A 230,686-nucleotide genomic window follows, 5' to 3' on the forward strand; every position below is an offset into this window, starting at 1 on the left:
CCGGGCACGGACCACACTGGCTCCGGACGCACCCCGTACCCCCGCACCGACAGCACGGGCTCCGGCCGCACCCCGTACCCCGCCACGGACCACACCGGCTCCGGACGCACCCCGTACCCGAGCACCGAGGCGTCCGGCTCCGGGCGTACGCCGTACCCCCGCACCGACAGCACGGGCTCCGGCCGCACCCCGTACCCCGCCACGGACCACACCGGCTCCGGACGCACCCCGCATCCCCGGACCGCCGCGCAGGTGCAGCGGCGCGAGGAGGCCGTGGGGGCGGAGTCCGTGGGCCGCGGTCCGGGTGGGGGTCCGGCGGTGTACGCCGGGCGGCCCGTGATCGTGCTCGGGGCCGGGCCCCGGGGGGCCCTCAGCGTCGATCTGGCCGACGAGGGACCGCACCTGCTCGTCGAGGGCCCCGCGGGCAGCGGTCGTACGGAGCTGCTGCGTGCCGTCGCCGCCTCGCTGGCCGCCGCGGCCCGGCCCGACCGGCTCGGCATCCTGCTCATCGACGGCGCGGGCAGCGAACGCGGCGAGGGGCTGCGCCCCTGCACGGAACTCCCGCACGTCTTCACGCACTTGGTGGCCTCCGATCCCGTGCGGATGCGGGAGTTCGCCCAGGCCCTGGGCGGGGAGCTGAAGCGCCGGGCGGAGCTGCTCGGCCCGCTGGACTTCGCCGAGTGGCACGCGCGGCACGAGGTGTCGCAGCGGATCGTGGGCCAGCGTCCGCCCAGCCCTGCCGAGCAGCGCGGCGATCTGGACTCACCGGCCACCGGCACCCTGCGGCTGAGGCCCGCCGCGCGGACCGCCGCCCCGGGCCCTTCGCCGCTGCCCCGGCTCGTCGTCCTGGCGGACGACTTCGACGCTCTGGTCGCCCCCGCGCTCGGCAGCCCCGGCCGTCCCGCCGCCGGGTCCGTCGTCCGTGCCCTGGAAGCCGTGGCCAGGGACGGCGGCCGGCTCGGCGTCCACCTGGTCGCGACCTCCGCGCGCCCGGACCGCACGGAGGACACCGAACTGGCCCGCGGGGCCCGGCTGCGGATCATCCTCGACGCACCGGCCGTACCGCCCTCCCCGGACGAACCCGCCCCGGGCCGGGGGAGGCTGGGGCATCCGGACGGCCGGGTCACACCGTTCCAGGGGGGCCGGGTCACCGGCCGCATCCCCCGTACGGCGACGCTGCGTCCCACCGTCGTCCCGCTGGAATGGGAGCGGATGGGCGATCCGCCCACCCGGCGCCCCGTCCGCGAGCTGGGCAACGGACCGACGGACCTGGCGCTGCTGGCCAGCGCCCTGGAGCGGGCGGCCCGTTCGGTGAACGCGGAGCGACTGCCCCCACTTCTCCCCTTCCCCTCCTGACTCCGCGGGCCGAACCGGCCTCCCGGCCGACTGATGCGACGTCACGAGGCCATCACGATCAGCCGGTTGTGGCCGATCGCGGTATTGCGGCGCCCGTGCCCCGGGCGTAGGACTGTGCGCACGGACGACGTGAACGCACTGAACGCACGACATGTGTACGGAGCGGCAGCGCGCGCAGGCCCATCGGCCCGCGCCACCGCTCCGCGCACATGCGCGCAGGAGAGACGGGGCAGGGATGCGCACAACCCTTCGCATGCGTAGGGCCGCACTGGTTTGCACCGCCGTCGGGGCACTGGCCCTCACCGGCTGCGGCGGCGACAGCGACGGCAAGGACGAGCCGGGCAAGGGCTCCGCCAAGGACACCCCGAACCCGTCGAGCGTCGTGTTACCGAAGCTGGACGGCGAGAAGATCTCGGTGGCGGCGGTCTGGACCGGGCCGGAGCAGGCCAACTTCACCAAGGTTCTGGGCGAGTTCGAGAAGCGCACGGGAGCGACGGTCACCTTCGTCCCGGCGCAGGACCCGATCGTCAACTTCCTCGGTACGAAGGTGGCGGGAGGCCAGCCGCCGGACGTCGCGATGATCCCGCAGGTCGGCGCGATCCAGCAGGCCGTGGCGAAGAAGTGGGCCAAGCCGGTGGGCGCCGAGGCGAAGGCCCAGCTGAGCAAGAACTACGCGCAGGTCTGGCAGGACCTCGGAGCGGTCGACGGCACCCAGTACGGGGTGTACTTCAAAGCCGCGAACAAGTCCCTGATCTGGTACAACGCCAAGGCGTTCGAGAACGCGGGCGCGAGCGAGCCGAAGACCTGGAAGGACTTCCTGGCCACGGCCGAGACGGTCTCGGCCTCCGGCGTCACCCCGGTCTCGGTCGGCGGCGCGGACGGCTGGACCCTCACCGACTGGTTCGAGAACATCTACCTCTCCCAGGCGGGCCCGGAGAAGTACGACCAGCTGGCGCAGCACGAGATCAAGTGGACGGACCCGTCCGTGAAGGACGCGCTCACCACGCTCGCCCAGCTCTTCGGCAAGCCGAGCCTGATCGCGGGCGGCGCCGACGGCGCGCTCCAGACCGAGTTCCCGGCGTCCGTCACGCAGACGTTCACCGGCGGGGACCAGCCCAAGGGGGCCATGGTCTTCGAGGGCGACTTCGTCTCCATCAACATCGCGCAGACGAAGGCCGAGATCGGCACGGACGCCAAGGTGTTCCCGTTCCCGGCGGTCGGCGATGCCTCCCCCGTGGTGACGGGCGGCGACGCGGCGGTGGCCCTGAAGGACAGCAAGGGCGCGCAGGCGCTGCTGACCTGGCTGGCCTCCACCGACGCGGCGAAGATCTGGGCCGAGGCGGGCGGGTTCATCTCGCCGAACAAGGGCCTGGACGCCGCCGCGTATCCGAACGACGTCCAGCGCAAGATGGCCGAGGCACTGATCGCGGCCGGTGACGACGTCCGGTTCGACATGTCCGACCAGGCGCCGCAGTCGTTCGGCGGTACCCCCGGGAAGGGCGAGTGGAAGACGCTCCAGGACTTCCTGAAGAACCCGAAGGACATCGCGGGGACTCAAGCCAAGCTGGAGTCCGACGCGGCCAAGGCGTACAAGAGCTGACGGGATGACGACAGCGGCCAAGGGGGACACCCTCGCGGTGTCCCCCGCCGACCAGCGTCCACGTCAGCACCCGCGCCGGAGCGTGACCGGCACCCGGAAGATCATCGCGGCGGTGTTCCTGCTGCCCGCGCTGGTCCTTCTCGGCGCGCTCGTGGTCTATCCCATCGTCTACTCCGTCTACCGTTCGTTCTTCGACCAGGCGGGTACGGGCTTCGCCGGGCTCGACAACTACAAGGCCCTGTTCAGCGACGCCACCATCCGGACCGCGGTCAAGAACAACGCGGTCTGGGTCGTGTTCGCGCCGACGATCTCCACCGCCCTCGGGCTGATCTTCGCGGTGCTGACCGAACGCATCCGTTGGGGTACGGCGTTCAAGCTGATCGTCTTCATGCCCATGGCGATCTCGATGCTCGCCGCGGGCATCATCTTCCGCCTGGTGTACGACCAGGCCCCGGAGCGCGGTGTCGCCAACGCCGTATGGGTGGGTGTGCACGACACGTTCGCCGAGTCGGCGGGCTTCCCGAAGGCGCATCCGCTGCCCGTGCATCCGCTGAAGCCGGGCGGCGGCGGCTCGTTCGTCACGAAGCAGGCGGTGAGGGCCGGTGAGCCGGTCCTGATTCCGCTCGTCGGCGTGGCACCGGCGAAGATGCCGGGCGACGCCGCACCGGCGAAGGCGGCCACCGGCGGGGACGGGAAGATCACCGGCACCGCCTGGCTCGACTTCACCAAGGGGGGCGGCGGCCGGCCCAATGTCGTCGACCCCAAGGAGCTCGGCCTCAAGGGCATCAAGGTCGAGGCGGTCCGGGACGGCAAGGTGATCGCGTCGGCGACGGCCGGCGCGGACGGTACGTTCACCCTGCCCGCCTCGGCCGACGGCGCCGTCATCCGGCTGCCCGCCGCCAACTTCGCGGAGCCGTACAACGGCGTCGACTGGCTCGGGCCGTCCCTGGTGACGCCCGGGATCATCGGCAGCTACGTATGGATGTGGGCGGGCTTCGCCATGGTGCTGATCGCCGCGGGCCTGGCCGGTCTGCCGCGTGAACTCCTGGAAGCGGCCCGGGTGGACGGTGCCAACGAGTGGCAGGTGTTCCGCAGGATCACGGTGCCGATGCTCGCACCGGTTCTCGCGGTGGTGCTGGTCACCCTGATGATCAACGTCCTGAAGATCTTCGACCTGGTGTTCATCATCGCGCCGGGTTCCTCCCAGGACGACGCGAACGTGCTGGCGCTCCAGCTGTACCGGTCCTCGTTCGGCACGGACGCCGACCTGGGGATCGGCAGCGCCATCGCCGTACTCCTGCTGCTGCTGGTGATCCCGGTGATGCTGTTCAACATCCGCCGGATACGGAAGGAGGGGCGCCGGTGACCACCGTGCCGACCGTGAAGGCCAAGCAGTCCCTCGGCGCGCGGATCGCCGCCCGGGCCGGCGGCGGGGTGATGCGGGTCTTCCTGATCCTGGTGGGCCTGTTCTGGCTGATGCCGACGATCGGGCTGCTGCTCTCCTCGCTGCGCGGCGCCGACGACATCGCCGCGACCGGCTGGTGGAAGGTCCTCACCGCACCCTCCGAGCTCACCTTCGACAACTACCAGCGCCTGCTCGACAATTCGGTGATCACCGACTCCCTGCTCAGTACGGTGATGATCACCGTCCCGACCACGCTGCTGGTCGTGGTGATCGGTTCACTCGCCGGATACGCCTTCGCCTGGATGGAGTTCCCCGGCCGCGACTGGTGGTTCCTCATCGTCGTGGGGCTGTTGGTCGTACCCGTACAGGTCGCCCTGATCCCGGTCTCCGAACTCTTCGGCGCCATCGGGATATTCGAGACGACCTTCGGCGTGATCATGTTCCACACGGCCTTCGGGCTGCCGTTCGCGATCTTCCTGCTGCGGAACTTCTTCGCGGAGATCCCGCGCGAACTGCTGGAGGCCGCACGGCTCGACGGGGCGGGCGAGATCAGGCTCTTCACCCGTGTGGTGATGCCGCTGGGCGGACCGGCGATCGCCTCGCTCGGGATCTTCCAGTTCCTCTGGGTGTGGAACGACATGCTCGTGGCGCTGATCTTCGCCGATTCCGAGTCACCGCCGATCACCGTGGCGCTCCAGCAGCAGGTGCGCCAGTTCGGCAACAACATCGACGTACTGGCGCCCGGTGCCTTCGTCTCGATGGTGATTCCGCTGGCCGTCTTCTTCGCGTTCCAGCGGCAGTTCGTGTCCGGCGTGATGGCGGGCGCCGTCAAGTAGCCGCCTGTCGGAGACGTCAACACGGAGCGGCCCGGTTACCCACAACCGGGCCGCTCCGGCCCGTATATCCCCCGAATGCCACATCCGGCGTAACCCCATCGGCCCTTCGGCCGTTTGCGAGCCACCTGCCGCCCGCGAGCGACCCATGGATGTGTTGTGCCCCGGTTCAGTGTCATCGTGCCCGCGTACCGGGTCCAGGCGTATCTGCACGAATGCCTGGACTCGGTGTCGGGCCAGTCCTTCAAAGACTTCGAAATCATCGTGGTCGACGACGGCTCACCGGACGCCTGCGGCGCCATCGCCGACGAGTACGCCGGACGCGACCACAGGTTCAGCGTCGTCCATCTGCCGGGGAACACCGGCCTCGGCCCGGCGCGCAACGCCGGTATCGCCAGGGCGAGCGGGGACTACCTGATCTTCCTCGACGGGGACGACACCCTCCTGCCGGACGCGCTGCAGACCATCGCCGACCGGATCACGGCGACCGGCGGTCCCGATGTCCTCGTCTACGACTACACCCGCGTGTACTGGAGCGGCGAGACCGTACGCAACCAGCTCGCCCGGCATCTCGCCGAGACCGGGCCCGCCTCCTTCCGGCTGGCCGACCGCCCCGAGCTGCTCAAGGTCCTGATGGTCGTCTGGAACAAGGCGTACCGCCGGGAGTTCGTGGAGGCCGAGGGCTTCACCTTCCCGCCCGGATACTACGAGGACACGCCCTGGACCTATCCGGTGCTGATGGCCGCCGGATCGATCGCGGTCCTCGACAGCGTGTGCGTCGGCTACCGCCAGCGGCGCCGGGGCAACATCCTCTCCACCACCAGCCGCCGCCATTTCGACGTCTTCGACCAGTACGACCGGGTCTTCGCGTTCATCGACGCGCGCCCCGAGCTCGCCGTCTGGCGGCCGGCGATATTCCGGCGGATGCTCGACCACTTCTCGACGCTGTTCACCTCGCACGGGAGGCTGCCGCAGGGCACCCGCGCCGAGTTCTTCCGCCGGGCCCGTACCCACTGCGTCCGCTACCGCACGCCCGGCGCCCGTGTCCCGCGCCGGGCACGCCTGCGCCACGGGCTGTTCCGGCTGGGCGCCCACCGCACGTACCGCCTGCTGTGGGCCGCGCAGCAGCTGCGCGGCGTACTGAGGCTGCGCGTCGCCGCACTGCGCCACGCGGTGCGCGGGGCGCTCCTCCAGCTGCACTACCGCGTCCAGCTGCGGCTGCCCGTCCGGCCCCGCGAGGCCGTGTTCGCCGCCTACTGGAACCGGGGCTACGCCTGCAATCCGGCCGCGATCGAGGCGAAGGCGCGCGAGCTGGTCCCCGGCCTGCGGACCTCGTGGATCTGCCGCCCCGAGGACGCGCACACCGTGCCCACCGGCACCCGCAGGCTGCACCCGGGGACGTACCGCTACTGGACCGCGCTGGCCCGCTCCAAGTACCTCGTGAACAACGTCAACTTCGACCGGCGGCTGGTGAAGAGACGCGGCCAGGTGCTGCTGCAGACCCACCACGGGACGCCGCTCAAGACCATGGGGACGGATCTGCTGGACCGTCCGGCGGCGGCCGGGTCCACGGACTTCGGACAGCTGCTGCGCAACATCGACAAGTGGGACTTCTCCCTCTCCGCGAATCTGCACTCCACGCTCGTCTGGGAGCGGACCTACCCCTCCGGCTACACGACGCTGGAGTACGGCTATCCGCGCAACGACGTGTTCCAGCACACGAGCGCGCAGGAGGTGGCCCGGCTGCGCGAGACGCTCGGCGTCCCGGAGGACTGCACCGCCATCCTGTACGCGCCGACGCACCGCGACTACCGGCGCTCGCAGCGCCACGCCCTGGACCTGGAACGACTCGTCCAGGTCCTCGGGCCGCGCTACGTCGTCCTGGCCCGCTCCCACTACCTGTACAGCGCCCCGAAGGCACAGGCAGGCCGGACGCCGCATCCCCGGATCATCGACGTCAGCGACCATCCCTCGCTGGAGGCGCTGTGTCTCGCCTCGGACGCACTGATTACGGACTACTCCTCGCTGATGTTCGACTACGCCAACCTGGACCGTCCGCTCGTCATCCACCTGGACGACAGCCAGGCGTACGAGGCGGCACGGGGGACGTACTTCGACCTCCAGACCTTCCCGCCCGGAGTGGTCGCCCGCAGCCAGGACGAGCTGCTCGACATCTTCACCACGGACCACTGGCGCGGTTCCCGGTCCGCGCAGCTGCGGGCGGCGTTCCGGGCCCGGTTCTGTCCGTACGACGACGGGTACGCCGCCGAGCGGGTGGTGCGCCGGGTCTTCCTGGGCGAGACGGCCGGGCTGCCCGTGCCCGTACCCCTCAAGGAGCGGCGGCCCTTGGGCACGCTGCCCCGGCAGACCGCCCCGCGGGCGACGCCGAACCCGTCGAGGGCGGCGACGTCCAGCCCGTCGGCCGACTGAGGGCGCAGCCGCCACGGGATGCCGGGCCGGTGAACGTCTCCGGCCCGGCCCCTCCCTCACCGCTCCAGGAAGGCGAAGAGCTCCTCCCAGCGGCGCAGGATCTCCGTCTCGGAGAACCGCTGCACGTTGACCCGCGCCCGCTCCCCCATCGCGTCCCGCATCCGCGGGTTGCCGGTGAGCCGCAGCAGCCGGTCGGCCAGGGCGCCGATGTCACCGGCCGCCGCGAGGAGGCCGTCCTCGCCGTCGCGCACGATCTCCCGGACGCCGGGCGCGCAGTCGAAGGCGGCGCACGGCACCCCGCTCGCCATCGCCTCCATCAGCGCCAGCGGGAAGCCTTCGCCGCGCGAGGACTGGACGAAGACCGAGGCGTCCGCGAGGGCCCCCGGCACGTCGTCCGTGCGGCCCTTCCACTCGACCGAGCCGTCCAGGCCCAGTTCGGTGCACCGCGCCCTCAGTTCCGCCTCGTCCTCGCCCGCCCCGTACACGGCGAGCCGCCATTCCGGCCGCTGCGGGGCCACCAGCGCCCAGGTGTCCAGGAGCATGTCGATGCCCTTCTGGTCACTGAGCCTGCCGATGCTCGCGACGCTCCTCCCGGTGCGCGGGGAGGGCACTTCGGGCAGCCGGGCCAGGGCGTTCGGCATGAATCCGACGTTGTTCATGCCGTCGCCCGCCCAGATGTCGGCGTCCTCCTCGGTGAGGACGAGCCAGTGGTCCAGGGCGCTGTAGTGGTTCTTGATCCACCGGTAGCGGTGGCTCGCGCGGGAGTAGTCGTACGACTCGTGACTCATCCCGATCACCCGGTGGCCGGAGGTGTCGGCCTCGCCGACCCATTCCATGGCCCACACCTGGGTGACGAGGACGACGGCCCCGGGCGGCGCCGTGCGGAAGATCTCGGAGAGCCGCCGGACCGCGCGCCGCTTCTCCTCGACCCTGGCCGCCTCCCTCCGCCGCGCCGGAACCCGCAGCCGGTCCCGCAGGGTCCTGGGCGCCCAGGGGGTCGGCGGATGGGCCGGGTACAGGGCGGTGACGGGAATCCCCGGGGCGTCGGGGAGCGCCATCTTCAGCTCCGAGGCGTGGATGCCGATCACCTGCACCCGGTGTCCGCGCTCCTGGAACAATCGGGCCGTCCGGTGCGTCCAGCCGGTGACACCGCCGAGCTCGTCCGTGCTGTTGGAAACGATGAATACGTCACGGCTGCGGCTCATCGGCCGGCCTCCCGGGCGGTACGAGAGAGGGGGCGGGCGAAGACGGTGCGGACGACGCTACGGGCCGCGTCGCCCTTGTCGTAGCTGCCGAACTCCGCGGCGAAAGCGGCGCGTTGCTCCTGGAACGCGACGTCGGTGGCCTTCAGCCGGCCCATCACCGCGAACAGTTCGCCCTCCGTCTCCACCACCGGACCGGGTGCCTTCTCCCGCAGGTCGAAGTAGCTGCCCCGGGCTTCGGCGTACGCGTCGAGGTCGGGCGCGAACAGGACGACGGGCCGGTCCAGCAGCGCGTAGTCGAACATGATCGACGAGTAGTCGGTGACCAACACGTCGGCGATCGTGAGGAGTTCGGTGACGTCGTGGTGCGAGGAGACGTCCAGCACGGTGCCGGGCGGGCACACGGGCAGCCTCGCGGCCTCCAGGTAGTGGGCCCGCACGAGGAGGGTGTACTCGTCGCCGAACCGCCTCGCGAACCGCGCCACGTCCAGCGGGAGCCGCCGCCGCTTGCGCTTCCCGGGCCCGCCGCGGAAGGTCGGCGCGTACAGCACGACCTTCTTGTGGTCGGGGATGCCGAGTGCCTCGGCGAGCGCCGGGCGCGGCAGCCGCCCCTCGGTCTCGTCCCTGGCGCGCGCCGCGGCCAGGGCGTCGTTGCGGGGGTATCCGGTGGCCAGCAGCCGTTCGGCGGGGAGCCGGTAGGCGCGGGCGAGGGTGTTCACGTCGTGCTCGGAGCGGACGAGGAAGTGGTCGAAGCGGTGCACGGCCTCCTGGAGGCGGTGGCGCTGCGGGGCGTTCTGCATCCGTACGCGCGTCTCGTCGAAGCCCATGCGCTTGTACGCCGAGCCGTGCCAGGTCTGGAGATACGTCGTGCCGGGACGCTTGCGCAGGTTCTGCGGGAAGCCCTGGTTGTCGACCCAGTACTCCGCGCGGGCCAGGGCCCACAGATACCGCCACGACCAGCGCCGTACGAGCCGCGCGTCGGGCGGGAACCCCTTGGGGGAGCTCTCGTACGACCAGACGCAACGCAGTCCGAGGCCCTGTCTGCGCACCTCTTCGTGGACGGCGCGGGGGCTGTCGCCGTAGCACTTGCCCATGTGGCTCTCGAAGACGACGGAGCCCTTGCGTACGGGCAGCCGGCAGAGCCAGGTGTTGTAGACGGGGGCCTTGAAAGCGCGCGAGCGCCAGCGGTCGCGCTTCTTGCGCAGGGCCTTCAGCAGGAGCTGGGCCTTGCGGGCGGGCCGGAAGTGGGTGGCGTAGTGGACCAGGCGGCGCAGGATGCGGGCGGGGCGGCTGCGGGCCACGAGGCGCAGCGCCAGGTGGTCCTTGAGCGTGACGTAGGGCTCCCAGGTGTCCCCCGCGAGCCGTCCGAGCCGTGGCCTGGCGGTGAAGCGGTCGGCCCGGTCGAGAAGGTCGTGGGCGGCGAAGAGGTCGCTGACGCACTGCTCCTCACCGGCCCCGACGAACAGGCGGGCGTCCCACAGCGTGTCCCGTGCGCCGAGGGGGCGCAGGACGCGGGTGAGGTCGGCGTGGGCCCGCCAGCGGATGCCGGTGGCCTCGCGAACCAGCTCACCGACCGGGAAGCGGAAGGCGCGCGAGCCGTCCCGCACCCGGAACTCCAGCTCTCCGGTGAGGGGCAGCCCGGGGCCGGGGCCGGCGTGGTCGGGCAGGACCAGGTGCCCTTCGAGAAGCAGCTGCCCGTTGTCGGTGGTGCAGCGGGTGAGCCGGTTCATCAGCCGCAGCTCACCGAACGTGCGGTACTGGTGGCCCAGTTCGGTGACGTCGAGGTCCACGGGCGGCGTCCGGCCGGTGTCCGGGGCGGGCCAGCGGACGCGTCCGTCGTCGCCGGTGACGAGGGGGGCGGCCACGGCACCCGGGCGGCTCAGCGCGTACGCCGCCGCGAGGACGGCCTCCGCGTCGCCCTGGGCGAGGAGGTGCACGGCGACCCGTTCGAGTGGGGGCAGCGTCTCCCTGACCGGGGCGGGGACGCTCTCGGTGAGGCCGTGGGCGGTGGCCGCGGCGATCCGGTCCCGTTCGGCGGCGGGCAGCCGGGGGAACGTACGGGCGAGCGGCACCAGTTGATCGAGGGCGAAGGCGCGTTCGCGCTGTTCACACAGGTCGTGCAGCCCTTGGGCGACCAGGGTGTTGCACACGGCGCGGTGGGCCCGGAGCGTTCCGGGGACGTCCTGCCCGCGCGCCGCCCGCCCGGTCACGATCAGCCTGCGGACGAGGGCGATCCGGCCGGCCGCGGCGGCTGCCAGGGGTCCGAAGAGGATCTCGCTGCGGGTGAGGTCCTCCGCGTAACGCAGGCCGTGCTTTTCCAGGGCTTCGCGGCGCACACAGAAACCGGTCACCAGAGCGTCCCTGACGGTCAGTTCGGGGGCTTCGGTGAAGCGGTCGAGCGTCCGGGAGCGGGCGAAGAGCTGATGCTGCCAGGAGGGCTCCTGCTCCTTCGTGCCCTCCCCGGTGAGCCGGCTCCAGCGGCCGGCCACGAGGTCGGCGCCGGTGCGTTCGGCGGCCTCCCAGAGATTGCGGCAGGCGTGGAGCTGGAGGCGTTCGCCCTCTCCGAGGACGAGGACGTGACGGCCCAGGGCCGCGTCCAGTCCGGCGTTGCGCAGCGCCGCTTCCGTGGTGGCGCCCCCGTCCGCACCCTCGTCCGCGACGAGGACGCGGACCCGGCCGGGGCTGCCCGCGGCGAGCGCGTCGGCCGCCGCCCGGGTGCCCGGGTCGCCGTCGGCCGAAAGGACGACGAGGGCTTCGGTGGCCCGAAGGCTCTGGGCGGTCACGGAGTCGACGGACGCCCGCAGTGCGGCGGCCCCTCCCCCGCCGGTGACCACACAGCTGAAGTCCGGTGCGCTCATACCTGTTCCCCCTTGAGCATCAGATCGGCTACCCGGGTGGCCGCGGTGCCGTCGTCGAGGTCGCAGAACGACTCACGGAACCGGGCGTAGGCGTCGCGATGTGTTTCGGTGACGGACGCGAGGTCCCGCAGCGCCTCCACGACACCCGCCGAGGTGGGGACCAGCGGTCCCGGTGCCTGCGTGGCGAAGTCGAAGCAGAAGCCGCGCAGGGTGTCGCGGTAGTGCTCCAGGTCGTAGGTGTGGAACACCATCGGGCGGCCGGTCCCGGCGAAGTCGAACATCAGGGACGAGTAGTCGGTGACCAGGGCGTCGCTGATCAGGATCAGCTCGGCGACGTCCGGGTAGCGCGACACGTCGCGGACGAACTCGCTCTGCGGGATGCTGCCGCCCACCAGGTAGTGGCGTCGCACGAGCAGGACGGTGTCCTCGCCGAGTTCCTTCTCGGCCTGCGCCAGATCGAGTTGGAGGTCGAGTCCGTAACGGCCCGCCTGCTTGGGCCGGTCCTCGCGCCAGGTGGGCGCGTAGAGGATCACGCGCTTGCCGTCGGGGATGCCCAGCCGCTCCCGTACGGCGTCGGCGACCTTCTGCCGGTCGGCGGCGTACAGGAGGTCGTTGCGTGGATAGCCGCACTCGACGACCGCGCCGGTGTGTCCGAAGGCCCGCCGCATGACCGGTGTGGAGAAGGTGTTCGGAGAGACGAGGACGCTCCACTGGGCGGCACGTCGTGGCATCGACGCCATGTAGGCGACGTCGGCGGTCGGGGTGCCGGCCAGGTCGCGGCCGATGCGCTTGAGCGGCGTGCCGTGCCAGGTCTGCACCACGAACTGGCCGTCGGCCCGCTCGAACCACTCGGGCAGATGCGTGTTGGAGACGATCCAGCGGCTGCGGGCGAGCGCCTCGTGCCACTCGGCGCTGTGCAGCGCCACCGCGCGCGCCCCGGCCGGGACCCGGACCTGTTCGTCGCGGACCACCCAGAGGTGTTCGAGCGCGGTGTCGCGGCGGGCCAGTTCCTCGTAGACCGCACGGGGCGAGTCGGAGAACTGGCGTCCGTCGAAGCTGCTGTACAGGACGGCCCTGCGCAGCCCGTCCCCTCCGCCGCGCAGGGCGGCGTACCGCTCGCGCAGCCGCTGCTGGCCGTACGCTCCCCGTTCCGCGACGGGCAGGGCGCTGCCGGACTCCAGGACCAGCCGGTCGTGGAAGCGCCGTTCCAGGGTGAAGAGCCGGCCGGCCGGTTCGCGGTGGAGCGGCAGGCCCGCGTGGAGCGGCGTCCCGGCGCGCATCGGCAGGTAGGCGTCCGGGTCGGTCTCGCCCCGTTCGCGCAGGAAGAGGTACCAACGGCCCTCGGAGAGCGGGAGGGTGCCGCCGAGCCCTTCGACGTTCCCCGGGTCCAGGACCGCCCGGAACCCGGCCGTCCCGTCGCCCGCCACGGTCTCGGCCGGGAAGGCGGTCTCCTCCTGGTGGCCGCTGTGGCGCAGGACGAGTTCGAGGCCGCCGGCGTACCGGCCGGGCAGGCTGCCTTCGAGGACGAGTGTCCCGTCCTCCGCCCAGGAGAGCTCTTCGACGACCGGCTGCACCCCGCGGTCGGTGAGCACCAGGTCGCCGGAGGGGTTGGCGGCTGCGTGGACTTCGCGGCCCCCGGGAAGCGGATAGCGCGCGGACGGTGTCTCCGGACGCGCGGCCACCGTCACCCGGCGTTTGCCGCCCACCAGTTGGACCCCCCATGCCCCGTCGGAGCCGCGGAAGGCCGTGAGCGGGATCTCGGCGACGACCGTGCCGGCCGACGCACCGTCCGGACCGCTGAGCCCCAGGGGGAACTCCCGGGTCTCCTTGGTGCGCCATTCCTGGACGCGCAGGGCGGTGGGCTCGCTTCCGTCGAGGACCCGTACCTCGATCCGTACGCCTTGCCCGGTCGCGGTGTGCGCGACGAGGACGGCGTCGATCCGGTCGGTGCGCAGCTCCAGTTTGTTGCCCGACAGGACGGGGACGATCCGGGTGCGCTCGTCGGTGTACACGACGGCCGGGGCCGCCGGATTGCCCAGGAGTCGCATCGGACCGCGGCGCGCCCGGCCGGCGCCGAGGACGACGGATTCCAGCTTCCAGGTCCTCCGTCCGCCCTTCCCCGCCCCCTTGGCGGCGAGCTTGCGGGGGTCGACGACGGCCTCGAAGCCGGAGCGCTCGTAGCGGTGCAGGGTGCGGCCGGACCGGGCGGCGGCCTCGTCCGTACGGAAGGTGCGGACGCGCAGCGGGAGGACGCGGCGCCCGGACCGCAGCCAGCCGGTGCCGGCCGGACGGCCCGGTGCGTTGCGGACGTAGGCGTACCCCTTGAGGTGCAGCAGTCCGTCGCGCCAGACGGCCTGGGTGAGATGGGCGTGTACGGGGAGGTCGGTGCCGCTCAGCGCGGTGGCGCGGCTCGGGAGCGGGCCGTCGACGACCGGGTACTGCGCGCGGGGCCGGAGCACGCCGCGGACGTGGAAGGTGTCGCGGTCGGGCTTCTCGTAGGCGAGGAGGGCGAGGAGCTCGGGCATCCGGCGTTCCCTGACGAGCTGCCACTTGACCCGCAGATGCAGGGGCAGTGCGTCGACGACGGCCGGGTCGACGGTGGCGGCGAACGCGTTGGCGTGTTCGAGGAACGCCTCGTGGAAGGCGGCGTCGCCCTCCGGCAGCGCGTCGATGAACAGCCAGAGGTCACCGGAGAGTGCGTGCCCGTCGTACCGGCGCTTGGCCTCGGTCATGCCCCGCGCGGCGAGGAACCCGCTGACGGTGGAGACGGCGGTGACCCGGTCGCGGATGCCCTGGGGCACCGCACGCCGCGCCGTGATCGAACCGGCCCGGTCCCGCCAGTGGTAGACGGGATCCTCGACGACGTCGACGGACCGTGCCAGGAAGTGGGCGGGCAGCACGACGGCGATGTCCTCGTACAGGACACCGGTCGGGAACGCGAAGGCATGGCGGTCCCAGAAGGACCTGCGGAAGACCTTGTTGCAGGCGATGCGGTCGCCGAGCAGCACCCAGTCCCGGGTGACGTGGGTGGCGGACCGGGGCTTCTCCATCGGCTTGCGGAACATCGGCGACTGCTCCAGCGCACCGTTGGCGCGGAGCCGGAGCACGTTCCCGGTGACGAAGTCGGAGCCGGAGCGGGCGAGTTCGGCGAGCATCCGCTCGTACGCGCCGGGCGGCACGATGTCGTCGCTGTCGACGAACGTCAGGAACTCGCCGTCCCGGTGGGCCTCCTGGACTCCGGCGTTGCGGGCGGCCCCGAGTCCGGCGTTCTCCTGGGTGATCAGCCGGAAGCGCGGGTCCCGCGCGGCGAACTTCCGGGCGACGCGCCCGCTTCCGTCCGTGGAGCCGTCGTCGACCATGACGACTTCGAGGTCGGGCATGGTCTGTTCGGCGAGGGAGTCCAGGCAGGCACCGAGGTACTCCTCGACGTTGTAGAGCGGGACGACGACGGTGAGACGGGGTGCCATGCGCTGTGCACGATCCTTCCGGACGGACAACCTGGGGGTCTGGGGTCCGCGTCCGGCGGATCAGGGCCGGACACGCCCCGGGGGCTAACAACCCCGGCCGGGCCCCGGTCACCCGTTGACAGCCATTCGGGTGACGGCCGGCGGCCGGACGACGAGGAAACGGCCGAGCCCCGTACCGGTGCGGCACGGGGCTGAGCGGCGCGTTCCCACACGGTTCAGGGCTTGACGGCGATCCGGCCCTCGTCCATGCGGAGCAGCAGCAGCTTCTCTCCGGTCTTCTCCAGGAACTCGTCGACGGCCTGCCGCGAGCCCTGCCAGTAGCCGTAGTCGTCGATCAGCAGGACGCCGCCGCTCACCAGACGCGAGTAGAGGTGCTCCAGCTCGTGCTTGGTGGAGGCGTACCAGTCGGTGTCCAGGCGGAGGATGGAGATCTGCTCCGGGGCGCGCTCCGGGACGGTGTCCTCGACCCTGCCCTGCACGTAGTGGACGCGCTCCTTCGGGTAGGGCACGTTCTCGAATCCGGCCTGGACGTCCTCCAGCGAGGCGACCGCCCAGATCGGCCGGTCCTTGCCCTGCGCGTCGAGCAGGTCCCGTGCCGACCTGCCGTCGAGCCGCAGGTCCTCCTCGGTGGGCGGGGTCATGCCCTCGTACGTGTCGAACAGGTAGAGGTCCCGTTCGGTCTCACCGAGCGAGAGCAGCGTCTTCGCGCACGCCTGCATGGAGCCGCCGCGCCACACACCGCATTCGACGATGTCGCCGGGGATGTTGTGGCGGGCGATGTGACGGGTCGCGAGGATGAAGGCGTTGAGCCGCTCCGGCGAGGTCATCGAGTACGGCTTGACCGCACGGATGATGTCCTTCGCCTCGTCGTCGTAGTCCGCCGGGAACTGCGGCCCGGCCTTGGCCTTCGGCTTGGGCTTCGGTGCGGGCGCCACAGGCGCCGCGGCGGGGGCGGCCGGGGCCGCCGCGGCCGCGCGGGGGGCGGGCACGGACACGCGCCTGAGCTGATATCCGGTGAGCTGCTGAAGGACGCCGTTGATGGCGTTGCGCCAAGCCATGCCCCGGGACAGTACGCGCGCATTGCCGCTCATGTCATCTTTCGTCAACCTGTCATTGATTTGCCCGTGTTGGACCATGGAATCAGGAGCCCGTCTCCGCCGCGGCCGGAACGTCCGCAGGGGCCGGTGCCTTCGCCGGGGCCGGAACGTCCGCCGGGGCAGCGGCCGGCCGCCCGCAGCGCTCCCGGCCGTCGAGCGGCCGGGGCACCGGAACCGCGTCCACCCCGCCGACGCGGTTGGCCCACCACACGGTCAGCTCCCGTACGGCGAACATGGTCAGCCGGGGGTAGCGCTCCGGCCTCCGGAAGACCCCGACGGAGTCGCCCCAGTAGGCGCCCTTGTCGATGCCCCGGTAGTCGTGCCAGATTCCCTTCCTGGGCGGGAAGTCGGTGTACGCCTCGCAGAGTTCGAGCCGTGCGTGGGCCGCCAGGGCGCGGAAGCCGTCCGGGTAGTAGCGCCAGCAGTCCTGGGCGTCGTGCGCGTGGCCGCGCGAGGGTGCGGTGATGAAGGCGTAGCCGCCGGGCTTCAGCACCCGGGCGATCTCCAGCATCGACGCCCAGAAGAACGGGATGTGCTCGAACGCCTGCCCGGAGAGGACGACGTCGGCGCTGCGGGACTTGGCGGGGATGCGGTACGGCCTGGTCATCACGGCGTCGACGTTGGGTCCGTCCTGCACGTCGACCCCGAAGTAGTCGATGTCGTGGCCCGCCAGCAGGCCCCGGTGCGTCCGGCTCTGCTTGCCGGAGATACGCGATCCGAGGTCGACGACACGGTGCCTGCGCGTCCTGGGCAGATACTCCTCGATGCAGAGTTCCATCTGCTCATAGGCGGACTGGTGCATGAGGTTCTCCCAACATTGCCGGGTGCATGAGCTGTTGAGCACAACGACGGCGGGATGCGGAGGGGTCGCACCGGGCGGCGAGGCTCCGCCATTCGGGTGGTCGCGCGCCTCAGCCCGCCCCGTCGCCGAGGAACAGCCGCCGCACCACACGCTCCGCGGCGCGCCCGTCGTCGTACGGACAGAACCGGTCCCGGAACGCCTTGCGGAGCAACGCCGTCCGCTCGGAGTCCCACGCGCCGCTCCGCAGCAGGTCGAGCAACTCCTCCTGGGTGGTGGCGATCGCGCCCGGCGTCTCGCCGGGGCGGCCGGAGAGCAGGTCGAAGTAGGTTCCGCGCGAGGCCCGGTAGGCGTCCCAGTCGGGGGCGTAGGTGATGATCGGGCGGTCCAGGCAGGCGTAGTCGAACATCAGTGAGGAGTAGTCCGTGATCAACGCGTCGGCGGCCAGGCAGAGTTCCTCGACGCCGGGGTACCCCGTGACGTCGACGACCCGGCCGTCCCCCGCACCGGCGAGGCCCGCCGTACGCCCGTAGAAGTAGTGGGCGCGCACCAGCACCACATGGCCGGGGCCCAGTTCGCGGGCGAGGAGTTCCGGGTCGAGGTGGGGCACGAAGCCCTTGCGGTAGTCGCGGTGGGTCGGCGCGTACAGCAGCGCCTTCTGGCCGGGGGCGATGCCGAGTCCGGCCCGGATCTCCGCGGCCCGCTCGGCGGTCGCGCCGAAGAAGACGTCGTTGCGCGGGTAACCCAGATTCAGATGCTCGTACGAGGAGGGGTAGACGCGGTCCCAGATCTCGGTGCTGTGGGGGTTGGCGGAGAGGCTGTAGTCCCATTGGTCGGTGTGCGCGACGATCTTCTCGAAGCTGATCCCGTTGGTGAGGGCGGGATAGGCGCGCTGGTCGAGGCCCATGGTCTTCAGCGGGGTCCCGTGGTGCGTCTGGAGGTAGATCTGGCCGGGGCGCTTGGTGAAGCCGCCGGGGAAGCTGGAGTTGTTGACGAGGTACGTGGCGGTGGCCATGGCCCGCCAGTAGGCGCGGGAGCCCTCGATGACGTACGGGACGCCGGGCGGCACCCGGTCACGATGGCGCGAGGAGACGACCCAGACGCCTCGGACGTGCGGGGCGAGTTCGAGGGCCTTGGCGTGGATGGCGGCGGGGTTGCAGGCGATTCCGCGGTTCCAGTAGGCCCCGTACACCGCGAGGCCGGGGTCCAGTGGCCGCAGCAGGTCCGCGCGGTAGGCGGCGCGCATGACGCGGGTGCGGAGCGTCCTGCGGCGCCGCAGGAGGGCGGCGCGGGCGCGGACGCGGGCGGCGCGGGCTGCGGTCCTGGCGCGATGGGCGGTGTAGGGGCCCGGGAGTCCGGCGGCGCGGAAGAGGGCGGCGCGGTCGCGGGCGGGGACGGCGTCGGGGGTGTCGAGGAGGGCGCGGAGGTGCGCGGTGCGCGCGGCCCCGGCCCGCGGGTCTCCGCCGGTCCCCGCGAGGAGCTGTTCGTACGCGCCGAGGAGCGCGGGAAGGTCGTGGCGTTCCCGTGCACCCGGGCCGAGGAGCCGGTGCCGGACGCAGAGCGCGTCGAGGGTGGTGAGGGTGCCCGCGCCGGATGCCAGCAGGTGCGCGCGCTGGACGGGGAGGACGTCCTCGTAGGGGCCTTCGGTGAAGCGGAGCCCGTGGGTGGTCCAGAACGCGCGCCGGAAGAGCTGGTTGCGTGCGGCGGGGACGGCGTCGGGGGCGCCCGGCCCGACCTCGCCCCAGCGGTCGACGCGGTCGTGCCCGAGGCGCAGCACGTCGGGGCGGCTCTCCGACAGCGGGCCGGCGGCCCGCTCCAGGGCCCCGGGAAGCAGCTGGTCGTCGCCGTCGAGGAAGAGGAGGTAGTCACCGCGCGCCTCCTCGGCCCCGGCGTTCCTGGCTCCGCCCGCCGTGAGGCGCCCTTCGACGGTGCACACCCGCACCCGGGCGTCGCGCTCCCGGTACTCCGCCGCGACGGCGGCGAAGGCGTCCGAGGCTCCGCCAACGAGGATCAGCTCCAACTCCCGTACCGGCTGGTCGAGTACGGAGTCCGCGGCGGAGCGCAGATATCCCTGCCCACGGTGGACGGCCATGACAACACTGAGGAGCATGGCAGCCGAGCGTAATCCTGCGGGCCCACGATCCGGCCCTCCCGTTCACCCGTTCGGGTCAGTGCCGGTGACTCGGAGCGCCCTACCCGGTTGAGCATGACCATGAAGCCTCTCCTCAGCGTCGTCGTCCCCGTCCACAACGTCGAGGAGTGGCTCGGGGAGTGCCTGCGGTCGCTCGCCGGGCAGACCCTCGAAGCGATCGAGGTGGTGCTCGTCGACGACGGTTCCACGGACGGCAGCCGCCGGATCGCGGAGGAGTTCGCCGCGCGGGACGGCCGCTTCCGGTGTGTCCACCAGCCCAACGCGGGGCTGAGCGCGGCCCGCAACACGGGGGTGCGCCACACCACCCCCGGAGTCCCGTACCTGGCGTTCGCCGACAGCGACGACGTCGTCGTCCACGACGCGTACGCACGGATGGTGGCGTCCCTGGAGTCCTCGGGTTCCGATCTGGTGACCGGCAACGTCTGGCGGCTGACCGAGCGGGGACGGCAGCAGGCGTGGCAGTACCGGTGGCTGACGGCCACCCGTTCCCGGACCCACATCACCCGCGACGCCCGGCTGCTTGCCGACCGAGTCGCCTGGAACAAGGTGTTCCGGCGCTCCTTCTGGGACCGCCACGCCTTCGCCTTCCCCGAGGGGAAGCTCTACGAGGACACCCCGGTGATGATCCCGGCGCACTACCTCGCCGGCTCGGTCGACGTGCTGCACGAGCACGTCTACCACTGGCGGGTGCGGGAGGGATCGATCACCCGGCGGCGTACGGACGTGACGGGCGTACGGGACAGGATCGCCGCCTGTGAGCAGGTCAGCGCGTTCCTGGCCGGCCGGGACGCGGCGCAGCAGCGGCGCTACGACGTGTCGTGCCTGCGCGACGACTTCCTCTACTTCCTGGAGGGGATGACGCTCGGGAGCACCGCCTACCGCACGGCGTTCATGGCGGACGCGGGCGCCTTCCTCGACCGTGCGGGCAGCTCGGCCCTCGACGGGCTGCCGGTGGAGCTGCGCGTCAAGTGGCGGCTGGTGCGCGAGCGCAGGCTCGACGACCTGCTGGCCGTACTCGCCTTCGAGCGGGCCAACGGGGCGGGCACCTTCGCCGTCGAGGGTCTTCCCGGCCGGCGCCGGGCCGTCCATCCGGGCGTCTCCCGCGAGGGCTCACGGCTCGGCCCGTCCGATCTTCCGGCGGTGGCACGGCTGCTGGACTCCTCGTGGGGCGAGGACGGGCGGCTGAGGCTGCGCGGCTACGCGTACATCCGCAACCTCCCGGCGGACACCGCCCGCCACGCGCTGAAGTGGGGCATGCTGCGCTCGGCGCGGGGCAGGCAGGTGCGGGCCGTTCCGGTACGGTCCGTCGAGGCTCCCCGGGCCACGGTGAACTCGGCCCAGGAACTGCACAGTTACGACCGTGCCGGCTTCGAGATGGTCATCGACCCGCGCCGGCTCCGGCCCGGCAGCTGGCTCGTGGGCATGGTGGTGTCCGGTCACGGCGTGGTGCGGCGCGCCGCCGTCCGGGCCGTGGACGCCGCCTCCGCCCAGCCGCTCGTGCACGACCTGGGCGGCGGGCGCCGGGCCGTGCTCGGCTACCGGGACGGCCGGCTCGAACTGACCGTGGCGCAGCTCCCCGCACTCGCGCAGGCGCACGACGGCGGGACCGGGACCCTGGAACTGACCGGGCGGCTGTACGGCGATGCCCGGCCGGAGGCGGTCCTGCTCGCCCTGGACGGCACCGAGGAGGAACGCACCTGTCCGCTGGAGCGCGGGGACGACGGGCGATTCACCGTACGGATTCCGCTCGCGGCCCTCGCCGACGTACCCCCCGCGCCGCACCGGGCCCCCCGCGAGGTGGAACCGGAGGGCGGCGCGCGGTGGCGGGCCCGGCTGCTGCTCGCCGACGGCAGCCGGGTGCCGCTCGCCGCCGCGCCCGACCTGCCACCGCCGGCCACCGCCTGCCCGGCGGGCGAACTGGTGATTGACGTGAGCGGACAGCCGGTCGTGGACGGGGCCCGGTGGACGGCCGACGGCGGGCTGCTCGTCGAGGGGACGGGGGCGGGCACCGAGCTCGTCCTGCGCCACGAGGCCCTGCGGGAGACGGCGGCCGTCGCGGTGACGCGGCAGGACGGGCGCTTCACCACGTCCGTGACCCCCGAACTCCTCGCCGCCTCGCTCCAGGAGGGCCGCTGGGACCTGCTGCTGGACGGATTCCCGGCACGCGCCACAGCGGCCCTCACTCCCCGGCTCCCGCTCCACCGGCCCGGCACCGACGGCGAGGTGACCCTGGAGCGGCGTCACGGCGACCGGCTGACCCTGCACGCGGGCCCGGCCCTCGCGATCGCCGAGCAGGGCGCGTTCCGCAGACGCCGGCTGCGCACCCGGCACTACCCGGAGCAGCGCGGTCTCCCGCTCCGCGACGCCGTCCTCTACGTGGGCGGTGACTCCCCGCGCGCCGTCCACGCCGAACTGGTGCGGCGGTGCACCGACGTCGAGCACCTCTGGGTGACGACGGGGCGCGCGGGGCGGGCGGCGCACGTCCCGGACACGGCGGCCCCCGTCGTCGAGCACAGCGCCGCCTGGTACGAGGCCCTGGCCCGGGCCCGGCGCATCGTGACGGACGACCAGTTGCCCGAGTGGTTCGAGCGCCGCCCCGGCCAGACGGTCGTGCAGACGTGGCACGGCAGCCCGCTCGGCCGCTTCGGCACGGACCTGGACGGCACCCTGTACGCCGACCACCACACCCTCGCCTCCCTGCCGCACCGCGCGGCCCAGTGGTCGGTGCTGGTCTCCCCTAGCCGCTTCGCCACCCCGCATCTGCGCCGCGCGCTGGCGTACGGGGGCGAGGTGCTGGAGGCGGGTTCGCCCGCCGCCGACCTGCTGTTCTCACCCGGCCGGGAGAAGACGGCCGAGCGGGTCAGGCGCCGCACGGGCATCCCGGAGGAGCACCGGGTCGTGCTCTACGCGCCGACGTACCGCGACCACCTCGCCCACGACCGGACGGCCTCCTCCGGCCACCGGCAGGGCCCGTACCGCTGGGATCCGGCGCTCGACACCGCGGCCCTGGCGCGGTCGCTCGGCGCGGGTCACACGGTGCTGGTGCGCCGGCATCCCCGGGTGACGGGCAGCGTGCCCGCCGCGCCGGGCGTGCTCGACGTGTCGGCGTACCCGGACACCTCCGAACTGCTGCTGATCGCCGATGTGCTGGTCACGGACTACGCGGGCCTGGTGTTCGACTACGCGCACACCGGCCGCCCGATGCTCTTCCACACCTACGACCTGGAGCACTACCGCGACACCGTGCGCGGCTTCTGCCTGGACTTCGAGACCCGGGCGCCGGGCCCGCTGCTCGTCACCACGGACGAGGTGGCGCAGGCACTGCGCACCACGGACGGGCTGGCGGCCCGGCACGCGGACGCGTACGAGAGCTTCCGCAGGGACTACTGCGACCTGGACGACGGGGGCGCGGCGGGCCGGGTCGCGGACCGGCTGCTGGCGGACGGCGCGTGACGGGGGGGCGTGACGGGCGGGGCATGACAGGCGGGGCGTGACGCCCCGGGCCTCTCAGCCCTGCCGCAGCGCGGCGACCGCCGATGCCGCGAGGTCGTCGAGGTAGCCCTTGGGCAGGTCCCCCCGGACCACGGCCAGGCGCCAGTACAGCGGGCCGACGATCAGGTCCAGGGCCCGGTCCGGGTCGCTGCCCTCCGGCAGCTCGCCCCGGGCGACGGCCTCGCGTACGACGACGGCGGCCACGCCCTGCTGCTGGTCGAGCAGGGCGGCCTTGATCGCGTCGGAGATCTCCGGGTTGCGTGCCGCCTCGACGAGGAGATCGGGGATGACCTGCGAGGCGACCGGGTGGCGCAGGGCGTACGCGGCCAGTTCGAGTACGGCGCGGACGTCCCCGTACAGCGAACCGGTGGCCGGTGCGGGCATGCCCTGGGACGCGACGGCCGAGACCAGGTCCAGGACGAGCGAGAGCTTGGACTTCCAGCGGCGGTAGACGGCCGTCTTGCCGACGCCCGCGCGGCGGGCGATGCCCTCGATGGACATCCGGGCGAATCCCACCGTGGCCAGTTCCTCGAAGACGGCGGCGCGGATCGCATCGGTCACGTCCTCGCGCAGCACGGCTGCGCCCGCCGGGGTGCGGCGTCGGGTTCCTGGGTCGGTGGCCATGGGCGGAATGATAGTCCGTAACGACGAAACGGTTGCGTTGCGACGTGGAAGCGTCCTACTCTCAGCGTTGCGACGATACGGTTCCGTCCCGTCGCCAGCCCGTCACAGCCCCCCATCGAAAGCGATCGTGGTGAGCCAGACAGCAGCGCCTGCGGCGCCCGTGGAATCAGCCGCCCCCACCCCCCTCCCGGTCCACGCTCCGGGCGAGCTGGCCGCGCTCGCCGCCCGGCACGGGCTGACCGTCAGCGGGGCCCGGCCCTCGCTCAGGTCGTACATCGGGCAGCTGTGGGGGCGCAGGCACTTCATCACGGCGTTCGCCGGCGCCAAGCTCAGCGCGCAGTACAGCCAGGCGAAGCTCGGCCAGATCTGGCAGATCATGACGCCGCTGCTCAACGCGACGGTCTACTACTTCATCTTCGGTGTCCTGATGAACACCAAGAACGGAGTCGCCGACTACGTGCCGTTCCTGGTCACCGGCGTCTTCATCTGGACCTTCACCAGCAGCACGATCACCGCCGGCACCCGGGCCATCAGCGGCAACACCGGGCTCGTACGGGCCCTGCACTTCCCCAGGGCCTCGCTGCCGATCGCGCTCGCCCTCCAGCAGCTCCAGCAGCTCCTGTACTCGCTCGTGGTCCTGCTTCTCATCCTGCTCGCCTTCGGCCAGTTCCCCCAGCCGTCCTGGCTGCTGGCGGTCCCGGCCCTGGCGCTGCAGGCCCTGTTCAACACCGGCGTCTCGATGGTCGTGGCCCGGCTCGCCGCGCAGACCCCGGACATCGCCCAGCTCATGCCGTTCGTCCTGCGCACGTGGATGTACGCGTCGGGCGTGATGTGGAGCCTGGACACCCACCTGTCGGGCGGGCGGGTCCCGCACGCCGTCGTGGTGGCCCTGGACTGCAATCCCGCCGCCGTCTACATCGACCTGATGCGGTTCGCGCTCATCGACAGCTTCACCCGGGACCAGCTGCCCGACCATGTGTGGGCCATCGCGACGGGCTGGGCACTCGTCTGCGCGATCGGCGGCTTCGTGTACTTCTGGAAGGCGGAGGAGCGGTACGGACGTGGCTGAGACCCCTGATATGCGTGTTCCCACCGTCGTCGTGGACGACGTCCACATCACGTACACCGTGCACGGCGCCCGTACCGGCAGGGGCAGCGCCACCTCGGCGCTGAGCCGGCTCGTGTCGCGCGGGAAGAGTCCGGGAGCGCGGGAGGTGCACGCCGTGAAGGGCGTCAGCTTCGCCGCGTACAAGGGCGAGGCCATCGGCCTGATCGGTTCCAACGGCTCCGGGAAGTCGACGCTCCTCAAGGCCGTCGCGGGGCTTCTGCCGCCGACACGCGGCCGGGTCCACACCCGGGGACAGCCCTCGCTGCTCGGGGTGAACGCCGCGCTGATGAGCGATCTGACCGGTGAGCGCAATGTCGTCCTGGGCGGACTGGCGATGGGCATGACGCGCCGGCAGATCCGCGAGCGCTACCAAGGCATCGTCGACTTCTCCGGGATCAACGAGAAGGGCGACTTCATCACGCTGCCGATGCGGACGTACTCCTCCGGCATGGGGGCCCGGCTGCGGTTCTCGATCGCGGCGGCGAAGAGCCACGACGTGCTGCTGATCGACGAGGCGCTGTCCACCGGGGACGCCAGGTTCCAGCGGCGCAGCAAGGACCGGATCAAGGAGCTGCGCCAGGAGGCGGGCACCGTCTTCCTGGTCAGTCACAGCAACAAGTCGATCCTGGAGACCTGCGACCGGGCCCTCTGGCTGGAGTCGGGCACGCTGCGCATGGACGGCCCGGCCAAGGAGGTGGTGGCCGCCTACGAGCAGTTCACCAAGCCGCGCCCGAAGCGCTGACCGTGCGCGGGCCCCTCACCCCACCCGCGCACACCCCGGGGCCATGACCCGCGAACGCCACGACCGCCGGACGGCAGACCCGAGCCCGTCCGGCGGTCGAGGTGCAGGGCGCCCACCGGCGCCCTGCTGTTACGCGTGCGTCCGGAGCAGCGTCCGCATCGTCCGCATGGCCACCGACAGGTTCGCCAGGTCGAACGCGTCCGAGCTCTGGATCTCGTCCAGCGTGGAGCGCGACCGCGCCAGAATCGCCGCGTTCTTCTCCTCCCACGCCGTGAAGCGCTCCTCCGGCGTCGACGACCCGTTGCCCACGGACAGCACGTCCGCGGTGAGCGCGGCATGCGCCGCGTACAGGTCCTCGCGGATGGAGGCACGGGCCATGGACTGCCAGCGGTCGGCCCGCGGCAGCTCGATGATCCGGTCCATCAGCTGGGTGATCCGCAGCCGGTCGGCGAGGTCGTAGTAGACCTCGGCGACGGACAGCGGGTCCTTGCCGGTGCGTTCCGCGATCGCCACGATGTCCAGCGCCGGGAAGGCCGAGGAGAATCCGGCGACCCGCGCCGCCAGCTCGTCCGGGACGCCCACCGCGGTGAGCTCCTCCAGGATCGACTGGTACCACTCCTGGTCCGCGCCCATGAGCATCTTGGGCAGCTGGCCCCAGACCTGCTCGACCCCGTCCCGGAAGAACTCGATCGTCTCGGCGATCTGGACGGGCTGCGGCCGGTTCCCGAGCAGCCACCGCGAGCCGCGCTCGACGAGGCGGCGCGAGTGCAGCCGGATGCGGGTGAGGACGTCCGCGTCGACCTGGTTGTCGAGCGCCTCGACGGCGTCCCACACCTGGGCCAGACCGAAGATCTCGCGGGCCGCGGCCTGCGCCCGGACGATCTCCTCGATCGAGGCTCCGGTCTCCTCCCGCAGCCGGTGCAGGAAGGTCGAACCACCGGTGTTCACCGTGTCGTTGACCAGGACGGTCGTGATGATCTCGCGACGCAGCGCGTGCCCGTCGACGGCCTCGGGGAACCGCTCCCGCAGCTGCTGCGGGAAGTACGCGTGCACCAGCTTCTGCAGATGCGGGTCGTCCGGCAGGCTGGTCGAGATCAGCTCGTCCGCGGTCGTGATCTTGGTGTACGCGAGCAGCACGGCGAGCTCGGGCTGGCTGAGCCCCCTGCCGCTGCTCAGCAGTTCGCGCAGCTGCCGGTCGTTGGGCAGGAACTCCAGCGCCCGGTCCAGGTGGCCGTCGCGGCCCAGCCGGCGCATGAAGCGCTGGTGGGCGTGGAGCAGGGACGGGGCCTGGGCGCAGGCGTTGGCGAGCGCGACGTTCTGCGCGTAGTTGTTGCGCAGCACCAGCCGGCCGACCTCGTCGGTCATCTCGGCGAGCAGCTTGTTGCGCTGCTTGACGGTCATGTCGCCGTCGAGGACCAGCCCGTTGAGCAGGATCTTGATGTTCACCTCGTGGTCGGAGGTGTCCACACCGGCGCTGTTGTCGATCGCGTCGGTGTTGATCCGGCCGCCGTTGCGGGCGAACTCGATCCGGCCGAGCTGGGTCGCGCCGAGGTTTCCGCCCTCACCGACGACCTTGGCCCGCAGGTCCTCGCCGTTCACGCGGATCGCGTCGTTGGCCTTGTCGCCGACGTCCGCGTTCGACTCGTGGGAGGACTTGATGTACGTACCGATGCCGCCGTTCCACACCAGGTCGACCGACGCCTTGAGGATGTTCTGCATCAGGTCGGCGGGCGTCATCTTGGTGACCCCCGCGTCGATGCCGAGCGCCTCGCGGATGTGCGCGTTGATCGGGATCGACTTGGCGGTGCGGGGGTGGATGCCGCCGCCCGCCGAGAGCAGTTCCTTGTTGTAGTCGGCCCAGGAGCTGCGCGGCAGGTCGAAGAGACGGCGCCGCTCGGCGAACGAGGTGGCGGCGTCCGGCTTCGGGTCGATGAAGATGTGCCGGTGGTCGAAGGCCGCGACCAGCCGGATGTGCTCGGAGAGCAGCATGCCGTTGCCGAACACGTCACCGGACATGTCGCCGACGCCGACGACCGTGAAGTCCTCGGTCTGGGTGTCGTGGCCGAGCTCGCGGAAGTGCCGCTTGACGGACTCCCAGGCGCCGCGGGCGGTGATGCCCATGCCCTTGTGGTCGTAGCCGGCGGAGCCTCCGGAGGCGAAGGCGTCGCCGAGCCAGAAGCCGTAGGCGACGGCGACGTCGTTGGCGATGTCGGAGAAGCTCGCGGTGCCCTTGTCGGCGGCGACGACGAGGTAGGTGTCGTCCTCGTCGTGGCGGACGACGTCGGCGGGCGGCACGACTTCGCCGGCCACCATGTTGTCGGTGATGTCGAGCAGCGCCGAGATGAACATCTTGTACGAGGCGATGCCCTCGGCCAGCCAGGCGTCACGGTCGACGGCCGGGTCCGGGAGCTGCTTGGCGACGAAGCCGCCCTTGGCGCCGACCGGCACGATGACGGTGTTCTTCACCATCTGCGCCTTGACCAGGCCGAGGATCTCCGTACGGAAGTCCTCCCGCCGGTCCGACCAGCGCAGACCACCGCGGGCGACCTTGCCGAAGCGCAGGTGGACACCCTCGACGCGGGGCGAGTACACCCAGATCTCGAAGGCCGGGCGGGGCGCGGGGAGGTCCGGAATGGCCTGCGGGTCGAACTTCATCGACACGTAGCCGTGCGGCTTGCCGTTCTCCGCCTTCTGGAAGAAGTTGGTGCGCAGCGTGGCCTTGATGACGGTGAGGAACGACCGCAGGATGCGGTCCTCGTCGAGCGAGGCGACCTGGTCGAGCGCGCCGTCGAGCTCCTCCAGGAGCCCGTCGGTCAGCTCCGTGCCGGCCCGCTGCCGATCGGGCGACATCCGGGCCTCGAAGAGCGAGACCAGCAGCCGGGTGGTGTGGACGTTGTTACGGAGGGTGTCCTCCATGTAGTCCTGGCTGAAGGTCGAGCCCGCCTGGCGCAGGTACTTCGCGTAGGCGCGCAGCACCATGGCCTGGCGCCAGTTGAGACCGGCGCGCAGCACGAGGGAGTTGAAGCCGTCGTTCTCGGCCTCACCCGTCCAGGTGGCCGAGAAGGCTTCCTGGAACCGGCTGCGGGCGTCGTCGGCGAGGTAGTCCCCGCCGCCGTCGGTCTGCGGCATGCGCAGACCGAAGTCGTAGATCCAGGCGCTCGTACGGTCCGCGCAGCGCAGCTCGTACGGACGCTCGTCGACGACCTCGACGCCGAGCCGCTGGAGCACCGGGAGGACGGCCGAGAGGGAGACCTGCTCGCCGGTCCGGTAGATCTTGAAGCGGCGCTCGCGGGCGACGGCGCCGACGGGCTCGTACAGGCTGAGCGCGAAGTCCTTCTCGCCGCGCTGGAGCGCTTCGAGGTGGACCAGGTCGGCGACGGCCGCGCGCGGGGAGTGGTCGGCCTTGTAGCCCTCGGGGAAGGAGTGCCCGTAGCGGCGCAGCAGCTCGGCGGCCCGCTCCTCGCCGCACTCGGCGTTCAGCGCCTCCTGGAAGCCGTCGGCCCAGGAGCGGGCGGCCTCGACGAGCCGGGCCTCGATGCGCTCGGTGTCGGCGTCGGTGAGGTGCGGGAGCTCCGTGCCCGGCGGGACCCGGATGACGAAGTGCAGCCGGGAGAGGATCGACTCGGTGTTCCAGGCGGTGAAGTCGACGCTGGTGCCGCCCAGCTCCTCCTTGAGGATGTCGATGAGCCGCAGGCGCACACCGGTGGTGTAGCGGTCGCGCGGCAGGTAGACGATCGCGGAGTAGTAGCGCCCGTACTCGTCCTGGCGCAGGTACAGCCGCAGCCGGCGGCGCTCCTGGAGGTAGAGCACGGAGGTGACGATGGAGCGCAGCTGGTCCGGCGGCGTCTGGAACAGCTCGTCGCGCGGGTAGGTCTCCAGGATCTGGAGCAGGTCGCGGCCGTCGTGGCTGTTGTACGAGAAGCCCGCGCCGTCGAGCACTTCGGCGACCTTGCGGCGGACGACGGGCACCCGGCGCACGGACTCGGTGTAGGCGGCGGAGGAGAACAGGCCGAGGAAGCGGCGCTCACCGATGACGTTGCCGTCGGTGTCGAACTTCTTCACACCGACGTAGTCGAGGTAGCTGGGGCGGTGCACGGTCGCCCGGCTGTTGGCCTTCGTCAGGATGAGCAGCTTGTGCTCGCGGGCCTTGGCGCGGGCGTCGGCGGGCAGCCGGTCGAAGGACGGCGAGACGGGGTGCGCCTCGTCGCCGGTGTGCTGCGGGTCGGAGCGCAGGATGCCGAGGCCGGTGCCGGGGACGGCGGTGAGCGCGTCGCTGTCCTTGAGCTCGTACTCGCGGTACCCGAGGAAGGTGAAGTGGTCGGCGGCGAGCCAGCGCAGCAGCTCGCGGGCCTCGTCGACCTCCTCGTCGGCGAGGTCGTCCAGCGGCTCACCGGGCAGGTCGTCGGCGATGCGCAGAGCGGCGTCGCGCATCTTCTCCCAGTCCTCGACGGTCTCCCGTACGTCGGACAGGACACGCAGCAGGTCGGCGGTGATCTGCTTCAGGTCGTCGCGGTCGGTCTCACGGTCGATCTCGACGTGGATCCAGGACTCGACGAGCGCGTCGTGCGGCAGCTCGGCCTTGTCCTCCTTGGCGCCCTTGGCGTTCTTACGGCCCTTCGGGCTCGGGCCGGCGCCGTTGACGTCGGTGAGGACCTCGATGAGCTTTCCGGTCACATCGCGGCGGACGATGATCTGCGGGTGGATCACGACATGGATGCCACGGCCCTGCCGGGACAGCTCATTGGTGACGGAGTCGACCAGGAACGGCATGTCGTCCGTGACGACCTCGACCACGGAGTGGCTGGACGTCCAGCCGTTCTCCTCGACGGTCGGGGTGTGCACCCGGACGTTCGCCGTGCCCTGGGGCCGGTTCTCGGCAAGCCGGTAGTGGGAGGAAGCCGCACCGAAGACATCGACCGGATCCCGGCCGCTGAGGTCCTCCGGAGCGGTGTGCAGGTAGTAGCGCTGGAGATAGGCGAGCAGGGTGCCCTCGCTCGGACGGTCCTCCCGCCCTGCCCCGGCATCCCTTCCGGCGACGTGCACCCGGGGGGTATGTCCCGGGCCACCGACACCACCGCCCGGGCTGTTGTCAGCTACCTCGGCGGCCCGTGCGAGCTGCTCGGCCTTGGCTTCGTCCAGCTTGGTCTGCATGTCCTCTGGCTCCTGTCGCGCGCCGTTGCGTGACGTAGGTGAAAAAGACGACGTACCGCCACGACACGGAGTATCCGGTCTGAGTCGACGCTATGCCGCAATGAGAGATACCCGAGACCATATTGGCCATTTTTGGCAGGCGGTCCGGGGTTCGGAGAGCGCGGATCGCCCGGGTGCTGTGGCACTCCGGGCGCAGGCCGGGGGCTTCGCTGCCCCCGAGGCGTATCGCGCTGATCACGGGACAAGGCTATCTCCCCTGCCCCCGTAGCCGTCATGAGCTGTATGTGTACAAAAGATGGGCCCTGACTTTGACACTTTGGACAGTCCGTCGCGCCGTCTTGGCGAACCGCGTCACGACCGGCAGGCTGTCCGGGTCGCACGGATCCGTCCCTCCGACACCCTTCGACGTGTGGGGAGCCCTGCCATGTCAGCGAAGATCCTGATCATCACCGGCGATGCCGCCGAGTCCCTGGAAGTCCTCTACCCGTACCAGCGGCTGCGCGAGGAGGGGTACGAGGTCGACATCGCGGCCCCCGAGCGCAAGACGCTGCGCTTCGTGGTCCACGATTTCGAACCCGGCTTCGACACGTACACGGAGAAGCCCGGCTACACCTGGCCCGCCGACCTCGCCTTCGCGGACGTCGACCCGGGCTCCTACGTGGCCCTGGTGATCCCGGGCGGCCGGGCCCCCGAGTACCTGCGCAACAACGCCGAGCTCCGCAAGATCGTCCAGGCGTTCTTCGACTCCGACCGGCCGGTCGCCCAGATCTGCCACGGCCCGCTGATCACCGCGGCCACCGGCGCCCTGTCGGGCCGCCGGGTCACTTCCTATCCCGCACTCGAACCGGACATGCGCACGGCCGGCGCCGTGTTCCACGACGTGGAGGCGGTCGTGGACGGAACGCTCGTCTCGTCCCGCGCCTGGCCTGACCACTCGGCCTGGATGCGCGAGTTCCTGAAGGTGCTCCGGACGACGGCCCCGCTGCCCTGACGGGCCGGGGCCTGGCGCCCCCGCTCAGCCCGTCATGTCCTCGGCCAGGGAGACCGCCTCGGCCAGGGTGTCCACCACGGGCACCCCGGCCGCCTCCAGGCTGGCCCTGCTGTGCGACCCCCCGGTGTACAGCACCGCCCTGGCGCCGACGTGCGCCGCGGCCACCGCGTCGTCCACCGCGTCGCCGATGACCACCGACCGCTCCGGGGATATCCCGCCGAGCGCCGCGAAGTGGCGCTCCATGTGCAGCGCCTTGCTGCCCCCGGACGGGCCGGTACGGCCGTCGACGCGCACGAAGTGGCGCTCGATGCCGTACCCCCGGACCACGGGCACCAGCTGTTCATGGCCGTACATGCTCAGGAGCGACTGGCTGCGCCCCGCCAGCCCCCACTGCGCGAGCAGCTCCTCGACGCCCTCGGTGAGCCCGCAGGCGACCCGCTGCTCGGTGTAGTGGCGGTGGAAGATGCCGTCCATCCGCTCCCACTCGGCCTCGGTGGGCAGCCGCCCGAGCAGCCGCTCGTAGAAGCGGGGAATCGGGACGCAGTACATCTCGCGGTACTGCTCCAGCGTGATCGGCGCGAGGTCGACCTCGGCGAACGCGGCGTTCGTCGCCCCGATGACGGCCTCGATGTCGTCGAGCAGCGTGCCGTTCCAGTCCCAGACCAGATGTGCGTGGTGATTCCCTGACGTCCCCATGCGAAGAACGTACCTGCCGGGTCGGACAGTCAGCCGATGAGGTTCGGGATCTCCTGGACCCCGAACCACAGCAGCTCATGGTCCTCGGCGCCGTCCACGGTGAACTGGGCGTCGTCGTCACCGAGGTCCGCGGCCCCCAGCACGGCCGCCGCAGCCGCCACGTCCTTCTCGGCGTCGTCGGCGTCCACGTGCACGGCGGCGGCCTTGGACAGCGCCACGGCGGCCCCGATCCGCACCTCGCCGAGCGACGCCCCGTCCAGGCTGTGGTCGGGGTCGGCGACCGCCGCCCCGTCCGGTACGTCGACGGCGACGACGACCCTGCGGCGGGGTTCGTCGGGGTTCCCGGCGATCATCCGCAGCGAGGCGGAGGCGGCCCTGTTGAGCGCCGCGTACTCCAGCTCCTCGATGTCGTCGGAGACGTACCACTCGCGCAGCGCCGGAGTCACCGCGTAGGCGGTCAGCGGACCGGGACCGACTTCGCCCGCCCTGTGCGCCGCTGCGAGACCGGAGAGGGTCAGGGGGACGTACACGCGCATGGCTGGCCGCTTTCGTAGTCGGAAACGTCCTCAGGATACGTGGGAGGTCCCCCGTTGGGGTCCTTGAGCGGCGCCCGTTCGTCCACCCCGCGACAGCCCCTCACCCTCGCCGCGCCCTTGCGGCACAGGCGCCGCCACCCGGATAGGTGATCTCCACGGGCCCGCGGACGGCCCGTTTCCCGGCTTGCGGCACCGCCCGCCTCCCCCGTAGAAGATCCGCAACAGAAGTTACCGCCCGGTAGTTCACCGGGCTCGGAACAGCACGGGGGCGATGAGCATGAGCACGGACAAGACCAGGCCCGCCGGACGACGCGACCAGCGGAGGCCCGGCACCGTACCCCCGCAACAGATCCGGCAACGGACCGCGCGGCACCCACGCCCGCACCAGTGGTTCGCCGAACGCCTGCTCGCGGTGCTCAGCGGACGGCGCCCGGTCCACTGGATGCTCGGGCACACGATCGGCGAGGCGTACGACCAGCTCGCCGAACTCGCGCCCAGCAGCCCCTTCGGCGCGGAGGGCGTCCGGCCGGTCCTGCGCCACTGCCACGGCGCCCAGCCGGCCACCGGAGTCGTCGAGGCGTTCGCGAGCATCGCCGAGGGCGACCGGGTCCGCGCCATGGCCTTCCGCCTGGAACGGGGCACCGACCTCCGCTGGCGCTGCGCGGCGGTGGAGTTGGGCGGCGAACGCGTCCCCGGCGCACGGACCGCCCCCTGCGGCGACTGAGGCGCAGCCCGCGTGTGCGGCAGCCCCACGACGCCCGCCGGAGCCCGGCGGAAGCGGCTGGGGCCGGACACCTCGAAGGTGTCCGGCCCCAGCCGTCCTACGGGCGCGGACGGCGCCTCAGCACCGCCCCGCCCTCAACGCCACGCGCTACTTCTTGCGACGACGGCCGCCACCACCGGTGCTGCCGCCCTTCTGCGCCTTGCGACGCTCGGCGCGCGTCATGCCGTCCGCCTCGGAGCGGGCACCGTCGCCATTGGCGAAGTCGCCCTCGACGACGCCGCCCTCCCCGTCCACGGTGGGGGCGGAGAAGTGCAGCCGGTCGGGCCGCTGCGGTGCGTCCAGGCCCTTGGCCCGGATCTCCGGACGGGGGGCCGCCACGGCGGGCGCACCCTCCTTGGACAGCGACAGCTCGGCCGCGTCCTGCACCGGGACCTCCTCGACCTGCTGCTCGACCTGGACCTCCAGGTTGAACAGGTAGCCGACGGACTCCTCCTTGATGCCCTCCATCATGGCGTTGAACATGTCGAAGCCCTCGCGCTGGTACTCGACCAGCGGGTCCTTCTGCGCCATGGCCCGGAGGCCGATGCCCTCCTGGAGATAGTCCATCTCGTAGAGGTGCTCACGCCACTTGCGGTCCAGGACGGACAGGACCACACGACGCTCGAGCTCACGCATGATGTCCGAGCCGAGCGTCTTCTCGCGCTCCTCGTACTGCTCGTGGATGTCGTCCTTGACCGACTCGGCGATGAACTCGGCGGTGACGCCGGCCAGATCCCCGGCGGCCTCCTCCAGCTCGGCGACCGTGACCTTCACCGGGTAGAGCTGCTTGAAGGCGCCCCACAGCCGGTCCAGGTCCCACTCCTCGGCGAAGCCCTCGGCGGTCTCCTGCCGGATGTAGTCGTCGATCGTGTCGTCCATGAAGTGGCGGATCTGGTCCTGGAGGTCCTCGCCCTCCAGGACGCGACGGCGCTCGCCGTAGATGACCTCGCGCTGCCGGTTGAGCACCTCGTCGTACTTCAGGACGTTCTTACGCGTCTCGAAGTTCTGCTGCTCGACCTGCGACTGCGCCGAGGCGATCGCACGCGTCACCATCTTGTTCTCGATCGGAACGTCGTCCGGCACGTTGGCCATCGACATCACGCGCTCGACCATCTGGGCCTTGAACAGGCGCATCAGGTCATCGCCCAGCGACAGGTAGAAGCGGGACTCGCCCGGGTCGCCCTGACGGCCGGAACGACCGCGCAGCTGGTTGTCGATACGGCGCGACTCGTGCCGCTCCGTACCGAGCACGTACAGCCCGCCGAGCTCCTTGACCTCTTCGAACTCCGCCTTCACCGCGAGTTCGGCCTTCTCCAGCGCCGCGGGCAGCGCAGCCGCCCACTCCTCGACGTGCTCGACCGGGTCGAGCCCGCGCTGACGCAGCTCCGCCTCGGCGAGGTCGTCCGGGTTGCCGCCGAGCTTGATGTCCGTGCCTCGGCCGGCCATGTTCGTGGCGACCGTGACCGCGCCCTTGCGGCCGGCCTGGGCGACGATCGTCGCCTCACGGTCGTGCTGCTTGGCGTTGAGGACCTCGTGCTGGACTCCGCGCTTGGAGAGCTGCTGCGAGAGGTACTCGGACTTCTCGACCGAGGTGGTGCCGACCAGGATCGGCTGGCCCTTCTCGTGCTTCTCGGCGATGTCGTCGACGACGGCGGCGAACTTCGCGACCTCGGTGCGGTAGATCAGGTCCGACTGGTCCGCCCGGACCATCGGGCGGTTCGTCGGGATCGGCACGACGCCCAGCTTGTAGATCTGGTGGAACTCGGCGGCCTCGGTCATCGCCGTACCGGTCATGCCGGAGAGCTTGCCGTAGAGGCGGAAGAAGTTCTGGAGGGTGATCGTGGCGAGCGTCTGATTCTCGTCCTTGATGTCCACCCCTTCCTTCGCCTCGATCGCCTGGTGCATGCCCTCGTTGTAGCGGCGGCCGGCGAGGATACGGCCGGTGTGCTCGTCGACGATCATGACTTCGCCGTCGATGACGACGTAGTCCTTGTCCTTCTTGAAGAGTTCCTTGGCCTTGATCGCGTTGTTGAGGTACCCGACGAGCGGGGTGTTCACCGACTCGTAGAGGTTGTCGATACCGAGCCAGTCCTCGACCTTCGCGACACCGGGCTCGTGGATCGCCACGGTGCGCTTCTTCTCGTCGACCTCGTAGTCGCCGGTCTCCTCGATGCCCTTCAGCGGGTTGCCGGCCTCACCCTTGGTGAGCCGGGTCACCAGCTTGGCGAAGTCGCCGTACCACTTGGTGGCCTGGTCGGCCGGGCCGGAGATGATCAGCGGCGTACGGGCCTCGTCGACGAGGATCGAGTCGACCTCGTCGACCACGGCGAAGTTGTGGCCGCGCTGGACGAGCTCCTCCTGCGACCACGCCATGTTGTCGCGGAGGTAGTCGAAACCGAACTCGTTGTTCGTGCCGTACGTGATGTCGCAGGCGTACTGCTCGCGGCGCTGGGCCGGAGTCATGTTGGCGACGATGCAGCCGACGGACAGGCCCAGGAACTTGTGGACCCGGCCCATCATCTCGGAGTCACGCTCGGCCAGGTAGTCATTGACCGTGATCAGATGAACACCCTTGCCGGAGAGCGCGTTGAGATACGCGGGCAGGGTACCGACGAGGGTCTTGCCCTCACCGGTCTTCATCTCGGCGACGTACCCCAGGTGCAGGGCGGCGCCGCCCATCATCTGAACGTCGTAGTGGCGCTGTCCGAGGACGCGCTTGGCCGCCTCGCGGACGGTCGCGAACGCTTCGGGAAGCAGGTCGTCCAGGCTCTCGCCGTCCGCGTACCGTTCCTTGTACTCGTCGGTGAGCGCCCGCAGCTCGGCGTCGGAGAGGTTGACGAAGTCCTCTTCGATGGAGCTGACCTGGTCCGCGATGCGGTGCAGTTTGCGCAGGATCTTGCCTTCGCCTGCACGCATGAGCTTGTTGAAGACGGACACTGAGGCTGGTCTCCTTGCCGGTCGGGCCTGGCACTGGGTCGTGTAATGGACTCTGGCGCGGGCACGGCAGGTGGGCCCCACCGCAACGGCCATCGTAAGCGAGGACCCCACCGCGTCGGGAGGGCTGCTGCCGCGTGGACCTCGCCGCACCCTTCCAGGACAACGGACGGAAGGGCCCGAAGGTGCCGGGATGCGTCAAAAGTGCTCGCGCCGAGGGCCTCGCCTCACCACAATCTCTCCATGGAGCCGATCACTCTCACCACCGAACGCCTCTTCCTGCGCCCCTTCGCACCGGACGACGCGGAGGGCGTGTACGCGGCCTGCCAGGACCATGACATCCAACGCTGGACGGTGGTCCCCTCCCCGTACGCGAGAGCGGACGCGGAGATCTTCACGGCCGCGCTGTCGCCCAGGGGCTGGCAGGACGACTCGATGTACAACTTCGCGGTGGTGCTGCGGGACGGCGGCGGGCTCGTCGGCGCCCTCGGCATCAACCACCGCGTCCTGCCCGGGACGTACGAAGTGGGCTTCTGGACCGGCAAGGAGCACCGGGGCCGCGGCTACATGACGGAGGCGGTGCTCGCGTCCGCCCACTGGTCGTTCACCTCGCTCGGCGCGGACCGGCTGGAGTGGCGGGCCGAGGTCGGCAACACCCCGTCGCGGTCGGTCGCCCGCCGGGCCGGCTTCCGCATGGAGGGCGAACAGCGGTCGGCGCTGCTCAACAAGGGGGTGCGCCGCGATGTCTGGATGGGCTCGCTGCTCCCGTCCGACCTGGGGCTGCCCGGCACCCACCCGTACGTGCCGACGAGCCGCTGAGCACCGGTGCGGGACGGTTTCCCCCAGACCCCGTTTCCGACGGCCGGGCCCGGGTGTCAGTGCCCCGTTCTAGGGTTCGGTACATGACGCCCGTGCCGCTTCCCGCCGTGGAACTCTCCGCCGACCAGGCCCGCCGGATCGCCCTGCGCGCACAGGGCTTCCTGGGAGCCCCGGACCGCCGGGCCGGGGTGCCCGGGGTGCTCCGCCACCTCGGAGCCGTCCAGCTGGACACCATCTCCGTGCTGGCCAGGTCGCACGAGCTCGTTCCGTACGCACGTCTCGGCGCCGTCGACCGTCGCACGGTCGAGGAGGCGTACTGGTCGGGAGGGCGCTCCTTCGAGTACTGGTCGCATGCGGCCTGCATCCTGCCGGTCGAGGAGTGGCCGCACTTCGCCTTCCGCCGCCGCGCCTACCGCTCCCGCCCGCACTGGCACCACGACCTGCCCGACGGGGCGTACGAGACGGTGATCAAGCAACTGCGCACCGAGGGCCCGCTGACCGCCACGGAACTCGGCGGCGCGAAGAACGGCGGCGAGTGGTGGGACTGGTCGGCCTCGAAGGTGGCCGTCGAACGGGCGTTGATGTACGGCGAGGTGGTCTGCACGGAGCGGCGCGGCTGGAAGCGGGTCTACGACCTCGCCGAGCGCGCCGTCCCGGACGCCGTGCTCCACGACGATCTCGACGACGCGGAGTGCCACCGCAGGCTGGTCGCTCTGGCGGGCCGGTCGCTGGGGGTCGGTACCCGGGCCGACATCGCGGACTACCACCGCCTCAAGGGCGAGCAGTTCGACGCGGTGGTGGCGGACTCGGGACTGGTGCCGGTGTCGGTCGAGGGATGGGCCAAGCCGGCCTGGGCGGACCCGGAGGCCCTGGCGTCGGAGCCGCGCGGACGGCACCGCACGACGCTGCTCTCACCCTTCGACTCGCTGATCTGGGAGCGGGCGCGCACGGAGCGGATCTTCGGCTTCACCCACCGCCTGGAGGCGTACGTCCCCAAGCAGAAGCGGGTCCACGGGTACTTCGCGATGCCTCTGCTGGCCGGGGGCAGGCTCCAGGGCCGGGTCGACCCCGCCCGTGAAGGCACCACACTGGTCGCCCGGCAGGTGTCGCTCCTGAGCCGGAAGGCCGTGACACCGATGGCCGAGGCCCTGGTGGAAGCGGCGTCCTGGGTCGGCTGCACGAACGTCCGGCTGGACCGCGTGGACACCCCGGAACTGCGCGAGCCGCTCATGGCGGAAATCGCCCGCGCTCTGACCTGAGGGCATTCCGGCCCGAGGGGTTCTCATGGCGCTCCCCGGGCCCGGCGGGTCACTCGCCCGATGTCATCTGATTTCGAGGATCTTCTCCCGCATGGCATAGACCACGGCTTCCATCCGGGAGTGGAGCTGCAGCTTCTCCAGAATATTGCGGACGTGGTTCTTCACCGTGTTCTCGGAAATGAACAGCTCCTTCGCGATATCGCGATTGTTCATGCCCGTAGCAACGAGTTTGAGGACTTCGAGCTCGCGTTCGGTGAGACGCGGCGCCGGGACGAGCCTGCGCTCATCGGTGCGCTGGATCATCGATTTGAACTCGGTCAGCAGTTTGGACGCCATCGACGGGCTGATCTGGGACTGTCCGTCGGCTACCGCGCGAATCGCCGTGGCCACCTCGTCGGTGGAGATCTCCTTGAGGAGATATCCGGTGGCACCCGCCTTGATCGCGTCGTAGAGGTCGGCCTCCTCGTCGCTGATCGTCAGCATGATGATCTTCGCGCTGGGGGCCACTTCCTTGATCGAGGTACATGCCTCGATGCCGCCGCGCTTGGGCATCCGCACGTCCATCAGCACGATGTCGGGCAGCAGGTCGGCCGCCTTGTCCACGGCCTCCGCCCCGTCACCCGCCTCGCCGACGACCTGGATGTCCTCCTCCTGCGCGAGGACGATCTCCAGACCTCTGCGGAAGAGCGCGTGGTCATCGACCACGAGAACCCGAATGGGCTCCTTGCGGGAGCCACTGTCGGTGTCCGCGTCCGCGCCGGTATCCGAACCGGCGGCATGGTCGGCGTCATTCGCATCGCGCACGGGCCCGAAGGTGTTCGCCATCGTTCCTCCCCCTGAAGGCCACGGCCTGTAGTCCACAAGCTGTCCGCCAACGGCAGCTCGTGGAGCACCGATTGGCCTGGGCCGCCATGCTTTCATGCCTGGACGCCGGAGCGGTGATCCAGTTGTCGCACGCGGGTGCCCCTGGGGGCGCACAAGCGCTCCAGGGGCACCACGAAGGTGTGGCGTCAGCCGCCGAGCGCACCGCCCGCGCCGCCTGCTTCATCGGCGGCGAGCGGGTCCGTCACGAGGCGGATGACACCGTAGTCGTAGGCATGTCGCCGGTAGACGACACTGGGTTCCTTGCTCTCCGAGTCGACGAACAAGTAGAAGTCGTGCCCGACCAGTTCCATCTCGTAGAGCGCCTGGTCGAGCGCCATGGGGGCCGCGACGTGCGTCTTCTCGCGCATCACCAGCGGTCCTTCACCCTGTACCTCGAGCGAACCGATCTTGGTGGTGGGCACACCGCCCGTCGACGTCTCGTCGGCGACCAGCTCGCCGTTCCCGTTGAACGAGGCGGCGCCCGGCACCACTTCTCCGACCTCGGCGGCAGTCAGCCGGCCCGTTCCGCGGCGGCTGTAGCGCTTGTCGTGCTGCTTGCGCAGCCGCGCCTCCAGCTTGCCGGTGGCCAGGTCCAGCGCTGCGTACGGATCGCCCGCGGCTGCTTCCGCCCGGATGACAGGACCGCGTGAGCGGAGCGTGATCTCCACCCGGTCCGAACGGTCGGCCTGACGGGGGTTCGACTCCTTGGACACCTCGACGTCCAGGCTGATCACCTTGCCGTCGAAATTCTGGATCTTGTCCAGCTTCAACTTCTCGGCCACGTGCTTGCGGAACCGCTCGGGCACCTCGGTCTTGCGGCCCTTGACGACGATGTCCACGCAGAACTCCGTTCCCGGATCGCTCCGCTTCGGCGGCGGAGCATTTCCCTTTTGCACCAGACTCCGGTGATCGCCGGAGCCTCGGACTCGGTGGCTTTCACCCCCTCCTCCCCCTCCGGCAAGGTCTCCACCCCACCGATTCCAGCGTTTCTGGACTACCGATGGGTCACCTGCCCGAAACCTGGTGGTGCATTCGTCGAGGTCTGGCATTCACCATTCCTCACAACCGAACATAGCCTGCTCGGCAGGGTGTCGGCACCCGCTACTCGCGCGTACCTCCGTTCAGGTCTCTTTGACCACTCACTACCAGCAACGATGCAAGTTCTCTGTCAGTTCCGGTTTATTTCGAAAGCGGACGGAGAGGCTGAGACAACCGCAGCTCGCAGGGCATGTGGCCCTGTGTCCTTCCAGCGTGCACCGGCATGCGCCCGGGCGCCCGCGCGGACGGCGCGCGCCGCCTCGGCAAGCGAGGCGCCCGTCGTCATGAGGTCGTCGACCAGCACCACCCCGCCGCCCGCGAGAAGACGTCCGGCACCGCCCGCCACCTCGAGCGCTCCGGCCAGATTCGCGCGCCGCGCCCCGGCTCCGAGCCCCGACTGATCCGCCACGGCACGCCGCTGCCGCAGCGCCCCGAGTACGCGGGCGGGCACCCCCGTACGCCGCAGCTCCGCCGCGGCGGCCAGGGAGATACGACGTGCCGGGTCATGCCCTCGCGCGGCGGTGGAACGCCGCGCCGACGGGATCGGTACGAGCAGCAGTGGGCCGGCGCCGCCGGGATGCCCCGCCCCGGCCCGCACGGCGCCCGCCAGGGCGCTTCCGAGTGCTGCGGCATGCCCCAGTGCACCCCGCTCCTTATGGGCCAGGAGCACCGCCCGTACCGCGTTCTCGTAGGGGGCGGCGGCACGGACCACCGGCAGTCCGGCGGGCTCCGGCGTGGGTCTCACCCGACGCGGCGTCGTACCGAGCAGCGCGGCCCGGCACTCCTCGCACAGGTCGGTCCGGGGCCTGCCGCAACCTCCACAGGCCACCGGCAGGACCAGTCCGGTGAATTCCCTCCACCATCCCTGCATAACCACACTCTGCGGGGACGCCCGAAAGCCGTCCACCCCTGTGGACAACTTCCGGACCGCGTCAGCCCGGGTAGACCAGGGACGAGCCCGCCTTGAGCACCGTCTGCCAGTTGTCGCCCGGCGACAGCTTCACGATTCCGTCGCCCTCGGTCTCCGCCATCAGGGGAAGCTGTTCGTCGTCAGCCGCCGCCACCGCCGTCACCTGGTTCACCCCGGGCAGCACACCGGAGGACGACGTCGAACCGTCCGCCTGCACGTAGCGCACCTGCTGCACGCCGCCCTCCTCCTTGCCGACCACCACGAGGCGGCTGCGGCCGGACCAGGAAACCGCCGACACGTCCGTAAGCTGCGGTGCGGCCTGGCGCAGATCCTCGACCGAGACCTGCGGCTGCTCGTCGGAGCCCTGTCGCTCCACCCGCCCGATCTTCAGCGTGGTGTGCCCGTCCTTGAACAGCAGCAGAGCGATCCGCACACCGTCGGCCGACATCCGCAGGGCCTCGATCCGCCCGCCGTTCAGGCTGGGGACCGTGACCTCCTGAGGCGTGCCCTTACCGCCCACCAGGCGCAGCAGCCTGGGGCTCGCCGGGTTACGGTCGGCCACCCAGAGGTCGCCGCGGCCGTCCCAGCTCGGGGCCGAGAGCCGGTCCTCGGCCTTCCTCGCAGTGCTGGTCACCACGGGCGGGGCGAGTTCGCCGTCCGGGACCAGGGAAGAGACGTACAGATTCTGATGGTTGGCGGAGATGCCCGCCGCCAACTGCTCGTCGCGCGCCACCCCGACCGTGCTCATCGGCACCGGCCCGTTGCCGAGCGGACCGGCCACGGGCTCGGGTTCGCCGGTGCCCTTGGTGCTGCCCGGTATCCGTTCCACATGCCCCTTGGCATCGACGAAGTACTGGCTGTCGGGCGTACCGCCACCGCTGTCGGGGGAGAATTCCGCCGCCTCGTCCGACCCCAGCGAACACAGCCGGCCCTTGTCGCTCCGGAGCTCCACCTGCTCGACGCGAGCCGACGTCAGGTCCCGCAAGGTGAAGAAGACCTGGGCGGCCATCATCCGGCAGGCCGTCCGGCCGACCTTGTCCGCCTTCTTGTTGAGCGGCACCCTCAGCACGTTCTGGTCGTCGGGCGCCAGGGAGATGACGCCCTTCTTCAGCGCCGTACCGGTGGGGAAGCGGGAATCGGCCACGGGCCGCAGCCAGTTCGTCGGCCCCTCCAGCAGGGTCCGGACGGTCTGCGTGGCGGTGTCCATCCGGGTGACGGGGTCCGTCCGGGTCCGTACGTAGACGGGGTCGGCCACCAGGGTGGACCGCCCGTTCGTCCGCCCCGTGGCGAAGTAGTACTTGTTCACGGACCGGTAGAGGCGCTTGAAGTCGGACTGCCCGAGCACCAGGCCGTCCGGCACGATGTCGATGCGCCACTCCAGCTTGCCGTCGGGCCCCTTCTCCCGCACCAGATGGAGGCTCTGGGAGTAGTCGGTGGGCGCCAGCGGCTGATAGGAGCTCTGCGCGTCCACCGCGGCGACCTGGTCACCGGTCAGCGTGTAGACGCCCTCGGTGCGCTTCCGGTCCTTGTCGTGGAGCGAGGGGCCGGTCCTGTTGGGCGCCTTGGCCAGCACCGTGGTGCCCGCGTTCGGCTTCCAGGTGCCGGCCGCTGCCTCGGTCAGGTACTTGCGGGTCGTCATGAAGGCGGGGTCGTCACTGGTCATCGACTCCAGGAAGCCGTCGACCACCTCGGTGGGCGTGGCGCCCTCCCGGGGCGGCACGGCGTACACCTGCACCTGGGAGTCGCCGGGCTGCGAGGCGTCGACGGCCTTGACGTCCCCGGTGACGGGCATGGAGGCGCACCCGACGAGCACCACGACGCCGCAGCAGAGCAGCGCGGACATCCGCACCGCGCGTCCATGGCCGCCCTGAAGACGGTCAGTGTCCACGAGTCGTGTCCTCCTGGTCCGGATCCTGCACTTCGTAGTCGGCGCCGCCGCCCGGCCGGTCCCCGGCCTGACGCGCCACCACACGTGCGCCGTTGCCCGGCAGTGCGGCCGGATGGACGGATGCAGGTGCCATCCGCGGCGCCACCGGGGCGCGCGCGGGCACGGCCAGCTGCGAACGCTCCATGGAGCCCGGCTGGTTCGGTACGGCCATCAGCCGGTGATCGCTCACGGTCGCCGGGCCTGCCTCGGCGCGCTCCCGTTCCTCCCGGTTGCGCCGGGAGTCCTCGGGCTCCAGCGGTATGGGCGAACCGCGCAGCGGCTCGTCCGCCGTACGGGGCAGGGTGAGCCGGAACTGCGAACCGCCGCCGGGCTCGCCCCACGCCTGGAGCCAGCCACCGTGCAGCCGGGCGTCCTCGACGGCGATCGAGAGCCCGAGACCGGTACCGCCGGTCGTACGGGCCCGGGCCGGGTCGGCCCGCCAGAAACGGTTGAAGACCCGGGTCGCCTCGCCCGGCTTGAGTCCCACGCCGTAGTCGCGTACGGCCACGGCCACGGCGCCCTGCGCCACACCGAGCCGTACGACGACGTCCCGTCCCTCGCCGTGCTCGACGGCGTTGACCACGAGGTTGCGCAGCACCCGCTCGACCCGGCGGGCGTCGGCCTCCGCGATCACCGGCTGTTCGTCACCGACGACCCGGATACGGGTGCCCTTGCGCTCGGCCAGCGGTTCGGCGCCACCGATCACCCGGCGTACGACGGTCCGCAGGTCTATCGGTTCGGCCTCCAGCGCCGCGGCGCCCGCGTCGAACCGGCTGATCTCCAGCAGATCGGAGAGCAGCGACTCGAAACGGTCCAGCTGGTCCCCGAGCAGTTCGGCCGAGCGGGACGTGATGGGGTCGAAGTCGGCGCGTGCCTCATGGATGACATCGGCTGCCATCCGGACGGTGGTCAGCGGCGTCCTCAGTTCGTGCGAGACGTCCGAGACGAACCGCCGCTGCATGCGGGAGAGCTCCTCCAGCTGCTGGATCTTCAGTTGAAGGTTCTGCGCCATCTTGTTGAAGGCTTCACCGAGCCTGGCGATGTCGTCCTCGCCGGTGACCTTCATCCGCTCCTGGAGCCTGCCCGCGGAGAGCCGCTCGGCGATGCCGGCCGCCATCCGTACAGGTGTGACGACCTGGCGCACCACGAACCAGGCGATCGCCCCGAGCAGTACCACGACGAACAGCCCGGCGGTCGCCAGGGTCGTCATGACCAGACTGAGGGACTTCTCCTCCTGCGTCAGCGGGAAGAGGTAGTACAGCTCGTAGGGATTGTGGTCGATGTCGTAGAGCCGCTTGCCCACGACCAGCCCGGGCTGCGACTCCTTTCCGTACGAGTAACGGATCACGGAGTACGTCTGGAACGCCCCGGGCCCCTTGTCCACGTCCTCCCGCAGGCGCTGCGGGATGCTGGACGCCTCCACACTGCCCGAACCACGCGGCGCGCGGCTGGTCGCGCCCTCGTCCACGGAGTCGGCGCTGAGCGCGACCACGTTGAAGGCGTTCTTGCCGCCACTGGCGAGCTGGTCGACGAGCTCCGTGCGCCAGGACGTGTTGGCCGTGACGCCGTCCGCACCGTCCTCGCCCCGGCCACCCGGGACGAGCGGTTCGTTCGCCTTCTCCTGGGCAGCGGCGAAACCACCGGCGGCCTGGGTCTGAGCGGCCTGGCCCTTCGCGTCGAGCAGGCCGTTGCGGACCTGCCCGATCACGACGAAGCCCAGCAGGAGCACCACGCCGATGGACATCAGCAGGGTGCCGGCGACGACGCGGAGCTGAAGATTGCGCCGCCACAGCCGCACAGCGGGCAGCAGCGGACGCCGCACCCAGCGCATCAGCAACCGGGGCACGGGACCGCCCGGCGCCCGGTCCTGGAACAACCGGCCGCCCTGCAGTACGCGGCCCATCCGAGAAAACTTCCGTCCCGGACCGGCAGCCCGCTCCGTACGGACTCCCGGCTCCCCGGGCTTCGGAGCAGTGCTGCCCTGGGTCATATCAGCTCGGTCCGGCCTTGTAACCGACGCCGCGGACGGTCACCACGATTTCCGGCCGCTCCGGGTCCTTCTCGACCTTGGAGCGGAGCCGCTGGACATGAACGTTCACCAGACGGGTATCGGCGGCATGGCGGTAACCCCATACCTGCTCGAGCAGCACCTCACGGGTGAAGACCTGCCACGGCTTACGGGCGAGCGCGACCAGCAGGTCGAACTCCAGCGGGGTCAGCGCGATGGACTGGCCCTCCCGCTTCACCGAGTGACCGGCCACGTCGATGACCAGGTCACCGATGGCCAGCTGTTCCGGCGCAGGCTCTTCGGACCTCCGCAAACGCGCCCTGATCCGGGCAACCAACTCCTTCGGTTTGAACGGCTTGACGATGTAGTCGTCGGCCCCGGATTCCAGGCCAACCACCACATCGACCGTGTCGCTCTTGGCAGTGAGCATGACGATCGGCACACCGGACTCGGCCCTGATCAGCCTGCAGACCTCGATGCCGTCCCGACCGGGCAGCATGAGATCCAGCAGAACCAGGTCCGGCTTTGCCTCACGAAATGCAGCAAGTGCCTTGTCACCGTCCGCTACGAACGACGGCTCGAAACCTTCTCCACGCAGCACAATGCCGAGCATCTCGGCCAGTGCGGTGTCGTCGTCGACGACAAGGACGCGTCCCTTCATAAACGACATCATCCCATTAGCTAATCGTTACCTGCGATGACCTGGCACACAGCTCTGCCAGTCCGACCCCCGTGACCGGGGAAATTACGCCCTCCTCCGTGACGATCGCCGTGACCAGTTCCGGCGGCGTGATGTCGAATGCGGGGTTGTACGCCGGTGTCCCCAGCGGGGCAACGGGCGATCCGCCCGCATCTCCGACCGGTGACACCGACTGCGGCGATGTGAGCTCCGTCACTTCTCGGCCGGGGCGCTGTTCCACAATGATCGCTTCCCCGTCCGCTGTGTCCAGATCGACGGTCGTGATCGGGGCGACGACGATGAACGGCACATGGTGGTACTTGGCGAGCACCGCCAACGGATAACTCCCGACCTTGTTCGCCACCGAACCGTCCGCGGCGATACGGTCCGCCCCGATAAGTACGGCATCCACCTCACCCGCGGCAAACAGCGAACCCGCCGCGTTGTCCGTGAGCAAGCTGTACGCCATCCCATTCCGGGCCGCTTCATAGGCGGTGAGCCGGGCACCCTGGAGCAGCGGACGCGTCTCGTCCACCCACAGCCGCCTCAGCCGGCCCGCCCGGTGCGCGTGGAGAGCCACCGCGAAGGCCGTGCCCTCGCCCCCCGAGACGAGCGCCCCGGTGTTGCAATGGGTGAGGAGCTGGTGACCCCCGCCGGGCAGCAGCTCCTCCAGGAGCGCCAGACCGAACCGCGCCATACGGCCGCTGGCCGCCGCGTCCTCCTGGTGGAGCGCCTTGGCCTCGGCAAGTGCCGCCCCGGCCGCCTGCTCCGCGCCCAGGCCCTTCTCGAGGGCCGCCCAGTACACCTGAGCCACCCGCCGCACCCCGTACCCGAGGTTCACAGCGGTGGGCCGCGCCTGCTCCAGCAGGACCGTCGCCTCGGCCACGTCATAGCCACGGGCCGCGGCGAGCGCCACCCCGTATCCCCCGGCAATACCCAGGAGGGGAGCCCCCCGGACAGCCAGGGTCTGGATGGCCCGCACGAGCGCGGGCACGTCGGTACAGACCAGCTCGATTTCCTCGACCGGCAGTCGTGTCTGGTCGAGGAGCACCAGCACGGGACCTTCCGGAAGCTCGTCCCAGCGGAGTACGGAGAGCGCGGGAGGCTCGATGCCCACCGGCGATTGCGCGTCCTGATCAGCCATCTGCCCAGTCTGCCCGGTGAGGCGTCCACAAATGAAGGCGCAAAGGAGATAGAGCGCCCGGCCCGCACCGCAGCGCCGCGTGGCACGATGGCTGCCAACCTGCCGCCCCGATGAGCGGACGGGATCGTGAAGGAGCGAGAATGAACGACTCTCCGGGCTGGGCCTCGCCCGGATCTGCCCCCTCCGACGGCCAGGAGACGGGAATCCCCCGGCCCTCCGAACCCGTGGACGCAAGCAGCCCTGCACCCCAGTGGTCTCCTGCGCAGCCGCCGCCCGGGCAGTGGTCCCCACCGAGCACGTCCGGCACCGGCCCCGGAGCGCCCCCGCCGGCCCCCGGCTGGGGCGGCGCCCCCCAGGGTCCCGGATGGGGCCGCGCGCCCATGGCGGCGAAGCCCGGTGTCATCCCGCTCCGCCCGCTGGGCGTCGGCGAGATCCTCGACGGCGCGGTGTCCACGATGCGCGCCCACTGGCGCACGGTGCTGGGCGTCAGCCTCACCGTCGCGGTGATCGCACAGGTCGCCATCATTCTCATCCAGCGCTACCTGCTGCCCGACCCGGTGTCGGTCGACCCGAACGCCGTCGGTGCCGAGGCCCTGCGCCAGGCCGCGGACTCCATGCAGTCCACACTGCTCTCCAGCGCCCCGGCCACGCTCATCTCGATGATCGCCACCCTGATCACCACTGCGGTACTCACCGTGGTGATCAGCCGCTCCGTCCTGGGCCGTACCGCCACGCTCTCCGACGCCTGGGCCGAGGCCCGTCCCAGGCTCCCTCAGCTGCTCGGACTGACGCTGCTGCTCAGCCTGATGAGCGCCGCGATCATGACCGTGGGCCTGCTCCCCGGCATGCTGCTGGGCTCCACCGCCGGGGTCCTCCTGGCCGTGTTCGGCTTCGGCGCCGCCCTGGTCGTCGTTCTCTGGCTGATGGTGCGCTTCACGCTCGCCGCTCCGGCGCTGATGCTGGAACGGCAGTCGATCCTCACCTCGATGCGCCGGTCCGCGAAGCTCGTCCGCGGTGCCTGGTGGCGCACCTTCGGCATCCTGGCACTCACCTACCTTCTGGTCATCGTCGTCGCGCTGATCATCGGCATCCCCTTCGCGATCATCGCGATCGGCGTCGACAGCGGCGGACTCGGTGACCTGATGAACGGCGACGCCTCCGAATTCGGCTGGCCGTTCCTCGTCGTCTCGGGCATCGGCGAAGTGATCGTCTCGACGCTCACCTACCCCTTCACCGCAGGCGTGATGGCACTCCTCTACGTCGATCAGCGCATCCGCCGCGAAGCCCTCGACCTCGACCTCGCACGGGCCGCGAACGTGCCGGGCTACGAGACTCCCAGGAGCTGATGCAGTGTCGGGGGCGGGGGTCACCACATCAATACGGCGATTCATCGGAGCGGACGACATACCCGTGGACACTCCACGGGTCCCCGCCCGCGAGGCGGCAGAGGACGAACTGTCCAAGCCGATGTACCACGAGAATGATCCGAATCTCCTCCAGCGCGGACTCAACCGCTTCTGGGAATGGCTCGGCAGTCTCTTCGACAGCGTCGGCGACGGCGCACCGGGCGGGCCGCTCGGAGTCGTCGCACTCGTACTGATCGTCGTCGGCCTGGCCGTCGCCCTGTGGTGGCGGCTGGGCACCCCCCAACGCACCGTCCGGTCGGCCGACGCCCTCTTCGGCACCAGCACCCGCAGCGCGGACACGCACCGCACCGCGGCCGAGACGCACGCCGACGCCGGCCGCTGGACCGAAGCGGTCCAGGAACGCATGCGCGCCGTCGTCCGGACCCTGGAGGAGCGCGCACTGCTCGATCCGCGCCCGGGCCGCACCGCGGACGAGGCCGCCGCCGAAGCGGGCCGCCCCCTCCCCCAGCACGCCGTCCGCCTCCGCGCCGCAGCCAGAGTCTTCGACGACGTGACGTACGGGGGCCGCACCGCGGACGAGCAGGCATACGTCACCCTGCGCACCCTCGACCTGGACCTCATGGCCGCCAAGCCGGTACTGGCCGGCACGGCCCGGGGAGCCGACGCATGACGGAGACGACCACCACTTCCCCCACCACGACCCCCTCCACCTCGGCGTCCCCCACCGCGCTCCAGGTCTGGAACCGCACCCGTGGGCTGATGATCGCCCTGCTCATCCTGGTCGTGGCCGGCATCACCCTCGCCGCTGTGCGGTCCGGCGACCACCACGGTCGCCTCGATCCCCGATCCGCCGACCCCCAGGGCAGCCGAGCCGTCGCCGAACTCCTCAAGCGGAGCGGCGTCTCCGTCGACATCGTCACCACCCTCGACGAGGCCACCGCGGCAGCAGGCCCCGACACGACCCTTCTCGTCACCGCACCCAATCTGCTGACCACGTTCCAGCAGCGCCGACTCCACGCGGCCACCACCGGCTCCGCAGGACGCACCGTCCTGCTCGCCGCCGACGCCCTGTCCCTGCAGGCCCTCGCCCCGGGTGTACGAGCCGAGTCCCCCCGCCCCGTGACGGCAAGGGCCCCGCGATGCGAACTCCCCGCCGCCCGCGACGCGGGCAAGGCCGACACAGGCGGTATCCGCTACACGGCGGGCACTCTCAGCACCACCTCCTGCTACCTGAGCGACGGTCTCCCCACCCTCCTCGTCATCGAGGAACGGCGCACCGGCGACACCGTCCTGCTCGGCTCCCCCGACCTGCTCCACAACAACCGCCTCGACCAGGAGGGCAATGCCTCCCTGGCCCTGCAACTCCTCGGTTCCCGCCCGCATCTCGTCTGGTACCTCCCCTCACTCGCTGATCCCTCCGCCACCGAAGCCGACACGGAACGCGGCGACCGGGCCACCGACTCAAGCGACTCGGCGAGCTTCACGGACCTGATCCCCTCCGGCTGGCTGTGGGGCACCCTGCAACTCGCCCTCGCCGCCGTACTCGCAGCCATCTGGCGCGCACGGCGCCTGGGCCCCCTCGTCACCGAACGGCTTCCCGTCGCCATCCGGGCCTCCGAGACGACGGAGGGCCGCGCCCGTCTGTACCGCCGGGCCAACGCCCGCGACCGAGCCGCCGCCTCTCTGCGCTCCGCCGCCCGGGCCCACATCGCACCGCTCGTCGGAGTGTCCCCCCGCGACGCGCACTCCCCCGACGTCCTCCTCCCCGCGATCTCCGCGCGCGTCACCGACTCAGGCGGCGACCTCAACGCCCTGCTCTTCGGTCCCGAGCCCGCAGATGACGCCGCTCTTGTCCTCCTGACCGACCAACTCGACGCCCTCGAAAGAGAGGTACGCACTTCATGAGCGCCCCGACCCCCGAGTCCACGGAGCCCAAGGAGACCGCCTGGGCCCCTGCGGCCCCCGTGGAATCCGACAGCGCCCGCGCGTCCTTGGAAGCCCTGCGTTCCGAGATCGCCAAGGCCGTGGTCGGCCAGGACCCGGCCGTCACCGGCCTCGTCGTCGCGCTGCTCTGCCGGGGTCACGTCCTGCTCGAAGGGGTCCCCGGCGTGGCCAAGACCCTCCTGGTCCGAGCCCTCGCCGCGTCACTCGAACTCGACACCAAGCGCGTCCAGTTCACTCCCGACCTGATGCCGAGCGACGTGACCGGATCCCTCGTCTACGACGCGCGCACGGCCGAGTTCTCCTTCCAGCCCGGCCCGGTCTTCACGAATCTTCTGCTCGCCGACGAGATCAACCGCACGCCTCCCAAGACGCAGTCGTCCCTCCTGGAAGCCATGGAGGAACGCCAGGTCACCGTCGACGGAACCCCGCGCCCCCTGCCCGACCCCTTCCTGGTGGCCGCGACCCAGAACCCGGTCGAGTACGAGGGCACCTACCCCCTCCCCGAGGCCCAACTGGACCGCTTCCTCCTCAAGCTGACGGTTCCCCTTCCGTCGCGCGAGGACGAGATCAGCGTCCTCACCCGCCATGCGGACGGCTTCAACCCCCGCGACCTGAAGGCGGCGGGCATCCGCCCCGTCGCGACTCCGGCCGACCTGGAGGCCGCCCGCTCGGCTGTCACGAAGACCAAGGTCTCCCCTGAGATCGCCGGCTATGTCGTGGATATCTGCCGTGCCACGCGTGAGTCCCCCTCGCTCGCCCTCGGCGCCTCCCCCCGAGGCGCCACAGCTCTGCTCTCCACCGCCCGCGCCTGGGCCTGGCTCACCGGCCGCGACTACGTCATACCCGACGACGTAAAGGCCCTGGCGCTTCCCACACTCCGTCATCGCATCCAACTGCGGCCCGAGGCAGAGATGGAGGGAGTCACCCCCGACTCCGTCATCACCTCAGTGCTCGCCCACGTCCCCGTTCCCCGATGAGGCGGTGACCATGGCCCTCACCGGACGAACCGCGCTGCTGGCTGCCCTGGGGTCACTCCCCGTAGGCATCCTGGCCCCGAGCTGGACTGGCCTGCTCGCGGTCAACGCCCCGCTGTCTCTAGCAATTCTGTGCGACTACGCGCTGGCCGCGCCAGTAAGAACGCTGCAGTTCACCCGATCCGGCGATACATCAGTTCGACTGGGTGACGCCGCAGAAGTGCAACTCACCGTAACCAACCCTTCGCGTCGCCGCCTCAGGGCCCATCTGCGCGATGCCTGGCCGCCCAGCAGCTGGCCGGCGGGCACCGACCAGGCCGCGTCCCGCCACGAACTGGCCGTGCCCGCAGGTGAACGCCGCCGCCTCGCCACGTTCCTCCGCCCGACCCGACGAGGAGACCGTCAGGCGGAACAGGTGACCGTCCGGTCCTATGGCCCCCTCGGCCTGGCGGCCAGGCAGGGAAACCACCAGGTCCCCTGGACCGTTCGGGTCCTCCCGCCCTTCACCAGCCGCAAGCACCTGCCTTCCCGCTTGGCGAGGCTCCGCGAACTCGATGGACGCACCAGCGTGCTCACTCGCGGCGAGGGCACCGAGTTCGACAGCCTTCGTGCCTACGTGCCCGGTGACGACACCCGCTCCATCGATTGGCGGGCCACTGCCCGCCAATCGGCTGTCGCTGTTCGCACCTGGCGCCCGGAGCGGGACCGCCACATCCTCATCGTGCTGGACACCGGTCGCACATCGGCGGGCCGAGTGGGTGACGTACCCCGTCTCGACGCGGCAATGGACGCCACCCTCCTGCTCACCGCCCTGGCAACGCGTGCCGGCGACCGAGTCAACTTCCTTGCCTACGATCGCCGCGTCCGTGCCCAGGTCCAGGGCAGAACCGCGGCGGGCGACGTTCTGTCGACGATTGTCAGAGCCATGGCACCGCTGGAACCCGAGCTCGTCGAGACGGATGCCCACGGCCTCAGCACGGCTGCACTGGCGAGCGCGCCCCGCCGTTCCCTGATCGTGCTTCTCACCAGCCTGGACGCCGCCCCCATCGAGGACGGCCTGCTCCCGGTCCTTCCGCAGCTCACCAAGCGCCACACGGTGCTGCTGGCCTCGGTCGCCGATCCCAGGATCGAGGCGATGACCAGCGCACGAGGCACAGTGGACGCGATCTACGAGGCCGCGGCCGGCACACAGGCTCAGTCCCAGCGGCACCGCACAGCGGATCAGCTCAAGCGACATGGCGTGGTGGTCGTCGATGCCACCCCGGAGAAACTCGCCCCCGCACTGGCCGATGCCTACCTGGCGCTCAAGGCCGCGGGCCGTCTCTGAACCGACGCACATCGTCCACACCAAGCAGAAAGGAACCACCTGCTGAACGCGCAGGTGAACGCAGAAAAGCCCCGCACCTAAAGGTGCGGGGCTTTCCCGGAATAATTGTTCGGCGGCGTCCTACTCTCCCACAGGGTCCCCCCTGCAGTACCATCGGCGCTGAAAGGCTTAGCTTCCGGGTTCGGAATGTAACCGGGCGTTTCCCTAACGCAATGACCACCGAAACACTATGAAATTTGAACGCTGGCAAAAACACAGCTGTTCGTTATTTCAGAACTAACACAGTGGACGCGAGCAACTGAGGACAAGCCCTCGGCCTATTAGTACCAGTCAGCTCCACCCGTTACCGGGCTTCCACATCTGGCCTATCAACCCAGTCGTCTACTGGGAGCCTTAACCCCTCAAAGGGGGTGGGAATACTCATCTCGAAGCAGGCTTCCCGCTTAGATGCTTTCAGCGGTTATCCTTTCCGAACGTAGCCAACCAGCCATGCCCTTGGCAGGACAACTGGCACACCAGAGGTTCGTCCGTCCCGGTCCTCTCGTACTAGGGACAGCCCTTCTCAATATTCCTACGCGCACAGCGGATAGGGACCGAACTGTCTCACGACGTTCTAAACCCAGCTCGCGTACCGCTTTAATGGGCGAACAGCCCAACCCTTGGGACCGACTCCAGCCCCAGGATGCGACGAGCCGACATCGAGGTGCCAAACCATCCCGTCGATATGGACTCTTGGGGAAGATCAGCCTGTTATCCCCGGGGTACCTTTTATCCGTTGAGCGACAGCGCTTCCACAAGCCACTGCCGGATCACTAGTCCCGACTTTCGTCCCTGCTCGACCCGTCGGTCTCACAGTCAAGCTCCCTTGTGCACTTACACTCAACACCTGATTGCCAACCAGGCTGAGGGAACCTTTGGGCGCCTCCGTTACTCTTTAGGAGGCAACCGCCCCAGTTAAACTACCCATCAGACACTGTCCCTGATCCGGATCACGGACCCAGGTTAGACATCCAGCACGACCAGAGTGGTATTTCAACGACGACTCCACAACCACTGGCGTGGCCGCTTCAAAGTCTCCCACCTATCCTACACAAGCCGAACCGAACACCAATATCAAACTATAGTAAAGGTCCCGGGGTCTTTCCGTCCTGCTGCGCGAAACGAGCATCTTTACTCGTAGTGCAATTTCACCGGGCCTATGGTTGAGACAGTCGAGAAGTCGTTACGCCATTCGTGCAGGTCGGAACTTACCCGACAAGGAATTTCGCTACCTTAGGATGGTTATAGTTACCACCGCCGTTTACTGGCGCTTAAGTTCTCAGCTTCGCACACCCGAAAGTGCACTAACCGGTCCCCTTAACGTTCCAGCACCGGGCAGGCGTCAGTCCGTATACATCGCCTTACGGCTTCGCACGGACCTGTGTTTTTAGTAAACAGTCGCTTCTCGCTGGTCTCTGCGGCCACCCCCAGCTCACCGAGTAAATCGGATCACCAGTGATGGCCCCCCTTCTCCCGAAGTTACGGGGGCATTTTGCCGAGTTCCTTAACCATAGTTCACCCGAACGCCTCGGTATTCTCTACCTGACCACCTGAGTCGGTTTAGGGTACGGGCCGCCATGAAACTCGCTAGAGGCTTTTCTCGACAGCATAGGATCATCCACTTCACCACAATCGGCTCGGCATCAGGTCTCAGCCTTAATGTGTGACGGATTTGCCTATCACACGGCCTACACCCTTACCCCGGGAACTACCACCGCCCGGGTTGGACTACCTTCCTGCGTCACCCCATCGCTTACCTACTACAAGTCTGGTTCATCGGCTCCACCACTACCCTCAACTCCGAAGAGATCGGGCCGGCTTCACGGACTTAGCATCGCCTGATTCAGTACTGGGCGTTTCAAAGCGGGTACCGGAATATCAACCGGTTGTCCATCGACTACGCCTGTCGGCCTCGCCTTAGGTCCCGACTTACCCTGGGCAGATCAGCTTGACCCAGGAACCCTTAGTCAATCGGCGCACACGTTTCTCACGTGTGTATCGCTACTCATGCCTGCATTCTCACTCGTGAACCGTCCACAACTCGCTTCCGCGGCTGCTTCACCCGGCACACGACGCTCCCCTACCCATCCATACTCCCGTTGGGGATATGTGTATGAATGACACGACTTCGGCGGTACGCTTGAGCCCCGCTACATTGTCGGCGCGGAATCACTTGACCAGTGAGCTATTACGCACTCTTTCAAGGGTGGCTGCTTCTAAGCCAACCTCCTGGTTGTCTCTGCGACTCCACATCCTTTCCCACTTAGCGTACGCTTAGGGGCCTTAGTCGATGCTCTGGGCTGTTTCCCTCTCGACCATGGAGCTTATCCCCCACAGTCTCACTGCCGTGCTCTCACTTACCGGCATTCGGAGTTTGGCTAAGGTCAGTAACCCGGTAGGGCCCATCGCCTATCCAGTGCTCTACCTCCGGCAAGAAACACACGACGCTGCACCTAAATGCATTTCGGGGAGAACCAGCTATCACGGAGTTTGATTGGCCTTTCACCCCTAACCACAGGTCATCCCCCAGGTTTTCAACCCTGGTGGGTTCGGTCCTCCACGAAGTCTTACCTCCGCTTCAACCTGCCCATGGCTAGATCACTCCGCTTCGGGTCTAGAGCGTGCAACTCAATCGCCCTATTCGGACTCGCTTTCGCTACGGCTTCCCCACACGGGTTAACCTCGCTACACACCGCTAACTCGCAGGCTCATTCTTCAAAAGGCACGCAGTCACGACTGCATGTGCAAGCACATACAGCGACGCTCCCACGGCTTGTAGGCACACGGTTTCAGGTACTATTTCACTCCGCTCCCGCGGTACTTTTCACCATTCCCTCACGGTACTATCCGCTATCGGTCACCAGGGAATATTTAGGCTTAGCGGGTGGTCCCGCCAGATTCACACGGGATTTCTCGGGCCCCGTGCTACTTGGGTGTCTCTTAAACGAGCCGTTGATGTTTCAGCTACGGGGGTCTTACCCTCTACGCCGGACCTTTCGCATGTCCTTCGCCTACACCAACGGTTTCTGACTCGTCTCACAGTCGGCAGACTATGAAAAAGAGATCCCACAACCCCGCATGCGCAACCCCTGCCGGGTATCACACGCATACGGTTTGGCCTCATCCAGTTTCGCTCGCCACTACTCCCGGAATCACGGTTGTTTTCTCTTCCTGCGGGTACTGAGATGTTTCACTTCCCCGCGTTCCCTCCACACTGCCTATGTGTTCAGCAGTGGGTGACAGCCCATGACGACTGCCGGGTTTCCCCATTCGGAAACCCCCGGATCAAAGCTTGGTTGACAGCTCCCCGGGGACTATCGTGGCCTCCCACGTCCTTCATCGGTTCCTGGTGCCAAGGCATCCACCGTGCGCCCTTAAAAACTTGGCCACAGATGCTCGCGTCCACTGTGCAGTTCTCAAACAACGACCAGCCACCCATCACCCCACCCTTACAGGCGAGTTCACTGGGGCCGGCAGCAGAAGGCGACCTTACGGCCGTACCTTCAGATACCCAACAGCGTGCCCGACCCGACCGATCCATTTCTTCTTTCCACGCCGAAGCAGTACTCGAAGAAACAACCTGTCGTGCCGAATAGTCAACGTTCCACCCATGAGCAACCACCGTCGAACATTTGCCGACGAAATGGTCTCTGGATTCCCCGAAGAGAATCTAGATGCTCCTTAGAAAGGAGGTGATCCAGCCGCACCTTCCGGTACGGCTACCTTGTTACGACTTCGTCCCAATCGCCAGTCCCACCTTCGACAGCTCCCTCCCACAAGGGGTTGGGCCACCGGCTTCGGGTGTTACCGACTTTCGTGACGTGACGGGCGGTGTGTACAAGGCCCGGGAACGTATTCACCGCAGCAATGCTGATCTGCGATTACTAGCAACTCCGACTTCATGGGGTCGAGTTGCAGACCCCAATCCGAACTGAGACCGGCTTTTTGAGATTCGCTCCGCCTCGCGGCATCGCAGCTCATTGTACCGGCCATTGTAGCACGTGTGCAGCCCAAGACATAAGGGGCATGATGACTTGACGTCGTCCCCACCTTCCTCCGAGTTGACCCCGGCAGTCTCCTGTGAGTCCCCATCACCCCGAAGGGCATGCTGGCAACACAGAACAAGGGTTGCGCTCGTTGCGGGACTTAACCCAACATCTCACGACACGAGCTGACGACAGCCATGCACCACCTGTATACCGACCACAAGGGGGGCACCATCTCTGATGCTTTCCGGTATATGTCAAGCCTTGGTAAGGTTCTTCGCGTTGCGTCGAATTAAGCCACATGCTCCGCTGCTTGTGCGGGCCCCCGTCAATTCCTTTGAGTTTTAGCCTTGCGGCCGTACTCCCCAGGCGGGGAACTTAATGCGTTAGCTGCGGCACCGACGACGTGGAATGTCGCCAACACCTAGTTCCCAACGTTTACGGCGTGGACTACCAGGGTATCTAATCCTGTTCGCTCCCCACGCTTTCGCTCCTCAGCGTCAGTAATGGCCCAGAGATCCGCCTTCGCCACCGGTGTTCCTCCTGATATCTGCGCATTTCACCGCTACACCAGGAATTCCGATCTCCCCTACCACACTCTAGCTAGCCCGTATCGAATGCAGACTCGGGGTTAAGCCCCGAGCTTTCACATCCGACGTGACAAGCCGCCTACGAGCTCTTTACGCCCAATAATTCCGGACAACGCTTGCGCCCTACGTATTACCGCGGCTGCTGGCACGTAGTTAGCCGGCGCTTCTTCTGCAGGTACCGTCACTTTCGCTTCTTCCCTGCTGAAAGAGGTTTACAACCCGAAGGCCGTCATCCCTCACGCGGCGTCGCTGCATCAGGCTTTCGCCCATTGTGCAATATTCCCCACTGCTGCCTCCCGTAGGAGTCTGGGCCGTGTCTCAGTCCCAGTGTGGCCGGTCGCCCTCTCAGGCCGGCTACCCGTCGTCGCCTTGGTAGGCCATTACCCCACCAACAAGCTGATAGGCCGCGGGCTCATCCTTCACCGCCGGAGCTTTTAACCCCGTCCCATGCGGGACAGAGTGTTATCCGGTATTAGACCCCGTTTCCAGGGCTTGTCCCAGAGTGAAGGGCAGATTGCCCACGTGTTACTCACCCGTTCGCCACTAATCCACCCCGAAGGGCTTCATCGTTCGACTTGCATGTGTTAAGCACGCCGCCAGCGTTCGTCCTGAGCCAGGATCAAACTCTCCGTGAATGTTTTCCCGTAATCGGGACGACACCACGAGAGCGGAACGACCGAGTCGGAATATGACCGGTCGTTCACTGCGTCCTCGCTAGTGTTGCCTGCCCGGACCGTTAAGGCCGAACAGGACTTTTCAAAGGAACCACCAACCTGCCGAAGCAGGCCGGGGTATCAACATATCTGGCGTTGACTTTTGGCACGCTGTTGAGTTCTCAAGGAACGGACGCTTCCTTCGGTCCCGTTTCACCGGGGCCCTCCGGGCGCTTCCCTTCGTTCTTGCGTTTCCGACTCTATCAGACTCTTTCGTGTCCGATTCCCGGTCGAAGCGGGTTTCGCTTTCCAGTTCTTCGCTTTCGCGTTTCCCTTTCCGGCGAGTCCAACCTTACCAGATTCATTTCCGTTCCGTTTCCGGTCCGAATTTGATTCCAGCGGCCAGCTGGGGGCCTTTGCCTTTCGGCTGATCCGACTTTATCAGAAATGTTTCGGCCGATTGAACGGGCCGGATGATTTCAAAATAAGAGAATCGATGGCTCTGCGGGAATCTTGCAGCTCCCGGTACGAGCAAGATGAACTCTAACCGTTAAACCCGCACTTGTCCAGTCCGGGGCAACTTTTAGAATCTACCTCCCCACGCAGACCGTGTCAACAGTTTTTGTGGGCGAAGAGGAGACTAGCAGGTCAGCGGGGTCGGTTGCACATCGGTCCTCAGGCCGCGGAGGGCAGTTCGGCGCTGCGTTCCTGGGCATCGAGGTCGCCGGTGTTCCCGGCGCGGGCCGCTCGGCCTCCGAGGATGTAGACGTACGCGAGAAATGCCAGCTCAGCCGCGATGCCGATGGAGATGCGGGCCCAGGTCGGCAGGCCGGAAGGGGTTACGAAGCCCTCGATGAGTCCCGAGATGAACAGCACCAGGGCCAGTCCGATTGCCATACCGATCGCGGCGCGGCCCTGCTGGGCCAGAGCGGAGCGCCGCGTGTGCGGGCCGGGGTCGATGACGGTCCAGCCGAGCCGTAGGCCCGTACCGGCTGCCACGAACACCGCGGTCAGTTCGAGCAGACCGTGCGGGAGGACGAGGCCCAGGAAGGTGTCCAGGCGGCCGGCCGAGGACATCAGGCCGATGCCCACGGCGAGATTGAGGACGTTGACAAAGAGGATGTAGATGACCGGTACGCAGAGGAAGGCACCGAGGACCAGGCACATGGCCGCCGCCTGTGCGTTGTTCGTCCAGACCTGGGCGGCGAAGGATGCCGCCGGGTGGCTGGAGTAGTACGTCTCGTACTCCCCGCCGGGTTGGGTGAGCCGGCGCAGGTCGTCCGGGGCCGCGATCGCCGACTGGACTTCGGGGTGCGTGCCGATCCACCAGCCGATGAGTGCGGCGAGCAGCGTGGAGAGTACGGCGGTGGGGACCCACCAGTGCCGGGAGCGGTAGACGGCTGCGGGAAAGCCGGCGGTCAGGAATTGGGCGGCGTCGCGCCAGGAAGCCTTGCGGGTTCCGGTGACCGTGGAGCGGGCCCGGGCCACCAGCTGTGTGAGGCGGGCGGTGAGTACGGGGTCCGGGGCGCTCGACTGGATCAGGGACAGGTGGGTCGCCGTGCGCTGGTAGAGCGCGACGAGTTCATCCGCCTCGGCACCGGTGAGCTGCCTTCCACGGTGCAGGAGGTGGTCCAGGCGGTCCCACTCGGTGCGGTGGGCGGTTATGAAGACGTCGAGATCCATGGTCGGCTGCTGCTCCAGGCATGGGTGCGTACGGGTCCGTACTACTGCGGCGCGTTGCGGGTCAGCTTGGCAGACTGAGGTTCCGAGGGGCAGGGAAGGTCGGCGAAGGGTGGGGGCGGCGATGAACGAGCTGGTGACCGGTGACGCGGTCGTGTTGGGGTTGCGGCCGGCGAGGCTGCCGAGCCGGGCGTTGGCGATTGCGATCGACCTCGCGGTGGTTCTCTTTGTATTCGTACTGATCTCCATCGGCCTTGCCATAGCGACGGTGTCGCTCGACGAGGCGGCGAAGGCGGCGATCGCGGTCGCGACCTTCCTCCTTGTGCTGGTGGGCGGGCCCATCGCGGTGGAGACACTGAGCCACGGGCGTTCGCTGGGGAAGCTGGCCTGCGGGCTGCGCGTGGTGCGTGACGACGGGGGGCCGATCCGGTTCCGGCACGCGCTCGTGCGGGGCGCGATGGGGATCGTCGAGATTCTGATGACGTTCGGCGTCGTGGCCTGCGTTTCGTCGCTGGTGTCGGCGCGCGGGCGGCGGCTCGGCGACGTCTTCGCGGGAACGCTCGTCATACGCGAGCGGGTGCCGGCCGGGCGGGCCCTCGCCGTGCCGCCTCCGCCGCCGTGGCTGGTGGGACGGTTCGCGCAGCTGGACCTGTCGTCGGTTCCCGACGAGCTCTGGCTGGCGATTCGGCAGTATTTGACGCGTATGCACCAACTCGATGCCGGGGTGGGCTGGTCGGTGGCGCAGCGGCTGGCCGGCGACCTGGCCGTGCGGACCGGGGCTCCCGTGCCGCAGGGGGTTCCCGCGGCGGCCTATCTGGCCGCGGTGGTGAACGAGCGGCAGGCGCGGGATGTGCGGCGGGCCTTCGCGCCTGGCGTTGCCGGGGCGGCCGGAGGGGCGGCGACTCCTGCGGTGCAGCCGGTGGTGTCCGCGCCCGTTCCGGTTGCCGGTGGTGTTCCCGCGACGCCTGAGGTGGGAGTTCCGGTGGTGAAGCCTGAGGGGGCTCCTTCGACCGGGTTCGCTCCGCCTGCCTAGTTCGGCGCGGGTGAGGGCGGGGATTCGAGGTGCTCCAGCTCGATGCCAGGAGCCGAGAGGACCACGTCGCCGGCGAGGTGAACCGTGTGCCTGTCGCCCGTGTCCAGGGCGCTGACCTGGTATTCGTCCACGATCAGGGGGCCGTTGTCAGTGGCATGGGCTTCACTGTTCACCAGGGCCCAGGACTGATCGACAGTGCGGGGGGCGAGGACCGGATCCGTGAAGGTGACCAGGCGGACCCGGGTCTCGGGGGAATCGGGGGTGAGGCGCAGGAGTCGTGCGGTGGCGACGAGGAACGCGGGGGACGTGCCGGAGAAGGCGTGGGCGCGGACGTTGCCTTCGGTCGCGTGTGTTCCGGTCGGGTCGGTCCGGACCCAGGTGACGCCTTCCAGGGCGGCACCGCGGATCTGCCAGCTCCTGGCATGGAGCTCCAGACGGATGGGGCGGCCGAGTTCGTCGAGGGTGAGGTCGACGGAGCCGAGGTGGTCCCCCGACGGGGCCGTGGTCTGGGAGACGTAGCGCCAGCCGGAGGGGCCGGGGGCGCAGTGGAAGTGTTCTTCGCCGAGGGGGGTGTGGTCGTGGAGATCGTGGAGCGAATATCGGCCGCGGGGCATGGGGTCCTTCGGGTTCCTCGGGCTGTGCGGGTGCGATACGGGGCAGGCCCCCGGCACGGGGGTGCGGGGGCCTGCGCTCGTAGCTGCTGCTGAGGCTGTTTCCCTCCGTCGGCGCCGGGTGGTGACGACCGGGCGCCGACGGGTGGATCAGTAGCGGTAGAGGTCGGACTTGTACGGGCCGTCGACCTCGACGCCGATGTACGCGGCCTGCTCGGGGCGCAGGGTCGTGAGCTTCACGCCGAGTGCGTCCAGGTGGAGGCGGGCGACCTTCTCGTCGAGGTGCTTGGGCAGCACGTAGACGTCGGTCGGGTACTCCCCGGGCTTCGTGAACAGCTCGATCTGGGCCAGGGTCTGGTCCGCGAACGAGTTGGACATGACGAACGAGGGGTGGCCGGTGGCGTTGCCCAGGTTCAGCAGACGGCCCTCGGAGAGCACGATCAGGACCTTGCCGTCGGGGAACGTCCAGGTGTGGACCTGCGGCTTGACCTCGTCCTTGACGATGCCGTCGATCTTCGCGAGGCCGGCCATGTCGATCTCGTTGTCGAAGTGGCCGATGTTCCCGACGATCGCCTGGTGCTTCATCTTGGCCATGTCCGCGGCCATGATGATGTCCTTGTTGCCCGTCGTGGTGATGAAGATGTCGGCCTGGCCGACGACGTCGTCGAGCGTGGCGACCTGGTAGCCGTCCATCGCCGCCTGAAGGGCACAGATCGGGTCGATCTCGGTGATGATCACGCGGGCGCCCTGGCCGCGCAGGGACTCCGCGCAGCCCTTGCCCACGTCGCCGTAGCCGCAGACGACGGCGGTCTTGCCGCCGATCAGGACGTCGGTGGCGCGGTTGATGCCGTCGATCAGCGAGTGGCGGCAGCCGTACTTGTTGTCGAACTTCGACTTGGTGACGGCGTCGTTGACGTTGATCGCCGGGAAAAGGAGGGTGCCGTCGCGGTGCATCTCGTACAGACGGTGGACACCGGTCGTGGTCTCCTCGGTGACGCCGCGGATCTCGGACGCCAGCTGGGTCCACTTCTGCGGGGCCTCACCGAGGGTGCGGTTCAGCAGCGTGAGGATGTGCGCGTACTCCTCGCTGTCCGCCGTCGCCGGGTCGGGAGCCTCGCCCGCCTTCTCGAACTCGACGCCCTTGTGCACGAGGAGGGTGGCGTCGCCACCGTCGTCGAGGATCATGTTCGGGCCGCCGGTGGGGGTGTTCGGCCAGGTCAGAGCCTGCTCCGTGCACCACCAGTACTCCTCCAGCGTCTCGCCCTTCCAGGCGAAGACCGGGACGCCGGCGGGGGCGTCCGGGGTGCCGGTCGGGCCGACGGCGATGGCCGCTGCCGCGTGGTCCTGGGTGGAGAAGATGTTGCAGGAGGCCCAGCGGACCTCGGCGCCGAGGGCGACCAGGGTCTCGATGAGGACGGCCGTCTGCACCGTCATGTGCAGCGAACCGGTGATCCGGGCGCCTGCCAGCGGCTGCGTGGCGGCGTACTCCTTGCGGATCGACATCAGGCCGGGCATCTCGTGCTCGGCGAGGGTGATCTCCTTGCGCCCGAAGGTGGCAAGGGAAAGGTCGGCGACCTTGAAGTCCTGGCGATTGGCGACCGTCGTCATAACGGGCTGCTCCTCGTGAAGCGTCGAGGGTGGGCTTGGGCTGGCTCTGCGGCGGCGGGCACACGAATGCCCGGGGAGTCCGCAGTGCAGTCCGTCGGAGGCCCTCTCTCCCTCGGCCGGCCCGCAGTGCGGACCGATCGACCGCCATCAGCAGCGACGTCTGTTACTCCATAAGAATCTACACCGAACGGCCCGGTGAGCCCCAGCCCGTCCAGGGGCTCAGGCGATCACCGGGCCGTCCGGGGAAGCGGTCCGTGGCTCGTCGGCAGCGCGTCGGCGGCCGGTCAGCCCCTGCTCAGTGGCCGGATTCCGTCGGGTCCGGGGCGCCGGGGGTCTTCCCCGGGTTGGCGCCCTTCGCGGCGGCTGCCTCGTTGTAGATGTCGGGCTCCAGGTAGATGACCCGGGCGATCGGGACGGCTTCGCGGATGCGGGACTCGGCGGCGTTGATGGCGTGGGCGACCTCGGTGGCGTTCTCGTCGTGCTCGACCGCGATCTTGGCTGCCACCAGGAGTTCTTCCGGGCCCAGGTGGAGGGTCCGCATGTGGATGATGCGGGTGACGGTCTTGCCGTCGACGACCGCCGCCTTGATCTTCTCGACGTCCTCGATCCCCGCGGACTCACCGAGCAGGAGGGACTTCGTCTCCAGGGCGAGCACGATCGCGATGGCGATCAGCAGGATGCCGATGCAGAGGGTGCCGATGCCGTCCCAGACGCCGTCGCCGGTGCCGAGGGCCAGGCCCACGCCGCCGAGGGCCAGGAAAAGGCCGACGAGTGCGCCGAGGTCCTCCAGGAGGACGACGGGGAGCTCGGGGGCCTTCGAGTGGCGGACGAACTCCGTCCAGGAGCGGTCACCGCGGGTGAGGTTGGACTCCTGGATGGCCGTACGGAAGGAGAAGCTCTCGGCGATGATCGCGAAGACCAGCACGCCGACCGGCCAGTACCAGGCCTCGATCGGGTGCGGGTGCTTGATCTTCTCGTAGCCCTCGTAGATCGCGAACATGCCACCGACCGAGAACAGCACGATGGAGACCAGGAAGGCGTAGATGTAGCGCTCGCGCCCGTAGCCGAAGGGATGCTCGGGCGTGGCTGCGCGCTTGGCCCTCTTACCGCCGAGGAGCAGGAGGCCCTGGTTCCCCGAGTCGGCGAGCGAGTGGACGCTTTCCGCGAGCATCGACGACGAGCCACTGAAGACGAACGCCACGAATTTGGCGACTGCGATCGCGAGGTTGGCGGCTAGTGCCGCCACGATCGCCTTGGTTCCGCCTGACGCGCTCATGGGTGCCTGGTGTCCCTTCCTCGGTGCTGCGGCACGGCGCCGCGGTACGGCCGGACATTGTTGCAGCCGCCTGGTGCGGACGGTACGTCAAGCCACCACGGTTGCCCGGAAGAGCGTTCCCGTACGGGAGACTTCGACCTTTTCGTCCGCGGGGACGAAGACCGATTCGCCGGCCGCGAGTTCGAGGTCGCCGACGCGGGGAGCGCCGGAGGTGCAGAGCAGGATCTGCGGGGTCGCCGCCGTCAGGTCGACGGGGTCCGCACCGGGAGACAGGTCGTAGCGCGACAGCCTGAACTCGTCGACCGGGGTCTCGTACGGCTCTTCGCCGGACGGCGCCGCCTCGGGGCGCAGGACGCCCGGCTCGGTCGCCTCGAAGCGGACGATGCGCAGGAGTTCGGGGACGTCGATGTGCTTGGGGGTGAGTCCGCAGCGCAGCACGTTGTCCGAGTTGGCCATGATCTCGACGCCGAGGCCGCCGAGGTAGGCGTGCGGAACGCCGGCGCCGAGGAACAGCGCCTCGCCGGGCTGCAGTTGTACGTAGTTCAGGAGCATGGCCGCGATGACGCCGGGGTCGCCGGGGAAGTGGTGGGCGATCTGGGCGTACGGGGCGTGGGCGCCGCCGAGGCGTTCGGCGGCGGCTGCCGCCTCGGCGACCGTGGCCGCCATCTCGCCGGGTTCGGCGCCGAGGATCGCCGTCAGTACCTCGCGCAGCGCCGCCTCCTCGGGCTTCGCGCGCAGGAGGTCCACGTACGGCTTCAGGGAGTCGACGCCGAGTGCCTCCATCGCGTCGGCGGCCTCGGCGGGCCTGCGGAATCCGCAGAGTCCGTCGAAGGGGGTGAGCGCGCAGATCAGTTCGGGCTTGTGGTTGGCGTCCTTGTACGTGCGGTGGGGGGCGTCGATCGGCACTCCCCTGCTCTCCTCGTCCGCGTACCCCTGCCTGGCCTGGTCGAGGTCGGGGTGGACCTGGAGGGAGAGCGGTGCGCCGGCGGCCAGGAGCTTCAGGAGGAAGGGGAGGCGGGGACCGAACTTGGTGACGGCCGCCTGGCCGAGTTCGCGGGCCGGGTCGGCCGCGATGACCTCGGTGAGGGGTTGCTCGGTGCCGGAGCGGGTGACCCTGGACGGCGCTCCCGGATGGGCGCCCATCCACATCTCGGCCTGCGGCTCGCCGGTGGGGGCGATACCGAGCAGCTCGGGGATGGCCGTGGTGGAGCCCCAGGCGTAGGGGCGCACGGTGTTGGACAGCCGGTCCATGGAGTTCGTCCTCGTGGGAAGCGTGGGCGTGAAGGGGTGAGGGTTACGGGGGGGTACGGGTGCGGGGCTCCGGAGTCAGTGATTCCGGGAGGCCAGGGCCACGTAGACGGCGGCGAAGTCGGTGATCGCGAGGAGTTCGGCGAGGGTTTCGAGGTCGCCGCCCTCCTCCGGTTCGAGTTCGCTGATCGCCGTGTCGTGGCTCAGTGCGAGCTCGCGGGCGGCGGCGGCGGCGCTCAGGCCACCGGTGGGGCGGCCCCTGAGCAGGACGACGCGGGCGTGCAACGCCTCCGGTTCGTCGACGCGGTCCCTGAAGAAGTCGTCGGGATCGGCTCCTGCGGCGAAGGCCCCGGCCAGCAGCCGGCCGTGCGAGGGCAGTGCCTCGGGGAGTTCGGCGGCGAGGGCCGGGCGGCCCGCGAGGTCGGTCAGCACGGCGGCGAACCGGCGTCCGACCGGGCCTGCGGCGCCGCTCTCCGTCCAGATGAGCGGCAGGCTGTCGGCGAGTTCGGCGGCGAGGGTCTTGGCCGGGTTGCTGTACGTCGCGATGGCGGGGCCGCAGCGTTCGGCGGTGTGGTCCAGGCGGTCGGCGACGCCCTGGAGCACCTCGGCGGGCGCGTCCACAAGACCCAGCCGGTCGAGCAGCGCGAGCAGCGGGGTGAGCAGCGCCCAGAGGGTGCCGGGGCCGGCCGCCTCGGTCTCCGCGTCGTACTCGCCGTGCGGGGCCGCCGCCATCGGTACGACGAGGCCGTGGATGCCGTCGACGGCCTCGCGGAGCGGGGAGCTGGTGGGGGCGACCGCGACGACCGTGCAGCCTCGGCGGTACGCCTGGTCGACCAACTGGGCGAGGCCCGGTTCGGAGCCGTCCGCCGTGGCGACGAGGAGGAGGTCCACGGAGCCGGCCCAGCCGGGGAGCGCCCAGCGCATGGCGCCTGCGGCGGGGGCGACGCCGGTGGGGTGAATGCGGATGACGGGGGCCGCGGCGCCCGCGAGTGCGCCGATCAGGTCGGCGACCGCGGCGGCGGCGGCGCCGGGGCCCGCGACGAGGACGGCGCGGGGCCGGCCTTCCGGGGCCAGGGAGCCGATGCCTGCCTCGGCGGCGTGCCGGGCGGCGGTACGGACCCGGGCACCGGCCTCGGCGGCGCCGCGCAGCAGGCCGCGGCGGTCGGCGCGGGCCAGGGCTTCCGGGGCGTCGAGCAATGACTCGTCGAGCATGGCGGTGGGCCTCCGATCACCGTACGGGGTGCGGGGTGCGGGTACGGATACGGGTGTGCGGGCGGTGGTCGTCGCCGACCCGGTCGCGCTGTGCCCCCGTGCCTCCGTGCTCGCGGGTCGCGCTGTTACGCGGGGCGGCGGGCTTCGTCGACGAGGAGCACCGGGATGCCGTCGCGTACCGGGTAGGCCAGACCGCAGTCCGTACCGGTGCAGACGAGCTCCGGGCTCTCGGCTGCCGACCGGTCGTCGAGCGGAGAGTGGCAGGCCGGGCAGGCGAGGATCTCCAGGAGGCCGGCTTCGAGCGGCATGGGGTGGGTCCCTTCGGGCGTTCGAACAGCGGTTCGCGGGTCGCGGTCCCGGGGTGCGGGGCGCGTGGATCAGGCGACGTCAGCCTACCGCCGGGGTGGCTGGGGCGCGGCCGGGGCGGGGCGGAGGAAGGGGTGGGGTTGCCCGTGGCGGCCCCGTCCCCCGACCGCCTCTTCCCGAAACCGGGCTCCACCCTGGACCCGCCCCTCGAATGCCGGAGGAACGGGGGATGAACGTGCGTCGTCAGGCGCGGATCAGGGCCAGGACCTCGTCGCGTACGGCCGTCAGCGTCCGCTCGTCCCGGGCCTCCACGTTCAGGCGCAGCAGGGGCTCCGTGTTGGAGGCCCTGACGTTGAACCACCAGTCCCCGGACGTCGCCGTGAGGCCGTCCAGTTCGTCGAAGGTGACGTCGTCGCGGTCGCCGTACGCCGCCTTGATCGCGGCCAGCCGGCCGGCCTGGTCCTCGACGGTGGAGTTGATCTCTCCGGAGCCCGTGTAGCGGTCGTACTGGGCGAGGAGTTCCGAGAGCGGGGACTCCTGGCCGCCGAGGGCCGCCAGGACGTGGAGGGCGGCCAGCATGCCCGTGTCCGCGTTCCAGAAGTCCCGGAAGTAGTAGTGCGCGGAGTGCTCGCCGCCGAAGATCGCGCCGTGTTCGGCCATCTCCGCCTTGATGAAGGAGTGGCCCACGCGGGTACGGACGGGGGTTCCGCCGTTCTCGCGGATCACTTCGGGGACCGACCAGGAGGTGATCAGGTTGTGGATGACCGTGCCCTTGCCCCCGTTGCGGGCGAGCTCGCGCGCGGCGACCAGGGCCGTGATCGCGGACGGGGAGACGCCCGCGCCGCGCTCGTCGACGACGAAGCAGCGGTCCGCGTCGCCGTCGAAGGCGAGGCCGAGGTCGGCGCCCTCGGCCAGTACGCGGGCCTGGAGGTCGACGATGTTCTTCGGGTCGAGGGGGTTGGCCTCGTGGTTCGGGAAGGTGCCGTCCAGTTCGAAGTACATGGGGACGAGGTCCACCGGGAGGCCCGCGAAGACGGTGGGGACGGTGTGGCCGCCCATGCCGTTGCCGGCGTCCACGACGACCTTCAGGGGGCGGATCGCGGACAGGTCGACCAGGCCGAGCAGGTGCGCGGCGTAGTCGGTGAGGGTGTCGCGCTCGGTGACCGTGCCCGGGGTGGTGCCGGCGGCCGGGCGGGGGGCGCCGTTCGTGGACCAGTCCTCGACCAGGGTGCGGATCTCGGTCAGGCCGGTGTCCTGGCCGACCGGGGCGGCGCCCGCCCGGCACATCTTGATGCCGTTGTACCGGGCCGGATTGTGCGAGGCCGTGAACATCGCGCCCGGCAGGTCCAGTGCCCCCGAGGCGTAGTACAGCTGGTCCGTCGAGCAGAGGCCGATCAGGGTGACGTCGGCTCCGCGCGCCGCCGCGCCGCGGGCGAAGGCCGCGGCCAGGCCCGGCGAGGAGGGCCGCATGTCGTGGCCGATCACGATCGCTTCGGCGTCGGTGACCTGGACGAAGGCGGCGCCGAACAGTTCGGACAACGACTCGTCCCACTGGTCGGGCACCACTCCGCGCACGTCGTACGCCTTCACGAGCTGCGACAGATCAGCAACCACGGCCGGTCCTCCTGGGGTCTTTGCGGAGCGCCCAAACTACCCGGCCGGGGGCGAAGGCCCCGGTGGGGCGTCCGTCAGGGGAGCATCCAGCCCAGTACGGCCGTGCTCTGCGCCATCACCACGAGGCACATCACCAGGAGCAGGCCGAGGCTCCACGGGAGGACCTTGCGCAGCAGATCGCCTTCGCGTCCGGCCAGTCCGACCGCCGCGCAGGCGATGGTCAGGTTCTGCGGGGAGATCATCTTGCCCAGCACTCCCCCGGAGCTGTTGGCGGCGGCGAGCAGTTCCGGCGAGAGGCCGGACTCGCGTGCGGCCGACACCTGGAGCGCGCCGAAGAGGGCGTTGGCGGAGGTGTCGGAGCCGGAGACGGCCACCCCGAACCAGCCGAGGACCGGCGAGAGGAAGGCGAGCCCGGCGCCTGCCGCGGCCACGAACTGGCCGATGGTGGCGGCTTGTCCGGAGAGGTTCATGACGTAGGCGAGGGCGAGCACGGAGGTGACGGTGAGGATCGCGTACCGGAGTTCGTGGACCGTGGCCGTCCACTCGCGCAGTGCGTCGCGGGCCCGGACGCCGAGGACGACGGCGGCGACGAGGCCCGCGAGGAGGACGAGGGTGCCTCCGGTGGCGACGACCGGGAGGGTGAAGAGGTTGGCGCCGACGGGCTTGCCGGTGGGGCCGACGACGTTCAGGTACGGCCAGTCGAAGACGCGGGTCGCCTCGGCGAGCAGCCGCTTGACGGGCGGGATCTGGGCGACGGAGAAGATCACCACGATGAGGGCGTACGGGGCGTAGGCGCGCAGGACTTCGCGGCGCGGGTCCTCGTGGTCCAGGTCCTCGCTCCGTACGCCGGTCAGTACCGACGTGCGGACGCGCTCCGCGGCGGGCTTGCGCGCGCCCGGCACAGCGACCAGCGCGCCGGCGCCCACCAGCGCGGCGGCGATGTCCGCGAGTTGCGCGGAGACGTAGTTGGAGGCCGCGAACTGGGCGACGGCGAAGGCCACTCCGCAGACGAGCGCGGGCACCCAGGTCTCGCGGAGGCCGCGGACGCCGTCCACCAGGCCGACCAGGACGAGTGGCACGACGAGGGCGAGCAGCGGTGTCTGGCGGCCGACGACGGCGGCGACGTCGTCCAGCGGCAGGCCGGTGACCTGCGCGAGGGTCACGACGGGGGTGCCCATCGCGCCGAAGGCGACGGGTGCGGTGTTGGCGACGAGCGCGACGACGGCGGCCTTCACCGGGTCGAAGCCGAGGGCCACGAGCATCACCGCGCAGATGGCGACGGGTGCGCCGAAGCCGGCCAGCGCCTCCAGGAGCGCGCCGAAGCAGAAGGCGATGACGAGCGCCTGGATGCGGGGGTCGTCGGAGAGGCGCCCGAAGGAGCGGCGCAGGATGTCGAAGTGCTGGGTGCGGACGGTCATCCGGTAGACCCAGAGGGCGTTGACGACGATCCACATGATGGGGAAGAGCCCGAAGAGGACGCCCTGTGCTCCGGCGGAGAGGGTCTGGCCGAGCGGCATTCCGTACGCGAGCCAGCCGACGAGCACGGCGACCGTGAGGCCGACGAGTCCGGCCAGATGGGCCTTGAGCCGGACCGCCCCGAGCAGGACCAGGACGGTGACCAGGGGCAATGCGGCGACGGCGGCGGACAGGGCGAGCGAACCGGCTACGGGTTCGAGTTGCTGGACGAACACACAGACCTCCCCGGATTCCGTGATGCGGAAGCGATCTCCCACGGGTGAGGGAATGGCCATGTCCACGACAAGACTCGGTCAATGGCCCGTACAGGAAAATTTCCGGAACGGGGAGATCGAGGGGGGCGGGCTCGGCGCGGCCTCAGGAATCGGGCGAGCGGAGCACCCGCAGGTGGCCGCGGCGCGCGACCTCCACCGGGTCGGCCGTGCGGGGTCCGCGATTACCGGCGCCCGGTCCACGGTCGTGCGGCCTCGCCGCTTCCCGTACCGCGTTGGCGAGGGCTTCGAGATCGTCACCGCTGGGCCGGACCGGAGCGGAGGGATCGGAGAGCCGGACCACTTCCCAGCCACGTGGCGCGGTCAGCCGCTCACTGTGTTCGGCGCACAGGTCGTAGCAGTGGGGCTCGGCATAGGTGGCGAGCGGGCCGAGGACCGCAGTCGAATCGGCATAGACGTACGTCAGTGTCGCGACGGCAGGGCGGCCGCACGCAGTTCGCGAACAGCGACGTACAGGGCTCACGATGTTGGACGGTACCGCACTCTTGAGCGGGCTGCGACGACTCTCCCGCACCTCACCCCCACGTGTCGCCCTGTGACCTCCGGCACAACCGGCTTCGGAGCAACTACCCTGACCTGCGCGGCAGCAGAAGGGCACCGGCCACCGCCCGACGGATTCCGGCCATTGCCGTGAACACAAGCTGTCATTTGGCGCGCGAACGACTGTCGGAGTCGGGGCCTGATCCGGACTCACCTTGGCCGGAATGTTCAGAAGCGGACACACACATGGCCTGCGCAGGAGCCGCGATCGGCTCGCCGTGCGGAGAGTTACGCTGCGTCGGTGATGGACAGTTCCGTACCTCCCCACCCGCCCGAGCCCCGCCCCCGGCGCCGCGACCGTCACGGCCGCGGCATGCGAGGGCCCGTGGCGCCGCCCCAGGTGCCGCTGTCGGCGAGCAGGGGCGAGATGTTCCGCGACCTCGTGCAGGACTCGGTGGAGCGGCTGGAGCGGCGCTGGCCGCAACTGGCGGATGTCGACTTCCAGGTCCTCGACGTTCCGGGAACGCTCGGTGACACGGTGCCGCTCGGGCGCGCGGTCTCCGCCGAGAAGGGACAGCCCGCGCAGGTCGTCGTCTACCGGCGCCCGGTCGAGATCCGCACCAAGAGCCGCGACGAACGCGCCCTGCTGGTGCACGAGGTCGTGGTCGAGCAGGTCGCGGAGCTGCTCGGGCTGGCCCCTGAGTCCGTCGATCCGAGGTACGGGCAGGAGTAGGGCCCCGACCGTGCCTCAGTCGTCGAGGAGCGAGAGGTCCTGCTCCGCCCGGGGGACCTCGACCGTGCCCCCGTCGTCGGCCAGCGTCTGCACCGTGAACATCTCGATGCCGCCCTCCGGGAGGACGAGCGTGCGGGCCGCGTGGACCGGGCCGCCCGACTCCGGCTCGACCGTCAGCGCGTAGCTGCCCTTGAGGCCGGAGGGGACCGGCGGGGTGACCGCGAGAGTGGTACCGCCCTTGACGGTGTACGTCTTGACGACCTGTTCGCCGCCCTCGGTCCCCGCCGACGCGGTGACCTTCACCTCGGCCGTCGCGCCCGGGGCGGTGAGGGAGAGGACCGAGCCCTTGGCCCTGTTGTCGGCCACACTGGCGCGGGCGCCCACCGGTCCGGTCGCCGGGATGAAGGCGATCTCCCGGTCGGCCCCGGTGCCGCGGACCACGCGCAGCGCGGCGACGATCGGGGTGGCGCGGTCGCTCTCCACGGGCGTCAGCCGCAGGGAACCCGGTTCACCCCTGGTGACGTTCCGCAGGTCGACGCTCGCGGTCATGTTCGACTTGATGTGCAGGGTGTCGTTCCCCGCCGGGGAGAACGTCGCGTTCTTCCCCATCATCTGCACCTTCACGTCGGCGTCGTCCTCGCCCGGCGCGAAGGCCACCAGCTGCACGGAGGTGGCGTCGGCCGGGATACCGGGCAGCACCACGGTGCCCGCCGGGTCGACGGAGGACGGCAGCCAGTCGCTGCCGGCCGTGCCGTCGGCCGCTCTGATGAGGGCCCCGATCCGGCCGGTACGGGTGGTGACGTGGACGGTCACGTCCTCGACGGCCTCGCTGGTCAGTGTGGAGATCAGCATCGGGACGCTGGAGTGGGCCGGGACGGTGATGCCCTCGCCCACCTCCGCCTTGAGCGGGCCGTCGGGGCCGTACAGCTCGATGTCGGCGACGGCCGCGGAGTCGTCGGGGTTGGTCAGGTGGACGTAGTCCTGGCGCGCCTTCGCGGTGCTCGCGCCCGGGAACCAGAAGTCCGTGTCGGGTCCGCTGCAGCTGGCACCCAGCAGACCGCGGGAGTCGCCCGCGGTGACCGTGGTCGTCTGCTGGGCGGTCCAGCCGGGTGCCAGGCGGCCGGTGGCGGTGCCGACCAGGGCCGGGGCGTCCGACTCCGTGGTCTCGGCGCCGACGGGCTTGCCGGGCTCCTTGAGGGCGACGACCGGCTTGTCGGCCTTCGCCCCGGCCTTCTCGCCCTTCTCGTCCTTCTTATCCTTCTCGTCCTTCTTCGGGGCCGGTTCCGTGGCCTCGTCCGGGTCGAGGGCCGTGGCGGGCTTCAGCTCGGCCTCGCCGGCCTCGCCTTCGCCCTTGCCCGCCGGGGTGAAGGACGTGTACGCCGTGGACGCCAGGTCGGAGTTGCTGGGCGCCGGGCAGAGCAGGCTGGAGCGCTCGACGGGCAGCCGGGACGCGGCCTTCGCCTCCGTGGTGGCCGCGTCGCCGGGCGCGTTGAGCGCGGCGAACCCGGTGACGGCGGCGAGGGCGACGACGCCCGCGACGAGGGAAAGGGGTGTGGACTTCACTCGGACTCGCCTCGCGATGCGTTACCGGTACGCCACGGGCCCTCGCCCGGGGCGGTGTTCTCGTCGTGCTCGTCGTTCCGGGGGGTGTGCGGCTGCTCGTAGTGGCCCTGGCCTTCGTACGGGGCGGCTTCGCCCGTACCGGTGGCGTAGGGCTGCTGCTGGGCGTAGCCGTACGGGTCGTAGGCGGCGTTCTGCTGGTACCGGTCCGCCTGGTACTGCTCCCCCTGGTACTGACCGGCGGCCGGGTACTGCTCGCCGCCGTACTGCCCGGGCACGGACTGGGCGCCGTCCTGGTACTGCTCGCCCTGGTACTGCGTGTAGTCGGCGCCCTGGTACTGCTGCGCGTCCCACTCGGCGTACTGCTGCTGCGGCACCGCCGCATACGAACCGGTGTCGCTCTGCTGGGCGAAGGCGTCCGTGCCGTCCGGAGCGGCGGCGTACGGGTCCGCGGACTGCTGCGCCGGGATGTACTCCTCCGGCGCCGCCATCGGTTCCGGAGCGAACGCGTCGCTCTCCTCGCCGTCCTCCGCCTCCGCCTGGGCGGCGGCCCGGAGCCTGCGGGCCCGGCGCCCCTCCCCCGCGACCGGCTCCAGAGGTACGGCGACGGCCTCCTCGGGCAGGTCGTCGTCGATCTCCCGGCGCCGGCCCGGCAGGGCCAGCACCAGCAGGACGACGGAGAGCAGGGCCTGCGCCCAGATCCAGGCGGTGTGCGTGACCGGGGTGTCGTACGTGAGGTCCAGCCTGCCGCCCTCGGCGGGCAGCTCGAATCCCTGGGCCCAGCCGTCGACGGTCTTGCCGGTCAGCGGCTTCCCGTCGAGCGTGGCCTGCCAGCCGGGGTCCGCCGAGTCGGCGATCCGCAGCACGCGGCCGGAACCGCCCGCGGGGATCGTGGTGTGCGCCTCGACGGGGAGCGAGCCGACGGGCAGCCATTCGGCGTCGGCACCGCTCTCGCCGGACGCCGGGACGACCATGACCCGGGCGACCTGGCGGTCGACCCGCCACAGGGCGCTGCCGTCCAGCTGGCTGAGCCGGCTGAGGCCGGGGGTCGAGTCGAGCACGCGGCTCATCTGACGCGGTGCTCCGTCCCGCACGAGGACGTAACGGATCGCGAAGCCGCTCAGCTGGCTGCCCTGGTCGGCGCCGGAGCCGGCGACGAGATTGGCGACGACCTTGTCGAGGTGGGGGTTGCTGCCGCCCGACTCGGTCAGTTCGGCGTCGCCGAGACGGGCGCCGGACCCGCGGACCAGGGTGTACGCGACCGAGGCCGGGGAGGTACCGCCGAGGACCAGGGTGCGGGGCTGGTCGCGGGTGATGCTCTCCTCCGCGACGAACGCGGGCACCTGCACCGGGTCCCGGCGCTCCAGCGGGCCGGTCGCCCCGCCGGCCATCCAGACGAAGGCGGCCAGCGCGGGAGCGGCCAGCGCGGCCAGGGCGATCAGGGCGGCGACGGGCTGGCGCCAGCCGAAGCTGAGCTCGGCGACCCGCACCCGGGCGCCGTCGGCGCCGAGCAGGGCGGCGGCGATCAGCGCGATGCCGTAGACGAGGGTGGCGGGTCCGGCCCACGTGGAGCCGTTGGCGATGCCCGCGAAGAGCAGCGCGACGAGCGCGACGGCCCAGGCGGTGCGGATCGCGAACTGCCGCTCGCCGCGCAGCAGAGCCGCCAGCGCGGCCAGCACGATGCCCAGGAGGAGGACACCGCCCGCGGCCTTCGGGCCGCCGGGGCTGATGCCGAGGAGGTCGAGTGCGGAGGCGTCGCCCTCGCCCAGGTCGAGGCCCGCTTCCTTGAGGAGGCTCGACGGGCTGGTCAGCAGGGACAGCGACCAGGGCGCCAGGACGAGCAGCGGAGTGCCGACGGCGGCCAGGAAGCGGAGTCCGTACGCCGTGATGTCGCCCCTGCGCAGGACCAGCACGCCGATGCCGAGTGCCACGGCGAGCGGCCAGACGATGGGGGTGAAGGCCATCGCGAAGGTGAGCAGCAGGGTGTACGCCCAGGTGGCGCGCCAGCTGCCGCGGGCCGTGCCCGGTGCGCCGCGCAGCCCGTGGGCGGACACGGCGGCCCGGGCGATCAGCGGGAGCAGGACGGCGAGGACGGCGGTGCCGAGGCGGCCGGTGGCCAGTGCGCCGGTCGCCGCGGGCAGGAAGGCGTACGCGACGCTCGCCCAGGCCCGCAGCAGCCGCGATTCGATCAGCGGCCGGGAGACGAAGTACGCGGTGAATCCGGCGAGCGGGACCGAGCAGACCAGCAGCAGGGTGAGCGCGAAGCCGGTGGAGCCGAGGAAGAGGGCCGACAGGGCGGCGATCACGGCGAGGTACGGCGGCGCCGTCTGGGTGCCGCCGGTACCGACCGGGTGCCAGCCGTCCGCGTACCGCCCCCAGAGTTCGGAGACGTCGCCCGGCGCGGGCAGCAGCGCGCCGCCCGCGAGTGCGCCGCCGCCGAGGAGGCCGCGGCAGGCGACGAGGGAGACGAGCAGCAGGAGAGCGAAGAGGACGGGGCCGGGCCTGCGCGCCATCCGCTTCAGCCGGGCGAACTGCTCGATCTCCAGGAAGTCGGCGTCGTCACCGCCGGGTCCGGACTCGACGGCGCCGTGGCGGGAGCCTCCGGAATCGGCCTCGGACCGGCCGCCGAAGTTGCCGGCGACCTGTTCGACGGTGGCGCGGACGGTCGCGCCGGGCGGCGGGAACAGGGAGCGCAGTTCGCTCGCCTCGATCACGGCTCTGCCGCGGTGCCGCCGGGCGGCGATGATCCTGCCGGGCCGCAGCAGGGTGCCGAGGAGGCCGGTGACCTCGTCGACGGCCTGGCCGGGGACCTTGCCGACCAGGTAGGCGAGGGTACGGAGCAGGGTGCCGAACACCAGGCGGAGCAGGACCCAGGGCAGGGCCTTGCCGTGGGCGTTGACGAGCATCGCGTAGACGGCGCCCGCCTTGTCGACGCGGTGCGGGCTGGAGACGGAGCGCCCGGCGCAGTCGATCGGACGGCGTTCCCGCGCGGATGCCTCGGCATGCCGCAGGACCGCGTCGGGGGCGATGAGCACCCGGTGCCCCAGCCGGTGCGCACGCCAGCAGAGGTCCACGTCGTCACGCATCAGCGGGAGCCTGCGGTCGAATCCGCCGAGCTCCTCCCAGACGTCACGGCGGATCAGCATGCCGGCGGAGGAGACGGAGAGCACGGTGCGGACCTGGTCGTGCTGGCCCTGGTCCTGCTCGCGGCGGTCGAGTCCGGTCCAGCGGCGCCCGCTGTTGGCGATGGAGACGCCGACTTCGAGCAGCTGCTTGCGGTCGTACCAGCCGCGCAGCTTGGGTCCGACGATCGCGGCGTGCTGGTCGCCGTCGACGATGCGGAGCATCTCGGCGAGCGCGTCGGGCTCGGGTGCGGAGTCGTCGTGCAGCAGCCAGAGCCACTGGACCGGTTCGCCGTGCGGGAGCTCGGGCATGTCGTACGTGTCGTCGCGCCAGGACCGGGTGACCGGGTCCCAGCCGCTGGGACGCTTCAGATACGGCAGCTCTTCGGGGGTGAGGACACCGGCCGTACGGACCGCCTCGTCGACGGCGGTACCGAAGCCCGTACGGCGTGCGAGATGCAGGACCCGCTCGTCGCCGAGGGCCTCGGCGGCCAGCCGGGCGGAGTCGTCGGCGCTGCCGGTGTCGGCCGCGACGACGTTCTGTACGGGGCGTTCCTGGCCGAGCAGCCCGGCGAGCACATCGGGCAGCCAGCGTGCGCCGTCATGGGAGACGAGCACGGCGGTGACGACGTGCCGGGGGAACTCTGGGGCGGCGGCGGCCGGGTTCGGCGCCGCCGAGTGGCTGTGCACGGACATCGAGGTACGGGCCCTCCGGCCGGGTCCGGGGGGCGTCACCCCGGGGGCTGCATCGGTGTACACGCGCGCCCCGGCGGGGCGTTGGCGCATCTCGGACGGGGCCCCACACTAACGGTACGGATAACTGCGGCGGCGCCGAGCGGCCGAACAGGGCCCGGGGCACGGGTTCCGGGGCACGTCCGGGGCTGCCGGGCGGCGGTGCGGAGCGGCGGACATGGCGATGGCCCGTGGTCCGCACCCTGCGGGGCAGGGTGCGGACCACGGGCCATCGGACCGGTCACGCTCCGGCGGTCCCGGCCGATGAGTGGTCAACTCACGGACGGGGCGGTCGCCGGCCTTGCGGCACCTCGGCCGTACGGCGCCTCGGTTCGGTGGTGCGGCACTGCGGCCGTACGGCTGCGGGGCTGTACGGCGTTCAGATGGCGGCCTTCTTGAGGCGCCGCCGCTCCCGCTCGGAGAGCCCGCCCCAGATGCCGAACCGTTCGTCGTTGGCAAGCGCGTACTCAAGGCATTCGGAACGGACTTCACACGCGAGACAGACCTTCTTGGCCTCGCGGGTGGAGCCGCCCTTCTCGGGAAAGAAGGACTCGGGATCGGTCTGGGCGCACAGTGCGCGCTCCTGCCAGCCGAGTTCCTCGTCCGCGTCCTCGACCAGCAGTTGCTGGAACAGCTCGGTCATGTGCGCCCCTCGTCTGTCTCTTGCGTCCCCGTGTTGCGGCCGTTACTGATTGCGGCCGAACGACACGAGTGAAATTACAAGTGTGTAGCTCCGGGCCAGTCAAGCGAAGATCTGGTATTGGCCCCGGGATTCACTCTGCGGAACCAAGGGTATGCGGAAAGTGTTCAAATCACCAAAAACCTGACATATGCCATGCGCCTGGCGCGTCATCCACTCTCACCGTGTGAGACGACCGGGACCCTCGCCATGTTGCGATTCGATCACCGAAGCGATCAAGATCACATTCGGGTCACGGGACCTCAACGGCGTTTACGGGTGCGGTTGATGCGCCACATCTCCGCTCCGGCGGATGCACAAACCTTTCTCCGCACACAGCAACCGGATGAGGTGAAACATTGCCGCCAAATCGGGCATTGGGTTGACAGAGGGGCATGCAGCCGGTCTCCTTGACTTCATGCCAGCGACCGCAGCGATGTACGCCACCCACGTCCGTGGGTTCCGCACCGCTGTCCAGGCCCGCTGTTGCTGTTCCAGCTGTCACAGCTGTTGATGCCCTAGCGCTCCAGCTCTGATCCGGCTCGTCTTTTCCGCGCGACTCTTTGCTCCCGCGACTCGTTGAGCCCCGCGCATTCTTCTCACGCGACGCCCCCGCACGTGCCACCCCCACGCCGAGGAACCACCGCACCGATGAACAGCGACAGCGACCTTCAGATCGCCGGCGACATCCTCGAGGTCCAGCACCTCCTGCAGCCCGCCCGCGAGCACCCCTCCACCGTGGCCGAGTTCGTCGGCCTGGCCCGCTCCCTCGCGGCCGACCGCGCCCAGTGGGCGCCTCTCGTCCGCTACGACACCGCGTCCCGCTGGTACCACCGGCTCCGCACCGGCCCCGGCTACGAGGTGTGGCTGCTCAGCTGGGTGCCCGGCCAGAGCAGCGGGCGCCACGACCACGGCCTGTCCTCCGGCGTACTGACGGTCCTGGACGGACAGTTGACCGAGCACACGAACCGCGGAGTGCGGTCCCTGGACGCCGGTGCGCAGCGCGTCTTCGCACCCGGATACGTCCACGAGGTCGTCAACGACTCGCTGGAACCGGCCGTCAGCCTCCACATCTACTTCCCGGGCCTGACCGACATGCCCATGCACGCGGCGCAGTGCGCCCCGGCCGCCGTGGATGTCGTACCCGCCTGACAAACTGCTGTGCATGCGCATTGTGGTTCTGGCCGGCGGTATCGGTGGTGCTCGTTTTCTGCGTGGCCTCAAGCAGGCCGCGCCCGACGCGGACATCACGGTGATCGGCAACACCGGCGACGACATCCATCTGTTCGGGCTGAAGGTCTGCCCCGACCTGGACACCGTGATGTACACCCTCGGCGGTGGCATCAACGAGGAGCAGGGCTGGGGGCGTACCGACGAGAGCTTCCACGTCAAGGAGGAACTCGCGGCATACGGCGTGGGACCGGAGTGGTTCGGGCTCGGCGACCGTGACTTCGCGACCCATATCGTCCGTACGCAGATGCTCGGCGCGGGCTTCCCGCTGAGCGCGGTCACCGAGGCGCTGTGTGCGCGCTGGAAGCCGGGGGTCCGGCTGCTGCCGATGTCCGACGACCGGGTCGAGACGCATGTGGCGGTCGACGTCGACGGCGAGAGCCGGGCCATTCACTTCCAGGAGTACTGGGTCAAGCTGCGCGCCTCGGTCGAGGCGCAGGCGATCGTGCCGGTCGGCGCGGAGCAGGCCAAGCCCGCGCCCGGCGTGCTGGAGGCGATCGCGGAGGCCGACGTCATCGTCTTCCCGCCCTCGAATCCGGTCGTCTCGGTCGGGACGATCCTGGCCGTGCCCGGCATCCGCGAGGCGATCGCCGAGGCCGGAGTGCCGGTCGTCGGCCTCTCCCCCATCGTCGGGGGCGCGCCGGTGCGGGGCATGGCCGACAAGGTGCTGGCCGCGGTCGGCGTCGAGTCGACGGCCGCCGCGGTGGCGCAGCACTACGGCTCCGGGCTGCTCGACGGCTGGCTCGTCGACACGGTGGACGCCGGTGCGGTCGACGAGGTGGAGGCGGCGGGCATCCGGTGCCGCGCCGTGCCGCTGATGATGACGGACGTGGACGCGACGGCCGAGATGGCGCGGCAGGCGCTGACGCTGGCCGAGGAGGTACGGGCGTGAGCGACGCTCCTGCCGGGGCGCCCTCGTACCGGGTGTGGGCGCTGCCGGGGATCGCGGAGGTACGGGCCGGGGACGACCTCGCGAAGCTGATCGCGGGTACCGATCCGGGGCTGGTGGACGGGGACGTCCTGCTCGTCACCTCCAAGATCGTCTCCAAGGCGGAGGGCCGGATCGTGCAGGCCGCCGACCGGGAGGCGGCGATAGACGCCGAGACGGTGCGGGTGGTCGCGCGGCGCGGGACGCTGCGGATCGTGGAGAACCGGCAGGGCCTGGTCATGGCCGCGGCAGGGGTCGACGCGTCGAACACGCCCGCGGGGACGGTGCTGCTGCTGCCCGAGGACCCCGACGCCTCCGCCCGGCTGATCCGGGAGGGGCTGCGGGACACCCTCGGGGTGTCGGTCGGCGTGATCGTCACGGACACCTTCGGGCGGCCCTGGCGCAACGGTCTGACGGATGTCGCGATCGGGGCGGCGGGGGTCCGGGTGCTGGACGATCTGCGCGGCGGCACCGACGGGTTCGGCAACCCCTTGAGCGCGACGGTCGTCGCCACCGCGGACGAGCTGGCCTCGGCCGGTGACCTGGTGAAGGGCAAGGCCGCGGGGCTGCCGGTCGCGGTGGTGCGGGGGCTGTCGCACGTGGTGGTGGGCGGGGACGGCGCCGGTGCGCGTGACGCCGGTGCCGATTCCGGTTCCGATGCCGACGCTGTCGGTGCGCGGGCGATGGTGCGGGGCGCGGCCGACGACATGTTCCGGCTGGGGACGTCCGAGGCGGTACGGGAAGCGGTGACCCTGCGGCGCACCGTGCGGGAGTTCACGGACGAGCCGGTGGATCCCGGGGCGGTCCGGCGCGCGGTGGCGGCTGCGGTGACGGCTCCGGCGCCGCATCACACGACGCCGTGGCGGTTCGTCTTGCTGGAGTCGGCGGAGTCGCGGACCCGGCTGCTGGACGCGATGCGGGACGCCTGGATCGCCGATCTCCGGCGCGACGGCAAGAGCGAGGAGTCGATCGAGCGGCGGGTACGGCGGGGCGATGTGCTGCGCCGGGCGCCGTATCTGGCTGTGCCGTGCCTGGTGATGGACGGCTCGCACACCTACGGGGACGTGCGGCGGGACACCGCGGAGCGCGAGATGTTCGTGGTCGCGGCGGGTGCGGGGGTCCAGAACTTCCTGGTGGCCCTGGCGGGCGAGCGGCTGGGCTCGGCGTGGGTGTCCTCGACGATGTTCTGCCGTGACGTGGTGCGGGAGGTGCTGGAGCTGCCGGCCTCGTGGGATCCGCTGGGTGCGGTGGCCGTGGGGCATGCGGTTGCCGCGCCTGCTGAGCGCGGGGTTCGGGCCGTGGAGGACTTCGTCACGGTGCGGTGAGGGGAGCCCGCTTCAGAGGCGGGCGATGTCGCCCCGTGTCATGCGGGGGGCTCTGCGCGCCGGGGTGTGGCCCGAGAGCAGGATCAGGCGGGTGGCCCGGTGGCGCTGGCCCTCGTACGGGGCGAGCAGGGCCAGCATCTCTTCGTCGTCGGCGTTCCTGTTGCCCGCCAGGGCATAGCCCACGATGCCCGGGAGGTGGAGGTCGCCGACGGTGACCGCGTCGGGGGCCCCGTTCGAGCGCTGGAGGGTCTCGGCCGAGGTCCAGGGGCCGATGCCGGGGATCAGTTCCAGGCGGGCGGCGGCCTCGGGCAGGGCCATGGCCGACGCCTCCTCCAGACGCCGGGCCACTCGGACCGCGCGCAGGATCGTCGCCGAGCGTTTGGCGTCGACGCCCGCGCGGTGCCACTCCCAGGACGGGATCAGGGCCCAGGTCCGCGCCTCGGGCATCACGTACATCCGGAGCGCGGCGAAGCGGGAGTCCGCGGGGCCGGGGGCCGGGGTGCCGTGACCGCGGACCAGGAGGCGCCAGGCGCGGTACGCCTCGTCCGTGGTGACCTTCTGTTCCAGGATCGACGGGATCAGGGACTCCAGGACCAGGCCGGTACGCAGCAGACGCAGCCCCGGGCGGCGGTGCCGGGACAGGGCCAGCAGGCGGTGGCGCGGCCGGAAGGCGTCCGGGTCGTCCGCCTCGCCGAGCAGGGCCGGCAACTGGTCCAGGAGCCACTGCGCGCCGGGCCCCCAGGCCGTTGCCTCGACGCGGCCGTCGCGGGCGGTGACGCGGAGCGTGCCGGGGCCCGCCGGGGTACGGGTGGCCCGCCAGAACGACCCGTCGGGAAGGGCGCGGAACGTGGGGTCCACCGGCCCTCGCCGCAACGGGCCGAGGACCAGTCGCAGATCCAGCGGTCCCGGAGGCGTCCAGTCCCGTGCGAGCTCCTTGTGCGCCACCGGGGCGTCGGTGGCCGGCGGCGCCGCCTGGTGCGGAAGCGTCGCTCGGTGCGTGCGGGGTACGAAACGTCCTGCCACGGGTGGGTCCTCGACGTAGGTGGGTGCCTATCGAGGGTAAGGCCGGTGGCTGTCGTTCACTGGTCGGACGAGAAGCGGACCGAGGCGTCGGGCAGGACCGCGCCGCACCAGATGCGCACTCCGTCGCGCAGTTCGTTGTCGGCGCCGACGGTGGCGCCGTCGCCGACGACCGCGCCCGCCAGGGCCGTACGGCTGCCGATGCGGGCTCCCGCCCCGACCAGCGAGTCGGTGATCACCGCGTGGGGCTCCACGACCGCGTCGGCCAGCACCGTGGATCCGTGGATCCGGGCGCCCTCGCCGATCACCGCGCGGTCGCCGACGACCGTGCCGCCGGTGAGCTTGGCGTCGGGGGCGACGGTCGCCGTGGGCAGGACCAGGCGGTCGCCGCAGCGGCCCGGGACCGCCGGGGACGGGGCGCGGCCGAGGACCAGGTCGGCGGAGCCGCGTACGAACGCCTGCGGGGTGCCGAGGTCCAGCCAGTACGTGGAGTCGACCATGCCCTGGAGGTGGGCTCCCGAGGCGAGGAGGCCGGGGAAGGTCTCGCGTTCCACGGAGACCGGCCGGTCCGCCGGGATGGTGTCGATGACCGACCGGCGGAAGATGTACGCCCCCGCGTTGATCTGGTCGGTGACTATCTCCTCCGGCGTCTGGGGCTTCTCCAGGAAGGCGGTCACCCTGCCCGTGCCGTCCGTGGGCACGAGGCCGAAGGCGCGCGGGTCCTCGACCCGGGTGAGGTGCAGGGAGACGTCCGCGCCCGACGTGGCGTGCGAGGTGACCAGCGCGCGGATGTCGAGGCCGGTGAGTATGTCGCCGTTGAAGATGAGGACCGGTTCGTCGGGCCCCGAGGTGAGCCGGGAGGCCACGTTGCGGATGGCACCCCCGGTCCCGAGCGGTTCGTGTTCGGTGACGTACTCGATGGAGAGGCCGAGCGAGGAACCGTCGCCGAAGTACGGTTCGAAGACCTCCGCCAGGTAGGACGTCGCGAGCACGATGTGCTCCACGCCCGCCGCCCTGGCGCGTGCCAGCTGGTGGGTGAGGAACGGGACGCCCGCCGCGGGCACCATCGGCTTCGGGGTGTGCACCGTGAGCGGACGCAGCCGGGTGCCCTTGCCGCCGACCAGGAGGATCGCTTCTCTTGCCTCTGTCACAGCACTGCTCTGCTTCCTGCTGGGGCCGGGCCTCGTTTCGGCTGGCCAGTGTATGCAGACCCGGGGATCGACCCCGGTCAGCGGCCCTGCAGGCGGGCGGAGGTGGACCGGGCCGTGCCGAGCTTCTTGTAGAGACGCCATCCGGGGCATTCGGTTGCGAATCCGTCCCGGTGTCCCGAGATGACGTTGAGCCTGACCTGGGTGCCCTTCCTGAACCGGTTGCCCCCGCCCGACACGAGCGTGGTCCTGCCCTTGGGGTTGGCACCGAACAGACCGAGCTTCCAGGCGGTGAGCTTGGCGATCGCCTTCACCGAGGCCGCGGGCGGGTTCGACGAACCGTACGTCCCGATGACCGCGATGCCCATGCTGTTGGTGTTGAAGCCGAGCGTGTGCGCTCCCAGGACGGGCTTCGACACGCCTCCCGCGCGTCCCTCGTAGATGTTTCCGCACTTGTCGACGGCGAAGTTGTAGCCGAAGTCGCGCCAGCCACTGCTCTTGACGTGGTAGCGGTAAATACTGCGGAGGACGGAGGGCGCCTGCGAGCAGCGGTAGTTGTTGCCCGTGGCGGTGTGGTGCACGAACGCCGCCTTGACCCGCTTGGTGTACGCGAACTCGCGCTCGCGGAGCCTCTCGTCCGCGCCCCAGCCCTTGCGCGTGACGATGCGGGGGCGGGGGCCCACGAAGGGCTTGGCTCCTGCCGAGACGCCGGCCATCTCCTCCGACTCCGCCTTGCCGAGGGCGGGGATCACGGTGGCGTCCAGGGGGGCGAGGTCGGCGTTGACGGCCGCCGCGGCGGCGGACTCGGCGGTGAGCGGTGCGGTGGCGCGGTCGGCTCCGGGGGCGCCCGCGGCGGGGGGCCGGGGAGCGTCCTCGCCCGGGTCGACGAGTTCCAGGCGCAGGCCCTCGGGGAGCTTCTGCGGAGCGGCTGCCCGGTGGCCCGGACGGGCGGCTCCGGGCTGTACGCGGACCTCGACGCCGTCGGAGTCGCCGACCCAGAGCGGGGCCGTCGATCCGCGTACCGTGCCCGCTTCGCGCTCGGGGCTGCCGGGGTCGGCGGCGTGTTCGGCATTGTGCGTCTCCAGGTCCTGCCAGCCGGACCAGCGGGTTCCGCCGGTGGCCCGGGTACGGACCTGGACCGTGCCGTGGAGTTCGGCGTCCGCGTCGTCCCAGACCACGCCGACGAGCGAGAAGGGGCGGACGTCCCGCTGCCGCACCCCTTGTGGGGCGGCAGCGGTGGGACCGGTGGGTGCGCCGGTGGCCCGGGAGGCCGCGGGAGTGAGCGGCGACAGGCGCAGGGACTGGGTCGAGCCCGGCAGTTCGGCTGCGGAGGGTTCGGCCGACTCGGTTGCGGAGGTTCGGACGACGGGGGCGGCGGAGGCGGGCACGGCGAGCGGCAGGGTGAGGGCCGCCGCGCAGGTGACGCCGATGGAGGTTGCAAGAAGAGCACGCATACACATGATCCTTGGCATACAGGGACGACTCCGGCCACCGGGGTGTACGGGGGTTCCTGACGCCTCGTCTGCCGAACCGGTGTACGCGGCACCCGGCACACCCGCCCGGCCCGCCCCGGCCCGCGTACCCTTGCGCGGATGAACTCCAGCGACCGCACCCCCGCCGACCTGCTGCGATCCGCGCTTGCCTCGGACCCGGCCCGTCCCCTGATCACTTTCTACGACGACGCCACCGGAGAGCGTGTCGAACTGTCGGTGGCCACCTTCGCCAATTGGGTGGCGAAGACCGCCAATCTGATCCAGGGCGACCTGGCCGCGGAACCGGGCGACCGGCTCGCTCTGCTGCTTCCCGCGCACTGGCAGTCGGCCGTCTGGCTGCTCGCCTGCTCGTCCGTCGGTGTCGTCGCCGACATCCAGGGCGACCCCGCCTCGGCCGACCTCGTCGTCACCGGTCCCGACACGCTGGACCGTGCGCGCGCCTGCCGCGGCGAGCGGGTGGCGCTGGCCCTGCGCCCGCTGGGCGGGCGGTTCCCCCAGCCTCCGGAGGGGTTCGCGGACTACGCGGTGGAGGTACCGAGCCAGGGCGACCGCTTCGCTCCGTACGCACCCGTGGCCCCGGACGCGCTCGCGCTGGTCGTGGGCGGTGTCGAGCTGACGGGGGAACAACTGGTCGACCGGGCCCGCGAGGACGCCGCCGCTCTGGGGCTCGCTCCCGGGTCGCGGTTGCTGTCGGGGCGCACGTACGACACCTGGGACGGGCTCACCGCCGGGCTCTTCGCACCACTGGCGTCCGGGGCGTCCGTGGTGTTGTGCCGGCACCTCGGTCAGCTGGACGAGCAGGGGCTCGCGAAGCGCGTCGAGAGCGAGCGCGTCACCAACACCGCGGTATGACAAGCGCCCTGAGGGTCACCTGTACGGCCCACAGCGGGCCGAGCCCTCGGGGCTGAGCGTCAACTGCGGTACATGATCGGCGGTACAGACCAGTCTCCCTGGATGCACAACCAAGCGTGAGGTTCAGCCGTCTACTCCTGCGACCGGCGTGCCATCGCGCCGCCGACCGTGAAGGATGGACGCAGACGTGACGGACAGTGCTGGCACGCCGGCCGACCCGGATCAGCCGGGACACCAGGCCGAGGACGAGCCGCAGGCGGGGGCGCCGGACGGGTCCGGGGCCGCCGCCCCGCAGGACGGACCGAGTGCGACCGGGTCCGGTGACGACGGGGTGCGGACCTGGTCCGAGCGGCCCAAGGCCGAGCTCCCTCCGGGGTACAAGCGCCACTGGCTCCGGTGGACGGCCCTCGCCGCCTCGTTCCTCGTGCTGATCGCCGCCGGTGTCGGCTGGTGGCTGTACAAGAAGCTCGACGGGAACATCAAGACCGACACGAGCGCCGCGGCCGAACTCAAGGCGTACGAGAAGGAGCGGCCCACACCGATCGCGGTGGACGCGCAGAACATCCTGCTCATCGGCTCCGACAGCCGGTCCGGCGACAACCGCAAGTACGGACGCGACGACGGCGGCAGCCAGCGCTCGGACACCACGATCCTGCTGCACCTCGCGGCGGACCGGAAGAGCGCCACCGCCGTATCCATCCCGCGCGACCTGATGGTGGACATCCCCGCCTGCCACACGGCCGACAAAAAGACCACCAAGGAACAATTCGCTCAGTTCAACTGGGCCTTCGAGGTCGGCGGCACCGCCTGCACGATCCGCACCGTGGAGCGGATGACCGGCATCCGCATCGACCACCACATGGTCGTCGACTTCAACGGCTTCAAGGACATGGTCGACGCGGTGGACGGCGTCGAGGTCTGCCTCAAGCAGCCCATCAAGGACGAGGACGCCCACCTGGAACTCCCCGCGGGGCGACAGAAACTCGATGGCGAGGAAGCACTCGGGTACGTGCGCGCCCGTAAATCCATCGGCAACGGCAGCGATACCGAACGAATGGACCGCCAGCAGAAGTTCCTGGGGGCCCTGGTCAACAAGATGCAGAGCAATGGCGTCCTGCTGAACCCCACGCGCCTCTATCCGGTCCTGGACGCGGCGACCAAGTCACTGACCACGGACCCGGGCCTCGATTCGCTCCGGGACCTGTACGACCTGGTGCGCGGAATGCGGAACGTACCGACCGACAAGGTGCAGTTCCTGACCGTGCCCCGGCAGCCCTACCAGGCGAATCGCAATCGGGACGAGCTCGTCGAGCCGGATGCGGGGCGACTGTTCAAGCAGCTGCGCGAGGACGCGCCCGTCGCCGTGGTTCCCGCCGACGAGATCAAAGCGTCGAAATCGCCTGCCGGCGGCTCGACCGGCGACGACCCGTCGGACGGAAAGCCGGACGATTCGGGCTCCTCGAATCCGACTCCCGCCCCGACCTTTTCGGGCTCGAATGCCGCCGATGACCTGTGCAATCAGTAAAGCAATTCCCAAGCCACCGGCGACAATCGGCGAGGAATGGGAAGTATGCCCGGTTGTAAGGGGCGTGCAATATGTCACGACCGTCGCTCGACGGCTAAGTGGCCGGATAGTGTGACGCGATCCGGTGCTCCCGACCGCCAGGTCGCGCACTGCTTCAGCGAAAGACCGAGCGCCTTTTCGGGGGAGGCGCCTCGCGTGGCACCGACGGAGGACCCAAGCAACCGTGGATGCGCATAGCCGTGGGCGGGCGGACGGAACCGACCCCGCAGACCAGTGGGTTCTCAACCCGCAGACCGGTGATTACGAACTGCGACTGGACCACTCCGGACCGCGTCCGACGGACCGTCCGGGTGCCGGCTCCCGCCGCAGAAACGAATCCCCCGCCGACGGCCCCCGCGACGGCTCCGACGAGCTCTCCGATCCGCTGCGCCGGGTACCCCGCCAGCGCGGGCGACGCGCGGCGGAGAACGGCCGCACCCCCGAGGCGGCGCCCCCCGGCCGCCGTAAGCGCAAGCCTCCGAAGTCCCGCAAGAAGAAGGCCCTGCTGTGGACGGGCGGGGTGATGGCCTTCGTCCTCATCGCCGGGTCCACCGGCGCCTACGCGCTCTACCAGAGGTTCAACGGGAACCTCGACACCATCGACGTCGGTGACGCCGGGAGCAAGAGCGTCACGGCCGACGGCCCGCTCGACATCCTGATCATCGGTACGGACAAGCGGACCGGCAAGGGCAACGAGGGATACGGCGACAAGGGCAGTACCGGCCACGCCGACACCAACATCCTCTTCCACGTCTCCGCGGACCGCACCAACGCGACGGCGATGAGCATCCCCCGTGACCTGATGACGGACATCCCGGACTGCGAGACGACGCAGTCCGACGGCTCCAAGAAGGTCATCCCGGGCACGGAGAACGCCCGCTTCAACGTCAGCCTCGGCCAGGAGGGCCGCGACCCCGGCTGCACCATGCGTACGGTCAAGGCGATCACCGGCATATCGGTGGACCACTTCATGATGGTGGACTTCAACGCCGTCAAGGAGCTCTCCACCGCCGTCGGAGGCGTCAAGGTCTGTCTGGCGAAGCCGGTCAAGGACCCCGACTCCCACCTCGATCTGCCGGCCGGGGTGTCCACGATCCAGGGCGAGCAGGCCCTGGCCTTCGTCCGCACCCGGCACAGCTTCGGCAATCAGAGCGACCTGGACCGGATCAAGATCCAGCAGCAGTTCCTGGGCTCGATGATCCGGCAGATGAAGTCGGACGACACGCTCACCAGCGCCACGAAGCTCTACAAGCTCGCGGACACCGCGACCAAGGCCCTCACGGTCGACTCCGGCATCGGGTCGGTCGGGAAGCTGGCCGACCTCGCCAAGGAGCTCGGCAAGGTCGACACCAAGAACATCACCTTCGCCACCATGCCCGTGATCGACAACCCGGCCGAGCCCACGCCGATCACCGTGGTCGTGGCTCCGCAGAAGGGCGAGCAGCTGTTCGCCATGATGCGCAACGACACCTCGCTGACCGAGGTGAAGAAGCAGGAGAAGGCGCAGGCGAAGGCCGCCAAGAGCAAGCAGGCGGCGCTGCTCCGGGGACCGCAGGCGGAAGCGGCCGATGTCCGCGTCGACGTCCTCAACGGCGGCAGCATCGCGGGTGCCGCGGGCGCGACCGTCACCTGGCTCCAGAACGAGCAGGGAGTCCTGAAGTCCACGAACAAGGCGAACGCGCCTGCCAAGATCAGCAGGACGACGCTGGAGTACGCGCCGAACCAGGCGGACCAGGCCCGCAAGCTCGCCGAGCTGATGGGTCTGCCCGCCACCGCGATGAAGCAGGGCACCACCGACGCCGAGGGGCTTCAGGCGATGGTCCTGACCCTGGGGGCCGACTTCAAGGGTGCGGGAGTTCCCGTCACCGGTCCGGCAAAGGCGCCGGACGACATGCAGAGGGCCAGCGCCGACAAGGCGGAGTGCGCCAAGTGACCTCGTGTCAGCGCGCCAAACGGAAAGTCTGAGCAGGGGGGCCTGGTGGGACGCAGCAGTACGCCTGGGGAGGGGACGCGGTCTCGCGTCCGGCACGACCGGCAGCCCGAAAGGGACGACGGTCTTCACCGGAACGAGAGCGGCGGAGGGCGCAGGGCCAACCGGGGCGGGCGCCGTGGCGGCGACGACGGCGGGCAGCCTGCGCCGCCGGAGGGCGGACATCGGCGCGGTGGTCCCAACCGCCGCTCCAGACGGTCCGCCAAACGCGGCAAACGCCGCGTGTTCCGCTGGATCGCCTCCGTACTCGCCCTGCTCATACTCGCCACCGGCGCGGCCGGTTACGTCTATTACGAGCACCTCAACAGCCAGCTCCGCAAGGGCAAGCGGAGCGCGGGCAACAGCGCGGCCAAGAAGACCGAACCGAACGCGGCGGGACAGACCCCGCTGAACATCCTGATGATCGGCTCGGACGACCGTAACTCGCCGGAGAACCTCAAGCTGGGCGGCTCGAAGAAGTCCGTCGGCGCCAAGCCGCTCGCCGATGTGCAGATGCTTCTGCACGTGTCCGCAGACCGCAAGAACGCCTCGGTGGTCAGCATCCCGCGCGACACCCGGGTCGACATCCCCGCGTGCGAGGACCCGGACACCGGCGAGAAGTTCCCGGCCAAGAACGCCCTCATCAACGAGACGCTGGGCCGCGGCGGCGCCGGGTGCACGCTCGACACCTGGGAGAAAGAGACCGGCATCTACATCGACCACTGGATGATGGTCGACTTCGCGGGTGTGGTCTCCATGGCCGATGCGATCGGCGGCGCCTGGGTCTGTGTGAAGGACGACGTCTACGACGTTCCCAAGCCCAGGGTGCCGGGTGGTTCCGGTCTGCGGCTGAAAGCGGGCAAGACCAAGATCCAGGGCAAGCAGGCCCTCCAGTGGCTCCGCACCCGCCATGCCTTCGAGAGCGACTTCGGGCGGGCCAAGGCCCAGCACATGTACATGAACGCGGTGATCCGCGAGCTGAAGAACCAGAACGCCTTCACCGACACCGGCCGGCTGATGAACCTCGCGGAGACGGCCACGGAGTCGCTCCAGGTGTCCGAGGAGATCGGCACGGTCAAGAAGCTCTTCGACCTCGCCATGCAGCTGAAGAACGTGCCGCTGGACCGCCTCAATATGCTGACCATGCCGCGCATCCCTGACCCGATGGACCCCGACAACCGGGTGCTGCCGAAGCCCGGTGCGGCGGAGAAGCTCTGGTCGTTGCTGCGCGACGACCGGCCGCTCGACAAGAAGGGCCGCGACGCGGAGGCCCAGCAGCGCAAGAAGGAACAGGCCAAGCAGGAGGCCGCGAACGCTCCTGATCCCGCGGCTGCCGACGCCCTGGACGTGACCGTGGTCAACGGCACCGGCGCGGACGGGGTCGCGGCGACCCAGGGCCGGGCCGGCGCGATCAGGGACCTGCTCCACACGAAGGGCTTCACCAAGGCGGAGTCGGCGTCGGACCCGGGATCGGCGCTGACCACCCAGGTGACGTATCCGAAGGCCGCGGGCGCGCAGGGCAAGGTGGACGCGCTGTCCCTCAGCAAGGCTCTGGGGCTGCCGGATTCCGCGGTGAGGGTGTCGGTCGAGGCCGATTCCCTGACGCTGACCGTCGGTTCGGACTGGCGGACGGGTAACACCTACCCGAAGGCGCTGGACGACAACACCGACCCGCTGGACGGTACCGAGGCGGAGAACGCGGCTGACAAGGACGCCTGCATGGACGTCTACTGGCCCTACCGCACGCCGTGACGGAGGCGGTGACGCCGTAACGAGAGGAGGCCACCCGGTGCAGCCGGGTGGCCTCCTCTTTCGTACCGCTGGGGTCAGGCGGGCTGGTTCACGGCCGGGCGGCGGCTGGCGATGACCTTCTTCGCCAGCGAACGCGGGCTCGTCAGGAAGCCGAATCCCCACGACATGTGCATGGTGGCCAGCGCCACCGGGATCTGGGCGCGCGCCGCGAGGGGCAGGCCCTTCCCGGCGGGCAGCGACCCGGCGACGATGGCCGCCACGTAGCCGGCGGGCACGACGAGGGCCCACGGGGTGACGGCCACGCCGCCCACGATGCCCGCCACTATGGCGCAGACGGCGGCCGGCGGGGCCAGGTAGCGGAGGTTGATCGAACCGGCGTGGTAGCGGGCGACGACGTGGCGCCAGCGGCCGTAGTCCTTGTACTGCTTGGCGAGCGCCTTCACCGAGGGGCGGGGGCGGTACTGGACCTTCAGCTCGGGCGAGAACCAGATCAGCCCGCCCGCCTCACGGATGCGGAAGTTCAGCTCCCAGTCCTGGGCGCGGATGAACTCCACGTTGTAGCCGTCCGCCTTCTCCAGCGCCTCACGGCGGAAGACCCCCAGATAGACGGTCTCGGCCGGTCCGGCCTGGCCGCCCGTGTGGAAGGCCGCGTTGCCGACGCCGATCTTCGACGTCATCGCGGCGGCGACGGCGTCCTCCCAGGCGTTCTCGCCCTCGGCGTGCATGATGCCGCCGACGTTCTGCGCGCCCGTCTCCTCCAGGAGGCGGACGGCCGTCGCGATGTAGTTCGGCGAGAGCATGCCGTGGCCGTCGACCCGCACCACGATCGGGTGGCGGGACGCCTTGATCGCCGCGTTGAGCGCGGCGGGGGTGCGGCCGGTGGGGTTGGGGACGGTGTGGATACGGGAGTCCTCCCGTACGAGCTCGGCGGCGATCTCGTCGGTGCGGTCCGTCGAGGGGCCCAGCGCGATCACCACCTCCATCTCACCGGCGTACTCCTGCTCCAGGATGTGCCGGACCGAGTTCCGGAGGTGGCGCTCCTCATTGAGCACCGGCATGATCACGGAGACGGCGGGGTACTGCGCGGCAGACATGTAGTCCTCAGGGGGTCCTCGGGGGCATCACCACGGGGGCGGCTCGGTTCGGCCGCCACGTTACCGCGAACGAGGGACACGGACGCGCGCCGCCGGGTCGCATCCCGGGATGCAGATCGTATGGGCCTACTGTGCGAACGGTCCCCCTTGCACCGCGGAGGTGTCCCCCCGTGCCCACGCCTCACCGCTCGCCCCGTCCACCGCACCCCCGCACCACTCCCCCGCAGCGCAGGCCCAGAAAGCAGCAGGCGGCGCCACGCTCCCGGAAACAGGACGAGCGGCCCCGGTGGGGCATGCGCGTGGCCACCGGCATCTCCGTGCTGGTGCTCGGCGCGGGTGGCATCGGTCACGCGATCGTGAGCAGCCTGGAGACCGGGATCGACCGCGTCGACGCCTTCAAGGACATGAAGAACCGGCCCCGGGCGGGCCACGGACTCAATCTCCTGCTCGTCGGCACGGACGGCCGGGACAAGATCACCCCGGCGGAGAAGAAGAAGTACAAGCTGGGCGGTGCCCCCTGTCACTGCACCGACACGATCATGCTGGTGCACCTGTCGGCCGACAAGGGACGGGCGAGCGTCGTGAGCCTGCCGCGCGACAGCTACGCGGAGATGCCCGCCCATACGGACGGGACGACCGGGGAGAAGCACGCGGGCCACCCGGTGAAGCTCAACGCCGCCTATGCGGAGGGCGGGCCGAACCTGACCGTCCGGACCGTCGAGCGCATGACCGGCGTGAAGATCGACCACTACGTGGAGGCCGACTTCACCAGCTTCATGAAGACGGTCGACACCCTGGGCGGGGTGAAGATCTGCACGGCCCGGCCGATGAAGGACTCGTACACGGGGCTCGACCTCCCGGCGGGTACGCACGAGCTGGACGGGGGCCAGGCGCTCCAGTACGTCCGCTCCCGGCACATCGACGGCGCGGCGGACCTGGGGCGGATGCAGCGCCAGCAGAAGTTCATGGCCGCGTTGATCAAGCAGACCACCAGCAGCGGGGTGCTGCTGAACCCCGTGAAGTTCCAGCAGGTCGTCTCGTCGATGCTGAGCTCGGTCCGGGCCGACACGGGCTTCGGTACGGAGCAGATGCTCGCGCTCGGCAAGGCGATGCGCGGTTTCACCCCGGCCTCGTCCGAATTCACCTCCGTGCCGATCGAGAACCCCTCGTTCCCGGTCAAGGGCATCGGCTCCACGGTGAAGTGGGACGCGAAGAAGTCGAAGAAGCTGTTCCAGGCCCTGCGCGAGGACAAGCCGCTCGCGCCCGCGCGGCCGAAGCAGCCCAAGGCGACGCTCGTCGACGTGTCACCGCAGCAGATCCGGGTGCAGGTCTACAACGGCACCCCGAAGGACGGTCTCGGCAAGGACGTCGACGCCGCGCTGCGCGGCACGGGCTTCAACACCACACGCGCCCCGCTCAACGGCGACCTGCGCGATCTGAAGCGGACCCTGGTGACGTTCGACCCCCGCTGGGACCGCTCGGCGAAGTCCCTGGCCACCGCGCTGCCGGGATGCGAGCTGAAGGCCGTGAAGGGCCAGGGCGCGACGATGAAGGTGACCGCCGGGTCCGACTACCGCTCGGTGCAGCGGGTGAAGGCGGAGAGCCCCCAGCAGGGCGAGTTCGGCGCGGTGACGGGCGACGAGGTGGTCTGTCCGTAACGGGTCGACGACGCTCAGTCGTCGATGCCGTCGGCCACGCGCTTCTCGCGCAGCTCCTTGATCGCCCGGCGCCTGGCCAGCCGGTGCGTGCGGCGGATCTGGGCCTCCTGGTAGCGCCGCTTGTCGCGCTCCGTCTCCGGGATCACCGGCGGTACGGTGCGCGGCTTGCCGTCCGCGTCGACGGCCGCGAACACGAGGTACGCGCTGCCGACCTGCTGGGCGGGGGTCGACTCGTTCCAGCGCTCGGCCATGACGCGGACGCCGACCTCCATGGAGGAGCGGCCGGTCCAGTTGACCTGGGCGCGGACGTGAACAAGGTCACCGACGCGGACCGGCTCCAGGAAGACCATCTCGTCCATCGAGGCGGTCACGGCGGGCCCACCGGAGTGCCGGCCGGCCACGGCGCCCGCCGCGTCGTCGACCAGTTTCATGATCACGCCGCCGTGCACCGTACCGAGGAGATTGGTGTCGTTGCCGGTCATGATGTGGCTGAGAGTCGTCCGTGAAGCCGCGGTCGGCTTGCCCGGAATCTCGCCCTCCGGGCGCGTGGCCTGATCTGTCATGCCCTCCACCTTATGCGCGGGCTTGCGTACCGCAGAATGCATCAGCTTCGCAACAGCCCTGGACCGATTTCGCTCACCCCCTGTAAGAGCCGTGGGCCGGACCTGCACACTGGTCCGCATGAATGAATGGCCCGAAGGACGGACCGGCGACCGATACGGCCGGGGCAGCTCCAGCCCCCAGCCGGAGGGCGCACGCGCCATGCCGCACATCCAGCGGCGTCGCCCCGCGCCCCCGCAGGCACCCCAGGTCCCGCCGCAGGGCCAGGGCTACGACGACGGTTACGGAAGCGCCCCCGGCTACGACAGCGGGTACAACACGGGCCAGGTCTACGGCGGCGGGAACGGCGGCGGCCAGGGCGGTGGCGGATACGGCGGGGGCGGCGGTCGCGGATACGACGACAGCGGCTACGTCCAGGGCCGCCCGGCTCCCGACTGGCGGCGCCGGATCAAGGTGGGCGCGCTGACCCTGGTGGTCGTGGTGCTCGCCGTCTCGATCTCCACGTACTTCTGGGCCGACTCCAAGCTCAAGCGCGAGGTGGACCTCTCGAAGGTCATCGAGCGGCCCTCCGAGGGCGACGGCACGAACTACCTGATCGTCGGTTCCGACAGCCGCGAGGGCATGACGGCCGAGGACAAGAAGAAGCTCCACACCGGTTCCGCGGAGGGCAAGCGGACCGACTCGATGATGATCCTGCACGACGGCTCCAACGGCCCGACGCTGATCTCCCTGCCGCGCGACTCGAACGTCGAAATACCGTCGTTCGTGGGCTCCGAGTCCGGCAAGACGTACAAGGGAACCGGCCGCACAGTGAAGCTGAACGCCGCGTACGCGGAGGACGGCCCCGAACTGCTGGTCCGCACGGTCGAGTTCAACACCGGTCTGCACATCAACCACTACGTCGAGATCGGCTTCGGCGGCTTCGCCCAGATCGTGGACGCGATCGGCGGGGTGGAGATGGACATCCCGAAGGCGTTCAAGGACAAAAAGTCCGGCGCCGACTTCCAGGCCGGCAAGCAGACGCTGAACGGCGAGCAGTCCCTCGCCTTCGTCCGTACCCGGTACGCGTTCGCGGGCAGTGACCTCGACCGCACGAAGAACCAGCAGAAGTTCCTCGCGGCGCTGGCCAGCCAGACGGCGACCCCGTCGACGATCCTCAACCCGTTCAAGCTCTACCCGACGATGGGCGCGGGCCTGGACACCCTGATCGTCGACAAGGACATGTCGCTCTGGTCCCTGAGCCAGATGTTCTTCGCGATGAAGGGCGTCACGGGCGGTGAGGGCACCTCGATGAACATCCCGATCTCGGGCAGCGTCGGCGGCAACCTGGTCTGGGACAAGGCCAAGGTCAAGCAGCTGGTGCAGCAGCTCAACAACGACGAGAAGGTCACCGTCACGGGTGACTGACCGTGCCATCGACAGAGGGGCCCGGACGGTTTTCCGTCCGGGCCCCTCTGTCTGTCACCTGCGCGGTCACATGACGCCTCCGGTCGGACCGAGCGGCTCCACTTCGCCCAGGTCCTCGTAGAGCGCGCCCAGGACACGTCCGGTGGGCTCGCCCTGCGGCGACAGCTCGGTCAGGCGCCAGCCGGGAAGCCGGGCCTGGATCTCGGGCGGAAGGTCACCGTCCGCCGGGTCGTCCAGCCCGTGGAGCAGGCCGAACGCGGTCTCCCTCGCGACCTCGCGGGCGATCTCGCCCAGCTCGTCGGGCGTCAGACCGAGACTCAGCGCCCGCCCGACGGCCCCACTCGCCGGGCCTTCCTTGCGGTACGCCTCGACCCAGTGGGGCGCCGCCGAGCTCCACGCGTCGATGTCCTGCCACGCCATGCGCAGGAACCGGTAGCGGGCCAGCTGAGGAAGGTTCTCCTCGGCCTCGGACTCGGCCCAGCCCGGCGCGTCGTCGGCACCCAGCGCCTCGAACAGACCGGTGAGCTTCTCGATCTCGGTCATGCGGGGTCAGCGGTCCGCGACGTACGCGACGAATCCCGTCCAAGCACCGGCGGTGACAGCGAGCCGGGGGCCGGAGAGGTGTTTGGAGTCACGGACGTAGGTGGCGTCGGGGGTGAGCGCTGCTTCGACGCAGTCGTTGCCGTCACCACTGCTGCTGTGACTGCTCTTGAACCATGCGAGCTCGGTTTCGCTGACCACGGCTACCCCTGGACGTCAGTTACCGGCGGCGTACGAGACGAAGCCCGCCCATGCGCCCGGCCCGAAGGCGAGCCGGGGGCCCTGTACGTCCTTGGAATCGCGGACGTGAACCGTGCCGGGGGCGGAGGCCACCTCTACGCATTCACTGCCGTTACTGCTGTCGCTGTAGCTGCTCTTGAACCACTCAAGCCCGGAGGCTTCCCCGGCAGAGGTCTTGCCGATCATGTCTCTCCCAGCACTTGCTCGATGAAGGCCAGCGACTCCCGTGGGCTGAGAGCCTGGGCCCGGATGATGCCATACCGCAGTTCCAGGATCCGGATCTGCTTCGGATCGGATACCGGGCGGGCGGCGAACGCCCCCTCGGACCTCCCCACCGCCGAACCGTCCCCGAACTTCAGCAGCTGAACGTCTCCGTCTACTCCCGCATGGTCCTCGCGGTCCGTTGGCATCACTTGGATCTCCACGTTCCGCAACTTCCCGACCTCCAGAAGATGTTCAAGCTGTCGGCGCAGCACCATTCTCCCTCCGATGGGCCGTCGGAGCATCACCTCTTCCTGGACGAAGCTCAAAGTCGGAGCAGGCGAACGCTCGAAAATGGACTGCCGGGCCATACGCGCAGACACGGCCAACTCCACCTCGTCCTGTGAGTACGCGGGTCGCCGCATCTCGAACAATGCTTGCGCGTACTCCCTCGTCTGCAACAACCCGTGCGGAGTTCGGCTGCCATACGCCTCCAGCTCGACGGCCTTCGCCTCCAGCTTCGCCAGGTCCCGCACCTTCTTCGGGTACCGGACCTCCGCGACATCCCTCTTCATCGCGGCCAGCTTCCCGCCCGCGCCCAGGACTTCGTCCGCCCTGTCCAGGAACTCCGGGCGGGGAATGCGCCGGCCGCCCTCCACCTTGTAGACCAGGTCCTCGCCGTACCCGATCGCCGCTCCGAACTCCCCCGCCCGCAGGCCCGCCGCCTCGCGCCACGCCTTGATCTGGCGGCCCACCGCCGCGACCACCGCCACTCCCGACTCGTCGTCTGGGTCGACGTCCCAACCGGGCTCGTCCGCCCCGCCGTTCCCGCGCTCCGTACCGTCGCCGTCCACGCTCATACGTGCCCCACTTCCGACCTGCGTGCCGTTCGTCCTCAACCGCCTCTGTTCCCCGCACGTCACGCCGGACAGCCGGGACAGCGCTGGACAAGCCCGGGACAATCGCCGTACGCAAGGGCCTCGTCACTGTTCACCGTACGCAGGCACGGCCACGCTGAGTGACGTGAATCCGCATATCGCCCTCCCTCAACGCCCCGTCGCCACGCGGGCGTTCACCGTGTTGCTCTCCCCCACGCGCCGAGGCGCCAGGCTCGCCCGGCTGCTGGCCGTGGCGCATCTCGACCTCTGGGGGCTTCCCTCGGAGTCGGCCGCGCACATCGTTGCCGAGCTGGCCACGAACGCCACGGTGCACGGGCGCGTACCGGGCCGGGACTTCCGTCTCGAACTCACCGTCCGTCATGGCTCGTTGCTGCGGATCGAGGTCTCCGACACCCGGAGCGAGCGCCTGCCGCCCGGTCCCGGTGCCACCGAGCCGCCCGCCGACGACGCGGAGACCGGGCGGGGTCTGCTCATCGTCGATGCCCTCGCCGACCACTGGGGCGTCATCCCGGGGCCCGTGCCCCGTAAGACCGTCTGGGCCGAAATCACCCTCGTACCGTGAACGCGGCGAAAGCCCCCGGCGACGATGTCGCGGGGGGCTTTCCTCGCGCCCTCAGTCCTTGGGGATGCGAACCGCACACGTGGAGAACGGGTCGTTCTGCACGCACTCGAACAGTGAACTCCACGGGCTGTCGGTGTCCTGGGCGCCCGCCGCCACCGTCTTGTCGCAGGTGGAGTCCGAAAGGCCCCAGAGGGATCCGTCCGGCCAGCCGGCCTGACGCGTGCGGTTCTCCACCGAGTCGAGGCAGCCCTCCGGCGCCTTGAGGCGCTTGAGCTCCTTCACGAGCTCCAGGTACTTGGGGTTCTGAAGCGCGTCGGCCTGCGCGTCCAGCACCTTCTTCGCCTCGTTCCGCTCCTGCGCCAACGAGTCCGGGTTCTGGTACGTCCTCAGCGCGTTGGCGTTCTTCACCACGACCTGCTGGACCTTCTCCCGATCCTTCGGATCCGTCGGCGCCGTCTCGGGATTCTGAACGGCCGCCAGAATCAAGCTGATCAAAGCCAGGATGCGCGTGGCGAACTCCCGGTCGTCCGGCGACGCGTTCGGGTCCGAGAGCGACACCAGGGTGGCGGTGATGAGGTCGGCGATGCGCGAGTACGCGGCGCGGTCCGCCGCCGACGCATTCGGGTCCTGACTGATTCTGATCGCTTCGTTGATCCCCACCGCGATGCGCGTGTACGTGGCCCGGTCGTCCGGCGACGTGTTCGGGTCGCCGACAACCTTCAGCGCTTCGTTGAGCCCTTCCACGTACTGCCGGTAGGCGGCCTTGTCGTCCGGCGACGTATTCGGGTCGTCGATGGCCGCCAGCATCGTGGCCAGCGTCTCCTTCAGCTTCTGCTTCTGTGCCTCCGGGACGTCCAGATCCGCTATCCGCCCCTCCACTTCCTTCTGCAGCTCCGCCGGGGTCAGCTCCGACTTCTCGGGGTCCGTCTGCGGAGACTCGTCCTCCTGGGGCGACTCGGGCTGGGTCTCCTCCGGCTGAGACGACTCGGGCTGGGACGACTCGGGCTGCGGCTCCTGGGGCTGGGGCGACTCCGGCTGAGGCTCCTGCGGCTGCGACTCCTCCGGCTGCGGCTCCTCCGGGGTGGGTGGAGGGGTGGGTTCCGCGGTCGAAGCGTGCGCGAGGACGCCGGGCGCGGCGACAGCGGTGGCCATTCCCGTGGGAACCGCAAGTGCGGCAGCCAGGCAGGAGGCGCCCACGACACGGGAGATCTGCCGCCGAGTGGTTCTGGGCATAGTGATTCCAGGTGGGCTGGGAGCGGTGCCGCGTTGCCCTTTGTGGGCTTGGTCCGTCAGACGGTCCGAGGACCGGAGATCCATAGCTCAACGATTCACAGGCGTTACAAGAACAACTCTTCGCCCCGCCAACTCATCCCGCAACTCGGACGGTCAGTTCTCCGAACTGCCTGGTCAGCGCGTCGGACGTGCTCGTCCCCACCGGGTCGTGGAAATCCACGACCCGGTGGACCGCGACCCGGCGCCTCGCGACATCAAAGACTTAAAGAACCAGGGAAATTACCCCACCCAACCCCACCCACGTCCCCCGGTGGTCACGTCACCCACACGGGTGAGGTTCGCCAACTCAGCTGGATTTCAGGGCGGTTGGCTGGCATATGCTCACGCTCACAACCGCACACATGCGTCGGCCCCCGGCCGGGACTGCAATCCCGATCGAGGGCCTGACCAACGAGGAAGAGAACAGCTTCCCGATGGATACCCAGCAGATTAGCGCGCTCGCGCATGCCATGGCGGAGGTTCCCGGACCTCCCCATCCGTCCGGCGTGACCCACGTCGTGATCCCGCACACCCGGCTGTTCACGGTCATCGGCAACCACCTCGCCCAGCACCGCGGTCTCTCGCTCGTCGCCATCGGGCTGTCCGTGCACATCCAGTCGCTGCCCAGCGGGGCCAGGATCGGCATCAAGGTCCTCGCCACCCGCTTCCCGGAGAGCGAGACCCGCATCGCCTCCGCCCTGCGCGAGCTGGAGCGGCACGGCTATCTGCAACGCACCCGCAGCCGTCTGCCGAGCGGGCGGATCGTCACTCGGACGGTGTCCTTCAACCAGCCGGGCGTCAGCCCGCAGCAGGTACCGGCGGCCACCGCTCCCCCACCTCGGGCGGCGCCTGTCCCCCCGCCGCCCGGGCCCGCACCCGTCCCGGACCAGCCACGCCTGGCCCCGGAGCCGACTCCGCCCCCCGTCCTCGTACCGGCCCCCACCGCGCCCAAGCCCCCGCCACCGCCGCTCCCCCGGCCGGCCGCGCCCACGCCGGAACTGCACAGCGCTGCCGCCGCGCTCCTCGCGGGGCTGCGACGGGACACGCCCCAACTGGTGCTGTCCTCAAGCGATATCGAGCAGCTGGCCCCCGCGGTCGCCACCTGGCTGGAGCGCGACACGCCCCCGGACACGGTCCGCCGCACTCTCACGGCCGATCTGCCGCACCCGCTGAAGCACCCGGCGAAGCTCCTGAAGCACCGCCTCACCGCGCTCCTGCCGCCCCCGCTGCCGGGAGCGTCGGTCTTCACCCCCGTACGCCGTCCTGTCCCCCTCCAGAACTGCGACGGCTGCGACCGCGCCTTCCGCGCCACCGAACCCGGGCACTGCCGCGACTGCCGAATCGATCTGCGGGAGGCCGCCTAGCGTGAACGTGACGGCCCCTGCCTCCGGGCACGGACGAGGGCCGCGCGCCACGCGTCGAGCCGCGGTCCGTTCCCCAGGGCCTGTCCTAGCCGTCTACGGTGATCGGCCGAGCTGGTGAGCCGTCCGCTATGAGTGCACCAAGCAGCCTTGGAAGCCCCGCCGGTCTCAGCAAGTCCGTCGTGGTGGCCAGTTCCTCGGCGGTCCACCATCGGTGTCCTGTGATGGCGGCTCTCTCCACTTCCTCGAACGCAGAGGTGTCGACCGTGAAGGAAGGCACCCGGGCCAGGTAGTAGCGCTGGCGGACTTCGTACGTAATGCCCTCTCGGGTCGTGGTCCATGGACGCCCGCGCCAGACTTCGGGGCCCAGGTCGACGTTGGCCAACCCGGTCTCCTCCCGCAGCTCGCGCAGGGCCGCCTGCTCATGGGTCTCGCCCGGCTCCAGCCCACCGCCGACGGTGAACCAGCGCAGAGAGCCGTCCGTCCGGTTGCTGGCGGAGAAGAGCAGCAGGCGATCGGCATCGTCCAGCAACACCACACGCGCGCTCAGGCGGAGCGGGAGCTTCTCGTCCGGCATCGTCATCGCGCCAGACTAGAGGCCCGAACCGCCCGACATGGTCGCTCCGCTCTTGCGGACTCCTCGTTGCGTCTGACGGTACGTCCGCGCAGGCAGGACGGCCCCCGGCTTGATGCCGGGGGCCGTCGCGCTGTTCTGCGAAGCAGAGTTACGGCAGGTTGCGGGCCATCACGATCCGCTGGACCTGGTTCGTGCCCTCGTAGATCTGCGTGATCTTGGCGTCGCGCATCATGCGCTCCACCGGGTAGTCACGGGTGTAGCCGTAGCCGCCGAGCAGCTGGACCGCGTCCGTGGTGACCTCCATCGCGACGTCCGACGCGAAGCACTTGGCCGCGGCACCGGCGAAGGTGAGGTCGCTGTCGCCGCGCTCCGACTTGGCGGCGGCGGCGTACGTGAGCTGGCGGGCGGCCTCGATCTTCATGGCCATGTCCGCGAGCATGAACTGCACACCCTGGAACTCGGCGATCGGCTTGCCGAACTGCTTGCGCTCCTGGACGTAGCCCTTGGCGTAGTCGAGGGCGCCCTGCGCGACACCGAGCGCCTGGGCCGCGATCGTGATGCGGGTGTGGTCCAGGGTCTTCATCGCGGTGGCGAAGCCCGTGCCCTCCTCGCCGATCATGCGGTCCGCGGGGATGCGGACGTTGTCGAGGTAGACCTCGCGGGTCGGGGAGCCCTTGATGCCGAGCTTCTTCTCCGGGGCACCGAAGGAGACGCCCTCGTCGGACTTCTCGACGACGAAGGCGGAGATGCCCTTCGAGCGCTTGGTCGGGTCGGTGACGGCCATGACCGTGTAGTACTCGGAGACGCCCGCGTTGGTGATCCAGCGCTTCACGCCGTTGAGGACCCAGAAGTCGCCGTCGCGGACGGCCCTGGTCTTCATGCCGGCGGCGTCGGAGCCCGCGTCCGGCTCGGAGAGGCAGTACGAGAACATTCCGTCGCCCTTGGCGAGCGGGCCCAGGTACTTCTTCTTCAGGTCCTCGGAGCCGGAGAGGATCACCGGGAGCGAGCCCAGCTTGTTCACGGCCGGGATGAGGGAGGAGGAGCAGCAGACGCGGGCCACTTCCTCGATGACGATGACCGTGGCGAGGGCGTCGGCACCGGCGCCGCCGTACTCCTCCGGCACGTGGACCGCGTGGAGGTCGGCGGCGACGAGTGCGTCGAGGGCCTCCTGCGGGAAGCGGGCCTCCTCGTCGACCGCTGCCGCGTACGGGGCGATCTTCGCTTCGGCGAGCGAGCGGACCGTCTCGCGGAGCATGTCGTGCTCCTCCGCCGGACGGTACAGGTCGAAATCGGTCGAACCCGCCAAGACTCTCACTCCCCAAATGTGCTAACTACCGTTAAGTAACCCCAATTTTAGTGGGCCGACCCTGCAATGGCATACGCAACCGACGCGTGAGCTTGACGACAGGGGTGGGGCAAAAGGTGCAGGTAGGGGACGGGTGCGGGAAAGGGCCGGTCAAAGGGCCCGACTATGCTCGGTCCGCACGCCCGTCCGTATCTCCCAGGAGCACTCGATGGCCCTCAAGATCACCGTGATCGGCACCGGCTACCTCGGCGCCACCCACGCCGCGGCCATGGCGGAGCTGGGCTTCGACGTCCTGGGGCTCGACGTCGTGCCGGAGAAGATCGAGATGCTCTCGGCCGGCAAGGTGCCGATGTACGAGCCGGGCCTCGAAGAGATCCTGCGCAAGCACGTCGCGGGCATCGAGGGATCGACCGGGCGGCTGCGCTTCACCACCTCCTGGGAAGAGGTCGGCGCGTTCGGCGACGTCCACTTCGTCTGTGTGAACACTCCGCAGAAGCACGGCGAGTACGCCTGCGACATGAGCTACGTGGACAGCGCCTTCGAGTCGCTCGCACCCCAGCTGACCCGCCCTGCCCTCGTCGTCGGGAAGTCCACCGTGCCGGTGGGCTCCGCCGCACGGCTCGCGGCACGGCTGGCCGAGCTGTCGCCGGTGGGCACCGACGCGGAGCTGGCGTGGAACCCGGAGTTCCTGCGGGAGGGCTTCGCCGTCCAGGACACCCTGCACCCGGACCGGATCGTCGTCGGGGTGGAGAGCGAGCGGGCCGAGAAGCTGCTGCGCGAGGTCTACGCCGGACCGGTCGGGGAAGGGTCGCCGTTCGTCGTCACGGACTACCCGACCGCCGAGCTGGTGAAGACGTCCGCGAACTCCTTCCTCGCGACCAAGATCTCGTTCATCAACGCGATGGCCGAGGTCTGCGAAGCGGCCGACGGCGACGTCGTGAAGCTGGCCGAGGCCATCGGCCACGACGAGCGGATCGGGAAGAAGTTCCTGCGGGCCGGCATCGGCTTCGGCGGTGGCTGTCTGCCCAAGGACATCCGGGCGTTCATGGCCCGTGCGGGCGAGCTGGGCGCGGACCAGGCACTGACGTTCCTGCGTGAGGTCGACTCGATCAACATGCGGCGCCGCGGGCACATGGTCGAGCTGGCCCGGGAGGCCGTGGGCGGAGGCTCGTTCCTGGGGCAGCGGGTCGCGGTGCTCGGCGCCACGTTCAAGCCGGACTCCGACGACGTACGGGACTCGCCGGCGCTCAACGTGGCCGGTCAGATCCACCTTCAGGGCGGCCAGGTCACGGTGTACGACCCGAAGGGCATGGACAACGCGCGGCGGCTGTTCCCCACCCTGGCCTACGCGGACTCGGCGCTCGACGCCGTCCGCGGAGCGGATGTGGTGCTGCACCTCACCGAGTGGCGCGCCTTCCGCGAGCTGGACCCGGCGGAGCTGGGCGAAGTGGCGTCGCGGCGGATCATTCTGGACGGGCGCAACGCACTGGACCCGGCGCTGTGGCGCGAGGCCGGCTGGACGTACCGGGCCATGGGGCGCCCGAAGGCGTGACGGGGGCCGGGTCGGTGTGGGCGCTTCTGTCCTCGATCGCCGGACGGGCTTGATTTGGCTGCTCATTGCCCGACAGCGCGGGTGGACGAGCTGATGTGCGGGCAGACACGCCGATTCGGCCGTTGCTCGTGAACGCGCAAGCGCCGGACGGGCTGGGAACGGCCCGTCCGGCGGTTGCGGGATGGATGCGCTAGCCCACCGCGTCGAGTTCCTCGATCGTGGCCGTGCTCGGGGGTCTGCGGAGGCGGGTCGCCCGGCCGGTGAATTCCGCTTCCCTCATGACCCGCGCCGCGTTGCCCCACGTGAGGCCCGCGATCTCGGACTCCGTCCAGTCGCGGTCCAGCAGCTCCGCGATCAGATGGGGGTAGCCCGAGACGTCCGTGAGCGTCGTGGCGTGCTCGGTGCCCGTGTCGTAGGCGGCGCCGAGGCCGACGCAGTCCGGGCCCGCCAGGTCGCGTACCCGGTCCAGATGGTCGGCGACGTCGTGAATCGTGGCCTCCGCGTGCGGGCGGGCGACCTGGTCGGCGGCGAAGCTGACCATGCAGATGCCGTTGTTGTCGCGCAGCATGCGCAGCACGTCGTCGGGGACGTTCCACGGGTGGTCGGTGAGTCCGCGGGCCGCCGAGTGCGAGAAGACCACCGGCGCCTTGGCCACGGTGAGCGTCCGGCGCATCGTCCCGGGGGACGCCCCGGTGAGGTCGGCGAGGATGCCGAGCCGGTTCATCTCCCGTACGACCTCCTGGCCGAAGCGGGTCAGCCCGTCCTCGCCCTCGGTCCAGCGGGTACCGGCGAGCGTGATGCTCCGTACGCCGAGGGCGTGGAACGCCCGCAGCGTGCCGAGCGACTCGTCGAGGGCGTGGCCCGAGACCGGGCCGAGCAGTGCGGCGACCCGACCGCAGTTGCGGGCCTGGGACATCTCGGCGCTGCCGTGTGCCAGGCGCAGTGCCTCGGGGTACTGGGCGACGAGCGCGCCGACCAGGTCGATCCGGTCGAGCGTGCCACTCACCGCGCGGTCACCGAGGTGATCCGCAGGGACCTGAAGGGACCAGAACTGGGCGCCGACCCCGCCGGCGCGGAGCCGGGGCACGTCGGTGTCCAGGGACTCCTCACCGAGTTCGAGATCGCACCAGGGGACGGAGCGCACGGCGTGCGCCAGTCCGTTGTGGCCGTCGACGACGGGGTGGAGCGCCAGCAGTTCACGGGCGCGAGCCAGCGGGTCGGGCGGCGAGGGGGACGGGGGTGGCGCTGAGGCCGGTGGGACGGGTGCGGGAGTGTCGGATGGGAGAGGGGATATGTGCGCGAGGTCCGCTTCGAGTGTGCCGACCGCGGTGGCGGTTGCGGCATCGTCCTGCAGATCTGCCATGAGATGACTCCGTGTTTCGGCGGCAGTAAAGCCACCGTTTCACGGTCACGGCAGGGGGTCGCGGCACGTTGCTGCGTTCGGGGTACGGGCCCGGGTGCGCCCGGGTCCGTACCCCGGACGTCTCAGAGCCCGCGCCCGTCCACTTCGTCGATCGTGGCGTGGGAGGGGCCGTAGCGGGCGCTGAGGTCGCGGGCGACGGCCTCCGCGTCGCGCAGCACCCGCACCGCGTTCCGCCAGGTCAGCTTGGCGAGGTCGGCGTCGGACCAGCCGCGGCCGAGGAGCTCCGCGATCAGGTTCGGGTAGCCGGAGACGTCCCGCAGGCCCTCCGGGAGGAAGGCGGTGCCGTCGTAGTCGCCGCCGATGCCGATGTGGTTGATGCCGGCGACCTCGCGCATGTGGTCGAGGTGGTCGGCGATCGTGGCGACGGTGGCCTCGGGGCGGGGGTAGGCCGCCTCGAAGTCGGCGTGCACGCGCATGGCGGCCGAGGTGGTGTCCAGGTGGTGCAGGCCGTGCTCGCGCATGTTGCGGTCGGCGGCCAGAGTCCAGGCGACGGCTGCCGGGAGGACGAACTTCGGCACGAAGGTCGCCATGGCCACGCCGCCGTTGGCGGGGAGCTGTGCCAGCACGTCGTCGGGGATGTTGCGCGGGTGGTCGCAGATCGCGCGGGCCGAGGAGTGCGAGAAGATCACCGGCGCGGTGGAGGTGGCGAGCGCCTGGCGCATGGTCGTGGCCGCCACGTGCGAGAGGTCGACCAGCATGCCGATGCGGTTCATCTCGCGTACGACCTCGCGGCCGAACGCCGACAGGCCACCGACGCGCGGGACGTCGGTCGCCGAGTCCGCCCAGTCGATGTTGTCGTTGTGCGTCAGCGTCATGTAGCGCACGCCGAGGGTGTGCAGGGCGCGCAGGGTGCCCAGCGAGTTGTTGATGGAGTGGCCGCCCTCGGCACCCATCAGGGAGGCGATCCGGCCCTCGGCGCGGGCGGTCTCCATGTCGTCGGCGGTCAGGGCGCGCCGCAGGTCCGCGGGGTAGCGGGCCAGCAGCTCGGCGACGACGTCGATCTGTTCGAGGGTGGCGCTGACGGCGGCGTCACCGGCGAGGTCGCTGCGGACGTAGACCGACCAGAACTGGGCCCCGACCCCGCCGGCGCGCAGCCGGGGGATGTCGGTGTGCAGGGTGCCGGTCAGGTCGGTGGCGATGTCGCGTGCGTCCAGGTCGTAGCCGACCTGCTCGCGCAGCGCCCACGGCAGGTCGTTGTGGCCGTCGACGACGGGGTGGACGGCGAGGAGCTCCCGGGCCCGGTCCAGATAGTCCACGGTGCCCTACTTCCCGAAGCCGAAGGAGTCGGAGCCCTCGACCTTGGCCCGAAGCCGTTTCCCCTTCTCTGTGGCCTGGTCGTTCAGCTCCTGCTGGAAGTCCTTCATCCGGCCCAGCAGCTCGCTGTCGTGGGCGGCGAGGATGCGTGCGGCGAGCAGACCCGCGTTGCGCGCGCCCCCGATGGAGACGGTGGCGACCGGGACTCCGGCGGGCATCTGCACGATGGACATGAGGCTGTCCATGCCGTCCAGGTACTTCAGCGGGACGGGGACGCCGATGACGGGCAGCGGGGTCACGGAGGCGAGCATGCCGGGCAGGTGGGCCGCGCCGCCGGCGCCCGCGATGATCGCCTTGAGCCCGCGGTCGGCGGCCTGCTCGCCGTACGCGATCATCTCGCGGGCCATGCGGTGGGCGGAGACGACGTCGACCTCGTAGGGGATCTCGAACTCGTCGAGGGCCTTCGCGGCTGCTTCCATGACGGGCCAGTCGGAATCCGAGCCCATGACGATGCCGATGACAGGGGCGGTACCGGGGGAGGTCATTCGGTGATTGTTCCTCGCAGGTAGTCGGCCGCGTGCCGGGCGCGCTCCCGCACGTCCGCCAGGTCGTCGCCGTAGGTGTTGACGTGTCCGACCTTGCGGCCGGGCTTCACGTCCTTGCCGTACATGTGGATCTTGAGCTGCGGGTCGCGGGCCATGCAGTGCAGGTATGCCTGGTACATGTCCGGGTAGTCCCCGCCGAGGACGTTGCACATGACCGTCCACGTGGCGCGCGGGCGCGGGTCGCCGAGCGGGAGGTCCAGGACGGCTCGCACGTGGTTGGCGAACTGCGAGGTGATCGCACCGTCCTGGGTCCAGTGCCCGGAGTTGTGCGGGCGCATCGCCAGTTCGTTGACCAGGATGCGGCCGTCCGCCGTCTCGAAGAGCTCGACGGCGAGGTGGCCGACGACTCCGAGTTCGGCGGCGATACGGAGGGCGAGCTGCTGGGCCTCGCCGGCGAGGCGCTCGTCCAGCTCGGGGGCCGGGGCGATGACCGTGTCGCAGACGCCGTCGACCTGGATCGACTCGACGACCGGGTAGGCGACGGCCTGGCCGTGCGGCGAGCGGACGATGTTGGCCGCCAGCTCCCGTACGAAGTCGACCTTCTCCTCGGCGAGGACGGCGACACCGGCGCGGAACGGCTCGGCGGCGTCCTCCTCGGAGCGCACGACCCACACGCCCTTGCCGTCGTAGCCGCCGCGGACCGTCTTGAGGATCACGGGGAAGCCCCCGACCTCGGCCGCGAAGGCCGCGGCGTCGGCCGGGTCCCGCACGATGCGGTGGCGGGGGCAGGGCGCGCCGATCTCGGTGAGCTTGGCACGCATCACCCCCTTGTCCTGGGCGTGCACCAGGGCGTCGGGGCCGGGGCGCACGGGGATACCGTCCGCCTCCAGGGCCCGCAGATGCTCCGTCGGCACGTGCTCGTGATCGAAGGTGATCACGTCGCAACCGCGCGCGAAGGCTCGCAGCGTGTCCAGGTCGCGATAGTCGCCGATGACGACTTCGCTCACCACCTGGGCCGCCGAGTCCTGAGGGGTGTCACTGAGGAGCTTGAATTTCAGGCCGAGGGGGATACCCGCCTCGTGGGTCATACGGGCGAGCTGACCGCCGCCGACCATGCCGACTACCGGGAACGTCACCCCTCCAGAGTATCCGCCGCCACGGGACTCCCGGGACGGCGGACCAGCGGTGCCCCGAACGTGCGCGCACGTCACAGGATCGCCACCCTCCCCAGCGCTCAGAGGCGTCACACAAGAGGGCTGGATAGCATGGCCGGGTTGACGAAACCGAACGGACGGGGCTGAGCGATCACCATGGACGAACGTGGCGCCTTGCGATCCCGCGTCGAGCGGCTGGGCCGGGAGGTCGCCAAGTTCGGCGCGGTCGGCGCGGTCGGGGTCCTGGTCAACATCGGCGTCTCCAACCTGATCTGGCGCACCACGGACATTCCGGTGGTCCGGGCCGGCCTCATGGCGACCTGCGTGGCCATCCTCTTCAACTACGTGGGCTTCCGTTACTGGACCTACCGCGACCGCGACAAGAGCGGCCGGACGCGGGAGCTGATGCTCTTCCTCGCGTTCAGCGCCGTGGGTGCGGTGATCGAGGTCGGTGTGCTGTACGCGGCGACGTACTGGTTCGGCTGGGACACCCCGCTCCAGAACAACATCTTCAAGATCGTCGGCATCGGGATCGCCACGCTGTTCCGGTTCTGGTCGTACCGCACCTGGGTGTTCAGGGCGCTGCCTGCCAAAGAGACCGTGCTGAACGCGGAGAGCTTTCTGAAGCAGGACCGCGTGGAGGCGGTCCCTCCGGCAGGGCCCGTTCCGCTGGTGCAGCAGGTGACGCGGACGGAGCCCGACCCCGCCCACCAGTAGGCCGCGGGGCGCCCGGAGACGGGCCGCGGTCAGCGCACCGGGCGGTCCGGGTCCTTGCGCTTCCTGGCCACCCTGCTGAGGAAGAGGGCGAAGACCGGGGGCTGCTGCTGGAGCAGTTCGAGCCGCCCGCCGTCCGCCTCCGCGAGGTCCCTGGCGACGGCGAGGCCGATCCCCGTCGAGTTGCGGCCACTGATGGTGCGCTCGAAGATCCGCGCACCGAGGTCGGCGGGTACACCGGGCCCCTCGTCCGTCACCTCGACGACCACCTGGTTGCCCGTGACGCGGGTACGCAGGGCGACGGTACCGCCCCCGTGCATCAGCGAGTTCTCGATCAGCGCGGCGAGCACCTGGGCCACCGCACCGGGAGTGCCGACGGCCCGCAGCCCGTGCTTGCCGGAGCAGACGACGGCACGGCCCGCGCTGCGGTAGGCGGGCCGCCACTCCTCGATCTGCTGCTTGATGATCTCGTCGAGATCGAAGACGACGGCGGAGCCGGTGCGCGGATCTCGGGAGTTCGTCAGCAGCCGCTCCACCACGTCGGTCAGCCGCTCGACCTGGGTCAGGGCGATGTTGGCCTCCTCCTTCACCGTTTCCAGGTCGTCGGTGACGGAGATCTCCTCGATCCGCATGGAGAGTGCGGTGAGCGGGGTGCGGAGCTGGTGGGAGGCGTCGGCGGCGAGGCGCCGTTCCGCCGTCAGCATCCGGGCGATCCGTTCGGCGGAGGAGTCGAGGACGTCGGCGACGCGGTCCAGCTCCGGGACCCCGTACCGCTTGTGGCGGGGGCGGGGGTCGCCGGATCCGAGGCGTTCGGCCGTCTCGGCGAGGTCGGTCAGCGGTGAGGCCAGCCGGTTGGCCTGGCGTACGGCGAGGAGCACCGCGGAGACGATCGCGAGCAGCGCCACCGCGCCGATGATCAGCAGGGTGCGGCCGAGCTCGCGGGTGACGGCCGAACGGGACTCCTCGACCGTGACCTTCTCGCCCTGCTCCCCCGTCGCCGTACTGCGGATGACGCTGCCGCCGGGGCGCTCACCGACCTCGATGGGGGCCCGGCCGGGGATCTCGACCCGTGCGTAGCGGTCGGAGTCGACCTGCTCGGCCAGTACGCCCGTGGTGATCCGCTCCTCGCCGAGGAGCCTGCTGTCGACGACGCTGATCAGCCGCAGCGCCTCGGAGTCGACGCTCTCCTGGGCGCTGGCGCTGATGGTGCGGGTCTCCACGATGACGAGGGAGACGCCGAAGACGGCGATCACCACGAGCACCACGGCGAGCGTGGAATTGATCAGTCGGCGGCGCATGACTGTCTCTGTACGTCAGCTCTTCTCGAACCGGAAGCCGACGCCCCGCACCGTCGCGATGTAGCGGGGATTGGCGGCGTCGTCCCCGAGCTTCTTGCGGAGCCAGGAGATGTGCATGTCGAGCGTCTTGGTGGAGGACCACCAGGTCGTGTCCCAGACCTCGCGCATGAGCTGGTCGCGGGTGACGACCCGGCCGGCGTCCCGGACCAGGACGCGCAGCAGATCGAATTCCTTGGCGGTGAGCTGCAGTTCCTCGTCACCCATCCAGGCCCGGTGCGACTCGACGTCGATCCGGACGCCGTGGGTGGCGGGCTGCACGGCGGGCTCGGTGGCACCGCGGCGCAGCAGGGCGCGGACCCGGGCCAGGAGCTCGGCGAGGCGGAAGGGCTTGGTGACGTAGTCGTCGGCTCCGGCGTCGAGACCGACCACGGTGTCGACCTCGTCGGCGCGGGCGGTCAGCACCAGGATCGGCACGGCGAGTCCGTCGCCACGCAGCCGGCGGGCGACTTCGAGGCCGTCCATCCCTGGCAGTCCCAGGTCGAGCACCACGAGATCGATGCCGCCCTGGAGGCCGGCGTCCAGCGCGGTCGGGCCGTCCTGTCGGACTTCGACCTCGTAACCCTCCCGACGCAGTGCGCGGGCCAGCGGCTCCGAGATGGATGCGTCGTCCTCGGCGAGCAGTACACGGGTCATGGGGTGATGGTAGTCCGCACGGAGGGCGCGGGGTGAGGTGCTCATGAAGCCCTGGGTACCTGGGAAGGAAACTCTCTGTAAGCCTTTGAATCTGGGAGCATGGTTCCAACATCACCTGTGATCCATGTCTCAAGTCCTTTCATATGCCGCAGTGTCGTGTCGTAAGGTGTCTCGACGCCTGATGCACTACTGAAGGACCTTTGCGCCTGTTTGAGCGAAAAGGGTCACTTTCTGTGCGGGCCGGTACCCGCCGGCCTCAAGGTGAATGACCTGTGGGCCGGGCCCGGTGCGTTCGCGTACCGGGTGTGGATCCCGATGCGGTCGGCTCCCGGCTCCGGCATCGACTCCGTACGGAGAGCGGTGGCCCGGGCCAGTCCCCTTCGAGTGGAGGGGTGGGGCACGTCCGCGCCGGTGCCGGCCACCCCCCACCGGGCGCGTAACGCTCACGAGGCGACGCGTCCCGACCAGCAAGGATCGACCATGGCTTCCAGCCTGACGAAGGATGCTGCCGGCACGACCGGCGGCAAGACCTTCTTCGGCCACCCCCGCGGCCTGGCCACTCTCTTCATGACGGAGATGTGGGAGCGCTTCAGCTACTACGGAATGCGCGCACTCCTCCCGCTCTACCTGATCGCCCCCAACGGGCTCGACATGGACGCGGGTACGGCCACCGCGATCTACTCGGTCTACCTGTCCCTGGTCTACCTGCTCGCCATGCCCGGCGGCTGGTTCGGTGACCGCGTCTGGGGTCCGCGCAAGACCGTCGCCATCGCCGGTGGCGTGATCATGATCGGTCACCTGACGCTGGCGCTGCCGTCCGAGGGCACCTTCTTCGCCGGCCTCGGCCTGGTGGCGATCGGCTCCGGTCTGCTGAAGTCCAACATCTCGACGATGGTCGGCCACCTCTACGACGGCCCGGACGACCCGCGCCGCGACGGTGGCTTCACGATCTTCTACATGGGCATCAACATGGGTGCCTTCGCGGCGCCGCTGATCATCGGCACCGTCGGTGAGAACGTCAACTGGCACCTGGGCTTCGCCCTCGCCGCGCTCGGCATGGGTCTGGGCGTCGCCCAGTTCCTGCTCGGCACGCGCCACCTGAACGAGCGCAGCCTCGTCGTCCCGAAGCCGCTCGACGCGGCCGAGCGCGCCTCGACCCTGCGCAAGGCCATGATCTGGATGGGCGTCGCCGCCGTCTTCTACATCGGCACGGTCGTCACCGGCGTCTACACGCTCAACTGGCTGCTGGTCCCGATCACCGTCGCCGGTCTGGTCATCCCGGTGGTCGTCCTGGCGCGCATCAAGCGCGACAAGGAGCTCAGCACCGCCGAGCAGTCGAAGATGTCCGGCTACATCTGGTTCTTCGTCGCCGCCGCCATCTTCTGGATGATCTACGACCAGGGCGGTTCGACGCTGGCGATCTTCGCCGAGTCCTCGGCCGACAACTCGGTCCTCGGCTGGGAGTTCCCGGTCTCCTGGTACCAGTCGGTCAACCCGGTCCTGATCATGGCGCTGGCCCCGATCTTCGCCGCCTTCTGGCTGGCGCTGAACCGGCGGGGCAAGGAGCCGAGCACGATCGTGAAGTTCAGCTCCGGTCTGGTGCTGGTCGGTGCGTCGTTCTTCGTCTTCCTGATGCCGCTGACGATCGCGGGCGACGGCCACAAGGCCGCCGCGATGTGGCTGGTCGCGATCTACTTCATCCAGACCGTCGCCGAGCTGACGCTCTCCCCGGTCGGTCTCTCCGTGACCACGAAGATGGCTCCGGCCAAGTACGCCAGCCAGATGATGGGTGTCTGGTTCCTGGCCGTCACGGCCGGTGACTGCACCACGGGTCTGCTGTCCATCGCCGGGGTCGACCTCAACGGCACAGGGGTGGTCGCTCTGCAGGCCGCCCTCGCGGTGATGGCCGGTGTCGCGATCTTCATGTACCGCGGCAAGGTCAAGCAGCTCATGGGCAACGTGCGCTGACCCGCGTAGCCGCCCCGTACGGAGGGCCCGCCGCACCGATCTCGGTGCGGCGGGCCCTCCGTCGTCGTGCGGGGACTCAGCGCACCCCGCGCAGCCTGCGCCACGGGGTGAAGGTGAACACCGCGCCGCCGAGCAGGATCGCCGTACCGGCGACCAGCCCGAGCGCGCGCAGTGCGCCGTCGTCCTCGGCCCCGGTGTCGGCGAGACCGCCGCCGGAGTCCGTACCGCCGGCGGACGCCGCTCCGCCGCCCGAGGTGCCGCCCGAGGCGCCGCCCGGCTGGGCCGCGGTGTCGAGCTCCAGTGACGGGGCCACCGATCCCTTGACCTTGCAGGGGATGTTGATCTTCGACGATCCCAGGGTCACGTCGATCGTCAGGGTGCCGGGGCTGAGTGTGGACTTCCCGGACGCCCCCGGCTTGTAGGTGCCGGTCATGTCGGCCAGATCGACCGGCTTGCCCTGCTCCAGCGGTTCGGCGTTGGCCGGGCCGGTGACCTTCACCGAGCCCTTGTCGGCGCCGCCGACGGTGACGTCCATGGACGGTTTGAGCGCACCGGCGGGCAGCGCGGCGGGGCTGTCCATCACGCCCTTGGCCGTCTTGACCGTGAGTGCGTAGCTCCCACCGTTCTTCTTGGCGTTGATCGTCACCTTGGAGGCGATGCCGGCCGGTCCGGGGGAGGTGCAGGCGAAGTTGACCGCGACCTCCTTGCCGGGGAAGTCCGTCTGGCCGCTGCCGCCGCCGGAGGCGGTACCGCCCGCGTCGGAACCGCCCGAGGTCGTGCCACCCGCTGTCGTACCGCCTGCGGTGGTACCTCCCGCGGTGGTACCACCGGCCGTCGTACCGCCCGCGGTCGTACCACCGGCCGTGGTGCCGCCCGCGGTCGTACCACCGGCCGTCGTGCCGCCCGATGTCGTACCGCCGCCTCCTTCCGTCACCTTGATCGTGGCGCCCGGCTGGACCGCCTCCTTCGGGGAGCACTTGGTGTCCGTGGAGATCGGCTTGGACACGTTGATGGTGTAGCCGTCCGGCGTCAGCGTGAGATCGCCCGCCTTCTCCAGCTTCAGCGTGCCCTTCATGTCGGGCAGCACCATGGGACTGTTCTTGGGGATCGGCGGGTTCTGCCGGGGGCCTTCGAGCTTGAGTTCACCGCTCGCCGCCCCGCCCAGCTTGATCGTGCCGGTCGGCTTCACCGTGTCCTTGTCCAGGTCCAGGACGTCGGGGTTCTTGGAGGCGGCCTCGACCGTCTTCCAGACGACCTCGATCTCGTCTCCGACCTTGGCCTCCGCCGGAGCGGTCAGCTGCACCTTGGTGGTGCCCTGGACGGGTGGCAGTCCGGAAATCGCGGGCGGAATGCACTCCGTCGCGTACGAGACGTCGGCGGCCTGGGCTGGACTCGCGACCAGCAGAATCCCCGCCCCGCCGAGCATCAGCGCGACTCCTGCCGCGCTCATCCTCCGTTGCGTGCTCACGAATGTCCCTTCGTCGTGGGTCTGTTCTCTGACGGTGCGGAATCCGGGGTGAACCACGGCAGCGAGGCCGTGGTCGTGGTGCTCACGGGCGGCGCCGCCCGCATACGCCGCCGGGGACGGTGACGCGGGAGGCGCGGACGGCTCGCGGCGGGGCGGGGGCGCACCTTGTCGACGACCGCCATGCCGATACGGAAGACGGCGGCGGGCACGACGACGCACAGCAGGATCCAGAAGAGCGTGACGCCCCAGGGGCGGCCCACCCGCCACGGCTGCTCGGCCAGCACCTTCGTCCCGTACCGCACGGAGACCTGGTAGTCGCCGTGCGCGCCCGCGGTCAGCTCGACGGGCAGCTCGATCTGCGCCTTGCGGCCGGGTGCGACGGTGCCGCGCCACTGCCGTTCCTCCCACTGCGGGGCGTAGACGCCGTGCGCGGTGCCGATCTCGAACACCGGGTCCTTCACCGGAGCCGAGCCCAGGTTGCCGACGGTGAAGACCAGCTTCCGGGAGGCCGGGGCGCCGAACCAGGTCAGCAGTCCGCTGTCGCCCGCCAGCCGGGTGGTCGCCAGCACGGCGAGCCTGCCGCCTCCGGTCTGTTCGGGCAGCGGGGCGGTCGGGTGCCCCGCGACCGTGAACACCGCGTCGGCCGTGGCCTGTTCACCGGTGACCGTGGCGACGTGCACCACGCACGGGCAGGGCACGGGCGGCTCGGCGACCGGCATCTCCTTGGTGAAGGCGCCCGCCTTGTCGGTGGTGACGGCGCGGCCGTCCGCGTTGGCACAGGAGTTGGTGCCGCCGATCACGCCCTTGGCGGGCGTGGCCCGTCCGCAGATCAGCATCATCAGCAGGGTGCCGGGACGCCAGTCACGGCCCTTGACCGTGATGTCGCCGCCCTTGCCCGCCTGTTCGGCGGAGAGCGTGACAGTGGGCCCGTCCGCCGCGACGGCGGCGGGGGCGGCGGGCAGGAGCAGGAGGACGGACAGCAGGGCGGGCAGCAGGGCGAGGAGCCCCACGGCTGCCCGGCCGCTGCCGCGCCGGAGGGGTGCCGGTCCGGTCTTTCCGGTCACGAGTGCGCTCCTGCCTTCACCAAGTGCCTGTCGGGGGAATCCGGTTCACCGGACGAGGACCGGCCGGGCGGATCGTCGCCCGGTGCCGTGCCGCGTCCGCGTCGCCGCCATGCGTACGCGCCCGCGCCGGCCGCGGCGAGCACCGCCAGGGCGCCGCCGGTCAGCGGGGCCCAGGGGACGTACACCGCCGCTGCCGACGCCTCACCGCGTGCGCCGCCCGCCGCCGTGACGCTCAGCCGGACCGTGACGCGGTCGAGGGCCGGGGCGTCGGGCCACGGCTCGGTCAGTTCCACCCGCTGCCCCGGCAGGAGCTCCAGCGGGAGTGTGCGGGCCTGGCGCCGGGGGAACGCGCCGGTCAGTCCGTCCGCGGTGACGGCCAGGCGCGGTACGAGAGCCGCGTTACCGCGGTTGACGAGGGCGTAGCGGATGGTCCGCCCGGACAGGGAGACGTCCTCGACGGTGAGCGCCGCCAGGGTCGGCCCGCTCACCCGCAGATGCACGCGCACGCCCACCTCGCGGCCCCCGCTCACGGCGAGGACGGCGCCGGGGTGGTCACCGGGCGTCGCGCCGGGCGGCACCGTGACGGCGAAGGGGACCTCGGCGCGGGTCCTGGGCGGTACGGTCACCTCGCGCGAGGCGAGCCGCAGCCAGGAACCCGTACCGGTGGAACGCTTCGCCCCGCGCACGGCGAAGCCGCCGCCCTCGGTGTTGTACGCGTCGGCTCCCCGCAGGCGCACGGTGATCTCGGTGCGCCCGGGATTGGCCACCGAGAGGCGGTCCTCCAGTACGGTGCCGGGCGCGCCCTCCAGGTAGAAGTACGGCCGGCCGCCGTCGCTCGGCCGCGCGCCGCCACCGGTGGGCCCGGCGGACCAGCCCGGGGTGGCGGCGTCCCGGCGATCGGCGCCGGACGCCGGGGTGACGGCGAAGGCGCACAGGAGTACGGCGAGCGCCGCTCGGGCGGCGTGACCGGTCGACAGCGACATGGGCGGCTCCCTGGTGCGGGTGCGTGCGGGGTGTGGCGTCCTGGGCGCCCGTGACCGGGCACCCTCCGGGTGCGGTGCGGGCCTCAGCCCGTGGCCCGCTGCCCCCGCCTGGTCAGCCACAGCACTCCGGCCGCACCGGTCAGCAGGACCGTGCCGCCGAGCGTGCCGAGCGCGGCGGCGGAGTCGAGCGGGCCGGTCTTCGGCAGTTCGCCGCCGCCCGCCGGGGCGTTCTGCGAGGTGGCCGCGCCCGCCACGTCGAGTTCGAGCGAGGGCTTGGGATTGTTCTTGGGCGTACAGGTCGTGGTCGTACCGAGCGCCTTGATGGTGAGCACACCGGCGGTGAAGGTGACCTTGCCGGTCTTCTTCGGGGTGTACGTACCCGACAAGTCGCTGATCTTGATGGGGGTGTTGGCGGGGATGGCCGCCGTGTTCGCAGCGCCGGAGACACTGACCTGCCCGCTCTCGGCGCCGCCCAGCTTGATCACCGCGCTCGGCTTCATGGCGCCCTTGCCCAGTTCGACCGGACTGGACGAGACGCCCTTCTGGAAGGACATGGTGAGTGTGTAGCCGGATCCGCTCTTGACGCCCTTGATGTCGATGGGCGACACGGCCCCCTTGGGGCCGATCGGCGTCTGGCACTGGTAGTTGACGTCCACGACCTCGGCGTGGGCGACGGGCGCGGCCATCAGCACCACCGAGCCCGCCACCGCGGACACCGCAGCGAGAGCTGTCCTCTTCTGGTTCGACACCTCGAGTTCCCCTCATGCCGGGAGTCGCCGCGCGGGCCGTATTCCGTACGGCCGCGATTTACTGACGACGCATCAGATCGGCGCCCAAGGTACGCCTGGGGCCTTTTGGAGGGAAGACAAAAGAGCGCACCGATCCGGTGCGCTCTTCGGGTGGACGAATCCGGGCACGGCCCGGCGGGAAATCAGGCGGGCGCGGCCAGCTCCGCCCAGACGGTCTTGCCCGGCTCGTCGGGAGTGCGCATGACACCCCAGTCCAGACAGAGCCGCTGCACGATGAACATGCCGTGACCGCCCGGCCGCCCGGCACGGTGCGGGGTGCGCGGCGCGGGCTGTCCCGCGCCCCGGTCGACGACCTCGACCCGCAGCACCTTCGGCGTGCAGGCGATACGGAGCTCCTCAGGACCCTCCGCATGCAGGCAGGCATTGGTGACCAGCTCGGAGACGACCAGCAGCACGTCCTCGGCGGCGGCACGCCGGTCGGCGCCCACGGCCGGGAGCCAGCCCCAGTCGTGCAGTGCCTGCCGGGCGAAATCACGGGCCATCGGCACAATGCCGCTGGCCTGCCCCAGCGAGAGCGTGCGCCACTGCCGGTCCTCCGGAGCGGCGGAGGCTGCGCCTGCGTCGTCCGGCTCGCGGCCGAGGCCGCCCGGCGGATGCTGCCGGGTGGTGCTCATCAGCGCTTCACCTCACCGATTCACCGTGTCGCCATCGAACAGATACTGATCAGATACAGAGTGTGCGAGCCCTCAGGACGCCACCGGGGTGTCTCCTGCCCGGCTGAATCGTGACAACACCCACTTGGTCCACGCGATCGCGTGACGAGTGCGACACCCGGGGTGCCCGGGGCGTGGATGCGCAGGTCGCGGTCAGGATTCGAGAGCGTCTTCGACGGAGTCGTGGACGGTGAAAACCGCCTCGGCCCCGGTGATCTCGAAAACCCTCGCCACGACGGGCCGCATGCCGGCCAGATGCACGCCGCCACCGGCCGCCTCCGACCTGAGCCGGGCGCCGAGAAGCACGTTCAGCCCCGTGGAGTCACAGAACTCCAGTCGCGAGCAGTCGACCACCAGGCGCACACGCCCTTGCTCGACCGCACTCTCCAGGGGTTCGCGCAGCAGATCGGCGGTGTGGTGATCGAGCTCACCCACCGGCGTCACAACCTCGCTGCGCCCCTCGGTCCGGACCTCGACATGAAGCCGACCCCGGTTCGCACTGCCGACCGTCCCGCGGTCCATGCCCGTTCCTCTTCGTCGTCCGTCACCGTCCGCGCGGGTACCTGCGCGGCCGTCTGCGTAGCCGTCGCCGACGTTCGTAAAACAGTACGCGTTCCGTTCGCCACGCGGTAGCCGAAGACCCGAACAAAGCGGACAAAGCGCTGTATTTGGCGCTTGTAAGTCGCAGTAGGAACCGGGTAAGGGTAGGGGGATACCGATTTTCGTGGCTTTGGAGGCGCCGCTTCACCGCAGGAACACGTATGGGCATCGGCAGCCATATGCCGAGAACGATGGAGGAGAAGCATGTCACCCCGGCTCGACGAACCGCGTACCCAGAACGCGCCGTCGATATGTCCTCAGGGACCGACCGATTCCGACTCCCCTGCCGCGATCGCCGTACCCGGCCCGCGCACCAGCACCACCAGCAGGACCTGCAGGACCCTTACGACCGGCACGAACGAGAGCGCCGACAGAACCGACGTCCCCGCCGCCCAGTACGGCGAGGGGCCGGAGGAGCTGGACGGCCTGGAGGGACTGCCCGAGATCCCGCCCTACGCGGAAGTGGGCCCCCTGGACGCCAGGGCGCTGTCGAAGACGCTCTTCGCGCGGCTCGAATCCCTCGAAGAGGGCACCCACGAGTACGCGTACGTGCGCAACACGCTCGTCGAGCTGAACCTGGCCCTCGTCAAGTTCGCCGCCTCACGGTTCCGCTCCCGCAGCGAACCGATGGAGGACATCATCCAGGTCGGCACCATCGGGCTGATCAAGGCGATCGACCGCTTCGAGCTCAGCCGCGGCGTCGAGTTCCCGACCTTCGCGATGCCGACCATCATCGGCGAGATCAAGCGCTTCTTCCGCGACACCAGCTGGTCCGTGCGCGTCCCGCGCCGCCTGCAGGAGCTGCGGCTCGACCTGGCCAAGGCGGGCGACGAGCTCTCCCAGAAGCTGGACCGGGCGCCCACCGTGGCCGAGCTCGGCGAGCGCCTCGGCATCACCCACGACGAGGTCGTCGAGGGCATGGCCGCGAGCAACGCGTACACCGCCAGCTCGCTGGACGCGAAGCCCGAGGAGAACGACCACGAGAGCGCCCTGGCGGACCGGCTCGGCTACGAGGACAACGGGCTCGAAGGCATCGAGTACGTGGAGTCCCTGAAGCCGCTCATCGCCTCGCTCCCGCTGCGCGACCGCACGATCCTCTCGCTCCGCTTCGTCTCCAACATGACGCAGTCGGAGATCGGGGAGGAGCTCGGCATCTCGCAGATGCACGTCTCGCGGCTGCTCTCGCGGACGCTGGTCAAGCTCAGGAAGGGCCTGACCCTGGAGGAATGACCTGCCGCTCCGGGCGTCGACGGCCCGGCACCGGTGAAGCCTTGCGGAAGGACCTGCCCGACAACGGGCGGGTCCTTCCGCATGTGTGACGGGCTGTCACGGCACGGTCAGAGCGTGCGCTCTCCGCGCTGCCAGACCGCGCTGACCAGGGGAACTCCCGGCCGGTAGGCGAGGTGGACGTGGCTCGGGGCGTCCAGGAGGACGAGATCCGCGCGGGCGCCCCGGGCGATGCTGCCGACGTCCGTACGACGCAGCGCGGCGGCGCCGCCCGCGGTGGCCGACCAGAGGGCCTCGTCCGGCGTCATGCCCATGTCCCGTACGGCGAGGGCGATGCAGAAGGGCATGGACGAGGTGAAGGACGAGCCCGGGTTGCAGTCCGTGGAGAGCGCGACGGTGGCGCCCGCGTCGAGGATGCGGCGGGCGTCGGGCCAGGCGGCGCGGGTGGAGAACTCGGCGCCCGGCAGGAGCGTGGCGACCGTGTCGCCCTGGGCCAGCGCGTCGATGTCGGCGTCGGTCAGGTGCGTGCAGTGGTCGGCCGACGCGGCGTCGAGTTCGACGGCGAGCTGGACGCCGGGGCCGTAGCTCAGCTGGTTGGCGTGGATGCGCGGGTGCAGGCCCTTGGCGCGGCCCGCGGTGAGGATGGCGCGGGCCTGGTCGCCGTCGAAGGCGCCCTTCTCGCAGAAGACGTCGATCCAGCGGGCGTACGGGGCGCAGGCGTCCAGCATCGGCCCGGTGACCAGGTCGACGTAGCCGGCCGGGTCGTCGGCGTAGTCGGGCGGTACGACGTGGGCGCCGAGGTAGGTGACCTCCTCGGTGTGGTCGGCGGCGATGCGCAGGGCGCGGGCCTCGTCCTCGACGGTGAGGCCGTAGCCGGACTTGGTCTCGAAGGTGGTGGTGCCCTGGCGCGCCGCCTCGGCGAGATAGCGCGCGACGTTGGCGGCGAGCTCGTCGTCGGAGGCGGCGCGGGTGGCGGCGACGGTCGTCCTGATGCCGCCCGCGGAGTAGGCCAGGCCGGACATCCGGGCGTTGAACTCCTGCGTGCGGTCACCCGCGAAGAGCAGATGGGAGTGGGAGTCCACGAAGCCGGGGATCATGGCCCGGCCGCCCGCGTCGACGGCGTTGTCAGTGGCCGGTGCTTTGCTTGATTCACCGGTCCAGACGACGCGGTCGCCCTCGATGACGACGGCCGCGTCCCGGATCAGGCCCAGGGGGGTTCCGTCTCCGAGGGAGGGGTCGTTGGTGACCAGGCCGGCGATGTTGGTGATGGCGGTCGTCGTCATGGGGAGGCTGTTTCTCCTTGCGCGAGGGGCCGGGGGGTCCGGGATCAGCCGTGCAGTGCGGCGATGGCCGAGGCGAGTGCCGTGGATACGTCCGGGATCCGGGTGTGGTGACCGTCCCGGACGATGTGACGGCCTGCCACGACCGTGTGCCGCACATCAGCGGCGGAGGCGGCGAATACGACGGCTTCGGCAGCCAGCCGGGGCACCGGTCCCGCTGTTCTGACGGAGTCCAGGGCGACGGTGGCCAGGTCGGCGGGCGCGCCGGGTTCGATGACGCCCGCGTCGGGGCGGCCGAGTGCGGCGTGCCCGTCGGCGGAGGCCGCCCGGAGCAGGGCCGCAGCCGTCCAGTGGCCCCGGATGTGGGTGCGCAGCCGCTCGTTCAGCTCCATCGCGCGGGCCTCTTCGAAGAGGTCGATCACGGCGTGGCTGTCGCTGCCCAGCGAGAGCGGGGAACCCGCGCGCTGAAGGGCGACCGCGGGTCCGATGCCGTCGGCGAGGTCGCGTTCGGTGGTGGGACACATGCAGGTGCCGGTGACCGAGGAGCCCAGCAGCTCGATGTCCTCGGCCGTGAGGTGCGTGTTGTGGATGCCCGTGGTGCGGGGGCCGAGCACCCCGTGGTCGGCGAGGAGCCGGGTGGGGGTGCGTCCGTGGGCGGCGAGGCACGCCTCGTTCTCCGCGATCTGCTCGGAGAGGTGGACATGGAGCGGAGCGTCCCGCTCCGCGGCCCACTGGGCGACGGTGGCGAGCTGCCCGGCCGGCACGGCCCGTACGGAGTGGATGGCCGCGCCGATCAGCGCGTGGTCGTCGCCCTTGAGGAGCGAGGCACGCTCGGCCCAGGCGTCGGCGGTGGTGTCGGAGAAGCGGAGCTGGTGGTGGCCGGGCTTCTCGCCGAATCCGGCGGCGAGGTAGGCGGTGTCCAGCAGGGTGATGCGGATTCCGGCCTCGGCCGCGGCGGCGACGAGCGCTTCGCCCATCGCGTTCGGGTTGGCGTAGGGAGTGCCGCCGGGCGCGTGGTGCAGATAGTGGAATTCGCCGACCGAGGTGATCCCGGCGAGGGCCATTTCGGCGTACGTCGCGCGGGCCAGGTCGTAGTAGGTGTCGGGGGTGAGCCGGGAGGCCGTCCGGTACATCAGCTCGCGCCAGGTCCAGAAGGTGCCCGAGCCCACCTGGACGCCGCCGCGCAGGGCCCGGTGGAAGGCGTGCGAGTGGGTGTTGGCCAGCCCGGGCAGCGTCAGTCCGCGCAGCACCGTGGCGCCGGGCGGGGGTGTCCCGACGCCGGTGCGTACACCGGCGATCCGCCCGCCGGCCACGTCCAGGGTGACGCCCGGCTCGACGTGGTTGCCGAGCCAGGCGTGGGAGAGCCAGTAGGTGACGGAGGCGGGGTCGCCGCCCGCCCCCGCCGGGGCGGAGGCGGCTGCTTCCGTCCCGGTCGGCGGATCGGCCGGGGTCGGCTCGGTCGTCAGCGGCACGCGAGGCCCTCCAGTACGTCGGCGAGTGCGATCACACCGGCCACGCAGTCGTCCTCGGCGGCGAATTCGGCCGGCGAGTGCGAGATCCCGGTCGGATTGCGGACGAACAGCATGGCGGTAGGCACCGAAGCGGACAAAATACCCGCATCGTGCCCGGCTCCGGTACCGAGGACGGGCAGGGCGCGGTCCGTGTCGTGGGACGGCCGCCCGGTGAGGATCTTGGCGATCTCGTCCCGCAGGGCGTGCTCGAACTCCACCACCGGGGTGACGGATTCCCGTACGACGTCGAGATCGATGCCGTGCCGTTCCGCCTGCTCGCGGGCGGCGCGCTCGATGCCGGTGACGACGGTGTCCAGGGTGGCCTGGTCGGCGGCGCGGGAATCGAGCCAGCCGCGCACGAGGGAGGGGATCGCGTTGACCCCGTTCGGCTCGACCGAGATCTTCCCGAACGTGGCCAGAGCGCCCGCGAGCTCCGCCTCCCGACGGGCGGCGAGCACGGTCTCGGCGTACGTGAGCATCGGGTCGCGCCGGTCGGCGAGCCGGGTGGTGCCCGCGTGGTTGGCCTCCCCGCGGAAGTCGAACCGCCAGCGCCCGTGCGGCCAGATCGCGGAGGCGATGCCGACCGGGTCGCCGGTGAGGTCGAGGGCGCGCCCCTGCTCCACATGGAGCTCGACGAACGCGCCGATACGGGCGAGCCGTTCGGGGTCCGGGCCGATGGCGTCGGGGTCGTACCCGGCGGCCTCCATGGCCTGCGGCAGGCTCACGCCGTCACCGTCGCGGAGCCGGTGGGCGTTCTCGACACTCAGCTGCCCGGCGGTGAGCCGGGAGCCGACGCAGGCGAGCCCGAAGCGGGCCCCCTCCTCGTCACCGAAGTTGGTGATGGCCAGAGGCTTGGCGAACTCCACTCCCCTGCGGCGGAGTTCGTCGAGCGCGGCGAAGGAGGAGACCACACCGAGGGGGCCGTCGAAGGCGCCGCCGTCCGGCACGGAGTCGAGATGCGAGCCGGTGACGACGGCGTCCCCCGCGAGGGGGTCACCGAGCCAGGCCCACTGGTTGCCGTTGCGGTCCACCTCGCAGTCGAGGCCGCGGGCCTCGGCCTGCATCCGGAACCAGAGGCGGCAGTCGGCGTCGGCCCCGGTCCAGGCGTAGCGGCGGTAGCCGCCGGACTCGGCGTTGCGGCCGATGTTCCGCAACGACGCCCACATCGCGTGGAAGGTGGGGCTCACGCGGCGGTCCCGTCCGTGCCGGACGCGTCGCCCGTGCCGGACGCGGAGCTCGTGCCGGACTCGGCGTCCGGGCCGCCCTCGCGCATCGGGACCCTGACCCCGCGCTCCGCGGCGACCGACTCCGCGATGTCGTAGCCGGCGTCGACGTGCCGGATGACACCCATGCCCGGGTCGTTGGTGAGCACCCGGCGGATCTTCTCGCCCGCGAGCTTCGTACCGTCGGCGACGGTGACCTGCCCCGCGTGGATGGAACGGCCCATGCCGACACCGCCGCCGTGGTGGATCGACACCCAGGACGCCCCGGACGCCACGTTGACCATGGCGTTCAGCAGCGGCCAGTCGGCGATCGCGTCGGAGCCGTCGAGCATGGCTTCGGTCTCGCGGTACGGCGAGGCGACCGAGCCGCAGTCCAGGTGGTCGCGGCCGATGGCCAGCGGGGCGACCAGTTCGCCACTGGCGACCATGTCGTTGAAGCGCTCGCCGGCCTTGTCGCGCTCACCCTGGCCGAGCCAGCAGATCCGGGCGGGCAGGCCCTGGAAGTGGACCCGCTCGCCGGCCATCTTGATCCAGCGGTGCAGCGACTCGTTCTCCGGGAAGAGTTCGAGCATCGCCTTGTCGGTCTTGTGGATGTCGGACGCCTCACCGGACAGCGCGGCCCAGCGGAAGGGGCCCTTGCCCTCGCAGAAGAGCGGCCGGATGTACGCGGGCACGAAGCCCGGGAAGTCGAACGCCCTGCTGTATCCGGCGAGTTGCGCCTCGCCACGGATCGAGTTGCCGTAGTCGAACACCTCGGCGCCCGCGTCCATGAAGCCGACCATCGCCTCGACGTGCGCGGCCATCGACTCCCGGGCCCGCTGGGTGAAGTCGGCGGGCTTCTCGGCGGCCAGCGCGGCCATGTCGTCGAAGTCGACACCGAGCGGCAGGTAGGCGAGGGGGTCGTGCGCGCTCGTCTGGTCGGTGACGATGTCGACCGGGGCACCTTCGGCGAGCATGCGGGGCAGCAGTTCCGCCGCGTTGCCGAGCAGGCCGATGGAGAGCGGGCGCCGCGCGTCGCGCGCCTCGACGGCCAGCTGGAGCGCGTGCTCCAGGTTGTCGGCCTTCACGTCCAGGAAGCGGTGCTCGATCCGGCGCTCGATGGCGCGCGGGTCGCAGTCGATACAGATCGCGACGCCGTCGTTCATGGTCACGGCCAGCGGCTGGGCGCCGCCCATGCCGCCGAGCCCGGCCGTGAGGGTGATCGTCCCGGCGAGCGTGCCGTTGAACTTCTTCGCGGCGACGGCGGCGAAGGTCTCGTACGTGCCCTGGAGGATGCCCTGGGTGCCGATGTAGATCCACGACCCGGCGGTCATCTGCCCGTACATGGTCAGACCGAGGGCCTCCAGGCGGCGGAACTCCTCCCAGTTCGCCCAGTCGCCGACCAGGTTGGAGTTGGCGATCAGGACGCGCGGCGCCCACTCGTGGGTCTGCATGACGCCGACCGGCCGCCCGGACTGGACGAGCATCGTCTCGTCCTGCTTGAGCGTCTGCAGCGTACGGACCATGGCGTCGAACGAGCGCCAGTCGCGGGCCGCCTTGCCCGTGCCGCCGTAGACGACGAGCTTGTCGGGGTGCTCGGCGACCTCGGGGTCGAGGTTGTTCTGCAGCATGCGGAGGGCGGCTTCCTGCTGCCATCCCAGGGCGCTCAGTTCGGTACCGCGCGGTGCCCGTACGGGGCGGGGTCCTGACATGGCAATGCCTCCTCGCGAACGTGAATCTTCTATTCACATCCTGAAGGTCTGAATACTTGTAGTCAACAGGTGCGGTCCACGCCACGCCCGGGCAGACGTGTCTCACCACACTCCCGGGGAGGAATCCGTGACCACGACGCGCACACCCGAACCGCCGGCCACCGCGGAAGAACCGCCGCTGAAACGGGCGATCGGCCCCAGACTGCTGATCCTCTTCGTGATCGGCGACATCCTCGGCACCGGCATCTACGCCACCACCGGCAAGGTCGCGGGCAAGGTCGGCGGGGCCCTCTGGCTGCCGTTCCTGATCGGGTTCGTCGTCGCGATCCTGACGGCCGCCTCGTACGTGGAGCTGGTCGGCAAGTACCCCAAGGCCGCCGGGGCCGCGCTCTACACCCAGAAGGCTTTCAAGGTCCCGTTCCTGACCTTCGTGGTCGCCTTCATGGTCATGTGCTCGGGCCTCTCGTCCGCGAGCGCCGCGGCCCGCGCCTTCAGCGGCGACTACCTCGGCGAGTTCACCACCGCCGTACCGCCCACGCTGGTCGCGATCCTCTTCATCCTGATCCTCGCCGCGATCAACCTGCGCGGCGTCGCCGAATCGGTGAAGGCGAACGTCGTCCTGACGATCGTCGAGGTCACCGGCCTGCTGGTGATCCTCTCGATCGGCGCCTACGCCGTCCTGGCGGGCGACGGCCAGCCGTCGCGGCTGACCGAGTTCGAGGGGAGCGGCACCGGCTTCGCCCTGATGACGGGTGTGCTCGGCGCGACCGCGCTCGGCTTCTTCGCGTTCGTCGGTTTCGAGGACTCGGTGAACATGGCCGAGGAGACCAAGGACCCGGTCCGCACCTTCCCGCGCGCCATCTTCATCGGCGTCGCCGTGACCGGCACGATCTACGTGCTGGTGGCCCTGGTCTCCTCCCTCCTGGTCGACCACCGCACCCTGGAGGGATCGAGCGGCCCGCTCCTGGAGGTGGTGAAGGCCGGCGGCATCGACTTCCCGCCGAAACTCTTCGCGCTGATCGCCCTGTTCGCGGTCACCAACTCCGCCCTGATCAACATCATGATGGCCTCGCGGCTCTGCTACGGCATGGCCAACGAACGCATCCTGCCGCCCGCCATGGGCCGGGTCCTCGCGAAGCGCCGCACCCCCTGGGTCGGCATCGTCTTCGTCTCCGTACTCGCCATCGGTCTCGTCACCACCGGCGAGATCGAGGGGCTCGGCGACACGACGGCCTTCCTCCTGCTCTGCGTCTTCGCGGTGGTCAACATCTCCGTTCTCGTCCTGCGCAAGGACCGGGTGGACCACCATCATTTCCGTACGCCGACGGCCCTGCCCGTACTCGGAGCGATCACGGCCCTGATCCTGGCCAGCCCGATCGCCGACCGGGACGCCGACGTCTACATCAGGGCCGGGGTGCTGCTGCTGATCGGGATCGGCCTCTGGGTGGTCAACAAGATGGTGATGACCGCCCGCGGCAGGACCTGACGCCTCCGGAGACCCTCTCTACACGGTCGTCCGCATGTACCAATGGAAAATGCCAGAACTCCCCCTCGACGCCGCCACGTTGCGTAACCTCTGGGTCACAGCCGTACGCGACGTCGGGAGGGGAGTCCGCGTGCCCGGAATCGACGAGTGCCTGCTCGAAGTCATGAAACTGCCCGGTGCCCGGGGCGCCGCGGTGGTCGACTGGACGAGCGGCCTCGCCCTCGGTACCGCCGGTGAATCACCCAACGGCGATCACGAGGCCACGGCCGCGGAGACGGCGGAGGTGGCACGGATGGCGGCGGAACAGCCCGCGTTCGCGCTCTCGCCGCCCGAAGCGACGGCCGCACAGAGGCCGGGCCCGCCGGTCGAGGACGTCATCATCACCACCCGCGGCGGCTACCACATACTCCGCTTCGTCGAGACGGCCTTCGACAGCAGCGTCTTCCTGCACCTCTGGCTCGACCGGGCGGACGGCAACCTCGCCCTCGCCCGTCTGCGGCTCGGCGAGATGGCGGAGCGGCTGGTCCTGGCATGAGACCGACCACCGCGGGTCCCGAGGAGGACACCGCGCGGCGCTCCGCCCCCTCCCCCATGCTCCAGCGGCTGGCGGCCGAGCGCGCCACCGGCGCCCTGATGCGGGACCGCGGCACCCTCTACCTCGCGGACGGCAAGGTGGTCCACGCCGAGAGCCCGTCCACCCCCGGGATCGACATCCTGCTGACCACGGGCGGGACCCTGCCCCACGAGGGCTGGTGGGACGCGGTAGCCCAGGCGGGCGCCGGGCAGCGGGTCGGCCGCTATCTGGTGGACAGCGGCCATGTGCCGGGCGGCGCACTGGAGTTATGCCATCTGGGCGCGCTGTACGACGCCGCGTTCTTCGCCCTCGCCCCGACCCGGACCCCGGCCAGATTCCGCTACGGCGTCTCGCACTGGATCGGTCCCGTCCGCCCCGTCGCCGTCGACGCCGTGCAGCGCGAGACGCTCAGGCGCCGGGAGCTGCTGGACCGGATCTGGCCCGAGCCGCTGACCGACACCGCGCCGGTGGCCCGGACGGCCCATCCCGTGGACGCGCCCGTCCCACCCGGCCGGCGCCGCGTCCTGGAACTGGCCGACGGAGTGCGCACGGCCTCGGACATCGCCCAGGAGCTGGGCCGTTCGGCGTTCCACGTCCTCGTCGACCTGCGGCGGCTCGCGGCTGCCGGACTGGTCCGAGCGGTCCGGCAGGGCACGGAGCCCTCCGCCACGGCACCCGGCCGGGTCGCACTGCCCGAGGTGACGGCCGACCCCGACGTCGCCCTGTTGCGCCGGCTCCGAGACGCATTGGAGGCCCTGTGATACGCGCGCTCAGACAGCGTGCCGGGAGGAGACAACTGATGGTGCCCGAGGCCGAAGTGCAGGATGTCCTCGACGAACTCCAGCGGCTACGGGCCCGCGTCCCCCTTCTCTCCGGCGCGCTGGCGGCCAGCACCGACGGGCTGGTCGTGGCCCAGGACACTCCGGGCGTGGAAGCCGAGGGAGTGGCCGCGCTGACCGCGGCCGCGCTCGGCGTGGCCATCCGGATGACCGACGCCACGGGCCGGGGCGACTTCCGCGAACTGCTGGTACGCGGCCGGACCGGCTACATCGCCACCTACGCGGCAGGTACCTCCGCCGTCCTCACGCTGCTGGCCGAGGACCGCATCAACGTGGGCCGGCTCCATCTCGAAGGCCGTCGCGCGAGCACCCGTATCGGCGAGCTCATCGACACGGCACTGGCCCGGCCCGACCGGCCCGCGCCCGCCACGGGCGCCCCGCAGCCACGCACCCCGCAGAACGGCCCTCTGCCGCAGCGCCCCACCCCCTAGCGGCCACGTCCCGGCCCGCCGGGACGGACAGACCCTCACACAGGAATCGGCGCCGGTCACCCCGACCGGCCAGGGAAAGGAACGAGCACCATGGCGAACACCGAAGCGTCACTGAAGGAAGCGATGACGTCCATCGAGGGCACCACCGGTGTCGCCCTCGTCGACTACACGAGCGGCATGGCTCTGGGCACCCTCGGCGGTGGCAAGGACTTCAACCTGGAGGTCGCGGCAGCGGGCAACACCGACGTCGTACGCGCCAAGCTCCGCACCATGGAGCACCTCGGTATCCAGGACGAGATCGAGGACATCCTCATCACGCTGGGCACCCAGTACCACCTGATCCGGCTGCTCAAGACCCGTGGCAACAACGGGCTGTTCCTCTACCTCGTGCTGGACGCCAGCCGCGCCAACCTGGCGATGGCCCGCCACCAGCTGAAGAAGATCGAGGCCGATCTGGACGTCTGACGCCGCTCACCGGGGGCGCCGCAGCGGGCGCGGCGCCCCGGCCGACACCTCGCCGGTCCGCCCGGCGAACGGACCGCTCCTCCACGAACGGACCGCTACTCGACGAACAGACCGCGCGCGGCGGCCCGCGCGTCGAACTCCTCCAGCCGGGCCTGCGCCTCCGGCAGGGCGTCGCACATGGACTCCAGCAGCACCCGCCCCAGCAGCATCGGCGCGCACGCGGTGTCGAAGGCGAGCCCGGTCCCGACGGCGGCCGGGATCAGCAGATCACTGTGCTTGGCGACCGGGGCGAAGGCCGAGTCGGCGACAGTGACCACCGTCAGCCCCTGCTCCTGGGCGTACGCGAGTCCATCCACGACCTCCCGGGGATGGCGCGGCAGCGCGAAGCACATCAGCGCGGAGGCACCGGCCCGCCGGACCGCGTCGATCCGGTCGAACAGCGCACTGCCGCCCTCGTCGAGCACCCGGACATCGGGGTGCACCTTGGCGGCGAAGTAGCCGAACCCCCGCGCCTGCGAGGAGGCGGCCCGCAGCCCCAGCACGGGCAGCGGTCGCGAGTCGGCGAGCAGCCGGCCCGCCCGCTCCACCGGCCCGGGGTCGGCGAGCAGCTCGGTCAGATGCTGAAGGTTCTCGATCTCGGCCCGGACGGCCTGCTGGTACTCGTTGTACGTGTCCTCGGCGACCGGAACCGTCTCCGCGGGGGCGGGGGCCACCTCCCGCAGGTGCCTGCGCAGCGCGGGGTAGCCGTCGAATCCGAGCGCCACGGCGAACCGGGTGACGGACGGCTGGCTGACCCCGGCCAGGTCGGCCAGCTCCACACTGGACAGGAACGGCGCGTCACCGGCCCTGCGCACCATGGAGTGCGCGATCCGTCGCTGGGTGGGCGTGAGCCGATGCCCCTCGAAGAGCCGCTGCAAGCGCGCAGCCGGGGTGCTCCCGCTCATGCTGATCCTCCAGAGATCCGCCGCGCCGGTCCGGCGCCGGCAAAATCCATTCAGCCAGCAAGCGGCCTGTATGTCCATATACAGACGCTCCCCTTGGCGGCCCGTGCCGCGGGCTATCCCTCGCGGGCGTAGGTGTGGACGGTGCCGTTCGACTCGTCGTGGATGCTGATCACGTACCCCGCGGAGAAATCGGCCTTCCGCTCCTCACGGAGAAAGCCGCGTACCCGGGTGTCGATGTTCTGCCAGAACCTCTCGTCCTGCCCGGCGGACTCCGGCTCGACGGAGACGACGACCTCCGCCTCGCCCCGGCCTCCCGCTCCGAGGAATATCTCCGTGACGTGCTGGGAGCTCGTGGAGTCGGTGGTGTGCGAGCGGAACTCGTCCGCGAGGTCCACGGCGCGGGCTTCGGCCGCCACCGCCGCCGAGGCGGACAGACTTCCGGACTCCCCCGACCACCGTCCGGCGGCGAATGCCGCTCCCAGGAGGACGAGGAGCGCCCCCGCGATCAGAGCGCGGCGCGACGTGTTCATGAGCTCTCGCACTTCTCGGTCGGAGTGGTCGTCACCCGGCGCACGGCGTCGGATGCCGCGCCGAAGGTGAAGGAGAAACAGCGATAGGTCCTGGAGTGCGAGCCGCCGAAGATGCTTCTGGCCGGGAACTCGGCGAAGAACCTGAGGACGGCGACCAGGGAACCCTCCTTCTCCCTCGCGGAGAGGAAGACGGCACCGTAGCGCTCCCCCGTGCGCCGCAGCACCTCGCGGGACGGCGGGCCGGGTCCCGTGTCGTCGAGCACCTGGTTCAGGAACACCTGGGCCGTGGCGGCCGTGCGGTGCCGGGCCACCTCCTCGGCGCGGGCGCCGTCGCGCTGGAAGCCGTGCACGGTGTACAGCAGGAAGGCGACGGCGCAGAAGGCGATCGCGAGGGGGACGACGAGCGCGAGGAGGCATCCACGGCGCAGGGCGACGCGGCCGGACCGCGTCGCCCCACCGTGATCGGAGGATTCCCGGATCACTGCCCCCCGTGCCCGAAAGTGGCGCAGGGCTTACGTGTCATCACGGCCCCTGCGTCATGAACGCCTGGGCGTAGGCGGTGGTTCCGAGCTTGTTCGGGTGGTAGCTCTCCCGGCTGAGGCAGGTACCGCCCCAGGGCCACACGCAGACGGACGGACCGTCGCCGTGGCCGAAGTCGCCCTCGCCGTTGGGGCCGGCGACGATGCCGTTGATGCCCTCCGGATCGTCACAGACCCGCTTGCCCTCGAAGGCCGCCTGCGGAGACTTGAACGTGACGCCGAGCGCGTGCATCTCGGTGGCCAGCGCCTTCTGCTTGTCCTCGAAGTACTGCGCCATCCTGTTGATGATCTCGCCCTGGGTGGGCGTGAGCAGTGCGGTGCAGTCGAGGTTGTTGCTGAAGAGCGCCGGATACCCCATCAGCATGATGGTGGCGTTCCGCGCCTCGCTCTCGATGCTCGTCAGAGTATTCCTCGTCTCCGTGATGGCAGCGTCGATGTCGGACTTCATCGAGTCCTCGGAGGGACACCAGGTCGTCGCGCACTCCTGGAGCTTCTGGTCGAAGCGCACGTCGTTCCCGCCGATGGTCAGCATCACCAGGGTGGTGTCGTCACTGAGCGCCCCCGACTCCGTCTGGACCTTCTCGTGGAAGTTGCCGTCCTGGCCCCACCCGTTCGGGTATCCGCTCACCTGCCAGGTCTTGGCACCGGAACAGGCGGTGAACTGGAAGTCGAGGGAGGGGTCGTTGCCGTCCGCGAGCGTGGCGACCGTCTGACTCTGTCCCGGCAGCGTCACCTTGCGGGGCCAGGCGTTCTCGCTGCGGCGGCAGCCGTTCCAGGTGTCCTTGCCCCAGTGGAGGTTGGTGGCCTCGTAGTAGTCCCCCGCGCCCTCGCCCGAGGTGTAGGAGTCACCCATGGCGACCACCATGTGCTGGGGCTTGGCGGCCAGCGGCTGGACGGCGACGGCGTCCCAGGCGATGTCCTCGTCCGCGGTGCCGTCGTCCGTCTCGTTGTCGAGGACCACCTGGGGGATGCCGTCGAAGCGGTACACGCCCAGGGCCACCCAGGTGTTCTTCCGGTGCCGGGTGTTGATGTAGCGGTCCCGCACCCCGTCGGCCGTGTGGATCCGGTAGTGCGCCTGCTGGGTGTGGGCTCCGGTGTCGGGCAGATGGACGAGGACGCGGGCCCACTGGTTCAGGCTCTTGTTCAGGGTCCAGGTACCCGTGATCCCCATCTCCGTGCTGCGGTGCGCCGAATCGCGACTGTGGGCGAACCAGAAGTGGGAGCCGAAGCCGCCGCCCACCTGCTGGAAGTCCTCCTTGCCCTCGTACGTCGTGTTGTTCTCGGCGAACTTCCAGGTCAGACTCCCGGAGCTCGTCCAGGACTTGGAGCAGTCGCTCCGCATGGACGGCACGCCCGGGGCGACGTCGTCGATGACGAGCGCGTTGGACGGCAGGCCGTCGAGCGTGCAGGCCGGAGCCCCGCTGTTGCCCCGTCCCGGTTCGACGCGCAGCGTCTTGTACGTGAGGGTCTCGAAGCCACAGGTGCCGCTGCAGTCCGTCCACCTGGCGTTGTCGTCGTACCAGTGGTCCCCGTAACAGGCTTCGGTGGTGCACACGGGGGGCTCGACGGGGCTGCAGTCGTTGGCGTCGTTGCAGAAGGCGTACAGCGGCGGCTTGATCGCCTGGGTCCGCAGGAGCGTGCTGTTCCACCAGGCGGGCTGGTACCCGTGCGTGTTGCTGTCGTCTTCCACACCGGAGTCGCTGTACGCGCGGCCGGTGTCGATGGGGAACGCCGCCCAGCCCATCACCTTCTCCGGGTACGGCCACAGCTGCGGCTTCGCCGCGTCCGCGTAGCTGTTGTTGTCCAGGAAGGCGTTCCGGTCGGCCGGGTACTTCGGGTTGGCCGGGTTGTTCAGCCACCCCAGGCCCCACTTGCCCGCCGAGTCAGGGGTGTTGAAACCGAGGTTGTAGTTCCAGACCGCGGCGAACCAGTTCTCGATGTTCTGCGGGTCGTCGTCATTGATCTCGACGCGCTGCCCGTCGGTGTGGAGCTCGTTCCACTTCTTGGCGAGCGTCTGCGCCGCGACGGCGACGTTGGCCGCGTAGTCGAGAGCGATGGCGCGCTGCTGGGCGGCGGGGAAGGGGGCCGGCTTGTCCGGCTGTGCGCTCATGCCGTCGGTCTGCTGGCCCATCCCGTAGCCGCAGTCGGCCTTGCCCCAGTTGACCGTCCAGTACTTGTCCGGGTCGTAACCGGGCGTACCGGGATAGATGTTGGTGCCGTAGAAGTTGCCCACCAGCGGGTTTCCGGTCTGGCCCGGCAGGACGTGGTGGGTGGCCTGCCACAGGTTGGACTCCTGGGCCAGGACGCCCAGCAGCACCTGGGCCGGGATCCGCGCACCCGCCGGCGCGTCCTTCAGTGCGGGCAGCGGGAACATCGTCGACGGCGAGACCGACGAGCCGAGGCCCGCCTGGGAACGCCAGCCGCCCTGCTGGAGGTAGCCGCTGGTGAGGTTGCCCCGGACCGCCATGTCGGCGGCCCACTCCACCTGGTTGGGGGTGGGCTGCAGAGCCTGCTGGCTGGGGTCGTTGCGCGGGACGGCGCAGGTGGCCTCCGGGTCGTACGTCGTCGTCGACGAGTCGACCGCAAGGGCCCCGGCAGCGGCTGTCCGGGGCTGGACGGCCTCCGCCGCACCCTGCTTCCCGGCGGAGGAGCTCCGGACGGCACCCTTCAGCGCGGGCGACTGCTTCTCCGCGGCCGGTGCGGTCTCGCCCGGGACGGTGAACTCCAGTTCCTCGTCCGACTGCGGGATACTCGCTTCGATCCGGTACGGGACGTGGCCCTCGTCGGCACGGGCCGCGAGCGGGTCCGCCACGTGCGTGCGCAGTCCGGCGGAGACTGCCTTGTCCACGACCAGCCGGCCGTGGGAGGAGACCGTGGTGCCGGCGTCGGCAACCAGGCGCTTGACGCCGGAGGGCAGCGGGGCCACGTCCTGCGGCGTGCCGGTGAGGAAGAGACGGCCTCCGGTGCCCGCGGAGAGTCCGACCTTGCCGGCCTCACCGTGCGCGAGGGTGGTCAGCCTGTCGCCCACCGCGCGGCGGACGGTGACCTTCTCCCCCTTGAGGTCGAGGAAGCCGACTCCGCCGGCGCTGTCGGGGTGCAGACGGAAGGCGGGACCCGAAGTCCTGGCGATCAGCTCGGTCCTGCCGTCGGCGGCGACCCGCGTGAGCCGGTTGCCGAACGCCGCGACCGTCTCGTCCCCGACCGGGACGGCCGAGGTCGCCTCGCCCTTCACGGTGAGCGTACGGGTCACCTTGCCGGTGACCGTGTTCAGGCGGAGCAGCCGGGTCTCGCCCACCTGCTCGTCGCCGGACTGGGTCAGTACCGCCGTCTCCCCGGCGCCGCACCCGGGGTTGAAGTAGGCGAGGGAGACCTGGTCCCTCAGCTTGGTCACCTTGCGGGTGTCGAGATCCACCACGGCCGCGAAGGCTCCGCGGTCGAACAGCGCGGCCTCGTTGGTGAACGCCCGGGGGGCGTACGTGACCACGGCGCGCTTGCCCGAGCCGGTGACACAGACATTGCCGATCCACGCGTCGGTGTCGAAGCCGTCCTCGCGCAGGGTGGCGGCCTCCTGCCACTGGTAGGCCGTGGCGCTGGCGGCGACCAGGAGGTGCAGTCCCTGGGCGTCGCCGACCACGGTGACGGCCCGGTCGTCCGAAGTGCGCCAGCCCTTCGGGAGCTTGCTGTCGGGCTGCTCCACCTTCGACGGGGCGTCCGGGCCGCCGGTCTCCACGTCGGGCGTCGCGGCGGGGGACTTCTTTCCGTCGGGTTCGTCGTCGGCGCGCTGCTCTCCGGCCGCGGATATCGACTCGCCGCCCGGATCGTTCGGCAGGGCCGATGCGTACGCCGGCAGCAAGGACGCGGTCACGGCCACTGCAGCCACGGCCGCCCAGCGCATGCGCTGTCTTCGGATTCTCATGCCACCCTCTGGTGTCGATGGGGTCCATGGGATCGATGGGGGTCGATCCAAGAAAGGCTGAATCGTTCCACGCCGACGGGGACGGAAGGAGGGAATCCGCAGGCCCAGGGGGCCGGTGACGCAAATACGCCAGCGGTCCGCGCGGCATCGTGATGCCGGGGACGGCCACCACCGGGACAAACAGGGGGGTTAGCCCCACTGACCCGGGCGCCCCGGCTTCGTACCGTCAGAGCATGGAAGCCCGCGACCCTGAGCTCAGGAAAGAGCTAGACGCCACCGTGCAGGCCCGCGCCGAGCTGGGCCCGGAGTACGAGTCCGTGCTCATCGACTCGTTCCTGGAGAAGGTCGAGCGGCGACTCGACGGAACCCTCGACCGGCGTGTGCGCCGGCATCTCGCCGAACAGCAGATGGCCGTCGCCCGCGAGGCGCACTCGCCGCGGATCGCGGCGCGATTCGGCGAGCGGTTCGGCTTCGGCATCATCTCGCTGGTCCTGGCGATCCCGCTCTCCGCGATCGGCGTCGCGAACGCCGGGATCGACGGACTGGTCGTGGCCTGGGCGGGGATCGTCGGAGTCAACGCGGTGAACGCGGCGCACGGCTGGGTCTGGGCCCGCTCCGGCCGCGAAAGGCGGCGGGCGGCCTCCGACTGGGAGGAGTGAGCCGGCGCGGAGCGCGGGGGCCCGGCGCCTTCGCGCCCGTGGTCCGCACAGGGGTATGTCGCGGGGACCGCCGCACCCCCGGTTGCCCGGGGGGCGGGACGACGGCGGTCCCCGCGAGGGACGCGGTCCGGGTCAGGGCCGGGTGCCGCATCCTGGCGACAATGGAGGTCCGGGAGCCGCTCCGTAGTCCGTGTCGCCGTCTAGGGTGCCGGCGGGTTTCCCTGCCGACACCCACTAATGTGCCCGAGCCGTGTTAAGCGGGTGCTGCGCGTACGTGACGCGCTCGTACCGTTTTCACGAAGCCCGGACTCCTCGCGTTACGGCTTCGTACCGGCGTCCTTCGCGAGGAACGCCAGCAGGTCCTGCCTGCTCACGACGCCCTTCGGCTTGCCCTCCACCAGCACGATCGCCGCGTCGGCGCCGTCCGCGCCGCTGAGAACGGCCATCAGGTCCTCGACCGGCTCACCGGATCCGACCTGCGGCAGCGGTGCCGACATGTGCTTGTCGAGCGGGTCGGAGAGCTGGGCGCGCTGGGTGAACAGGGCGTCCAGGAGCTGGCGCTCGACGACGGAGCCGATGACCTCGGCGGCCATCACGTCCGGGTGCCCGGCGCCCGGCTTCACGATCGGCATCTGGGAGACGCCGTACTCGCGGAGCACCTCGATCGCCTCGCCGACCGTCTCCTCGGGGTGCATGTGCACGAGGTGCGGCAGCGGACCGTCCTTGTAGTCCAGGACGGCACCGACGCGCGCGGAGGTACCGGTGTCCTCCAGGAAGCCGTAGTCGGCCATCCACTCGTCGTTGAAGATCTTGCTCAGATAGCCGCGCCCGCTGTCGGGGAGCAGTACGACCACGACGTCGTCCGGTCCCAGACGCGAGGCGACCTCCAGGGCCGCGACGACCGCCATGCCGCAGGAGCCGCCGACGAGCAGGCCCTCCTCCTTGGCGAGGCGACGGGTCATCTGGAAGGAGTCCTTGTCGGACACCGCGACGATCTCGTCCGTGACCGTGCGGTCGTAGGCGCTGGGCCAGAAGTCCTCGCCGACGCCCTCGACCAGATACGGGCGCCCGGAGCCGCCCGAGTAGACCGAGCCCTCCGGGTCCGCGCCGATGACCTTCACCGCGCCGTCGCTGATCTCCTTGAGATAGCGGCCGGTGCCGGTGATGGTGCCGCCCGTGCCGACGCCCGCCACGAAGTGGGTGATCCGGCCGTCCGTCTGCTCCCAGAGCTCGGGACCGGTGGTCTCGTAGTGGGAGCGCGGGTTGTTCGGGTTGGAGTACTGGTCGGGCTTCCAGGCTCCCGGCGTCTCACGGACCAGCCGGTCGGAGACGTTGTAGTACGAGTCCGGGTGCTCGGGGTCGACGGCCGTAGGGCAGACGACGACCTCCGCACCGTACGCGCGCATCACATTGATCTTGTCCATGGACACCTTGTCCGGGCAGACGAAGATGCAGTGGTAGCCCTTCTGCTGGGCGACGATGGCCAGGCCGACGCCTGTGTTGCCGCTGGTCGGCTCGACGATCGTGCCGCCGGGCTTGAGCTCGCCGCTCTGCTCGGCCGCCTCGATCATGCGCAGCGCGATGCGGTCCTTCACCGACCCGCCTGGGTTGAAGTACTCGACCTTGGCCAGGACCGTCGCCTGAATGCCTGCCGATACATTGCGCAGCCTCACCAGCGGGGTGTTACCGACAAGACTGATCATCGAATCGTGGAATTGCACCGTGTACTCCGGGATCTCCGAGATGGTCCGGCCCAGAGTATGCGTACGGGCACGAGATTGGGCGAAGCGATTGGGCGCTGCCTCCCACGGGGCAGGTAGGTGTAAGTACGGCGTACGGCAAAGAGGAGGTGGACCCGACTGTGTCGAGGGCGAGAGTGGCACGGCGGATCGCGGCGGGCGCTGCTTACGGAGGCGGCAGCATCGGCTTGATCGGGGCCGCGACGGTGGGTGTGGTGCTGGCCGAGGTCCAGCTGGCGAAACGGCAGGTGGGCGGCGGTACGGCTCCCGTGCCGCCGAGTGCGGAGGGGCGGTACGGGGTGGCGTTCACCGGCCCCGCCGAACCGCTGCGGCTCGGGCTGCTCGGTGACTCCACGGCCGCGGGGCAGGGGGTGCGCAGGGCCGGACAGACGCCCGGAGCGCTGCTCGCCTCGGGGCTGGCGGCGGTGTCCGAGCGGCCGGTGGACATGCGGAACGTCGCGTTGCCGGGGGCCCGGTCCGACGACCTGGAGCGCCAGGTCTCGCTCCTGCTGGCCGATCCGGCGCGGGTCCCCGACGTCTGCGTGATCATGATCGGGGCCAACGACGTGACGCACCGGATGCCCGCCACCCAGTCGGTGCGGTGTCTGACCACGGCGGTGCGCAGGCTGCGCACGGCGGGCGCCGAGGTGGTCGTCGGTACGTGCCCCGATCTGGGGACGATCGAGCCGGTCTACCAGCCGTTGCGCTGGCTGGCCCGGCGGGTGAGCCGGCAGCTGGCGGCGGCGCAGACCATCGGCGCCGTGGAACAGGGCGGCCGGACGGTGTCGCTGGGCGACCTGCTGGGGCCGGAGTTCGCGGCGAACCCCCGGGAGCTGTTCGGCCCCGACAACTACCACCCGTCCGCGGAGGGGTACGCGACGGCGGCGATGGCGATGCTGCCCACCCTGTGCGCGGCGCTGGGCCTGTGGCCGGAGTCCGACCGGCTGGACGGGGCACGGCGCGAGGGCATGCTGCCGGTGGCCAAGGCGGCCTCCCAGGCGGCACGGGAGGCCGGTACGGAGGTCACGGGGGCCCGGGCTCCCTGGGCCCTGCTCAAGCACCGCAGGCGGCGGCGTCTCCCCGCGGCCACGGAGCCCACTTCGCACCCGGAGCAGCGCTCCGGCCCGCACCCGGGCCCGGACACCAAGCCGGACCCGGGCACGGACACGAAGCCGGACCCGGGCACGGACCCGGGCACGGGCACGGGCACGGGCCGCGGCGCAGACCCCGGCAGGGACCCCCGCACGGGCCGCGGCGCAGACCCCGGCAGGGCCCCCGGCACGGGCTCGACGTACCGGGAGGCGCGGCAGAGCGACTGAGCGGTTGCTTAGAAAAGAGGCCCGCATCACACGGCCTGCCGGGTGACCTCAGCGATACGTCCGGGTAACTTCCAAGTCAGTCAAGCCTGCAGCCTGTCTTCCAGCCCTCATGGAGCCGCGTGATGCCCGAAGCCGTGATCGTCTCTGCTGCCCGTTCGCCGATCGGCCGGGCCTTCAAGGGGTCCCTCAAGGACCTCCGCGCGGACGACCTGACCGCCACCATCATCCAGACCGCGCTGGCCAAGATTCCCGAGCTCGACCCCCGGGACATCGACGACCTGATGCTCGGCTGCGGCCTCCCCGGCGGCGAGCAGGGCAACAACCTGGGCCGCATCATCGCTGTACAGATGGGGATGGACCACCTTCCCGGCTGTACGGTCACCCGCTACTGCTCGTCCTCCCTCCAGACCAGCCGCATGGCGCTGCACGCCATCAAGGCCGGCGAGGGCGACGTGTTCATCTCGGCCGGTGTCGAGATGGTGTCCCGCTTCGTGAAGGGCAACTCCGACAGCCTGCCGGACACGCACAACCCGCTCTTCGCCGAGGCCGAGGCCCGCACGGCCGAGCGCGCCACGCAGGAGGGTGCGAGCTGGCACGACCCGCGCGAGGACGGCGTCGTCCCCGACGCCTACATCTCCATGGGGCAGACCGCGGAGAACCTGGCCCGGCTCAAGGGCGTCACCCGCCAGGAGATGGACGAGTTCGGCGTCCGTTCGCAGAACCTCGCCGAGGCAGCCATCAAGAACGGCTTCTGGGAGCGCGAGATCACCCCGGTGACGACGCCGGACGGCACCGTCGTCTCCCAGGACGACGGCCCGCGTGCGGGCGTCACGCTGGAGGGCGTCCAGGGCCTGAAGCCGGTCTTCCGCCCCGACGGCCTGGTCACCGCCGCCAACTGCTGCCCGCTCAACGACGGCGCCGCCGCCCTGGTGATCATGTCCGACACCAAGGCGCGCGAGCTGGGCCTGACCCCGCTGGCCCGCATCGTGTCGACCGGCGTCTCCGGCCTGTCCCCCGAGATCATGGGCTACGGTCCGGTCGAGGCCAGCAAGCAGGCGCTGAAGCGCGCCGGGCTGACCGTCGGGGACATCGACCTGGCCGAGATCAACGAGGCGTTCGCCGCCCAGGTCATCCCCTCCTACCGCGACCTCGGCCTGCCGCTGGACAAGGTCAACGTCAACGGTGGCGCCATCGCCGTCGGGCACCCCTTCGGCATGACCGGCGCCCGGATCACCGGCACGCTGATCAACAGCCTGCAGTTCCACGACAAGCAGTTCGGTCTGGAGACCATGTGCGTGGGCGGCGGTCAGGGCATGGCCATGGTGATCGAGCGCCTCAGCTAGTAGCCCCGGGGCCAGGACGCCTCCGCACTCCCTCGGAAGCCCCTCGGTGAACCGCACCGAGCCCCGACCGTGACCGAATCTCCCCCAGGATGTGATCTGCGTCCCGGGGGAGAGTCGTTTTCCCAGGTCACCGTAGTCACGGGGTTAAACACCAGGCACAAAGACCTGTCCAATTCGTGACGTAATGCACTGACAGCAGGCACAAGTACAGGACAAGCTGATGTAGGAAGTCGGGGGATCGATTGAAACCGGGAGTATGTCAGTGAGCGCCATGTCATTTGCCCTGTTGCTGACCACCGCCGCTGCCACGGCTGTCGGTGCCGCTGCTCTGCACGCCTCTCACGGGCTGCGCAAGCAGGTCGCGGCCCTGCGTACAGAACTGGCCGCGGGCCGACTGCACGGCGCCACCGTGCCGCCGCAGAGCCGCAGCACAGCCACCCCCGCCGCGGAGATACGCGCGGCCGTCAGCGAAGCCCTCGCCGAGGAGCGGGAGCGCGAGCTCGCCGAGGCGCGCGCCTTCTGGGCCGCCCAGGAGGCCCGCGACGCCGCCGACGCCCCGTCCCTGCTGGGCGGTCTGGCCGGTCTCGGCGACGACGCCCCCTTCTTCCTGCCTCGCCAGGCCGACTTCTCCGGCCTCGAAGGGATGGACCTCGAAGCGACCGAGGCCCTGGAGGAGCTGGCGGAGATGACGGAGCTCGGCGAGCGGGCGTCGGCGGAGCGCGAGCTCGCCGAGATCACCGACCTGCCGGAGATCTCCGAGTTCACCGAGGACTCCCCCGAGCTGGCCGCGGCCCGCCGCCGCCACCCCTCGCACCCCGACTTCGTCCCCGTGCAGACACCCGTGGTCACCGATCACGAACGCACCGTGGGCCGCCTGGAGGAGCTCGCCGACACCGCGACCGAGCTGACGGACGTCCGCCCGGGCCCGCTCGGCACCCTCGACGTCTACGTCTTCGCGGACGGCACCACCCTCTGTATGACCCCGGGCCACCGGGAGACGGCCGAACGCCTCGCCGATTCCCTGCGCGCCGGTGAGACGCCGGTCCTGCTGGGCGGTTCCGGAGTCTCCGGCGCCTACGCCCTGACCTTCTCCTGCGGCAAGGACAACGTCTACATCCTGGCCGACCGGGTCATCGCCTCGTTCTAGTACGCGGTACTCCCGTGGCGCGGGTCCTACGCGAACGCCCGCGCCTCGGCCTCGTCGACGCATCGCACGGCCTCGTCCAGCTCCACCGGCGGGGCCGTTACCAGTGCCTCGGCCAGATCGCGTCCCGCGACGGCGAGCTGGTCACCGACGCTGAACACCCCGGCATCCGGCATGAGGAGCGGCTCCCGGCCGGGCCGTTCGATCCGCTGGGCCCGTACGGCTAGTTCCCGCGCCGCGGCCAGCGCCTCGGCGGCGGCGCCGCGCTGGAGCCGGCTCTGCGGGGCGGCACGCAGACGGTCGGCGAACCGGTCCACGGCAGTGATCAGGGGCGTCGTATCGAGCACCCCGCGACCCTACGCGCCCCTCCCCGATGGTTGCCAACGGCCGGGCGCTCAGGCACGGTGTCGGGAAGGACCAGCACCGCGTATCGCGTCGGAGGCGCCGATGTCCCAAGTCTTCTCCGAAGAAACCCATCGCAACCTGCTCTCCCGTATCCCCCAGTGCACCGGTCGCGAGATCTCCGACTGGCTCCGCACGGTCGACGAAGGCCCGTCCCTCTTCCGCTTCGAGGAGAAGGTCAGCTGGCTGCGGAGCGAACACGACCTGGCTTACGGCCACGCCAAGGCGATCATCCACGAGTACGACCTGAGACGAGCCGCCCGGAAGCTCGGGTAGGCGTACGCCTCCAGGGAACGGGAACGGCCCGCAGGCGGTGAGCCTGCGGGCCGTTCCGTCGTACGGGGTCTGAGGACTAGTCGTCGCCGCTCAGGATGGAGAGCACGCGCAGCATCTCCAGGTAGATCCAGACCAGGGTCATGGTGAGACCGAACGCCGCCAGCCAGGACTCCTCGCGCGGAGCGCCGAAGGCGATGCCGTCCTCGACCTGCTTGAAGTCCAGGGCCAGGAAGCACGCACCGAGGACGATGCCGATGACACCGAACAGGATGCCGAGGCCGCCGCTGCGGAAGCCCAGACCGTCGCCGCCGCCGATGAGGGCGAACAGCAGGTTGACCACCATCAGGAGCATGAAGCCCATGGCGGCGGCCATCACGAAGCCGTAGAAACGGCGGGTGACGCGGATCCAGCGCATCTTGTACGCGAAGAGCACACCGGCGAAGACACACATGGTGCCCAGCACCGCCTGCGCGACCACGCCGGGGCTGATGTAGGTGCTGACCGCGCTGGACAGCACTCCGAGGAAGACACCCTCGAAGGCCGCGTACGCGATGATCAGCGCCGGCACCGGCTTGCGCTTGAAGGACTGGACGAGCGACAGGACGAACGCCACGAGGGCGGCGCCGATCGCGATGCCGTAGGACTTGCCGAGATTGGCCTCGTCGACCGGCAGCAGGACCCAGGCGAGCACGGCACCGAGCACCACGGTGCCCAGCGTCATCGCCGTACGCGTGACGACGTCGTCGATCGTCATCGCGCCGGAGCGCGCGGGCGCCTGCGGGGCGCCGTACTGGGTGTCCTGCTGGGCGTAGGGGTTCGTGGCGTACGGGTTGGCTGCGGTGCCCTGCGCGTACGGGTTGGTACCCGTCGCGGGGGCCCCGGCCTGCGGTGCCGCGTTGAAGCCCGCGGTGCCGTTGTCGCGGCTGAAGCCCCGTCGCGAGAAGACCGGGTTGCTGCTCCTCATTTCACTCCTCCATGGCCACACTGCGTGGCCTTCCCACAAGAGTAATGGGTAGGCAAAACAATCACCCTAGTGCTCGGGGAGGATCTTTTGGGAAGTTGATAGTTGAAGGACCCTCGGGCAACAGCCGCTCCCCGGCAGGGACCGCGGTGGTGCCCGGAGCCGGACTCGAACCGGCACGCCCCCGAGGGGCAGCGAGGTTTAAGCTCGCCGTGTCTGCATTCCACCATCCGGGCAAGGCGCGCGGCTCCGCGTTGGCACATGACCCTATCCGGGGGCATCCCTCGATCAGCGGAACAGTGGCGCGATGTTGTCTTATTTTATTGACTGCTTGAGGGGTCGTCAGCACATTCCCGGGCCCTTACCACCTGCCCGGCCCGGACCATGCCCCTGGCACCCCCTCGTACGGGAATGACGGAAACTCGCCGCACTCGGACGGCCCAATGCGCCAGGCCCGCGCCACCGTTCGCCACCGTCCCGCCACCTCACCCTTCGGCGCCGCGGCCGACGCCCCGCGGAACCGGCCGGGCGCCCGGTTCCCAGGGGCCCTCCGGCACCGCCCCCGTGACGTGGAACACAGCGCTCCCGCCGGGCGACGGATCGGCGGCCCTGCCGTCCGCCCCGGGCTCCGGCCCCGGCCGGCCGGGGAAGAACACGAGGTCCCGCGAGGGCGCTTCCGCCGTCGTCCCGGCCCGGCATCCACCCCAGCCCCGTCACCCTCCGTGACGGAAACCTCGTACCCGCGCGGCCGTACGCCGCCCCGCCCCACGAAGGGCGGACCTTCTCAGGGTCGGTGTCATACCCCAGGCGTACGCCGAAGGCCTGGCGGTGCGACTCAAGAGGGCCCCAGGAACGGGCACGGGGACTGACGACCGGGAGGAATACGGCGGTGACGATGGAGGGGTCCCCGAACGAAGCCCCGAACCAGGAGTGTCCCTGTGACCACCACCCCCACCGTTCACCGCGCCACCGCGGTGGCTGCCCGCGCCACGGAGCTGTCGAAGGTCTACGGCCAGGGTGAGACCCAGGTGATCGCCCTGGACCGGGTCACCGTGGACTTCCCGCAGGGCGAGTTCACCGCGATCATGGGCCCCTCCGGCTCCGGCAAGTCCACGCTGATGCACTGCGTGGCCGGACTCGACAGCTTCAGCAGCGGTTCCGTACGGATCGGCGAAACGGAGCTGGGGTCCCTCAAGGACAAGCAGCTCACGCAGCTCCGCCGCGACAAGATCGGCTTCATCTTCCAGGCGTTCAACCTGCTGCCGACCCTGTCGGCGCTGGAGAACATCACGCTGCCCATGGACATCGCGGGCCGCAAGCCCGACGCGGCGTGGCTCCAGAAGGTGATCGACATGGTGGGTCTCTCCGACCGCCTGAAGCACCGCCCGACCGAGCTCTCCGGCGGCCAGCAGCAGCGCGTCGCCGTGGCCCGCGCCCTGGCCTCCCAGCCGGAGATCATCTTCGGTGACGAGCCGACCGGGAACCTCGACTCCCGCTCCGGCGCCGAGGTCCTCGGCTTCCTGCGCAACTCGGTGCGCGAGCTCAGCCAGACCGTGGTGATGGTGACCCACGACCCGGTGGCCGCCTCCTACGCGGACCGCGTGATCTTCCTCGCCGACGGCGCGATCGTCGACCAGATGATGCACCCCACGGCCGACGGGGTCCTCGACCGGATGAAGGCGTTCGACGCGAAGGGCCGCACCAGCTGACGTAACGGCTGCTGCTCCCGTCCCCCTTCCGGAACCCCATCCCAGGACTACAGACATGATCCGCACCGCCCTGCGCAATGTCCTCGCGCACAAGGCCAGGCTGCTGATGACCGTGCTCGCCGTGATGCTCGGCGTGGCCTTCGTCTCCGGCACCCTCGTCTTCACCGACACCCTCGGCAGCGCCTTCCGCAACCAGTCGGCGAAGAGCTACGACAACGTCGCCGTCGCCGTCACCACCCACGCCTCCCAGCAGGACGAGAAGACCCCCGGTGTCGACACCGCCACCCTGAAGAAGATCCAGGGCCTGGACGGCGTCGCCGACGCCACGGGCCGGGTCTCCGGCTTCGCGGGCGTCGCCGACACCGAAGGCAAGCTCATCGGGAACGGCTGGTCCAACACCGGAGCCAACTTCTTCCCCGGGAGGAGCGGCCAGGACGACCAGTACACGTTCACCGACGGTTCGGGCCCCGCGGAGGCCGGCCAGGTCGCGCTGGACAAGGACTCCGCGGACAAGGGCGACTACCGCGTCGGCGACCCGGTCCGGGTCGCCACGAACGGACCGGTGAAGGAGTTCACCCTCTCCGGTGTGTTCACCACCGAGGACGGGGCCGTCAACGCAGGCGGCAGCCTGGTCCTGTTCGACACCGCGGTCGCCCAGAAGCTCTACCTCAAGCCCGGCGTCTTCCAGGACGTCACGATCTCCGCCGCGCCCGGCGTCTCCGCCCAGCAGCTGCTGGACGCGGTCGAGCCGCTGCTGCCGAAGGATGCGTCCGCCGAGACCGGCAAGGCCCTCGCCGACGAGCAGGCCGCGCAGATCGAGAAGGAACTCACCAACCTCAACACGATGCTGCTCGCGTTCGCCGGCATCGCCCTCTTCGTCGGCATCTTCCTGATCGCCAACACCTTCACCATGCTGGTCGCGCAGCGCACCAGGGAACTCGCCCTGATGCGGGCCGTCGGCGCCTCCCGCCGCCAGGTCAAGCGTTCCGTGCTGCTGGAGGCGGGCGTCGTCGGAGCGATCGCCTCGGTGACCGGATTCCTGCTCGGCCTGGGCCTCGCCGTCGGACTGCGCTCCGCGATGAGCCTCATCGGCGGCAAGATCCCCGCCGGTCCGCTGGTGGTCTCCCCCACCGCGATCGGTGCGGCCTTCGGCGTCGGCGTCCTGGTGACCGTGCTGGCCGCCTGGCTGCCCGCCCGCCGGGCCGCGAAGATCCCGCCGGTTGCGGCGATGAGCAGCGTCCACGCGGTGGCCACCACCAAGTCGCTGGTCGTACGGAACTCGATCGGCGGGGTGTTCGCCCTGCTCGGCGCGGCGGGCATCGTCGCGGGTGCGGCGGCGGCCGGCAGCGACGGCCGGATGCTCATCGCGGGCGGCGCCTTCCTGTCGCTGATCGGTGTCATCGTCCTCATCCCGCTGCTGTCCCGCCCGGTGATCGCCCTGGTGCGTCCGCTGCTGATGAAGCTGTTCGGCGTCTCCGGGAAGCTGGCCGCGCAGAACGCCGTCCGTAACCCCCGGCGTACCGGAGCGACCGCCTCCGCGCTGGCGATCGGTCTGACCCTGGTCACCGGCATCTCGGTGCTCGGCGTCACGCTCGGCCAGGCCGTCGACCGGATGACCACGGACAACATCAAGGCCGACTACATGGTCTCGATGGCGAGCGGCAACTCCCTCGACGAGTCCGCGCTCAAGGCCCTGGAGAAGGCCGACGGAGTCTCGGCGGTCTCCCCCCAGCAGGCCGTCTGGCTCGAAATGGGCAGCTCGGGCTACTCGGCCTCCGGGGTCACCCCCGGCGATGTGCAGAAGGTCCTCGCGATCAAGACCCTCTCCGGTTCGCTGGACACGCTCGCCGACGGCGGGATCGCGGTCTCCGAGAAGACGGCGAAGTCGAACGGCTGGAAGTCCGGCGACACGGTCCCGGTGACGTTCGAGGACGAGAAGAAGGGGAAGCTGAAGGTAGGCGCGCTCTACGAGGACAACGAGTTCCTCTCCCCCATCCTCGTACCGAAGACGCTCGCCGACGCGCACACCTCCCACCCGGAGATCCGCGAGATCTATCTGAAGATGGACGGCGGCGCGAGCGAGGCCAACGAGCAGGCCGTGGTGGACGCGCTGGGTGACAACCCGGCGATGAGCATCATGGACCGGCAGGACATCCGGGACATGTTCGGCGGCTTCGTCAGCATGGCGCTGAACATCATGTACGGCCTGCTGGCGATGGCCCTGATCATCGCGGTGCTCGGGGTCGTCAACACCCTGGCGATGTCGGTCTTCGAGCGGCAGCAGGAGATCGGCATGGTGCGGGCGATCGGCCTGGACCGGCGACGGGTGAAGCGCATGATCCGTCTTGAGGCCGTGGTCATCTCGGTCTTCGGCGCACTGATCGGCGTCGGGCTCGGTACGTTCCTCGGCTGGGCGATCGGCCAGACGCTGGCGACGGAGATCCCGCAGTACGCCCTCGTCATCCCGTGGGACAGGCTCGCGCTCTTCCTGGTGCTGGCGGGACTGGTGGGTGTGCTGGCCTCGCTCTGGCCGGCCCGCAGCGCCGCGAAGCTGAACATGCTGACGGCGATCAAGACCGAGTAGCGCTCGTCGGGTGCGTACGAGGGGCCGGTGTCCGCGACAGGCGGGCACCGGCCCCTCGTACGTGCGGGCTCAGCCCGTCGCGGTGGCCCGCCAGTCGCGGGTGCGCAGCGGCATGCGGGCGGCTCCGCCCTCCTCCGGGCGCACCGCGAGGATCTGGTTGACACCGATCCTGTTGCGCTCGAAGGAGAGCGCGGAAGCGGCCATGTAGAGCCGCCAGACCCTCGCCCGGCCGGGCGAGGTGGCCCGTACGGCGGCGTCCCAGTGCCGTTCCAGGTTGGCGACCCACCGGCGCAGGGTGAGTGCGTAGTGCTCCCGGATCGCCTCGACGTCCCGGGCCTCGAATCCGGCCTCCTCCAGGGTGGCCACGGTCCGGCCGACCGGCGCGAGTTCGCCGTCGGGGAAGACGTAGGCGTCGATGAACTCGTCGATGCGGTAGGCGGACTCGTCCTTCTCGGGGCGGCGGGCGATCTGGTGGTTCAACAGCCGGCCGCCGGGCTTGAGGAGCGCGTAGAGGTCGTCGGCGTACTCGCGGAAGCGGACGGTGCCGACGTGCTCGGCCATGCCGATCGAGGAGATCGCGTCGTACGGGCCGTCCCTGACGTCCCGGTAGTCCTGGACCCTGATCTCGATCCGGTCGGTGAGTCCTTCTTCGGCGATGCGCTTGCGGGCGTAGGCGGCCTGTTCGGTGGAGAGGGTCACGCCGGTGACTTGTGCGCCGTACTCACGGGCGGCGTGGATGGCCATCGAGCCCCAGCCGCAGCCGACGTCCAGGAGGCGGTCGCCCTCCTTCAGGCCGAGCTTGCGGCAGACCAGGTCGAGCTTGTCGCGCTGGGCGTCCTCCAGGGTGCCGTCCTTCTCCCAGTAGGCGCAGGAGTAGACCATGGACGGGCCGAGGACCAGTTCGTAGAAGTCATTGCCCACGTCGTAGTGGTGGCTGATGGCCTCCTTGTCGCGGCGCTTGGTGTGCAGCGGGCCGGTGCGGCGGCGTACTTCCTCGGCGGGCGGGGCCGGCGGCGGCCAGGGACCGGCCACCTGGACGAGGCCGCGGGCGAAGGCCCGGACCCTCGGGTCGCGGACGGGGTGGACGGAGTCCTTCGCGTCGGCGCCGCGCTCCCAGAGCAGTGCGGCCAGCAGGTCCAGGACCTCGTAGAGGTCCCCGTCGATGTCGATCTCGCCGGCCACCCAGGCGCGGGCCAGGCCCAGTTCGCCCGGCTTCCAGAGCAGCCGGCGCAGGGCCCGGCGGTGGCGAACCACGAGGACGGGAGCGCCCGGCGGCCCGGACTCGCTGCCGTCCCAGGCCCGGATACGGACCGGTAGGGGTTCTCCCAGCAACTCTTCGGCGAGAGCGGTCAGCCGCGATGCGGCGTCTGCCATGGCGCACACCTCCGTGGTGGTGTTTCCCAACATGCCCAAATTTCCACAAACATGCCCAAAACCGCGTCACGACACCTCGGGTTCGTGACGAGGTACACCTCGGTCAACAGTGCTCGCAGCGCAACTCATCCCGCTACCGCGCAATGGAACGGCAAAATACCTGCGCACTACACCTATCCGCTGCCGGACCGGCCTCGGACACCCCCGGCCCCCGGGAGCCGGACGGACCCGGATACGCCGAAGGGGCCGTCCGCACCACGGATGGCGGACGGCCCCTTCGGGCGTGGAACAGGGAGGCGCCGGGTCAGGAGGCCTTGGCCTTCTCACCCTCGGACTTGGCGACAGCCGGAGCCGGGGCGGGCTTGGCGGCCTCGTAGAACTCCTCGCGCGGCGTCTCCATGGCGCCGAGCGAGACGACCTCGCGCTTGAGGAACATCGCGAGGGTCCAGTCGGCGAAGATCCGGATCTTGCGGTTCCAGGTCGGCATCGCCATGCCGTGGTAGCCACGGTGCATGTACCAGGCGAGACGGCCCTTGAGCTTGATCTTCACCTTGCCCATGACGATCATCGCGACGCCCTTGTGCAGGCCGAGACCGGCGACCGCACCCTTGTTGGCGTGGCTGTAGTCGCTCTGCGGGAAGCCGCGCATCCCGGAGATGACGTTGTCGCCGAGGACCTTGGCCTGACGCAGCGCGTGCTGGGCGTTCGGCGGGCACCAGGCGTTCGGGTTGCCGGCCTTGCGGCCGACGAGGTCCGGAACCTGGGCGTTGTCGCCCGCGGCCCAGATGTAGTCGGTGCCCTGCACCTGAAGCTTCTCGGAGGTGTCCACGTGACCACGCGGTCCGAGCGGCAGACCGAAGCGGGCCAGAGCCGGGTTCGGCTTCACGCCGGCCGTCCACACGATGGTGCTGGAGTCGACCTCCAGGCCGTTCTTCAGCACGACGTGACCGTCGACGCACGAGTCCATGGAGGTGGAGAGGTAGATCTCCACACCGCGGCCCTCGAGGTGCTCCTTGCCGTACGCGCCCAGCTTCGGGCCGACCTCGGGAAGGATCTTGTCGGCGGCGTCGACGAGGATGAAGCGCATGTCCTCGCGCTTCACGTTGGTGTAGTACTTGGCCGCGTCCCGGGCCATGTCCTCGACCTCACCGATGGTCTCCGCACCGGCGAAACCGCCGCCCACGAAGACGAACGTCAGCGCCTTGCGGCGGACGTCCTCATCGGTCGTCGAGTCAGCCTTGTCCAGCTGCTCGAGGACGTGGTTGCGCAGGCCGATCGACTCCTCGATGCCCTTCATGCCGATGCCCTGCTCGGCGAGGCCGGGGATCGGGAAGGTACGGGAGACCGCGCCCATCGCGATGACGAGGTAGTCGAAGGGCAGCTCGTAGGCCTCGCCGACGAGCGGCGCGACCGTGGCGACCTTGCGGTCCTGGTCAATCGTGGTGACGCGACCGGTGAGCACCTCGGCCTTCGGCAGGACGCGTCGCAGCGGGACGACGACATGCCGAGGGGAGATGCTGCCGGCGGCAGCTTCGGGGAGGAAGGGCTGGTACGTCATGTACGAGCGAGGGTCGACAACCGTGACGGTCGCCTCCCCGTAGCGCATCTTCTTCAGAATGCGACGAGCTGCGTACAGGCCTACGTACCCACCGCCTACAACGAGGATCCTGGGACGCTCCGTGGTGCTCATGCCATCGAGTATCCACCCCCCTCGGGGCACCTGCTCGTGAGCCCCTTCACAAGCTATCCGCGACCCTCTGCTACACTCCGCCGCCCACGTGACCCAGGTCATGGGGGCCGAGGGGAACCACAGTGCCCCAGCGAACGTTGTTCACCGCTTGTGAGCTGGCCCTTGTGCTGTCGGGAGGGCCGAACCACGGCTCCGGTTCACCCGCGCGCAACATGCCCGGAACCTGACCGGAGCCGCGCCGCGGAGGCCGTCGGGCGGCCGTTGCGGCCCCCGATAGGCCGAACGGCACCCAACCGGGCCGAATTCCTTGTGAAGAAGTTCACGAACTTCGTCGTGGCGGACCCCCGAAGGGGCCTCCGGAACGCCTCCGAACGGCTCAGAGGTGCAGGCCGGAGTGCGTTTGAGCAGCTGCCAGGGGTGCCTGCGGCTACGCCACGGAGAGCGCGATTCCGTCCAGGATGTCGTGCTCGCTGACGACGACCTCGCGGGCTCCGGTCCGCTCCATCACCGCGAGCAGGATCAGCGCCCCGGAGGCGATCACGTCGACCCGTCCCGGGTGCATCGCGGGGATCGCCGCGCGCTCCTCGTGCGTGGACGCGAGCAGCCGCCCGGTGATCTCCTGGACCTGCTCGAAGGAGACCCGGGAGTGGTGGATCGCCTCGGGGTCGTACTCCGTCAGTTCCAGGGCGATCGCGGCCACCGTGGTGACCGTGCCGGCCAGGCCGACGAGCGTGGCGGCCCCGGCGATCGGGACGGTCTCCTCGACGAGGTCCAGGGCGACGGCGATGTCCGCGCGGATCGCGGCGACCCGGTCGGGGGTGGGCGGGTCGACGACGGTGCCGTCCTGCACCAGGTGACGTTCGGTCATGCGCACGCAGCCCATGTCCACGGACCGGGCGGCGCGGACCGCGTCGTCGCCGACCACGAACTCGGTGGAGCCGCCGCCGATGTCCACGACGAGGTACGGCTTCGCCAGGTGGTCGCTGCCGGCCAGCTCCTTGGTGGCGCCGTCGAAGGAGAACTGCGCCTCCTGGTCGCCACTGATCACCTCGGGCTCGACGCCCAGGATGTCCAGGACGCCCCGGACGAACTCGTCACTGTTCTCCGCGTCGCGCGAGGCCGAGGTGGCGACGAACCGCATCCGCTCCGCCCCCAGCTCCTTGACCACCGCGGCGTACTCGCGGCAGGCCGCGAAGGTGCGCTCCAGGGCGTCGGGGGCGAGCCGGCCGGTCCGGTCGACCCCCTGCCCCAGGCGGACGATCTGCATCCGGCGGTCGAGCTCGGTGAGCTCTCCCGTCACGGGGTCGGCGTCGGCGACGAGCAGACGGATGGAGTTGGTACCGCAGTCGATGGCGGCAACGCGGGTCATACGGACTCCTGAGGTGGTGGTGTCGGGGCTAGGGCCTGTCGTCGCCGCACGGTGATACGCACGGGCCCTTCGCCCACCACTCCGGCAGCATCGCGATCGCCTCGTCGCCCAGCGGGTTCACCCCGGGACCGGCCGCCAGCGAGTGGCCGACCAGCACGTGCAGGCACTTCACCCGGTCCGGCATGCCGCCCGCGCTCGGGAAGCCCTCCAGGACCTCGATGGCGTCCCGGCGCGCGATGTAGTCCTCGTGCGCCGCGCGATAGGCGGCGGCCAGCTCCGGGTCCGTCTGCAGACGCTCGCTCATCTCCTTCATGACCCCGTTGGCCTCCAGCGTGCCGATCGCGGACGCGGCACGCGGACAGGTCAGATAGAAGGTCGTCGGGAACGGCGTGCCGTCCTCCAGACGGGGCTGCGTCTCGACCACGTCCGGGTTGCCGCACGGGCAGCGGTGCGCGATGGCGCGCAGTCCGCGCGGCGGGCGGCCGAGCTGCTGCTCGAACGCCGCGATGTCCGCGTCGGTGGGCGTGGTGGATTCGGTCTGCGGAGGGGGGGTTTCCATGCCTGCCTTGGTTCTGCTCGAAGGTGCTTCTCAGATGGTGCGGGTCAGTCGCGGTCGGCGTTGTCCACGCCGTCCCAGAGGTTCGAGTGCCAGGCACGGTCCGTCGTGCTCGGCTCCCCGCGGCGTTCCTCGGCCGCGTCGGGGTCGATCACGGTGTAACCGGTCTCCCCCGGAAGTACGTAGTGAAGGTGCTCGCGGGCCAGCCGCCGGATGTAGGCGTCGTCCTTGAGCCGCGCCTTCTCGTCGCGCAGCTCCTCGGTCCGCAGCCGTGCCTCCTGCGACAGGCGCTCCTGGTCGGCGATCTCGTCGCGCTGGGAGACGTACTGCCGCATCGGGTACGCGAGCGCGACCACGAGGGAGCAGACGACCAGGGCGAGGAACGCGGCGCGGCCGGTGAGGCGCGAGCGGCGGGCCTGGCGTCGGTTCTGGGACCGGTAGACGCGGGCGGCGGTCTGCTCACCGAGCAGTCGCAGCCTGGTCGCGGTGGAGAACCGGTCGCGGTCCTTCCCGGCCATCTCTCACGCCTCCCCATTACACACGTCCGTCCCCGCACACGGTACGGGACCGAGTGCGGGGACGGACGGAGGCTGGTGACTTCGGCCCGCGGAGGACCGGCGATCAGCCCTGGCTGCGCCGGTCAGTCGGCGAAGCGGAACCGCGGGAACGCCGAGCGGCCCGCGTACACCGCGGCGTCGTCGAGGATCTCCTCGATGCGCAGCAGCTGGTTGTACTTGGCGACGCGGTCCGAGCGGGCCGGGGCGCCGGTCTTGATCTGACCACAGTTCACGGCGACGGCGAGGTCGGCGATGGTGACGTCCTCGGTCTCGCCGGAGCGGTGCGACATCATGCACTTGAAGCCGTTGCGCTGGGCCATCTCGACGGCGTCCAGGGTCTCGGTCAGCGAACCGATCTGGTTGACCTTGACGAGCAGGGCGTTGGCGGAGCCCTCCTCGATACCGCGGGCCAGACGCTCCGGGTTGGTGACGAACAGGTCGTCACCGACGATCTGCACCTTGGAGCCGATCTTCTCGGTGATGACCTTCCAGCCGGCCCAGTCGTCCTCGTACAGCGGGTCCTCGATGGAGACCAGCGGGTACGCGGAGACGAGCTCCTCGTAGTACTCGGTCATCTCGGCGGCCGAGCGGGACTTGCCCTCGAACTCGTACTTGCCGTCCTTGTAGAACTCGGACGCGGCGACGTCGAGCGCGAGGCCGATGTCGCGGCCGGGGACGTAACCGGCCTCCTTGATGGCCTCGACGATGAGGTCCAGGGCGGCGCGGTTGGACTCCAGGTTCGGCGCGAAGCCGCCCTCGTCACCGAGACCGGTGGACAGGCCCTTGGTCTTCAGGACCTTCTTCAGCGTGTGGTAGATCTCCGCACCCCAGCGCAGGGCCTCGGAGAAGGACTCCGCACCGATCGGCGCGATCATGAACTCCTGGATGTCCACGTTGGAGTCGGCGTGCGAGCCGCCGTTCAGGATGTTCATCATCGGAACGGGCAGCAGGTGCGCGTTCGGGCCGCCGAGGTAGCGGAAGAGGGGGAGGTCGGACGCCTCCGACGCGGCGTGGGCCACGGCGAGCGAGACGCCGAGGATCGCGTTGGCGCCGAGCGAGCCCTTGTTCTCGGTGGCGTCCAGGTCGAACATCGCCTGGTCGATGAGGCGCTGCTCGGTGGCGTCGTACCCGACGAGCTCCGGGCCGATCTGCTCGATGACGGCGAGGACGGCCTTCTCGACGCCCTTGCCCATGTAACGGTTGGGGTCGCCGTCGCGAAGCTCAATGGCCTCGAACGCACCGGTGGAGGCGCCGGACGGAACAGCAGCACGTCCCGTGCTGCCGTCGTCGAGGCCAACCTCGACCTCGACCGTGGGGTTGCCCCGGGAGTCGAGGATTTCCCTGGCTACGACGACGTCGATGGACGGCACGAGGCATCTCCTTCTGGGATATGACACTGGTTGTGCAGGGTCACTGTGGCCTTGCGACACGAGCCTAACCGGCCGGACCCCATCGGCCAGCCGGGCGCCCGTCCCCTGGGACGAAAAAGGACCCAAGGGCATGCATTCACGGGCAAACGTCCAGAAATTTACTGGCGAGTAACTACAACACTTGAACGCTCAACGTCGCCGGGCCGCGCCGCGGCGCTCGCGTCCGTGCGGAAAGACCCCGACCCGGCACGCACGGGGGAGAGCGCACCGGGTCGGGGAGCAGAGCGGGAGGGATGCCGCCGGACACCCTCCCAGGGGGGGGAGGAGAATCCCAGGTGTTACTTCGTCAGGTGGAGCTGCTGGCCCGGGAAGATCAGGTCGGCGTCCTTGACGATGTCGTCGTTCAGCTCGAACAGCTTCTCCCAGCCGCCCTTGACGTCGTGCTTCGCGGCGATCTTGCTCAGGGTGTCGCCGGTCTTCACCTTGTACTCGCCGTCACCCTTCTCGACCTTCTCGCCGGTCGGGGTGGTGACGGTCTTCGGCGCCTCGGTCTTCGGGGCGGTGCGCTGCTCGCTGCGCGTGGTCGGCTGCTCGGCCTGACGCTCCGGCTGGGCCTGCTCGTCGCTGCTGCTCTGCGTGGAGCCGGTGTCGACGCCCGGGTCCACACCGTCGTTGGTCAGGTTGCCGGCGCCGGCGCAGGCCCAGGCACCCGGGCCCTGCAGGTCGAGAAGCTTCTCGGCGGTGGCGATCTGCTGCGACTTGGTGGCCAGGTCGGCGCGGGACGCGTACTGCGTACCGCCGGCGGCGGCCCAGCTGGACTGCGAGAACTGCAGACCGCCGTAGTAGCCGTTGCCGGTGTTGATGGACCAGTTGCCACCGGACTCGCACTGGGCGACGGCGTCCCACGTGGAGACGGAGGCGGCAGAGGCGCCGGTCGCACCCATCAGCGGGACGGCGACAGCGGCACCGGCGACACCGGCGAGCGTGGCGACACGGACGGCCTTGGACGGGCGGCGGTGCTTGGCCTTGCTGGAAAACAGCATGGAGCTTCTCCTCACCGACGCCTACGAGGTGAGCTGTCGGGTTCGGGCCAAGTGAGTTGCCCGGTCGCACGTCCTTGCACGCGACTTCACCCCAAGCCGGTCCTGAGCCGTCTTCCGACGACCTGGCCCGGCGCTTACCTGGGTCCCCCGCTCCTGCCTACGGCGCTTTACGCGTCTGTTCCCTTCGACCGACGGCAGGATTCGGCGTGACGGTCGACGGGGCCCGCGGTGCGAGCGGTTCCGACCGTAAACATAGCCAACCCGACATTCAAAGAGGGACATACCGGCCATTCGTGCCTTACTTGCCTCCACGGAATGAACGTTTCCGCAGGTCGGAGGGGACACGGAAGGAGTAGCCGGACGCGACACGCCAGTTGAAGCAAAGAGACCCATGTCTCACTTACGCATAAGTGGACATAGGTCCCTGAACTACCCCCGATTTTGGGGTGTTTTCCCGAATTGGATCAGTTGCGCTTGGAGCTCTCCGCGCTGCCGCGCTGACCCAGATCGAGGCTCTGGCCGGGCAGGATGAGGTCCGGGTCGGAGCCGAGCTCGCTCTTGTTGGCTTCGTAGAGCTCGGTCCAGCCGCCGGGAACCTTCTGTGCGTCAGCAATCGCCCAGAGGTTGTCGCCGGGCCGCACGGTGTAGTCACCTTCGGGGCTCGCCGCACCCGCGTCGCGGGCCTCGCCGTCACCGCGCGAGGCGTGCCGGCCGGAGTCGCGCCCGTTGCCCCTGTCCGTGTCCTGGCTCGCCTCGGGGGCCGGGGTGCCGCGGTGCTTGCCGCCGCCCTCGTCCGTGCCCGCGGGGGTGTCGGACGCCTCGGGGGACGGCGTGGCGGAGGGCGAGGCGGAGTCCTCGGACTCCTCCGTTCCGTCCGTCGTGTCATCCTTGCCGGACTTGCCGGACTTATCGCTGTTGTCCTTCTTGTTCGCTTCGTCCGTCGTGTCGTCCGTCGCGTCGTCCGACGGGAGCAGCGAGTCCGAGGGGTCGGCGGAGGGCACGCCGCCCGGGTCGACGCCCGGCAGGGTGCCGTCCAGCGCGAGCCCGGAGATGACCGCGCAGCTCGGCCACGCCTGCGGACCCTTGTCCTCCAGGACCTTCTCCGCGACGGCGATCTGCTGCGAGCGGCTGGCGAGGTCGGCGCGGGGCGCGTACGCCGAGCCGCCGTACGCGGACCAGGTGTCCTGGGAGAACTGCAGGCCGCCGTAGTAGCCGTTGCCCAGGTCGGCACTCCACATGCCACCGCTCTCGCACTCGGCGACCCGGTCCCAGGTCGAGGCGTCGGCGGCGTGCGCACCGGTCGCACCGAGCAGCGGGATGGCGATGGCCGATCCCGTCACGCCTGCGGCGACGACGATGGCGGGTGCCTGGCGAGGGCGACGGTGTCTGCCGTTCGCGGAGCCCATGGGATTGCCTTCCGTGTGACTGACATGTGACTGCTGTGGTGAACGGTGAACCTAGCGGGACTCGAACGTGTGTCACAAGTCGATGCAGCGGAGATCACGTGAAAGTCACAGAGTTGACGGAGTGTCACCTTGCCCGAGCGGCACCCCGGGTGCGAACTCCACCGGAAGGGTGCGCAGTCCGCGCATGATGAGCCCGCCACGCCACCGCAAATCGGCAGGTTCCACCGCAAGGCGCAGGTCAGGGAGGCGTCTCAGGAGCGTTGCCAGCGCGGTCTGTCCCTCCAGGCGGGCGAGCGGCGCGCCCACGCAGTAGTGGATGCCGTGCCCGTATCCCACGTGCTGATTGTCACTCCGAGCGAGGTCCAGCGTGTCCGGATCGCGGAAGCGCTCGGGGTCGCGGTCGGCCGCGGCGAGGACGACCAGTACGGGGTCCCCGGGGGCGATGTCCTGCCCGCCGAGCGTGACGGGCTCCGTGGCGTACCGCCATGTGGCGAGCTCCACCGGGCCGTCGTAGCGCAGCAGTTCCTCCAGGCCGGTGGCGAGGAGGTCCGTCTCGCCCGCGTCGAGCGAGCGCTGGAGCCGCTCGCGTTCACCGGGGTTGCGCAGCAGCGCGTACGTACCGTTGCCGATGAGGTTGACCGTCGTCTCGAAACCGGCGAAGAGAAGGATGAACGCCATCGCCGCGGCCTCGTTCTCGGTGAGGTGCTCGCCGTGGTCACTGGCCCGGATCAGACCCGAGATCAGGTCGTCGCCCGGATTCTCCCGTTTGCGGTGGATCAGTTCGGCGAGGTAGCCGCGCATCTTCTTCACGGACCTGGCCACCCCGCCGCGCGGGCCGCCGCCGTGCCGGATCATCATGCCCGCCCAGTCGCGGAAGTCGTCCTGGTCCTCCGGCGGGACACCGAGCAGGTCGCAGATCGCGTAGATGGGCAGCGGGAACGCGAAGTCGTGGATGAGGTCGGCCTTCCCCTCCGCCACGAAGTTGTCGATGAGCCGGTCCGTCAGCTCCTGCACGCGCGGTGCGAACTCGGCGACCCGGCGCGGGGTGAACGCCTTGGAGACGAGGCGGCGCAGCCGGGTGTGGTCCGGCGGATCGATGTTCAGCAGATGCGTCATCAGCTCCGCCTTGCGCTCCCCCGGGATGCCCGTCCTGCCCTTGGCGTGCGCCGACCCGGCGTGGTGGGCCGGGTTCTTGGACAGCCGGGTGTCGGCGAGTGCCTGCTTGGCGTCCGCGTACCGGGTCACCAGCCAGGCCTCGACCCCGCTGGGGAGCGTCGTCCGGTGGACGGGGCTGTGCTCGCGCAGCCAGGCGTACGCCGGGTAGGGATCGGTGGCGAACTCCCACGTGAAGAGTTCGGGGGCCGCGGCGGGGCAGTGGGAGGGGCTGTCGTTCACCCCTCGACGTTAGCCGCCGCCTCCCCGCCCTCCGACCGCAGCTCCGCGATGGCCCGCTCGGCGGCGTGGTTTCCCATCTCCAGGGCCTTGCCGAACCACTCCTCCGCCGCCGCCCTGTTGCCCTGTTCCCATTCCAGCCGGCCAAGGGCGAAGGCGCCGGAGTACGCACCCCGCGCGTGGCCTTCCTCGAACCAGCGCCGGGCCTCGTCCCACTCCCCCCGTGCCTTCGCGGAGTAGCCCAGATTGACCGGTGCGCTGATCTCCCCCGCCTCCGCCGCGGCCCGGAAGAGCCGCTCGATCTCCTCGGCCGGCTCGCCCAGGTCCTCCAGGGTCAGCGCCAGATTGTTCGTCGCCCCGGTGTCCCCGTGGGCCATCGCCCTGCGGTACCAGGTCTCCGCCTCGTCCGGCTCCCGCCAGTCGCGGAAGATGTTGCCGATGGTGATGGCGACGTCCTCGTATCCCATGTCCGCGGCTCTGCGGAGCCACTTCATCGCCTCGTGCGGCCTCTCGTCCCCCAGGAGAAGATGCCCCAGCCGGGACGCCGCTTCGGCGTCTCCCCCCTCGGCCGCCTCGGTCAGCCAGAACGCGGCGCGCTCGCTCAGCACGGTGGCGAGAATGCTCTGCGAGGCGATGTCGCCCGCCGTCGCGGCCGTCTCCAGATACGGGACGGCTTCGGTACCGGCGCCCCGCGCGACGAGCAACGCCCCCACCACGCCCGCCGCCTGCTCACTGCCCGCGTCCGCAGCCCTGCGGTACCAGGACTCGGCGCTCTCCGCGTCCCCGGTCTCCAGATCGAGGGAGCCGAGCATCATCAGGACGTCCTGATCGTCGTCCGCCGACGGGCCGAGGGACCGGTGGGCCCTCGCGACGATCTCGGTCCGCTTCCTCTCGTCGCCCCGTACCGCTTCCAGCGCCCACGGCCACAGTTCCAGGGGTACGGGCGGGGCGTCCTGCCCCTGGTCCTCCACGTCGTTGGTCAGCGAGCCGAAGGCGCTCCAGGTGTCCCGGACCGGACCCCGGACCAGCATCCCCGTCACCCCGTGACGCACACCGGCCGCCCAGGCGAGCGCGTCGTCGAAGGACCCCGCCCCGGCCCAGGTCCCGGCTCCGTACAACTCGTGGGCCCTGCGGAGCACTTCGCCGGGTATCGCACCGTCGGCCCCGCACCGGGCGAGGTCGATCGCCGCACGGACCACGTGGTGTCCGCGACGGCGGGCCTTCGTGCGCCCGGCGCGACGCCACTCGTCATGGAGTTCCGGTCCGATGGCGAGGTACTCGGTGACACCCCGCGCCCCGCGCCCCACGGAGGCGCCCCACAGCCGGAGGTCGTCGGCGTACTCCTTGAGCCGCCTCAGCTCCGTCCTGCTCCAGTCACCACTCAGCTCGACCGGTTCCACGCCGCTGAGCACGCGTGCACTCGCGGTCGCGCCGAAGCGGTGGGCGTCGTACGCCTCGTCGTTCATCGTGGCGACGACCACCGTGCGCTGCTGGACGAGCTCCGCCAGCACGGCCGCCGTGAGGCCGTTCTCGCCGAGGTGTCTCTCCAGTTCGTCCAGCCACAGGACGCACGACTCGTCGCCCCGGCCGCGCAGCACGGCGGGCAGGCCGCGCAGATCCGTGCCGGGCGGCGGCGCGTAGATCCTCGTCGTCTCGGAGAGGTGGCCGACCGCCGCCCATGTCGTCCTCGTCTTCCCCGACAGCGGCTCGCCCGTCACCAGCACCAGCCCGCCGGTCGCGAGCGCGTCCAGGAGCATCCGGGCCAGAGCCGCGTGGCAGTCGCGCCGGACATACGGCGGAAGGGACGGCTCGTCCGGCAGCCGGCGGGTGCGCCGTACGCCCAGCGCGACCGGGTCGGCGTCCCCGAGCCTCGGCCAGTGCGCCACGGCGGGCAGCGGGGGGTGAAGGCCCGGCCCGAAGTAGTTGTACTGGGTGCCCGCTCCCTGGACCGGTCCGAGGAAGGTGCCGCCGCTGACGGAGTTGCTGACGGGTCCCAGGGCGGTGCCACCGATGACCGCGTTACCGGCGGGGGCCTGCGCCGGCACCGTCTCCGCCGGGTCCGAGCGCGGGAAGAAGGTCCGCAGTTCCGACACCGCGTCCGGGTCCACCGCCGCCACCTCGGCGAGCCGGCGGACCAGGTCGCGACGCCACCTCGGATCGACGGCCTCGGAGGCCCGCATCTCGTTCAGAATCCTGCGGAGCCGTAACGCCCCGGCGACCCCGGGGCGCGACTCCTCGTAGACACCGAAGAGCCGGTCACTGCGCCCGTCGTCCGCCAACGCCTCCAGCAAGGCGTCGGCCAGCGACTCGATCTCCCCGTCCACGCACTGTCCCCCACACCTCGAACGGCCCCTGGAGCCACCGTACTAACGGGCGTCGGCCTCCGCCGCCAGGATCGCGTCGCGGTAGGTGCGGGCCGCCGCACGCAGGGCGGCCTCCGGGTCGGTTCCGTCCTGTTCGGCCCGTACGGCGAGGGCGAGGAGTTCGTACCCGACGGTGTCCCCCGCGGGGAGCGCGACGTCGAGTCCGGCGCCGCGGACCCTGCTGCCCAGCTTGGCGGCCAGCGCCAGTCCGGGCTGGCCGAGCGGGACGCCTTCGGTCACCGAGTCGCGCTGCTTCTCGATCGCCTTGGTGCGCTGCCAGTGCGCGTGGACGTCCTCGGGGGTCTCGGCGGTCTCGTCCCCGAAGACGTGCGGGTGGCGGTGGATCAGTTTCTCCACGAGGCCGGCCGCGACGTCGTCGAGGTCGAAGGGCTCGTCGGGATCCTCCTGCGCGATCCGGGCGTGGAAGACGACCTGGAGGAGTACGTCCCCCAGTTCTTCGCGCAGTTCGTCCCGGTCGCCGTCCTCGATCGCCTCGACGAGCTCGTACGCCTCCTCGATGCCGTACTTGGCGAGGCCCTTGTGCGTCTGCTGCGAGGACCACGGGCATTCGAGCCTGATCCGGTCCATGACCTGGACCAGATCGAGGAGCCGGGCGCCCGGCAGGTCGTACGAACCGGGCAGCAGTTCCAGGTCCGGCATCTGCACCCGGCCGGAGCCGCCGAGCCGGGCGAGACCGTCGGTCAGCGGCTGGTTCCCCTCGCCGCCCACCAGCACCACCACGGTCCGGCCGCCGACGCAGTCGTCGACGAGTTCCTGGGCGGAGGGCACACCGTGCTCGACCGTGACGCCCGCCTCGCGCAGATACGGCAGCTGCGGATGGTTCCGTTCACCGCACAGCACCCGGTCCGCCGCGTGCAGGGTCTGCCAGGCGGGCCAGGACAGCAGTCCGGGCGCCACCCGGTGGCTGGCGGTGAGCAGGACGATACGGCCGGGGTCGCCGGGGGCTTCAGCGTTCACCCCTCGAACCTACCCCGGCCGGGGACCACCCCGTCCGGGCACCCGGATCAGGCGCCGGCCTCGGGGGCCGGCTGCTCGAACTCCGTGACCTGGGTGATCCACGGGGCCTTGTAGTTGCCGAGCTGGATCTGCTGGTCGTCCCAGACGCCGAAGCGCGGATTGACGTCGATGTCGAGGGCCTTCGACGCCTTGGCGAGCGCCTCCCCGACGACCTTCTGGCCCTCGGGGCTGGAGAGGTCGGCGCCGAGCGCCTGCGCCAGCTTGGGCAGCTGGACCTCCCTGCGCAGATCGTTCTCGATCTGGTCGGGGGCCACCCAGCGCTGCTGGAGCATCATCGCCTGGAGCTGCTTCTCACCGCCGGACTGGGCGGCAGCCGCCAGGTGCATCTCCTGGACCTCCTTGCGGCTGACCGTCACTCCGGCGTCCTTCGACGCCCGGTCCAGAATCCGCCCGAAGATGATCCCGTGCAGCTTGGCCCGGCTGAGCTGCCCCGAGCCCTTCACCAGCTGCGCGGACTGCGCCGAGCTCTCCTGCGCGCTGCGCACGTCCGCCACCTGTGCCTGGAGCGCGGACACCTCGATGCGGTCCCCGCCGACCAGGGCGGCGGCGCCCGGATGGGCCTCGCTCCCGCAGGCGGAGAGGAGCGGCACCCCGACGAGCAGGGCGGCTGAGACGGAGAGCGCGGTGCGACGGCGGCGGTGCAAAGGAGCCTCCCGGGGAGAGATTGTGCATCAGTGCACAAAGCCTTGCGGTGATCGATGTTAGGCAGTGGACGTGGTTGGGGCCACTGATTCGACCAACGATTCGGCAGGAGTTGGGGATGCGGTGCGCCGGCGGGCCCTTCAGGGCACACGTTCGACCACGGCGGATCCGCCGTCAGGCGCCGCGGACGTCCTGCTGGTGCTCCAGCTGCCTGCGCAGTTCCACGGGGAGCGGGTGGTGCGGCCCGTAGGTGCGCTCCGCGTCGTACAGCAGGTTCTGCAACTGGCCGCGTCCCGCCGCGTGGTCACCGACCGCGAGCAGCAGGTGGCCGATGCGGTGCCGGATGTCGAAGGCGCGGCCGGGGTCGGCGGTGACCGCCCCGTACGCGTTCTGGTAGTACGGAAGGACCGCGCGGTACTCGGCGAGTGCGGCGGCGGGCTCGCCCAGTTGCTCCAGGCACTGGGCCGCGTCGTAGCGGAACTGGAGGGTCTGGACGTCCGCCGGGCCGGCCTCGGCCGTGCGGTCGTCGGCGAGGCGGCGCAGTTCGGGCAGGGCGCGCCGGTACTGGCCGTCGTCCATCAGGGTGGCCGCGTACTGCTTGCGCAGGATCCGGACGACCGGTGAGTGTTCCCCGTGTTCGGCCGCGGCGGCCGGAAGGATGCCCCCGAGGATGTCCACGGCCTGAGTGATCCGGCCCTCCGCGAGGAGCTGCTTCACCTCGTCGACGGCGCGCGCGACGTCCGGGCGGGCGGGCGCCGGAGAGCCGGTACCGGGCACGGACGGGTGCGGTACGGGCGCGGGGCCCTGGGCGGCGGCGGCCCGGTCCGGCCAGGGGGCGTGCGGGCGCAGGAAGGGCCGGGTCGGGTCGAGCGGTCCGGCCGGTACGCCACGGGCGGGCAGCAGGGGCGCGAGCGACTCGTACACCTCCTGGGCGGAGGCGGGCCGGGCCTGCGGGTCCTTGGCGAGCAGCCGCAGGACGAGCGCTTCGAGCTGCGCCGGGACCTCGGACCTGAGATGGCGGACCGGCAGCGGAGGTTCGTAGAGGTGGCGGTGCAGGACCCCGAGCGCGGTGGAACCCGCGAAGGGCACGTCCCCGCTGAGGAGTTCGTGGAGGAGGACGCCGAGGGCGTAGAGGTCGGTGTACGGGCCCACGGCGCCGCCCATCGCCTGCTCGGGGGCCATGTAGGCCGGGGAGCCGATCGGTGAACCGGTGTGCGTGAGGCGGGTGGTGTCGGTGTCCAGGACGGAGGCCACGCCCAGGTCGAGCACGATGACGGTGCCGTCCGGCCGGACCATCACGTTGCGGGGCTTGAGGTCGCGGTGGACGATCGGCACGGCGTGCACCGCGGACAGCACGGCGCAGAGCTGCGCGGCGACCGCGACGGCCCAGGGCCAGGGGTACGGGTCGTGTTCGGCGAGGTGGTCGGCGAGGTCGGCGCCCTCGACGTACTGCATGACGAGGTAGAGGTCGTCCCCGTCGTTGCCCGCGTCGTGGACGGTGACGAGGCCGGGGTGGTCGACCTGGGCGGTGACCCGGCACTCGCGGACGAAGCGGCGGCGCAGCTCGTCGGCGGCGTCGCTTCCGGTGGGCCCGGCCACCCGGTCCGGGCGCAGCAGCTTCACGGCGACCCGGCGGTCGAGCCGGCGGTCGTACGCCGTCCACACCTGGCCCATGCCGCCCTGGCCGAGGATCGTCGCCAGCTCGTACCGCGCGGCGATGACGCGTCCGGTCACCGGTCCTCGCCCTCCTTGCGGAGGTAGTCGCTCAGCTCGTCGAGCTCGGCGCGGACCTGGTCGAGGCGCTGGGGTGCGGCGGGCGGCGGGGTGTGTGCGGGCGGGGGTACGGCGGGCGGGTAGCCGTACCCGGGGGTCGGGGCGGGCGTGTTCGGGACGTGCGGGGCCGGGTGCGGCGGGGCGGCCTGCTGCGGGACGTATCCGCCGTACGGCCCGTGCGGCTGCGCCACCGGCGGGTGCGCGGCTCCGTATGGCCCCTGGGGGCCGTAGTGCTGTATCTCCGCGTACAGGTAATAGGCGACGACGCCGACCATCACGCCGAATATCCAGGAGACACCGATGAACGCCTCGGCGTCGCTCGTCTGCTCGGGGTCCTCCGGCATGACGATCATGAACGCGAAGAGCCCCGTGTTGAGCGCGAACACGAGCGCGAGCAGGGCCCAGTCACGCCCTTTGCGGGTGACGACCGCGAGCCGCAGCATCGCGGCCCAGCCCAGAAGTCCACAGCTCAGCACGGTGAGCGCCACGAAGAGCACCCGCAGCGCCGTCAGCACTCCCGAGGACGGGCGGCGCTTCGGTGGCTGCTCCGGCGGATAGCCGTAGCCGTGCATGTGACGCTCCTGGAAGGCGTATGTCGGACGTGTGCAGTGAGCGTATACACCGACACCGACAGCGGGACCCGGGTTGTGCACAACCGTTGTGGTTCACGTCACTTCGGAGCGACCGAGCCGTCCGTCAGCCCGTCGTACATGCCCTGCACCAGGAGACCGCCGAGCCGCCCCGCCGTCCGCAGCGCCTCCTCGAACGCGGCGAGCTGCCGGAACTGCTCCCCGTACCGCTGCTGTTCGGCCAGCGGCAGTCTCGGCAGCTGGAGCCGCCGGGCATCGAGCCGGGTGGCGGTGGACGCGTAGCTGCTGGCCTGCCGGTTGTTGGCGGTGCCGCGCAGGAAGCCGGCGAGGAACCAGGGGTCCAGGGCTGCCGGATCGGGCCGCAGGAGCTGGAGGTTGCGGCCGAGGGCCGCGCCCGCGGTGGCCTCGTCGACGACCCGGGCGACCGAGCCGCCGCCGAGCACGGGGACGACGACGTCGCCGGGCTGAAGAAGGAGCGCTTCGTCCGCGGCGCCTTCGGGCTGTGCTGCCGGGGCGGCGGGTGTGCCGCTCGGGGGCGTACCGCCGAGGACGTCGTGCTCCGTGAGGACCGGGGCGGTTCCGCCGCCCGGTCCGCCGGTGCGCAGGTGGAGGGCACCGGAGCGGGCGAGTTCGCCGACGGTGGTGAGGGGCCAGCGGGCCGGGTCCGAGAGGTCGGCGGGCGGTGGGGTGAGGCGTGCGGTGAGGCGCAGGGTGTCGGCCAGCCGCTCGCGTACGCCGGTCAGTTCGGCCGCTCCGCCGCCGGCCGCGGGGCGCGGAAGGTGCCGGGCCGGGGCGAGGTCCACGTCGTCGTCCAAGAGCTCGATGACGGGGACGGCGCGGCTGAGGCCGGGACGCGCGGCGGGAATGCCGGGGGCGGCCGTGCCCGTGGGACCACCTGGGTCCGTGGCGTCCGCCCGGTCCGCCCCGCTGAAGGACCGCCAGGCGTCGAGTACGGCGTTCCGCACGGCCGGCCAGTCGAGCCGGTCCCGGCCGCCGCCCGTCTGGGCGCCGGGCCCGCCGGCCGCCTCGGCGGGCTCCGCCGTGTCGACGAGGAGGAGTTCGGGCGCGGGGTGGAGACCGCTGCCGGGCTTGCGCAGGACCCAGAGATGGAGCGGGATGCCGTACGGCGGCGCGGCCCCGGCCGGGAGCGCGATGACGGCGCGGAGGGCGCCGCGGCGCAGCAGGTCGGCACGGATGCGGCGGCCGGAACGGCGGGACGCGGCGGCCGGGGGCATCAGCAGGACGGCGGTGCCGCCCTCGCGGAGATGGGCCAGCGCGTGCTGGACCCAGGCGAGTTCGGACTCGGTCCGTGCGGGGAAGCCGTACTCCCAGCGCGGGTCGTAGGCCAGTTCGTCGTGTCCCCAGTTGCGCTCGTTGAACGGCGGGTGGCAGAGCACGGTGTCGGCGGCCAGCCGGGGGAAGGCGTCGGCGCGCAGGGTGTCACCGGTGTGCACGGCGAGCGCCGGCGCGTCGGCCCGCGAGCCCTCGGAGTGGAGGGCGAGCCGGAGCGCGGTGAGCGCGGCGAGGTCGGGGTCGGCCTCCTGCGCGTACAGGGCCGTGGGCCGGCCGACCGCACGCAGCAGGGCGCCGGTTCCGGCGGCGGGGTCGAGGACGGTGCGGGCGGGCTGCCTGCCCGGCTGCCTGTCCGCCTCCTTCCACGGTTCCGCGAGGTCCGCCATCAGTTCGGCGAGGCCGGGCGGAGTGAGTGTGTACTGACGCGGGTTGGCGTCGAGCTGGCGGCCGAAGAGGAACTCGAAGCACTGCCGGGCGCCCGTCTCCGCGGCGAGTTCGGCGGCGGCGCGCAGCAGGGGGACGGAGGGCAGCAGGTCCGCGGCGGCGGGCGTGTGAACGGCCCGCCCGGCATCCGGTCCGAAGCGCGCGGTGAGTACGTCCTCCACGGCCACCGGCAGCACACCGGCCATCCGTTCGTCCGAGACCGCGGCGATCTCCAGCCAGGCGGTGGGCCTGTCGCGTACGAGCAGGAGGGCGCAGCCGGTGTGGACGAGGGCGGTCACGGCACCGGCCGGATGGCCGGACAGCTGCTGCCAGACCCGCTCGCGCAGCGGGACCTCGGCGAGCTTGCCCTGGTCGCGCAGCCACCCCTCGACCTCGGCGAGGGCGAAGGAGGGGCTCGTCTCGGTCCCGCCGACCGGCTTGGGGAAGTCGGCGTGGCGGCGGCGCCAGTTACTGACGGCGGCGCGCCCCACCCCCGCGAGCCGGGCGATCCCGGCCGCGGTCACCTCTGTCGTGTTCTCCGGCACTGACTGCCTCCCTGCTCCGCTGCTCCGCCGCTGCCCTGTCGCCCAAGAGCTGTGTCGGCGAGCATACCGACCCGACCGCGTGGCACCACTTCACAGTGTGGATCCATCAATTCCCTGTGAACCGTGTTGACTCGGTTCACAGGCTCTGGTCTTATTGACCACGTCGCCGCACCTCGCACGGTGCGGAACCGCTCACCACTCATCCCTGCATTCGCCGGAGGGCACAGCCATGTCCCAGTTCACGCAGCCCCAGCAGCCGTTCGCCCCCGACCAGGCTCCGGGCTTCCGGCACGCCCGTAACGGCCTGGGCACCGCGGCCCTCGTCCTCGGCCTCATCGGCACGGTCTCCGGCCTGATCCCCTTCCTCTTCTGGCTGGCGGGCATCCTCGGTCTCATCGCCCTGGTCCTGGGCCTGACCGGACGCGGCCGGGTGAAGCGCGGCGAGGCCACCAACAAGGGCGTCACCACCTTCGGTGCCGTGCTCGGCCTGCTCGCGCTGATCCTGTCGGTGGTCGGGGCGGTCCTCACGTTCAAGGCCGTGGACGACGTGGTGGACGAGATCAACAAGTCGACGGCGGGCAGCTCGGCCGCGGCGAAGCCCGGCGGGACGAAGGACGAGCCCGCGCCCGAGACGTCCGACGACGCGGCGGGCGAGGACGAGCCCACGGACGAAGCCCTGGAGGGGCGTGACACCGCCGTGTACGACGACGGCCTGGAGATCACGGTCAGCAACGCCGCCGCGTACACCCCGGACGCGTACGCCGCAGGTCACACCAAGGGCAACCGCGCCTACAAGGTCTCCGTGGTCGTCGAGAACAAGACCAAGGAGAAGTTCGACGCGACGCTCGTCGGCGTCGACGCCCGGGCCGGCGAGGACGGCGTCAGCGCCGAGCAGATCTTCGACGGCAAGGTCGGCGCGGGCTTCAGCGGCACGGTCCTGCCGGGCAAGAAGATCACGGTGCAGTTCGCCTTCGACGCCCCGGCGGACGCCAAGAACCTGAGCGTCGAGGTCAGCCCCGGCCTCGACTGGGACGCGAGCCAGTGGGAGCTGAAGCTCTGACACCGCTCCCCGGGCGCCGGGCACCGGCGCCCCCGCCCCCGCCCCCTCCGCAAGCCCCGCATCGCCCCTGACATCCGGAGCCCGCACCATGCACCCCGTAGCCCGCACCGCCGCAGCCGCTCTCTGCACCGTCGCGGTCCTCGGTCTCACCGCCTGCGGGCCGTTCCCGGACGACACCGGGTCCCAGGCCCCGTTCGCCGGGCTGACGGCCCCCGAGGTCACCAACAAGGCGATCGCCGCGACCCGGGCCGCCACGTCCGTACGGCTGGCCGTGACGACGGAGTCGGCGGACGGGCCGGTCCAGGTGTTCGTCACCGCCGGGGCCCTGGGCGCGTGCACGGGGACGTTCTCCACGGGGTCGGCCGGAACCATGGAGCTGATCCGGGCCGACGGCACCGTCTACACGAAGTCCGACGAGGCGATGCTGCGGGCGATGGCGGCGGACCGGCCGGGCGGCGACACCGAAGCCGACATCGAGAAACTCACCGGCCGCTGGGTGACGGCGCGCCCCGACGACCGGCGCACGGCGGAGAACCTGCGCTACTGCGACCCCCGGAGCCTCCTCGACCGCCTGGCGGCGCGGAGCGGCACCGCGCACAAGGGCAGCCAGGCCTCCGTCGGCGGCCGTCCGTCCCTGACCCTGACCGGCGGGTCCGACGCGTCCGGCGCGTCCGGCGCGTCGGACGGGCCGGACGGGGAGTCCTGGACGGCGAGCGTCGCCACCGAGGGGAAGCCCTACCTCCTGAAGATGCGCCTCACCGGCCGTGAACGCGCGCCACTCACCGTGGAGTTCTCGGAGTTCGGCACACCCGTGCCGGTGAAGAAGCCCACCGTCTGACCGGCCCCGTTCGCCGACTGCCCAGCCCGTCACACGCGGTGGCGCACCCACACGTTCGGCTCCGTGTAGACCGCGTACCCGTGCGCGACGGAACAGTGCACCGGCACCAGGGCCCCGGGCACCTCCACCGGCCCGTCCACGTCGAACGGCAGCCCGGTCCAGCTCCGCCACTGCGCGAGCGAGCCGCTCACCGTCATCGACACCGGCGCCACCGCCTCGATCACCCCGCCCGCCCGTACGTGGACCCGGAGCCACGGGTCGCTCGGCAGGCCGTCCTCGTCCCGCGTCCGGCGGGCGTACTCCTCCATGGGCGCCGACGCCTCCAGGTGCTTGCCGTTCGGCCGCACGGGGGCGACGAGCTCCTGGAATCCGAGCTTCGCGGTGTTCTCCCGCAGGGCGGCCACCATCCGGCCCGATATCCCCTTCCCCAGATGCTCCTTGGAGACGGTGATCTCGATCGCGCTGACCGTGTCCGTCGTCCGCCCGCGCCGCAGATCCGAGAACGCCCACAGCAACGCCTGGTCCCAGCCGCCCGGCGGCAACTCCCTGCGCCCGGCCACGTCCAGGGCGAACGGCACGCTGTAGGCGCGGGCCACCACGACGCCCTCGTCGTCCGTCGCGACGAGCACGTGCTGGGGGAACTCGACGGCGATCCTGGGGAAGTTCGCCCAGCCCACCAGGTCCTCAAGGACGAACTCCGGCCAGGTGTCCGGCATCTCCTGGATGGGCCCGGCCAGTTCGGGACGTGCGGCGAGTGTGGTGATGATCAGCTTCATCCGCCCCACGCTAGCGACGTCATGGGAAACGTCCACCGATTTCTTCCGGGGCCTGCCCCGTTCCCGGGACCCGCCCCGTCAGCGGTGATCTACTTTCCCTGCTGCGCACGCGGAAGGAAGGCGGAACGGTGGACGAGAACCCCGGGCTGACGGAGCGCTTCGAGGAGCACCGGCCCCATCTGCGCGCGGTGGCCTACCGGATGCTCGGCTCGGCGAGCGAGGCCGACGACGCCGTCCAGGACACCTGGCTGCGCGCGAGCCGCGCCGGCACGGACGGGGTCGAGAACCTCGCCGGATGGCTGACCACCGTGGTGTCCCGCGTCTGCCTCAACATGCTGCGCTCGCGCGAGACCCGCCGCGAGGACCCGCTGGAGGCGTACGCCCCCGGCCGGGACGAGGAGAACGACGCACGGCACGACCCCGAGCAGGAGGCGCTGCTGGCGGACTCGGTCGGAGTGGCCCTGCTCGTGGTCCTCGACACGCTGGCGCCGGCCGAGCGGCTCTCCTTCGTCCTGCACGACCTGTTCGCGGTGCCCTTCGACGAGATCGGCCCCCTGCTCGACCGTTCCCCGACGGCCGCCCGCCAGCTCGCGAGCCGTGCCCGCCGCCGGGTCAAGGGCGGCACAACGGTGCCCGCTCCGGACCCGGGTCTTCGGCGCCGGATCGTCGACGCCTTCCTGGCCGCCACCCGGGGCGGCGATTTCGAGGCGCTGGTCGCCCTCCTCGACCCCGACGTGGTGCTCCGGGCCGACCGGGCCGTCGTCCCCACCCCGGAACCCGTCGAGGTCCGTGGCGCACTCCCCGTGGCCAAGGGCGCGATGGCCGCCATGGGCCGGGCACGTTTCACCGGTCCGGCTCTGGTGAACGGCACGATCGGCCTCGCGATGGCTCCGCACGGACGCCTGCGCGTCGTCCTCGCCTTCACCGTCGTGGACGGCAGGATCACCGAGATCGACGTGATCGCGGAGCCGGAGCGCCTGGGCGAACTCGACATCGCCGTGCCGGAGGACCACTGACACCGCGGGGGCGCCGGCCACCGGGCGCCCCTGTCAGCCGCCGCACTGCCGCAGCATCATCTGCTTGTCCGGGGCGGTCACCGGCATCGCGTACTTCTGCGCCACCTGCGCGAACCGCACCGCGTACGCACAGCGCACGCGCTTGTTCGGCGGAAGCCAGGAGGCCGGGCCCGAGTCGCCCTTCGACGAGTTGGCGCGGCCCTCGACGGGAAGCAGGTTGAGCACGTCGTTGGCCAGTTGCCTGCGCTTGCTCTCCGGCCAGCGCGAGGCACCCATCTGCCAGCTGTATGACAGCGGCACCACGTGGTCGATCTGGACCTCGGCGGCCCGCTCCTTGCGCCAGTCCAGAGTCCGCCCCGTGTACGGGTCGTACAGCTTCATCGCCACGACGACGCAGTCCGAACCACCGCGGTAGCGCAGGCCCTGGCCGTCGCGGTGGAGGAGATCGTTACGGGTGTCGCAGCCGTTGCGCGCGAGCGGGACCCCGTCCGCCGTGTCCATCCAGGCGTAGCCGAACTCGTCCCGCTCGTAACCGGTGCGCGGCCCGCGGCCCTTGGTGGCCACGCCCTCGATGAGCTTGCGGGCCGCGGCCCTGTCGTCCCCGGACGTCAGGGGGGCGAGCCCCGGCTTCGTACCGTCCCGATTGCTCAGGGGACTGGCCCCGACGCCCTCGGCCGGCTGCCCGCCACCACTGGCCGCGCTGCTCGTGCCCCCGCTCGCACCCCCCGTCACCTGCGGTTCGCAGCCGACCAGGGACAGCGCGACCGCCGCACTCAGGGTGGGCAGTACCACTCGGTACACACGGGGAGATATCACTCGGAGCCATCCTGACGGGGAGAAAGCCGAACCCGGGAATCCTACGGACGTCTTCCCCGGCAGCGGCCGTTCAAGGCAGGCGACCCGCCCGGATGGGGCCCGGATCACACACCGGCCCCCCGAACGGCCCGCCCTGGCTCACATCTTCCCGATTCCCAACGGCCCGCCCCGGGCTCACACGTTCCCGATCCCGAACGGCCGCCCCGGGCTCACACCTTCCCGATGCCGAGCGTCGTCTCCGACGGCAGCAGCCCGGCTCCGAGCACCGCCACCCACAGCGGCCCCAGCAACTCCACCAGCCGCTCCCGGCCTTCCTCTCCGAGGGCCGCCCACGGCCCGGCCGCCTCCTCGTCGGTACGGCGCTCCACCTCGGCGCGCAGCGCACGGCCCGTCTCCGTGACCATGCCGTCCGGCTCCAACAGCCCGCGCGCCTCCAGTCGTTGACGTGCAGCCGCCCACTCGTCCGCACTCCACCCCCGGCTCTCGAACACCTCGGGGCGCGCCGCGCCGACACCGGCGAAGGAGACCAGCGACTCCACCGGGTCGAGGCCCGAGGCGACGAGCGCCGCGATGTGCCCGTCGCCCCGGTGCTCGCGCAGGACGGTCGTGGCCTGCCACAGCGCCAGATGCGGGGCATCCGGCCAGGGCAGCGCGGCGTTGGCCTCGGCGAGCGGCCGGCCCGTCACGTCCGCCGCCTCGGCCGCGCGGCGGACCAGCGCGGCGATCTCGGCGAGCTCCGGACCGTCGATCCACTCCGCGAGCAGTGCTCTGTACGTACGGTCGACCGCCCGCGTCCGGGCCGCGAGCACCGCTTCCGGCGCGGCGACGGACCAGACGGCCGGGACGTACTCCCGGACCATCGCCGGGCAGAAGCTGTAGAAGGTGTCGACGACCTGGCGCTCCCCCGCCGCGCCGAGCGGCGCGGCCCGCCAGGCGAAGTAGCCCGGCCAGCGCTCGTCGACTGCGTAGCCGAGCGCGGCGGCCTCCTCGCGGGCCTCGGGCGCGTAGTAGAGAACGGCGTGCAGAGGCTCCAGCAGATGCCACATCTGACGCACACGACCCAGCTCTTCGGACATGTCTCCGCCTTCCCCAGAACTCCACGACTCAAGGAATCTTGCCAGTGACTAGATCTCCTCGGACCCCCAGAGTGCGCCCCTTCCTCGAACTTGTCAACGACTAGATTGGGCGTACTCTGCTGACCATGAGCAGCGAGCGCACCTATCACCACGGCGACCTGCGGCGCGCCGTTCTCACCGCCGCCCTCGACGTCGTCGCCACGGACGGCCCCGGCGCCCTGAGCCTGCGCGACCTGGCCCGCCGGGCGGGCGTCTCGCATGCCGCCCCGGCCCATCACTTCAAGGACAGGACCGGCCTGCTCACCGCGATCGCCGCCGAGGGCTACACCCTCTTCGCCGACGCACTGGACGAGGCGCCGACCCTGAACGAGCGGGGCGTGCGGTACGTACGGTTCGCCCGGGACCACCCCGCCCACTTCCAGGTGATGTTCCGCCCGGAACTCCACCGCCCCGACGACGCGGAACTGCTGGCGGCGAAGGCCCGCGCCGGCGACTCCCTGCGCGCAGGCGTCAGCACGCGCCCCGCCGAGGGCCGGACCGACGCGGGCATCGCGGCCTGGTCCCTGGCCCACGGCTTCGCCACCCTGCTCCTGAGCGGCAACCTGACCGGCCCCCTGGACGGCCGGGACCCCGAGGAGGTCTTCCGCTCACTCGCGGGGCTGCTCTTCGCGCCGGACGTCCCTGCCGCCGAGTGACCGGACGCCCACCGGGGCCGGCCGCAAGCGGTTCAGGCTCTACGACCCCAGGATCGTCGTCAGGAACTCCCCGGTCCACGCCAGGAGTTCGCGGCCGACGACCGGCTTGCCGCCGATCCTGCCCGCCGTGGGGCGCGGAACCAGGATCTGGTGGGCGGCCGGCTTGATGACCGTCTTCGGGTGGAGCCGCTTGAGGCGCAGCTCCTGCGACTCGCGCAGTTCCACCGGCGCGAAGCGGATGTTCGACCCCTGGAGGACGATCTCGCCCACCCCGCAGGCACGGGCCAGCATGCGCAGACCGGCGACCAGGAGCAGGTTCTCCACCGGTTCGGGGAGCTTGCCGTAGCGGTCGGTGAGCTCCTCGCGGACCGCCCTGATGTCGTCCTCCGTGTTGGCGGAGGCGATCGCGCGGTACGCCTGGAGGCGCAGCCGCTCGCCGGGTGCGTAGTCGTGCGGCACATGGGCGTCGACCGGGAGCTCGATCTTGACCTCCAGCGCGGCCTCCTCCTCGACGCCGCCGTCGACCGCCGCCCGGTAGTCGGCCACCGCCTCGCCGACCATCCGGATGTAGAGGTCGAAGCCGACGCCCGCGATGTGGCCGGACTGTTCGCCGCCGAGCAGGTTTCCGGCGCCGCGGATCTCCAGGTCCTTCATCGCCACGTACATGCCCGCGCCCATCTCCGTGTGCTGGGCGATGGTCGCCAGGCGCTCGTGGGCGGTCTCGGTGAGCGGCTTCTCCGGCGGATACAGGAAGTAGGAGTAGCCCCGGTCCCTGCCCCGGCCGACGCGACCGCGCAGCTGGTGCAGCTGCGAGAGGCCGAAGTTGTCGCCGCGCTCCACGATCAGCGTGTTGGCGTTGGAGATGTCGATGCCGGACTCGACGATCGTCGTCGAGACCAGGACGTCGAACTTCTTCTCCCAGAAGTCCACGACCACCTGCTCCAGGGCGCTCTCGCCCATCTGCCCGTGCGCCGTGGCGATACGGGCCTCCGGCACGATCTCGCGGAGCCGGGCAGCGGCGCGGTCGATGGACTCGACCCGGTTGTGGATGTAGAAGACCTGACCCTCGCGCAGCAGTTCACGACGGACGGCGGCGCCGATCTGCTTCTCGTCGTACGGCCCGACGAAGGTGAGGACGGGGTGGCGCTCCTCCGGCGGCGTCGTGATCGTCGACATCTCGCGGATGCCGGTGACGGCCATTTCGAGCGTACGGGGGATGGGCGTCGCGGACATGGTCAGTACGTCGACGTTGGCACGGAGCTTCTTCAGCTGCTCCTTGTGCTCGACGCCGAAGCGCTGCTCCTCGTCCACGATGACCAGGCCCAGATCCTTGAACTTCGTCTCGGCGGCGAAGAGCCGGTGCGTGCCGATGACCAGGTCGACCGAGCCCTCGCGCAGGCCCTCCAGCGTGGCCTTCGACTCGGTGTCTGACTGGAAGCGGCTCAGGGCCCGTACGTTGACGGGGAACTGGGCGTACCGCTCGGTGAAGGTGCCGAAGTGCTGCTGGACGAGGAGCGTGGTCGGGACGAGGACGGCGACCTGCTTGCCGTCCTGGACCGCCTTGAACGCCGCGCGGACGGCGATCTCCGTCTTGCCGTAGCCGACGTCGCCGCAGATCAGGCGGTCCATGGGGACCGTCTTCTCCATGTCCTCCTTGACCTCGGCGATGGTGGACAGCTGGTCGGGCGTCTCCGCGTACGGGAAGGCGTCCTCCAGCTCGCGCTGCCACGGGGTGTCCGGACCGAAGGCGTGCCCGGGGGCCGCCATCCGCGCCGAGTACAGCTTGATGAGGTCGGCGGCGATCTCCTTGACCGCCTTCTTCGCGCGCTGCTTGGTCTTGGTCCAGTCGGCGCCGCCGAGCCGGTGCAGGGTCGGGGCCTCGCCGCCCACGTACTTCGTGACCTGCTCCAGCTGGTCGGTGGGGATGTACAGCCGGTCGCCGGGCTGGCCGCGCTTGGCCGGGGCGTACTCGACGAGGAGGTACTCGCGGGTGGCGGACTGCACCGTGCGCTGCACCATCTCGATGTAGCGGCCCACACCGTGCTGCTCGTGGACGATGTAGTCGCCCGTCTCCAGCGTCAGCGGGTCGATCGTCTTGCGGCGGCGGGCCGGCATCCGGCCGAGGTCCTTCGTGGCGGTGCGCTGACCGGTCAGGTCGGTCTCGGTGAGCACGGCCAGCTTGAGCTCCGGATCGACGAAGCCCTGGTCGATGGCACCGCACGACACATGGACGACGGACGGCGAGATCTCGGCCAGATCCTGGTCGAGGCGGGCGGCGATGCCCTCGCCGCCCAGGACCTCGACGGTACGGGAGGCCGGGCCCTGGCCCTCGGTGACGTACACCGTGCGCCAGCCGTCCGCCAGCCAGCCCTTGGTGTCGGCGAGCGCGCGGGCGGTGTCGCCCCGGTACGTCTCGGGGGCACGCATCCGGAGCTTGAGGGTGTCCTCGTCCAGCTCGTGATCGGCGGCGAACGGGGAGACCGACCACCACATCATGTTCAGCTCGCGGGCCCGGTCGCGGACGTCCGCGATGCCGCGGAGCGAGGCCGCGCCGACGTCGATCGGGGCCTCGCCGCCACCCGCCGTGGCCGCCCAGGACGCCTGGAGGAACTCCTGGCTGGTGGCGACCAGGTCGGTCGCGCGCGTACGCACCCGCTCCGGGTCGCAGACCACCGCCATCGAGCCCTTCGGCAGGACGTCGATCAGCAGCTCCATCTCGTCGACCAGCACCGGGGCGAGGGACTCCATGCCCTCGACCGCGATCCCCTCGGCGATCTTGCCGAGCAGCTCGCCCAGCTCCGGGTGGGCCTCGGCGAGAGCGGCGGCCCGCGTACGGACCTCGTCCGTGAGCAGCAGCTCGCGGCAGGGCGGCGCCCACAGCCCGTGTGCGGCGACCTCCAGCGAACGCTGGTCGGCGATCTTGAAGTAGCGGATCTCCTCGACGTCGTCGCCCCAGAACTCCACCCGCAGGGGGTGTTCCTCGGTCGGCGGGAAGACATCCAGGATTCCACCGCGTACGGCGAACTCGCCGCGCTTCTCGACCAGTTCGACCCGGGAGTACGCGGCAGCCGCGAGCGCCTCGACGACCTCGCCCAGATCGGCGCTCTGCCCGCCGGCCAACGCCACGGGCTCCAGATCGCCGAGCCCCTTGACCTGCGGCTGGAGTACGGAGCGCACGGGGGCGACGAGGACACTGACCGGTCCGGTCTCCGGGTCGTCCTTCCTCGGGTGCGCCAGCCTGCGCAGCACGGCGAGGCGGCGGCCCACGGTGTCCGAGCGGGGCGAGAGCCGCTCGTGGGGCAGGGTCTCCCAGGACGGGTAGTCCACGACGGTGTCCGGCGGCAGCAGCGTGCGCAGCGCCGCCGCCAGGTCCTCCGCCTCCCGGCCGGTCGCGGTGACGGCGAGCACGGTCCGCCCGGTCTCGCGGGCCAGCGCGGCCACGGCGAAGGGGCGGGCGGCGGACGGCCCCACCAGGTCGACGTGCATCCGGTGACCGTCGGCTGCGGCCTTCACCGCTTCGGAGAGTGCCGGGTCACGTACGACGACATCCAGCAGACCGTGCAGGCTCATGAAGGGCTTCCGTCCGGGTACGGGGGTGTACTGGCAGCCGGCTGCTGCCAGGGGCGCCGCGCCGACCCCGGCAGGGGGCAACGCGAAGGGCCCGACACGTAGGACGGGCCGGGGTTCCAGACTACGACTCCCCTACGACAGCCGCTCCCGCAACCGCGGCACGCCGGGCTCACCACCGGTCACCGGTCAGCCGAATGCCCGGTTCGGGGCCGGCGCCGGCCGGGAGGCCGCGTACCGCTGTGTGCTGGGCGTACGACGGAGCCGGCCCCGGGACGTTTGGAGGAACGTCCCGGGGCCGGCCCCGTCATCCTATGACGACCGCGGTCACCCGTCGGTGGCGATCGCGTTGAGGACGTTCATCCGGCCCGCACGGAAAGCGGGAATCAGTGCGGCGAACAGTCCGACGAAGGCCGAGGCGACGAAGACCGTGAGGATCGTCGGCCACGGGATCTCCAGGATGCCGAGGCCCTCCAGGGCCAGCAGCTTCTGGGCCGAGGTGCCCCAGCCCATGCCCAGGCCGAGGCCGAGCAGGGCGCCGAAGAGGGCGATGACCACGGACTCCAGCCGGATCATCCGACGCAGCTGACGGCGCGAGAGGCCGATGGCCCGCATGAGGCCGATCTCGCGGGTCCGCTCGACCACCGACAGGGCGAGGGTGTTCACCACACCGAGCACCGCGACGATGATCGCCAGGGCCAGCAGGCCGTACACGATGTTGAGCAGCTGGCCGATCTGGTCCTTCAGGTCCTGCTTGAAGTCCGCCTGGTTCTGCACCTTGTACTGCGGGTACCCGGCGAGCGAGGTCTTGAGGGCGGCGTACGCCTCCTTCTCCTGACCCTCCTGCGCCGTGGCGAACATGATCATGTTCTTCGGCATCTTGTCGGCGGGGACGTACTTCTCGGCGGTCGTGATGTTGGTGTACATCGCGCCCTTGTCGACGTTCGTCTCGTCCGAGGTGATCGCGGCGACCTTCAGCTTCGCCGTCTCGCCGCCCTTGAAGGCGACCGTGATCTCGTCGCCGACCTCGACCTTGTGCCGGGTGGCGTACGCGTCGCCGACCGACATGGCGTCCTCGCCGTACGCGGCGGACAGATCGCCGGCGACGGTCTTCCGCCGCAGGTCCTCCTTGTACGTCGGGTCGGCGGCGACGACTTCCTCGTCCTCCGTCGTCCCGTCGGGGGCGGTCAGCTTCGCACCGACGGCCTTGTAGTCGGTGATGTGCTCGATGCCGGGCACGCTCTCCAGGGCCTTCGCGGCCTGGGGGACGATCGGCTGGCCGGTGGACGACTGGACGATGAAGTCCGCGCCGACCGACCTGTCGAGCTCGTCGGTGGCCGAGGCCACCATGGACGAGCCGACGACGGAGAGGCAGGCCACCAGGGCCAGGCCGATCATCAGGGCCGCGCCGGTCGCGCCGGTACGCCGCGGGTTGCGCAGGGCGTTGCGCTCCGCGAGCCGCCCGACCGGGCCGAACAGCCGCAGTACGACGACGCTGAGCGCCCGCACCACGACGCCGGCCAGCAGCGGGCCGATCACGATGAAGCCGATGAGGGTCAGGACCACACCAAGCCCCAGGAAGAGCGAGCCCTCGCTCGCCTCGGCGGCCTGCGTCGTCGCCCAGAGGGCGGCGCCTCCGGCGGCGGTGAGGACCAGGCCGAGCCCGGCGCGCACCTTGCCGGAACGGCCGTCCGCGGGGGTGCCTGCGTCGCGCAGGGCGGCCATCGGCGAGACCTTGCCGGCCCGGCGGGCCGGCACGTAGGCGGCGAGGACGGTGACGAAGATGCCGAGCACGAGCCCGATGACCGGGGTCGTCCAGGCGATGGTGAGGTCCTTCGTGGACAGCTCCATGCCCATGGCGCCCATCAGCTTCATCAGCCCGACGGCGAGCCCGATTCCGGCGCCGACGCCGAGGACCGAGCCGACGACCCCGAGGAGCACCGCTTCGACGAGCACGGACCGGTTGACCTGCTTGCGGCTGGAACCGATGGCCCGCATCAGGCCGATCTCGCGGGTGCGCTGGGCGACCAGCATCGAGAAGGTGTTGACGATCAGGAAGATGCCGACGAGGAAGGCGATACCGGCGAAGCCGAGCATCGCGTACTTCATCACGTCGAGGAAGGAGCCCATGGAGTCCTTGTTGGCGTCCGCGGCTTCCTGCTGGGTCTGGATCTTGTACGGGGACGAGTCGCCGAGCACGGTGGCGACACCGCTCTTCAACTCCGTGTCGCTGACGCCGGATTCGGCGGTGACGGCGACGTGGGTGAAGAGGTCCGGTCCGCCGAGCAGCTTCTGCTGGGCGGTGGCGGTGTCGAGGTAGACGACGGCCGCGCCCGGGTTGGTCACGGTGAAGGACGCGATGCCGCTGATCTTCGCGGTGATGTCGCCCGTGACGGCGATGGTGCGCAGCTCGTCACCGAGCTTCAGGTGGTGCTTCTCCGCGGTGTCGGCGTCGACCATCACTTCGGTGGGACCGCGCGGGGCGTGGCCGGAGGTGATCTCCATGGAACGCAGGTCGTTCTGCGTCCAGTTGCCGGCGATCGTCGGGGCGCCGGTCTCCGAGCCCATGTTCTTGTTGTGACTGTCGACGACGGTGACGGCCATGCTGGTGACGGCGCCCTCGACGGACTTCACGCCCTCGGCCTTCTCCACCTGTCCGACGACGGAGGCGGGCAGCGCTTCGGGCTTGCCCGTCTCCGGGGTGTCGTCGACGTCCGCGGCGGACTTCGGGCTGACGGTGACATCGGCCGCCGTCGCCGCGAAGAGCTTGTCGAACGTGGTGTTCATGGTGTCGGTAAAAACCAGCGTCCCGCACACGAACGCCACCGAGAGCAGGACCGCGACGGCGGAGAGCGCCATCCGTCCCTTGTGCGCGAGGAAGTTGCGCATCGAGGTCTTGAGGACAGTCACGACGTACGCCCCCGTGCATCGAAGTGCTTCATGCGGTCGAGGACCTGGTCGGCGGTCGGGTTCAGCATCTCGTCGACGATGGAACCGTCCGCGAGATACAGCACCCGGTCCGCGTAGGAGGCCGCCACCGGGTCGTGGGTGACCATGACGATGGTCTGGCCCAGGTCGTCCACGGACCGGCGGAGGAAGGACAGCACCTCGGCGCCGGCCCGCGAGTCCAGGTTTCCGGTGGGCTCGTCACCGAAGATGATCTCCGGCTGCGAGGCCAGCGCCCTGGCGACGGCGACGCGCTGCTGCTGGCCGCCGGAGAGCTGGGTCGGCCGGTGCTTCAGCCGGTCGGCGAGACCGACGGTCTCCACGACCTGGCCCAGCCAGGCGGCGTCGGGCTTGCGGCCCGCGATGTCCATCGGCAGCGTGATGTTCTCCAGCGCGTTCAGCGTCGGAAGCAGGTTGAACGCCTGGAAGATGAAGCCGATCCGGTCCCGGCGGAGCTGGGTGAGCTTCTTGTCCTTGAGCTTGGTGATCTCGGTTTCGGCGAGGTGGATCTCGCCCGAGGTCACGGTGTCCAGGCCCGCCAGGCAGTGCATCAGCGTCGACTTGCCCGAGCCGGACGGCCCCATGATCGCCGTGAACTGCCCGCGAGCGATGTCGACATCGACATGGTCGAGCGCGACGACCCGGGTCTCCCCGGACCCGTACGCCTTGACGACCTGGCGCGCTCGCGCGGCGACGGCCGTACGCCCTCCAGTGCCCCCGTGCCTGGGAATGGTCACAGCCGTTGTCACGGTATTTCTCCTATGTCGATCGATGACAGGACGTCTCTGAGTACGTTCCGAGTCTGTCGGGCGGAGGGGGTCCGGCGCGCTGGTGCCCAGCGCAGTCTTCGGGTGGGGTTTTCCCCACCCCGCCCTCTGTGGTCAGCCGCCCTTGCGGTGTAAGAACACGCTAAAGAACGAGCCCCCGCCGGCACGTCCTCCGGCGGGAGGAACGACCCCTGGCCACAAGTACGGAGCTCCCCCTAGGGGATTCGGCCCCGGGTATGAGACCGGAGTAGGGGCCGTCCCCGCGGCCGTGCCGCGCCCCCGGTCGCCGGACGGACCCGGACGAGCCGTGCGGTACCCCGTCGGAGTAGGTCAGCCCGCCCGTACCCTCCCGCTGCGCGGTCCGCGGGTGAGACAGTGGTCCGGGAAATACATGCATAGGGAAAGGAAAACCGGTGGCCGGCACGGGAGGCGGGGACGCGGGCATAGGCGTCGGCACGGGCAAGGGCGGTGCGGGCAGGGGCCGAACGGTCCCGGCGGGCGACACCGGCGGCGGCACGGACACCGCCGACGCGACACCCGCCGCGCCCCGGGGCCGGCGGCCCGTCGTCGCCGCGCTGATGCTCGGCATGGCGCTCGCCGCGATCGACGGCACCATCGTCTCCACCGCCGTCCCCCAGATCGTCGGCGACCTCGGCGGCTTCGCCGTCTTCTCCTGGCTGTTCTCGGGCTACCTGCTGGCCGTGACCGTCACCCTCCCCGTCTACGGCAAACTCTCCGACACCTTCGGCCGCAAGCCGGTCCTGGTCGCCGGCATCATCCTGTTCCTGGTCGGCTCGGTGCTCTGCGCGGCGGCCTGGAACATGGCGGCTCTGATCGCCTTCCGTGTCGTCCAGGGCCTCGGCGGCGGCGCCCTCCAGGGCACCGTGCAGACGATCGCCGCCGACCTCTACCCGCTCAAGGAACGCCCGAAGATCCAGGCGAAGTTGTCGACGGTGTGGGCGACGTCCGCGGTCGCGGGACCGGCGGTCGGCGGGCTGCTCGCGGCGTACGCGGACTGGCGCTGGATCTTCCTGATCAACCTGCCGGTCGGAGCCGTCGCGCTCTGGCTGGTCGTACGCCACCTCCACGAACCGGCCCGCCCCCGCACCGGTGCCCGGCTCCGCATCGACTGGGCGGGCGCCCTCGCCGTCTTCGCGACCGGCGCGCTGCTGCTGACCGCACTCGTCCAGGGCGGCGTGGCCTGGCCGTGGCTCTCCGCACCCTCGCTCGGTCTGCTGGGCGCGAGCGCAGCCCTCGCCGCGCTGACCGTCCTCATCGAGCGGCGCGCCGCCGACCCGATCATCCCCGGGTGGGTCTGGAAGCGGCGCACCATCGCCTCGGTCAACCTGGCCCTGGGCGCGATGGGGCTGCTGATGGTGGCGCCCACGGTCTTCCTGCCGACGTACGCGCAGTCGGTCCTGGGCCTCGGCCCGATCGCCGCCGGTTTCGTGCTCTCCGTCATGACGCTGAGCTGGCCGGTCTCGGCGGCGTTCTCCAACCGGGTCTACAACCGCATCGGCTTCCGGTTCACCGCGATCATCGGCATGAGCGCCACCCTGCTGATCCTGCTGGCCTTCCCGCTGCTGCCGTACCCCGGCTCCGCCTGGCAGCCCGCCCTGATCATGCTGCTGCTGGGCGCGGCGCTCGGGCTGTTCCAACTGCCGCTGATCGTCGGCGTCCAGTCCACGGTCGGCTGGTCCGAGCGCGGCACGACGACGGCCTCCGTGCTGTTCTGCCGCCAGGTCGGCCAGAGCCTGGGCGCCGCGCTCTTCGGCGCCGTCGCCAACGGGGTGCTCGCCTCCCGGCTGGCCGACGCCCCGGTCTCCGGGCTGCCCGGCGACCTGGACGCGATCTCCCACGCCCTGGGCGACCCCGGTTCGCTCTCCGCCGCGGCGACGGACTATCTGCGACGTGCCGTGGACGCGGCCGTCGACTACGTCTACCTCGGGGCGGCGGGCGCCGCCGCCCTCGCCCTGCTCGTCCTCGTCTTCGTGGCCCCGCGCCGCTTCCCGGTCCTCGACGAGGGGACCGAGAACGCCCCGCAGGCACTCAGGAAGTAGACAACTTCATGGTTACCGTGGGTAGTTCGGTCGCACCCCTGCCCAGCGGCCCTACCCGCGAGTAACGTACGCGCTTCCAACAGCGCACCCGCGCTCCTGCCTTGCGGTCCGTCCCCGGATCCGAGCCACGCAAGGAGCAGCACCACGATGCCTCACGACCAGCCGCCACAGCATCCGCCGCGACCCCCGTACGCGCCTTTCCGGCCGCACCGCCGTCCCCCTCCGCCGCCGCCCCGCTCCCCGGGCGGCGAGTACCTCCTCCCCTGGCAGAGTTCCTCGACGCCCCCGCCGCCCCGGTGGCCCACCCCGCCCGCCGCACCCGTCCCCGCACCCGGGCACCACAGCGACCTGCGCCGGCTGCGCGGCGCGTACCGCGTCCTGCGCCGGGCCTCCACCCTCACCGCCCTCGGCTACTTCACCCTCTTCCTCCTCCTCTCCGGCTTCGCCCCGGGCCTGATGACCGGTCCCGTCGGCGACGGCGGCCTCACCACCGGACTCCTGCTCGGCCTGTGCCAGTTGCCGGTGACGCTGGTGGCCATCGCCGTGTACGAGTGGACGGCCCGACGCACCGTGGACCCGCTCTGCGCGGGACTCCGCAACCGGGCCCGCGGCACGGAGGACCGAGCGGCGGCCGAGCGCCGCAGAACAGGAACGGGCCGATGAACGGCTTCGACGAGTCCGCGCAGACGATGTCGCTGATGGCGTTCATCGCCGTGGCCACCGTGACCCTGCTGCTCTGCGTGATGACCGGCCCGGACCGCGACGACCTCGACGAGTTCTACACCGGCTTCCGCTCGCTCTCCCCCGTGCGCAACGGCCTGGCCATCGCCGGTGACTACCTCTCCGCGGCCACCGTCCTCGGCACCACCGGCGTCATCGCCCTCACCGGCCACGACGGGCTCGTACTCGCCCTGAGCACGGCCCTCTCGCTCGTCCTGCTGATGTTCCTGCTGGCCGAACCCCTGCGCAACGCGGGCCGGTTCACCATGGGCGACGTCCTCACCCGCCGCTCCCCCGGGCGGGCCGTCCGCATCGCCGCCTGCGCGGTCACCCTCGCCGCGCTGGTACCCCTGATGGTCGTCCAGCTCGCCGGCAGCGGGAGTCTGCTCGCCTTCATCCTGGGCTTCGACAGCTCCGGCTTCCGTACCGGATCCATCGTCGTGCTCGGCCTCGTGATGATCGGTTACGCGGCGATCGGCGGGATGAAGGGGACCGCGCTCATCCAGATCGTGAAGACCGTCGTCCTCCTCGGCGCCGGCCTTCTCGTCTCCGTACTGATCATGAACCGCTTCGACTGGGACACCGGCGCCCTGATCCGGGCCGCCCAGCAGGGCAGCGGCGCGGGGGCCGCCTATCTGCACTCCGGGCTGCAGTTCGGCGGCAACGACCTCGACATGATCAGCTCCGAACTCACCGTCGTGCTCGGCGCCGCGTGCCTCCCGCACATCACCATGCGGATGTCGAGCGTCCGCAGCGCCCAGGCCGTCCGCCGCTCCCTGTCCTGGGCGGTCTGCGTCGTCGTCTGTCTCTGCCTGCTGCTCACCGTCATCGGCTTCGGCGCCGCCGCCCTCGTCGGCCACAGCCGCATCACGGCCGCCGGAGCGCAGGGCAACAGCGCGATCCTCCAGGTCAGCGGAGCAGTCGCGGGGGGCGGCGAGGCCGGGGCGCTGGTCGTGACGACGATGACCACAGCGATCTTCCTGACCCTGCTCGCCTCGGTCGCCGGAATGATCCTGGCCTGCGCCAACTCCCTGGCCCACGACCTGTTCGCGCACGGACTGCACGGACTCCGGGACCGGGGCAGGGAGCCGGTGCCGGGCCGCATCGAGATGGGCGCGGCGCAGCTCGCCGCGGTCGGCGTGGGCCTCACGGCCATCGTCCTCGCCGTCCTCGCCCGGCACTGGAACGTGCAGGCGATGGTGACGCTCTCGTTCTGCATCGGTGCGTCGGCCCTGGCCCCGGCGCTCGTCTACAGCATGTTCTGGCGGCGCTTCACCCGAACCGGACTGCTCTGCACCCTGATCGGCGGCACCCTCTGTGTCCTGGTGCTGATGACCGGCACCAAGCTGGTGTCCGGCTCCCCCGGCGCGGTCTTCCCCGATCTCGACGTCAACTGGTTCCCGTTCACCACGACCGGGCTCGTCTCCATCCCGTTCGGATTCCTGGCGGGCTGGCTGGGGACGGTGCTCGGCCGGCGCACGGCGGCGGAGGAACGCAGACAGTACGAGGCGGTGGAGCCGTGGATCCTCGCGGGGGCGCCCCCGGTGACGTCGGCCCGCCCGACGCACGGGGACGGGGCGGCACCCGGACGGCCCCGGAACCCCTTCTAGGGTCTTCCGCGCGCCGGACCCGCGAGCCCGGCATGATGCCTAGGGCCTGTCGTCAAACTGCCGTCGTTCGGCCGAAGGCCGGGCCGCGCGGTGTCTGGTGCGTGCGATCGCAAGGCGCCGGGATGTCCTCGTAGCGGAGCTACCAGGACATGTCGGCAACGCCGCGAGCATGCGTGCCAGACACCGCGCGGCAGACGGAAGTTTGACGACAGGCCCTAGTCCTCCTCCGGCCCGGACACCGCCCGGCCCGTGAGGGCCGCGAGCGAGTTGCGTACGTGCGTCATGTGCGCCTGCACCTCCTCGCGGCCCTCCTCGTGCTCCCGGAGAATCCGCTCCGTCTCCCGCACCACCCGCTCCTCGCGCACCCGGGCCTCCGCGATCAGCTCGCCCGCCCGCGCCTCGGCGTCCTCCTGGCCGTGCCGGGCGGCCTCCTCGGTCTCCGCGAGCGCCCGCCGCGCCTCGGCGAGCAACGCCTCGGAACGCTCGGTCAGTTCGGTCTCGCGCGCGGCCGTCGCGGCCTCGTCCGCCGCCAGTCCGGCCGCCGCCGCCTTCGACCGCTCGGCGTGCTCCTGCTCCTGATGGGCCAGCACACCCGTCGTACGCCGCCGGGTCTCCGCCATCGCCTCGTCCGCGGCCCCCCGGACCTCGGCGGCCTCCTTGCGCGCCGCGGCGACGGTCTCGTCCGCGGAACCCCGCGCCGCGGACAGCACCGCCAGGGCGTCCGCCTCGGCAGCCTCCCGTACCGTCCCGGAGTGCTCGCGGGCCGCTTCCCCGGCCGCCCGCCCGGCCGCGTCCGCCGCGTCGCGCAGCGCCTGCCCGTCCTCCTGCGCGGACCCGAGCGCCGCCTCCGCCTCGGCCTGCGCGAGCGCGAGGATCTGCTGGGCCCGCTCGCCGAGCGAGGCATACGTCTGCGGGGCCAGCGAGGCGACGGCCACGGCCAGCCGCTCCGACTCGGCCGCCAGCTCCTCGGCGAGGTCCGTCAGCCGGGAGAGCCGCTCCCATGCGGCGTCCCGCTCCGCGGACAGGGTCGCCACGGTCCGGTCCACCTGCTCAGGACGGTAGCCACGCCCCCGTACGCCGACGAAGCCGTGCGCGGACACCGGTGCAGCACTCATCCTTGAAGCCCTCTCTACGATGCTCCGACCACCAAGCATTACGTCAAGGATGCGGCAATTGGTACAGAAGTCGGAATCGATCAGCCGTATTCAGGACGGAAGCGACGGGCATCACAGGGCCGAAACGAAGAGGCGCCCGGCCCCTTCCGGGTACCGGGCGCCTCCGCCACACCATTCACACAACGGGACAGGTCAGAGCAGTCCGTCCCACATCTGCTCCAGCAGCACCGACCACCAGCTCTCCGGGGACGCGAGCGCCGCCGGATCGAGGGCCACCAACTGTGCCTGGAAGTCGACGGTCCAACGGCCCGCCTGCTCCGGGTTGAGCCCGTAGCGCAGCCGCCACATCCGGCCGAGCAGGGCCATCGAACGCACGAACTCCGGGAGCCCGGTGTTCACGAACTGCGGCGGCACCGACTGCCCGCCCGGACCCGCCTCGACCGGCACGGCCACGATGTTCGCCGTGCCGTACTGGACACAGATCGCCCGGCCGAAGTCGGACCCCATGACGAGGTACGAACCCGCGTCGGGCGCCGCCTGCACCTGACGCTGTGCGGCCAGCTCGGCCAGCGTCGGCACCACGGGCTGACCCGGCTGCGCCCAGAAGAACGGCCCGAAATCGGCGGGCAGTCCCGCCCACACCAGGGTCCGGCCCACGACCTCGGGCACACCCTGCCGGGACACGGCCCGCTGGTCGAAGCGGAGCACACCCTGCGGTCCGAAGACCTGCACCAGCTCCTCCGCGAGCGCCTCCGGCGGCAGCGGAACAGCGGGCTGCATCTGCGGCAGCGGCGCCCGCACCGGCGCCGGCCGCGCGGGGCCGTCGGCGACCTGGTGCAGCTCGCCCTGATGCGTCAGCAGATGCTGCATGCCCTGCTGGCGGCTCGCGTGGTCGGCCCCGTACGGAGCGACGCTGGTGATCCGTACCTGCGGCCAGGTCTCACGGATCATCCGCGCGCAGTAGCCGCCGGGCAGCTCGCACGACTCCAGCTCGGTGTGCAGCTCGATGACCTGCTGCGGCGGCACGTTCATGGCCCGCAGCTCGTGCAGCATCTGCCACTCGGGGTGCGGGGTGCCCGGCGCCGAACGGCGGATCAGCTGCTGCTCGCTGCCGTCGGGCGCGCGGAAGCGCAGCACGGCCTGGTAGCCGGGACCGACGGTCGGCTGACCGAGCGGCTGCTGCGGATACCCGTACGCCGCGGGCGGCGGGGTGTGCTGATTCGGCGGTACGGGACCGGGGGCCCCGCCCTGCGGCATCCCGGGAGGACCGGGAGGCTGCGGAGCACCGGGGGCACCGGGCGGACCCGGAGGACCGGGCGGAGCCGGGGGCCGGGGGCCACCGAGGCTCGCGTCGGCGAACATCGTCGCCGCGTGATGCATCCCGCCACCGGGCGCCGGCGTCGAACCAGGCGCACCGGGCGGACCCGGAGGCTGCGGAGCACCAGGAGGACCGGGAGGACCGGGGGGCTGCTGAGCCCCGGGGGCACCAGGCGCACCGGGCGGGCCAGGAGGACCGGGCGGACCCGGGGGCCGGGGGCCACCGAGGCTCGCGTCGGCGAACATCGTCGCCGCGTGATGCATCCCGCCACCGGGCGCCGGCGTCGAACCAGGCGCACCGGGCGCACCAGGCGGACCCGGAGGCTGCGGAGCACCAGGAGGACCGGGGGGCTGCGGCGCACCGGGAGGGCCGAGCTGCGAGACGAGCTGCGTCGGTACGTAACCACCCGCGGGAGCACCGGGCGCACCCGGCCCCGAAGGCGGCGGCGTGGCGCCCGGACGCATGCCCGGAGTGCCGGGAGCACCCGGGGGCGGCGGTGTCGTCGAGCCGCCTCCGCGCGCGCCGCGCGGCGTCACGACCGCCTTGCTGGTGGCCGCGTCCGCGATGTCACCCGCGCCGGGACGCGCAGGCGCGGCCGGACCGGGTCCACCGGCACCGGGCGCACTCCGGCGGGAAGCGTCGAGAGCCGGGGAAACGGCGGTCGGGGGCAGCTGACTGCCTCCGGACATCAGCGCGGTGGGGGCCTCGGCCGGCACGACCGGCGGCGGGGCCTCCTCGTCGTCCGCGCCCGAGAGCGCCGGAGCGAACACCGTGGCCGGCAGACCGACCGCCCCGGCATCGGGATCGGCGTTGGTGTCCGTGCCCGCCCACGGCGTAGCCCCGGAGGGCGCACCGGGCGAGGACGCGGGCACACCGTCGGCGGCCGTGGGCTCGTAATCGGCCTGCCCGCCCGCGGCGGGCCACGAAGCCCCGGCGTCCACCGGACCGGACGCAGCGGCCCCGGCGGAAGAAGGAGAAGGGGAAGAAGGAGAAGAAGAGGGAGCGGAGTCCGAGGGAGGACCGTCGGCCGGCTCGGCGCGCCGGTCCGGAATCCCCAGTTTGTCCGCGGCCTCCTGAAGCCACTCGGGCGGACTCAGCAGGAACGACGTCTGGTTCAGATCGATCCGCTGCGGCGGCACCGGGGCGGCCGGCGCCGCGTCGGACGTGCCGTACTCCTCCTCGTACCGCCGGATCACCTCGCCCACCGGCAGTCCGGGCCACAGCGTGGCCTCACCACTGTCCCGGGCGATCACCAGCCGCTGGCGCCCACCGTCCGAGACGGGGCCCTCCGCCCGGTCCTCGGCCCACACCACGAAGCCCAGCTCGAACTCGCGGACCCGCACCTCACGGTGCTGGTACGCGGGCACGTCGCCGTTGACCCACTCGTCCGCACGTTCCTGCGCCTGCGCGAAGGTCACCATCGCGCTCACCCCTCCACCGGGACGGCCCGCGCGAAGCCGCCGTCCACCATCAGGTTCGCCACGGTCTCCAGCTCCGGCGGATTGCCCGCCAGGCGCTGGAGAAAGGCGTCGAAGTCCGCACCGCAGGGCAGCAGCAGCCGGTCGACGCGGTCCTGCACGCTCCAGCCGTCCTGGTCCCGGGCGTCGTCGTACGCGCAGAACCAGACCGAGCCGATGTCCTGCCCGCGCACCTTCACCGCGAGGATGCCGCCCTGGACGAAAGCGACGCCCAGGTAGTCCTTGGTGAAGTGGTCGCGCAGGCACTTGTTGACGTACAGGAGGTCGTTCACGGCGGCCTCGTCGCGCACCGTGAAGAACGGCTGGTCCACCAGGAGCCCGAGGTCCGCGTCGAGCGCGGCACCCACCGGGGCCGAACCGCCCGCGGCCTTGAGGAACGAGCGGTACGCGCCGGGCAGCCGGTAACCGAGGTCCTCCTCGACACCCAGCACCTGCTGCTCGCTCACCGCCACCGCGCCCTTGGGCAGCCGGAAGTGCGGAGGCCGCGTCTCCTGCAGGGGGCGCGTACCGCGCCGGTTGTGGTCGACCGGAGCAGTCGCCATGCCGCCGTGATGACGCAGCAGCGCCTTCACCTCGACCGGTACGAGTTCCATCCGCCGGCCGCCCGGCACGTGGTGCCAGGTCCAGCCGTGCGGAGTCGCCACCGGCGCGATCGTGTCCCACAGCTCATGGCCGCTCGCCGCCAGAGCCGCGTTCGCCGACACGTAGTCGGTGAGACGGAGCTCGTCGATACCGAAGCCCGGGGGCGGATCGGCGATCTCTGCGGCGGCACGCGCATACGGTGTGAGTTCCGGATAGCCGTTCTCGTCCATGCGCACACCCCTGGGGTGGCGGGACGCCCGGACCGGGTCCGGGAAATGCACGACCTGCCCGGCGTAGGCCGCATTCGGTGGCGCGGCTTGCTGCCCGAGCCGACCTGTCGTCATGGCGGTTGCCCCCTGCTGCGTCCGGTGATTCCGCACAGCCTATGCGGTGGGGCAACAGGGGGTCTCGCCCCTTCGTTTTGGTCACCAACCGTCACAGCGAGGTGACGGACGAGCGACGGTCGTGCCACTTCGGGCGACACGCAGACACGTTTCACCGACCCAGCTTCCCCAGCCCCCGGCACATTTGGCAGGCTGTCACCGCAACTCGGGGGCGTGCACACCTGCAGCTACCGCTGCGGGCACGGGAGGGATGCAAGCACCATGAACACAGCACCGCCAGTCACATCCGGGGATCCGAGGCTCAGCTGGAGCAGCACCGAGACCAGCCGCGCACCCCAGCTGCACCACCGCCGCGACGGCATCCTGCCCGCCGTGGCCGCAGCCCTGTCCGTCCGGGGCGAGACACTGACCTGCACCGCGGGCAAGGGCGACCGCCCGCCGGTGCTCCACCCACTCGTCCAGGACTTCCTCGACGCCCTCACCAGCGGACAGCGCGAACGCTTCACCGGCCGCTGCCCCGAAGCGATACTGCTGTCGCGCCAGCTCACGGCGACCGACGGCAGCCGTTCCAAACGGGCCCAGCGCAAACCCCTGACCGGCGGCGAGGCCCGGCGCGCACTGAAGCACTCCCGCATCACCGCCCGGCGCATCCGCGAGGACGGCGACCCGCTGCACGGCAGCTACGCCCCGCCCTGCCGCTCCTGTGCGGCGATGCTCGCGCACTTCGGCGTACGTCCCGTCGACCTCACCACGACCGGGGCGGCCACCACCGCCGAGAAGGGCTGACGGCACTCCGATGCAGGACTCGACCGGACACGCGTCCGCGCCCGACCGGCACGCCACCACCCGCTTCCCCGTCGCCGTCGACGCCGCCCTCCGCGAGGCGGGCTGGCAGCCGGGGCGCTGGGACATCCGGCAGGCCGAGGAGTGGGCCGACGCCCTGCGCTCCCACGCCTCACCGGCCGGCCACCAGCACGCGGTCTTCCCCGCGGCCGTCGAGGCATGGGCGGAGTTCGGCGCCCTGCGCATCACCGCGTCCGCGCCCGGCCGGCAGATCGCGCCCGCCGCCGTACGCATCGATCCGCTGTGCGGCCTCCACCTGGCCCGCACCCTGGGTGACCTGGGGCGGGCGCTGGAGACCGAGATCAGCCCCCTGGGCGAGGAGGGCGACGGTCAGGCGGTGCTCGCCATCGACATCGAGGGCCGCGTCTACAGCATCGACCACACCGGTGACTGGTACCTCGGCGCGGACATCGACCAGGCGCTGGCCACGCTGGTGACGGGCGTCCAGCCGGCCAGACTCACCTCGGGCTGACACCCGCCGACGCCCGTCCCGTCCTACGCGGCGCCCTGGTCCGGAAGGACCGCCGACACCCGGAAGCCGCCCGCGTCCGTCGGACCCGAGACGAAGACTCCGCCCAGCCCGAGCACCCGTTCCCGCATCCCCACCAGGCCGTTTCCGCCGCTGGGCAGCCCGGCGTCGGCCGTGCCACCGTCCGACGGGCCGTTCTCCACCTGCATGGCGACCTCGTCGCCGCGATGCGCGAGCCGGACCCATGCCTTCGCGCCGGCCGCGTGCTTGTGCACGTTCGTCAGGGCCTCCTGCACCACCCGGTACGCGGTCTGCTCGACCTCGGGCGCGTACGGGCGCAGCTCGCCCTGCACCGACAGCTCGACCGTCATCCCCGCCTCCCGGGACTGCGCGACGAGCAACTCCACCTCGGCCAGCCGGGGACCGTCCTCCACGGCCGCCGCAGCCGCCGCGGCAGCCGCCCGCCCCACCGAAGCGAGGGGCACCCGGCCCGTCGGCGGCGCGGACAGGGCGTCCCCGCTGCGCAGGACACCGAGCATCTCGCGCAGTTCCGTCAGCGCCTGGCGGCCCATGTCACCCACCAGCGCCGCGTTCCGCACGGCCTTCGCCGGGTCCTTCGGGGCGACCGCCTGAAGGGCCGCCGCGTGCACGACCATCAGGCTCACCCGGTGCGCGACCACGTCGTGCATCTCCCGGGCGATCCGGGTCCGCTCCTCCGTGCGCGCCCACTCGGCCCGCTCCTCGGCCCGGTCGGCCAGCAGCGACAGCTCCCGCTCCAGCGAGTCCGCGCGCTCCCGCAAGCTCTCCATGAGCCGTCTTCGCGCCCCTATATAGAGGCCGAACAGCAGGGGCGGCGCGGTCAGCCCCAGCGACATGAAGAGGGACACCAGCGGTACGTACCAGTCACCCGGGCCGAAGTCGGCTCCCTCGGTGACGTTCTGGCGCAGCCGTACGTACGTGACGATGAACGTGCCGACCAGTGACATCCCGGTCAGCACGACGGTGATCCTGCGCGGCACGTCGGACGCGGCCAGCGTGTACAGGCCGACGATGGCCATCAGGAAGCCCATCTCGGCCGGCGTCGTCGCGATCGACACCAGCACCACGGCGATCGGCCACCGTCTGCGCACCAGCAGTACAGAGCCCGCCAGCAGGCCGAACAGCACGCCGAACGGCACCGGCAATCCGGTGTCCCCGGCGAACACCACCCCCTCCAAGGCACACTCCAGCGCCGAAACCGACGCCAGTCCCACGTCCAGGGCGACACTGCGCCGCCGCTCCCACCACCAGTAGCCGCGGGTGGTCGGTCCCGCCGCTTCCCGGTCTGCCCCCGTTGCGGTCATGCCGTCCAGCCTACGGGCGGGCGCACCTCATTTTCGGGTGACTCGAGCAGCACGTGCCGTAGTCGAACAGAGGTGGAACACGCGTTGATAGCCGGAAATGGTGAACCGACCACCCATTCGACCTGGACGTCCGCATTCCGGACGAGGCTTGCGGCATGACGGAAATCACCGGCAAGTACGCCGACTTCGAGGGGCTGCGCGCGCAGGCGGTGGCCCTGCGCCGGGAGGGTCTGAGCCTCCGGCAGATCCGGGACCGCCTGAAGGTCTTCAACAACGACATCCTGAACCGCCTCGTCCAGGGCGAACCCGCTCCGGAGTGGACTAGGCGCCCGAACGCCAAGGACGACCTTCGCGACAGGGCCCGGGAGCTGCGCCTTCAGGGCATGACCTACGACCGGATCCAGGCGGAACTGGGCTGTTCCAAGAGTTCGATCTCCCTCTGGGTACGGGACCTCCCGAAACCGGAGCCGCGCTATACGGACGAGGAGCGCCGCACACTCATGAACGCCGGGCTGGCACGGCTGCGCGCATCTCAGGACGAAGAGCGACACGAGACGAAGCACCGCGCACGCGAGGCCGTCGGCACGCTCTCGGACCGCGAACTGTTCATCGCCGGAGTCGCTCTCTATTGGGCCGAAGGAGCCAAGGACAAGGCATACAGTCGCCGAGAGAGCCTCCAGTTCATCAACAGCGATCCCAACGTGATCACGCTGTATCTGCGCTGGCTCGAACTGCTCGAGGTCCCACGTGAGCGCATGCGCTTCCGGGTCAGCATCCACGAATCGGCCGATGTCACCGGGGCTGAGCAATTCTGGGCCGAGCTGGCAGGCGTACCCGCCTCGGCATTCCAGAGAGCGACCCTGAAGAAGCACAACCCGAAGACCACCCGGAAGAACACCGCCGAGGCATATCGAGGCTGTCTGGTCATCTACGTCACGAAGAGCACCGATCTGTATCGTCGCGTAGAGGGCACTTGGTACGGCATAGTGTTGGGTGCTGGTCCGGCAGCCTGACGTAATGTCCGGTTCCGACTAGTTTCATCCCCCATGGTGTAATCAGGCAGCACTGCGGTTTTTGGTACCGTATGTTCAGGTTCAAATCCTGATGGGGGAGCTCGCACGGGCCCCGACCTCACGGTCGGGGCCCGCACTCATGTCCGCTCCGTACACCCCCGGTATCCTGCGGATGTCCACCACCCGAAGCCGAAGGGCATTCCCGTGAGCGCCACCAGCCCGGCAGCCGTCGTCGTCCTCGCAGCGGGTGAGGGCACCCGCATGAAGTCGAAGACCCCCAAGGTCCTGCACGAGATCTCCGGGCGCTCGCTCGTCGGACATGTCGTCGCCGCCTCCCGTGAGCTCGACCCCGAGCACCTCGTCGTGGTCGTCGGCCACGCGGCGGAGCGGGTCACCGCACACCTCTCCTCGGGCGACGCCCCCGTACGCACCGCCTTCCAAGCCGAGCAGAACGGCACCGGCCACGCCGTCCGGATGGGCCTCGAAGAGCTCGGCGGGGCCGTCGAGGGCACCGTGATCGTCGTCTGCGGCGACACCCCGCTGCTCTCCGGCGAGACCCTCGCCGCGCTCGCCGCCACCCACGACGCCGACGCCAACGCCGTCACCGTGCTGACCGCCGAGGTCCCGGACTCCACCGGCTACGGCCGGATCGTCCGAGACGCGGCCAGCGGCGCGGTCACCGCGATCGTCGAGCACAAGGACGCCACGGACGCCCAGCGGGCCATCCGGGAGATCAACTCCGGGGTGTTCGCCTTCGACGGGCGCCTGCTCGCGGACGCGCTCGGCAAGGTGCGCACGGACAACAGCCAGGGCGAGGAGTACCTCACCGACGTGCTGTCCATCCTGCGCGAGGCAGGACACCGCGTGGGCGCCTCGGTCACCGCGGACCACCGGGAGATCCTCGGCATCAACAACCGGATCCAGCTGGCCGAGGCCCGGCGACTGCTCAACGAGCGGCTCCTGGAGCGCGCCATGACGGCCGGCGTGACGATCGTCGACCCGGCGTCGACGCTGATCGACGTCACGGTGACGTACGAGCCGGACGCGATCGTGCACCCCGGCACCCAGCTGTACGGCTCGACCCATCTGGCCGAGGACGCCGAGGTCGGCCCGAACTCCCGGCTCACGGACACGATCGTCCACGCGGGCGCCCGCGTGGACAACACGGTCGCGGACGGGGCGGAGGTCGGCCCCGGTGCGACGGTCGGCCCGTTCGCCTATCTGCGGCCCGGCACGAGGCTCGGCGCGAAGGCCAAGGCCGGTACGTACGTGGAGATGAAGAACGCCACGATCGGCGAGGGCACGAAGGTTCCGCACCTGAGCTACGTCGGTGACGCGACGATCGGCGACCACACCAACATCGGTGCCGCCAGCGTCTTCGTGAACTACGACGGCGTGGCCAAGCACCACACGACCATCGGCTCCCACTGCCGCACCGGGTCCGACAATATGTTTGTGGCTCCTGTCACGGTCGGGGACGGCGTCTACACCGCGGCGGGCTCGGTCATCACCAAGGACGTACCGGCCGGTTCGCTGGCCGTCGCCCGGGGCCAGCAGCGGAATATCGAGGGTTGGGTGGCCCGGAAGCGTCCGGGAAGTGCCGCCGCGCAGGCCGCTCAGGCCGCGGCCCAGGACACCAACGGCGAAAGCTGACCGGAAACAGGTGCGCCGGACACGGCGTACCGTGATAGATGCTCACCCATTTCGGCTGGCTCGTTGCACATCGGGACCTATGCGTGCAGCGCCAGATACACGTCTGAGGAGACTGTGCTGTGACCGGGATCAAGACGACCGGCGAGAAGAAACTGATGCTCTTCTCCGGCCGCGCCCACCCCGAGCTGGCCGAGGAGGTCGCACACCAGTTGGGTGTCGGCCTCGTGCCGACGAAGGCTTTCGATTTCGCCAACGGCGAGATCTACGTGCGCTTCCAGGAATCCGCCCGCGGCGCCGACTGCTTCCTGATCCAGAGCCACACGGCTCCGATCAACAAGTGGATCATGGAGCAGCTGATCATGCTGGACGCGCTGAAGCGCGCCTCGGCCCGTTCGATCACGGTGATCGTGCCGTTCTACGGCTACGCCCGCCAGGACAAGAAGCACCGTGGCCGCGAGCCGATCTCGGCCCGTCTGGTCGCCGACCTGATGAAGACGGCGGGTGCGGACCGCATCCTCACCGTGGACCTGCACACCGACCAGATCCAGGGCTTCTTCGACGGCCCGGTGGACCACCTGTTCGCGCTGCCGATCCTCGCCGACTACGTCGGTGCCAAGGTCGACCGCTCGAAGCTGACGATCGTCTCCCCGGACGCCGGCCGCGTACGGGTCGCCGACCGCTGGTGCGACCGCCTGGACGCCCCGCTGGCGATCGTCCACAAGCGCCGCGACAAGGACGTACCGAACCAGGTCAGCGTCCACGAGGTCGTCGGTAACGTGAAGGGCCGGGTCTGTGTCCTGGTCGACGACATGATCGACACCGGTGGCACGATCTGCGCCGCCGCGGACGCCCTGTTCGCCCATGGTGCCGAGGACGTCATAGTGACCGCGACGCACGGCGTGCTGTCCGGCCCCGCCGCGGACCGCCTGAAGAACTCCAAGGTCAGCGAGTTCGTCTTCACGGACACCCTGCCGACCCCGGGCGAGCTGGAGCTCGAGAAGATCACCGTGCTGTCGATCGCGCCGACGATCGCGCGCGCGGTGCGCGAGGTCTTCGAGGACGGTTCGGTCACGAGCCTCTTCGAGGAGCAGGAAAACCACTAGCGGAACCGCGGTACCGCAGAGGTACCGAAGATCCACTTTGGGCGCGGCCTCCCCGCCGGGTAGACTCAGCGAGTTGCTCGGCGAGGGAGGCCGTACTCATAAGTACGGTGATCCGTTATCGACGCGCTCTTCGTAGCAGGCGGCCTGTCGTACGGGCCGGGTGACGTCCGACTTTCGTCATCTCACGAGGAGTGCACCATGGCTGAGATCAAGCTCGCCGCTCAGGTCCGTACCGAGTTCGGCAAGGGCGCCGCCCGCCGTACCCGTCGTGCCAACCTGGTTCCCGCGGTCGTCTACGGCCACGGCGCCGAGTCCGTCCACATCACGCTGCCGGCCCACGAGCTGCAGCTCGCGCTCCGCACCGCCAACGTCCTCATCGGTCTCGAGATCGAGGGCAAGGACGCCCTGGTCATCCCCAAGGCCGTGCAGCGCAACGCCCTCAAGGGCAACATCGAGCACGTCGACCTCCTGACCGTGAAGCGCGGCGAGAAGGTCAACGTCGAGATCGCCGTGCACGTCGAGGGCGAGCTGGCCCCGGGCGGCAACCTGCTGGAGTACGTTCAGAACACCCTGCTCGTCGAGGCCGAGGCCACCCACATCCCCGAGTCCGTCACGGTCTCCATCGCGGGCCTGGACGCCGGCGACTCGATCCTCGCCAAGGACATCCCGCTGCCCAAGGGTTCCGTGCTGGCCGGTGACGAGGACGCCGTCGTGCTCCAGATCGTCGCCGCGCAGGCCGAGGAGCCGGCCGCCGAGGGCACCGAGGCCGCCACCACCGAGGCCTGAGTCCCACCCGGCGCGCCCCAGCGCCACTGATCCACCGCTTCACCGCTTCACTGCTTCACTGACGGGGCGGCGGACCCTTACCGGGCCCGCCGCCCCGTTCGCCTGTCATCAGCCGACGTACGCGAGGAGACCGAGCGCAGATGTCCGATGCAACCGACCCCTGGCTCATCGTGGGCCTGGGCAATCCGGGTCCCGAGTACGCAGCGAACCGGCACAACGTCGGTTTCATGGTCGCCGACCTCCTCGCCGAGCGGATCGGCGGGAAGTTCAAGCGGGCACAGAAGGCCCAGGCGCAGGTCGTCGAGGGCCGGATGGGGCCGCCCGGACCCGCGAGCCGCCGGGTGATCCTGGCCAAGCCGATGTCGTACATGAACCTGTCGGGCGGGCCCGTGACCGCCCTCCGGGACTTCTACAAGGTGCCGACGGACCACATCGTGGCCGTCCACGACGAGCTGGACATCGATTTCGGCACGCTGCGGCTGAAGCTGGGCGGCGGCGACAACGGGCACAACGGGCTGAAGTCGATGACGAAGTCGATGGGCCCCGACTACCACCGCATCAGGTTCGGGATCGGCCGGCCGCCGGGCCGGATGCAGGTGGCCGACTTCGTGCTGAAGGACTTCTCGTCCACGGAGCGCAAGGACCTCGCCTACCAGGTGGACCGGGCCGCGGACGCGGTGGAGGCGCTGCTCGCCGAGGGGCTGGAGCGGGCGCAGTCCACGTACAACTCCTGACATTGGCGCCGATCCCAGGATCATTTTCGGCCACAGGTTGACCGAGAGCATGGGTCTGCCCAAGGATCTGCCCCCATGAAGCGGAGCTCCTCCCACCGCCTGGTGGCCCACGGCCGTGTCGTCGCCGCGGGCTGCATCGTCCTGCTGATGCTCGTCGCGGGCGCCTGGGCCTCGTGGAACACCGCGCACCACATCGTCCTGTCCAAGGGGCGCGAGCACGGCACCATGACGGTGACCGGGTGCGAGGACACGGCGTGCACCGGGTCGTACGAACCGGATCAGGACTCGCCGAAGCGCTCCCGGGTGACGATCGGGAAGTCCGTCGCCGCGGAGAAGGGCGACCGCTTCCCGGTGGTCGTGAAGCCGGGCACCGGCGAGGTCGTCCGCACCGGCACACCGGGGTTCCTGCATGCCTGGGTGCCGTTCGGCGGTGCGCTGCTGCTCTCCGCCCTCCTGATCGGGGGCGGTCTGCGGCTGCCCCGGCTCGCCTGGGGCGTCGCGACCGCGGGCGCGGTCCTGCTGATGGCGACGTTCATCGCCCTCTGACAGGACCGCACCCGCGCAACGGATCAGCCGGTGTTGCGCAGACCCGCCGCGACACCGTTCACGGTGAGCAGCAGGGCCCGTGCGAGCAGCGGATCGGCCTCTTCGCCGCGCTCGGCGGCCTGGCGCTGGCGGGCCAGCAGCGAGACCTGGAGGTACGAGATCGGGTCCAGGTAGGCGTCACGGATGGCGAAGGTCTGCTGGAGCACCGGGCTGGTGCCGAGCAGTTCGGTGCCGCCGGTGATCTTGAGGACTTCCTTGACCGTCAGCGCGTGCTCGGCCTCGATGGAGTCGAAGACGTGCTTGAGCTCGTCGGGGACGAGTGTGTCGACGTAGTGCCGGGCGATGCGCAGGTCGGTCTTGGCTAGCGTCATCTCGACGTTGGAGAGGAAGTTCCGGAAGAAGTGCCACTGTTCGTGCATCTCTTCCAGGACGGTGTCCAGGCCGGCCTCGCGCAGCGCCTTGAGGCCGGAGCCGACGCCGTACCAGCCGGGCACGATCTGCCGTGACTGGGTCCAGCCGAAGACCCACGGGATGGCGCGCAGGCCGTCGAGCGAGACGCCCGAGCCGGGGCGGCGGGAGGGCCGCGAGCCCAGGTGCAGGTCGGCGAGCTGGTCCACCGGGGTGGAGGCGAGGAAGTACGTCGGCAGGTCCGGGTCCTCGACCAGCTTGCGGTACGCGTCGTGCGCGGCGTCGGAGACGGTGTCCATGGCCGCGTCCCAGCGGGCGAGTGCCTCGTCGGACTGGCGGGGCGCGGTGTGCAGCGCGGACGCCTGGAGGGTGGCCGCGACGGTCAGCTCCAGGTTCTCCCTGGCGAGCGCGGGGATGAGGTACTTGTCGGAGATGACCTCACCCTGCTCGGTCACCTTGATCTCGCCCTCCAGCGTGCCCCAGGGCTGCGCGAGGATCGCGTCGTGCGAGGGGCCGCCGCCGCGGCCGACGGTGCCGCCGCGGCCGTGGAAGAGCCGCAGCCGTACGCCGTAGCGGTGCGCGACGTCACGCAGCCGGCGCTGCGCCCGGTGGATCTCCCACTGCGAGGTGGTGATGCCACCGAACTTGGAGGAGTCGCTGTACCCGAGCATGACCTCCTGCACGTCCCCGCGGAGGGAGACGAGCCGGCGGTACGACGGGTCGGCGAGCATCTCGTCGAGGATGACGTCGGCGGCCTTGAGCTCGTCGGTGGTCTCCAGGAGCGGCACGATGCCGATCTTGGCCCAGCCGCCGTGCAGGTCGAGCAGACCGGCCTCGCGGGCCAGGACGGCTGCCGCGAAGACGTCGTCGGCACCCTGGCACATCGAGATGATGTACGACTCGATGACCTCGGGGCCGAAGCGCTCGAAGGCTTCCTTGATGGTGTGGAAGACGCCGAGCGTCTTCTCGCCCGCGGCGTCCAGCGGTGCCGGGGTCGGGGCGAGCGGACGCCGGGAGCGCAGCTCCTTCGCGAGGAGCTTCTGCCGGTAGTCGCGCGGCATGTCGGCGTAGCGCCAGGACTCCTCGCCGAGCCGGTCGAAGAGCTGGCCGAGGGCGTGGTGGTGGGCGTCGGCGTGTTCGCGCACGTCCATGGTGGCGAGCTGCAGCCCGAACGCGGACAGCGTACGGATGGTGCGGTCCATCCGGCCGTCGGCGAAGATCCCGCCCTTGTGCTCGCGCAGCGAGGTCTGGATGAGGGCCAGGTCCGCGATGAGCTCGGAGGTGCCGAGGTAGTCGCAGCCCGGGCGGTGCGGGGTGCCGGAGGCGAGGCGCTCGCGGGTGTTGACGAGCTTCTGCCGGATGCAGGTCGCCTTGAGGCGGTAGGGCTCCTCGGCGTTCAGCCGCTTGTAACGGGGGCTGATCTCGGGGAGGCGTTCCAGGTCCGCCTGGAGGGAGTCCAGCAGCTCGTCGGTGGCGCCGGTGTAACGGATGGAGTTGGAGAGCAGGCCGCGCAGGTAGTCGATGAGTTCGAGCGCGTCGGTGATGCCGTGCTCGTGCTGGAGGATCAGCACCTCCCAGGTGACGGCGGGCGTCACGTTGGGGTTGCCGTCGCGGTCGCCGCCGATCCAGGTGCCGAAGGTGAGCGGGCGGGTGCCCGCGGGCAGCTCGACGCCGACCCGCTCCAGCTCGGCGGCGAGGTCCTCCAGGACGTCGCCGACGGCGTTGGCGTGCAGCTCGTCGAGGTAGTAGATCGCGTTGCGGGCCTCGTCGGCGGGCTCGGGCCGCACCACGCGCAGCTCGTCGGTCTGCCAGATGAGGTCGATGTTCTCGGCGAGCCGCAGGTCGTGACGGCGCCGGTCGGCCTCGATGACGGGGGTTTCGAGCAGTTCGGCGATGCGGCGGAGCTTGTTCAGTACGGAGCGCCGCGCGGCCTCGGTGGGGTGCGCCGTGAAGACCGGGCGCACGTTGAGGTTCTTGACGGTCTCGCGCAGGTGCTGCGGGTCCGCGTCCTTGAGCCGGTCGGCGGTACGGGCGAGGAGCCCGCCCTCGGCGGCCCGGCGGTCGCGCATCTCGTGGGCGCGGTGCACCTGCTCGGTGACGTTGGCGAGGTGGAAGTAGGTGGAGAAGGCACGCACGAGCTGCGCGGCGGTCTCCAGGTCGGTGTCGCCCAGCAGCTCGGCGGCGGCCTCTCCGTCGGTGCGGGTCAGGGCGCGGACCCGCTCGACGAGGTCGAGGAGCTCCTGGCCCTCCTGGCGTACGAGCGTCTCGCCCAGCAGATCACCGAGGCGGCGGATGTCGGCCCTCAGCTCGGCGCTGGCGGCGGGGGTCTGGTCGGCACTGCTCACAGGTGCGGCTCCTTGCAGTGAATAGAGGAGGTGCGTCGCGTCAGCGTCTCCCTGGACGGGTGGTGGCGGGAGACGGGTGGGCACGTCTGTCAGGGGGACCGGGGCTGCTGCGGTGCGTCGCCACCCCGGGAAAGCAGAGTGCGGACCGCGCTGTCCGACTCTCCCAGGATAGGTGTCCGTGCCGGGGGCGTGCCGCGCAGCCCTCGCGGGTAGCCGCGGAAGGACTGCCGTGACGCGGCTCTCGTACTGCGGGCCTCACCGCTGCCATACTTACCAGGCCGTAGGTTACGGATGCGTAGCCTGCAGAATCCGTCGCACTTCTCACCCCCCAGGGGACTCCCCATGCCCACCAGCCCCACTGTGCTCGACGCCCCCACCCTCCCTCCCGCCACGCTCGGCGGCGACAAGAAGCGGTCGGTCGAGCAGATCGCCCTGCTGCTGTTCATCGTGGTCCCGTTCGTGGCCCTGGTCGCGGCGGTGCCGCTCGCCTGGGGCCGTGGCGTCAGCTGGCTCGACCTGGGCCTGCTGGTCGGGATGTACTTCATCGGCTGCCACGGCATCACGATCGGCTTCCACCGCTACTTCACGCACGGCTCCTTCAAGGCGAAGCGTCCGCTCCGTATCGCCCTGGCCGTCGCGGGTTCCCTCGCGGTCGAAGGTCCCGTGGTGCGCTGGGTGGCCGACCACCGCAAGCACCACCGCTTCTCCGACGCCGAGGGCGACCCGCACTCGCCGTGGCGGTTCGGCGAGACGCTGCCGGCCCTGCTGAAGGGACTGTGGTGGGCGCACATCGGCTGGATGTTCGACGAGGAGCGGACCTCGCAGGAGAAGTACGCCCCCGACCTGATCAAGGACCCGGCGATCCGCGGCATCTCCCGTCACTTCCTCACCTTCACCATCGTCTCGCTGGCGATCCCGCCGCTGGTCGGCGGTCTGGTGACGATGTCCTGGTGGGGTGCGGCGACCGCGTTCTTCTGGGGCTCGCTGGTACGGGTCGCACTGCTGCACCACGTCACGTGGTCGATCAACTCGATCTGCCACGCGGTCGGCAAGCGCCCGTTCAAGTCCCGTGACCGTTCCGGGAACGTGTGGTGGCTGGCGGTCCTGTCCTGCGGCGAGTCCTGGCACAACCTTCACCACGCGGACCCGACGAGCGCACGGCACGGCGTGATGAAGGGCCAGATCGACTCAAGTGCCCGGCTGATCCGCTGGTTCGAGCAACTGGGCTGGGCGTCCGACGTCCGCTGGCCCGATGCGGCCCGTATCGACGCCCGCCGCAACCCCGCGCCCGCCGACGCGGCATGATTGACGACGTGGCGACCGACGGCAGCACAGACAGCGAGAAGAGCAGGCCCTCCCCCGTCCGCCGGACCCGACGGGTCCGGATGACCGGAAAGGAGCGCCGCGAACAGCTGCTGGACATCGGCCGTGCCCTCTTCGCCGACAAGGGCTTCGAAGGCACGTCGGTCGAGGAGATCGCGGCCCGCGCCGGGGTCTCCAAGCCGGTCGTCTACGAGCACTTCGGCGGCAAGGAGGGTCTTTACGCCGTCGTGGTCGACCGCGAGATGCGCCAGCTGCTGGACATGGTGACGAGCGCACTGACCGCCGGCCATCCGCGCGAGCTCCTCGAACAGGCGGCGTTCGCGCTGCTGGACTACATCGAGACGTACACGGACGGCTTCCGCATCCTGGTCCGCGACTCCCCGGTCGCGCAGTCCACGGGCACGTTCGCGTCGCTGATCAGTGACATCGCCACCCAGGTCGAGGACATTCTGGGCCTGGAGTTCAAGGCACGCGGCTTCGATCCGAAGCTGGCGCCGCTCTACGCGCAGGCCCTGGTCGGCATGGTCGCGCTGACCGGCCAGTGGTGGCTGGACGTCCGCAAGCCGAAGAAGGCGGAGGTCGCGGCGCATCTCGTGAATCTCTGCTGGCACGGCCTGGAGAACCTGGAGTCGAAGCCCCGCCTGATAGGGCACCGCAAGAACTGACGTCCCCGCCTCCGGCGACACGGGCCGCGCACCCCCGGAAACCCGGGGGTGCGCGGCCCGTCGCGCTGCCGGTCACCGACGGCGCGTCACTCTTTGTGAGGACGCCACTCGAATCCGACCGCTACCGTGAGGGAGCAGGACCAGAATCCCGTCCATGGGAGGAATCATGACCGCCGAACCGATGGCCGGGCACAGCAGCCGCTGGCCGGTGCCACCCCAGGACGGATACACGGTGGACGATCTGTTCACCCTGCCCGATCTCCCGCCGCACACCGAGCTGCTCGACGGGAGCCTGGTTTTTGTGAGTCCACAGCGGCGTTTCCACGCCAAGATGATCGACCTGCTGATGAACGGCCTGCGCAGCGCGATCCCAGGAGACCTCAAGGCCGAGCGCGAGATGACCGTGGTGCTGGACCAGCGCAACGGCCCCGAACCCGACGTGTCCGTTGTCCGAGCCGCAGCCGCCACTGATCTCGAACAGACCCGCTTCCACGCCGCCGACGTCCTTCTCGCCGTCGAGGTGGTCTCCCCCGACTCGGAGGCCCGGGACCGTGATGCCAAGCCGCAGAAGTACGCCGCGGCCGGTATCCCGAACTTCTGGCTGGTCGAGATGGCCGGCACCGACCACCACCCGGTGGTCCGGGTCTATGAGCTGGACCCGGTCTCCAAGGCGTACGCCCTGACCGGCATTCATCACGACCGGCTCAAGACCGGCGTTCCGTGCCCCATCGACATCGACATCACCCTGGACGCGCTCGATCAGCTCTGATCGCTCGACCCCGGCCTGCGCGCCACCGCGAAGATGCGGCGGAACGGGAACACCGTGCCGTGCGGGCCGGCCGGGTAGGCGGTGCGGAGCAGGGCGGCGTATTCGGTGAGGAAGGCGTCACGGGCCTCCGGGTCGTCGGCGAGGGCCGTGAGGACCGGGCGCAGGGCGGTGCCCTTGACCCAGTCGAGGACCGGGTCCTCGCCCTGGAGCGTCTGGAGGTAGGTGGTCTCCCAGACGTCCGCCTCGCAGCCGAGGGAGCGCAGGCGCGTCAGGTAGTCGGCGGGCTCCAGGACCGCGGCCGTGCGGTCACCGACGCCGCGCAGGCGGGAGCGCCAGCGGGGGGATTCGCGGAGGCCGGCCAGCAGGGTGTGGCTGGGGGCGTTGAAGTTCCCGGGCACCTGGAAGGCGAATGTGCCGCCGGGGGTGAGTGCGTCCAGCCAGACGGGGAAGCGGTCGGCGTGGCCGGGGACCCACTGGAGCAGGGCGTTGGAGACGATCAGGTCGTACGGCTCCGGGGGCTCCCAGGTCGCGGCGTCGGCCTCGGCGAAGTCCAGGAGCGGACGGGCGTGGGCGGCGGCGCGGGCCAGCATCTGCGGGGAGTTGTCGTAGCCGGTGATGCGGGCCCGTGGCCAGCGGTCGGCGAGCAGGGTGGTGACGTTGCCCGCCCCGCAGCCCAGGTCGGCGATACGGGGCGCGGGGTGGCCCGGGAGCTCGCCGATGCGGGCCAGGAGGTCGTGGAAGGGGCGGGTGCGGTGGTCCGCGTGACGCAGGTACTGCTGCGGATCCCAGAGGGGTGCGGTCATGGGGGCCAGGATGATCCCCAAAGTATCTTGATGTCAAGAGACTCGAATTCAAGAGACTCTATGTCGACAGACCCTCTACACTGATCCACATGGAGGACGAGGTCGACCGGCTGGTCGCTGCATGGCGCCGAGAGCGCCCCGACCTCGACGTGGAACCACTCGAGGTCCTGAGCCGCGTCTCCCGCCTGGCCCGCCACCTCGACCGGGCCCGCAGGATCGCCTTCGCCGAGCACAATCTGGAGCCGTGGGAGTTCGACGTACTGACGTCGCTGCGGCGCGCGGGCGCCCCGTATCAGCTCTCCCCCGGCCAGCTCCTGACCCAGACGCTGGTCACCTCGGGCACGATGACCAACCGCATCGACCGGCTGACGAAGAAGAACCTCGTCGAGCGCCTCCCCGACCCGAGCGACCGGCGCGGCGTGCTCGTGCGGCTGACCGCCGAGGGCCAGGACAAGGCCGACCAGTCCCTGGCCGGCCTGCTCGATCAGGAACGCGCCATCCTGGGCGAGCTGTCCCGCCACCAGCGGAGCGAACTGGCGGGACTGCTACGCCAGTTGACCGCCCCGTTCGACAACGTTCCCGGCTAGGACCTCACCGGGCAGCGGAGCGACCGTCAGGTCGGCCGGCCCGACACCGGCCCGCCGCGCCAGCGCCACCGCGGCCAGCGTGGAGTGCACGCCCAGCTTTCCCAGCACGTTCTGCATGTGCGTACGCACCGTGTGCGGGGAGAGGAAGAGACGCTCCGCGACCGCCTTGCGGCCCAGGCCCGCGACCATGCACCGCAGCACCTCGCACTCGCGCGGGGTCAGCGACTCGATGAGACGCTCGCTCTCGGTTCGGTGCTTGCGCGCCGCCGTCAGCTCCCGCAGGACACCGGTCAGCAGCGCGGGCGGCAGATGGGTCTCGTCGCGAAGGACGCCCCGGATGACCGCCAGCAGCCGTTGCAGCGAACAGTCCTTGGCCACCCAGCCGGACGCACCGGCCTGGAGCGCCGCCGCGGCCCGGCGCGGATCGTCCCGCTCGGCGAGCACCACCGTACGGACGGACGGCTGTCCCGCACGGACACCGGCGACCAGCGAAATGCCGTCGACCAGGCGGTTCTCCCCGCTGTTCGGCACGGGGACGGCGCGGGCACCGCCCGTTGCCAGGATGCCCAGTTCGGCATCGACCAGCAGTACGTCGTACGCACGGCCTTCGGCGAGCGCGCGCTCCAGACAGCGCAGCGCGGCCGGGCCACTGCCCGCCGCCGCCACGTCCACGTCCGGTTCGGCCGCGAGAGCCGCAGCGAGCGACTCGGCGAAGATGCGATGGTCGTCGACGACCAGAACCCGGATACGAGCCACAGACACCCCCATCGTGGGGACCGACAACTACGGGTACGACGCCCGGAACTTTCCGGTGGCCCACAGCTCACGGCCGCCGCCGCGCACCGCATGCCACCCCGTCCCGGGCGTCGTACCCGACTGTCTCGTCCCCTGAATCGGCACCGGCCCCCACCGGTGCTGAGCATCAGCGTACGGGCGGGGGCCGGGAGCGGAAGCGAATTCACAGAACTGGTCGCCCAGGGTGTTTAGGGTGTGATTCATGTTCCGTCTTGAGACAGAAGTAGACAAAGAACGTCGCACTCTGCTGAGCGGGCAACTGCGCATCGACAACAGAGCCGCGTCACCGGAGCTGCGCGCCCTGCTCTCCACCCCCGCGGAACACGAAGTCCCCCTGGAGGTCTGGCTCCTGGACGAGGAGGGCGGCATCGTCGGCGGACTGTGCGGACGGACCTGGGCGTACTGGCTCCACGTCGACCTGCTCTGGGTGGAGGCCGGCCACCGCGGGCTCGGCCTCGGGGCGCGCCTGCTGGCCGAGGCCGAGAAGGTCGCCCGAACCGAACGGTTCTGCACCGACGCGCGCCTGGAGACCTGGGACTTCCAGGCCCCCGCCTTCTACCGGAAGCACGGGTACGAGGTGGCCGGGCGGGTCGACAACTACCCGCCCGGCGTCACCGAGTTCATCCTCGTCAAGCGCCTCGTCGAGAGGCCCTGAAAACAGGCCCTAGCGAAGCCTGCGGGCACCGGCGGACGGTACGGCGGGGAAGACGCCCGGCGCGGCGTATCCGGCCGAGGCGAACGCCTCCCGGACCGACTTGGTGATCGTCTCGGCGTCCGCCTCCTCGACCAGCACGATCGCCGAGCCGCCGAAGCCGCCACCGGTCATCCGGGCACCGAGCGCCCCGGCCGCGTTCGCCGTGGAGACCACCAGGTCCAACTCCGGGCAGGAGACCCGCAGATCGTCGCGGAGCGAGACGTGGCCCTCGTTGAGCACCGGGCCCGCCGCACGCACCTCACCGGCGTCGAGCAGGGCGATGACCTGCTCGACCCGGTGGTTGTCACCGACCACGTGGCGCACGTACCGCACGACGGACTCGTCGGCCCCGGCCGAGGCCAGGGTGGCGAGCGCGGCACCGAGACCCTCGTACGGGAGCTCGCGCAGGGTCCGCAGGCCGAGGAGCCGGGCGCCCTCCTCGCAGCCGGCCCGCCTCTCCGCGTACGCCCCGTCGCCCAGGGCGTGCTTGACCCGGGTGTCGACGACCAGGAGCTGCAGTCCCTGGGAGGCCAGGTCGAAGGGGACCTGGCGCTGGCCGAGGTCGCGGGTGTCGAGGTGAAGGGCGTGGCCGTCGGTGCAGCAGGCGGAGGCCATCTGGTCCATGACGCCGCAGGGGACGCCGACGAACGCGTTCTCCGCGCGCTGGCCGATCACCGCCAGTTCGGCGCGGCTCAGGCCCAGTTCGAACAGGTCGTTCAGGGCGAGCGCGGTGACCACTTCGAGGGCGGCGGACGAGGAGAGACCGGCGCCGGTCGGGACCGTGGAGGTGATCTGGATGTCCGCACCGGTGACCGGGTGGCCGGCCTCCCGCAGCGCCCAGACGACACCGGCCGGATAGGCCGCCCAGCCGTGCCCCTCGTGCGGGGTCAGCTCGTCGACGCGCAGCTGGACCACACCGCCGGGGACGTCGGTGGAGTGCAGCCGCAGCTCGCCGTCGGTGCGGCGGGCGACGGCCGCGCGCGCGGTGTGCGGGAGGGCGAGCGGCATCACGAAGCCGTCGTTGAAGTCGGTGTACTCACCGATCAGATTCACCCGTCCGGGTGCGGCCCACACCCCTTCGGGGGCCTTCCCGTACAGCTCCGTGAAGCCGGCCTCGAGGTCGGCGGATCCGGAAGTCATGAGGTGGTGGACTCCTCTCTGCGGGCGAACGCCCAGGCGTCCGCGACGATGCCGGCCAGATCGGCGCGGGACGGCTGCCAGCCGAGGCGCTCCCTGGCGGTGGCGGCCGAGGCGACGAGCACGGCCGGATCGCCGGCGCGGCGGGGGGCCGGGGTCTCGGGGACGGGGTGACCGGTGACCTGGCGGACGGTCTCGATGACCTCGCGCACGGAGAAGCCGTTGCCGTTGCCCAGGTTGCAGATGAGGTGCTCGCCGGTGGCCGCGGCGTCCAGGGCCAGGAGGTGCGCCTCGGCGAGGTCGGCCACGTGGATGTAGTCGCGGACGCAGGTGCCGTCCGGGGTCGGGTAGTCGTCCCCGTACACGGAGATCGTGTCGCGCTGCCCGAGGGCGACCTGGAGGACGAGCGGGATGAGGTGCGACTCGGGGTGGTGCCGCTCGCCCGAACTGCCGTACGCGCCCGCCACGTTGAAGTAGCGCAGCGAGACGGCGGCCAGCCCGTGCGCGGCGGCCTCGCCGGTGATCATGTGGTCGACGGCGAGCTTGCTCGCGCCGTACGGGTTGGTCGGCGCGGTCGGGAACGCCTCGGTGATGGGGCTGGACGCGGGCTCGCCGTAGGTCGCGGCCGTGGAGGAGAAGACCAGGGTCCGCACGTCGGCCGCGCGCATCGCGGCGAGCAGGGCGGTGGTCCCGCCGACGTTGTTCACCCAGTACTTCTCCGGGTCGACGACGGACTCGCCGACCTGGGAGTACGCGGCGAAGTGCAGCACGCCGTCGTACGAGCGGTCCAGCCACTTGGCGGCGTCCTGGATGCGGCCCTCGACGAACTCGGCCCCCTCCGGGACGCCCTCCCGGAAACCGGTCGAGAGGTCGTCCAGGACGGTCACCGCGTGGCCGGCCTCCAGCAGATGCGCGGCGACCACGCTTCCGACGTATCCCGCGCCGCCGGTCACCAGGTACTTCTTCCGGGAGTTGCTCACTCGCTCGCTACCTCTCGCAGTCGCTGGGCCGCGGCCTCCGGCGGCACGTCGTTGATGAACACGCTCATACCGGATTCGGAGCCCGCGAGGAACTTCAGCTTGCCGGAGGTGCGCCGAATGGTGAAAAGCTCCAGGTGCAGCGCGAAGTCCTCCCGGCCGGGGACCCCGAACGGGGCCTGGTGCCAGGCCGAGATGTACGGGGTCGGCGGCTCGCCGGGGCCGAAGATCCGGTCGAACCGCCTCAAGAGTTCCAGATAGATCTGTGGGAACTCTGTGCGGGCGGCCTCGTCGAGGTCCCGCAGGTCGGGGACGCGGCTGCGCGGGTACAGGTGCACCTCGTACGGCCAGTGCGCCGCGTACGGCACGAAGGCCACCCAGTGCTCGCCCGAGAGCACCACGCGGGCGCCGTCGGCGAGCTCCCGGGCCACGACGTCGTCGAAGAGGTTGCGGCCGGTCTCCTCGCGGTGCCGCTGCGCCGAGCGCATCATCTGGCCGGTGCGCGGGGTGACGAAGGGGTAGCCGTAGATCTGGCCGTGCGGGTGGCCGAGGGTGACCCCGATCTCGGCGCCCCGGTTCTCGAAGCAGAACACCTGGGTGACCTGGTCGAGCTCGGCGAGTTCGGCGGTGCGGTCGGTCCACGCCTCCAGCACCAGGCCCGCCTGCTCCTCGGTGAGGTCGGCGAACGAGGCGTCGTGGTCGGAGGTGAAGCAGACCACCTCGCAGCGGCCCGAGTCCCCGGCGAGGGAGGGGAAGCGGTTCTCGAAGACGGCCACGTCGTAGTGGCTGTCGGGGATCTCGCTCAGCCGGTCGCCCTCGGAGGGGCAGAGCGGGCACTCGTCGGCCGGCGGGTGGTAGGTGCGCCCCTGACGGTGCGAGGCGATGGCGACGCTGTCGCCGAGGAGCGGATCGCGGCGGACCTCCGAGGAGGTCGAGACGGCGTCGAGCGGTCGGCGGTCGATGGCATCGCGGACGGTGTCGTCCGCGGAGTCGTAATAGATCAGCTCACGGCCGTCGGCGAGGCTCGTAACCGTCTTCTTCACCAGGTTCCTCCAAACATAACCAAACATAAGAAACCACAAGCCAACACGGGCGTCAATGGCAGCGAGGGGCTTCCGAAAGGTCATGTGAATGCGGAACCGAACCTGTGAAGTTATGTGAGCGAGAGGGGTTCATACGCCTACATATCGCCTCAATTCCGCGCCACCCGATCACGATCGAACAAAGAACGTCATCACAACTGTTCATTTTATGAACGCAAAGGCGTAGGTTCCGTCGGGTTCAGTTCGCGCAACGAAGCGAGTACCCCCCATGCACTACCTGGCCGAAGGGCTCCGGCTCCCCACGAACGGGCTCGATTACACGATTCTGGCGATCTACTTCGTCGTGGTCCTGGGCATCGGCTTCGCCGCCCGTGCCAGCGTGAAGACCAGCCTCGACTTCTTCCTCTCCGGACGGTCACTGCCCGCCTGGGTGACCGGTCTGGCCTTCGTCGCGGCCAACCTCGGTGCCACCGAGATCCTCGGCATGGCGGCGACCGGCGCGCAGTACGGCGTCGCGGTCGTCCACTGGTACTGGATCGGGGCCATCCCGGCGATGGTCTTCCTGGGCCTCGTGATGATGCCCTTCTACTACCGCTCGAAGGTGCGCTCCGTACCGGAGTTCCTGCTCCAGCGCTTCGACAAGTCCGCCCACCTGCTGAGTTCCATACTCTTCGCCTTCGCGGCGATCCTGATCGCGGGCGTGAACCTCTACGCCCTGTCGATCGTCGTGGAGGCGCTTCTCGGCTGGCCGCAGTGGGTCGCGATCGTCGTCGCGGGCTTCTTCGTCCTGATCTACATCACGATCGGCGGGCTCTCCTCGGCGATCTACAACGAGGTGCTGCAGTTCTTCGTCATCCTCGCCGCGCTGATCCCGCTCACCCTGCTGGGGCTCAAGCGCGTCGGCGGCTGGGACGGACTGACCGGATCCCTGGAGAAGAGCCACGGACCGGACTTCCTCTCCGCCTGGGGCGGCACCGGCATCGGTGACGCCAACCCGCTCGGCGCCAACTGGCTGACGATCATCCTCGGCCTCGGCTTCGTGCTCTCGTTCGGCTACTGGACGACGAACTTCGCCGAGGTCCAGCGCGCCCTCTCCGCGAAGAACCTGTCGGCCGCCAAGCGCACTCCGCTGATCGCCGCCTTCCCAAAGATCTTCATCGTCTTCGCGGTGATGATCCCGGGCCTGGTCGCCGCCGTCGTCGTACCGCAGATCGGCACGCCGGAGTCGGACCTCACGTACAACGACGCCATCCCGCTGCTCATGCAGGAACTCCTGCCCAACGGGGTGCTCGGCATCGCGGTGACCGGTCTGCTGGCCGCGTTCATGGCCGGCATGGCGGCGAACGTGTCCTCGTTCAACACGGTGTTCACGACCGACATCTGGGCGCGCTACGTGAAGAAGGACCGGCCGGACGCGTACTACCTGCGCTTCGGACGGCTGATCACGGCGATCGGTGTGCTGGCCTCCATCGGCACGGCCTTCATCGCGGCCAGCTTCTCCAACATCATGAGCTACCTCCAGACGCTGTTCTCCTTCTTCAACGTCCCGATGTTCGTGGTGTTCATCATCGGCATGTTCTGGAAGCGCGCCTCGATGAAGTCCGGTGTCTGGGGACTCGTCGCGGGCACCACCGCCGCGATGGTCAACTACTTCTGGATCTACAAGGGCGGGGTCATCGACATCCCGACCGACCAGGGCGCCAACTTCGTCTCCGCCATCGTCGGATTCGTCGCCGGGGCCGTCGTCATGGTCGCCGTCACGCTCTTCACCGCACCGAAGCCCGAGGCCGAACTGGCCGGCCTGGTGTACGGAACGGAGTCCCCGGACACCGACGAGGTGCCGGACGAGGCCGACAGCGCCTGGTACCGCCGCCCCGCCCTGCTCGGCTGGGGCGCCATCGTCCTCGCCGCCCTCTGCTACCTGCCCTATTCGCTCTGATCGGAGGCACTCACCATGACCGACCTGCACACGGAAGTCTCCGCACTGGAGCGCAAGTCCGCGACCGCGGCCCGGCTCTTCGACATCCGGAGGATCATCGGCGGCCTCTTCGTCCTCTACGGCGTGATCGTCACCATCGCCGGGCTCAGCCCGTCCGAAGCGGACCTGAAGAAGGCCCAGGGCGTCCACATCAACCTCTGGACCGGCCTCGCCATGCTGGCACTCGGGCTGTTCTTCCTGATCTGGATGAAGCTGCGCCCCGCCGTCGCACCGGCCGACGTCCCGGACCCGGCCCGCGCCGACGTCGCACCGGCCGCCGTGCCCGAGCCGGCCGACGGCTGACGCACCCTCGTCCGCCGCAGGGGCCCTGCCTCACCCGCTCAGCCGGGGAGGTCGGGCCCCTGCCGCGTATCCGAGGCCGCCCGGTCCAGCAGCCCGGTACGGGCGGCGAGTGCCGCCGCTTCCAGGCGGGAGCCCACGCCCAGCTTCATGAGAACCCGCTGCACATGCGTCCGCGCGGTGCTCGACGCGATCCCCATGCCCGCCGCGATGAGCCGGGTGTCCTCGCCCTCCGCGACCCGCACGAGCACCTCGACCTCGCGCGGGGTGAGCATCCGCAGCAGCCGCTGGCCCTCGTCGTCCGGCTGGACCGCCGGGTTGAGCAGCTCCGCGAAAGCCGCCCTGAGCAGTTGCGGCGCGACCGCGCTCTCCCCCGCCCTTGCCTTGATGATCGCCCGTTCGACGCCTTCTATGCGTTCGTCGTGACGGACGTATCCGGCGGCCCCCGCGGCGAACGCCGCCGCTATCCCGCGCGGGCTCGGCACCGGGCCGAGCACCACGACCGCCACCTGCGGGCGCTCCCGCCCGATGCGGACGATCGGGTCGAACGCCCCCGGTTCGGCGGGCGTCGCCGTGCCGAACAGACACACCTCCGGCGCCCTGCTGACCACCAGCTCCGCCGCCCCGGACGTCGGCGCGGCTGCGGCGAGCACCCGGTGCCCGCGCAGTTTCAGCGCCGAGGCGAGTGCCTCGGCGAGCAGTCGGTGGTCGTCGACCACCATGAGCCGCACGCTCATCGAGCAACCCCCATGTACCCCACCCCTGTAATACCCCTGCCGGCCCGGCCCCCCGGCCGTGACCCGGCAAGCTACACGCTTGTTCGACCTTGTGCGCCCCTTAGCCGTCAGAAGCACCCGAGAATGCCGAATTCTGGTTCGTCGACGTGCACTTGACGGGCGGAAAACGACCGGCCCTGCCGGTCGTTTGATCGACCGGCAGGGCCGTGTGCGTGCGGAGAGGGAGGGTTCAGCTGGTGCGGAAGGAGACGACGAGGTACTCCTTGTCGTCCAGCGAGCTCTCGCGCGGCTCGCTGATCATCGTCTCGGACAGGAACAGCTGCCCCTTCGAGTAGACGACCTCGGAGTAGTCCCCGGAGAAGCTGCTCTCCGCGTCGCGGACCGCCTCCTCGCTCGGGTTCTCCATCAGCAGCGTCTCCTTGAAGGTCTCGCCGTCGATGGAGACGACCTGGCCGCCCTTGTCGTACGGGGGCTGCTTGTAGGCGAGGATGTTGGTGCCGTCCATGCGCAGCGGCGTCAGCGTGTAGCGGTCACCGGCGTCCGCCTTGCCGCCGACGAGCTTGCCCGTGGTCAGGTCGAAGGCGACGATCTCGTTGGTGTCGCCGTACTCGCCACCGCCCTCGTGCTCCTCGGTCGGCACGTACAGCCTGTTGTTGCCGACGGCGAGGTGCTGGCAGGTCTCGACCTCGGTGGATCCGCAGCGGGCCGCGTACTTGTCCGCGTCGGCCGAGATCCGGACGAGCAGCTTGCCGGTGGCCGCGTCGATCGAGAAGAAGTCCGAGATGCCACTGCCGTCACCGGCGGTGTCGCCGACATCGGCGGCGACGACGAGCGGCTTGGTCGAGACGATGCTCGCGTACTCGACACCGGGCGGCATCTTGTACGAGGAGATCGGCGCGCCCGTGGTCGGGTTCAGCGACTGGACGGTCAGCTGCGGGTCGTCGTACGAACCGCACTTGCGGACCGTGGCCAGGGCCTCGCCGCCGCCGTAGCCCATGTCGTAGCAGCCGTCCGCGTCGGCGGTCGGCTTCCACAGCTCGGCGCCGGTGGTGAGGTTGAACGCGGCGCCGCCATTGGTGCCGCCGGCGGCGACCGTGCTGCCGCTGACCGTGACCTCGTCGTACCTGACGGGCTCGTCGCCGCCGGTGGCCGCGGTGACCGACTTGCTCCAGATCAGCTTGCCGGTGGCCAGGTCGAGCGCGCCGACCTGGTTGCAGGGCTGGTACTTCTTCGCCTTGGTCGGCTTACCCGCCTCGAAGACGACGGCCGTCTTGAAGTCCTTGCTCATGTGCTTGGACGCGGAGCAGACCTGGCCGGGCAGCGGGATCGACCAGAGCTTGGTGCCCTTGGCCGGGTCGTAGCCGACGATCTCGTACACGCCGGTCTTCACGTACGCCTTGTCGGTGAGCCAGGAGCCCGCGACCGTCGTGGTGTCGGTGACCTTCGGCTGCGGGAGCTGGAAGCCGACCGTCGACTTGGTGTTCGCCGGTGCCTTCTCGTCGCCGCCGCCGAGTCCGCTGCCCTCGCCGCCCTTGTTCTCGCCGCCGGTCGTGCCGGCCGAGGACGCCTCGGTCTTCTTGCCGGTGCCCTCGTCACCGCTGGTGGCGGAGTAGACGACCCCGGCGCCGATGATCAGCACGACGGCCGCAGCCGCCGCGACGATGATCTGCATCTGGGTGCTGAACTTCTTGCCGCCGTTCGCGGCGGGCTGTCCCGGGTACTGCGGCTGCATGGGCGCGGTCGGATAGCCGTACCCCTGCTGGGGCATGCCCGGCTGTCCGGGCGGCGGGGTCTGCGGGAATCCGTACCCGGGCTGCGCCGGGGGCGCGCCGGGCGGCGGGGTCTGCGGGTAGCCGTATCCGGGGTTCTGCGGCGGCATGCCCGGCGGGGGCGCCTGCGGGGTGCCGTAGCCACCCGGAGCGGGGGCCTGGGGGGCGGGCGGGGCCTGCGGGGCGGGCGGCGGCTGCTTGCTGAAGCCGTCGGACGGCGGCGGGGTCTGCGCGCCGAATCCACCGGGCGGGGGGCCCTGCGGGGCACCGAATCCGCCCTGGGGCGGCTCGTTGGACGGCTGGGGCGGCTGGGTCATGGAGTGCTTACCTCTGAAGGAAGGGGACTGTGGGGTCGGTTGCCGTCGTGAACCGTCACTTGCCGAAGACCATCATGGTCTTCTGCTCCTTCTCCTCCTTGTCGCTGCCGGCGCTGATGCGCCCGCTGAGGATGAAGGAACGGCCGCCCGCGTAGGCGATCTTCGACGAGTAGAAGGTGCTCTCGATGCCGGACGTCGACTCGGGGTGCTGGAGCACCACGGTGGGGGCGCCGCCGGTCGGGGCGAGCGTGGCGATGGCCCCGCCCTTGTTGTACGAGGCTTCCAGGTAGAGCAGGACGTTGCCGCCCTCCATCCGCAGCGGCGTCATGACGCGCTCGGCGGGGGCCGCGGCCTTCCACCGGGGCTTGCCGGTGTTCAGGTTGAAGGCGACGACCTTGTTGGTGCGGCTGCCGGTGCTGGTGTCGTCCTCGGTCGCCATGTAGAAGGTGTTGGCGTCGGCGGCGACCCCTGTGCAGCCTTCGAGCTTCTCGCCGAAGATCGAGAAGTTACTGCCGCAGTTGGGCGAGAACTTGTCCTCGTCGTCGCCGTCCAGCTGGGAACGGAGCGTGCCGTTCTCCTTGATGGCGAGGATGGACCACTGCTTCTTCTTCTCCTGGGTCAGCGAGACGACCAGCGGGCTCACCGAGTAGACCTTGTCGATCTCCCAGCCGCGCGCGGGCTTGTACGTCCACTTGGGCTTCCCGCTGACCGGGTCGATCTCCTGGATCTGGTGCTGCGGGTTCTCGATGTCGTCGGTGCGGCAGCTGCCGGCGGCGATCAGCTTGGGGCCGCCCGCGAAGGCGAACGGCTGGCAGTTGCCCGCCGGCTTGCCGAACAGCTCCTTGCCGTCGCTGACCCGGTAGCCGTTGGAGTTGCTGGTGCGTCCGACGGTGACGGTGTCCCCGCTGATCGCCAGACCGATGTCGGACATCAGGTCCCAGGTGCTGTTCTGCTTGACCGTCTTCTTCCAGCCGGGCTTGCCGGTGTTGAGGTCGATCATCTGCAGGACCGCGCAGTCGGCGCTGTCCTTGGTGCTGTCCTTCACCCCGATGACGAGCTTGCCGTCGGCGGTGGGCTGCGCGGGGGCCGCGCACAGGTCGGCGGGCAGCGGGAGGGTCCACTTCCGCTTGCCGTCGGCGGCCGAGTAGCCGGAGACGGTGCGGTACATGCCCTTGACGACGGTGTCGCCGACGAGCCACGGGCCGTACACGTCCGCGCCGTTGCGCGGCAGGTCGACGTCGTTCGTCTGGAGCCAGAGGACCTTCGCCTCGCCCGCCTTGCGCCCGGCGTTGAGGTCGTCGTCGACCTCGCGGCCGTCGCCGTTGCCGTCGCCCTCGTCGACCGTGGGGGACACGCTCGGCTCGGCCTCGGTGGTCTTCTTGGCCACGGGCTTCTTGTCGTCACCACCGCTCGTGGCGAACACGACGCCGCCGCCGATGACGAGCAGCGCCGCGACCGCCGCGCCGATGATCATCGCGGGCTTGCCCTTGAACGGGCTGCCGCCACCGGGTCCCGCCGGGCCGCCGGGGACGGGCGCGCCGGGGTACTGCTGCTGCGGATAGCCGTAACCGGGCTGCGTCTGCTGCCCGTAGGGGCCCGGCTGGCCATAGGGTCCGGGCTGCTGCCCGTACGGACCCGGCTGCTGCCCGTACGGTCCGGGCTGCTGGCCGTACGGTCCCGGGGCCTGGCCCGGCGCCTGCGGATAGCCGTAACCGGGCTGGCCCGGCGGCGGGGTCTGCGGAGGCGCGGGCGGCATCTGCGGAGGCTGCGCGGGCGGCGGGGTCTGCGGCTGTCCATGGGGCGGAGGCGGCTGAGGAGTTCCCTGCGGCGGCTCCTGCGGAGCCCCGAAGCCTCCCTGCGGCGGTTGCTGGCTGGGCGGCTGGGTCATCAGCACGTCCCCCTTCGTGCGGTGCGGTCCGGTGTCCGTTTCGGTCTCCCCCGCGATTCCGCAGGGCTGATACCCATGGGAAAGGAGCGAATCGGTCATGGCTTCCGCGGTGTTACGACAGTCGAGCGGGGCTTCTTTTTACCACTCGCACGACTTCGAACACGGGGTCGGTCCACCCCCTGTTCCCAAGGGAGAACCGCCTCGTGATGCCCTCGTTACGCCTCGGCCGGACCTGAAAGCATGTCAGTCGCCGAAGCTGATCATCGTCCGCAGCGCGATCTCTTCCTCGTCGGTGACCCCGGTGACGTAGGCGTGCATGAGGAGGGAGCGCCCGTTGGCGTAGACGACCCGGGGAGTGAAGAAGCCCCGTTCCACCGCGGCGGCGGACGAGGGGTGCCGCAGAACGGGCTGCAGTGCGCCGCCCGTCGGCCCGAGCGCCATGATCCCGCCGCCCTCCTTCTTGTTCCTGCCCTCACCCGGCGACAGGTAGTTCAGCACCTTGCCGCCCTCCACCCGCAGCGGCATGAGGGTGTGTCCGGCGGGCGCGGTGACCTTCCAGGACGACTTGCCGGTGTCCAGGTCGAAGGCCACGACCGCGTTGTTCATGCCGTCGCCGACGAACTCGGGCTTCGTGGCCATGTAGACGGTGTCGGCATCGGCCGCGACGCCCACGCAGTTGTCGATGTTCTTGCCCCGGGTGAGGAGGTCGCTGCCGCACCGCGTCGCGTAGTCGTCGGTGCCGCCGATCAGCTGGGAGCGGTAGGTGCCGTCGGCGTTGAGCACCACGATCGCCCATTTCTCCCCCTTCTTCAGGGAGACGACCGGCGGGGTGACCGAGTAGAACTGGTCGACCTTCCAGCCCTTCTTGACCTTGTACGTCCACGCGATCTTCCCGGTGACCGGGTCGATCCGCTGCACCATCTGCTCGGCGTGGTCGTCCGCCGCGGTCTGGCAGCTGGCGGCGGCGAGCGGGACCGGTCCGCTCACGAAGCCGAAGGGCTGGCAGTTGCCGGGCAGTCTGTCCCACAGCTCCTTGCCGTCGCTGATCCGGAAGGCATGTGTCCGGCTGGTGCGTCCCGCGGTCACGGTGTTGCCGTTGATCGCCATCGAGACGTCGGAGAGCTCGTCCCAGGCACCCGAGCGCGCATAGGACGTGCGCCAGCCCGCCTTCCCCGTGGTGAGGTCGATCATCTGGAGGTGGTTGCAGAACGCGTCGCTCGCGGTGCTGTCCTCGATACCGATCACGAGTTTGCCGTCGGGGGACGCCTGCGTGGGGGCCGCGCAGACCTCGCCCGTGAGGCGCAGGCTCCACTTCTTCGTGCCGTCGGTGACCGAATAGCCGGACACCGTGCGGTACATGGCCTTGACGACGGTGTCTCCGACGATCCACGGGCCGTGGGCGTCGAAGCCGTTGAGAGGCAGGTCGACGCCGTTGCGCTGAATCCAGAGGACCTTGGCCTCGCCCGGCTTGCGGCCGGCGTTGAGCTTCTCGGCGCTCTCGGGATCGGGCGCCTTGTCCTTGCCCTTGCTGTCGTCCCCGCTGGGCGACGAGGACGGCTGCCCGGTCACGGCGCTCTTCCCGGCGGTGGGCTTCTTCCCACCGTCACTGCCGTCGCCGCTCGTCGCGAACCAGACGCCGCCGCCCGCGAGCAGGGCCACGGCGAGCGCCGCGGCGACGACGAGCGCGGGCTTCCCCCGGAAACGCCCGCCACCACCCGGCCCGTTGGGCGGCCGGGGCGGAAGCGGGGAAGGGGACGGAGGCTGCGGATAGCCGTAACCGGGCTGACCGTAACCTGGCTGACCGTGGCCGGGCTGTTCAGGGCCGGGCTGTCCGTAACCGGGCTGCGCCTGCTGCCCGTACGGCTCCGGAGGCCGGCCGTACCGACCGGGCTCCGGCTCGTAAGGGGCCCCGAAGACCCCCTGCGGCTGCTGCTGACCGGGCGGCTGGCTCATCCGTGCATTCCCCCTGGGTGCGTTCCGGGCAAGGTTTCTTTCTACCACCCGCCCCGAACGCACCACCGGTCACAGCCGACTGTCAGGAATCCTCGGCCAGTTCCAGCCAGCGCATCTCCAGCACATCGCGCTCCGCGACCAGTTCACGCAGCTCGGCGTCGAGCTTCGCGACCTTCTCGAAGTCGGTGGAGTTGTCGGCGATCTGCGCGTGCAGGGTCGTTTCCCTGGTCGACATCTTCTCCAGCTGGCGCTCGACCTTCTGGAGTTCCTTCTTCGCAGCACGCGCGGCCTGCGGCGAGACGGTCTCGACCTGAGCCGCCGGCCGCATGCCGGAGGAACCGGACGCGGAGGCCGGGGTGGCGGTCTCCTCCATCCGCTGCCTGCGCTCCAGGTACTCGTCGATCCCGCGCGGCAGCATCCGCAGCGCGCGGTCGCCGAGCAGGGCCATCACCTTGTCGGTGGTCCGCTCGATGAAGAACCGGTCGTGGGAGATCACGATCATCGACCCGGGCCAGCTGTCGAGGAGGTCCTCCAGCTGCGTCAGGGTCTCGATGTCCAGGTCGTTGGTGGGCTCGTCGAGGAAGAGGACGTTGGGCTCGTCCATCAGCAGGCGGAGGATCTGGAGCCTGCGCCGCTCACCACCGGAGAGGTCACCGACCGGCGTCCACTGCTTCTCCTTGGTGAAGCCGAACTGCTCGCAGAGCTGCCCGGCCGTCATCTCCCGGCCCTTGCCGAGGTCGACCCGGTCCCGGACCTGCTGCACCGCTTCGAGCACCCGCAGGTTCGGGTTCAGCTCGGCGACCTCCTGCGAGAGGTAGGCCAGCTTGACCGTCTTGCCGACGACGATCTTCCCGGCGGCGGGCTGCTCGTCGCCCTGCGTGCGGCACGCCTCGGCGAGGGCCCGCAGCAGCGAGGTCTTGCCCGCGCCGTTGACTCCGACCAGACCGATACGGTCGCCGGGGCCGAGCTGCCAGGTGAGGTGGGTCAGCAGCGTCTTGGGGCCGGCCTGGACCGTCACGTCCTCCAGGTCGAAGACGGTCTTGCCGAGCCGGGCGTTGGCGAACTTCATCAGCTCGCTGGTGTCGCGCGGCGGCGGCACATCGGCGATCAGCTCGTTGGCCGCCTCGATGCGGTAGCGCGGCTTGGACGTACGGGCGGGGGCACCGCGCCGCAGCCAGGCGAGCTCCTTGCGCATCAGGTTCTGCCGCTTGGACTCCTCGGTGGCGGCGATCCGCTCCCGCTCGGCCCGGGCGAACACGTAGTCGCTGTAGCCGCCCTCGTACTCGTGGACCGTGCCGCGCTGGACGTCCCACATGCGCGTACAGACCTGGTCGAGGAACCACCGGTCGTGAGTGACGCAGACCAGCGCCGAACGGCGCGTGCGCAGATGGCCGGCCAGCCACGAGATGCCCTCGACGTCGAGGTGGTTGGTGGGCTCGTCCAGGACGATCAGGTCCGGCTCGCCGATGAGCAGCTTGGCGAGCGCGATGCGGCGGCGCTCGCCACCCGAGAGGGGTGCGATGACGGTGTCCAGGCCGTGCTCGAAGCCCGGCAGCGCGAGGCCGCCGAAGAGTCCGGTGAGCACGTCACGGATCTTGGCGCTGCCCGCCCACTCGTGGTCGGCGAGATCGCCGATGACCTCGTGGCGGATCGTCGCCTTCGGGTCGAGGGAGTCGTGCTGGGTGAGGACACCGAGGCGCAGCCCGCCGTTGTGGGTGACGCGACCGGTGTCGGCGTCCTCCAGCTTGGCGAGCATCCGGATGAGAGTCGTCTTGCCGTCGCCGTTCCGGCCGACGACGCCGATCCGGTCGCCCTCGGACACCCCGAGGGATACACCGTCGAGCAGGGCACGGGTGCCGTACACCTTGCTGACCTGCTCGACATTGACCAGATTGACGGCCATTTCACTCCTGCCTGGGGGGTCCCTGCGTCGGGGACCGCTCGAAGTCCCAGGGTAGTCGCCGCCGGAGGTGCGATAGCGTGCGGCGATCGATCTTGGGGAAGAACCCCAGGTCGGAGCGGTGGGGATCATCTCAGGGGTGGGGACTTCATGAAGAAGCGGTACGCGGCAAGGGTTCTGGTTCCGACGGTCCTGGCGGCGGTGGCGCTGGCCGGATGCTCGTCGGACGACGGTACGGACACGGGCAAGGCGTCGCGGAAGACGGCCGGCAGCCCCGAGAGCCCGGACAGCGCGGCCGGGAAGACGGACACCCCGGCCGGGAAGCCCGTCACCAAGGGCGGCACGGTCGGGGGCGCCGGCTCGGCCTGCCCGATGCCCGTCAGCTTCGACTTCGCGAAGTCCTGGACGCCGGAGGCGGTCGAGGTCGACCCCGATTCCGAACTGGCCGCGCTGGGTGAGCAGGGCCCGGTCCGGATGGTCTGCGAGATCGACGCCAAGCCGGCGGGGAACATCGGCTACCTGCGGGTGTGGGCGGGAGAACCGTCCGGGAGCGACCCGCGCGCGGTGCTGCAGGCGTTCGTCGCCGCCGACCCGAACGCCACCGAGGCCACGTACTCCGCGATCCGGGCCGGCTCCCTGGAGGCCGCCGAAGTCGCGTACACCGTGAGCGGCGAGGTGCTGGACCCGAAGACCGAGCGCGCCTTCGCGGTCACCACGCCGGACGGCCCGGTCGTGGTGCATCTGGGCGGGCTCGACTCCAGCGAGCACCGGCAGATGCTGCCCGCGTACGAGCTGGCGAAGAAGAGCCTGAAGCTCGGCTGACGCCCGGCCCCCGGCCGGAGCCGGAGCCGGAGGCCCTACGGGCGCAGGACCGTCGCGCCCGGCGCCGCGGAGCGCGCCACCCGCGCGGTCCGGCACGTCCCGGACGTGATCAGCGCCTGCGCCACCTTCTGCGCCGACTCCTCGTCCGCCACCAGGAACGCGGTGGTGGGCCCGGAGCCGGAGACCAGGGCGGCCAGCGCGCCCGCCGCGGTGCCCGCCGCGAGGGTGTCGGCCAGGGAGGGGCGCAGGGAGAGGGCGGCGGCCTGGAGGTCGTTGCTCAGGGCCTCCGCGAGCCCGGCCGTGTCCCCGGCGCGCAGCGCGGCCAGGAGCGGCGCGGACGCGGTGGGCTCCGGGATGTCCGTACCCGCCGTGAGCCGGTCGAACTCGCCGTAGACAGCCGGGGTGGAGAGTCCTCCGTCGGCGACCGCGAAGACCCAGTGGAAGGTGCCCCCGACCTCGATCGGGGTCAGCCGCTCGCCGCGTCCGACGCCGAGTGCGGCCCCGCCGACCAGGCTGAACGGGACGTCGCTGCCCAGCTCGGCGCAGAGTTCGAGGAGTTCCTCGCGGGAGGCTCCGGTGGACCAGAGGGTGTCGCAGGCCAGCAGGGCGGCGGCGCCGTCGGCGCTGCCGCCCGCCATGCCGCCCGCGACGGGGATGTCCTTGGAGATGTGGATGTGCACATCGGGCGCGAGACCGTGCCGCCCGGCGAGTGCGAGGGCGGCGCGGGCGGCGAGGTTCGTGGCGTCCAGCGGGACCTGGGCGGCGTCCGGACCCGAGCAGGTGACCGTCAGCGCGTCGGCGGGGGTGACGGTGACCTCGTCGTACAGGCCGACGGCGAGGAAGACGTTGGCCAGGTCGTGGAAGCCGTCGGGGCGCGGGGCGCCGACCGCGAGCTGCACGTTGACCTTCGCCGGGACACGGACGGTGACGCTGTGGGTCATGCGGACGGCTCCGGCTCGCTCTGCGGCTTGTTCTCGGCGATCGCGGCGAACTCCTCGACCGTCAGGGCCTCGCCGCGGGCCTGCGGGGAGACACCGGCCGCGACGAGCGCGGCCTCGGCCGCGGGCGCGGAGCCCGCCCAGCCGGACAGGGCGGCACGCAGCGTCTTGCGGCGCTGGGCGAAGGCCGCGTCGACGACCGCGAAGACCTCGGTGCGGCTCGCGCTGGTCCTGATCGGCTCCGTGCGCCGGACCAGGGACACCAGCCCCGAGTCGACGTTCGGCGCGGGCCAGAAGACCGTGCGGCCGATCGAGCCGGCGCGCTTGACGTCGGCGTACCAGTTGGCCTTGACCGACGGCACGCCGTAGACCTTGTTGCCCGGCTTCGCGGCCAGCCGGTCGGCGACCTCGGCCTGCACCATCACGAGCGTGCGCTCGATGCTCGGGAAGCGCTCCAGCATGGTGAGCAGGACCGGCACGGCCACGTTGTACGGGAGATTAGCCACCAGCGCGGTGGGCGGCGGTCCCGGCAGCTCCCGGACCAGCATCGCGTCGGAGTGGACGAGGGCGAAGCGGTCGGCGCGCTCCGGCATCCGGGCGGCGACCGTGGCGGGCAGCGCGCCCGCGAGCACGTCGTCGATCTCGACGGCGACGACCCGGTCCGCCGCCTCCAGCAGCGCCAGGGTCAGCGAACCCAGCCCCGGGCCCACCTCGACCACCACGTCGTCGGGGCGCACCTCGGCGGTGCGCACGATCCGGCGGACGGTGTTGGCGTCGATGACGAAGTTCTGACCGCGCTGCTTGGTCGGGCGTACGCCCAGTTTCGCGGCCAGGTCGCGGATGTCTGCGGGGCCCAGGAGGGCGTCGGGCTCTGTGCTGCTCACCCGCTAAGCCTACGGCCGCAGTGCGGCCACGGACTCGCCCCCCGTTGCACGTACAGCTTCTTCGCCCGGTACGTCTGCTCGGAGGCCGGGGCGTCCTGGGGCCGGCCGCTGCCGCCGAGGGACTGCCAGGTCTGGGTGTCGAACTGGTACAGCCCGCCGTACGTACCGCTGGCGTCGACGGCGTTCGGCCGGCCGCCGGACTCGCAGGCGGCGAGCCCGTTCCAGTTCAGTCCGTCGGCGCCCGTCACCGAGTCCGGCATGGGTTTCGTGCCGACGCGCACGACCCGGCTGACCGGTTCGCGCAGCGTCTCCAGGCCGGTCCTGCGCGGTTTCTGCCGGACGCCGTTGACCGTGCGCAGGGCGTACGTGACGCGGCGGGCGCCATTGCGGCCGTTGCGTTCGACGACCTCCGTGCCCGCGAAGAGGGTAGGGTCCTCGCTTCGCTCGACGGCGTACGGGACGGTCTCCTCGCGCACTTCACGGCTGTCGGTGATCCGCATGACGGAGATGGTCTGGCCGTCGCGGGGGAAGCTGTCGGGGGACACGGAGGTGGTGTCCTGGCCGTGCAGGGTGATGCCGGCCTCGGCGACCGCCTCGCGGACGGTGGCGGCGTTGGTCCGCAGGGTGCGTTCGCGGCCGTCGGCCATGAAGGTCACGGTGCGTTCGGTGCGGATGTCGAGGGTCAGGCCGGTGCGGCCGATCCGGGAGGAGCGGGAGGCGGAGAGGTACGCGCCCTCGGCCCGCACCCCGAACTGGCGCAGGGCCTCGTCGACGGTCTCGGCGGTGGTCCACACCTGGCGGCGGATCCCGTCGAGGGTGAGGGTGACGGGGCGCCCGTAGCGGACGACGACCTCGTCGCCGCTGTCCAGTTCGGTGCCGGGGGCCGGGGCCACGAGGTCGTGGGCGCCGACGGTGACGCCCTCGTCCTGGAGGAGTTCGCCGACGTCGTCGGCGAAGGTGTGCAGGGTGCGCGGTTCCCCGTCGACGCTGAGGTGGACGGCCTTGTCGTGGGCGACGAACGCCGAGGTGCCGCCGGCCAGGAAGGCGACGACGAGGGCCTGCGGGACGAGCCGCCGCAGCCCCTCCGGGCCCGTGGTGCTCTTGCGGCGCCTGGTGCCCCGTCCGGTGCCCCTGCGGGGCGTGGCGCCGTCCGCGGTGACCGTCTGGCGGGGCACCAGAGGGGTGTCGACCATCGTCGGGTCGTGGAAGGCCGGGCCGGCCCACGAGGTGTCCACGAGCGTCGGCTCTTCATGGAGGGAGACGGGGGACGCGACGGCGACGGGTGCGGCCGGCTGACGCCGGCCGCCGCGCGCTGCACGGTGACTGCCCTGCGAATTGCTCACGACGCTCCAGAAGATCGGCCCTGCGACCCGAATGCGCGGGGACGATAGCGGAGCTTCCGTGACTCTCCAAAGCCATGTGGCTACACAGCGTGGCCGTGTCGCGGCTCAGTAGTCGAACGCACGTGCCGTGTTGTCGGCGATCGCCGCCGCCAGGGTGTCTTCGTCGACGCCCTTCACCTCCGCCATCGCGCGGAGCGTGACCGGAATGAGGTAGGGCGCGTTGGGCCGTCCGCGGTACGGGGCGGGGGTGAGGAAGGGCGCGTCCGTCTCGACCAGGACCAGTTCCGTCGGCGCGACGGCCAGTGCGTCCCGCAGCGGCTGGGCGTTCTTGAAGGTGACGTTGCCCGCGAAGGACATGAAGTACCCGGCGTCCGCGCAGATCCGGGCCATGTCGGCGTCGCCCGAGTAGCAGTGGAAGACGGTCCGCTCGGGGGCTCCCGCGTCGGCGAGGATGCGCAGCACGTCCGCGTGCGCCTCGCGGTCGTGGATGACGAGGGCCTTGCCGTGGCGCTTGGCGATCTCGATGTGCGCCCGGAAGGACTCCTCCTGGGCGGCCATGCCCTCGGGGCCGGTGCGGAAGTAGTCGAGGCCGGTCTCGCCGACGCCCCGTACATGGTCGAGGGCGGCCAGCGCGTCGATCTCGGCGAGCGCCTCGTCGAGTGCGGCCCTGCCGCCCGGCTCCCGGACCCTCTGGCGCGCGCTGCCCTCAGGGTCGCCGTGCACGATGCGGGGCGCCTCGTTGGGGTGGAGGGCGACGGAGGCGTGCACCGCGGCGTGGGCCGCCGCGGTGTCCGCGGCCCAGCGCGAGCCCGCCACGTCGCAGCCGACCTGGACCACGGTCGTCACGTTGACGGCGGCGGCCCGGGCCAGGGCCTCCTCGACGGTTCCGTCCTGCATGTCGAGGTGGGTGTGCGAATCGGCGACCGGCACCCGGAGGGGCTCGGGCAGCGGCGGGGCTTCCGTACGGCTCATGCCCACGATCGTACGAGGATCATGGGCGTCGGCTCACTTGCGGTGGAAGGGATGCAGCAGGTGGGAGAACTGCCAGTGGTGTTCCGGCTCCGTCGAGGCCGGCACGGCCTTCTCGGAGGGACGGTGTTCGAGCAGCTGCTGGAACGTCGAGACCCGGCCGGACCGCATGATCCGGACCACGTGCCCGCCGCAGTTCGTGCAGGTCGGCGTGGACAGCGGCGAGGGCACACGCTCCCCGTCCGCCTTGTAGACGACGAACGCGTTACCGGCTCCGTCGACGTGGTGCTCTATCTCGTACGCCTGCTCCCAGCCGTACCCACACCTCATGCAGGCGAACGCGTACGCCTCGTGCACGGTGGTTGCTGCGATCTCGCTCATGCCTGCTCCTCTTGTCCGCCGGACAAGCACTCCAGGGAATGCGTCCCACCATCCAGTGGACGCCTTTCCCGGCGGAAGCGCACCAGGTCGGGACGAGTGTTGGAGCTGTCTTGGCCCTCTCATGGCCAAAGGGCCCGGTACGCGGCTCGGGCTTTGCCTTTCAGATTAGTCCTTTGCCCTCCGCGGGGGCAGTTCGAGCCGCGTTCTTTGCCGCGACCACCGCATCGAACACCTCGCGCTTGGGCAGGCCCGCTTCGGCGGCGACCGCGGCGATGGCCTCCTTGCGGCGCTCCCCGGCCTCTTCGCGCACCTGCACCCTGCGGACCAGCTCCTCGGCGTCCAGGCCCTCGTTCCCGGAGTCCGTGGCGCCCTCGACGACCACGGTGATCTCACCGCGTACGCCCTCCGCCGCCCAGACCGCGAGCTCGCCCAGAGGGCCGCGCTTCACTTCCTCGTACGTCTTGGTCAGCTCGCGGCACACGGCGGCCCTGCGGTCCTCGCCGAACACCTCGGCCATCGCCGCCAGGGTGTCGTCGAGCCGGTGCGGGGCCTCGAAGAAGACCATCGTGCGGCGTTCCCCGGCCACCTCGCGGAGCTTGCCGAGGCGTTCGCCCGCCTTGCGCGGCAGGAAGCCCTCGAAGCAGAAGCGGTCCACGGGCAGCCCGGAGAGCGCGAGCGCGGTCAGCACGGCCGAGGGGCCCGGCACTGCGGTGACCTTGATGTCCTTCTCGACGGCCGCGGCGACGAGCCGGTAGCCGGGGTCGGAGACGGACGGCATCCCGGCGTCGGTGACGAGCAGGACGCGGGCGCCGCCCGTCAGTGCCTCGACGAGTTCGGGCGTACGGGCCGTCTCGTTGCCCTCGAAGTAGGAGACGACACGCCCCGTGGTCTGGATGCCCAGCGCCTGGGTGAGGCGGCGCAGCCGCCGGGTGTCCTCGGCGGCGACGATGTCGGCCGTCGCCAGCTCGGCGGCGAGCCGTGGCGGGGCGTCCGCCACGTCGCCGATGGGGGTCCCTGCGAGTACCAGCGTTCCAGTCGTTCCAGTCACATCAGCCATCCTCCCAGCACGGGCGGCCCCCTTCGCACAGATGCGTTCCCTACGATGGCGCGGTGACGAGTACTGCGCCCGAAGCCCAGCAGGGCCAAGACGCCGGGGACGCCCACGGCGAACAGCCGCCTGCCTGGCAGCAGCGGCTGCGCCGCTTCGGCCATGCGCCGCGGCCGGAGACGGGGCTGCGTGAACGGCTGATCCCGCCGTACACCCGTCCGGGACGCCAGTTCTGGGCGGTGCTCGGGGTGCCTCCGACCCTGGCCGGCCATCTGATCCGCTGGGCGGCCTGGGGCGGTCCGCTGCTCGTGGCGCTGGTCGCCGGGCTGCTGCGGTTCTGGAACCTCGGCAAGCCGGACGCGGTGATATTCGACGAGACGTACTACGCCAAGGACGCCTGGGCGCTGGTCAACCAGGGGTACGAGGGGGCCTGGCCCAAGGACATCGACAAGTCGATTCTTGCCGATCCCTCGAAGGTGCAGATCCCGGTGGAGCCCGGCTACGTCGTGCACCCGCCGGTCGGCAAGTGGATCATCGGGGCCGGTGAGAAGCTCTTCGACTTCACCCCGTTCGGCTGGCGCTTCATGGTGGCGGTGCTCGGCACGCTGTCCGTGCTGATGCTCTGCCGGATCGGCCGCAGGCTGTTCCGCTCCACGTTCCTGGGCTGTCTGGCGGGCACGCTGCTCGCGGTGGACGGGCTGCACTTCGTGATGAGCCGCACCGCGCTCCTCGACCTCGTGCTGATGTTCTTCGTGCTCGCGGCCTTCGGATGTCTGGTGGCCGACCGCGACTGGGCGCGCCGGAGACTCGCGGCGGCCCTGCCGGTCGACGCCGAGGGGGTGATGCGCCCCGATGCCCGGATCGCGGAGACGCTGCGCCTGGGCTGGCGCCCGTGGCGGCTCGCGGCGGGGCTGATGCTCGGACTGGCCTTCGCCACCAAGTGGAACGGCCTGTACATCCTGGCCGCGTTCGGCGTGATGGCGGTGCTGTGGGACGTGGGCGCGCGGCGCACGGCGGGTGCGGTGCAGCCGTACGCGGCGGTGCTGCGCCGGGATCTGGTGCCCGCGTTCGTCTCGACGGTGCCGGTCGCGATCGGGACGTACCTCGTGTCGTGGACGGGCTGGATCGTCACGGACAAGGGGTACTACCGGAACTGGGCGGCGACGGAGGGCAAGGGCGGCTCGTTCACCTGGCTGCCGGACTGGCTGCGCAGCCTGTGGCACTACGAGTACCAGGTGTACGAGTTCCATGTCGGGCTGACCTCCGGGCACACGTACCAGTCCAATCCCTGGAGCTGGATCGTCCTCGGCCGTCCCGTCTCGTACTTCTACGAGGAGCAGGCGGGCTGCGCGGCGTCGGCGACCGGCAAATGCGCGCGCGAGGTGCTGGCGATCGGCACTCCGCTGCTGTGGTGGGCGTCGTGCTTCGCGCTGCTGTACGTGCTGTGGCGCTGGTTCTTCCGCCGCGACTGGCGGGCGGGCGCGATCGCCTGCGGCGTGGCGGCCGGCTGGGTGCCGTGGTTCTTCTACCAGGAGCGGACGATCTTCCTGTTCTACGCGGTCGTCTTCGTCCCGTTCCTGTGTCTCGCGGTGACGATGATGATCGGCGCGATGATCGGGCCCGCCGCCCATGCGCGTACCGGGCAGGAGCTGGGCCTGCCCACGGACGATCCGACCGGTGAACGCAGGCGGACGCTGGGGGCGGTGGCCGCGGGCGTGCTGGTGCTGCTGATCGTGTGGAACTTCATCTACTTCTGGCCGCTGTACACGGGCACCTCGATCCCGGAGAACTCCTGGCGCGACCGGATGTGGCTGGACACCTGGGTCTGATCCGCGTCGGCCATCGCATTCCGATAACAACCCCCACAGCCGCCCCGTCGGTCCCGTAGAGTCCCCGGCACATCCCCTTTGAACACGTTCAAGGGGGACTCCTGGGGAGGGGACTGCACGATGCGCAGTGGAGCGAAGGTCGCCGTGGCCGGTGGCGTGTTCGTACTGATGGCCGGAGGCGCCTGCTACGGCCTGTACAACGTTGTCGGAGCCGGCGGTGAGAGCGGTGCGACGGACTCCGAGGTGGCGTCCGCACAGGTGAAGACGGGGCCGCCCAGCGCGGCGGAGATAGCCGGGACCTCGAAGGAGTTCCTGAAGGCGTGGGCGTCCGGCGACGCGGCGGCCGCGGCGCTGCTCACCAACAACGAGGCCGGGGCCGAGCCGTTGCTCGCCGGCTACACCGAGGACGCGCACGTCACCGCGGCAGTGATCACGCCAGGTCCGGCGGTCGGCGCGACGGTGCCGTACACGGTGAAGGCGACGGTCTCGTACGAGGGCAGGAAGAAGACCCTGTCGTACGCCTCCGAGTTGACCGTCGTGCGCGGCCTGACCAGCGGCAAGGCACTCGTCGACTGGCAGCCCACGGTGATCCATCCGCAGCTGACCGAGGGGGCGACGCTGCGGACCGGACAGTCCTCGACGCCGGAGATCGAGGCCGTCGACCGCAACGACAAGGTCCTGGACCCGAAGACGTACCCGTCGCTGGCCCCGGTGCTGGCCACGCTGCGCGAGAGGTACGGGGCGAAGAGCGGCGGCACGGCGGGCATCGAGACCTGGATCCAGCCGGCCGGCGAGACGGCGCCCAAGACCACGCTGCTGACCCTGGCGAAGGGGAAGCCCGGCAAGCTCCGCACGACGATCGAGGCCGGCGCCCAGGCGGCGGCCGAGCAGGCGGTGAAGCAGTTCGGCGAGGCGTCGGTGGTCGCGGTCCAGCCCTCGACGGGTGCGATCAGCGCGGTCGCCAACAACCCGGTGACCGACTTCAACGCGGCGATGCAGGGCAAGCAGGCGCCCGGCTCCACGCTGAAGATCGTGACCGCGGCGATGCTGCTGGAGAAGGGGCTCGCCGCGGCGGACCGCCCGATCGAATGCCCGAAGGAAGTGCTGTACGAGGGGAACACCTTCCACAACCTGAAGTACTTCTCGCTCCCGGACACCGACACGTTCACGACGAGCTTCGCCCGCTCCTGCAACACGGCCTTCATCAAGCGGATCGACGAGGTGCACGACGACTCCGCGCTCGGCAAGGAGGCGCGGGACGTCTTCGGGATCGGCCTGGACTGGAAGACCGGCATCTTCTCGACCGACGGCAGCATCCCGGACGAGGTCGGCGGTGAGGCGGCGGCGCAGTACATCGGCCAGGGCACGGTCCAGATGAACGCCCTCAACATCGCGTCCATCACGGCCACCGCGCGCAACGGCACGTTCCGCCAGCCGGTCATCGTGCCGCAGTCCCTGGACGGCCGGCAGCTCGCCGTCGCGTCCCGCTCGCTTCCGCGCCACGTCACCGACCAGCTGAACGCCATGATGCGGGCGACGGCGACCTGGGGCACCGGCAAGGACGCCATGGCCTCGGTCGACGGCGACAAGGGCGCCAAGACGGGCTCGGCGGAGGTCGACGGACAGGGCGTGTCCAACAGCTGGTTCACCGGATTCAGCAACGACCTGGCAGCCGCGGCGGTCGTCCAGTCGGGAGGCCACGGCGGAGACGCGGCGGGCCCGGTGGTGGCGGCGGTCCTGCGGGCGGGTTCCTGACGCCACCGTCGCACGAGAGGTCCCCGGGCGGGAGCGTCGGCGTGGTCACGCCGGCACTCCCGCCCGCTTTTGTTATGTCCGGCAGGATTTATTCGACTGTCGCGCAGTGATCACGACTCCTAGAATAGGTATCGACCATTGAATGCCGTGGTTGGCCTGGGGGGGGCAACATGTCTGGCGTGCCGGATATCGACGACACGGAACTACGCATCCTGTGCATGCTGCACGAGGGCGTGAATGACGCGACCATCGCGCGCCGACTGGGCGTGGGACATCGCACGGTCCAGCGCCGGGTG

Annotated in this window: 180 protein-coding genes, 2 tRNA genes, 3 rRNA genes and 1 riboswitch (2 of these 186 running past the window's edge); of the genes, 73 read left to right on the forward strand and 112 right to left on the reverse strand. The window is 70.6% G+C overall.

Features of this window, described 5'->3' with window-relative positions; genetic code table 11:
- The 5 genes from OG230_RS13655 to OG230_RS13675 all read left to right on the forward strand — a co-directional run.
- Window positions 1–1,356: the end of an FHA domain-containing protein gene (locus tag OG230_RS13655; RefSeq protein WP_328910468.1), read on the forward strand. The gene continues 2,250 nt to the left of window position 1, outside the view; only the last 1,356 of its 3,606 coding nucleotides appear in the window; its start codon lies off the left edge, out of view; it ends in the stop codon at window positions 1,354–1,356.
- A 235-nt stretch (window positions 1,357–1,591) separates the two neighbouring features.
- Complete coding sequence (locus OG230_RS13660; RefSeq protein ID WP_328910469.1) at window positions 1,592–2,956, forward strand: ABC transporter substrate-binding protein; 1,365 nt, start codon at window positions 1,592–1,594, stop codon at window positions 2,954–2,956.
- Window positions 2,957–2,960: 4 nt separating this feature from the next.
- On the forward strand, window positions 2,961–4,322 hold the full coding sequence (locus OG230_RS13665; protein ID WP_328910470.1) for a carbohydrate ABC transporter permease: 1,362 nt from the start codon (window positions 2,961–2,963) through the stop codon (window positions 4,320–4,322).
- Window positions 4,319–5,197, forward strand: coding sequence for a carbohydrate ABC transporter permease (locus tag OG230_RS13670; protein WP_328910471.1), 879 nt, complete (start codon window positions 4,319–4,321; stop codon window positions 5,195–5,197). Before OG230_RS13665 ends, OG230_RS13670 begins: the two co-directional genes overlap by 4 nt.
- A 156-nt stretch (window positions 5,198–5,353) precedes the next feature.
- Entirely contained in the window at window positions 5,354–7,624 is a 2,271-nt protein-coding gene (locus tag OG230_RS13675) for a bifunctional glycosyltransferase/CDP-glycerol:glycerophosphate glycerophosphotransferase (RefSeq protein ID WP_328910472.1), read from the forward strand.
- 56 nt (window positions 7,625–7,680) lie between these two features.
- Here the strand turns inward: OG230_RS13675 and OG230_RS13680 are convergent, their stop codons facing one another.
- From OG230_RS13680 to OG230_RS13705, 6 genes are all read right to left on the reverse strand, one after another.
- Window positions 7,681–8,829 (reverse strand): glycosyltransferase, encoded by a 1,149-nt coding sequence (locus OG230_RS13680; RefSeq protein WP_328910473.1) that lies wholly within the window; start codon window positions 8,827–8,829, stop codon window positions 7,681–7,683.
- A complete protein-coding gene (locus tag OG230_RS13685; protein WP_328910474.1) occupies window positions 8,826–11,684 on the reverse strand; it encodes a bifunctional glycosyltransferase/CDP-glycerol:glycerophosphate glycerophosphotransferase in 2,859 nt (952 codons plus the stop codon). The genes OG230_RS13680 and OG230_RS13685 overlap by 4 nt, the downstream gene beginning before the upstream one ends.
- Window positions 11,681–15,151 (reverse strand): bifunctional glycosyltransferase/CDP-glycerol:glycerophosphate glycerophosphotransferase, encoded by a 3,471-nt coding sequence (locus tag OG230_RS13690; RefSeq protein WP_328910475.1) that lies wholly within the window; start codon window positions 15,149–15,151, stop codon window positions 11,681–11,683. The genes OG230_RS13685 and OG230_RS13690 overlap by 4 nt, the downstream gene beginning before the upstream one ends.
- A gap of 215 nt (window positions 15,152–15,366) precedes the next feature.
- Window positions 15,367–16,242, reverse strand: a complete 876-nt coding sequence (locus OG230_RS13695) for a TylF/MycF/NovP-related O-methyltransferase (protein ID WP_443051547.1) — start codon at window positions 16,240–16,242, stop codon at window positions 15,367–15,369.
- Window positions 16,243–16,291: 49 nt separating this feature from the next.
- Window positions 16,292–17,050 carry a methyltransferase domain-containing protein gene (locus OG230_RS13700; protein ID WP_328910477.1) on the reverse strand — a complete coding sequence of 253 codons (759 nt, stop codon included), beginning with the start codon at window positions 17,048–17,050 and terminating at the stop codon, window positions 16,292–16,294.
- A gap of 109 nt (window positions 17,051–17,159) precedes the next feature.
- Entirely contained in the window at window positions 17,160–19,157 is a 1,998-nt protein-coding gene (locus OG230_RS13705) for a bifunctional glycosyltransferase/CDP-glycerol:glycerophosphate glycerophosphotransferase (protein WP_328910478.1), read from the reverse strand.
- A 102-nt stretch (window positions 19,158–19,259) separates the two neighbouring features.
- On the opposite strand from OG230_RS13705, the gene OG230_RS13710 reads away from it, so the two are divergent.
- Complete coding sequence (locus OG230_RS13710) at window positions 19,260–22,652, forward strand: bifunctional glycosyltransferase/CDP-glycerol:glycerophosphate glycerophosphotransferase (RefSeq protein ID WP_328911391.1); 3,393 nt, start codon at window positions 19,260–19,262, stop codon at window positions 22,650–22,652.
- Between the two features lie 54 nt (window positions 22,653–22,706).
- On the opposite strand, the gene OG230_RS13715 is transcribed toward OG230_RS13710, so the two are convergent.
- On the reverse strand, window positions 22,707–23,315 hold the full coding sequence (locus OG230_RS13715; RefSeq protein ID WP_328910479.1) for a TetR/AcrR family transcriptional regulator: 609 nt from the start codon (window positions 23,313–23,315) through the stop codon (window positions 22,707–22,709).
- Between the two features lie 127 nt (window positions 23,316–23,442).
- On the opposite strand from OG230_RS13715, the gene OG230_RS13720 reads away from it, so the two are divergent.
- Together OG230_RS13720 and OG230_RS13725 are read left to right on the forward strand one after the other, a co-directional pair.
- Window positions 23,443–24,384, forward strand: coding sequence for an ABC transporter permease (locus tag OG230_RS13720; RefSeq protein ID WP_328910480.1), 942 nt, complete (start codon window positions 23,443–23,445; stop codon window positions 24,382–24,384).
- 10 nt (window positions 24,385–24,394) lie between these two features.
- A complete protein-coding gene (locus OG230_RS13725) occupies window positions 24,395–25,165 on the forward strand; it encodes an ABC transporter ATP-binding protein (protein ID WP_328911392.1) in 771 nt (256 codons plus the stop codon).
- A gap of 129 nt (window positions 25,166–25,294) precedes the next feature.
- Here OG230_RS13725 and OG230_RS13730 read toward each other — a convergent pair whose 3' ends face one another.
- The gene (locus OG230_RS13730) at window positions 25,295–30,316 is read right to left on the reverse strand and encodes an NAD-glutamate dehydrogenase (protein WP_328910481.1); all 5,022 of its coding nucleotides are present in this window, start codon (window positions 30,314–30,316) and stop codon (window positions 25,295–25,297) included.
- Between the two features lie 424 nt (window positions 30,317–30,740).
- Between OG230_RS13730 and OG230_RS13735 the strand changes: the two genes are divergently transcribed.
- Window positions 30,741–31,307 carry a DJ-1/PfpI family protein gene (locus OG230_RS13735; RefSeq protein WP_328910482.1) on the forward strand — a complete coding sequence of 189 codons (567 nt, stop codon included), beginning with the start codon at window positions 30,741–30,743 and terminating at the stop codon, window positions 31,305–31,307.
- Between the two features lie 24 nt (window positions 31,308–31,331).
- Here the strand turns inward: OG230_RS13735 and OG230_RS13740 are convergent, their stop codons facing one another.
- Window positions 31,332–32,003: an HAD family hydrolase gene (locus OG230_RS13740; RefSeq protein ID WP_328910483.1), complete on the reverse strand. Its 672-nt coding sequence runs from the start codon at window positions 32,001–32,003 to the stop codon at window positions 31,332–31,334.
- A 29-nt stretch (window positions 32,004–32,032) separates the two neighbouring features.
- On the reverse strand, window positions 32,033–32,539 hold the full coding sequence (locus OG230_RS13745) for a DUF6912 family protein (RefSeq protein WP_328910484.1): 507 nt from the start codon (window positions 32,537–32,539) through the stop codon (window positions 32,033–32,035).
- A 277-nt stretch (window positions 32,540–32,816) separates the two neighbouring features.
- Here OG230_RS13745 and OG230_RS13750 point away from each other — a divergent pair, with 277 nt between their 5' ends.
- On the forward strand, window positions 32,817–33,263 hold the full coding sequence (locus OG230_RS13750) for an Rv3235 family protein (protein ID WP_328910485.1): 447 nt from the start codon (window positions 32,817–32,819) through the stop codon (window positions 33,261–33,263).
- A 147-nt stretch (window positions 33,264–33,410) separates the two neighbouring features.
- On the opposite strand, the gene secA is transcribed toward OG230_RS13750, so the two are convergent.
- A complete protein-coding gene (secA, locus tag OG230_RS13755; protein WP_328910486.1) occupies window positions 33,411–36,239 on the reverse strand; it encodes a preprotein translocase subunit SecA in 2,829 nt (942 codons plus the stop codon).
- A 240-nt stretch (window positions 36,240–36,479) separates the two neighbouring features.
- Between secA and OG230_RS13760 the strand changes: the two genes are divergently transcribed.
- Together OG230_RS13760 and OG230_RS13765 are read left to right on the forward strand one after the other, a co-directional pair.
- Entirely contained in the window at window positions 36,480–37,055 is a 576-nt protein-coding gene (locus tag OG230_RS13760) for a GNAT family N-acetyltransferase (RefSeq protein ID WP_328910487.1), read from the forward strand.
- A gap of 83 nt (window positions 37,056–37,138) precedes the next feature.
- Window positions 37,139–38,314, forward strand: coding sequence for a winged helix-turn-helix domain-containing protein (locus OG230_RS13765; protein ID WP_328910488.1), 1,176 nt, complete (start codon window positions 37,139–37,141; stop codon window positions 38,312–38,314).
- Between the two features lie 63 nt (window positions 38,315–38,377).
- Here OG230_RS13765 and OG230_RS13770 read toward each other — a convergent pair whose 3' ends face one another.
- The 7 genes from OG230_RS13770 to mtnA form a co-directional block, all read right to left on the reverse strand.
- A complete protein-coding gene (locus OG230_RS13770) occupies window positions 38,378–39,139 on the reverse strand; it encodes a response regulator transcription factor (protein WP_328910489.1) in 762 nt (253 codons plus the stop codon).
- Between the two features lie 185 nt (window positions 39,140–39,324).
- A complete protein-coding gene (gene hpf / locus OG230_RS13775; protein WP_328910490.1) occupies window positions 39,325–40,017 on the reverse strand; it encodes a ribosome hibernation-promoting factor, HPF/YfiA family in 693 nt (230 codons plus the stop codon).
- A 329-nt stretch (window positions 40,018–40,346) separates the two neighbouring features.
- Window positions 40,347–41,087 (reverse strand): ComF family protein, encoded by a 741-nt coding sequence (locus OG230_RS13780; RefSeq protein WP_328910491.1) that lies wholly within the window; start codon window positions 41,085–41,087, stop codon window positions 40,347–40,349.
- A 61-nt stretch (window positions 41,088–41,148) separates the two neighbouring features.
- Complete coding sequence (locus OG230_RS13785; protein WP_328911393.1) at window positions 41,149–42,969, reverse strand: LpqB family beta-propeller domain-containing protein; 1,821 nt, start codon at window positions 42,967–42,969, stop codon at window positions 41,149–41,151.
- Window positions 42,970–43,003: 34 nt separating this feature from the next.
- Entirely contained in the window at window positions 43,004–45,043 is a 2,040-nt protein-coding gene (gene mtrB, locus OG230_RS13790) for an MtrAB system histidine kinase MtrB (protein ID WP_328910492.1), read from the reverse strand.
- A gap of 1 nt (window position 45,044) precedes the next feature.
- The gene (gene mtrA, locus OG230_RS13795; protein WP_187281934.1) at window positions 45,045–45,734 is read right to left on the reverse strand and encodes a two-component system response regulator MtrA; all 690 of its coding nucleotides are present in this window, start codon (window positions 45,732–45,734) and stop codon (window positions 45,045–45,047) included.
- A gap of 4 nt (window positions 45,735–45,738) precedes the next feature.
- The gene (gene mtnA / locus OG230_RS13800; RefSeq protein WP_328910493.1) at window positions 45,739–46,884 is read right to left on the reverse strand and encodes an S-methyl-5-thioribose-1-phosphate isomerase; all 1,146 of its coding nucleotides are present in this window, start codon (window positions 46,882–46,884) and stop codon (window positions 45,739–45,741) included.
- A 140-nt stretch (window positions 46,885–47,024) separates the two neighbouring features.
- On the opposite strand from mtnA, the gene OG230_RS13805 reads away from it, so the two are divergent.
- From OG230_RS13805 to OG230_RS13825, 5 genes are read left to right on the forward strand one after another with little or no spacing between them, the layout of a single operon-like run.
- Complete coding sequence (locus OG230_RS13805) at window positions 47,025–48,230, forward strand: glycerophosphoryl diester phosphodiesterase membrane domain-containing protein (protein ID WP_328910494.1); 1,206 nt, start codon at window positions 47,025–47,027, stop codon at window positions 48,228–48,230.
- Between the two features lie 4 nt (window positions 48,231–48,234).
- Complete coding sequence (locus OG230_RS13810) at window positions 48,235–48,921, forward strand: DUF4129 domain-containing protein (protein WP_328910495.1); 687 nt, start codon at window positions 48,235–48,237, stop codon at window positions 48,919–48,921.
- The gene (locus tag OG230_RS13815; protein ID WP_328910496.1) at window positions 48,918–50,156 is read left to right on the forward strand and encodes a DUF4350 domain-containing protein; all 1,239 of its coding nucleotides are present in this window, start codon (window positions 48,918–48,920) and stop codon (window positions 50,154–50,156) included. Before OG230_RS13810 ends, OG230_RS13815 begins: the two co-directional genes overlap by 4 nt.
- Entirely contained in the window at window positions 50,153–51,172 is a 1,020-nt protein-coding gene (locus OG230_RS13820) for an AAA family ATPase (RefSeq protein WP_328910497.1), read from the forward strand. The genes OG230_RS13815 and OG230_RS13820 overlap by 4 nt, the downstream gene beginning before the upstream one ends.
- A 10-nt stretch (window positions 51,173–51,182) precedes the next feature.
- A complete protein-coding gene (locus OG230_RS13825; protein WP_328910498.1) occupies window positions 51,183–52,496 on the forward strand; it encodes a DUF58 domain-containing protein in 1,314 nt (437 codons plus the stop codon).
- Between the two features lie 107 nt (window positions 52,497–52,603).
- On the opposite strand, the gene rrf is transcribed toward OG230_RS13825, so the two are convergent.
- The 4 genes from rrf to OG230_RS13845 all read right to left on the reverse strand — a co-directional run bounded on the left by rrf (window position 52,604) and on the right by OG230_RS13845 (window position 59,447).
- Window positions 52,604–52,720 (reverse strand): 5S ribosomal RNA (gene rrf / locus OG230_RS13830).
- A 76-nt stretch (window positions 52,721–52,796) separates the two neighbouring features.
- A 23S ribosomal RNA gene (locus OG230_RS13835) occupies window positions 52,797–55,923 on the reverse strand.
- Window positions 55,924–56,220: 297 nt separating this feature from the next.
- A 16S ribosomal RNA gene (locus OG230_RS13840) occupies window positions 56,221–57,746 on the reverse strand.
- Together the 16S, 23S and 5S rRNA genes form the textbook arrangement of a ribosomal RNA operon.
- Before the next feature lie 693 nt (window positions 57,747–58,439).
- Entirely contained in the window at window positions 58,440–59,447 is a 1,008-nt protein-coding gene (locus OG230_RS13845; protein ID WP_328910499.1) for a stage II sporulation protein M, read from the reverse strand.
- 121 nt (window positions 59,448–59,568) lie between these two features.
- On the opposite strand from OG230_RS13845, the gene OG230_RS13850 reads away from it, so the two are divergent.
- On the forward strand, window positions 59,569–60,477 hold the full coding sequence (locus tag OG230_RS13850) for an RDD family protein (RefSeq protein WP_328910500.1): 909 nt from the start codon (window positions 59,569–59,571) through the stop codon (window positions 60,475–60,477).
- Here OG230_RS13850 and OG230_RS13855 read toward each other — a convergent pair.
- From OG230_RS13855 to OG230_RS13895, 9 genes are all read right to left on the reverse strand, one after another.
- Window positions 60,474–61,091 (reverse strand): hypothetical protein, encoded by a 618-nt coding sequence (locus tag OG230_RS13855; protein WP_328910501.1) that lies wholly within the window; start codon window positions 61,089–61,091, stop codon window positions 60,474–60,476. The two genes, OG230_RS13850 and OG230_RS13855, sit on opposite strands and share 4 nt — an antisense overlap.
- 147 nt (window positions 61,092–61,238) lie before the next feature.
- Window positions 61,239–62,696: an adenosylhomocysteinase gene (gene ahcY / locus OG230_RS13860; protein WP_328910502.1), complete on the reverse strand. Its 1,458-nt coding sequence runs from the start codon at window positions 62,694–62,696 to the stop codon at window positions 61,239–61,241.
- Between the two features lie 295 nt (window positions 62,697–62,991).
- A complete protein-coding gene (locus tag OG230_RS13865) occupies window positions 62,992–63,972 on the reverse strand; it encodes a cation diffusion facilitator family transporter (RefSeq protein ID WP_328910503.1) in 981 nt (326 codons plus the stop codon).
- An 87-nt stretch (window positions 63,973–64,059) separates the two neighbouring features.
- Window positions 64,060–65,223, reverse strand: a complete 1,164-nt coding sequence (gene manA, locus OG230_RS13870; protein WP_328910504.1) for a mannose-6-phosphate isomerase, class I — start codon at window positions 65,221–65,223, stop codon at window positions 64,060–64,062.
- A 75-nt stretch (window positions 65,224–65,298) separates the two neighbouring features.
- Window positions 65,299–66,432 carry an SIS domain-containing protein gene (locus tag OG230_RS13875; protein WP_328910505.1) on the reverse strand — a complete coding sequence of 378 codons (1,134 nt, stop codon included), beginning with the start codon at window positions 66,430–66,432 and terminating at the stop codon, window positions 65,299–65,301.
- Window positions 66,433–66,557: 125 nt separating this feature from the next.
- Window positions 66,558–66,740, reverse strand: a complete 183-nt coding sequence (locus tag OG230_RS13880) for a Trm112 family protein (RefSeq protein WP_277326520.1) — start codon at window positions 66,738–66,740, stop codon at window positions 66,558–66,560.
- Between the two features lie 241 nt (window positions 66,741–66,981).
- The gene (locus OG230_RS13885; protein WP_328910506.1) at window positions 66,982–68,352 is read right to left on the reverse strand and encodes a phosphomannomutase/phosphoglucomutase; all 1,371 of its coding nucleotides are present in this window, start codon (window positions 68,350–68,352) and stop codon (window positions 66,982–66,984) included.
- 74 nt (window positions 68,353–68,426) lie between these two features.
- Entirely contained in the window at window positions 68,427–70,043 is a 1,617-nt protein-coding gene (locus OG230_RS13890) for an L-lactate permease (RefSeq protein ID WP_328910507.1), read from the reverse strand.
- A 142-nt stretch (window positions 70,044–70,185) separates the two neighbouring features.
- Window positions 70,186–70,614, reverse strand: coding sequence for a DUF3499 domain-containing protein (locus tag OG230_RS13895; RefSeq protein WP_328910508.1), 429 nt, complete (start codon window positions 70,612–70,614; stop codon window positions 70,186–70,188).
- Window positions 70,615–70,884: 270 nt separating this feature from the next.
- Here OG230_RS13895 and OG230_RS13900 point away from each other — a divergent pair, with 270 nt between their 5' ends.
- Window positions 70,885–71,313 (forward strand): metallopeptidase family protein, encoded by a 429-nt coding sequence (locus OG230_RS13900; protein ID WP_328911394.1) that lies wholly within the window; start codon window positions 70,885–70,887, stop codon window positions 71,311–71,313.
- A gap of 15 nt (window positions 71,314–71,328) precedes the next feature.
- Here OG230_RS13900 and OG230_RS13905 read toward each other — a convergent pair whose 3' ends face one another.
- The 3 genes from OG230_RS13905 to OG230_RS13915 form a co-directional block, all read right to left on the reverse strand.
- The gene (locus tag OG230_RS13905) at window positions 71,329–72,876 is read right to left on the reverse strand and encodes a DUF5719 family protein (protein WP_328910509.1); all 1,548 of its coding nucleotides are present in this window, start codon (window positions 72,874–72,876) and stop codon (window positions 71,329–71,331) included.
- Window positions 72,873–76,691: a glycosyltransferase gene (locus OG230_RS13910; RefSeq protein WP_328910510.1), complete on the reverse strand. Its 3,819-nt coding sequence runs from the start codon at window positions 76,689–76,691 to the stop codon at window positions 72,873–72,875. The genes OG230_RS13905 and OG230_RS13910 overlap by 4 nt, the downstream gene beginning before the upstream one ends.
- A gap of 415 nt (window positions 76,692–77,106) precedes the next feature.
- Complete coding sequence (locus tag OG230_RS13915; RefSeq protein WP_014046372.1) at window positions 77,107–77,370, reverse strand: WhiB family transcriptional regulator; 264 nt, start codon at window positions 77,368–77,370, stop codon at window positions 77,107–77,109.
- 687 nt (window positions 77,371–78,057) lie between these two features.
- Between OG230_RS13915 and OG230_RS13920 the strand changes: the two genes are divergently transcribed.
- The 3 genes from OG230_RS13920 to OG230_RS13930 are packed head-to-tail and all read left to right on the forward strand — an operon-like array spanning window position 78,058 to window position 80,889.
- On the forward strand, window positions 78,058–78,558 hold the full coding sequence (locus OG230_RS13920) for a cysteine dioxygenase (RefSeq protein ID WP_328910511.1): 501 nt from the start codon (window positions 78,058–78,060) through the stop codon (window positions 78,556–78,558).
- A gap of 13 nt (window positions 78,559–78,571) precedes the next feature.
- Window positions 78,572–79,528 carry a 2-phospho-L-lactate transferase gene (cofD, locus tag OG230_RS13925; protein WP_328910512.1) on the forward strand — a complete coding sequence of 319 codons (957 nt, stop codon included), beginning with the start codon at window positions 78,572–78,574 and terminating at the stop codon, window positions 79,526–79,528.
- Complete coding sequence (locus OG230_RS13930) at window positions 79,525–80,889, forward strand: coenzyme F420-0:L-glutamate ligase (protein ID WP_328910513.1); 1,365 nt, start codon at window positions 79,525–79,527, stop codon at window positions 80,887–80,889. The genes cofD and OG230_RS13930 overlap by 4 nt, the downstream gene beginning before the upstream one ends.
- A gap of 12 nt (window positions 80,890–80,901) precedes the next feature.
- On the opposite strand, the gene OG230_RS13935 is transcribed toward OG230_RS13930, so the two are convergent.
- The 3 genes from OG230_RS13935 to OG230_RS13945 form a co-directional block, all read right to left on the reverse strand.
- A complete protein-coding gene (locus OG230_RS13935; RefSeq protein WP_328910514.1) occupies window positions 80,902–81,912 on the reverse strand; it encodes a DNA-3-methyladenine glycosylase family protein in 1,011 nt (336 codons plus the stop codon).
- Between the two features lie 56 nt (window positions 81,913–81,968).
- On the reverse strand, window positions 81,969–83,060 hold the full coding sequence (locus OG230_RS13940; RefSeq protein WP_328910515.1) for an NDP-sugar synthase: 1,092 nt from the start codon (window positions 83,058–83,060) through the stop codon (window positions 81,969–81,971).
- Between the two features lie 77 nt (window positions 83,061–83,137).
- Window positions 83,138–84,511, reverse strand: a complete 1,374-nt coding sequence (locus tag OG230_RS13945; RefSeq protein ID WP_328910516.1) for a peptidoglycan recognition protein family protein — start codon at window positions 84,509–84,511, stop codon at window positions 83,138–83,140.
- Between the two features lie 138 nt (window positions 84,512–84,649).
- Here OG230_RS13945 and OG230_RS13950 point away from each other — a divergent pair, with 138 nt between their 5' ends.
- The 4 genes from OG230_RS13950 to OG230_RS13965 all read left to right on the forward strand — a co-directional run bounded on the left by OG230_RS13950 (window position 84,650) and on the right by OG230_RS13965 (window position 90,687).
- Entirely contained in the window at window positions 84,650–85,402 is a 753-nt protein-coding gene (locus tag OG230_RS13950) for a TIGR03089 family protein (protein ID WP_328910517.1), read from the forward strand.
- Window positions 85,403–85,577: 175 nt separating this feature from the next.
- Window positions 85,578–86,927 (forward strand): LCP family protein, encoded by a 1,350-nt coding sequence (locus OG230_RS13955; protein WP_328910518.1) that lies wholly within the window; start codon window positions 85,578–85,580, stop codon window positions 86,925–86,927.
- Between the two features lie 223 nt (window positions 86,928–87,150).
- Complete coding sequence (locus OG230_RS13960) at window positions 87,151–88,899, forward strand: LCP family protein (RefSeq protein WP_328910519.1); 1,749 nt, start codon at window positions 87,151–87,153, stop codon at window positions 88,897–88,899.
- Window positions 88,900–89,178: 279 nt separating this feature from the next.
- Window positions 89,179–90,687, forward strand: coding sequence for an LCP family protein (locus tag OG230_RS13965; RefSeq protein ID WP_328910520.1), 1,509 nt, complete (start codon window positions 89,179–89,181; stop codon window positions 90,685–90,687).
- A gap of 74 nt (window positions 90,688–90,761) precedes the next feature.
- Here OG230_RS13965 and OG230_RS13970 read toward each other — a convergent pair whose 3' ends face one another.
- On the reverse strand, window positions 90,762–91,781 hold the full coding sequence (locus tag OG230_RS13970; protein ID WP_328910521.1) for a glycosyltransferase family 2 protein: 1,020 nt from the start codon (window positions 91,779–91,781) through the stop codon (window positions 90,762–90,764).
- Window positions 91,782–91,951: 170 nt separating this feature from the next.
- On the opposite strand from OG230_RS13970, the gene OG230_RS13975 reads away from it, so the two are divergent.
- Window positions 91,952–93,439 (forward strand): LCP family protein, encoded by a 1,488-nt coding sequence (locus tag OG230_RS13975; RefSeq protein WP_443051548.1) that lies wholly within the window; start codon window positions 91,952–91,954, stop codon window positions 93,437–93,439.
- Between the two features lie 14 nt (window positions 93,440–93,453).
- Here the strand turns inward: OG230_RS13975 and OG230_RS13980 are convergent, their stop codons facing one another.
- Window positions 93,454–94,002, reverse strand: coding sequence for an acyl-CoA thioesterase (locus tag OG230_RS13980; RefSeq protein ID WP_328910523.1), 549 nt, complete (start codon window positions 94,000–94,002; stop codon window positions 93,454–93,456).
- 118 nt (window positions 94,003–94,120) lie between these two features.
- On the opposite strand from OG230_RS13980, the gene OG230_RS13985 reads away from it, so the two are divergent.
- Complete coding sequence (locus OG230_RS13985) at window positions 94,121–95,407, forward strand: LCP family protein (RefSeq protein ID WP_328910524.1); 1,287 nt, start codon at window positions 94,121–94,123, stop codon at window positions 95,405–95,407.
- Window positions 95,408–95,473: 66 nt separating this feature from the next.
- On the opposite strand, the gene OG230_RS13990 is transcribed toward OG230_RS13985, so the two are convergent.
- Genes OG230_RS13990 through OG230_RS14005 form a run of 4 tightly spaced genes read right to left on the reverse strand, consistent with a single transcriptional unit; the run spans window position 95,474 to window position 97,248 of the window.
- Complete coding sequence (locus OG230_RS13990) at window positions 95,474–95,950, reverse strand: hypothetical protein (protein WP_328910525.1); 477 nt, start codon at window positions 95,948–95,950, stop codon at window positions 95,474–95,476.
- A gap of 6 nt (window positions 95,951–95,956) precedes the next feature.
- On the reverse strand, window positions 95,957–96,148 hold the full coding sequence (locus OG230_RS13995; protein ID WP_328910526.1) for a DUF397 domain-containing protein: 192 nt from the start codon (window positions 96,146–96,148) through the stop codon (window positions 95,957–95,959).
- A 15-nt stretch (window positions 96,149–96,163) separates the two neighbouring features.
- Entirely contained in the window at window positions 96,164–96,373 is a 210-nt protein-coding gene (locus tag OG230_RS14000) for a DUF397 domain-containing protein (protein ID WP_328910527.1), read from the reverse strand.
- Entirely contained in the window at window positions 96,370–97,248 is an 879-nt protein-coding gene (locus OG230_RS14005) for a helix-turn-helix domain-containing protein (protein ID WP_328910528.1), read from the reverse strand. The genes OG230_RS14000 and OG230_RS14005 overlap by 4 nt, the downstream gene beginning before the upstream one ends.
- 163 nt (window positions 97,249–97,411) lie before the next feature.
- Between OG230_RS14005 and OG230_RS14010 the strand changes: the two genes are divergently transcribed.
- A complete protein-coding gene (locus OG230_RS14010) occupies window positions 97,412–97,849 on the forward strand; it encodes an ATP-binding protein (protein ID WP_328910529.1) in 438 nt (145 codons plus the stop codon).
- Window positions 97,850–97,900: 51 nt separating this feature from the next.
- Here OG230_RS14010 and OG230_RS14015 read toward each other — a convergent pair whose 3' ends face one another.
- Window positions 97,901–99,082, reverse strand: a complete 1,182-nt coding sequence (locus OG230_RS14015) for a hypothetical protein (protein ID WP_328910530.1) — start codon at window positions 99,080–99,082, stop codon at window positions 97,901–97,903.
- A 473-nt stretch (window positions 99,083–99,555) separates the two neighbouring features.
- On the opposite strand from OG230_RS14015, the gene OG230_RS14020 reads away from it, so the two are divergent.
- Entirely contained in the window at window positions 99,556–100,485 is a 930-nt protein-coding gene (locus tag OG230_RS14020; RefSeq protein ID WP_328911395.1) for a hypothetical protein, read from the forward strand.
- Between the two features lie 85 nt (window positions 100,486–100,570).
- Here OG230_RS14020 and OG230_RS14025 read toward each other — a convergent pair whose 3' ends face one another.
- Window positions 100,571–101,065, reverse strand: coding sequence for an NUDIX hydrolase (locus tag OG230_RS14025; RefSeq protein ID WP_328910531.1), 495 nt, complete (start codon window positions 101,063–101,065; stop codon window positions 100,571–100,573).
- 142 nt (window positions 101,066–101,207) lie between these two features.
- Window positions 101,208–102,365, reverse strand: a complete 1,158-nt coding sequence (locus OG230_RS14030; RefSeq protein WP_328910532.1) for an acyl-CoA dehydrogenase — start codon at window positions 102,363–102,365, stop codon at window positions 101,208–101,210.
- 208 nt (window positions 102,366–102,573) lie between these two features.
- Here OG230_RS14030 and OG230_RS14035 point away from each other — a divergent pair, with 208 nt between their 5' ends.
- Window positions 102,574–103,917 carry a UDP-glucose dehydrogenase family protein gene (locus OG230_RS14035; RefSeq protein WP_328910533.1) on the forward strand — a complete coding sequence of 448 codons (1,344 nt, stop codon included), beginning with the start codon at window positions 102,574–102,576 and terminating at the stop codon, window positions 103,915–103,917.
- A gap of 190 nt (window positions 103,918–104,107) precedes the next feature.
- Here OG230_RS14035 and OG230_RS14040 read toward each other — a convergent pair whose 3' ends face one another.
- From OG230_RS14040 to OG230_RS14055, 4 genes are all read right to left on the reverse strand, one after another.
- Window positions 104,108–105,280 carry a dipeptidase gene (locus OG230_RS14040; protein WP_328910534.1) on the reverse strand — a complete coding sequence of 391 codons (1,173 nt, stop codon included), beginning with the start codon at window positions 105,278–105,280 and terminating at the stop codon, window positions 104,108–104,110.
- A gap of 122 nt (window positions 105,281–105,402) precedes the next feature.
- A complete protein-coding gene (locus tag OG230_RS14045) occupies window positions 105,403–106,596 on the reverse strand; it encodes a dipeptidase (protein WP_328910535.1) in 1,194 nt (397 codons plus the stop codon).
- Between the two features lie 6 nt (window positions 106,597–106,602).
- Window positions 106,603–107,139 carry a 5-(carboxyamino)imidazole ribonucleotide mutase gene (purE, locus tag OG230_RS14050; protein ID WP_328910536.1) on the reverse strand — a complete coding sequence of 179 codons (537 nt, stop codon included), beginning with the start codon at window positions 107,137–107,139 and terminating at the stop codon, window positions 106,603–106,605.
- Entirely contained in the window at window positions 107,136–108,275 is a 1,140-nt protein-coding gene (locus OG230_RS14055; RefSeq protein WP_328910537.1) for a 5-(carboxyamino)imidazole ribonucleotide synthase, read from the reverse strand. The genes purE and OG230_RS14055 overlap by 4 nt, the downstream gene beginning before the upstream one ends.
- 174 nt (window positions 108,276–108,449) lie before the next feature.
- Between OG230_RS14055 and OG230_RS14060 the strand changes: the two genes are divergently transcribed.
- On the forward strand, window positions 108,450–109,010 hold the full coding sequence (locus OG230_RS14060) for a GtrA family protein (RefSeq protein WP_328910538.1): 561 nt from the start codon (window positions 108,450–108,452) through the stop codon (window positions 109,008–109,010).
- A 29-nt stretch (window positions 109,011–109,039) separates the two neighbouring features.
- On the opposite strand, the gene OG230_RS14065 is transcribed toward OG230_RS14060, so the two are convergent.
- Together OG230_RS14065 and OG230_RS14070 are read right to left on the reverse strand one after the other, a co-directional pair.
- Entirely contained in the window at window positions 109,040–110,305 is a 1,266-nt protein-coding gene (locus tag OG230_RS14065) for an ATP-binding protein (RefSeq protein WP_328910539.1), read from the reverse strand.
- Window positions 110,306–110,320: 15 nt separating this feature from the next.
- Entirely contained in the window at window positions 110,321–110,998 is a 678-nt protein-coding gene (locus OG230_RS14070; RefSeq protein ID WP_328910540.1) for a response regulator transcription factor, read from the reverse strand.
- Window positions 110,999–111,478: 480 nt separating this feature from the next.
- Between OG230_RS14070 and OG230_RS14075 the strand changes: the two genes are divergently transcribed.
- On the forward strand, window positions 111,479–112,966 hold the full coding sequence (locus OG230_RS14075; RefSeq protein ID WP_328910541.1) for an oligopeptide:H+ symporter: 1,488 nt from the start codon (window positions 111,479–111,481) through the stop codon (window positions 112,964–112,966).
- Window positions 112,967–113,042: 76 nt separating this feature from the next.
- Here the strand turns inward: OG230_RS14075 and OG230_RS14080 are convergent, their stop codons facing one another.
- The 6 genes from OG230_RS14080 to OG230_RS14105 form a co-directional block, all read right to left on the reverse strand.
- Window positions 113,043–114,416 carry a hypothetical protein gene (locus OG230_RS14080; protein ID WP_328910542.1) on the reverse strand — a complete coding sequence of 458 codons (1,374 nt, stop codon included), beginning with the start codon at window positions 114,414–114,416 and terminating at the stop codon, window positions 113,043–113,045.
- 14 nt (window positions 114,417–114,430) lie between these two features.
- Complete coding sequence (locus tag OG230_RS14085) at window positions 114,431–115,498, reverse strand: hypothetical protein (RefSeq protein ID WP_328910543.1); 1,068 nt, start codon at window positions 115,496–115,498, stop codon at window positions 114,431–114,433.
- Window positions 115,495–116,481, reverse strand: a complete 987-nt coding sequence (locus OG230_RS14090) for a hypothetical protein (RefSeq protein WP_328910544.1) — start codon at window positions 116,479–116,481, stop codon at window positions 115,495–115,497. The genes OG230_RS14085 and OG230_RS14090 overlap by 4 nt, the downstream gene beginning before the upstream one ends.
- An 83-nt stretch (window positions 116,482–116,564) precedes the next feature.
- Window positions 116,565–117,230, reverse strand: coding sequence for a peptidase (locus OG230_RS14095; protein ID WP_328910545.1), 666 nt, complete (start codon window positions 117,228–117,230; stop codon window positions 116,565–116,567).
- Window positions 117,231–117,412: 182 nt separating this feature from the next.
- Window positions 117,413–117,904, reverse strand: a complete 492-nt coding sequence (locus tag OG230_RS14100; RefSeq protein WP_328910546.1) for an ATP-binding protein — start codon at window positions 117,902–117,904, stop codon at window positions 117,413–117,415.
- A 192-nt stretch (window positions 117,905–118,096) separates the two neighbouring features.
- The gene (locus OG230_RS14105; RefSeq protein ID WP_328910547.1) at window positions 118,097–118,465 is read right to left on the reverse strand and encodes an STAS domain-containing protein; all 369 of its coding nucleotides are present in this window, start codon (window positions 118,463–118,465) and stop codon (window positions 118,097–118,099) included.
- Between the two features lie 282 nt (window positions 118,466–118,747).
- Between OG230_RS14105 and OG230_RS14110 the strand changes: the two genes are divergently transcribed.
- On the forward strand, window positions 118,748–119,773 hold the full coding sequence (locus tag OG230_RS14110) for an RNA polymerase sigma factor SigF (protein ID WP_328910548.1): 1,026 nt from the start codon (window positions 118,748–118,750) through the stop codon (window positions 119,771–119,773).
- A 107-nt stretch (window positions 119,774–119,880) separates the two neighbouring features.
- On the opposite strand, the gene hutI is transcribed toward OG230_RS14110, so the two are convergent.
- Genes hutI through hutU form a run of 4 tightly spaced genes read right to left on the reverse strand, consistent with a single transcriptional unit; the run spans window position 119,881 to window position 125,475 of the window.
- Window positions 119,881–121,053 carry an imidazolonepropionase gene (hutI, locus tag OG230_RS14115; protein WP_328910549.1) on the reverse strand — a complete coding sequence of 391 codons (1,173 nt, stop codon included), beginning with the start codon at window positions 121,051–121,053 and terminating at the stop codon, window positions 119,881–119,883.
- 44 nt (window positions 121,054–121,097) lie between these two features.
- The gene (locus tag OG230_RS14120; RefSeq protein WP_328910550.1) at window positions 121,098–122,522 is read right to left on the reverse strand and encodes a formimidoylglutamate deiminase; all 1,425 of its coding nucleotides are present in this window, start codon (window positions 122,520–122,522) and stop codon (window positions 121,098–121,100) included.
- Window positions 122,513–123,727 (reverse strand): allantoate amidohydrolase, encoded by a 1,215-nt coding sequence (locus OG230_RS14125; RefSeq protein WP_328911396.1) that lies wholly within the window; start codon window positions 123,725–123,727, stop codon window positions 122,513–122,515. The genes OG230_RS14120 and OG230_RS14125 overlap by 10 nt, the downstream gene beginning before the upstream one ends.
- 17 nt (window positions 123,728–123,744) lie before the next feature.
- Window positions 123,745–125,475, reverse strand: coding sequence for a urocanate hydratase (hutU, locus tag OG230_RS14130; protein WP_328910551.1), 1,731 nt, complete (start codon window positions 125,473–125,475; stop codon window positions 123,745–123,747).
- A 127-nt stretch (window positions 125,476–125,602) separates the two neighbouring features.
- Here hutU and OG230_RS14135 point away from each other — a divergent pair, with 127 nt between their 5' ends.
- The 5 genes from OG230_RS14135 (at window position 125,603) to OG230_RS14155 (ending at window position 129,270) form a co-directional block, all read left to right on the forward strand.
- The gene (locus OG230_RS14135; RefSeq protein WP_328910552.1) at window positions 125,603–126,961 is read left to right on the forward strand and encodes an APC family permease; all 1,359 of its coding nucleotides are present in this window, start codon (window positions 125,603–125,605) and stop codon (window positions 126,959–126,961) included.
- 130 nt (window positions 126,962–127,091) lie between these two features.
- Window positions 127,092–127,496, forward strand: a complete 405-nt coding sequence (locus OG230_RS14140) for a hypothetical protein (RefSeq protein ID WP_328911397.1) — start codon at window positions 127,092–127,094, stop codon at window positions 127,494–127,496.
- Window positions 127,493–128,296: a helix-turn-helix domain-containing protein gene (locus tag OG230_RS14145; protein WP_328910553.1), complete on the forward strand. Its 804-nt coding sequence runs from the start codon at window positions 127,493–127,495 to the stop codon at window positions 128,294–128,296. The genes OG230_RS14140 and OG230_RS14145 overlap by 4 nt, the downstream gene beginning before the upstream one ends.
- Before the next feature lie 38 nt (window positions 128,297–128,334).
- Entirely contained in the window at window positions 128,335–128,805 is a 471-nt protein-coding gene (locus tag OG230_RS14150; RefSeq protein ID WP_328910554.1) for a roadblock/LC7 domain-containing protein, read from the forward strand.
- A gap of 90 nt (window positions 128,806–128,895) precedes the next feature.
- Complete coding sequence (locus tag OG230_RS14155; protein ID WP_328910555.1) at window positions 128,896–129,270, forward strand: hypothetical protein; 375 nt, start codon at window positions 128,896–128,898, stop codon at window positions 129,268–129,270.
- A 95-nt stretch (window positions 129,271–129,365) separates the two neighbouring features.
- Here the strand turns inward: OG230_RS14155 and OG230_RS14160 are convergent, their stop codons facing one another.
- The 4 genes from OG230_RS14160 to OG230_RS14175 form a co-directional block, all read right to left on the reverse strand.
- Window positions 129,366–130,187 (reverse strand): MurR/RpiR family transcriptional regulator, encoded by an 822-nt coding sequence (locus OG230_RS14160; RefSeq protein ID WP_328911398.1) that lies wholly within the window; start codon window positions 130,185–130,187, stop codon window positions 129,366–129,368.
- Window positions 130,188–130,327: 140 nt separating this feature from the next.
- Window positions 130,328–130,744: a hypothetical protein gene (locus OG230_RS14165; RefSeq protein ID WP_328910556.1), complete on the reverse strand. Its 417-nt coding sequence runs from the start codon at window positions 130,742–130,744 to the stop codon at window positions 130,328–130,330.
- Window positions 130,741–131,226, reverse strand: a complete 486-nt coding sequence (locus OG230_RS14170) for a hypothetical protein (protein WP_328910557.1) — start codon at window positions 131,224–131,226, stop codon at window positions 130,741–130,743. The genes OG230_RS14165 and OG230_RS14170 overlap by 4 nt, the downstream gene beginning before the upstream one ends.
- Before the next feature lie 40 nt (window positions 131,227–131,266).
- Entirely contained in the window at window positions 131,267–135,199 is a 3,933-nt protein-coding gene (locus tag OG230_RS14175; protein WP_328910558.1) for a golvesin C-terminal-like domain-containing protein, read from the reverse strand.
- Window positions 135,200–135,432: 233 nt separating this feature from the next.
- On the opposite strand from OG230_RS14175, the gene OG230_RS14180 reads away from it, so the two are divergent.
- Complete coding sequence (locus tag OG230_RS14180) at window positions 135,433–135,858, forward strand: hypothetical protein (RefSeq protein ID WP_328910559.1); 426 nt, start codon at window positions 135,433–135,435, stop codon at window positions 135,856–135,858.
- Between the two features lie 317 nt (window positions 135,859–136,175).
- Here OG230_RS14180 and OG230_RS14185 read toward each other — a convergent pair whose 3' ends face one another.
- Window positions 136,176–137,579 carry a cystathionine beta-synthase gene (locus OG230_RS14185; RefSeq protein ID WP_328910560.1) on the reverse strand — a complete coding sequence of 468 codons (1,404 nt, stop codon included), beginning with the start codon at window positions 137,577–137,579 and terminating at the stop codon, window positions 136,176–136,178.
- 155 nt (window positions 137,580–137,734) lie between these two features.
- On the opposite strand from OG230_RS14185, the gene OG230_RS14190 reads away from it, so the two are divergent.
- The 3 genes from OG230_RS14190 (at window position 137,735) to OG230_RS14200 (ending at window position 141,406) form a co-directional block, all read left to right on the forward strand.
- The gene (locus OG230_RS14190) at window positions 137,735–138,916 is read left to right on the forward strand and encodes an SGNH/GDSL hydrolase family protein (RefSeq protein WP_328911399.1); all 1,182 of its coding nucleotides are present in this window, start codon (window positions 137,735–137,737) and stop codon (window positions 138,914–138,916) included.
- Between the two features lie 122 nt (window positions 138,917–139,038).
- Window positions 139,039–140,259, forward strand: a complete 1,221-nt coding sequence (locus OG230_RS14195) for an acetyl-CoA C-acetyltransferase (protein WP_328910561.1) — start codon at window positions 139,039–139,041, stop codon at window positions 140,257–140,259.
- Window positions 140,260–140,530: 271 nt separating this feature from the next.
- Entirely contained in the window at window positions 140,531–141,406 is an 876-nt protein-coding gene (locus OG230_RS14200) for a hypothetical protein (RefSeq protein WP_328910562.1), read from the forward strand.
- 26 nt (window positions 141,407–141,432) lie between these two features.
- On the opposite strand, the gene OG230_RS14205 is transcribed toward OG230_RS14200, so the two are convergent.
- On the reverse strand, window positions 141,433–141,750 hold the full coding sequence (locus OG230_RS14205; protein WP_328910563.1) for a hypothetical protein: 318 nt from the start codon (window positions 141,748–141,750) through the stop codon (window positions 141,433–141,435).
- Between the two features lie 100 nt (window positions 141,751–141,850).
- Between OG230_RS14205 and OG230_RS14210 the strand changes: the two genes are divergently transcribed.
- Window positions 141,851–142,081 (forward strand): DUF4287 domain-containing protein, encoded by a 231-nt coding sequence (locus OG230_RS14210; RefSeq protein ID WP_328910564.1) that lies wholly within the window; start codon window positions 141,851–141,853, stop codon window positions 142,079–142,081.
- Between the two features lie 76 nt (window positions 142,082–142,157).
- On the opposite strand, the gene OG230_RS14215 is transcribed toward OG230_RS14210, so the two are convergent.
- Together OG230_RS14215 and OG230_RS14220 are read right to left on the reverse strand one after the other, a co-directional pair.
- Complete coding sequence (locus tag OG230_RS14215) at window positions 142,158–143,045, reverse strand: Bax inhibitor-1/YccA family protein (RefSeq protein ID WP_328910565.1); 888 nt, start codon at window positions 143,043–143,045, stop codon at window positions 142,158–142,160.
- Between the two features lie 147 nt (window positions 143,046–143,192).
- Window positions 143,193–143,278, reverse strand: a tRNA-Leu gene (locus tag OG230_RS14220).
- 702 nt (window positions 143,279–143,980) lie between these two features.
- Between OG230_RS14220 and OG230_RS14225 the strand changes: the two genes are divergently transcribed.
- Both OG230_RS14225 and OG230_RS14230 read left to right on the forward strand, forming a co-directional pair.
- A complete protein-coding gene (locus OG230_RS14225) occupies window positions 143,981–144,751 on the forward strand; it encodes an ABC transporter ATP-binding protein (RefSeq protein WP_328910566.1) in 771 nt (256 codons plus the stop codon).
- 55 nt (window positions 144,752–144,806) lie between these two features.
- Window positions 144,807–147,335, forward strand: a complete 2,529-nt coding sequence (locus OG230_RS14230) for an ABC transporter permease (RefSeq protein ID WP_328910567.1) — start codon at window positions 144,807–144,809, stop codon at window positions 147,333–147,335.
- A 69-nt stretch (window positions 147,336–147,404) separates the two neighbouring features.
- Here OG230_RS14230 and OG230_RS14235 read toward each other — a convergent pair whose 3' ends face one another.
- From OG230_RS14235 to OG230_RS14305, 15 genes are all read right to left on the reverse strand, one after another.
- Window positions 147,405–148,709 carry a cyclopropane-fatty-acyl-phospholipid synthase family protein gene (locus OG230_RS14235; RefSeq protein WP_328910568.1) on the reverse strand — a complete coding sequence of 435 codons (1,305 nt, stop codon included), beginning with the start codon at window positions 148,707–148,709 and terminating at the stop codon, window positions 147,405–147,407.
- A 304-nt stretch (window positions 148,710–149,013) separates the two neighbouring features.
- Window positions 149,014–150,399: an NAD(P)/FAD-dependent oxidoreductase gene (locus OG230_RS14240; protein WP_328910569.1), complete on the reverse strand. Its 1,386-nt coding sequence runs from the start codon at window positions 150,397–150,399 to the stop codon at window positions 149,014–149,016.
- A 427-nt stretch (window positions 150,400–150,826) separates the two neighbouring features.
- The gene (locus OG230_RS14245; RefSeq protein ID WP_328910570.1) at window positions 150,827–151,768 is read right to left on the reverse strand and encodes a Ppx/GppA phosphatase family protein; all 942 of its coding nucleotides are present in this window, start codon (window positions 151,766–151,768) and stop codon (window positions 150,827–150,829) included.
- Between the two features lie 28 nt (window positions 151,769–151,796).
- Window positions 151,797–152,327, reverse strand: a complete 531-nt coding sequence (locus tag OG230_RS14250) for a DUF501 domain-containing protein (protein ID WP_328910571.1) — start codon at window positions 152,325–152,327, stop codon at window positions 151,797–151,799.
- Window positions 152,328–152,371: 44 nt separating this feature from the next.
- Window positions 152,372–152,842, reverse strand: a complete 471-nt coding sequence (locus OG230_RS14255; protein ID WP_328910572.1) for an FtsB family cell division protein — start codon at window positions 152,840–152,842, stop codon at window positions 152,372–152,374.
- A gap of 122 nt (window positions 152,843–152,964) precedes the next feature.
- Window positions 152,965–154,251: a phosphopyruvate hydratase gene (gene eno, locus OG230_RS14260; RefSeq protein ID WP_328910573.1), complete on the reverse strand. Its 1,287-nt coding sequence runs from the start codon at window positions 154,249–154,251 to the stop codon at window positions 152,965–152,967.
- Between the two features lie 338 nt (window positions 154,252–154,589).
- Window positions 154,590–155,294, reverse strand: coding sequence for a transglycosylase family protein (locus OG230_RS14265; RefSeq protein ID WP_328910574.1), 705 nt, complete (start codon window positions 155,292–155,294; stop codon window positions 154,590–154,592).
- Between the two features lie 3 nt (window positions 155,295–155,297).
- A riboswitch (cyclic di-AMP (ydaO/yuaA leader) is annotated at window positions 155,298–155,469 on the reverse strand.
- A 289-nt stretch (window positions 155,470–155,758) separates the two neighbouring features.
- Window positions 155,759–156,700: a transglycosylase family protein gene (locus OG230_RS14270; protein ID WP_328910575.1), complete on the reverse strand. Its 942-nt coding sequence runs from the start codon at window positions 156,698–156,700 to the stop codon at window positions 155,759–155,761.
- Window positions 156,701–156,805: 105 nt separating this feature from the next.
- Entirely contained in the window at window positions 156,806–158,095 is a 1,290-nt protein-coding gene (locus OG230_RS14275; protein ID WP_328910576.1) for a cytochrome P450 family protein, read from the reverse strand.
- Window positions 158,092–160,416 carry a tetratricopeptide repeat protein gene (locus OG230_RS14280; protein WP_328910577.1) on the reverse strand — a complete coding sequence of 775 codons (2,325 nt, stop codon included), beginning with the start codon at window positions 160,414–160,416 and terminating at the stop codon, window positions 158,092–158,094. Before OG230_RS14280 ends, OG230_RS14275 begins: the two co-directional genes overlap by 4 nt.
- A 42-nt stretch (window positions 160,417–160,458) precedes the next feature.
- Entirely contained in the window at window positions 160,459–161,433 is a 975-nt protein-coding gene (locus OG230_RS14285) for a nucleoside triphosphate pyrophosphohydrolase (protein WP_328910578.1), read from the reverse strand.
- 47 nt (window positions 161,434–161,480) lie between these two features.
- Window positions 161,481–162,137 (reverse strand): SurA N-terminal domain-containing protein, encoded by a 657-nt coding sequence (locus OG230_RS14290; protein ID WP_328910579.1) that lies wholly within the window; start codon window positions 162,135–162,137, stop codon window positions 161,481–161,483.
- A gap of 172 nt (window positions 162,138–162,309) precedes the next feature.
- A complete protein-coding gene (locus OG230_RS14295; protein ID WP_328910580.1) occupies window positions 162,310–163,869 on the reverse strand; it encodes a serine/threonine-protein kinase in 1,560 nt (519 codons plus the stop codon).
- Window positions 163,866–164,480 (reverse strand): hypothetical protein, encoded by a 615-nt coding sequence (locus OG230_RS14300; protein WP_328910581.1) that lies wholly within the window; start codon window positions 164,478–164,480, stop codon window positions 163,866–163,868. Before OG230_RS14300 ends, OG230_RS14295 begins: the two co-directional genes overlap by 4 nt.
- A 98-nt stretch (window positions 164,481–164,578) precedes the next feature.
- Window positions 164,579–166,759 (reverse strand): N-6 DNA methylase, encoded by a 2,181-nt coding sequence (locus OG230_RS14305; RefSeq protein WP_328910582.1) that lies wholly within the window; start codon window positions 166,757–166,759, stop codon window positions 164,579–164,581.
- 229 nt (window positions 166,760–166,988) lie between these two features.
- Between OG230_RS14305 and OG230_RS14310 the strand changes: the two genes are divergently transcribed.
- The gene (locus OG230_RS14310) at window positions 166,989–167,819 is read left to right on the forward strand and encodes a DUF4190 domain-containing protein (protein ID WP_328910583.1); all 831 of its coding nucleotides are present in this window, start codon (window positions 166,989–166,991) and stop codon (window positions 167,817–167,819) included.
- An 88-nt stretch (window positions 167,820–167,907) separates the two neighbouring features.
- Window positions 167,908–168,657, forward strand: coding sequence for a hypothetical protein (locus tag OG230_RS14315; protein WP_328910584.1), 750 nt, complete (start codon window positions 167,908–167,910; stop codon window positions 168,655–168,657).
- A 29-nt stretch (window positions 168,658–168,686) separates the two neighbouring features.
- Here OG230_RS14315 and OG230_RS14320 read toward each other — a convergent pair whose 3' ends face one another.
- Entirely contained in the window at window positions 168,687–169,433 is a 747-nt protein-coding gene (locus tag OG230_RS14320) for an N-acetyltransferase (protein ID WP_328910585.1), read from the reverse strand.
- A gap of 128 nt (window positions 169,434–169,561) precedes the next feature.
- Between OG230_RS14320 and OG230_RS14325 the strand changes: the two genes are divergently transcribed.
- Window positions 169,562–170,449, forward strand: coding sequence for a sigma-70 family RNA polymerase sigma factor (locus OG230_RS14325; protein WP_328910586.1), 888 nt, complete (start codon window positions 169,562–169,564; stop codon window positions 170,447–170,449).
- A gap of 33 nt (window positions 170,450–170,482) precedes the next feature.
- Here the strand turns inward: OG230_RS14325 and OG230_RS14330 are convergent, their stop codons facing one another.
- Both OG230_RS14330 and OG230_RS14335 read right to left on the reverse strand, forming a co-directional pair.
- Entirely contained in the window at window positions 170,483–171,265 is a 783-nt protein-coding gene (locus tag OG230_RS14330; protein WP_328910587.1) for an HNH endonuclease family protein, read from the reverse strand.
- Between the two features lie 209 nt (window positions 171,266–171,474).
- Window positions 171,475–172,341 carry an SCO6745 family protein gene (locus OG230_RS14335; protein ID WP_328910588.1) on the reverse strand — a complete coding sequence of 289 codons (867 nt, stop codon included), beginning with the start codon at window positions 172,339–172,341 and terminating at the stop codon, window positions 171,475–171,477.
- 125 nt (window positions 172,342–172,466) lie between these two features.
- Between OG230_RS14335 and OG230_RS14340 the strand changes: the two genes are divergently transcribed.
- The gene (locus OG230_RS14340) at window positions 172,467–173,036 is read left to right on the forward strand and encodes a TetR/AcrR family transcriptional regulator (RefSeq protein WP_328910589.1); all 570 of its coding nucleotides are present in this window, start codon (window positions 172,467–172,469) and stop codon (window positions 173,034–173,036) included.
- A 39-nt stretch (window positions 173,037–173,075) separates the two neighbouring features.
- On the opposite strand, the gene mfd is transcribed toward OG230_RS14340, so the two are convergent.
- The 3 genes from mfd to OG230_RS14355 all read right to left on the reverse strand — a co-directional run bounded on the left by mfd (window position 173,076) and on the right by OG230_RS14355 (window position 180,298).
- Window positions 173,076–176,606 (reverse strand): transcription-repair coupling factor, encoded by a 3,531-nt coding sequence (mfd, locus tag OG230_RS14345; RefSeq protein WP_328910590.1) that lies wholly within the window; start codon window positions 176,604–176,606, stop codon window positions 173,076–173,078.
- A 324-nt stretch (window positions 176,607–176,930) separates the two neighbouring features.
- Entirely contained in the window at window positions 176,931–179,513 is a 2,583-nt protein-coding gene (locus OG230_RS14350) for an ABC transporter permease (protein WP_328910591.1), read from the reverse strand.
- Entirely contained in the window at window positions 179,510–180,298 is a 789-nt protein-coding gene (locus OG230_RS14355) for an ABC transporter ATP-binding protein (protein WP_328910592.1), read from the reverse strand. Before OG230_RS14355 ends, OG230_RS14350 begins: the two co-directional genes overlap by 4 nt.
- A gap of 461 nt (window positions 180,299–180,759) precedes the next feature.
- Between OG230_RS14355 and OG230_RS14360 the strand changes: the two genes are divergently transcribed.
- The 3 genes from OG230_RS14360 to OG230_RS14370 all read left to right on the forward strand — a co-directional run bounded on the left by OG230_RS14360 (window position 180,760) and on the right by OG230_RS14370 (window position 184,706).
- Window positions 180,760–182,376, forward strand: coding sequence for an MFS transporter (locus OG230_RS14360; protein ID WP_443051588.1), 1,617 nt, complete (start codon window positions 180,760–180,762; stop codon window positions 182,374–182,376).
- Window positions 182,377–182,523: 147 nt separating this feature from the next.
- On the forward strand, window positions 182,524–183,039 hold the full coding sequence (locus OG230_RS14365) for a DUF485 domain-containing protein (protein ID WP_328910594.1): 516 nt from the start codon (window positions 182,524–182,526) through the stop codon (window positions 183,037–183,039).
- Window positions 183,036–184,706, forward strand: coding sequence for a sodium/solute symporter (locus OG230_RS14370; RefSeq protein ID WP_328910595.1), 1,671 nt, complete (start codon window positions 183,036–183,038; stop codon window positions 184,704–184,706). The genes OG230_RS14365 and OG230_RS14370 overlap by 4 nt, the downstream gene beginning before the upstream one ends.
- A 215-nt stretch (window positions 184,707–184,921) precedes the next feature.
- Here the strand turns inward: OG230_RS14370 and OG230_RS14375 are convergent, their stop codons facing one another.
- The 3 genes from OG230_RS14375 to OG230_RS14385 form a co-directional block, all read right to left on the reverse strand.
- The gene (locus OG230_RS14375; protein ID WP_328910596.1) at window positions 184,922–185,821 is read right to left on the reverse strand and encodes a cellulose-binding protein; all 900 of its coding nucleotides are present in this window, start codon (window positions 185,819–185,821) and stop codon (window positions 184,922–184,924) included.
- A 192-nt stretch (window positions 185,822–186,013) separates the two neighbouring features.
- Window positions 186,014–188,560: an SUKH-4 family immunity protein gene (locus OG230_RS14380; protein WP_328911400.1), complete on the reverse strand. Its 2,547-nt coding sequence runs from the start codon at window positions 188,558–188,560 to the stop codon at window positions 186,014–186,016.
- 5 nt (window positions 188,561–188,565) lie between these two features.
- Entirely contained in the window at window positions 188,566–189,543 is a 978-nt protein-coding gene (locus OG230_RS14385) for an SMI1/KNR4 family protein (protein ID WP_328910597.1), read from the reverse strand.
- A 261-nt stretch (window positions 189,544–189,804) separates the two neighbouring features.
- Between OG230_RS14385 and OG230_RS14390 the strand changes: the two genes are divergently transcribed.
- Together OG230_RS14390 and OG230_RS14395 are read left to right on the forward strand one after the other, a co-directional pair.
- Complete coding sequence (locus tag OG230_RS14390) at window positions 189,805–190,329, forward strand: YwqJ-related putative deaminase (RefSeq protein WP_328910598.1); 525 nt, start codon at window positions 189,805–189,807, stop codon at window positions 190,327–190,329.
- Between the two features lie 10 nt (window positions 190,330–190,339).
- Window positions 190,340–190,858, forward strand: coding sequence for an SUKH-3 domain-containing protein (locus OG230_RS14395; protein ID WP_328910599.1), 519 nt, complete (start codon window positions 190,340–190,342; stop codon window positions 190,856–190,858).
- Window positions 190,859–190,881: 23 nt separating this feature from the next.
- On the opposite strand, the gene OG230_RS14400 is transcribed toward OG230_RS14395, so the two are convergent.
- Window positions 190,882–192,198, reverse strand: coding sequence for a sensor histidine kinase (locus OG230_RS14400; RefSeq protein WP_328910600.1), 1,317 nt, complete (start codon window positions 192,196–192,198; stop codon window positions 190,882–190,884).
- A gap of 155 nt (window positions 192,199–192,353) precedes the next feature.
- Here OG230_RS14400 and OG230_RS14405 point away from each other — a divergent pair, with 155 nt between their 5' ends.
- The 7 genes from OG230_RS14405 to OG230_RS14435 all read left to right on the forward strand — a co-directional run bounded on the left by OG230_RS14405 (window position 192,354) and on the right by OG230_RS14435 (window position 198,033).
- The gene (locus OG230_RS14405; RefSeq protein WP_328910601.1) at window positions 192,354–193,211 is read left to right on the forward strand and encodes a hypothetical protein; all 858 of its coding nucleotides are present in this window, start codon (window positions 192,354–192,356) and stop codon (window positions 193,209–193,211) included.
- A gap of 27 nt (window positions 193,212–193,238) precedes the next feature.
- Window positions 193,239–193,311, forward strand: a tRNA-Gln gene (locus OG230_RS14410).
- Window positions 193,312–193,415: 104 nt separating this feature from the next.
- Window positions 193,416–194,864 (forward strand): bifunctional UDP-N-acetylglucosamine diphosphorylase/glucosamine-1-phosphate N-acetyltransferase GlmU, encoded by a 1,449-nt coding sequence (glmU, locus tag OG230_RS14415; RefSeq protein WP_328910602.1) that lies wholly within the window; start codon window positions 193,416–193,418, stop codon window positions 194,862–194,864.
- Window positions 194,865–194,983: 119 nt separating this feature from the next.
- Window positions 194,984–195,967 (forward strand): ribose-phosphate diphosphokinase, encoded by a 984-nt coding sequence (locus OG230_RS14420; RefSeq protein WP_328910603.1) that lies wholly within the window; start codon window positions 194,984–194,986, stop codon window positions 195,965–195,967.
- Between the two features lie 198 nt (window positions 195,968–196,165).
- Window positions 196,166–196,753, forward strand: coding sequence for a 50S ribosomal protein L25/general stress protein Ctc (locus tag OG230_RS14425; protein WP_328910604.1), 588 nt, complete (start codon window positions 196,166–196,168; stop codon window positions 196,751–196,753).
- A 140-nt stretch (window positions 196,754–196,893) separates the two neighbouring features.
- On the forward strand, window positions 196,894–197,487 hold the full coding sequence (gene pth, locus OG230_RS14430; RefSeq protein ID WP_328910605.1) for an aminoacyl-tRNA hydrolase: 594 nt from the start codon (window positions 196,894–196,896) through the stop codon (window positions 197,485–197,487).
- A 75-nt stretch (window positions 197,488–197,562) separates the two neighbouring features.
- On the forward strand, window positions 197,563–198,033 hold the full coding sequence (locus OG230_RS14435; protein ID WP_328910606.1) for a hypothetical protein: 471 nt from the start codon (window positions 197,563–197,565) through the stop codon (window positions 198,031–198,033).
- 23 nt (window positions 198,034–198,056) lie between these two features.
- Here OG230_RS14435 and ppc read toward each other — a convergent pair whose 3' ends face one another.
- Complete coding sequence (gene ppc, locus OG230_RS14440; protein ID WP_328910607.1) at window positions 198,057–200,786, reverse strand: phosphoenolpyruvate carboxylase; 2,730 nt, start codon at window positions 200,784–200,786, stop codon at window positions 198,057–198,059.
- A gap of 342 nt (window positions 200,787–201,128) precedes the next feature.
- On the opposite strand from ppc, the gene OG230_RS14445 reads away from it, so the two are divergent.
- From OG230_RS14445 to OG230_RS14455, 3 genes are all read left to right on the forward strand, one after another.
- Entirely contained in the window at window positions 201,129–202,091 is a 963-nt protein-coding gene (locus OG230_RS14445) for an acyl-CoA desaturase (protein WP_328910608.1), read from the forward strand.
- Window positions 202,088–202,774 carry a TetR/AcrR family transcriptional regulator gene (locus OG230_RS14450; protein ID WP_328910609.1) on the forward strand — a complete coding sequence of 229 codons (687 nt, stop codon included), beginning with the start codon at window positions 202,088–202,090 and terminating at the stop codon, window positions 202,772–202,774. Before OG230_RS14445 ends, OG230_RS14450 begins: the two co-directional genes overlap by 4 nt.
- Window positions 202,775–202,940: 166 nt before the next feature.
- Window positions 202,941–203,543, forward strand: coding sequence for a Uma2 family endonuclease (locus tag OG230_RS14455; RefSeq protein WP_328910610.1), 603 nt, complete (start codon window positions 202,941–202,943; stop codon window positions 203,541–203,543).
- On the opposite strand, the gene OG230_RS14460 is transcribed toward OG230_RS14455, so the two are convergent.
- Window positions 203,534–204,346: a trans-aconitate 2-methyltransferase gene (locus OG230_RS14460; RefSeq protein ID WP_328910611.1), complete on the reverse strand. Its 813-nt coding sequence runs from the start codon at window positions 204,344–204,346 to the stop codon at window positions 203,534–203,536. The genes OG230_RS14455 and OG230_RS14460 overlap by 10 nt on opposite strands.
- Window positions 204,347–204,435: 89 nt before the next feature.
- Here OG230_RS14460 and OG230_RS14465 point away from each other — a divergent pair, with 89 nt between their 5' ends.
- Window positions 204,436–204,933 (forward strand): MarR family winged helix-turn-helix transcriptional regulator, encoded by a 498-nt coding sequence (locus OG230_RS14465; RefSeq protein ID WP_328910612.1) that lies wholly within the window; start codon window positions 204,436–204,438, stop codon window positions 204,931–204,933.
- Here the strand turns inward: OG230_RS14465 and OG230_RS14470 are convergent.
- A complete protein-coding gene (locus tag OG230_RS14470; protein ID WP_328910613.1) occupies window positions 204,892–205,701 on the reverse strand; it encodes a helix-turn-helix transcriptional regulator in 810 nt (269 codons plus the stop codon). The genes OG230_RS14465 and OG230_RS14470 overlap by 42 nt on opposite strands.
- Window positions 205,702–205,930: 229 nt before the next feature.
- Here OG230_RS14470 and OG230_RS14475 point away from each other — a divergent pair, with 229 nt between their 5' ends.
- On the forward strand, window positions 205,931–206,383 hold the full coding sequence (locus tag OG230_RS14475) for a GNAT family N-acetyltransferase (protein WP_328910614.1): 453 nt from the start codon (window positions 205,931–205,933) through the stop codon (window positions 206,381–206,383).
- Window positions 206,384–206,392: 9 nt separating this feature from the next.
- Here OG230_RS14475 and galK read toward each other — a convergent pair whose 3' ends face one another.
- The 3 genes from galK to galT are packed head-to-tail and all read right to left on the reverse strand — an operon-like array spanning window position 206,393 to window position 209,579.
- Window positions 206,393–207,562, reverse strand: coding sequence for a galactokinase (gene galK, locus OG230_RS14480; protein ID WP_328910615.1), 1,170 nt, complete (start codon window positions 207,560–207,562; stop codon window positions 206,393–206,395).
- On the reverse strand, window positions 207,559–208,539 hold the full coding sequence (gene galE, locus OG230_RS14485) for a UDP-glucose 4-epimerase GalE (RefSeq protein ID WP_328910616.1): 981 nt from the start codon (window positions 208,537–208,539) through the stop codon (window positions 207,559–207,561). Before galE ends, galK begins: the two co-directional genes overlap by 4 nt.
- Entirely contained in the window at window positions 208,536–209,579 is a 1,044-nt protein-coding gene (gene galT, locus OG230_RS14490) for a galactose-1-phosphate uridylyltransferase (protein WP_328910617.1), read from the reverse strand. The genes galE and galT overlap by 4 nt, the downstream gene beginning before the upstream one ends.
- 268 nt (window positions 209,580–209,847) lie before the next feature.
- Here galT and OG230_RS14495 point away from each other — a divergent pair, with 268 nt between their 5' ends.
- Together OG230_RS14495 and OG230_RS14500 are read left to right on the forward strand one after the other, a co-directional pair.
- Window positions 209,848–211,518: a sodium:solute symporter family protein gene (locus OG230_RS14495; protein ID WP_328910618.1), complete on the forward strand. Its 1,671-nt coding sequence runs from the start codon at window positions 209,848–209,850 to the stop codon at window positions 211,516–211,518.
- 15 nt (window positions 211,519–211,533) lie between these two features.
- A complete protein-coding gene (locus OG230_RS14500; RefSeq protein ID WP_328910619.1) occupies window positions 211,534–211,860 on the forward strand; it encodes a hypothetical protein in 327 nt (108 codons plus the stop codon).
- Window positions 211,861–211,898: 38 nt separating this feature from the next.
- Here the strand turns inward: OG230_RS14500 and OG230_RS14505 are convergent, their stop codons facing one another.
- From OG230_RS14505 to OG230_RS14525, 5 genes are all read right to left on the reverse strand, one after another.
- The gene (locus OG230_RS14505; RefSeq protein ID WP_328910620.1) at window positions 211,899–212,594 is read right to left on the reverse strand and encodes a helix-turn-helix transcriptional regulator; all 696 of its coding nucleotides are present in this window, start codon (window positions 212,592–212,594) and stop codon (window positions 211,899–211,901) included.
- A gap of 229 nt (window positions 212,595–212,823) precedes the next feature.
- A complete protein-coding gene (locus OG230_RS14510; protein ID WP_328910621.1) occupies window positions 212,824–214,680 on the reverse strand; it encodes an outer membrane protein assembly factor BamB family protein in 1,857 nt (618 codons plus the stop codon).
- A 55-nt stretch (window positions 214,681–214,735) separates the two neighbouring features.
- Complete coding sequence (locus tag OG230_RS14515) at window positions 214,736–216,568, reverse strand: outer membrane protein assembly factor BamB family protein (protein ID WP_328910622.1); 1,833 nt, start codon at window positions 216,566–216,568, stop codon at window positions 214,736–214,738.
- Window positions 216,569–216,811: 243 nt separating this feature from the next.
- A complete protein-coding gene (locus tag OG230_RS14520; RefSeq protein WP_328910623.1) occupies window positions 216,812–218,521 on the reverse strand; it encodes an outer membrane protein assembly factor BamB family protein in 1,710 nt (569 codons plus the stop codon).
- Window positions 218,522–218,603: 82 nt separating this feature from the next.
- Window positions 218,604–220,424 (reverse strand): ABC-F family ATP-binding cassette domain-containing protein, encoded by a 1,821-nt coding sequence (locus OG230_RS14525; protein WP_328910624.1) that lies wholly within the window; start codon window positions 220,422–220,424, stop codon window positions 218,604–218,606.
- A 147-nt stretch (window positions 220,425–220,571) separates the two neighbouring features.
- Between OG230_RS14525 and OG230_RS14530 the strand changes: the two genes are divergently transcribed.
- A complete protein-coding gene (locus tag OG230_RS14530; protein ID WP_328910625.1) occupies window positions 220,572–221,243 on the forward strand; it encodes a lipoprotein in 672 nt (223 codons plus the stop codon).
- 35 nt (window positions 221,244–221,278) lie between these two features.
- On the opposite strand, the gene OG230_RS14535 is transcribed toward OG230_RS14530, so the two are convergent.
- The 6 genes from OG230_RS14535 to rsmI form a co-directional block, all read right to left on the reverse strand.
- A complete protein-coding gene (locus tag OG230_RS14535) occupies window positions 221,279–222,184 on the reverse strand; it encodes a 4-(cytidine 5'-diphospho)-2-C-methyl-D-erythritol kinase (protein WP_328910626.1) in 906 nt (301 codons plus the stop codon).
- Window positions 222,181–223,065 (reverse strand): 16S rRNA (adenine(1518)-N(6)/adenine(1519)-N(6))-dimethyltransferase RsmA, encoded by an 885-nt coding sequence (gene rsmA, locus OG230_RS14540; RefSeq protein WP_328910627.1) that lies wholly within the window; start codon window positions 223,063–223,065, stop codon window positions 222,181–222,183. The genes OG230_RS14535 and rsmA overlap by 4 nt, the downstream gene beginning before the upstream one ends.
- A complete protein-coding gene (locus tag OG230_RS14545) occupies window positions 223,062–224,408 on the reverse strand; it encodes a ubiquitin-like domain-containing protein (RefSeq protein ID WP_328910628.1) in 1,347 nt (448 codons plus the stop codon). The genes rsmA and OG230_RS14545 overlap by 4 nt, the downstream gene beginning before the upstream one ends.
- A gap of 105 nt (window positions 224,409–224,513) precedes the next feature.
- Window positions 224,514–225,380 carry a TatD family hydrolase gene (locus OG230_RS14550; protein ID WP_328910629.1) on the reverse strand — a complete coding sequence of 289 codons (867 nt, stop codon included), beginning with the start codon at window positions 225,378–225,380 and terminating at the stop codon, window positions 224,514–224,516.
- Between the two features lie 33 nt (window positions 225,381–225,413).
- Window positions 225,414–225,758, reverse strand: coding sequence for a hypothetical protein (locus OG230_RS14555; RefSeq protein ID WP_328910630.1), 345 nt, complete (start codon window positions 225,756–225,758; stop codon window positions 225,414–225,416).
- A 160-nt stretch (window positions 225,759–225,918) separates the two neighbouring features.
- Window positions 225,919–226,815 carry a 16S rRNA (cytidine(1402)-2'-O)-methyltransferase gene (gene rsmI / locus OG230_RS14560; RefSeq protein ID WP_328910631.1) on the reverse strand — a complete coding sequence of 299 codons (897 nt, stop codon included), beginning with the start codon at window positions 226,813–226,815 and terminating at the stop codon, window positions 225,919–225,921.
- 53 nt (window positions 226,816–226,868) lie between these two features.
- On the opposite strand from rsmI, the gene OG230_RS14565 reads away from it, so the two are divergent.
- From OG230_RS14565 to OG230_RS14575, 3 genes are all read left to right on the forward strand, one after another.
- On the forward strand, window positions 226,869–228,635 hold the full coding sequence (locus OG230_RS14565; protein WP_328910632.1) for a dolichyl-phosphate-mannose--protein mannosyltransferase: 1,767 nt from the start codon (window positions 226,869–226,871) through the stop codon (window positions 228,633–228,635).
- Between the two features lie 120 nt (window positions 228,636–228,755).
- On the forward strand, window positions 228,756–230,390 hold the full coding sequence (locus tag OG230_RS14570; protein WP_328910633.1) for a penicillin-binding transpeptidase domain-containing protein: 1,635 nt from the start codon (window positions 228,756–228,758) through the stop codon (window positions 230,388–230,390).
- Between the two features lie 170 nt (window positions 230,391–230,560).
- Window positions 230,561–230,686, forward strand: the beginning of a protein-coding gene (locus OG230_RS14575) for a LuxR C-terminal-related transcriptional regulator (RefSeq protein WP_328910634.1). It continues 135 nt past the right edge of the window; the window shows 126 of its 261 coding nt (coding positions 1–126); it begins with the start codon at window positions 230,561–230,563; its stop codon lies beyond the right edge, outside the window.

This window comes from Streptomyces sp. NBC_00234, from assembly GCF_036195325.1.
GTDB lineage: Bacteria > Actinomycetota > Actinomycetes > Streptomycetales > Streptomycetaceae > Streptomyces.

Coding starts and splice junctions, on each gene's coding strand:
- OG230_RS14080 (WP_328910542.1), bottom strand. CDS start 114,416: ATGAGCGCGGCAGGAGTCGCGCTGATGCTCGGCGGGGCGGGGATTCTG.
- OG230_RS14165 (WP_328910556.1), bottom strand. CDS start 130,744: ATGAACACGTCGCGCCGCGCTCTGATCGCGGGGGCGCTCCTCGTCCTC.
- OG230_RS14235 (WP_328910568.1), bottom strand. CDS start 148,709: ATGGCAGACGCCGCATCGCGGCTGACCGCTCTCGCCGAAGAGTTGCTG.
- galK (WP_328910615.1), bottom strand. CDS start 207,562: ATGACTTCCGGATCCGCCGACCTCGAGGCCGGCTTCACGGAGCTGTAC.
- mfd (WP_328910590.1), bottom strand. CDS start 176,606: ATGAGCCTGCACGGTCTGCTGGATGTCGTCGTACGTGACCCGGCACTC.
- manA (WP_328910504.1), bottom strand. CDS start 65,223: ATGGACCGGCTGTCCAACACCGTGCGCCCCTACGCCTGGGGCTCCACC.
- OG230_RS14445 (WP_328910608.1), top strand. CDS start 201,129: ATGCCCACCAGCCCCACTGTGCTCGACGCCCCCACCCTCCCTCCCGCC.
- OG230_RS14455 (WP_328910610.1), top strand. CDS start 202,941: ATGACCGCCGAACCGATGGCCGGGCACAGCAGCCGCTGGCCGGTGCCA.
- OG230_RS13845 (WP_328910499.1), bottom strand. CDS start 59,447: ATGGATCTCGACGTCTTCATAACCGCCCACCGCACCGAGTGGGACCGC.
- OG230_RS14505 (WP_328910620.1), bottom strand. CDS start 212,594: ATGAGCGTGCGGCTCATGGTGGTCGACGACCACCGACTGCTCGCCGAG.
- OG230_RS14195 (WP_328910561.1), top strand. CDS start 139,039: ATGCCCGAAGCCGTGATCGTCTCTGCTGCCCGTTCGCCGATCGGCCGG.
- OG230_RS13760 (WP_328910487.1), top strand. CDS start 36,480: ATGGAGCCGATCACTCTCACCACCGAACGCCTCTTCCTGCGCCCCTTC.
- OG230_RS13770 (WP_328910489.1), bottom strand. CDS start 39,139: ATGGCGAACACCTTCGGGCCCGTGCGCGATGCGAATGACGCCGACCAT.
- OG230_RS14370 (WP_328910595.1), top strand. CDS start 183,036: ATGAACGGCTTCGACGAGTCCGCGCAGACGATGTCGCTGATGGCGTTC.
- OG230_RS13915 (WP_014046372.1), bottom strand. CDS start 77,370: ATGACCGAGCTGTTCCAGCAACTGCTGGTCGAGGACGCGGACGAGGAA.
- OG230_RS13820 (WP_328910497.1), top strand. CDS start 50,153: ATGAGCGCCCCGACCCCCGAGTCCACGGAGCCCAAGGAGACCGCCTGG.
- OG230_RS13815 (WP_328910496.1), top strand. CDS start 48,918: ATGACGGAGACGACCACCACTTCCCCCACCACGACCCCCTCCACCTCG.
- OG230_RS13690 (WP_328910475.1), bottom strand. CDS start 15,151: ATGGCACCCCGTCTCACCGTCGTCGTCCCGCTCTACAACGTCGAGGAG.
- OG230_RS14040 (WP_328910534.1), bottom strand. CDS start 105,280: ATGGCAGATCTGCAGGACGATGCCGCAACCGCCACCGCGGTCGGCACA.
- OG230_RS13725 (WP_328911392.1), top strand. CDS start 24,395: ATGCGTGTTCCCACCGTCGTCGTGGACGACGTCCACATCACGTACACC.
- OG230_RS14315 (WP_328910584.1), top strand. CDS start 167,908: ATGCACCCCGTAGCCCGCACCGCCGCAGCCGCTCTCTGCACCGTCGCG.
- OG230_RS14155 (WP_328910555.1), top strand. CDS start 128,896: ATGGCGAACACCGAAGCGTCACTGAAGGAAGCGATGACGTCCATCGAG.
- ahcY (WP_328910502.1), bottom strand. CDS start 62,696: ATGACGACGGTCGCCAATCGCCAGGACTTCAAGGTCGCCGACCTTTCC.
- OG230_RS14515 (WP_328910622.1), bottom strand. CDS start 216,568: ATGACCCAGCCGCCCAGCCAGCAACCGCCGCAGGGAGGCTTCGGGGCT.
- OG230_RS14255 (WP_328910572.1), bottom strand. CDS start 152,842: ATGGCCGGGAAGGACCGCGACCGGTTCTCCACCGCGACCAGGCTGCGA.
- purE (WP_328910536.1), bottom strand. CDS start 107,139: ATGACCTCCCCCGGTACCGCCCCTGTCATCGGCATCGTCATGGGCTCG.
- OG230_RS14555 (WP_328910630.1), bottom strand. CDS start 225,758: ATGAGCGAGATCGCAGCAACCACCGTGCACGAGGCGTACGCGTTCGCC.
- OG230_RS13660 (WP_328910469.1), top strand. CDS start 1,592: ATGCGCACAACCCTTCGCATGCGTAGGGCCGCACTGGTTTGCACCGCC.
- OG230_RS13700 (WP_328910477.1), bottom strand. CDS start 17,050: ATGCACCAGTCCGCCTATGAGCAGATGGAACTCTGCATCGAGGAGTAT.
- OG230_RS13745 (WP_328910484.1), bottom strand. CDS start 32,539: ATGCGCGTGTACGTCCCCCTGACCCTCTCCGGTCTCGCAGCGGCGCAC.
- OG230_RS14075 (WP_328910541.1), top strand. CDS start 111,479: ATGGCTTCCAGCCTGACGAAGGATGCTGCCGGCACGACCGGCGGCAAG.
- OG230_RS14020 (WP_328911395.1), top strand. CDS start 99,556: ATGGATACCCAGCAGATTAGCGCGCTCGCGCATGCCATGGCGGAGGTT.
- OG230_RS13850 (WP_328910500.1), top strand. CDS start 59,569: ATGAACGAGCTGGTGACCGGTGACGCGGTCGTGTTGGGGTTGCGGCCG.
- OG230_RS14475 (WP_328910614.1), top strand. CDS start 205,931: ATGTTCCGTCTTGAGACAGAAGTAGACAAAGAACGTCGCACTCTGCTG.
- OG230_RS13865 (WP_328910503.1), bottom strand. CDS start 63,972: ATGAGCGCGTCAGGCGGAACCAAGGCGATCGTGGCGGCACTAGCCGCC.
- OG230_RS14365 (WP_328910594.1), top strand. CDS start 182,524: ATGCCTCACGACCAGCCGCCACAGCATCCGCCGCGACCCCCGTACGCG.
- OG230_RS14105 (WP_328910547.1), bottom strand. CDS start 118,465: ATGGACCGCGGGACGGTCGGCAGTGCGAACCGGGGTCGGCTTCATGTC.
- OG230_RS13825 (WP_328910498.1), top strand. CDS start 51,183: ATGGCCCTCACCGGACGAACCGCGCTGCTGGCTGCCCTGGGGTCACTC.
- OG230_RS14390 (WP_328910598.1), top strand. CDS start 189,805: ATGAACACAGCACCGCCAGTCACATCCGGGGATCCGAGGCTCAGCTGG.
- OG230_RS14385 (WP_328910597.1), bottom strand. CDS start 189,543: ATGACGACAGGTCGGCTCGGGCAGCAAGCCGCGCCACCGAATGCGGCC.
- OG230_RS14240 (WP_328910569.1), bottom strand. CDS start 150,399: ATGAGCACCACGGAGCGTCCCAGGATCCTCGTTGTAGGCGGTGGGTAC.
- OG230_RS13900 (WP_328911394.1), top strand. CDS start 70,885: ATGGACAGTTCCGTACCTCCCCACCCGCCCGAGCCCCGCCCCCGGCGC.
- OG230_RS14500 (WP_328910619.1), top strand. CDS start 211,534: ATGACCGACCTGCACACGGAAGTCTCCGCACTGGAGCGCAAGTCCGCG.
- OG230_RS14110 (WP_328910548.1), top strand. CDS start 118,748: ATGTCACCCCGGCTCGACGAACCGCGTACCCAGAACGCGCCGTCGATA.
- OG230_RS13780 (WP_328910491.1), bottom strand. CDS start 41,087: ATGCAGGGATGGTGGAGGGAATTCACCGGACTGGTCCTGCCGGTGGCC.
- OG230_RS14400 (WP_328910600.1), bottom strand. CDS start 192,198: ATGACCGCAACGGGGGCAGACCGGGAAGCGGCGGGACCGACCACCCGC.
- OG230_RS14230 (WP_328910567.1), top strand. CDS start 144,807: ATGATCCGCACCGCCCTGCGCAATGTCCTCGCGCACAAGGCCAGGCTG.
- OG230_RS14000 (WP_328910527.1), bottom strand. CDS start 96,373: ATGATCGGCAAGACCTCTGCCGGGGAAGCCTCCGGGCTTGAGTGGTTC.
- OG230_RS13665 (WP_328910470.1), top strand. CDS start 2,961: ATGACGACAGCGGCCAAGGGGGACACCCTCGCGGTGTCCCCCGCCGAC.
- OG230_RS14425 (WP_328910604.1), top strand. CDS start 196,166: ATGGCTGAGATCAAGCTCGCCGCTCAGGTCCGTACCGAGTTCGGCAAG.
- OG230_RS13805 (WP_328910494.1), top strand. CDS start 47,025: ATGAACGACTCTCCGGGCTGGGCCTCGCCCGGATCTGCCCCCTCCGAC.
- hutI (WP_328910549.1), bottom strand. CDS start 121,053: ATGACGACGACCGCCATCACCAACATCGCCGGCCTGGTCACCAACGAC.
- OG230_RS13875 (WP_328910505.1), bottom strand. CDS start 66,432: ATGCTCGACGAGTCATTGCTCGACGCCCCGGAAGCCCTGGCCCGCGCC.
- OG230_RS13980 (WP_328910523.1), bottom strand. CDS start 94,002: ATGACAGATCAGGCCACGCGCCCGGAGGGCGAGATTCCGGGCAAGCCG.
- OG230_RS14520 (WP_328910623.1), bottom strand. CDS start 218,521: ATGAGCCAGCCGCCCGGTCAGCAGCAGCCGCAGGGGGTCTTCGGGGCC.
- OG230_RS14175 (WP_328910558.1), bottom strand. CDS start 135,199: ATGAGAATCCGAAGACAGCGCATGCGCTGGGCGGCCGTGGCTGCAGTG.
- OG230_RS13710 (WP_328911391.1), top strand. CDS start 19,260: ATGAAGCCTCTCCTCAGCGTCGTCGTCCCCGTCCACAACGTCGAGGAG.
- OG230_RS13685 (WP_328910474.1), bottom strand. CDS start 11,684: ATGAGCGCACCGGACTTCAGCTGTGTGGTCACCGGCGGGGGAGGGGCC.
- pth (WP_328910605.1), top strand. CDS start 196,894: ATGTCCGATGCAACCGACCCCTGGCTCATCGTGGGCCTGGGCAATCCG.
- OG230_RS13990 (WP_328910525.1), bottom strand. CDS start 95,950: ATGACCGAGATCGAGAAGCTCACCGGTCTGTTCGAGGCGCTGGGTGCC.
- OG230_RS13785 (WP_328911393.1), bottom strand. CDS start 42,969: ATGTCCGCGCTGCTCTGCTGCGGCGTCGTGGTGCTCGTCGGGTGCGCC.
- OG230_RS13880 (WP_277326520.1), bottom strand. CDS start 66,740: ATGCCGCTCGAAGCCGGCCTCCTGGAGATCCTCGCCTGCCCGGCCTGC.
- OG230_RS14530 (WP_328910625.1), top strand. CDS start 220,572: ATGAAGAAGCGGTACGCGGCAAGGGTTCTGGTTCCGACGGTCCTGGCG.
- OG230_RS14405 (WP_328910601.1), top strand. CDS start 192,354: ATGACGGAAATCACCGGCAAGTACGCCGACTTCGAGGGGCTGCGCGCG.
- OG230_RS13945 (WP_328910516.1), bottom strand. CDS start 84,511: ATGCGTGCTCTTCTTGCAACCTCCATCGGCGTCACCTGCGCGGCGGCC.
- mtrA (WP_187281934.1), bottom strand. CDS start 45,734: ATGATGTCGTTTATGAAGGGACGCGTCCTTGTCGTCGACGACGACACC.
- OG230_RS14465 (WP_328910612.1), top strand. CDS start 204,436: ATGGAGGACGAGGTCGACCGGCTGGTCGCTGCATGGCGCCGAGAGCGC.
- OG230_RS14215 (WP_328910565.1), bottom strand. CDS start 143,045: ATGAGGAGCAGCAACCCGGTCTTCTCGCGACGGGGCTTCAGCCGCGAC.
- OG230_RS14375 (WP_328910596.1), bottom strand. CDS start 185,821: ATGAGTGCTGCACCGGTGTCCGCGCACGGCTTCGTCGGCGTACGGGGG.
- OG230_RS13740 (WP_328910483.1), bottom strand. CDS start 32,003: ATGGGGACGTCAGGGAATCACCACGCACATCTGGTCTGGGACTGGAAC.
- OG230_RS14320 (WP_328910585.1), bottom strand. CDS start 169,433: ATGAAGCTGATCATCACCACACTCGCCGCACGTCCCGAACTGGCCGGG.
- OG230_RS14535 (WP_328910626.1), bottom strand. CDS start 222,184: ATGACCCACAGCGTCACCGTCCGTGTCCCGGCGAAGGTCAACGTGCAG.
- OG230_RS14270 (WP_328910575.1), bottom strand. CDS start 156,700: ATGGGCTCCGCGAACGGCAGACACCGTCGCCCTCGCCAGGCACCCGCC.
- OG230_RS13715 (WP_328910479.1), bottom strand. CDS start 23,315: ATGGCCACCGACCCAGGAACCCGACGCCGCACCCCGGCGGGCGCAGCC.
- OG230_RS14395 (WP_328910599.1), top strand. CDS start 190,340: ATGCAGGACTCGACCGGACACGCGTCCGCGCCCGACCGGCACGCCACC.
- OG230_RS14060 (WP_328910538.1), top strand. CDS start 108,450: ATGGACGAACGTGGCGCCTTGCGATCCCGCGTCGAGCGGCTGGGCCGG.
- OG230_RS13950 (WP_328910517.1), top strand. CDS start 84,650: ATGAACTCCAGCGACCGCACCCCCGCCGACCTGCTGCGATCCGCGCTT.
- OG230_RS14265 (WP_328910574.1), bottom strand. CDS start 155,294: ATGCTGTTTTCCAGCAAGGCCAAGCACCGCCGCCCGTCCAAGGCCGTC.
- OG230_RS13920 (WP_328910511.1), top strand. CDS start 78,058: ATGAACAGCGACAGCGACCTTCAGATCGCCGGCGACATCCTCGAGGTC.
- cofD (WP_328910512.1), top strand. CDS start 78,572: ATGCGCATTGTGGTTCTGGCCGGCGGTATCGGTGGTGCTCGTTTTCTG.
- OG230_RS14460 (WP_328910611.1), bottom strand. CDS start 204,346: ATGACCGCACCCCTCTGGGATCCGCAGCAGTACCTGCGTCACGCGGAC.
- mtnA (WP_328910493.1), bottom strand. CDS start 46,884: ATGGCTGATCAGGACGCGCAATCGCCGGTGGGCATCGAGCCTCCCGCG.
- OG230_RS14340 (WP_328910589.1), top strand. CDS start 172,467: ATGAGCAGCGAGCGCACCTATCACCACGGCGACCTGCGGCGCGCCGTT.
- OG230_RS14090 (WP_328910544.1), bottom strand. CDS start 116,481: ATGTCGCTGTCGACCGGTCACGCCGCCCGAGCGGCGCTCGCCGTACTC.
- OG230_RS14100 (WP_328910546.1), bottom strand. CDS start 117,904: ATGAGCACCACCCGGCAGCATCCGCCGGGCGGCCTCGGCCGCGAGCCG.
- OG230_RS14070 (WP_328910540.1), bottom strand. CDS start 110,998: ATGACCCGTGTACTGCTCGCCGAGGACGACGCATCCATCTCGGAGCCG.
- OG230_RS14065 (WP_328910539.1), bottom strand. CDS start 110,305: ATGCGCCGCCGACTGATCAATTCCACGCTCGCCGTGGTGCTCGTGGTG.
- OG230_RS14210 (WP_328910564.1), top strand. CDS start 141,851: ATGTCCCAAGTCTTCTCCGAAGAAACCCATCGCAACCTGCTCTCCCGT.
- OG230_RS13680 (WP_328910473.1), bottom strand. CDS start 8,829: ATGAGCCGCAGCCGTGACGTATTCATCGTTTCCAACAGCACGGACGAG.
- OG230_RS14510 (WP_328910621.1), bottom strand. CDS start 214,680: ATGACCCAGCCGCCCCAGCCGTCCAACGAGCCGCCCCAGGGCGGATTC.
- hutU (WP_328910551.1), bottom strand. CDS start 125,475: ATGTCAGGACCCCGCCCCGTACGGGCACCGCGCGGTACCGAACTGAGC.
- OG230_RS14495 (WP_328910618.1), top strand. CDS start 209,848: ATGCACTACCTGGCCGAAGGGCTCCGGCTCCCCACGAACGGGCTCGAT.
- OG230_RS13750 (WP_328910485.1), top strand. CDS start 32,817: ATGAGCACGGACAAGACCAGGCCCGCCGGACGACGCGACCAGCGGAGG.
- OG230_RS14150 (WP_328910554.1), top strand. CDS start 128,335: ATGGTGCCCGAGGCCGAAGTGCAGGATGTCCTCGACGAACTCCAGCGG.
- OG230_RS14570 (WP_328910633.1), top strand. CDS start 228,756: ATGCGCAGTGGAGCGAAGGTCGCCGTGGCCGGTGGCGTGTTCGTACTG.
- OG230_RS13910 (WP_328910510.1), bottom strand. CDS start 76,691: ATGTCCGTGCACAGCCACTCGGCGGCGCCGAACCCGGCCGCCGCCGCC.
- OG230_RS13730 (WP_328910481.1), bottom strand. CDS start 30,316: ATGCAGACCAAGCTGGACGAAGCCAAGGCCGAGCAGCTCGCACGGGCC.
- OG230_RS13985 (WP_328910524.1), top strand. CDS start 94,121: ATGAATGAATGGCCCGAAGGACGGACCGGCGACCGATACGGCCGGGGC.
- OG230_RS14250 (WP_328910571.1), bottom strand. CDS start 152,327: ATGGAAACCCCCCCTCCGCAGACCGAATCCACCACGCCCACCGACGCG.
- OG230_RS14335 (WP_328910588.1), bottom strand. CDS start 172,341: ATGTCCGAAGAGCTGGGTCGTGTGCGTCAGATGTGGCATCTGCTGGAG.
- OG230_RS13735 (WP_328910482.1), top strand. CDS start 30,741: ATGTCAGCGAAGATCCTGATCATCACCGGCGATGCCGCCGAGTCCCTG.
- OG230_RS14450 (WP_328910609.1), top strand. CDS start 202,088: ATGATTGACGACGTGGCGACCGACGGCAGCACAGACAGCGAGAAGAGC.
- OG230_RS14380 (WP_328911400.1), bottom strand. CDS start 188,560: ATGGTGACCTTCGCGCAGGCGCAGGAACGTGCGGACGAGTGGGTCAAC.
- mtrB (WP_328910492.1), bottom strand. CDS start 45,043: ATGACCCAGGGCAGCACTGCTCCGAAGCCCGGGGAGCCGGGAGTCCGT.
- OG230_RS14125 (WP_328911396.1), bottom strand. CDS start 123,727: ATGTGGGCGTCGTTGCGGAACATCGGCCGCAACGCCGAGTCCGGCGGC.
- OG230_RS13705 (WP_328910478.1), bottom strand. CDS start 19,157: ATGCTCCTCAGTGTTGTCATGGCCGTCCACCGTGGGCAGGGATATCTG.
- OG230_RS13855 (WP_328910501.1), bottom strand. CDS start 61,091: ATGCCCCGCGGCCGATATTCGCTCCACGATCTCCACGACCACACCCCC.
- OG230_RS14550 (WP_328910629.1), bottom strand. CDS start 225,380: ATGAGCCGTACGGAAGCCCCGCCGCTGCCCGAGCCCCTCCGGGTGCCG.
- OG230_RS14310 (WP_328910583.1), top strand. CDS start 166,989: ATGTCCCAGTTCACGCAGCCCCAGCAGCCGTTCGCCCCCGACCAGGCT.
- OG230_RS14470 (WP_328910613.1), bottom strand. CDS start 205,701: ATGGGGGTGTCTGTGGCTCGTATCCGGGTTCTGGTCGTCGACGACCAT.
- OG230_RS14180 (WP_328910559.1), top strand. CDS start 135,433: ATGGAAGCCCGCGACCCTGAGCTCAGGAAAGAGCTAGACGCCACCGTG.
- OG230_RS14300 (WP_328910581.1), bottom strand. CDS start 164,480: ATGCACGGCTACGGCTATCCGCCGGAGCAGCCACCGAAGCGCCGCCCG.
- rsmI (WP_328910631.1), bottom strand. CDS start 226,815: ATGGCTGATGTGACTGGAACGACTGGAACGCTGGTACTCGCAGGGACC.
- OG230_RS13955 (WP_328910518.1), top strand. CDS start 85,578: ATGGACGCAGACGTGACGGACAGTGCTGGCACGCCGGCCGACCCGGAT.
- OG230_RS14025 (WP_328910531.1), bottom strand. CDS start 101,065: ATGACGATGCCGGACGAGAAGCTCCCGCTCCGCCTGAGCGCGCGTGTG.
- OG230_RS14015 (WP_328910530.1), bottom strand. CDS start 99,082: ATGCCCAGAACCACTCGGCGGCAGATCTCCCGTGTCGTGGGCGCCTCC.
- OG230_RS13695 (WP_443051547.1), bottom strand. CDS start 16,242: ATGAGCGGCAATGCGCGCGTACTGTCCCGGGGCATGGCTTGGCGCAAC.
- OG230_RS14525 (WP_328910624.1), bottom strand. CDS start 220,424: ATGGCCGTCAATCTGGTCAATGTCGAGCAGGTCAGCAAGGTGTACGGC.
- OG230_RS14245 (WP_328910570.1), bottom strand. CDS start 151,768: ATGACCCGCGTTGCCGCCATCGACTGCGGTACCAACTCCATCCGTCTG.
- OG230_RS13765 (WP_328910488.1), top strand. CDS start 37,139: ATGACGCCCGTGCCGCTTCCCGCCGTGGAACTCTCCGCCGACCAGGCC.
- OG230_RS14035 (WP_328910533.1), top strand. CDS start 102,574: ATGGCCCTCAAGATCACCGTGATCGGCACCGGCTACCTCGGCGCCACC.
- OG230_RS14200 (WP_328910562.1), top strand. CDS start 140,531: ATGTCATTTGCCCTGTTGCTGACCACCGCCGCTGCCACGGCTGTCGGT.
- OG230_RS13970 (WP_328910521.1), bottom strand. CDS start 91,781: ATGTCTGCCGCGCAGTACCCCGCCGTCTCCGTGATCATGCCGGTGCTC.
- OG230_RS14435 (WP_328910606.1), top strand. CDS start 197,563: ATGAAGCGGAGCTCCTCCCACCGCCTGGTGGCCCACGGCCGTGTCGTC.
- OG230_RS14005 (WP_328910528.1), bottom strand. CDS start 97,248: ATGAGCGTGGACGGCGACGGTACGGAGCGCGGGAACGGCGGGGCGGAC.
- OG230_RS14145 (WP_328910553.1), top strand. CDS start 127,493: ATGAGACCGACCACCGCGGGTCCCGAGGAGGACACCGCGCGGCGCTCC.